Origin of the sequence: Kibdelosporangium aridum (assembly GCF_900176515.1) — a bacterium.
Classification (GTDB): Bacteria; Actinomycetota; Actinomycetes; order Mycobacteriales; family Pseudonocardiaceae; genus Kibdelosporangium; species Kibdelosporangium aridum.
On the sequence record NZ_FWXV01000007.1, the window covers coordinates 1 to 230686 of the forward strand.

The 230686-nt window shown below is 66.2% G+C and carries 203 protein-coding genes, 1 tRNA gene and 5 pseudogenes (1 of these 209 cut by a window edge); 104 read left to right on the forward strand and 105 right to left on the reverse strand.

Annotated elements, in window-relative coordinates; genetic code table 11:
• The 3 genes and pseudogenes from B9C43_RS33540 to B9C43_RS33550 form a co-directional block, all read right to left on the reverse strand.
• Nucleotides 1–896 (reverse strand): annotated as a pseudogene (locus B9C43_RS33540) (hypothetical protein); the annotation flags it as partial.
• A gap of 333 nt (nt 897–1229) precedes the next feature.
• Nucleotides 1230–2651 carry a pentapeptide repeat-containing protein gene (locus B9C43_RS33545; protein ID WP_084430822.1) on the reverse strand — a complete coding sequence of 474 codons (1422 nt, stop codon included), beginning with the start codon at nt 2649–2651 and terminating at the stop codon, nt 1230–1232.
• Between the two features lie 15 nt (nt 2652–2666).
• Nucleotides 2667–3416 (reverse strand): ArsR/SmtB family transcription factor, encoded by a 750-nt coding sequence (locus B9C43_RS33550; protein ID WP_084430823.1) that lies wholly within the window; start codon nt 3414–3416, stop codon nt 2667–2669.
• A 78-nt stretch (nt 3417–3494) separates the two neighbouring features.
• Here B9C43_RS33550 and B9C43_RS33555 point away from each other — a divergent pair, with 78 nt between their 5' ends.
• Entirely contained in the window at nt 3495–4385 is an 891-nt protein-coding gene (locus B9C43_RS33555) for a hypothetical protein (protein WP_084430824.1), read from the forward strand.
• Nucleotides 4382–4738: a GntR family transcriptional regulator gene (locus B9C43_RS33560; RefSeq protein ID WP_033388081.1), complete on the forward strand. Its 357-nt coding sequence runs from the start codon at nt 4382–4384 to the stop codon at nt 4736–4738. The genes B9C43_RS33555 and B9C43_RS33560 overlap by 4 nt, the downstream gene beginning before the upstream one ends.
• On the opposite strand, the gene B9C43_RS33565 is transcribed toward B9C43_RS33560, so the two are convergent.
• Genes B9C43_RS33565 through B9C43_RS33590 form a run of 6 tightly spaced genes read right to left on the reverse strand, consistent with a single transcriptional unit; the run spans nt 4719 to nt 12199 of the window.
• Nucleotides 4719–6254, reverse strand: a complete 1536-nt coding sequence (locus B9C43_RS33565; protein ID WP_084430825.1) for an amidase — start codon at nt 6252–6254, stop codon at nt 4719–4721. The genes B9C43_RS33560 and B9C43_RS33565 overlap by 20 nt on opposite strands.
• A 50-nt stretch (nt 6255–6304) precedes the next feature.
• Nucleotides 6305–7330 (reverse strand): ABC transporter ATP-binding protein, encoded by a 1026-nt coding sequence (locus tag B9C43_RS33570; protein ID WP_084430826.1) that lies wholly within the window; start codon nt 7328–7330, stop codon nt 6305–6307.
• 5 nt (nt 7331–7335) lie between these two features.
• Nucleotides 7336–8352: an ABC transporter ATP-binding protein gene (locus tag B9C43_RS33575; protein ID WP_084430827.1), complete on the reverse strand. Its 1017-nt coding sequence runs from the start codon at nt 8350–8352 to the stop codon at nt 7336–7338.
• Complete coding sequence (locus B9C43_RS33580) at nt 8349–9332, reverse strand: ABC transporter permease (protein ID WP_033388085.1); 984 nt, start codon at nt 9330–9332, stop codon at nt 8349–8351. The genes B9C43_RS33575 and B9C43_RS33580 overlap by 4 nt, the downstream gene beginning before the upstream one ends.
• Nucleotides 9333–9391: 59 nt before the next feature.
• Entirely contained in the window at nt 9392–11158 is a 1767-nt protein-coding gene (locus B9C43_RS33585; RefSeq protein WP_084430828.1) for an ABC transporter substrate-binding protein, read from the reverse strand.
• Between the two features lie 30 nt (nt 11159–11188).
• The gene (locus B9C43_RS33590; protein WP_200825810.1) at nt 11189–12199 is read right to left on the reverse strand and encodes an ABC transporter permease; all 1011 of its coding nucleotides are present in this window, start codon (nt 12197–12199) and stop codon (nt 11189–11191) included.
• 247 nt (nt 12200–12446) lie between these two features.
• On the opposite strand from B9C43_RS33590, the gene B9C43_RS33595 reads away from it, so the two are divergent.
• The 5 genes from B9C43_RS33595 (at nt 12447) to B9C43_RS33615 (ending at nt 18638) form a co-directional block, all read left to right on the forward strand.
• On the forward strand, nt 12447–14426 hold the full coding sequence (locus tag B9C43_RS33595) for an APC family permease (RefSeq protein ID WP_084430829.1): 1980 nt from the start codon (nt 12447–12449) through the stop codon (nt 14424–14426).
• Nucleotides 14427–14723: 297 nt separating this feature from the next.
• Nucleotides 14724–15572 carry an ABC transporter ATP-binding protein gene (locus tag B9C43_RS33600; RefSeq protein ID WP_084431173.1) on the forward strand — a complete coding sequence of 283 codons (849 nt, stop codon included), beginning with the start codon at nt 14724–14726 and terminating at the stop codon, nt 15570–15572.
• The gene (locus tag B9C43_RS33605; protein WP_084430830.1) at nt 15569–16363 is read left to right on the forward strand and encodes an ABC transporter permease; all 795 of its coding nucleotides are present in this window, start codon (nt 15569–15571) and stop codon (nt 16361–16363) included. Before B9C43_RS33600 ends, B9C43_RS33605 begins: the two co-directional genes overlap by 4 nt.
• A 20-nt stretch (nt 16364–16383) precedes the next feature.
• Entirely contained in the window at nt 16384–17457 is a 1074-nt protein-coding gene (locus B9C43_RS33610; RefSeq protein ID WP_160096857.1) for an ABC transporter substrate-binding protein, read from the forward strand.
• Nucleotides 17457–18638: an LVIVD repeat-containing protein gene (locus tag B9C43_RS33615; protein ID WP_084430832.1), complete on the forward strand. Its 1182-nt coding sequence runs from the start codon at nt 17457–17459 to the stop codon at nt 18636–18638. The genes B9C43_RS33610 and B9C43_RS33615 overlap by 1 nt, the downstream gene beginning before the upstream one ends.
• Here the strand turns inward: B9C43_RS33615 and B9C43_RS56950 are convergent, their stop codons facing one another.
• Nucleotides 18639–18794 (reverse strand): hypothetical protein, encoded by a 156-nt coding sequence (locus B9C43_RS56950; RefSeq protein WP_160096859.1) that lies wholly within the window; start codon nt 18792–18794, stop codon nt 18639–18641. It lies immediately after the preceding gene.
• A gap of 130 nt (nt 18795–18924) precedes the next feature.
• Nucleotides 18925–20415: an alpha/beta fold hydrolase gene (locus B9C43_RS33620; protein ID WP_235039011.1), complete on the reverse strand. Its 1491-nt coding sequence runs from the start codon at nt 20413–20415 to the stop codon at nt 18925–18927.
• 94 nt (nt 20416–20509) lie between these two features.
• Here B9C43_RS33620 and B9C43_RS33625 point away from each other — a divergent pair, with 94 nt between their 5' ends.
• Entirely contained in the window at nt 20510–21097 is a 588-nt protein-coding gene (locus tag B9C43_RS33625; RefSeq protein ID WP_084430834.1) for a TIGR03086 family metal-binding protein, read from the forward strand.
• 313 nt (nt 21098–21410) lie between these two features.
• Entirely contained in the window at nt 21411–22808 is a 1398-nt protein-coding gene (locus B9C43_RS33630) for a DUF6298 domain-containing protein (RefSeq protein WP_084430835.1), read from the forward strand.
• 13 nt (nt 22809–22821) lie between these two features.
• Here the strand turns inward: B9C43_RS33630 and B9C43_RS33635 are convergent, their stop codons facing one another.
• Nucleotides 22822–23403, reverse strand: a complete 582-nt coding sequence (locus tag B9C43_RS33635; RefSeq protein ID WP_084430836.1) for an LppU/SCO3897 family protein — start codon at nt 23401–23403, stop codon at nt 22822–22824.
• 271 nt (nt 23404–23674) lie between these two features.
• Between B9C43_RS33635 and B9C43_RS33640 the strand changes: the two genes are divergently transcribed.
• Entirely contained in the window at nt 23675–24805 is a 1131-nt protein-coding gene (locus B9C43_RS33640) for a metallophosphoesterase (protein ID WP_235039012.1), read from the forward strand.
• Between the two features lie 221 nt (nt 24806–25026).
• On the forward strand, nt 25027–25359 hold the full coding sequence (locus tag B9C43_RS33645) for a hypothetical protein (RefSeq protein WP_084430837.1): 333 nt from the start codon (nt 25027–25029) through the stop codon (nt 25357–25359).
• 73 nt (nt 25360–25432) lie between these two features.
• On the opposite strand, the gene B9C43_RS33650 is transcribed toward B9C43_RS33645, so the two are convergent.
• Nucleotides 25433–26338, reverse strand: a complete 906-nt coding sequence (locus B9C43_RS33650; protein ID WP_160096861.1) for an SGNH/GDSL hydrolase family protein — start codon at nt 26336–26338, stop codon at nt 25433–25435.
• Nucleotides 26339–26756: 418 nt separating this feature from the next.
• Between B9C43_RS33650 and B9C43_RS33655 the strand changes: the two genes are divergently transcribed.
• The 6 genes from B9C43_RS33655 (at nt 26757) to B9C43_RS33680 (ending at nt 32306) form a co-directional block, all read left to right on the forward strand.
• The gene (locus B9C43_RS33655) at nt 26757–27701 is read left to right on the forward strand and encodes an STM4015 family protein (RefSeq protein ID WP_084430839.1); all 945 of its coding nucleotides are present in this window, start codon (nt 26757–26759) and stop codon (nt 27699–27701) included.
• Nucleotides 27698–28771, forward strand: a complete 1074-nt coding sequence (locus tag B9C43_RS33660) for an STM4014 family protein (RefSeq protein ID WP_084430840.1) — start codon at nt 27698–27700, stop codon at nt 28769–28771. The genes B9C43_RS33655 and B9C43_RS33660 overlap by 4 nt, the downstream gene beginning before the upstream one ends.
• Complete coding sequence (locus B9C43_RS33665; RefSeq protein WP_084431175.1) at nt 28768–29565, forward strand: STM4013/SEN3800 family hydrolase; 798 nt, start codon at nt 28768–28770, stop codon at nt 29563–29565. Before B9C43_RS33660 ends, B9C43_RS33665 begins: the two co-directional genes overlap by 4 nt.
• Nucleotides 29562–30845 carry an STM4012 family radical SAM protein gene (locus B9C43_RS33670; RefSeq protein ID WP_200825811.1) on the forward strand — a complete coding sequence of 428 codons (1284 nt, stop codon included), beginning with the start codon at nt 29562–29564 and terminating at the stop codon, nt 30843–30845. Before B9C43_RS33665 ends, B9C43_RS33670 begins: the two co-directional genes overlap by 4 nt.
• 3 nt (nt 30846–30848) lie before the next feature.
• Nucleotides 30849–31694 (forward strand): STM4011 family radical SAM protein, encoded by an 846-nt coding sequence (locus tag B9C43_RS33675; protein ID WP_084430842.1) that lies wholly within the window; start codon nt 30849–30851, stop codon nt 31692–31694.
• Between the two features lie 72 nt (nt 31695–31766).
• Nucleotides 31767–32306, forward strand: coding sequence for a hypothetical protein (locus B9C43_RS33680; protein WP_084430843.1), 540 nt, complete (start codon nt 31767–31769; stop codon nt 32304–32306).
• Here B9C43_RS33680 and B9C43_RS33685 read toward each other — a convergent pair.
• On the reverse strand, nt 32303–35287 hold the full coding sequence (locus tag B9C43_RS33685) for an AfsR/SARP family transcriptional regulator (RefSeq protein ID WP_160096863.1): 2985 nt from the start codon (nt 35285–35287) through the stop codon (nt 32303–32305). The two genes, B9C43_RS33680 and B9C43_RS33685, sit on opposite strands and share 4 nt — an antisense overlap.
• Before the next feature lie 315 nt (nt 35288–35602).
• Between B9C43_RS33685 and B9C43_RS33690 the strand changes: the two genes are divergently transcribed.
• From B9C43_RS33690 to B9C43_RS33715, 6 genes are read left to right on the forward strand one after another with little or no spacing between them, the layout of a single operon-like run.
• Nucleotides 35603–37063 (forward strand): sugar ABC transporter ATP-binding protein, encoded by a 1461-nt coding sequence (locus B9C43_RS33690; RefSeq protein ID WP_084430845.1) that lies wholly within the window; start codon nt 35603–35605, stop codon nt 37061–37063.
• Nucleotides 37060–38061: an ABC transporter permease gene (locus tag B9C43_RS33695; protein ID WP_084430846.1), complete on the forward strand. Its 1002-nt coding sequence runs from the start codon at nt 37060–37062 to the stop codon at nt 38059–38061. The genes B9C43_RS33690 and B9C43_RS33695 overlap by 4 nt, the downstream gene beginning before the upstream one ends.
• Nucleotides 38058–39032 (forward strand): ABC transporter permease, encoded by a 975-nt coding sequence (locus B9C43_RS33700; protein ID WP_033388117.1) that lies wholly within the window; start codon nt 38058–38060, stop codon nt 39030–39032. Before B9C43_RS33695 ends, B9C43_RS33700 begins: the two co-directional genes overlap by 4 nt.
• An 8-nt stretch (nt 39033–39040) precedes the next feature.
• Nucleotides 39041–40189: a substrate-binding domain-containing protein gene (locus B9C43_RS33705; protein ID WP_051896688.1), complete on the forward strand. Its 1149-nt coding sequence runs from the start codon at nt 39041–39043 to the stop codon at nt 40187–40189.
• Between the two features lie 6 nt (nt 40190–40195).
• Nucleotides 40196–41038, forward strand: a complete 843-nt coding sequence (locus B9C43_RS33710) for a sugar phosphate isomerase/epimerase family protein (protein WP_084430847.1) — start codon at nt 40196–40198, stop codon at nt 41036–41038.
• Nucleotides 41039–41048: 10 nt separating this feature from the next.
• Entirely contained in the window at nt 41049–44882 is a 3834-nt protein-coding gene (locus B9C43_RS33715) for a ThuA domain-containing protein (RefSeq protein WP_084430848.1), read from the forward strand.
• On the opposite strand, the gene B9C43_RS33720 is transcribed toward B9C43_RS33715, so the two are convergent.
• The 6 genes from B9C43_RS33720 to B9C43_RS33745 form a co-directional block, all read right to left on the reverse strand.
• Nucleotides 44862–45440, reverse strand: a complete 579-nt coding sequence (locus B9C43_RS33720) for a LuxR C-terminal-related transcriptional regulator (protein ID WP_084430849.1) — start codon at nt 45438–45440, stop codon at nt 44862–44864. The two genes, B9C43_RS33715 and B9C43_RS33720, sit on opposite strands and share 21 nt — an antisense overlap.
• Before the next feature lie 44 nt (nt 45441–45484).
• On the reverse strand, nt 45485–45841 hold the full coding sequence (locus B9C43_RS33725; RefSeq protein ID WP_143446790.1) for a hypothetical protein: 357 nt from the start codon (nt 45839–45841) through the stop codon (nt 45485–45487).
• A gap of 62 nt (nt 45842–45903) precedes the next feature.
• On the reverse strand, nt 45904–46836 hold the full coding sequence (locus B9C43_RS33730; RefSeq protein WP_084430850.1) for an isopenicillin N synthase family dioxygenase: 933 nt from the start codon (nt 46834–46836) through the stop codon (nt 45904–45906).
• A gap of 22 nt (nt 46837–46858) precedes the next feature.
• Nucleotides 46859–47677, reverse strand: coding sequence for a TetR/AcrR family transcriptional regulator (locus B9C43_RS33735; protein ID WP_033388124.1), 819 nt, complete (start codon nt 47675–47677; stop codon nt 46859–46861).
• A 41-nt stretch (nt 47678–47718) separates the two neighbouring features.
• Nucleotides 47719–48504, reverse strand: coding sequence for a class I SAM-dependent methyltransferase (locus B9C43_RS33740; RefSeq protein ID WP_160096865.1), 786 nt, complete (start codon nt 48502–48504; stop codon nt 47719–47721).
• A 27-nt stretch (nt 48505–48531) separates the two neighbouring features.
• Nucleotides 48532–49098, reverse strand: a complete 567-nt coding sequence (locus B9C43_RS33745) for a helix-turn-helix domain-containing protein (RefSeq protein ID WP_033388128.1) — start codon at nt 49096–49098, stop codon at nt 48532–48534.
• A 67-nt stretch (nt 49099–49165) separates the two neighbouring features.
• Between B9C43_RS33745 and B9C43_RS33750 the strand changes: the two genes are divergently transcribed.
• The 4 genes from B9C43_RS33750 to B9C43_RS33765 all read left to right on the forward strand — a co-directional run bounded on the left by B9C43_RS33750 (nt 49166) and on the right by B9C43_RS33765 (nt 52052).
• Complete coding sequence (locus tag B9C43_RS33750; RefSeq protein ID WP_084430852.1) at nt 49166–49846, forward strand: AzlC family ABC transporter permease; 681 nt, start codon at nt 49166–49168, stop codon at nt 49844–49846.
• Entirely contained in the window at nt 49843–50157 is a 315-nt protein-coding gene (locus tag B9C43_RS33755; RefSeq protein ID WP_084430853.1) for an AzlD domain-containing protein, read from the forward strand. The genes B9C43_RS33750 and B9C43_RS33755 overlap by 4 nt, the downstream gene beginning before the upstream one ends.
• 72 nt (nt 50158–50229) lie before the next feature.
• Nucleotides 50230–50817, forward strand: a complete 588-nt coding sequence (locus B9C43_RS33760; protein ID WP_084430854.1) for an ArsR/SmtB family transcription factor — start codon at nt 50230–50232, stop codon at nt 50815–50817.
• Complete coding sequence (locus B9C43_RS33765; protein WP_084430855.1) at nt 50814–52052, forward strand: MFS transporter; 1239 nt, start codon at nt 50814–50816, stop codon at nt 52050–52052. Before B9C43_RS33760 ends, B9C43_RS33765 begins: the two co-directional genes overlap by 4 nt.
• Here the strand turns inward: B9C43_RS33765 and B9C43_RS33770 are convergent.
• Nucleotides 51940–52710 carry an SDR family NAD(P)-dependent oxidoreductase gene (locus B9C43_RS33770; RefSeq protein ID WP_200825812.1) on the reverse strand — a complete coding sequence of 257 codons (771 nt, stop codon included), beginning with the start codon at nt 52708–52710 and terminating at the stop codon, nt 51940–51942. The two genes, B9C43_RS33765 and B9C43_RS33770, sit on opposite strands and share 113 nt — an antisense overlap.
• 71 nt (nt 52711–52781) lie before the next feature.
• Here B9C43_RS33770 and B9C43_RS33775 point away from each other — a divergent pair, with 71 nt between their 5' ends.
• A complete protein-coding gene (locus tag B9C43_RS33775; protein WP_084430856.1) occupies nt 52782–53165 on the forward strand; it encodes a winged helix-turn-helix transcriptional regulator in 384 nt (127 codons plus the stop codon).
• Here the strand turns inward: B9C43_RS33775 and B9C43_RS33780 are convergent.
• The 3 genes from B9C43_RS33780 to selD all read right to left on the reverse strand — a co-directional run bounded on the left by B9C43_RS33780 (nt 53149) and on the right by selD (nt 56990).
• Nucleotides 53149–55425: a xanthine dehydrogenase family protein molybdopterin-binding subunit gene (locus B9C43_RS33780; protein ID WP_084430857.1), complete on the reverse strand. Its 2277-nt coding sequence runs from the start codon at nt 55423–55425 to the stop codon at nt 53149–53151. The two genes, B9C43_RS33775 and B9C43_RS33780, sit on opposite strands and share 17 nt — an antisense overlap.
• On the reverse strand, nt 55422–55946 hold the full coding sequence (locus B9C43_RS33785; RefSeq protein WP_084430858.1) for a (2Fe-2S)-binding protein: 525 nt from the start codon (nt 55944–55946) through the stop codon (nt 55422–55424). Before B9C43_RS33785 ends, B9C43_RS33780 begins: the two co-directional genes overlap by 4 nt.
• Before the next feature lie 66 nt (nt 55947–56012).
• Complete coding sequence (selD, locus tag B9C43_RS33790) at nt 56013–56990, reverse strand: selenide, water dikinase SelD (RefSeq protein WP_084430859.1); 978 nt, start codon at nt 56988–56990, stop codon at nt 56013–56015.
• A gap of 54 nt (nt 56991–57044) precedes the next feature.
• Here selD and B9C43_RS33795 point away from each other — a divergent pair.
• The 6 genes from B9C43_RS33795 (at nt 57045) to nrfD (ending at nt 64861) form a co-directional block, all read left to right on the forward strand.
• A tRNA-Sec gene (locus tag B9C43_RS33795) sits at nt 57045–57139 on the forward strand.
• Nucleotides 57140–57154: 15 nt separating this feature from the next.
• A complete protein-coding gene (selA, locus tag B9C43_RS33800) occupies nt 57155–58426 on the forward strand; it encodes an L-seryl-tRNA(Sec) selenium transferase (RefSeq protein WP_084430860.1) in 1272 nt (423 codons plus the stop codon).
• Complete coding sequence (gene selB, locus B9C43_RS33805; RefSeq protein ID WP_084430861.1) at nt 58417–60108, forward strand: selenocysteine-specific translation elongation factor; 1692 nt, start codon at nt 58417–58419, stop codon at nt 60106–60108. Before selA ends, selB begins: the two co-directional genes overlap by 10 nt.
• Before the next feature lie 6 nt (nt 60109–60114).
• Nucleotides 60115–63306, forward strand: coding sequence for a formate dehydrogenase (gene fdh / locus B9C43_RS33815; RefSeq protein ID WP_235039013.1), 3192 nt, complete (start codon nt 60115–60117; stop codon nt 63304–63306).
• Nucleotides 63303–64073: a 4Fe-4S dicluster domain-containing protein gene (locus tag B9C43_RS33820; RefSeq protein WP_084430864.1), complete on the forward strand. Its 771-nt coding sequence runs from the start codon at nt 63303–63305 to the stop codon at nt 64071–64073. The genes fdh and B9C43_RS33820 overlap by 4 nt, the downstream gene beginning before the upstream one ends.
• Nucleotides 64073–64861: an NrfD/PsrC family molybdoenzyme membrane anchor subunit gene (gene nrfD / locus B9C43_RS33825; RefSeq protein ID WP_084430865.1), complete on the forward strand. Its 789-nt coding sequence runs from the start codon at nt 64073–64075 to the stop codon at nt 64859–64861. Before B9C43_RS33820 ends, nrfD begins: the two co-directional genes overlap by 1 nt.
• On the opposite strand, the gene B9C43_RS33830 is transcribed toward nrfD, so the two are convergent.
• Both B9C43_RS33830 and B9C43_RS33835 read right to left on the reverse strand, forming a co-directional pair.
• Nucleotides 64850–66634 (reverse strand): thiamine pyrophosphate-requiring protein, encoded by a 1785-nt coding sequence (locus tag B9C43_RS33830; protein ID WP_084430866.1) that lies wholly within the window; start codon nt 66632–66634, stop codon nt 64850–64852. The two genes, nrfD and B9C43_RS33830, sit on opposite strands and share 12 nt — an antisense overlap.
• Nucleotides 66634–67053, reverse strand: coding sequence for a CBS domain-containing protein (locus B9C43_RS33835; RefSeq protein ID WP_033388150.1), 420 nt, complete (start codon nt 67051–67053; stop codon nt 66634–66636). The genes B9C43_RS33830 and B9C43_RS33835 overlap by 1 nt, the downstream gene beginning before the upstream one ends.
• 56 nt (nt 67054–67109) lie before the next feature.
• Between B9C43_RS33835 and B9C43_RS33840 the strand changes: the two genes are divergently transcribed.
• A complete protein-coding gene (locus tag B9C43_RS33840) occupies nt 67110–68063 on the forward strand; it encodes a TIGR03557 family F420-dependent LLM class oxidoreductase (protein ID WP_084430867.1) in 954 nt (317 codons plus the stop codon).
• Nucleotides 68064–68122: 59 nt separating this feature from the next.
• Here the strand turns inward: B9C43_RS33840 and B9C43_RS33845 are convergent, their stop codons facing one another.
• From B9C43_RS33845 to B9C43_RS33870, 6 genes are all read right to left on the reverse strand, one after another.
• Entirely contained in the window at nt 68123–68842 is a 720-nt protein-coding gene (locus B9C43_RS33845; protein WP_200825813.1) for a metallophosphoesterase family protein, read from the reverse strand.
• The gene (locus B9C43_RS33850; RefSeq protein ID WP_327223868.1) at nt 68839–69006 is read right to left on the reverse strand and encodes a hypothetical protein; all 168 of its coding nucleotides are present in this window, start codon (nt 69004–69006) and stop codon (nt 68839–68841) included. The genes B9C43_RS33845 and B9C43_RS33850 overlap by 4 nt, the downstream gene beginning before the upstream one ends.
• Nucleotides 68990–69658: a nucleotidyltransferase family protein gene (locus B9C43_RS33855; protein WP_051896694.1), complete on the reverse strand. Its 669-nt coding sequence runs from the start codon at nt 69656–69658 to the stop codon at nt 68990–68992. Before B9C43_RS33855 ends, B9C43_RS33850 begins: the two co-directional genes overlap by 17 nt.
• Before the next feature lie 68 nt (nt 69659–69726).
• Nucleotides 69727–71670, reverse strand: a complete 1944-nt coding sequence (locus tag B9C43_RS33860; RefSeq protein ID WP_084430868.1) for a S8 family peptidase — start codon at nt 71668–71670, stop codon at nt 69727–69729.
• Nucleotides 71671–71842: 172 nt separating this feature from the next.
• Entirely contained in the window at nt 71843–72781 is a 939-nt protein-coding gene (locus B9C43_RS33865; protein WP_084430869.1) for a DNA polymerase domain-containing protein, read from the reverse strand.
• Nucleotides 72778–73719, reverse strand: coding sequence for a phosphotransferase (locus tag B9C43_RS33870; protein ID WP_235039014.1), 942 nt, complete (start codon nt 73717–73719; stop codon nt 72778–72780). The genes B9C43_RS33865 and B9C43_RS33870 overlap by 4 nt, the downstream gene beginning before the upstream one ends.
• Nucleotides 73720–73792: 73 nt before the next feature.
• Between B9C43_RS33870 and B9C43_RS33875 the strand changes: the two genes are divergently transcribed.
• The 3 genes from B9C43_RS33875 (at nt 73793) to B9C43_RS33885 (ending at nt 77350) form a co-directional block, all read left to right on the forward strand.
• Nucleotides 73793–74605, forward strand: a complete 813-nt coding sequence (locus B9C43_RS33875; RefSeq protein ID WP_033388157.1) for an SAM-dependent methyltransferase — start codon at nt 73793–73795, stop codon at nt 74603–74605.
• Nucleotides 74606–74792: 187 nt separating this feature from the next.
• On the forward strand, nt 74793–75335 hold the full coding sequence (locus B9C43_RS33880; RefSeq protein WP_084430870.1) for a TetR/AcrR family transcriptional regulator: 543 nt from the start codon (nt 74793–74795) through the stop codon (nt 75333–75335).
• Entirely contained in the window at nt 75332–77350 is a 2019-nt protein-coding gene (locus tag B9C43_RS33885; RefSeq protein ID WP_407657144.1) for an ABC transporter ATP-binding protein, read from the forward strand. Before B9C43_RS33880 ends, B9C43_RS33885 begins: the two co-directional genes overlap by 4 nt.
• Here B9C43_RS33885 and B9C43_RS33890 read toward each other — a convergent pair whose 3' ends face one another.
• On the reverse strand, nt 77351–80455 hold the full coding sequence (locus B9C43_RS33890; protein WP_235039015.1) for a S8 family peptidase: 3105 nt from the start codon (nt 80453–80455) through the stop codon (nt 77351–77353).
• 90 nt (nt 80456–80545) lie between these two features.
• Here B9C43_RS33890 and pdxR point away from each other — a divergent pair, with 90 nt between their 5' ends.
• Entirely contained in the window at nt 80546–81907 is a 1362-nt protein-coding gene (gene pdxR / locus B9C43_RS33895) for a MocR-like pyridoxine biosynthesis transcription factor PdxR (RefSeq protein WP_033388170.1), read from the forward strand.
• Between the two features lie 60 nt (nt 81908–81967).
• Nucleotides 81968–82549 (forward strand): class I SAM-dependent methyltransferase, encoded by a 582-nt coding sequence (locus B9C43_RS33900; RefSeq protein ID WP_235039016.1) that lies wholly within the window; start codon nt 81968–81970, stop codon nt 82547–82549.
• Here B9C43_RS33900 and B9C43_RS33905 read toward each other — a convergent pair.
• Nucleotides 82531–84009 carry a serine/threonine-protein kinase gene (locus B9C43_RS33905; protein WP_084430873.1) on the reverse strand — a complete coding sequence of 493 codons (1479 nt, stop codon included), beginning with the start codon at nt 84007–84009 and terminating at the stop codon, nt 82531–82533. The genes B9C43_RS33900 and B9C43_RS33905 overlap by 19 nt on opposite strands.
• A gap of 35 nt (nt 84010–84044) precedes the next feature.
• Entirely contained in the window at nt 84045–85913 is a 1869-nt protein-coding gene (locus tag B9C43_RS33910; RefSeq protein ID WP_200825814.1) for an N-6 DNA methylase, read from the reverse strand.
• A 146-nt stretch (nt 85914–86059) separates the two neighbouring features.
• On the opposite strand from B9C43_RS33910, the gene B9C43_RS33915 reads away from it, so the two are divergent.
• The gene (locus tag B9C43_RS33915; protein WP_084430875.1) at nt 86060–86821 is read left to right on the forward strand and encodes an AfsR/SARP family transcriptional regulator; all 762 of its coding nucleotides are present in this window, start codon (nt 86060–86062) and stop codon (nt 86819–86821) included.
• Between the two features lie 75 nt (nt 86822–86896).
• On the opposite strand, the gene B9C43_RS33920 is transcribed toward B9C43_RS33915, so the two are convergent.
• Together B9C43_RS33920 and B9C43_RS33925 are read right to left on the reverse strand one after the other, a co-directional pair.
• The gene (locus tag B9C43_RS33920; RefSeq protein ID WP_200825815.1) at nt 86897–87805 is read right to left on the reverse strand and encodes a C1 family peptidase; all 909 of its coding nucleotides are present in this window, start codon (nt 87803–87805) and stop codon (nt 86897–86899) included.
• Nucleotides 87806–87932: 127 nt separating this feature from the next.
• Complete coding sequence (locus B9C43_RS33925; protein WP_084430876.1) at nt 87933–88244, reverse strand: hypothetical protein; 312 nt, start codon at nt 88242–88244, stop codon at nt 87933–87935.
• Between the two features lie 103 nt (nt 88245–88347).
• On the opposite strand from B9C43_RS33925, the gene B9C43_RS33930 reads away from it, so the two are divergent.
• Both B9C43_RS33930 and B9C43_RS33935 read left to right on the forward strand, forming a co-directional pair.
• Complete coding sequence (locus B9C43_RS33930; protein ID WP_084430877.1) at nt 88348–88845, forward strand: SigE family RNA polymerase sigma factor; 498 nt, start codon at nt 88348–88350, stop codon at nt 88843–88845.
• A complete protein-coding gene (locus B9C43_RS33935) occupies nt 88845–89843 on the forward strand; it encodes an LCP family protein (RefSeq protein ID WP_084430878.1) in 999 nt (332 codons plus the stop codon). Before B9C43_RS33930 ends, B9C43_RS33935 begins: the two co-directional genes overlap by 1 nt.
• Here the strand turns inward: B9C43_RS33935 and B9C43_RS33940 are convergent.
• Both B9C43_RS33940 and B9C43_RS33945 read right to left on the reverse strand, forming a co-directional pair.
• Nucleotides 89836–90897, reverse strand: coding sequence for an aldo/keto reductase (locus B9C43_RS33940; protein ID WP_084430879.1), 1062 nt, complete (start codon nt 90895–90897; stop codon nt 89836–89838). The two genes, B9C43_RS33935 and B9C43_RS33940, sit on opposite strands and share 8 nt — an antisense overlap.
• Before the next feature lie 76 nt (nt 90898–90973).
• The gene (locus tag B9C43_RS33945; protein WP_143446793.1) at nt 90974–91849 is read right to left on the reverse strand and encodes an alpha/beta fold hydrolase; all 876 of its coding nucleotides are present in this window, start codon (nt 91847–91849) and stop codon (nt 90974–90976) included.
• Between the two features lie 75 nt (nt 91850–91924).
• On the opposite strand from B9C43_RS33945, the gene B9C43_RS33950 reads away from it, so the two are divergent.
• A complete protein-coding gene (locus B9C43_RS33950) occupies nt 91925–92890 on the forward strand; it encodes a pirin family protein (RefSeq protein WP_084430880.1) in 966 nt (321 codons plus the stop codon).
• A gap of 1 nt (nt 92891) precedes the next feature.
• Here B9C43_RS33950 and B9C43_RS33955 read toward each other — a convergent pair whose 3' ends face one another.
• Nucleotides 92892–93866 carry a trypsin-like serine peptidase gene (locus tag B9C43_RS33955; protein ID WP_143446794.1) on the reverse strand — a complete coding sequence of 325 codons (975 nt, stop codon included), beginning with the start codon at nt 93864–93866 and terminating at the stop codon, nt 92892–92894.
• Between the two features lie 35 nt (nt 93867–93901).
• Nucleotides 93902–94576, reverse strand: a complete 675-nt coding sequence (locus tag B9C43_RS57750) for a CPBP family intramembrane glutamic endopeptidase (RefSeq protein ID WP_200825816.1) — start codon at nt 94574–94576, stop codon at nt 93902–93904.
• Nucleotides 94577–94826: 250 nt separating this feature from the next.
• Between B9C43_RS57750 and B9C43_RS33965 the strand changes: the two are divergent.
• Nucleotides 94827–96527 (forward strand): annotated as a pseudogene (locus tag B9C43_RS33965) (glycoside hydrolase family 2 protein); the annotation flags it as partial.
• A 30-nt stretch (nt 96528–96557) separates the two neighbouring features.
• Here the strand turns inward: B9C43_RS33965 and B9C43_RS33970 are convergent.
• Together B9C43_RS33970 and B9C43_RS33975 are read right to left on the reverse strand one after the other, a co-directional pair.
• A complete protein-coding gene (locus B9C43_RS33970; protein WP_033394161.1) occupies nt 96558–96902 on the reverse strand; it encodes a LapA family protein in 345 nt (114 codons plus the stop codon).
• Between the two features lie 44 nt (nt 96903–96946).
• A complete protein-coding gene (locus B9C43_RS33975; protein WP_084430882.1) occupies nt 96947–98296 on the reverse strand; it encodes a pyridoxal phosphate-dependent decarboxylase family protein in 1350 nt (449 codons plus the stop codon).
• 469 nt (nt 98297–98765) lie between these two features.
• Here B9C43_RS33975 and B9C43_RS33980 point away from each other — a divergent pair, with 469 nt between their 5' ends.
• On the forward strand, nt 98766–99911 hold the full coding sequence (locus B9C43_RS33980) for an HNH endonuclease signature motif containing protein (protein WP_084430883.1): 1146 nt from the start codon (nt 98766–98768) through the stop codon (nt 99909–99911).
• Between the two features lie 340 nt (nt 99912–100251).
• On the opposite strand, the gene B9C43_RS33985 is transcribed toward B9C43_RS33980, so the two are convergent.
• Together B9C43_RS33985 and B9C43_RS33990 are read right to left on the reverse strand one after the other, a co-directional pair.
• Entirely contained in the window at nt 100252–101679 is a 1428-nt protein-coding gene (locus B9C43_RS33985) for an ATP-binding protein (RefSeq protein WP_084430884.1), read from the reverse strand.
• Nucleotide 101680: 1 nt separating this feature from the next.
• A complete protein-coding gene (locus tag B9C43_RS33990) occupies nt 101681–103375 on the reverse strand; it encodes an FAD-dependent oxidoreductase (protein ID WP_084431183.1) in 1695 nt (564 codons plus the stop codon).
• A gap of 57 nt (nt 103376–103432) precedes the next feature.
• Here B9C43_RS33990 and B9C43_RS33995 point away from each other — a divergent pair, with 57 nt between their 5' ends.
• Complete coding sequence (locus B9C43_RS33995) at nt 103433–103708, forward strand: UBP-type zinc finger domain-containing protein (RefSeq protein WP_084430885.1); 276 nt, start codon at nt 103433–103435, stop codon at nt 103706–103708.
• Here the strand turns inward: B9C43_RS33995 and B9C43_RS55905 are convergent.
• The gene (locus tag B9C43_RS55905) at nt 103592–104131 is read right to left on the reverse strand and encodes a hypothetical protein (protein WP_143446795.1); all 540 of its coding nucleotides are present in this window, start codon (nt 104129–104131) and stop codon (nt 103592–103594) included. The genes B9C43_RS33995 and B9C43_RS55905 overlap by 117 nt on opposite strands.
• A 129-nt stretch (nt 104132–104260) precedes the next feature.
• Between B9C43_RS55905 and ykgO the strand changes: the two genes are divergently transcribed.
• The gene (ykgO, locus tag B9C43_RS34005; protein ID WP_033393263.1) at nt 104261–104383 is read left to right on the forward strand and encodes a type B 50S ribosomal protein L36; all 123 of its coding nucleotides are present in this window, start codon (nt 104261–104263) and stop codon (nt 104381–104383) included.
• 45 nt (nt 104384–104428) lie between these two features.
• Here the strand turns inward: ykgO and B9C43_RS34010 are convergent, their stop codons facing one another.
• The gene (locus B9C43_RS34010; protein WP_084430887.1) at nt 104429–104821 is read right to left on the reverse strand and encodes an NUDIX hydrolase; all 393 of its coding nucleotides are present in this window, start codon (nt 104819–104821) and stop codon (nt 104429–104431) included.
• Between the two features lie 270 nt (nt 104822–105091).
• Between B9C43_RS34010 and B9C43_RS34015 the strand changes: the two genes are divergently transcribed.
• A complete protein-coding gene (locus B9C43_RS34015) occupies nt 105092–108337 on the forward strand; it encodes an EAL domain-containing protein (RefSeq protein ID WP_160096867.1) in 3246 nt (1081 codons plus the stop codon).
• Here B9C43_RS34015 and B9C43_RS58830 read toward each other — a convergent pair.
• The 4 genes and pseudogenes from B9C43_RS58830 to B9C43_RS56955 form a co-directional block, all read right to left on the reverse strand.
• A complete protein-coding gene (locus tag B9C43_RS58830) occupies nt 108327–108716 on the reverse strand; it encodes a proton-conducting transporter transmembrane domain-containing protein (RefSeq protein ID WP_235039017.1) in 390 nt (129 codons plus the stop codon). The two genes, B9C43_RS34015 and B9C43_RS58830, sit on opposite strands and share 11 nt — an antisense overlap.
• A gap of 13 nt (nt 108717–108729) precedes the next feature.
• Nucleotides 108730–108981: pseudogene (locus tag B9C43_RS58835) on the reverse strand (proton-conducting transporter transmembrane domain-containing protein); the annotation flags it as partial.
• Complete coding sequence (locus B9C43_RS34025; protein WP_084430889.1) at nt 108950–110797, reverse strand: S9 family peptidase; 1848 nt, start codon at nt 110795–110797, stop codon at nt 108950–108952. The pseudogene B9C43_RS58835 and the gene B9C43_RS34025, both read right to left, overlap by 32 nt.
• Nucleotides 110794–111177 (reverse strand): Na-translocating system protein MpsC family protein, encoded by a 384-nt coding sequence (locus B9C43_RS56955; protein ID WP_160096869.1) that lies wholly within the window; start codon nt 111175–111177, stop codon nt 110794–110796. The genes B9C43_RS34025 and B9C43_RS56955 overlap by 4 nt, the downstream gene beginning before the upstream one ends.
• A gap of 178 nt (nt 111178–111355) precedes the next feature.
• On the opposite strand from B9C43_RS56955, the gene B9C43_RS34035 reads away from it, so the two are divergent.
• Together B9C43_RS34035 and B9C43_RS34040 are read left to right on the forward strand one after the other, a co-directional pair.
• Nucleotides 111356–111964 carry a cysteine dioxygenase gene (locus B9C43_RS34035; protein ID WP_084430890.1) on the forward strand — a complete coding sequence of 203 codons (609 nt, stop codon included), beginning with the start codon at nt 111356–111358 and terminating at the stop codon, nt 111962–111964.
• Entirely contained in the window at nt 111961–112359 is a 399-nt protein-coding gene (locus B9C43_RS34040; RefSeq protein WP_033393275.1) for a rhodanese-like domain-containing protein, read from the forward strand. The genes B9C43_RS34035 and B9C43_RS34040 overlap by 4 nt, the downstream gene beginning before the upstream one ends.
• A gap of 53 nt (nt 112360–112412) precedes the next feature.
• On the opposite strand, the gene dgoD is transcribed toward B9C43_RS34040, so the two are convergent.
• Genes dgoD through B9C43_RS34055 form a run of 3 tightly spaced genes read right to left on the reverse strand, consistent with a single transcriptional unit; the run spans nt 112413 to nt 116348 of the window.
• Nucleotides 112413–113561: a galactonate dehydratase gene (gene dgoD, locus B9C43_RS34045; protein ID WP_033393276.1), complete on the reverse strand. Its 1149-nt coding sequence runs from the start codon at nt 113559–113561 to the stop codon at nt 112413–112415.
• Between the two features lie 10 nt (nt 113562–113571).
• Nucleotides 113572–114261 carry an SDR family NAD(P)-dependent oxidoreductase gene (locus B9C43_RS34050; protein WP_200825817.1) on the reverse strand — a complete coding sequence of 230 codons (690 nt, stop codon included), beginning with the start codon at nt 114259–114261 and terminating at the stop codon, nt 113572–113574.
• Nucleotides 114258–116348 carry a DUF8189 domain-containing protein gene (locus B9C43_RS34055; protein ID WP_200825818.1) on the reverse strand — a complete coding sequence of 697 codons (2091 nt, stop codon included), beginning with the start codon at nt 116346–116348 and terminating at the stop codon, nt 114258–114260. Before B9C43_RS34055 ends, B9C43_RS34050 begins: the two co-directional genes overlap by 4 nt.
• Before the next feature lie 192 nt (nt 116349–116540).
• Between B9C43_RS34055 and B9C43_RS34060 the strand changes: the two genes are divergently transcribed.
• From B9C43_RS34060 to B9C43_RS60465, 4 genes and pseudogenes are all read left to right on the forward strand, one after another.
• A complete protein-coding gene (locus B9C43_RS34060) occupies nt 116541–118073 on the forward strand; it encodes a substrate-binding domain-containing protein (protein ID WP_084430893.1) in 1533 nt (510 codons plus the stop codon).
• A complete protein-coding gene (locus B9C43_RS34065; RefSeq protein WP_143446796.1) occupies nt 118070–119791 on the forward strand; it encodes a hypothetical protein in 1722 nt (573 codons plus the stop codon). Before B9C43_RS34060 ends, B9C43_RS34065 begins: the two co-directional genes overlap by 4 nt.
• Before the next feature lie 64 nt (nt 119792–119855).
• On the forward strand, nt 119856–120590 hold the full coding sequence (locus tag B9C43_RS34070) for a class I SAM-dependent methyltransferase (RefSeq protein WP_084431185.1): 735 nt from the start codon (nt 119856–119858) through the stop codon (nt 120588–120590).
• A 46-nt stretch (nt 120591–120636) separates the two neighbouring features.
• Nucleotides 120637–123696 (forward strand): annotated as a pseudogene (locus B9C43_RS60465) (alpha-(1->3)-arabinofuranosyltransferase); the annotation flags it as partial.
• 876 nt (nt 123697–124572) lie between these two features.
• Here B9C43_RS60465 and B9C43_RS60250 read toward each other — a convergent pair.
• Nucleotides 124573–125778: a lipopolysaccharide biosynthesis protein gene (locus tag B9C43_RS60250; protein WP_160096871.1), complete on the reverse strand. Its 1206-nt coding sequence runs from the start codon at nt 125776–125778 to the stop codon at nt 124573–124575.
• 284 nt (nt 125779–126062) lie between these two features.
• Between B9C43_RS60250 and B9C43_RS34080 the strand changes: the two genes are divergently transcribed.
• From B9C43_RS34080 to B9C43_RS34085, 3 genes are read left to right on the forward strand one after another with little or no spacing between them, the layout of a single operon-like run.
• On the forward strand, nt 126063–127715 hold the full coding sequence (locus tag B9C43_RS34080; protein WP_235039019.1) for an MmpA family trehalose lipid delivery protein: 1653 nt from the start codon (nt 126063–126065) through the stop codon (nt 127713–127715).
• Between the two features lie 4 nt (nt 127716–127719).
• On the forward strand, nt 127720–127887 hold the full coding sequence (locus tag B9C43_RS56960) for a hypothetical protein (protein ID WP_160096873.1): 168 nt from the start codon (nt 127720–127722) through the stop codon (nt 127885–127887).
• A gap of 1 nt (nt 127888) precedes the next feature.
• Nucleotides 127889–128629 (forward strand): class I SAM-dependent methyltransferase, encoded by a 741-nt coding sequence (locus tag B9C43_RS34085; protein WP_235039020.1) that lies wholly within the window; start codon nt 127889–127891, stop codon nt 128627–128629.
• On the opposite strand, the gene B9C43_RS34090 is transcribed toward B9C43_RS34085, so the two are convergent.
• From B9C43_RS34090 to B9C43_RS34100, 3 genes are read right to left on the reverse strand one after another with little or no spacing between them, the layout of a single operon-like run.
• Nucleotides 128613–129614, reverse strand: coding sequence for a cell envelope lipid trafficking protein PgfA (locus B9C43_RS34090; RefSeq protein WP_051896201.1), 1002 nt, complete (start codon nt 129612–129614; stop codon nt 128613–128615). The genes B9C43_RS34085 and B9C43_RS34090 overlap by 17 nt on opposite strands.
• On the reverse strand, nt 129599–130765 hold the full coding sequence (locus B9C43_RS34095; RefSeq protein WP_084430898.1) for a glycosyltransferase family 4 protein: 1167 nt from the start codon (nt 130763–130765) through the stop codon (nt 129599–129601). The genes B9C43_RS34090 and B9C43_RS34095 overlap by 16 nt, the downstream gene beginning before the upstream one ends.
• On the reverse strand, nt 130766–131551 hold the full coding sequence (locus B9C43_RS34100) for a glycosyltransferase (RefSeq protein ID WP_084430899.1): 786 nt from the start codon (nt 131549–131551) through the stop codon (nt 130766–130768).
• Nucleotides 131552–131924: 373 nt separating this feature from the next.
• On the opposite strand from B9C43_RS34100, the gene B9C43_RS34105 reads away from it, so the two are divergent.
• Together B9C43_RS34105 and B9C43_RS34110 are read left to right on the forward strand one after the other, a co-directional pair.
• Entirely contained in the window at nt 131925–132317 is a 393-nt protein-coding gene (locus tag B9C43_RS34105) for a YybH family protein (RefSeq protein WP_033385620.1), read from the forward strand.
• Between the two features lie 13 nt (nt 132318–132330).
• Entirely contained in the window at nt 132331–132729 is a 399-nt protein-coding gene (locus B9C43_RS34110) for a hypothetical protein (RefSeq protein WP_033385622.1), read from the forward strand.
• A gap of 164 nt (nt 132730–132893) precedes the next feature.
• Here the strand turns inward: B9C43_RS34110 and B9C43_RS34115 are convergent, their stop codons facing one another.
• From B9C43_RS34115 to B9C43_RS34150, 8 genes are all read right to left on the reverse strand, one after another.
• Nucleotides 132894–134489: a solute symporter family protein gene (locus B9C43_RS34115; protein ID WP_084431187.1), complete on the reverse strand. Its 1596-nt coding sequence runs from the start codon at nt 134487–134489 to the stop codon at nt 132894–132896.
• A gap of 11 nt (nt 134490–134500) precedes the next feature.
• Complete coding sequence (locus B9C43_RS34120) at nt 134501–134845, reverse strand: DUF485 domain-containing protein (RefSeq protein ID WP_033385635.1); 345 nt, start codon at nt 134843–134845, stop codon at nt 134501–134503.
• A 64-nt stretch (nt 134846–134909) separates the two neighbouring features.
• Complete coding sequence (locus B9C43_RS34125; RefSeq protein ID WP_084430901.1) at nt 134910–136655, reverse strand: sodium/solute symporter; 1746 nt, start codon at nt 136653–136655, stop codon at nt 134910–134912.
• Entirely contained in the window at nt 136652–136999 is a 348-nt protein-coding gene (locus tag B9C43_RS34130; RefSeq protein WP_084430902.1) for a hypothetical protein, read from the reverse strand. The genes B9C43_RS34125 and B9C43_RS34130 overlap by 4 nt, the downstream gene beginning before the upstream one ends.
• Nucleotides 136999–137745 (reverse strand): LytR/AlgR family response regulator transcription factor, encoded by a 747-nt coding sequence (locus B9C43_RS34135; RefSeq protein ID WP_033385640.1) that lies wholly within the window; start codon nt 137743–137745, stop codon nt 136999–137001. The genes B9C43_RS34130 and B9C43_RS34135 overlap by 1 nt, the downstream gene beginning before the upstream one ends.
• Entirely contained in the window at nt 137742–138806 is a 1065-nt protein-coding gene (locus tag B9C43_RS34140) for a sensor histidine kinase (protein WP_084430903.1), read from the reverse strand. The genes B9C43_RS34135 and B9C43_RS34140 overlap by 4 nt, the downstream gene beginning before the upstream one ends.
• A gap of 50 nt (nt 138807–138856) precedes the next feature.
• Nucleotides 138857–139978, reverse strand: a complete 1122-nt coding sequence (locus tag B9C43_RS34145; protein WP_084430904.1) for a SpoIIE family protein phosphatase — start codon at nt 139976–139978, stop codon at nt 138857–138859.
• Nucleotides 139978–140775 carry an alpha/beta fold hydrolase gene (locus tag B9C43_RS34150; RefSeq protein WP_084430905.1) on the reverse strand — a complete coding sequence of 266 codons (798 nt, stop codon included), beginning with the start codon at nt 140773–140775 and terminating at the stop codon, nt 139978–139980. Before B9C43_RS34150 ends, B9C43_RS34145 begins: the two co-directional genes overlap by 1 nt.
• 16 nt (nt 140776–140791) lie before the next feature.
• Here B9C43_RS34150 and B9C43_RS34155 point away from each other — a divergent pair, with 16 nt between their 5' ends.
• Genes B9C43_RS34155 through B9C43_RS34165 form a run of 3 tightly spaced genes read left to right on the forward strand, consistent with a single transcriptional unit; the run spans nt 140792 to nt 143034 of the window.
• The gene (locus tag B9C43_RS34155; RefSeq protein ID WP_160096875.1) at nt 140792–141634 is read left to right on the forward strand and encodes a GNAT family N-acetyltransferase; all 843 of its coding nucleotides are present in this window, start codon (nt 140792–140794) and stop codon (nt 141632–141634) included.
• Nucleotides 141634–142215: a 3-keto-disaccharide hydrolase gene (locus B9C43_RS34160; protein WP_084430907.1), complete on the forward strand. Its 582-nt coding sequence runs from the start codon at nt 141634–141636 to the stop codon at nt 142213–142215. The genes B9C43_RS34155 and B9C43_RS34160 overlap by 1 nt, the downstream gene beginning before the upstream one ends.
• A 3-nt stretch (nt 142216–142218) precedes the next feature.
• Nucleotides 142219–143034 (forward strand): methionine--tRNA ligase, encoded by an 816-nt coding sequence (locus B9C43_RS34165; RefSeq protein WP_084430908.1) that lies wholly within the window; start codon nt 142219–142221, stop codon nt 143032–143034.
• Here B9C43_RS34165 and B9C43_RS34170 read toward each other — a convergent pair.
• Nucleotides 143024–143488, reverse strand: coding sequence for an AAA family ATPase (locus B9C43_RS34170; protein ID WP_084430909.1), 465 nt, complete (start codon nt 143486–143488; stop codon nt 143024–143026). The genes B9C43_RS34165 and B9C43_RS34170 overlap by 11 nt on opposite strands.
• 309 nt (nt 143489–143797) lie before the next feature.
• Between B9C43_RS34170 and aspS the strand changes: the two genes are divergently transcribed.
• Nucleotides 143798–145054 (forward strand): aspartate--tRNA(Asn) ligase, encoded by a 1257-nt coding sequence (gene aspS / locus B9C43_RS34175; RefSeq protein ID WP_084430910.1) that lies wholly within the window; start codon nt 143798–143800, stop codon nt 145052–145054.
• Here aspS and B9C43_RS34180 read toward each other — a convergent pair.
• On the reverse strand, nt 145044–145772 hold the full coding sequence (locus tag B9C43_RS34180; RefSeq protein WP_200825819.1) for a FadR/GntR family transcriptional regulator: 729 nt from the start codon (nt 145770–145772) through the stop codon (nt 145044–145046). The genes aspS and B9C43_RS34180 overlap by 11 nt on opposite strands.
• A 57-nt stretch (nt 145773–145829) precedes the next feature.
• Between B9C43_RS34180 and B9C43_RS34185 the strand changes: the two genes are divergently transcribed.
• Nucleotides 145830–146792 (forward strand): magnesium transporter CorA family protein, encoded by a 963-nt coding sequence (locus B9C43_RS34185; RefSeq protein ID WP_084430911.1) that lies wholly within the window; start codon nt 145830–145832, stop codon nt 146790–146792.
• 1 nt (nt 146793) lies between these two features.
• On the opposite strand, the gene B9C43_RS34190 is transcribed toward B9C43_RS34185, so the two are convergent.
• Nucleotides 146794–148938 (reverse strand): DUF7507 domain-containing protein, encoded by a 2145-nt coding sequence (locus tag B9C43_RS34190; RefSeq protein ID WP_143446800.1) that lies wholly within the window; start codon nt 148936–148938, stop codon nt 146794–146796.
• A 125-nt stretch (nt 148939–149063) separates the two neighbouring features.
• Between B9C43_RS34190 and B9C43_RS34195 the strand changes: the two genes are divergently transcribed.
• On the forward strand, nt 149064–149837 hold the full coding sequence (locus tag B9C43_RS34195; RefSeq protein ID WP_084430913.1) for a bestrophin-like domain: 774 nt from the start codon (nt 149064–149066) through the stop codon (nt 149835–149837).
• Nucleotides 149838–150132: 295 nt separating this feature from the next.
• Here the strand turns inward: B9C43_RS34195 and B9C43_RS34200 are convergent, their stop codons facing one another.
• From B9C43_RS34200 to pruA, 3 genes are all read right to left on the reverse strand, one after another.
• Nucleotides 150133–151809 carry a PHP domain-containing protein gene (locus tag B9C43_RS34200; protein ID WP_084430914.1) on the reverse strand — a complete coding sequence of 559 codons (1677 nt, stop codon included), beginning with the start codon at nt 151807–151809 and terminating at the stop codon, nt 150133–150135.
• Between the two features lie 94 nt (nt 151810–151903).
• Nucleotides 151904–152818 (reverse strand): proline dehydrogenase family protein, encoded by a 915-nt coding sequence (locus B9C43_RS34205; protein ID WP_084430915.1) that lies wholly within the window; start codon nt 152816–152818, stop codon nt 151904–151906.
• Nucleotides 152819–152827: 9 nt separating this feature from the next.
• Nucleotides 152828–154453, reverse strand: coding sequence for an L-glutamate gamma-semialdehyde dehydrogenase (gene pruA / locus B9C43_RS34210; RefSeq protein ID WP_084430916.1), 1626 nt, complete (start codon nt 154451–154453; stop codon nt 152828–152830).
• 62 nt (nt 154454–154515) lie between these two features.
• On the opposite strand from pruA, the gene B9C43_RS34215 reads away from it, so the two are divergent.
• Nucleotides 154516–156087 (forward strand): PucR family transcriptional regulator, encoded by a 1572-nt coding sequence (locus B9C43_RS34215; protein ID WP_084430917.1) that lies wholly within the window; start codon nt 154516–154518, stop codon nt 156085–156087.
• 153 nt (nt 156088–156240) lie between these two features.
• On the opposite strand, the gene B9C43_RS34220 is transcribed toward B9C43_RS34215, so the two are convergent.
• On the reverse strand, nt 156241–157080 hold the full coding sequence (locus tag B9C43_RS34220) for an ESX secretion-associated protein EspG (protein WP_160096877.1): 840 nt from the start codon (nt 157078–157080) through the stop codon (nt 156241–156243).
• 78 nt (nt 157081–157158) lie between these two features.
• On the opposite strand from B9C43_RS34220, the gene B9C43_RS34225 reads away from it, so the two are divergent.
• Nucleotides 157159–158157: a serine hydrolase gene (locus tag B9C43_RS34225; RefSeq protein WP_235039021.1), complete on the forward strand. Its 999-nt coding sequence runs from the start codon at nt 157159–157161 to the stop codon at nt 158155–158157.
• Here the strand turns inward: B9C43_RS34225 and B9C43_RS34230 are convergent.
• Entirely contained in the window at nt 158144–159322 is a 1179-nt protein-coding gene (locus tag B9C43_RS34230) for a serine hydrolase domain-containing protein (RefSeq protein ID WP_084430919.1), read from the reverse strand. The two genes, B9C43_RS34225 and B9C43_RS34230, sit on opposite strands and share 14 nt — an antisense overlap.
• Before the next feature lie 200 nt (nt 159323–159522).
• Between B9C43_RS34230 and B9C43_RS34235 the strand changes: the two genes are divergently transcribed.
• The 4 genes from B9C43_RS34235 to B9C43_RS34250 all read left to right on the forward strand — a co-directional run bounded on the left by B9C43_RS34235 (nt 159523) and on the right by B9C43_RS34250 (nt 162654).
• Nucleotides 159523–160044 (forward strand): TetR/AcrR family transcriptional regulator, encoded by a 522-nt coding sequence (locus B9C43_RS34235; RefSeq protein ID WP_160096879.1) that lies wholly within the window; start codon nt 159523–159525, stop codon nt 160042–160044.
• A 112-nt stretch (nt 160045–160156) separates the two neighbouring features.
• The gene (locus tag B9C43_RS34240; RefSeq protein WP_051896215.1) at nt 160157–160684 is read left to right on the forward strand and encodes a general stress protein; all 528 of its coding nucleotides are present in this window, start codon (nt 160157–160159) and stop codon (nt 160682–160684) included.
• Nucleotides 160685–160869: 185 nt separating this feature from the next.
• Nucleotides 160870–161718 (forward strand): alpha/beta hydrolase, encoded by an 849-nt coding sequence (locus B9C43_RS34245; RefSeq protein ID WP_084430921.1) that lies wholly within the window; start codon nt 160870–160872, stop codon nt 161716–161718.
• Nucleotides 161719–161814: 96 nt separating this feature from the next.
• Nucleotides 161815–162654, forward strand: coding sequence for an alpha/beta fold hydrolase (locus tag B9C43_RS34250; RefSeq protein WP_084430922.1), 840 nt, complete (start codon nt 161815–161817; stop codon nt 162652–162654).
• Here B9C43_RS34250 and B9C43_RS58840 read toward each other — a convergent pair.
• Nucleotides 162632–163237: a TetR family transcriptional regulator gene (locus tag B9C43_RS58840; protein WP_084431188.1), complete on the reverse strand. Its 606-nt coding sequence runs from the start codon at nt 163235–163237 to the stop codon at nt 162632–162634. The genes B9C43_RS34250 and B9C43_RS58840 overlap by 23 nt on opposite strands.
• 267 nt (nt 163238–163504) lie before the next feature.
• On the opposite strand from B9C43_RS58840, the gene B9C43_RS34260 reads away from it, so the two are divergent.
• On the forward strand, nt 163505–164719 hold the full coding sequence (locus tag B9C43_RS34260; RefSeq protein WP_084430923.1) for a cytochrome P450: 1215 nt from the start codon (nt 163505–163507) through the stop codon (nt 164717–164719).
• A 6-nt stretch (nt 164720–164725) separates the two neighbouring features.
• The gene (locus B9C43_RS34265; protein ID WP_084430924.1) at nt 164726–165883 is read left to right on the forward strand and encodes an NAD(P)/FAD-dependent oxidoreductase; all 1158 of its coding nucleotides are present in this window, start codon (nt 164726–164728) and stop codon (nt 165881–165883) included.
• A 211-nt stretch (nt 165884–166094) separates the two neighbouring features.
• On the opposite strand, the gene B9C43_RS59700 is transcribed toward B9C43_RS34265, so the two are convergent.
• On the reverse strand, nt 166095–166220 hold the full coding sequence (locus tag B9C43_RS59700; protein ID WP_260479264.1) for a hypothetical protein: 126 nt from the start codon (nt 166218–166220) through the stop codon (nt 166095–166097).
• 194 nt (nt 166221–166414) lie between these two features.
• On the opposite strand from B9C43_RS59700, the gene B9C43_RS34270 reads away from it, so the two are divergent.
• Nucleotides 166415–168520, forward strand: a complete 2106-nt coding sequence (locus B9C43_RS34270; RefSeq protein ID WP_235039022.1) for a thiamine pyrophosphate-dependent enzyme — start codon at nt 166415–166417, stop codon at nt 168518–168520.
• Here the strand turns inward: B9C43_RS34270 and B9C43_RS34275 are convergent.
• The 10 genes from B9C43_RS34275 to B9C43_RS34320 all read right to left on the reverse strand — a co-directional run bounded on the left by B9C43_RS34275 (nt 168510) and on the right by B9C43_RS34320 (nt 177462).
• Nucleotides 168510–169469, reverse strand: a complete 960-nt coding sequence (locus B9C43_RS34275) for an ABC transporter substrate-binding protein (RefSeq protein WP_160096881.1) — start codon at nt 169467–169469, stop codon at nt 168510–168512. The two genes, B9C43_RS34270 and B9C43_RS34275, sit on opposite strands and share 11 nt — an antisense overlap.
• 943 nt (nt 169470–170412) lie before the next feature.
• Nucleotides 170413–170904 (reverse strand): G/U mismatch-specific DNA glycosylase, encoded by a 492-nt coding sequence (mug, locus tag B9C43_RS34280; RefSeq protein WP_084431189.1) that lies wholly within the window; start codon nt 170902–170904, stop codon nt 170413–170415.
• Nucleotides 170904–171290 carry a metal-sulfur cluster assembly factor gene (locus B9C43_RS34285; protein ID WP_033385707.1) on the reverse strand — a complete coding sequence of 129 codons (387 nt, stop codon included), beginning with the start codon at nt 171288–171290 and terminating at the stop codon, nt 170904–170906. Before B9C43_RS34285 ends, mug begins: the two co-directional genes overlap by 1 nt.
• Nucleotides 171287–171730, reverse strand: coding sequence for a Fe-S cluster assembly sulfur transfer protein SufU (sufU, locus tag B9C43_RS34290; protein WP_033385710.1), 444 nt, complete (start codon nt 171728–171730; stop codon nt 171287–171289). The genes B9C43_RS34285 and sufU overlap by 4 nt, the downstream gene beginning before the upstream one ends.
• 2 nt (nt 171731–171732) lie before the next feature.
• Nucleotides 171733–173016, reverse strand: a complete 1284-nt coding sequence (locus tag B9C43_RS34295) for a cysteine desulfurase (RefSeq protein WP_084430927.1) — start codon at nt 173014–173016, stop codon at nt 171733–171735.
• Nucleotides 173013–173786, reverse strand: coding sequence for a Fe-S cluster assembly ATPase SufC (sufC, locus tag B9C43_RS34300; RefSeq protein ID WP_033385714.1), 774 nt, complete (start codon nt 173784–173786; stop codon nt 173013–173015). Before sufC ends, B9C43_RS34295 begins: the two co-directional genes overlap by 4 nt.
• Nucleotides 173787–173818: 32 nt before the next feature.
• Nucleotides 173819–174145 carry a non-heme iron oxygenase ferredoxin subunit gene (locus B9C43_RS34305; protein ID WP_084430928.1) on the reverse strand — a complete coding sequence of 109 codons (327 nt, stop codon included), beginning with the start codon at nt 174143–174145 and terminating at the stop codon, nt 173819–173821.
• Complete coding sequence (gene sufD / locus B9C43_RS34310; protein ID WP_084430929.1) at nt 174142–175302, reverse strand: Fe-S cluster assembly protein SufD; 1161 nt, start codon at nt 175300–175302, stop codon at nt 174142–174144. The genes B9C43_RS34305 and sufD overlap by 4 nt, the downstream gene beginning before the upstream one ends.
• Before the next feature lies 1 nt (nt 175303).
• The gene (gene sufB, locus B9C43_RS34315; RefSeq protein WP_084430930.1) at nt 175304–176755 is read right to left on the reverse strand and encodes a Fe-S cluster assembly protein SufB; all 1452 of its coding nucleotides are present in this window, start codon (nt 176753–176755) and stop codon (nt 175304–175306) included.
• On the reverse strand, nt 176752–177462 hold the full coding sequence (locus B9C43_RS34320; protein ID WP_033385724.1) for a helix-turn-helix transcriptional regulator: 711 nt from the start codon (nt 177460–177462) through the stop codon (nt 176752–176754). Before B9C43_RS34320 ends, sufB begins: the two co-directional genes overlap by 4 nt.
• A 186-nt stretch (nt 177463–177648) precedes the next feature.
• Here B9C43_RS34320 and B9C43_RS34325 point away from each other — a divergent pair, with 186 nt between their 5' ends.
• Nucleotides 177649–178404 carry a nucleoside phosphorylase gene (locus B9C43_RS34325; RefSeq protein WP_200825820.1) on the forward strand — a complete coding sequence of 252 codons (756 nt, stop codon included), beginning with the start codon at nt 177649–177651 and terminating at the stop codon, nt 178402–178404.
• 168 nt (nt 178405–178572) lie between these two features.
• Here B9C43_RS34325 and B9C43_RS34330 read toward each other — a convergent pair whose 3' ends face one another.
• Nucleotides 178573–179688: a trans-sulfuration enzyme family protein gene (locus tag B9C43_RS34330; protein ID WP_084430931.1), complete on the reverse strand. Its 1116-nt coding sequence runs from the start codon at nt 179686–179688 to the stop codon at nt 178573–178575.
• Between the two features lie 82 nt (nt 179689–179770).
• Here B9C43_RS34330 and B9C43_RS34335 point away from each other — a divergent pair, with 82 nt between their 5' ends.
• The 10 genes from B9C43_RS34335 to B9C43_RS34380 all read left to right on the forward strand — a co-directional run bounded on the left by B9C43_RS34335 (nt 179771) and on the right by B9C43_RS34380 (nt 190984).
• Entirely contained in the window at nt 179771–180229 is a 459-nt protein-coding gene (locus B9C43_RS34335; RefSeq protein WP_160096883.1) for an Lrp/AsnC family transcriptional regulator, read from the forward strand.
• Between the two features lie 48 nt (nt 180230–180277).
• Entirely contained in the window at nt 180278–181909 is a 1632-nt protein-coding gene (gene mptB, locus B9C43_RS34340; RefSeq protein ID WP_084431191.1) for a polyprenol phosphomannose-dependent alpha 1,6 mannosyltransferase MptB, read from the forward strand.
• Between the two features lie 11 nt (nt 181910–181920).
• Complete coding sequence (locus B9C43_RS34345; RefSeq protein ID WP_084430933.1) at nt 181921–182856, forward strand: ABC transporter ATP-binding protein; 936 nt, start codon at nt 181921–181923, stop codon at nt 182854–182856.
• 86 nt (nt 182857–182942) lie between these two features.
• Nucleotides 182943–183656, forward strand: a complete 714-nt coding sequence (locus tag B9C43_RS34350; RefSeq protein WP_084431192.1) for an ABC transporter permease — start codon at nt 182943–182945, stop codon at nt 183654–183656.
• A gap of 38 nt (nt 183657–183694) precedes the next feature.
• Nucleotides 183695–184630, forward strand: coding sequence for a COX15/CtaA family protein (locus B9C43_RS34355; RefSeq protein ID WP_235039023.1), 936 nt, complete (start codon nt 183695–183697; stop codon nt 184628–184630).
• A gap of 40 nt (nt 184631–184670) precedes the next feature.
• Entirely contained in the window at nt 184671–185609 is a 939-nt protein-coding gene (locus B9C43_RS34360) for an acyl-CoA desaturase (RefSeq protein ID WP_084430934.1), read from the forward strand.
• Nucleotides 185610–185757: 148 nt separating this feature from the next.
• Complete coding sequence (locus B9C43_RS34365) at nt 185758–186111, forward strand: hypothetical protein (RefSeq protein ID WP_084430935.1); 354 nt, start codon at nt 185758–185760, stop codon at nt 186109–186111.
• Nucleotides 186112–186306: 195 nt separating this feature from the next.
• The gene (locus B9C43_RS34370; protein ID WP_160096885.1) at nt 186307–187335 is read left to right on the forward strand and encodes a tetratricopeptide repeat protein; all 1029 of its coding nucleotides are present in this window, start codon (nt 186307–186309) and stop codon (nt 187333–187335) included.
• Nucleotides 187332–189476: an ATP-binding cassette domain-containing protein gene (locus B9C43_RS34375; RefSeq protein ID WP_084430937.1), complete on the forward strand. Its 2145-nt coding sequence runs from the start codon at nt 187332–187334 to the stop codon at nt 189474–189476. The genes B9C43_RS34370 and B9C43_RS34375 overlap by 4 nt, the downstream gene beginning before the upstream one ends.
• Entirely contained in the window at nt 189473–190984 is a 1512-nt protein-coding gene (locus B9C43_RS34380; protein ID WP_084430938.1) for an ATP-binding cassette domain-containing protein, read from the forward strand. Before B9C43_RS34375 ends, B9C43_RS34380 begins: the two co-directional genes overlap by 4 nt.
• Here B9C43_RS34380 and B9C43_RS34385 read toward each other — a convergent pair.
• Nucleotides 190951–191730, reverse strand: a complete 780-nt coding sequence (locus B9C43_RS34385) for an aminotransferase class IV (RefSeq protein WP_160096887.1) — start codon at nt 191728–191730, stop codon at nt 190951–190953. The two genes, B9C43_RS34380 and B9C43_RS34385, sit on opposite strands and share 34 nt — an antisense overlap.
• An 88-nt stretch (nt 191731–191818) precedes the next feature.
• On the opposite strand from B9C43_RS34385, the gene B9C43_RS34390 reads away from it, so the two are divergent.
• On the forward strand, nt 191819–192781 hold the full coding sequence (locus B9C43_RS34390) for a quinone oxidoreductase family protein (protein ID WP_084430940.1): 963 nt from the start codon (nt 191819–191821) through the stop codon (nt 192779–192781).
• Nucleotides 192782–192844: 63 nt separating this feature from the next.
• Here B9C43_RS34390 and B9C43_RS34395 read toward each other — a convergent pair whose 3' ends face one another.
• From B9C43_RS34395 to B9C43_RS34405, 3 genes are all read right to left on the reverse strand, one after another.
• The gene (locus B9C43_RS34395) at nt 192845–193498 is read right to left on the reverse strand and encodes an HD domain-containing protein (protein ID WP_084430941.1); all 654 of its coding nucleotides are present in this window, start codon (nt 193496–193498) and stop codon (nt 192845–192847) included.
• A gap of 104 nt (nt 193499–193602) precedes the next feature.
• The gene (locus B9C43_RS34400) at nt 193603–194232 is read right to left on the reverse strand and encodes a hypothetical protein (protein WP_033385760.1); all 630 of its coding nucleotides are present in this window, start codon (nt 194230–194232) and stop codon (nt 193603–193605) included.
• 1 nt (nt 194233) lies between these two features.
• Nucleotides 194234–195193, reverse strand: coding sequence for a hypothetical protein (locus B9C43_RS34405; protein WP_051896250.1), 960 nt, complete (start codon nt 195191–195193; stop codon nt 194234–194236).
• Between the two features lie 242 nt (nt 195194–195435).
• Here B9C43_RS34405 and B9C43_RS34410 point away from each other — a divergent pair, with 242 nt between their 5' ends.
• Entirely contained in the window at nt 195436–196029 is a 594-nt protein-coding gene (locus B9C43_RS34410) for an FKBP-type peptidyl-prolyl cis-trans isomerase (RefSeq protein ID WP_033385765.1), read from the forward strand.
• Nucleotides 196030–196096: 67 nt separating this feature from the next.
• Here B9C43_RS34410 and B9C43_RS34415 read toward each other — a convergent pair whose 3' ends face one another.
• Nucleotides 196097–196420 (reverse strand): hypothetical protein, encoded by a 324-nt coding sequence (locus B9C43_RS34415; protein WP_084430942.1) that lies wholly within the window; start codon nt 196418–196420, stop codon nt 196097–196099.
• Between the two features lie 283 nt (nt 196421–196703).
• On the opposite strand from B9C43_RS34415, the gene B9C43_RS34420 reads away from it, so the two are divergent.
• Genes B9C43_RS34420 through B9C43_RS34430 form a run of 3 tightly spaced genes read left to right on the forward strand, consistent with a single transcriptional unit; the run spans nt 196704 to nt 198257 of the window.
• Nucleotides 196704–196910, forward strand: coding sequence for a hypothetical protein (locus B9C43_RS34420; RefSeq protein ID WP_084430943.1), 207 nt, complete (start codon nt 196704–196706; stop codon nt 196908–196910).
• Entirely contained in the window at nt 196907–197425 is a 519-nt protein-coding gene (locus B9C43_RS34425; protein ID WP_084430944.1) for a DUF6879 family protein, read from the forward strand. The genes B9C43_RS34420 and B9C43_RS34425 overlap by 4 nt, the downstream gene beginning before the upstream one ends.
• Complete coding sequence (locus B9C43_RS34430) at nt 197406–198257, forward strand: helix-turn-helix domain-containing protein (protein WP_084430945.1); 852 nt, start codon at nt 197406–197408, stop codon at nt 198255–198257. Before B9C43_RS34425 ends, B9C43_RS34430 begins: the two co-directional genes overlap by 20 nt.
• A gap of 46 nt (nt 198258–198303) precedes the next feature.
• On the opposite strand, the gene B9C43_RS34435 is transcribed toward B9C43_RS34430, so the two are convergent.
• The 4 genes from B9C43_RS34435 to B9C43_RS34450 form a co-directional block, all read right to left on the reverse strand.
• On the reverse strand, nt 198304–198762 hold the full coding sequence (locus B9C43_RS34435) for a nitroreductase family deazaflavin-dependent oxidoreductase (RefSeq protein ID WP_033385809.1): 459 nt from the start codon (nt 198760–198762) through the stop codon (nt 198304–198306).
• A gap of 27 nt (nt 198763–198789) precedes the next feature.
• Nucleotides 198790–199533 carry a polysaccharide deacetylase family protein gene (locus B9C43_RS34440; RefSeq protein WP_084430946.1) on the reverse strand — a complete coding sequence of 248 codons (744 nt, stop codon included), beginning with the start codon at nt 199531–199533 and terminating at the stop codon, nt 198790–198792.
• Nucleotides 199534–199624: 91 nt separating this feature from the next.
• Nucleotides 199625–200641 carry a PQQ-dependent sugar dehydrogenase gene (locus B9C43_RS34445; protein ID WP_084430947.1) on the reverse strand — a complete coding sequence of 339 codons (1017 nt, stop codon included), beginning with the start codon at nt 200639–200641 and terminating at the stop codon, nt 199625–199627.
• Between the two features lie 90 nt (nt 200642–200731).
• Nucleotides 200732–201664 carry a heme o synthase gene (locus tag B9C43_RS34450; RefSeq protein WP_084430948.1) on the reverse strand — a complete coding sequence of 311 codons (933 nt, stop codon included), beginning with the start codon at nt 201662–201664 and terminating at the stop codon, nt 200732–200734.
• A gap of 262 nt (nt 201665–201926) precedes the next feature.
• On the opposite strand from B9C43_RS34450, the gene tkt reads away from it, so the two are divergent.
• From tkt to opcA, 5 genes are read left to right on the forward strand one after another with little or no spacing between them, the layout of a single operon-like run.
• Nucleotides 201927–204071, forward strand: coding sequence for a transketolase (gene tkt, locus B9C43_RS34455; RefSeq protein ID WP_200825821.1), 2145 nt, complete (start codon nt 201927–201929; stop codon nt 204069–204071).
• Nucleotides 204068–205180 carry a transaldolase gene (gene tal / locus B9C43_RS34460; protein WP_084430949.1) on the forward strand — a complete coding sequence of 371 codons (1113 nt, stop codon included), beginning with the start codon at nt 204068–204070 and terminating at the stop codon, nt 205178–205180. Before tkt ends, tal begins: the two co-directional genes overlap by 4 nt.
• Before the next feature lie 8 nt (nt 205181–205188).
• Entirely contained in the window at nt 205189–206793 is a 1605-nt protein-coding gene (locus B9C43_RS34465) for a glucose-6-phosphate isomerase (protein WP_084430950.1), read from the forward strand.
• The gene (gene zwf / locus B9C43_RS34470) at nt 206790–208316 is read left to right on the forward strand and encodes a glucose-6-phosphate dehydrogenase (protein ID WP_033385778.1); all 1527 of its coding nucleotides are present in this window, start codon (nt 206790–206792) and stop codon (nt 208314–208316) included. Before B9C43_RS34465 ends, zwf begins: the two co-directional genes overlap by 4 nt.
• A complete protein-coding gene (opcA, locus tag B9C43_RS34475; protein ID WP_033385780.1) occupies nt 208313–209263 on the forward strand; it encodes a glucose-6-phosphate dehydrogenase assembly protein OpcA in 951 nt (316 codons plus the stop codon). The genes zwf and opcA overlap by 4 nt, the downstream gene beginning before the upstream one ends.
• On the opposite strand, the gene B9C43_RS34480 is transcribed toward opcA, so the two are convergent.
• The 4 genes from B9C43_RS34480 to B9C43_RS59705 all read right to left on the reverse strand — a co-directional run bounded on the left by B9C43_RS34480 (nt 209249) and on the right by B9C43_RS59705 (nt 211169).
• Entirely contained in the window at nt 209249–209794 is a 546-nt protein-coding gene (locus tag B9C43_RS34480; RefSeq protein WP_143446802.1) for a hypothetical protein, read from the reverse strand. The genes opcA and B9C43_RS34480 overlap by 15 nt on opposite strands.
• 108 nt (nt 209795–209902) lie before the next feature.
• Nucleotides 209903–210406: a hypothetical protein gene (locus B9C43_RS34485; protein WP_143446803.1), complete on the reverse strand. Its 504-nt coding sequence runs from the start codon at nt 210404–210406 to the stop codon at nt 209903–209905.
• Nucleotides 210403–210927 (reverse strand): hypothetical protein, encoded by a 525-nt coding sequence (locus tag B9C43_RS34490; RefSeq protein ID WP_143446804.1) that lies wholly within the window; start codon nt 210925–210927, stop codon nt 210403–210405. Before B9C43_RS34490 ends, B9C43_RS34485 begins: the two co-directional genes overlap by 4 nt.
• Before the next feature lie 107 nt (nt 210928–211034).
• On the reverse strand, nt 211035–211169 hold the full coding sequence (locus tag B9C43_RS59705) for a hypothetical protein (RefSeq protein ID WP_268811602.1): 135 nt from the start codon (nt 211167–211169) through the stop codon (nt 211035–211037).
• A gap of 118 nt (nt 211170–211287) precedes the next feature.
• Between B9C43_RS59705 and lon the strand changes: the two genes are divergently transcribed.
• The 4 genes from lon to pgl all read left to right on the forward strand — a co-directional run bounded on the left by lon (nt 211288) and on the right by pgl (nt 216849).
• Nucleotides 211288–213636, forward strand: a complete 2349-nt coding sequence (gene lon, locus B9C43_RS34495; RefSeq protein WP_084431195.1) for an endopeptidase La — start codon at nt 211288–211290, stop codon at nt 213634–213636.
• A gap of 90 nt (nt 213637–213726) precedes the next feature.
• Nucleotides 213727–214419, forward strand: coding sequence for a Clp protease N-terminal domain-containing protein (locus B9C43_RS34500; RefSeq protein WP_033385788.1), 693 nt, complete (start codon nt 213727–213729; stop codon nt 214417–214419).
• A gap of 758 nt (nt 214420–215177) precedes the next feature.
• The gene (locus B9C43_RS34505; protein ID WP_235039024.1) at nt 215178–216098 is read left to right on the forward strand and encodes an asparaginase; all 921 of its coding nucleotides are present in this window, start codon (nt 215178–215180) and stop codon (nt 216096–216098) included.
• Nucleotides 216099–216102: 4 nt separating this feature from the next.
• Complete coding sequence (gene pgl, locus B9C43_RS34510; RefSeq protein ID WP_084430955.1) at nt 216103–216849, forward strand: 6-phosphogluconolactonase; 747 nt, start codon at nt 216103–216105, stop codon at nt 216847–216849.
• 7 nt (nt 216850–216856) lie between these two features.
• On the opposite strand, the gene B9C43_RS34515 is transcribed toward pgl, so the two are convergent.
• Nucleotides 216857–218347, reverse strand: a complete 1491-nt coding sequence (locus B9C43_RS34515; RefSeq protein ID WP_084430956.1) for a purine-cytosine permease family protein — start codon at nt 218345–218347, stop codon at nt 216857–216859.
• Nucleotides 218348–218641: 294 nt separating this feature from the next.
• Between B9C43_RS34515 and B9C43_RS34520 the strand changes: the two genes are divergently transcribed.
• On the forward strand, nt 218642–218941 hold the full coding sequence (locus B9C43_RS34520; RefSeq protein WP_143446805.1) for a hypothetical protein: 300 nt from the start codon (nt 218642–218644) through the stop codon (nt 218939–218941).
• A 106-nt stretch (nt 218942–219047) separates the two neighbouring features.
• On the forward strand, nt 219048–220235 hold the full coding sequence (locus B9C43_RS34525) for a serine/threonine-protein kinase (RefSeq protein WP_084430958.1): 1188 nt from the start codon (nt 219048–219050) through the stop codon (nt 220233–220235).
• 2 nt (nt 220236–220237) lie between these two features.
• Here B9C43_RS34525 and B9C43_RS58850 read toward each other — a convergent pair whose 3' ends face one another.
• Together B9C43_RS58850 and B9C43_RS58855 are read right to left on the reverse strand one after the other, a co-directional pair.
• Nucleotides 220238–221254, reverse strand: a complete 1017-nt coding sequence (locus tag B9C43_RS58850; RefSeq protein WP_235039055.1) for a glycerophosphodiester phosphodiesterase family protein — start codon at nt 221252–221254, stop codon at nt 220238–220240.
• Nucleotides 221240–222289, reverse strand: a pseudogene (locus B9C43_RS58855) (glycerophosphodiester phosphodiesterase family protein); the annotation flags it as partial. The gene B9C43_RS58850 and the pseudogene B9C43_RS58855, both read right to left, overlap by 15 nt.
• Nucleotides 222290–222439: 150 nt before the next feature.
• Between B9C43_RS58855 and B9C43_RS34535 the strand changes: the two are divergent.
• Entirely contained in the window at nt 222440–225781 is a 3342-nt protein-coding gene (locus B9C43_RS34535; protein ID WP_084430960.1) for a phosphodiester glycosidase family protein, read from the forward strand.
• Nucleotides 225782–225879: 98 nt separating this feature from the next.
• On the opposite strand, the gene pabB is transcribed toward B9C43_RS34535, so the two are convergent.
• Together pabB and B9C43_RS34545 are read right to left on the reverse strand one after the other, a co-directional pair.
• Nucleotides 225880–227223: an aminodeoxychorismate synthase component I gene (gene pabB / locus B9C43_RS34540; RefSeq protein ID WP_235039025.1), complete on the reverse strand. Its 1344-nt coding sequence runs from the start codon at nt 227221–227223 to the stop codon at nt 225880–225882.
• A gap of 4 nt (nt 227224–227227) precedes the next feature.
• Nucleotides 227228–228949, reverse strand: a complete 1722-nt coding sequence (locus tag B9C43_RS34545) for an ABC transporter ATP-binding protein (protein ID WP_235039026.1) — start codon at nt 228947–228949, stop codon at nt 227228–227230.
• A gap of 1087 nt (nt 228950–230036) precedes the next feature.
• Here B9C43_RS34545 and B9C43_RS34550 point away from each other — a divergent pair.
• On the forward strand, nt 230037–230686 hold the 5' portion of the coding sequence (locus B9C43_RS34550) for a sensor histidine kinase (protein ID WP_380141359.1). Its footprint extends 559 nt past the window's final position; 650 of the gene's 1209 nt are visible here — the first part of the coding sequence; the start codon lies at nt 230037–230039; its stop codon lies off the right edge, out of view.

The following is a 230686-nucleotide window of genomic DNA, read 5'->3' on the forward strand; positions in this document are numbered from 1 at the left end:
CAGCTCGTGGGCAACGCCTGCTGGTGCTGGTAGAACTTCTGCGAGTTCGCCGCCCGGATGTTCACCAACGACCCGACCGTGAGCGCGCTGATCGAGCCGCTGGACGCCAGGTGCACCACCCGGTCGCCGGTGCGGGCGGAGAACCCGGTGTCACCCGCCTTGGCCCGCAGCTTCACGCCCGCTTTCCAGTGCACGTTCACCGTGCCCTCGAAAATATCTTTACGGTTGGCCGGAGCCGAGTTGTAGTCGCTGAAGTAGCTTGAGTGCACACCCCGCGACTGCACCCGGAACAACCCACGACCAGGCCACAACCAACCACCCTTACCACTGCCATGCGTCATCCCATCTTCGTCCCAGTCCGACTTGTCCTCGGTCAACGTGTCGTACAGGGTGTTGGCATCCGGCCGAAAGACCACCTTGGTCGCGGTCATCCCGGCACCCCTGATGATCAGGTAATCCGCGTCGACGTGAATCTCCCGCGTCACCACCAGCTCACCAGCAGGCAGGGTGATCAAGCTCAGTTTGGTGTAGCTCGCCGAACTCGAACAGGAACTCCGAATAGCGTCGATGGCCGACTGCAATCCAGCCGAATCATCGGCGCCGTCGTTCGGTTTGACGTTGTACTGGCTGCTCAACTCATCCGGCGTGATCTGACACGTCTGGTTGGAGTTGACGTCACCGGAACCGGGCAGATTCATCCCGCCCCGATACCCGGCTTTTGTCCAGTCGACCAGGCCCGATACGGGCGCGCGACGGTTTCCTGCGGACAGATCCAAGCTGGTCAGGGCACCTGGACCGAGCGCTGAACTGGCAACGGGGGAAGGGAGCGCAATCACTCCGGCAGCGACCGCGGCACTGGCCGCGAGCGCAAGGAAACCACGATGTTTCCACGCCATGAAAACCTCCGGTGGCGACGGGCAGGGACGGCAGATGTGCGGCGGCACTCACACCCGAGGTGTTTCTGTTGTAGCCCACGAACAGCTATTCGTCAAACAATTGCGGTTTCCGTCCATGTACGTGAAATAGGGAAAGAAAGGGCCTTTCAGTTCACAAAAGGGTCCCGTGGATACCGGACTGGCGCAACGGATGGAAGCCCAACACGAGACGTTGTCCGGCTTGATCGAGCGCGTCGACACCCCTGCTGCCCCGCTGGCAACTCAGTGCAGACCGGTACAGGCATCCATCGCCGCGCGAAGGAGCGCCTGCATGGAGTTGCCGGGTAGCGACGATCATTCGTCACCTTGCTTCGCGGCGCCGAACAATGTCCCGTCGAACAATTCAGCCCACGAGCCTTCCCGATCCGGCAATTCCTCCACCTTCGAGCTGGTGACCCGCCAGCTCGCCGGCCACAGCCGGTGTGTCTCGCCGACGTCGACTCGCACCCGTGCTCCCCAGCATCCCAATTCGCCTTCCAGCAGAGCGTTACCCAACCACGCCTCCGCACCGAACAGCGCGCCGGAGAAGTCCACTTCCGCCCTGAGCAATGCTTTGTGGAAGATGGCGTTCCCGCGGAACTCGACCTGCCGGAAGCGGACTCCGGCCAGGAACTCGGCCTCGTGAAACAGCGCGCTGTCGTGGAACACCGCATCGTTGAATGCTGTGAACGACTCGTGCTTGGAGTCGTCGAAGATCGCCTGGTCCATGAACTGGACCGCCGCGAACACCGTGTGGCCGGCAAACCGGGTGGCACGGAACGACGCGAGCCGGCCGAACCGCGCGCCGTCACCCTTGAACGTTCCAAACTGGACGGAACCCGTGAACACCGCGCCACTGAACTGAGCAATACCAGCGAATTCGGCATAGTTGAACCGCACGTGCTGGTGGAAGTGCGCCGATCCACAGTCCACCTGGTCACGAAAGACGGCTCGCTGCAGGTCAACCGATGACGTGAAGCGGGTTCCGATCAACTTGCATTCACCCTCGAAGACGGCCTCGTCGAAGGACACCCCGCCGTCGAAGACGGCGCCGCTGATGGACGTCCTTCCCAGGAAACGCGCCTTGGCGAACGAGGCCGAGCGCAGACGGCAGCCGCTCAGGTCGAAGTCGGCCAGCTCGGCTCCGGTGAGATCCAGATCGATGTCCGGCCAGAACGTGCCGCCCGGGCGCAGGTGCGTCGCCAGGATCCGTTGCACTGTCTGGCGGACCTGCCATTCATGCTCCCGCGGCTGCGCGTCGACCATTCGCAGGTAGGCACACAGCAGGTTCACGATGCTCTGGCGCTGGCCCTCGTTGTCGTTCGCCAGCCGCTCCAGCGCGTACATGGCGGCCAGCCGCGTCTGCGCCCGATCTGAGTCAAGCTGACTGGCGGCCATCGTGTAAAGCTCGGTGACCCGCCGTTCGATCCCGTCGCGAATCGCGTGCGCCTGTTCGCGATCCTTCTGCTCGAGTTCGAGATCCTTTTGTTTGAGGGCGATCTCGGTGGTCCGCTGCCTGCGGGCGGCCAGCCACAACGCGACCGCGCCACCAGAGCCGATGACGATCGTTCCGGCCGTCTTGATCGCCTCAAGACTGTTCCTCGGATCGCCGCCGCTGTAGGCCAAGATCAGCAACACCGCCGCGGAAACGCCCACGACCAGGACGATTACCAGAATCCAGCCGATCGTCCTGGTCTCCAGCACCCGATAGACAGGGCGGTCACCGTCTTTCGCCATACCGCCATTCTGGCGTCACGACGCCTTCCATGGCGGCAACGACATCGGCTTGCCGGTCTCCAGGAACGACTTCATGTTCGACAACACCGCGGCCCAGCCGCCTGCCGCCGCACGCAGCTCCGCCTCATCGGTGAGGTCGTCATGGGTCACCGTCAGCCGGACGATTTCGCCGTACCGCTGGATGTCGAACGTGACCTTGGACGTCACGTCCGGAGTGGACGGATCGGCCCACGTGAACACCAGACGCCTCGGCGGAGTGCTTTCCTCGATCACCCCGACGACGTCCGCGGCTGAGCCGTCCGCACGCCGGTGCTCCCATGTGGACCCGACCTGCCAGTCGGACACATTGCTGTGGCCCCAATACTGCAGGGAGAGCTCCGGGTCGGTGATAGCCTGCCACACCTTCTCCGGCGTGCTCTCGATGTAGGTCACGTACACGAAACTCGGTTTGTCGCTCATCTTGTCCTCTGCTCGTTGTTTGACGGCGCTGAGCATGCGCAGCCGCGGACGCTCGAACTTGTCGATCCACCGCTCCTGGATCTCCTGCAGCGGAACGGGATTGAGGTAGTGCAGCTTCTCCCGGCCCCGCTTGACCGTGCTGACCAGGTTCGCCGCTTCCAGCACGGCAAGATGCTGGGTCACCGACTGACGGGCCATGTTCAGCCGCTCGCACAGCTGCGCCAGCGTCTGCCCGTTCTGCTCGTGCAGCCTGTCCAGCAGGTGCCGCCGAGTCTCGTCAGCCAGCGCTTTGAACACCTTGTCCACACGCTAAGTTACGCAGGTAATTACCTGCATGTCAAGCCGTGCTACTTTGTACCAAGCCTTCAGTACAAAGGAGCGGCGATGCACGTGGACTGGACGACGGTCGCGATCTACGCGGTGGTCGGCACTGTGCTGCTGGTAGTGCTGTGGCCGACGGTCACGAGCGGGCGGCGGTTCCTCAGGCGATGGGGCGTCAAGGACCCCACCGACGAGCAAAGCCTGCTCGGCCGGAAGTACCTGCTGGACCGGCGGCTGCTCTACCCGCCACTCCTCCTCGCCACATCATTTGTCACGGACGGTGACAACAACTTCTGGCCACTGCTCGTCCTGGCGCTGCTGCTCGCCGAGATCATCGGGGCGTTCCGGCCGGTCCGCGGCCCGCGCGCGGCCAGCCTGACCCGCCGGACCTGGAGCGATCTCGTACAGCGCTGGGCGGTCGTCCTCATGCTCGCGCTCGCGGTTCTGGCGGTGGTCGTCGCGGTCTTCGGATGGATCGCGGCGGCGTGGGGCCAGCGTGTAGTGAGCAGGTATCCGGCCGGCGGCAGCTGGGTGACCGACGGCAACGTCATCACGCAGGTAGCCGACGTGCAGGCCAAAGTCTCTGATTCCAGGTGGTTGTTCGTCCTTGTCAGCGTCGTCCTCGCCACGGCCGCGGTGCTGGGGGTGGTGTGGCTGGCCGTTCGCCGCGGCGCGATCGCCGACTTGCAGGTGGACGCCGCGCTGCGGACCCGCAGTGCCCGGGTCGCGGTCGGCATCGGGATCGCTTGGATGGCATCGAGTGTCGTCGAAGCCAACTGGCTCCTCGAATCGCTGCGCGGTATCCGCTGGCCCGAGCCCGAGCCGTGGCTGCTCGCGGGCACTGGCGGCCTGACAAGGCTGACGTTGCCCATGTGGATGATCGCCGTGGGCGGGTGGATCTGGGTGGCCAACCCGGCCAACCGGATGCCATACGTCCAGTCCACCCAACGATGACCAGGATCCTGGTCGATCCGGACAACGGCGTCCCACCGTGGCGGCAAGTGCGTGATCAGCTCGTACGGCTGATCCAGTCAGGCGAACTCGCCGTGGGCACGCCACTTCCGGCGATCCGGCAGCTGGCCAACGACCTCGGCTTGTCCGCCGGTACGGTCGCGCGCGTCTACCGTGAGCTGGAAACGGCGGGCATTCTGCACACCGCTCGACGCAAAGGCACTGTGGTGGCAGCGATTCCAAGCCCGGCGGCCGACGCGTTGGATCAGGCCGCAGCGCAGTTCGTCAGCCAGGCCAAGACCCTCGGTGTGGACCTCGACCGGGCTGTCGAAGCCGTCAACCGATTGTGGGAATGAACTTCGGTGCCTGCCGGGCATCGGCGGCCCGCTCGAAAGCCGCGCCCAGCGCGAGCACCTTGGCGTCCGACCACCGGCCCGCGAAGAACGACACGCCGATCGGCAACGGTCCGGCGAATCCGGCGGGAACCGAGATGTTGGGATAGCCGGAAACCGCTGCGGGGCTGGAAGATCCCAGTACGAACGCGTCGCCGGTGGCGTAGTTGGTCTTCCACGCCGGACTGTTCGTCGGCGCCATGATCGCGTCGAGCTTGTGTGCCGCAAGGGTTTCGTCGATGGACCGGCGAGCGAGTGTCGTGGCGGTGGTCCGCTGCCTGACCACGGTCGGATCCGTGGTCGGTGGCGCGACGGCCGCCTGTTCGAAGATCTCCTGACCGAACTTCGACAACTCCACCGGATCCTGGCGGTTGAACGCGATCAGTTCGTCCAAAGTGTTCGGTCCGCCTGGCCGGGCGGCCAGATAGGCGTGCAGGTCCCGTTTGAACTCGGCGATCAGCGCCGGGAACTCGTTCTCACCGATCTCGTTCTGGTACGGCAGCTCCACATCCACCACGGTCGCGCCCTGCGCCCGCAAGGTCCGCACGGCAGCTGCCACAACACGATCAACATCGGCATCCGCACCGGCAAGCCGCCACACGCCGATCCTGGCTCCGCGCAGCGCATCCGGCTTCAGCAAGGCCGCGTAGTCCCGTGGCTGACCGGCCGGGATCGTGCCCGTGGCGGAGTCTGCGGGATCACGGCCTTGGATCACCGACAGGGTGATCGCCGAGTCGACGACGTGCCTGGTCATCGGGCCCGCGGTGTCCTGCTCGGCGGAGATCGGCACCACGCCGGACCGGCTCACCAGGCCCAGAGTCGGCTTGTGACCGACGATTCCGTTGGCACCCGACGGGCACACGATCGATCCGTCGGTCTCGGTGCCGATCGCGACCTGCGCGAGGCTGGCCGCGATCGCCGCACCCGATCCGGACGAGGACCCGCACGGATTCCGGTCGAGCACGAACGGGTTGTTCGTCTGCCCACCCACACCTGACCAGCCGGAAGTCGACCGGGTCGAGCGGAAGTTCGCCCATTCCGACAGATTGAGCTTGCCGAGGATCACCGCGCCGCCGCGATACAACTGCCTCACCAGGTGCGCGTCCGCGGCAGGCTTGGACCTCAACGCCCGGGAACCCGCGGTCGTCGGCATCGCCCGCGTGTCCACGTTGTCCTTCAACAGCACCGGAATGCCGTCGAGCGGCCCCCGCTCCCGGCCGGTGCGCCTGCGGACGTCACTCGCCGCGGCCTCCGCCAGCGCACGCTCGTTCACCGCCACGACCGAGCGGATCTTGCCGTCGACCGCCTTGATCCGGCCGAGGTAGGCCTTGGTCAGAGCGACCGAGGTGAGCCGTCCCCTGTCCATCTGACGCTGCAGTTCAGGGATGGTCGCGTTGTCCAGATCCAGCGAAGACGCCGAAGCCGGGACGGGTCCGGCGACCAACGCGGCCGTGACGAGCAGTACGAGTGGCAGGCGCATAGAAGCACCCCACTCCTGAACGCTTGATCGGGTCAACCCGACCTTCGTCGTTATTCGGGCACGACGTGACGGGGCTCCGGGAAGTGACACGCCGCCCGATGCCCTTCAGTCGCACCGCTGAGCTGCACCAACGGCGGTTCCTCGGACGCACAGACGTCCTGTGCCTTCCAGCAACGCGTCCGGAACCGGCAGCCGGACGGCGGGTTGATCGGCGATGGCACGTCACCGGTCAACCGGATCCGTTCCCGATGCCGCTCGCTGTCCGGGTCGGCGTCCGGCACCGACGACAGCAGCGCGTGCGTGTACGGGTGTTGCGGGTTTCCGTACAGGTCGGCACGATCCGCGATCTCGACGATCTTGCCGAGGTACATCACCGCGATGCGCTGCGAGAAGTGCCGCACCACCGCGAGGTCATGCGCGATGAACACGAACGCGATGTCCAGTTCCCGCTGCAACCGCTGCAGCAGGTTCACCACCTGCGCCTGAATCGAGACGTCCAGCGCCGATACCGGCTCGTCGGCCACGATCAGCCTGGGCTGCAACGCCAGCGCTCGCGCGACACCGATGCGCTGCCGTTGCCCGCCGGAGAACTCGTGCGGGTAGCGGTTGTAGTGCTCGGGGTTCAGGCCGACGGTCTCCAGCAGTTCCTGGACGCGCTTCTGGCGCCCGCCTGGCGGGTTGATCCCGTTGATCTCCATCGGCCCGGCGATGATCGATCCGACCGTGTGCCGGGGGTTCAGCGACGAGTACGGGTCCTGGAAGATCATCTGGATCTCGGACCGGATCGGCGCCAGTTGCTTGCGCGTGGCGTGCGTGATGTCCTGGCCGCCGTAGGTGATCGTTCCCGCGGTCGGTTCGAGCAACCTGGTGATCAGCCGTCCGGTGGTCGACTTGCCGCAGCCGGACTCGCCGACCAGTCCGAACGACTCGCCTTCGTGCACGGCCAGGTCGATCCCGTCGACCGCTTGCACCACACCGGCTTTCCGGCTGAACAAGCCGTTTCCCCGGACGGGGAAGTGCATCTTCAGCCCGCTCGCGGTGAGCAGTTCCTTGGCGGGTGCGACTACTTCAGTCATGGTGTTCAGCCCAGTCGTTCGAGCTCGTCGGTGCGGATGCGCTTCTTGTCCGCTGTGGACAGATGACACGCCGACGCGTGCCCCGTCTCAGGCAGCAGCGCGGGCCGCTCGGTGGTGCACCGGGCATCCGGTACCCGGTCGCGGTAGTCGCAGCGCGGGTTGAACGGGCACCCGCTCGGCGGATCGATCAGGCTCGGCGGCGTGCCGCGGACAGGCACCAGCGGCACGTCCACATCACCGCCCAGGTGCGGGATCGACGACAGCAGGCCCCAGCTGTACGGGTGCTGCGGTGTTTTCAGCACTTCGCGGACCGTCCCGCGTTCAACCGCACGGCCCGCGTACATCACGAGCACGTCGTCGGCCATCTGCGCGACCACGCCCATGTCATGGGTGATCAGGATGATCGCCGTGTCGAACTCGGACTGCAGTTCCCGCAACAGATCCAGGATCTGCGCCTGCACGGTGACGTCCAACGCGGTGGTCGGCTCGTCCGCGATCAGCAAGGCGGGGTTGCAGCACAACGCGATCGCGATCATCGCACGTTGCCGCATGCCGCCGGAGAACTCGTGTGGGTACTCCTTCGCCCGGCGTTCCGGTTGCGGGATGCCGACCTTGGACAGCATCTCCACGGCGCGGGCCCAGGCTTTCTTCTTGTTCGCCCCGGTGTGCCGCCGGTAGGTCTCGGCGATCTGCTCGCCCACCGTGTAGTACGGCGAGAGCGAGGTCAGCGGGTCCTGGAAGATCATCGAGATGCCGTTGCCGCGCAGCTTCTGCATGGCCGACTCGCTGGCCCCGACCAGTTGGCGGCCGTTGAAGAGGATCTCGCCGGTGACCGTGGTCTTCTCCGGGTTGTGCAGGCCGAGAACGGCGAGGTTCGAGACGCTCTTGCCCGAGCCGGACTCTCCGACGATGCCCAGCGTACGTCCTTTGACCAGGTCGAAGGACAACCCGTCGACGGCCTTGACCACACCGTCCTCTGTGGAGAAGTGCACCTTCAGGTCACGCACCGACAGAATGGTCATGCTGTCACCTTGATTCGCGGGTCGATGGCGGCATAGACCACGTCGACGATGATGTTGGCGACCACGACGGCCGCTGACGCCAGCATCACCACGCCCATCATCATGGGCAGGTCGGAGGCGACCACCGAGTTGACCGCCAGCTGGCCGACACCGACGAGGCTGAACGACGTCTCGGTGATGATCGCACCGGCGAACAGTCCGGCGATGTCCAGGCCGAGGATTGTCGCGATAGGACTCATCGCGCCGCGAAACGCGTGTTTGAAGTACACCTGCCCGGTGCTCAAGCCCTTCGCGCGCACAGTACGGATGAAGTCCTCGTTCAGCACGTCGACCATCGCCGAGCGAGTCAGGCGCGCGTAGTACGCCATGAAGATGAACGCCAGGCAGATCCACGGCAGGATCAACCCGCTCGCCCAGTCCAGCGGATTGTCGAAGAACGACACGTAATGCGGACGTGGCAACAGATCCGTGCTGTAGACGAAGAGGTACAGCATGAACGGTGCCAGCACGTAGATCTGCATGGACCCGGCCAGCAACGCGAAGCCCATGGCGAGCTTGTCGGCGAGTTTTCCCTTACGCAGCGCGGCAAGCATGCCAAGGCCGACACCGAGTACGAGGAACAGCACCACCGCGCCGATGGCCAGCGACAGCGTCACCGGCAGGCGGTCGGCCACGGTGTCGAAGACCGGCTGCTTGTTGACGAACGAGTAGCCGAAACACGGCGCCTCGCACATCTGGTCACCGATCATCCGGCCGGCGAAGATACCGCCGAGATAGAACAGGTACTGCTGCCAGATCGGCTGATCGAGGCCGAGACCGCGGCGGATCTCGTCCATCAGCGCGGGCGTGCAGACCTTCCCGCACGACAGTGCCGCCACCTCGTTGCCGGGCACGGCGAAGAAGAGCAGGAACGTGATGGCGCTGATCACCAGAAGGATCACGATGGCGCCGAGCACCCTGCGGACAAGGAAGACCAGCATCGAACGGGCATCTCCAGTGCGGGGGACGGACCTCGCGAAAGGCCCGTCCCCCAGCCGTGTCAGGACTTCAGGTAGAGGTTGGACAGGTTCATCACGGTGTGCCAGTCGAAGGACGCGCCACCGACGTTGGTGCCGAACTGGATCTGCCTGCGCGGGTACACGTACGGCACCGCGGGCACGCTCTCCATGATCTTGCGGTCCAGCTTGTTGAACTCGGCACCCTGCTCGGCCGGATCGGTGATCTTCATGATCCGGTCGATCTCGGCGTTCACCTCGGGGTTGTTGAAGTGGGTGTTGTTCGGCCTGCCGTCACCGATCTTGCGGCCGTCGAACAGCTCCGGGTAGACCGTGACACCGGTCGGCCAGTCCGCCGCCCACGCCGACCAGTAGAAGTCCAGGTTGTTGTCCACCTTGTCGCGGGTGTCCAGGTAGGTCTTGGCCTGCATCGGGATCTTCTCGACCTTGAAGCCCGCCTTGGTCAGCGCGTCCGCGATCGCCAGCGCTTCCTTTTCACTGGTCGGGGTCTGGTTGTAGCCCAACGAGATGGAGTAGCCGAGCTTGCCCGCGTCGGTCAGCATCTGCTTGGCCTTCTCCGGGTTGCCCTTCGGGTCGACGTCGGTCACGCCCGGCAGGTCGTACTTCTGCCAGCCCAGTGTGCTCGGCGAACCCAGCGTGGTGGCGAAGTCACCCTGGTACGGGCCGCCCTTCTGCAGCCGTGCCTGCTCCTTCGGGAACGCCGTCAGCAGCGCCTTGCGCACGTTCAGGTCGGTGACCCTGGTGGTGTTGATCGCGTACAGGTCGACCTGTGTGGTCGGCTTGTCGATGATCTGCTGCTTGAGCTTCGGGTCGTTCATCACCTGCTCGAAGCGCTCCGGAGCGACCGTCTGGTAGAGCCCGGTGGAGTTCTTGTCGTCGCCTGCCGACGCGGACAGCCGGTCGGTGATCTCCGCGGGCAGCGGGCCGAACTGGAACGTGTAGCTGTCGGCGTACTGGTGGCGGATCGAGTCGGTGTTCGGATCCCAGTTCTCGTTGCGCACCAGCTTCAGGCTCTTGTCGACCTCGTGCGAGGCGATCTTGTACGGACCCGAGGTGATCGGCGAGGAGTCCATCGCCTCCTTGGTGTCCTTGGCCTGGGGCACCGGTGCGGTGGCGCCGAGCGCCGCGGCGAACGGGAAGTCCGGGCGCGGCTGGGAGAACTTGAAGATGACGGTCTTGTCGTCGGGGGCTTCGACCTTGTCGTTGGACAGCTCACCGCCCTCGTACGGACCCGCGTAGAACTTGCTCGGGTCCTCGCTGTCGGCCAGCCAGGTCTGGATGTACTGGAAACCACGGGCGTACAGCGACGAGAACGACCGGGACACCGCGTACTTGATGTCCTTGGCGACGATCGGCGTGCCGTCGGAGTACTTGATCCCGTCCTTCAGGGTGAACTTCCAGGTCTTGCCGCCGTCGGAGGTCTCGCCCGTGTTCGTGGCGAGGTCGCCGACCAGCGTGGTCTTGTCGCCGTCGATCCGGTACATGGTCAGCCTGCGGGAGATCATCTCGAGCACGCTGTTGTCCGGCGAGGCCTGCGACACGGCCGGGTCGTAGTGCGCCAAGTCCTGGCGCCACAGGACGTTGATGTTGCCGCCCTTGCGGGCGCCGGGCACCTCCGGCGCCGGGCCCTTGGACAGCGAGCCGTCCTTGTCCATCGAGACCTTGGCGACCTGGACCTGCGCCCGGTCCGGGTCCGTCGCGGTGTTCTGACCGCCGGCACTGCACCCGGAGGCGATCAGGACGGCACTCGTGGCGACTGCCGTCGCTACGAGGATCCTCTTGCGTTTCACTGTTTCTCCCTGTGTTTACCCCGGTGACGGCTAGCGGTGCGACTTGGGGTCGAGTGCGTCCCTGACCGAATCCCCCAGCAGGTTGAAGGCGAGCACGAACACCAGCAGCGCCACACCGGGGAAGACCAGATATGTCGGCACGGTCTGGATGTACTCGGATCCGGTGTGGATCATCCGGCCCCAGTCCGGCGTCGGCTCGACCATTCCGACGCCCAAATAGGACAGTGCGGCCTCGGTGGTGACCATCGCGGGCACGTCCAGCGTGACCACGACCAGGATCGGTGTGACCAGGTTGGGCAGCAGTTCCTTGAGCACGATCCGCCGCGAACTGGCGCCGGACACCCGTGCCGCCTCGATGAACTCGCGTTCCCGCAACGAGAGGACCTGGCCGCGCAGCAACCGGGCCGACCGGGTCCAGTTGAACACCGAGAGCACGAGGATCAACGCGGTGGCCCGTAGCCAGACCGGCGCCTCCTTGCCCGGCGCGACGAACAACGCCAGCGCGACCGGCGTGAACGCGAGGAAGAACAGCGTCGACGGGATGGCCAGCAGGGTGTCGATCACCCGGCCGATGAAGTAGTCGGCCCGGCCGCCGAGGTACCCGGCGGTGATGCCGATGATCACGCCGACCGCGGTGACGATGAAGACCACGACGATGGCGATCAGCAGCGAGGTCCGGATGCCGTAGACCAGCTGCATGAAGACGTCCCTGCCGAGCTTGGGCTCAAGCCCGAGCCAGAATTCTGAATCGATTCCGCCGTTGGGTTTCATCGGAATTCCGGTATCGCTGAGCAGGCCGGGCCGCTCCAGACCGTACTGGGTATAGGGGTCTTTTCCGTAGAGCCACGAGATCAGTGGCGCGCCAAGTCCGACCAGAAAGAAGAAAAGGACAACACACCCGGAGATCACCCCGGCCTTGTCCCTGCGGAAACGGCGCCACGCCAGCTGCCCCGGCGACCGGCCGACCGGAGGTTTCCGTCCACTCGACTGGACGGATGACGCGTCTGGTGACGCCAGCTCGGCCCCGAGCAGGTCGGCCACGTGCCCCCCGATTTCGAATAAAGACGAAAGGATTTCGGCGGAAATTTACGGTCCACCGCTTCGGGGAGTCAAGTCGCCCCCTGCGCCGAAAGAAAAGCGGCCGGACAGTGCCCGGCCTGACACGCTCGGTGCCGGGCGATTGGTCCACTGTATCCAGACAAGTAGGGGTTGACCCGGATACCGCTGGTACGGCCCCGTACGGCATTCTGACGGCGCACATCCGTGGATCCACACAGGAGAACGGCACATGACCAGCGATTCCGACCTCGCAATTCCGGCAAAGGTGGCAAGTCCGGCCGCGGCCGCCCCGCCGAAGAAGCCGTTCGGACGCTGGCTGCTGGCGCACCGGGTCGGGCCAGTCGGACCGGAAAGCGGCGAGGAGCACGCGAAGCCGCAGTCGTGGTGGAAGGTCATGTGCCTGACCGGTGTCGACTACTTCTCCACACTGTCCTATTTGCCCGCGATCGCCGCACTCGCCGCTGGCGCGTTGTCGCCGTTGGCCACGCTGCTGATTGTCGCGTTGACGTTGCTGGGCATGTTGCCGATGTACCGCAGGGTGGCACGGGAGAGCCCGCACGGGCAGGGCTCTGTGGCAATGCTCGAGGACCTGCTGCCGTTCTGGCGCGGCAAGATCTTCGTCCTCGTGCTGCTGGGTTTCGTTGCCACGTCGTGGATCGTGACCATCACACTGTCCTCTGCGGACGCGACCGTGCACTTGCTTGAAAACCCGATCACGCCAGGGTTCTTGCACGGACAGGAAGTCATCGTCACCGCGGTGCTGTTGCTGATCCTCGGCGGCGTGTTCCTGCTCGGGTTCAGCGAGGCGGTCGGCGTGGCCATCCCGCTGGTCGCGATCTTCCTGGCACTCAACGCGGTGATCGTCGGCGTGGGCTTCGCGGACGTGTTGGCCAATCCCGAACTGATGTCCCGCTGGGTCGACCGGCTGACCGAGGGCGGCAGCGGGTTCTTCGACATCGCCGGACCTGCCGTGCTGGCGTTCCCGCTGCTGGTGCTCGGCCTGTCCGGGTTCGAGACCGGCGTGAGCATGATGCCGCTGGTCGCCGCGACCGGCAAAACCCCGCAAGAGCAGCTGGAATCGCGGATCCGCAACACCCGAAAACTGTTGATGTCGGCGGCGCTGATCATGTCGGTGTACCTGGTGGCGACCAGTTTCATCACCACGGTGCTGATCCCCGCCGAACTGTTCCAGCCGGGCGGTGCCGCCAACGGCCGGGCGCTGGCGTACCTCGCACACGAGCAACTCGGCGAGGTCTTCGGCACGGTCTACGACATCAGCAGCATCCTGATCCTGTGGTTCGCCGGTGCGTCGGCGATGGCGGGCCTGATCAACATCGTGCCGCGTTACCTGCCTTCGTACGGCATGGCGCCGGAATGGGGCCGCGCGGTTCGGCCAGTGGTGATGGTCTACACCGTGATCAGCATCCTGATTACGATCGCTTTCGGTGCCGACGTGAACGCACAAGCGGGCGCGTATGCCACCGGAATCCTCGCGATGATGGTCTCCGGCTCATTCGCGGTGACGATCTCAGCGCTGCGACGTAAACAACGGTGGGCGTCGGCCGGGTTCATCGTGCTGACGCTGGTTTTGTTGTACGCACTGGTTGAGAACGTCATCGAAAAGCCGGACGGTATCGCCATTTCGGCCGCGTTCATCGCCGGGATCGTGATCGTGTCGCTGATCTCCCGGGTGACCAGGACAACGGAACTGCGCGCCGACCACATCGAATTCGACGAGGCGGCCCGCCGATTCGTCACCGATTCGCTGGCCAACGACAGCGAGCTGAACATCATCGCGAACAAGAAGCAGGCCGGGGACAGCGCCGAGTACCTGGCGAAAGAACGTGAGCAGCGCGGCCTCAACCCGGTCCCTGGCGCGGCGGACGTGATTTTCCTTGAGATCGAGGTCACCGATCCCTCCGAGTTCAGCGGGGCACTGGAAGTTCGCGGCGTGGAGATCGACGGCCACCGAATCCTGCGCGTGCAGAGCACGGCCGTGCCCAACGCCATCGCCGCGATCCTGCTCGCCCTGCGCGACGCCACGGGCGTGCTGCCGCATTGCTACTTCGAGTGGTCGGAGGGCAGCCCGCTCGGCCACCTGTTCCGCTATCTGATCCTCGGCCAAGGCGACACGCCCCCGGTCGTCCGGGAGATCCTGCGTACCACCGAACCCGACCAGTCCCGCCGCCCCCGCATCCACGTCGGCTGACCCCGCGGCGTGCCCACCGGCTCCGGCACCGTGCCGGAATGGTGGGCACGCGCCGGCTCGCGGCAGCCTGCACGTAACCGGAACGCACACCTCCCGGTGCCGCAAAGTGCATCTCACCGTGCCGGAACGGTGGACACGCTGTGCCGGAACGGTGGACACGGCCGTCCTTGACGTGCAATCGGTTGCACCTGGTTGATTCTCGACAGGGTTTCGACAGCCCCGAAAGCAGGCGTTGACGGCCGTAGATGCTGCTCGTACGATCAGCAATCGATTGCATTGACGATCGCGGGAGCGGCGATGACCCATGCAAAGGTGCAAGTGGTGGACGAGGCGATCGAGCGGGCGGACCAGCCGTTCATTTCAGCGCGGCACGTCACGGCTGGTTACGAGAACCGGCGCGACCACACGAGGCTGATCGCGCTGCGTGACGTCTCGCTGGATGTGGCCCGCGGTGAGTTCCTCGCGATCGTCGGGCCGTCCGGGTGCGGGAAGACCACGTTCATCAACATGATCGCGGGGTTCGTCCAGCCGCTCGAAGGCGAGATCACCGTTGACGGCGAACCTGTCACCGGGCCCGGGATGGACCGGGCGATGGTGTTCCAGGACTACGCCTTGCTGCCGTGGCGGACCGTGCAGCGCAACATCAGGTTCGCGATGGAGAACCGGCGTACCAAGCCGAGCAAGGCCGAGCAGGACGAACGGATCCGCAAGGCGATCGAGCTCGTCGGCCTGACCGGGTTCGAGAAGGCCTATCCGCACGAGCTCTCCGGCGGCATGCGGCAACGCGTCGGCATCGCCCGCGCGTTGGTCACCGAACCGTCGGTGCTGCTGATGGACGAGCCGTTCGGCGCGGTCGACGCGATGACCCGGGAGGCCATGCAGGCCGAACTGGAGAAGATCATCGCGCAGACCGGGCAGACGGTCGTCTTCATCACGCACTCGATCGACGAGGCCGTGACGCTCGGCGACCGCGTTGTCGTCGTGTCGAGCAGGCCCGGCCGGATCAAGGAAATCGTGCCGGTCGACCTGCCCCGGCCCCGGATGGATTCCGACATCCGTGGCTCGCAGCGGTTCGCCGAGATCCGCGAGCACATCTGGTCCCTGCTGCAGAGCGAGGCCCTTGGCGCGAAGAGGGAGCACTCATGATCGAACAGATCAAGGTCTCGCGGTTCGCGCCCTTCCGCAACACCGCCATCACGCTGGTCAATCTCGGCGTGTTCTTCGTGCTGTGGGAACTCGTCGCGCGCGCCGAGGTGATCAACCCGCTGTTCTTCCCCAGGATCACCGACACGTTCGACGCGATGTACAACGGGTTCGCCACCGGGGTGATCTGGCCGCAGCTGAGCCACAGCCTGCAGAACTTCCTGATCGGCATGCTCATCTCGGCGGCCATCGGCATCCCGGTCGGCCTGCTGATGGGCTCCAACAAGGTCGCCGACGTCATCCTTTCCCCCTACGTGTGGGCGATGACCTCGCTCCCCCGTGTCGCGTTCATCCCGTTGCTCATTCTGATCATGGGCTTCGGCAACGCCATGCAGCTGACAATCATCGTGCTGTCCGCGGTGTTCCCGATCATGGTCAACTGCATGGCAGGCGTGAAAACCGTCGACCCATCGCTGCTGCGCGCCGGGCGCGCGTTCGGCGCCAACCGGATCCAGATGTACGGCAAGATCATCCTGCCGTTCACGCTGCCGTTCGTCATCTCCGGCGTGAACCAGGGCATCGCACGTGGTCTCGTCGGCATGCTGATCGGCGAACTGCTCGGCGGCGGCGGGGAAGGTCTCGGCTTCCTGCTCGACCGCGCGGGTGAGCAGTTCGACGCGCCCATGTTGTACGCCACGTTGATCCTGCTCGCCGTCATGTCCGTCGGCCTGGTGCAGGGCATGCGCTGGCTCGAACGCCGTGCCGCTCCCTGGCGGGAATCGCCGGCCCGTTAACCCTCTAAAGGAGCTCGATGATGAGCCGCAGACATCTGGCGCCACTGGCGTTACTCCTCGCAGGTGCCCTGGTCGCCTGTTCGAACAGCACCCCGGCGCCCGCCACGCAGGTGATTCCGAAGACCGAGAGCGAGATCGTCAGCGCGATCGACACGGCCAAGGTCCGCAAGACGCTGACGGTCGGCGTGGACAACCCGCATTACCTGTTCCACCACGACGTCCTGGTCGCGCTCGACCGCGGCTACTTCAAAGAGGTGGGCATCGACAACGTCACCATCGTGACGACCGAGGATCCGTTGCCCGGCCTGATCGGCGGCTCGCTCGACCTCGCGTTGTACGACACCGACACCACGATCGCGGCGGGTGTGAAGAGCCGTACGCAGCTGCGCATGCTGAGCATCTACCTCGGCGGCGAGGCGAACATCCTCGGTGTCCGGCAAGGCATCAACACACCGCAGGATCTGCGCGGCAAGACCATCACCGGCGGCCAGTTCGGCAGCCGCAACGACTTCCTGGTCCGCAAGCTGATCAGGGACGCGGGCATGAACCCGGACACCGACGTCAAGATCGTCAGCACCGGCGGGCAGTCCAACTCGCGGCTGCAGGCGATCCTGTCCGGCACGGTCGACGGCGCGGGCATCCAGTTGCGCCACAAGGGAATGCTGGAAGCGCAGGGCGGCAAGTTCCTGCTGCAGGAGACCGCTCAGGTGCCCCAGGTGGGCTGGTCGGCAGGCAAACTCCTGGCCGAGAGCCCGGAGACGGTCGCGGCGTTCCTGCAGGCGACGCTCAAGGCGCGGCAGTTCATCGTCGATCCGCAGAACAAGGATGCCGTGCTGAACCTGATGGCCGCCAAGGGTTTCCAGATCCCGCAGGAGTTCAAGGACGCGTACGCGGACGAGAACGCGCCGGACTACCACACCAGGGACGGCGGCTTCGAGACCGCGGACATGGACAAGTTCGTCACCGACCAGATCAACTTCAAGGTCGTGCCGTCCGGGACGAACTGGCGTCAATGGGTGGACCTGATGCCGCTCTGGCGTGCCCAGAAAGCTCTTGGCCTGCCGCTACGACCGGCCATCGGCGGCTTCCAGTAATGGTCGGTACCGCCTCCGCGCACGGCTTGCGGCTGATCGCGCACCACGACCTCGACGGCCGCGGCGACGGCATGCAGGTCATGCGCGAAGGCGATGCGCTTTACATCGGCCACAACGGAACTTCGGGCGCCGGAACGTCTATTGTGGACGTCCGTGATCCGGTGAAGCCCGAACTCGTCGCCCAGTGGCCCGCGCCACCGAACACCCATACCCACAAGGTCCAAGTCGCGGACGGCCTGCTGCTGGTCAACCACGAGGGCTTTCCGTTGCGGCCACCGGGACCGGCGGGCCCGCACGGGGCGGGGCTCGCCGTATACCGGCTGGACGATCCGTTCGCGCCGGAGCGAATCGGGTTCTGGGAATCCGGCGGACGCGGCGTGCACCGAATCGTCTGGGAAGGTGGACCACACGCGCACATGTCCGCCACCCCGGACGGCTTCAACGACCGGATCTGGGTGGTCGTCGACCTCACCGATCCCACCAACCCGGCGCTGGTGTCCAGGTGGTGGTGGCCCGGTCAGGCTGACGGCGAGAAACCAACCTGGCCGCAAGGGAAGCGCTACGCCGCCCATCACGCGCTCGTCGCGGGCGACCGTGCGTACGTCGGCTACGACGACGCCAACATGGTCGTCCTCGACATCGCCGACATCACCATGCCGATGATGATCTCCCGCGCGGTGTGGGGTGGCGGGGCGACCCATACATGCCTGCCACTACCGGGCCGTGGCCTGGTGGTCGTGACCGACGAGCAGCAGACCGATGGTCCACGCGCGCCTGAGCGCCGCATGCACGTGATCGACGTGTCCGATGATCTCAATCCGCGCTATCTCGCGGCTTTCCCCGCCCCCGAAGGGAATTTCAACGATCGACCGCTGCGATTCGGGCCGCACAACTTCCACGAGAACCGGCGCGGGTCATACCGCAGCGAACGAATTCTGTTCGCGACGTACTTCAACGCGGGCGTGCGAGTGTACGACTTGAAGGATCCACATCATCCGGTCGAGATCGCACATTGGATATCGCAGACACCGCCTGGTTCAGCCGCGCCGCAGGCCAACGACCTGTTCGTGGACGCCGAAGGGCTGATCTGGGTCACCGACCGGGGCACCGGCGGCTTGTTCGTCCTGGAACCAGATCCTGACCTGGCCAGACTCATGCGTGACAACGAACTGCCCGGTTGACTAGCTCGCCTTGTCCTGGTCCACCGACTCGACCTGGTCGGGCTGGGTCGCCGCTGCGGCGTCGGTCCCCTCGGCCGGCTTGGCCGCGTCCTCCTTGGGTGACTCGCCGAAATGCTCGCGGCAAAGCCGGGCAAAACGCCTGGAATGGGCTGTCATCGCAACCTCGTCATGGCCGTCTCCTCCGTGCCGCCTCCATAATTACCCATTTGGTGATCGAACTACACCGTTTATCCCGCGACACGCGGTCCGGGCGTCCACATGGGACACCCGGACCGTGGTCGTCACCTCATGCGCCGGGTGGGACCGGCGCCGGGGCCGCCGCGCACACGGCGTCCGCCTGCCGCCCAGGCTTGCGAGCGGGCAATTCGCCGGTGGCGAGGTAGGCCGCGATCTGGTTGTCCACGCACGCGTTGCCAGTCAGGGTGTTCATGAAGTTCACCCCATCCCGCACGGCGAGCAGCCGGGCACCGGGGTACCGCGAGCGCACCTCGTAGCTACCCTCGATCGGGGCCACTGCCGACAGCGACTCGGTGACCAGCAACGCACTGTCCACTTTGGCGCCATCGATCTGTACCGGCTTGCCCGGCTTGGCCTTCCAGAACAGGCACGGCGCGTTGAACCACGTGTTGCCCCAAGTCGCATCCGGTGCGACGGCGTACGTGCGCCAGGAGTCGGCACGCCACTGGTTCCAGTTTGTCGGCCAAGCGGTATCCGTGCAGACCAACGAGGTCAGCGCGCCGTACATGTTCTCGGCAGCGGGGTGCAGGTAGAACTGGCCGTAGAGGCCGATCAGAAGCTGCGCGTCACCGTTGTGCACCCAGTTCGAGAACGCCGAGCCAAGCAGCGTCCACGTCTGCTGGGTGTATGCCGGGTACAGGAACAGGTTGATCCACTCGGCCTGGCCGAACACACCGCCCGCAGGCTGAGCGGTGACCCGCCGCAGCTGCTCGTCCCACACCTGTCGGACCGCGTCGAGCGTGTTGCCGAGGTGGTACACGTCGTCGTGCTCAGCCAGCCACTTCAACCAGATGTCCTGGTTGCGCTGCAACGGCGGGTTCTGGTCGAAGTTCGCCGCGTAGTACCAGATCCGCCGCGGGTCGATGCTGTCGTCCAGCACCATCCGTGCCACCCGCTCCGGGTGCAACGTGCTGTAGACCTGCGCGACATACGTGCCGTACGCCTGTGCGTACAGCGATACCTTGTCGGCGCCCAGTGCCGCACGCACCAGGTCGACGTCGGCGGCGATGTCGGTCGACTTCATGTGATCGAGCAGCTCGCCGTTCTTCGCGGCGCACGCCTCGGCGTACCCCCTGGCCTTGTCCAGCCACTGCTGCTCGATCGCAGGGCTGGTCGGAATGTGTTGCGGAGCGTTGAGGCCGAGGTAGTCAGGTTGGCAGCTGATCGCTGGGGAGCTCGGCGCCACCCCGCGGCGTGCGAAACCGACCCAGTCGAACGCGTCGCCGCCGGGGACACGGGCGCCTAGCAGCGACAACTGGCACCCGCTCCCGCTGCCGTTGAGCGGGTCCGGCACTGCGACGACAGTTCCCTTGGACGCGGTCGTCTTGTGCTTGACCCTGGACACCGCGAGGGAGATCTTCCGGCCACCAGGATCGCTGTGGTTCAGCGGGACACTCAGCGTGCCGCACTCGGCGCCCGCCGCGGCCAGCGACTGGTCGGCACATGCGCCCCAAGTAATGGTGGAGGTCGTTGCTGGAGCGGCGTTCGCGGCAGGTGCTACGAACACCAAAGCCATGGCTGCAGCCAAAAATAATCTCACGCCGACGAACGCTAAGTCAGTGGATGATCAAGGAAGAGCGACCTTACGCGAAAACACCGGGGGTATTGCCCGTTCGTACATTACGGTCATCCGCATGAGCACCATCGCCGACCGCTATCGCAAGCACGCCGATGCCTTCGAGCGCCGGATCGCCGCCGCGCGGCCAGGCCAATGGACGTCCCCGTCACCATGCGAGAAGTGGACCGCACGGGACGTGGTCGACCACATCATCATGATGCACGGCGCGATGCTCCGCCCGGTCGGCCGCGAGCTCAGCCCCGCGCCGTCCGACGTTCTCGGTGCCTTCCAGGCGGCCCGCGCGGACGTCGAGGCCCTGCTTGACGACCCAACGGTGGCGACGACCGAATCCCCGACGCCCAGCGGCCCGATGACCGCGGAGGAGCACGTCGCCAAGGTGCTCATCGACGACCTGATCCTGCACGGCTGGGATCTGGCCAAGGCACTCGGTCAGGACGCCACGATCGACCAGGCCGAGGTAGAGCGACTGTGGACGACGAACACCGCCATCCCGGCCGAGATGATGGCGAAGTTCCGCACGCCGGGGGCGTTCGGCCCGGGCATCGAGGTCCTGGGCCCGGAGGTGCCGGTCGCACCGGACGCGCCACTACAGGACCGGCTGCTCGGGTTGATCGGCCGCGACCCACACTGGACACACCGGTAATCCGGCGGTCAACGAACTGGCGAAGTCCCGCGCCTGCCCCACACCACCGCTCCTCAACAATGCGGCAGCCGATGCACCGGCAACCCAGCCATCAGCGAACTCGCAAAGCGCCACCCCGCGACGCACCCACCGCTCCTCAACCATCCGGCGGTGGGCACTCCGACAACCCTGGCCGTCAGCGAACTCGCGAAGTCCCGCCGCGGCCACACCACCCCTCACCCGCCCCCTCATACCAACACCGCCCCACTCAGCCACCCCCAGCACGCCACGCCGATTACGGCAGCATCACGCCCCGGCCGATAATCTGTCGATCATGGTCCGGTTTGTCCCGCTCATGCTGTGCATGGTCCTGATCGGAGTGGTGGTCGTGGGTGAGTCGCCGGCGGTTCCCTTGACGCCCGCGGCTGCGACCGGCCCGCTGCAGCGCAGCGTGGACAACCCCCGGTACTTCGCGACGCCCGACGGCAAGCCGGTGCTGCTGACCGGCGCGCACACCTGGCAGAACCTGCAGGACACCGGGGGGACCAATCCGCCGAAGGCGTTCGACTACCCGGGCTACCTGAACTTCCTGCAGACCAACAACCACAACTTCTTCCGGCTGTGGACGTGGGAGCAGGCCAGGTTCTCCAACGAGATCGTCAGCGACGACTACTTCACGTTCCCCATGCCGTACCTGCGGACAGGCACCGCGTTGGGGCTGGACGGCCAGCCCAAGTTCGACCTGGACAAGTTCAACCTGGACTACTTCGCGCGCCTGCGCCAACGGGTGGTGGACGCGGGCGGGCGGGGCATCTACGTCGCGGTGATGCTGTTCAACGGCTGGAGCATCGAGTCGTGCAAAGGCCAGTTCTGCGACAACAACCCGTGGAAAGGCCACCCGTTCAACAAAGCCAACAACGTCAACGGGATCGACGGTGACCTGAACGGCAACGACAGTGGCGAGGAAGCCCATTCGCTGGCCGTTCCCGCTGTCACCGCGAGGCAGGAAGCCTATGTGCGCAAGGTGATCGACACCGTCGGGGACCTCGACAACGTCCTGTACGAGATCGCCAACGAAGGACCGGGCGGGTCCGTTCAGTGGCAGTATCGGATGATCGAGGTCATCAAGGCCTACGAGCGCAGCAAGGGCAAGGTTCACCCGGTCGGTATGACCTCGACCTATCCCGGCGGCGACAACAACGATCTGCTCGCGTCGCCCGCTGACTGGATTTCGCCGAACGGCGACGTGAACAACCCGCCGGTGGCGGACGGAACCAAGGTCATCCTGTCGGACACCGACCACTTGTGCGGTCTGTGCGGCGACAGTTCATGGCCGTGGAAGTCGTTCATCCGTGGCGAGAACCCGATCTACATGGACCCGTACGACGGCGCCTACGGCATCGGCGGGAAGATGGACGACAACACCCAGGTGTCGATCCGGGCCAACCTCGGCCATGTCCGGGCCTACGCGGCGCGGATGGACCTCGCCACCGCCAAACCCCAGCCGAACCTGTGCTCGACCGGCTATTGCCTGTCGAATTCGCGGGAGGCACTGGTTTACAGCCCTGGCGGTGCGTTCACCGTGACCACGCCCGCCGGTCAGCTTGACGGGCAGTGGTTCGACCCGCAAACGAGCCGAACCACTGCCGTGTCGGGGATCCACGGCGGCCAGGCGGCGAAGTTCACCCCGCCTTTCACCGGCGCCGCGGTGCTCTACCTCAAGCAGCAGTGACCACTTCGACTGATTACTGCTGCGCCTTGGCCGGAGCGAAACACAACGTGGTCGGCGGCTCGGGGAACGTGATGGGAGCAGCCTCGCCACACGCCGCGTCGCCTGCGCCGTTCACGATCTTGGTGACCTTCAAGGTCTCGTCGTCGGCTGCGCCGCAGTCGGTCTTGACGAAGTCCGTGGCCGCGTTCTTGTCCTCCTTGTAGCAGGCGCCTTCTTCCATCTTGGGAACCAGGCACAGCTTCGCGTCCGGACCACGGCTGGCCGTCATGGTGTAGGAGATGTACGGGTCGGCACAGGTGTCGGAAGTGTTGCTCAGGGCCTTGCCGACGACGTGCGTGGCAGTGCCCGAGTCGCACGCGACGGACGCATACTCCGGCTTGTCCTTCGCACCGGTGATCTTCGCGCAGTCACCGGCCTTGGCCTGCACGGCGTCGTTGGTGAAGTAGTTGTACGCGTACACACCGCCACCGATGACGATCAGCGCGATGATGCTGATCAGCCATTTCGGCAGCCCCTTCTTGCGCTTGGGCTCGGGTTGCGGCTGCTGTCCCGGCTGCTGCGGAGCCGGAGGTGGGGTGGAGACATCGCTGGACATAAGGAAGTTCCCCTCTATCGGTGCCAGGACCGCCTTCCTGGGCTAGCTAAGGCGAGCGAACACTAGACCAGACCAACTGGACGTAGTCAGCGGGGGTTACTGTCCGAACACAAGAGGGGGAAAGTCCATACCTGAGTGGACTCGAACAGGCTACGAATTGGTGTCGCAATTACACGCTGTGCCGACATCGGCACTGCTTCGGCGGCCGAACGGGTTATCGGCCACCCGGCCACATGATCACTTTACTCCTCTCGCAGTTATCGTTGTCATTGTGCGAAGTCACATCCGGGAGCTGGTCCTCCTCGCTGTTCTCCTGCTGTTGTTCGGGGTTCCTTGGTGGACGCTGACCGGATCGGGAACAGCCTGGCCCGCCTGGGTTTTCGTGGCCGGAACGGTCCTCTTCGGCGCGGCGCTGGTCGCGTTCCCGGTGACGATGTACCTAGGCCACAGCCGACGGGCCAGGGATTGGGCGGCGCGCGTCGGCGACACCATGCTCGGCGCGATCTGGGTGCTGTTCGCCTGGTCGATCATCGGCCAGATCCTCGAATTGGCATTGCTCGGCATCGACGACCCGTTCCGATCCCGGATCGTCGCCGGTTTTGTCGCAATTGCCGCAGTAGTCCTGTTGAGCTGGGGCCACTTCGAGGCAATGCGGGTGCCGCGGATCCGAGCTGTCGACGTCACGATCCCCGGCCTGGGCAAAGACTTCGACGGCGCCAAGCTCGTCGTGGTCTCGGACACCCACTACGGCCCGATCAACCGAGCAGCGTGGTCGGCCAAGGTCGCGAAGGCCGTGAACGACCTGGACGCGGACATCGTCGCGCACGCGGGCGACGTCGCCGACGGCTCACCCGCCCGCCGAAAGGACCAAGCCGCACCACTCGGCACAGTGCAGGCGCGACTCGCCAAGGTGTACATCACCGGCAACCACGAGTACTTCAGCGAAGCCCAAGCCTGGCTCGACCACATGACGGATCTCGGCTGGGAACCGTTGCACAACAAGCACATCATGGTCACGCGAGGAACAGCCAAACTGGTCATCGCCGGCGTCGACGACGCCACAGCCAAAGGCTCAGGTATCGAAGGCCATGGCGCGGATCTCACCAGGGCCCTGGATGGCGCAGACCCGGACCTGCCGGTGATCCTGCTTGCCCACCAACCAAAACAGATCGGTCAGGCACTCGACCGAGTCGACCTGCAGATCTCCGGGCACACCCACGGCGGCCAGATCTGGCCCTTCCACTACCTGGTCCGGATGGACCAAGGCACAGTCCACGGCCTGTCCAAGCACGGATCCCGCACCCAGCTGTACACCAGCAGCGGCAGCGGCTTCTGGGGACCTCCCTTCCGAATCTTCGCCCCCAGCGAAATCACCGTGATCACCCTGCGCGCCAACGTCTGACCTGAGCGGCAACGAATAGGGGTAAGCCCCCGCTCACGCGACGGTTGCTGTGAAGCGAGCCGGTATATGCATTGCGCTTGTCTCCCGACAAAGCCTCAGTTCGATCCGATACACATCGCTCCCTGCCTCGATCAAGTCCACAATGCACGGTCCCGGCCGGGCGTTTACCTCAGCAGCAACGAGATTTCCTCCGGCGGACGGGAGGCACAACAACGCAGCACGTGACGCTGTCGCCGGTCAGCCAGGTCCACGTCATCTACGACGAGCAGGACCGGGGCCGCGGCAGCCAGGTGGTCGCGCAGCGCCGCGCATGTCGGGCAGCCGGGCTCACCACGCCCGGTCGCGTCTTCGGTTGCCGCAAGAACCTCCACCACTACCTCGGCGAGACTGCCCGCCTTTGGCATGGCCGTGCATCACTCGCCGTAGCACGCGGCCAGCCATATCCTGCACATCCGGCCACGCCACCGATCACCACGACGGCCGAAGCCCTGCCGTGCTGTGATGTCTGGCCGACGCTTGATGGCGGCGGTTCGTCGCCGGAGTGGTCACCCTGACAGCGGTGACCACCACGACGGCAAACGGCCGATGTATCGAGGTGCCTCAACGGCACCGAAGGCACGAGGTCGGTCAGGCGATGAGCTTGCGCTTGATCAGGGCCGCGAGTGTCGCGTGACCAGGCTTGTTCAAGTGCAGTACGGCTTCCGGGCCTTCCTGGCCGGGCGCCAGCGCGTCAAATCCGCGGTAGTAAGGCACATTCGCCTCACACAGGGAGTGTCCGGTGAATTCCGGGGTCAGCTCGCCTGGCTTGGCGAACTGGCTGACGTATACCGAATTCACTCCGCCCCAACGCGACGCGTGCGTGGCGAGCCGTAAGGTCGCGTCCAGCTTGGTGGCGATCTTAGCGCCGTCTTGACGTTCCGGCGTCGTGATGACGCCAGGCCCGCAGATCGGGTCGAGTGGCACGTTGGAAGCGTTCTCCCCTGGCGTCATCTGGCGGCCGTATCCCGTCACGACGACCTTCGCCTGCGGGCTGCGTTTGCCGATCTCGAACATCAGGCTGGCCATGCTCTTGCCGAGGGCCTCCGTCCGCTGCAACACCGCATCCGTTGGCGCACCGGCACAATCTGCCTGGACACACAGTCCGGCGTATTCCGCCAGCCCGATGTCGTTACCACCCACGGTCAAGAACACGACGTTCGTGTCCTTCTTGAGGCTGTCCAGCTGCGGTGGCTGCCCCTTGAACTGTTGGCCGAGATCCGGGATCGCGGCTCCGCTGCATGTCACGTTCGTGAAATTGACCGTGCGGCCGGTTGCTCTCAGCTGCGCGACCAGGTCCGCCGAGTACGAGTTCGCGCTGCGCCAGCATCCCCCTGGCGTGCCCGTGCCGTCGAGGTAGTCGCCCGCGCCCGTGCCTGACGCCGAGGAATCACCCAGTGCGACGACATTCACCGAACCACTCGTGGCACTTGCCTGTGGTGCCACCAGCGTTGACACGGCCACCCCTGCGACAACTGCCGCCCATAGTTTCCGCATACCTGTCCCCTTGTCCACGACCCGATTTGTACCGGTCTGCCCCCTACCTTGCCATGCCACCCGCCAGCGCGTCGTCGAATCGAGCTGGCAAGCGAACGCCAAGTTGACCATCCACTGTGCACCGTCGGTGTGTTGCTGCCGCCAGCCTGCCGGTCGGTTCGCCGGTGGCGCATCGGACCGTGGTCTATCGTTGATACGACTTTGGTCCATGGGCCGGGTTACCCCGCGGTCAGCAGCGCCAGTGCGGCATAACACTGTGTGGATTCTGGGCGGTCCCGCCTGCTTCAACCGGCCGCGCCGAGATCAACTCCCACATCCTCCACGGCACGGATATCAGCTGGTCAACGACCCCGGAACGAAAACTGTCGGTGGCCGGGTGCATGATGCTGCCCAACAGGCCGACCCGAGGGGGAACAGCATGACCGTGAACCAACACCTCACCACCTTCCACGGCATGAATGTGGTGACGTTCCCGGAAGAGACAACCGAGGCATGGCGGCCGCCGGCGGAACCGGTCGCCTGGCGGCTGGCGATCGAACCTTGGGACGGCGACGAGAGCTTCCCTGAACTGTGGGACAGATTCATGTCCACAGTAGATCCATCGACCGTCACCGCTGTCGTGATCGGACAATGGGCCGAGCCCGGCGACGACATCCGGTCGGCTATCGTCATCGAGCGCATTCTCCAGGCACGGGACAAGATGCCCGCACTGACGGGGATCTTCCTCGGTGACATGATCTCGGAGGAGAACGAGATCTCGTGGATCGAACAGAGCGATGTCACGCCGTTACTGGAAAACCTTCCGGCACTGACCGAACTGGGCATCCGCGGTGGCGACGGCCTCGTGCTGAAACCAGTGCGGCACACCAACCTCCGCACGCTGATCATCGAGACCGGCGGCTTGCCAAGGGAAGTGGTCAGCGCCGTCGCCCAGTGCGACTTTCCCGCGTTGCGCGAACTGCGGCTGTGGCTCGGGGTTCACGAGTACGGCGGCAACTGGCGGCCCGAGGATCTCGAGCCGCTGCTGGCCGGGGCGAAGTTCCCCAGCCTGCGTGAGCTCGGCCTGCAGAACAGCGACAAGCAGGACAAGGTCTGCGAGCTGGTCGCAGACTCGGCCGTCGTCCGTCAGTTGACGACGCTCGATCTGTCCATGGGCGTGCTCACCGACAAGGGCGGTGAGCACTTGCTGTCACTGACGCACCTGACAAACCTCGACCTGACCCACCACTACCTCTCCAAGGAGATGCGCAAGCAGATCCTCCAAACACTTCCGCCCGCCGGTGTCCGGGTCATCCTCGACGACCCGCAGGAGCCGGATCACTACGACGGCGAGCCCTACTACTACACGGCAGTGGCGGAATGAAGTTCGTCGTCGTCGGAAACCCAGGCAACCGGCGGGTGGCGATGTTCGCCGACGCCGTGCGAGCCGCTGGCCTGCCACCCGCGAAAGTACTGTCCTGGCGGGAGATTCTCGCCGGCACGTGCGCGGTGCCCAGAGATTCGCTCATCCGCGTCGACTCCCCGGGCGAGGACGCGCATGTCGACCAGTTCCTCCGCGGACCGTCAGCGAGTCCGTACCAAGTGGACGGTAGTCGCGCCTGGTACGCGGGATTCACCAAGGGCTTGCAACGGCTGGGCGAGACCGTAGCAGGCACACCCGGTGCACGGCTGCTCAACGACCTCGATGACATCGCCGTGATGTTCGACAAGAGACGGTGTCACCAGGTGCTGACGCAGGCCGGAATCCCAGTGCCACCGACAATCGGTGACATCGACGGGTACGCGGCGCTGCGTGAGAAGATGCGCGAGCGGCGGTGGACCAAAGTGTTCCTCAAACCCGCGCATGGGTCGTCGGCGTCCGGCGTGGTCGCGCTGACCGCGCACGGTTCGCGCGTAGCGGCAACGACGTCGGTGGCGATGACGCCCGATGGTCTGATGAACAGTCTGCGGGTGCAGACGTATCGTGATGATCAGGCCGCGGAACTGGTCGACCGGTTGTGCGTCGATCCGGTGCACGTGGAACGCTGGTTCCCCAAGGCATCGCTCGACGGGCGGACGATCGACCTGCGAGTGGTCGTGATAGCGGGCAAGGCGACGCATGCGGTCGCGCGAGCCAGTCGTCATCCCATCACCAACCTGCACTTGGGCGGCGCCCGGATCGATGTCGCTGACCTGCGCGCGGTCATCGGCGAGGCACGGTGGCGGGAATGGCTTGACACGTGCGAGAAAGCCGCGGGGCAGTTCAGCCGCACGCTGATGGTCGGCGTGGACCTGTTGCCGGGAGTGGGATGGCGGCGGCACGTGGTGGGCGAGGTGAACGCGTTCGGCGATCTCCTGCCGAGGCTCACCGGGTTGCCAGATGGCCCAGCAGCGGGAATGGATACGTATGCCGCTCAGGTGGCCGCGTGTACGGGTGAGCTATGCCGGACATGAACAGCGTGATCGGCAGCCACGACCTGGTGCTGATCACCATCGACACACTGCGCTACGACGTGGCGCGTTCCCTGGCCGAGCAGGGAAGAACTCCGGTTCTGGCCGGGCTGATGCCGGGCGGTCAGTGGGAACGACGGCATGCGCCGGGCAGCTTCACGTTCGCCTCGCACACCGCGATGTTCGCCGGGTTCCTGCCGACGCCCGACAGCCAGGGCCCGCATCCACGGCTCTTCGCGGCCCAGTTCGCGGGCAGTGAGACGACAGTCGGCGACACGTGGGTGTTCGACGCACCGGACATGGTCACCGGACTGGCCAAGGCGGGCTATCACACGGCGTGCATCGGGGGTGTCGGGTTCTTCAACAAGCAGAGCGCGCTGGGGTCCGTACTGCCGGGGATGTTCGCGGAAAGCCATTGGTCATCGGAGTTCGGCGTAACGTCGCCGACCTCCACGCGGTCGCAGGTCCACCGGGCAAGAGAAGTCATCGCGGCGCAACCAGCGGATCAACGATTGTTCTTGTTCATCAACGTTTCCGCGTTGCATCAGCCGAACTGGTTCCACTTGGCGGGGGCGGCCGCCGAGGATGGGGACACGCTTGCCAGCCATGCGGCCGCGCTGGAATACGTCGACTCCGAACTGGTTGGGCTGTTCGAGGCACTGCCCAGGCCGACCTTCGTGATCATCTGCTCTGATCACGGCACGGCCTACGGCGAAGGCGGCTACACCGGTCATCGCCTGGGGCATGAGGTCGTCTGGACGGTTCCGTACACAGAGTTCTTCCTGGAGGCAACGTGACGCCCTACCAGGACTATGTGTACGCCTACCCGCACAAGACGGCGTACCGGCCGCTCGACCCCAGACCGCGCCTGCGGGATGTCTGGGCGGACGAACCACGGGACGCGTTGTTCCACTATGTCCACATCCCGTTCTGCGAGATCAGGTGTGGCTTCTGCAATCTGTTCACCAGAACGGGCGCGCCGGGCGAGCTCGTCACGAGATATCTCGACGCAGTGGAGCGACAGGCGATGGCGGTCCGGGACGAGCTCGGCGGGCGGGCGACGTTCGTACAGGCCGCGATCGGCGGCGGCACGCCGACGTACCTGGAGCCGGACGAGTTGGCGCGGCTGTTCGACATCATCGGGTTGGCTGGGATCCCGCTTTCGGTCGAGACGTCGCCGGACACCGCGACGCCCGAACGCCTTGCGGTCCTGGCGGAGCGAGGCACCACGCGGGTCAGCATCGGTGTCCAGAGCTTCGATGACAGCGAGGCCCGAGCGGCGGTGCGGCCGCAGAAACGGGCCACAGTGGAGTCGGCGCTGGACGCGATCCGGGCGGCCAGCATCCCGGTGCTGAACATCGATCTGATCTACGGCATCACCGGTCAGACAGACAACAGCTGGCGTGCCTCCCTCGATGCCGCGCTGACGTGGCGGCCGGAGGAGCTGTACCTGTATCCGCTGTATGTGCGTCCTCTGACTGGTCTCGCTGGGCGGGAAACGTCGCAGGAGTGGGACGAACAGCGGCTGCGGCTGTACCGGCTCGGCCGGGATCATTTGCTGGCAGCGGGCTATGAACAGCAGTCCATGCGCATGTTCCGCCGCCCAGATGCGCCCTCATTAGGCGGGGATGACTATTCGTGCCAGTCCGATGGCATGGTCGGTCTGGGATGCGGCGCACGGTCGTACACGAAAGGGTTGCACTACTCGTTCGACTACGCGGTCAGCCCGAGTGCTGTACGCGGGATCATCGACGACTACGTATCGCGACCCACGTCGGATTTCGCCAGGGCCGAGGTGGGTGTGCCGCTGGACGCGGACGAACAGCGACGGCGGCATCTGCTGCAGTCCGTGCTGCAGGCCGAGGGCTTGGAGAAAGCGCTGTACCGCAAACGTTTTGGCACGGACGTGACGGACGACTTCCGCGAGCTGGCCGACCTGGCCGACCGTGGCTGGCTGACCGACAGCGAAGACCGATTACGACTCACGCCCGAAGGCCTCGCCTGGTCGGACGCGATCGGCCCGTCGTTGTTCTCCCCGGCCATCCGTGCCGCCATGGCCGCGTACGACCGGAGATAGGCCGTGCACCTGACAATGCTCTATCGCGGTCCGCTGGCGTCCTGCGATTACGCCTGCGTGTACTGCCCGTTCGCCAAAAGACGGGACAGCACACAACAGCTGCGTGCCGACCGTGCAGCGGTGCGACGGTTCACCGGTTGGGTCAGGGACAACACCCAAGACGAGGTGTCGGTGCTGTTCACGCCGTGGGGCGAAGGGCTCGTGCGGTCGTGGTACCGCGAGGCGATGGTCACGCTCAGCCGGATGACCCATGTCCGGCGGGTGGCGATCCAGACCAACATGAGCTGCCGGTCGGCGTGGATCGCCGACTGCGACCTGGACACCGCGGCGTTCTGGGTCACGTACCACCCGACCCAGGTCACCCAGGATCGGTTCCTGCGCAAATGCGAGGAGCTCACCCGAATCGGCGCCCGGTTCAGCGTCGGGATTGTCGGGTTGCCCGAGCACCTCGACGACGCCCGGCATCTGAGAAAGGAGTTACCCGACGACGTCTACCTGTGGGTGAACGCCGCGGAAGGCCACGCGTACACCGACGAGCAGGCGGCCGACTGGCAGGACATCGACCCACTGTTCCACCACAGCAGGCACGCGCACGTCAGCAAAGGCTTGCCCTGCCGGACCGGGGACACCGTGATCTCCGTGCTCGGCGACGGAACAGTGCGCCGGTGCCACTTCGTCCCGCAGGCCATCGGCAACCTGTACGACGGTTCCTTCCGGGCCGCGCTGCGACCACGACCATGCCCGCTGTCCACATGCGACTGTCACATCGGGTACGTGCACCTGGAGCCGACCGGTCTCTACGACGTGTTCGCGGGCGGCGTCCTCGAACGCATCCCGGCGCTGCGCTGACTGGAAGAAAACCGAAAGGACCTGCTGACAGCATCAGTGGGCAACACTGGGATCGCCTCTCAAGGACAACGGGTGAAACGAATCGTCTGGTCTTCGGTCGGGCTGGCGCTCGGCGTGCTGTTCATCGTCGGGGCGATGTTCGCCCTGTTCGACGACACGGTCACGTGCGGCGGGAAAACCATGCAGCAGGGTGACGTCTGTGTCAGAGAGAAGAACGGCACGGTGGTCTCCGAGAGCAACCTCGAGGAGTCGAAGACCGAGGGTGCGATCGGCAAGATCATGGGGATCGTGTTCGGTGTGGCGTTCACCGCGGTCGGCGCGGTCAACCTGCGGATCGGCCTGCGCAACCGCAAGGCCGCGGCCCATGCGCCGCATCCGGCGGTCCTCAACCAGCCTGGGATGAACCACCCGGTGCCCGGTCCGTGGAACCAAGCACCGGGTGGGCCACAAGCCTGGCCGCAACCCCACCATCAGCCGACGCAGTACCAACAACCGCAGTACCAAGCACCGCAGCAACCCCCGCAACACGGGTGGCAGCAGCAACCACCACAGCAGCAACCGCAGCAGCAGCAGTACCCGCCGTCAGGTCAGGGAGGAGGCACCTGGCACTAACCCTTCGATACCGCGGTGATGTGTTCGGCCTCGTAAGCACCTACGTCGGACAGCATCTGTCGGGCGACCGCCGTAGCCGCGTCTGCCTCGGCGGTGTGGCCGGAGATCGTCAGGTGCCGTGCGTGCGTGAGCAGCGCTTTGCCGTGCCAGCGCGGATCGCCGCTCACGCTGAGAGCCTTGAGGCCCTTGTCGAGCTGGATACGTGCACCGTCGATGTCACCCATGTCCATCAGGACGTCGGCCAGGACGATCTGCGTGCACGCCAGGCCATGCGAATCCAGTGTCAGCTCAAGGACATCGAGGCCGCGCACGGCGCACGCACGCGCCTCGTCCAACTCCCCGAGCGCACGGTGTGTCTCGGCGAGACAACGCAGCGCCGCGCCTTCTCGCCGCAAGTCACCTGCACCACGCAACGCGTCCCTGCTCTTCTGCAGGATTTCCAGCGAGCCGGTCAAGTCGCCGACGCCCCGGCGCACGATGCCCAGCTCACGCAACGAAGCACCGATCCACCGCTGGTCACCCAGTCGTTCGAAGGTCTCGACCGCCTCGCGCAACCGCTGCTCGGCACGTTCCCAGTTGCCGCGGTAGCGGTCGAGCACACCGGATTCACGCAGCGTGTAGGCACGCCACCTGGGTTTGTCGAGTGCTTCGAGCACTGACAGGCAGCCGTCGAAGTACTTCGCGGCTTCGTCCCACCTGCCTTGCAACCGCTCGGCGACACCGACCGAAAGCAGGGTGACGACCTCCAGCAGCGGGTCGTTGGCCTGCGGCAGGATCTTCAGCCCGGCCCGGAACGACTCCTCGGCGCGCCGGAAGTCCCTGGTCTCACGGGCAGCCAGACCGACGGCGAACAGCGCGTAGGCCGTCCAGTATGGACTGGAGAACCGGCCTGCGGCGGCCAGGCTCAGTTCGGCGACCCGCTTCAGGTCGGCCCACTGCGCGCGCAGTTCGAAGAAGGCCGCGACAGTCGCGGAGAGCTGGCATGTCAGCTCGTCCTTGCCACTTGCCGCCGCGTACTCGATGGCTTCGAGGATCGCCGGGTACTCGTGGTCGAGCCAGACGGCCGGGCCGCGGTCGATCTCGTCGAAGACACCCGGGGTGTCCACTGTGAACGGCGGTGGCTCGAATTGGTAAAGCCCGCCGAAGTCCAGCAACGCGTCGGCACGCTTGCCCAGATAGAGGTAGGCGTTGATCAGCCTGACGCGTGCCTCGTCCCGCTCGTCGTCGCCGGCGAGCTTCTCCTGGGCGTACAGGCGGATCAGATCGTGGAACCGATAGCGGCCGGGCGCGGCTTCGACCAGGTTGACGTCGACAAGGTCCTCCACCAGCCGTTCCGAGGTGCGGAAGTCCACGTCGAGCACAGCCGCGACCGCCCACGGCGGCAGGCCGTTGTCCGGCATCAGCGCCAGCAGCCGGAACGCCCGCTGGTGCTCCTCGTCCAGGCTGTCGTAGCTGAGCAGGAAGCTCGCCCGGATCTCGCGGTCCCCGCCGACCAGTTCGTCCAGCCGGGTCCGTTCGTCCTCCAGGCGCTCGGCCAGTGACGCGGCGGTCAGGTGCGGCCGGGACCGAAGTTTGGTGCCGACGATCCGAAGTGCCAACGGCAGGCCACCGCACAGGTCGACGATCCGCTGCGCGTGCACGTCCCCGTCCGCCAGCCGCTCGGCCCCGACCAGGTCGGTGAGCAAGGCCAACGCGTCGGCCTGGTCGAGTACGTCCAGGTCGACGAGTTTGCGCATGTCCAGACCGGTCAGCCGGCGCCTGCTGGTGATCAGCACGGCGCACTCCGAGTTGCCCGGGATCAACAAGCGCACCTGCTTCTCGGTGGCCGCGTTGTCCAGCACCACGAGGATGCGCCTGCCCGCCGTGCGGTCCCGGAACAGCCCGACCCGCTCCTCCAATGTGGACGGCACGTCGGCACCGTCGACCCCGAGGTCACGCAGGAACCGGGCGAGCACTTCGCTCGGGTCACGCGGCCGGGGACCGTTGCCGTGCAGGTCGATGAACAGCTGGCCGTCCGGGAACTTGGCGACGAGCTTGCGGCCTGCCTTGACCGCGAGCGCGGTCTTGCCCAGGCCCGGCTTGCCGGTGATCGCGACAACCGGGAGCACGTCGTCGGTCCGCGAGATCAGCAGGTCACAGATCTCCTCGATGTGCCTGCTGCGACCGATGTAGTGGTCAACGTCCGGCGGCAGCTGCCGCGGACCGGACTTGACCTTCTCCCTCGGGTTGAGCTTCAGCGACGGATCGTCGCGCAGGATCCGCGTCTGCAGGTCACGCAACGCGGGCGCCGGTTCAACCCCGAGCTCGTGGTCCAGCCGGTGGTACAGCTTCTGGTACGCGGTCAGCGCATCAGGTCCACGGTCACTGCGGTGCAAAGCGAGCATCAGCTGCCCGACGACCTGCTGACGGTACGGGTGCTGCGCCTCGAGTTCGGTGAGCTCATGGATCACTTCGGCGTGCCGTCCCAGCCGCATGTGGGCGTCGATCCGCTCTTCCATCGCCAGCAGCCGGGCCTCGTCGAGGTGGCGGGTCAGCCTCGTCCGCACCTCTTCGGCAGCCACCGACGCGAGCGCCGGGCCGTCCCACAGAGCCAGGGCCTCGTCGAGGACCCGGATGCGCGCCTCCTCGTCAGCGCATCCGCGAGCCTCGGCACACAGCTCCATGAACTTGTTGACGTCGATGCGCTTCGGGTCGCACTTCATCATGTAGCCGGGCCCGTCGCTGATCAACGCGACGCCGTGGCGTTCCGCGTCCGCGGCGTTGAGCACCGACCTCAACCTGCTGATATGTGTGTGGATAACGCCACGGGCACTGCGTGGCGCCTCGTCCGGCCACGTCAGTTCGACCAGTCGCTCGGCGGGCACCAGTTTGTTGGCGTCCAACAACATCATCGCCAGCACGAACCGCTGCTTGCGAACCCCTAGATCGATCTGCCTGCCATCGCTGAACGCCCTTACCGGGCCGAGCAGCTGAAATTCCACGGGTACCTCCCCAAGCCCCCGGTGCCACAGACCTGTCTCCAGCGCCGGGCACCTCATCACCACCACGCACCCGACAACACTTACAAGACTTGTCCGGGAGGCCTAGGGGTTGCCCGTCGCCCGTTTATTCGCGTTCGCCATCCACATCGGGTCAGCTTATCCGCGGCTACTGCATTCGAGGGACTTTGGCCAGTTTCGCCGAAGTCGACCGAACTTTTGTTTGACGCAGACGTAAGTCCTCCATTAAGTTCTCGATCATGACTGTGAGCGGCCTCACAGTCTGTCCGGAGTCCGTCGCGGGGACTGGGGTGGGCAATGGCGCCGATCGTACGGATGAGCGGGATCAGCAAACAGTTCCTTGGCGTCACCGTGCTCAAGGACGTCGACCTCGATCTGCACGGCGGCGAGGTACACGCACTCGTCGGCGAGAACGGCGCGGGCAAGTCCACGCTGATGAAGATCCTCGCCGGCGCACACCGGCCGGACGCCGGCGAGATCGTCCTCAATGGACAGACAGTGTCGTTCACGTCGCCGAGGGACGCTCAGCACGCCGGGATCGCCATCGTCCACCAGGAACTGACCTTGCTGCCCGACCGGAGCGTCGCCGAGAACGTCTACCTCGGCCGTGAACCCGTCCGGCGCGGACAGGTCGACCGAAGACGGATGGAAGCCGGCACAGCGGACCTGCTCGACCGGTTGGGCGAGCGCGGGATCACGCCACGCACCCCCGTCCGCCGGTTACCCGTGGCGCAGCAGCAGGTGGTGGAGATCGTCAAAGCGTTGTCGATGGACGCGCGTGTGATCGCGATGGACGAGCCGACCGCCGCACTGGCCGACCACGAGGTCGAACTGCTGTATGACCTGGTGGACCGGCTGCGGTCAAGCGGCATCGCGGTGCTGTACGTCTCGCACCGGCTGCGCGAGGTGTTCGATCTGAGCCAACGGATCACAGTGCTCAAAGACGGCATTCTGGTCACGTCCACACAGACGAACCAGATCTCCCCCGATGAGCTGGTCCGTGCGATGGTCGGCCGGCCGTTGGACGCGATGTTCCCCGACCGCGCGAAAGCCCGTGGCGTGACCAGGCTCGCTATTCGCGACGGCGGGAACAAGCGGCTGCAGGACATCACGATCGAGTTATCCGCTGGCGAGATCGTCGGTCTCGCCGGCCTGCAGGGCGCGGGCCGGTCCGCGGTGGCCCGCGCCCTCTGCGGGGTCGACCCGCTGACCACCGGCGAGTTCGAAGTGGACGGTCAGCTGGTGCACATCCGATCGCCACGAGCCGCGATCCGGCACGGCATCGCCCACGTCACCGAGGACCGCAAAGGTGAAGGTCTCGCGCTGCGCCAGACGGTCCGTGACAACACGATGCTCGTGCGCAACGCCACCTTCGGGCGCAAACGGATCGACGTCGAACAGCTGCTGCGGTCGGTCCGGCTGGTGTCCAGGGGCACCGATCAGGAGGTGCGCTATCTGTCCGGCGGCAACCAGCAGAAAGTCGTGCTGGCGAAGTGGCTCGCGGTCAAGCCGAAGGTGCTGATCGCCGACGAGCCGACCCGCGGGATCGACGTCGGCGCCAAGAAGATCGTCTACGACCTGCTCCGCGAGCTGGCCGACAGCGGCGTCGCGATCCTGATGATCTCCAGCGAACTGCCGGAGCTGATCGGGATGAGCGACCGGATCCTCGTCATGCACGACGGCCGGCTGGCCGGCGAGTTACCCGCCGATTCGTCCGAGGAAGCCGTGATGGCACTCGCCACCGGAGGCAGCGCATGACAGCGACGGTGACGAGGCAACCCGTGCGGCGCAACGGAACCACGAAGTTCCGGCTGACGCCGACAATGTCCGTTTACATCGCGCTTGTCGTACTGCTCATCGTCGGCAGCATCTTGGTCGGGGTCCAGGGCGGCGTCCTGCTCGACCACGGCGGCATCCTCAACATCCTGACCCGGGGCACCGTGCTCGGCCTGGTCGCGATCGGCCAGACCATGGTGATCCTGACCGGTTCGCTCGACCTGTCGGTGGCGTACCTGATCGGCCTGTGTTCGCTGATCGCGGCCGAGACCATGGCGGGCGATCCCGGCATGATCGTGCCCGCGGTGCTGCTGACCGTCGGGTTCGCCGCGGTCGTCGGCCTGGTCAACGGACTGGTCATCACCGCGCTCAAGGTGAACGCGTTCATCGCGACGCTCGGTGTCGCCTTGATCATCCGTGGCTATCTGGAGAACAACTACACCGGTCCCGCCGGTTCAGTTCCGCGCGGCTTCCAACACCTGGGTTACGACCGGATCGGTCCGATTCCAGTGTCCACATTGGTCATGCTTGCGCTCGCGGTAATCGCTTGGTGGTACCTGAGCCGGACCAAAGGCGGCTATCACGTCTACGCCGTCGGTGGCGACGTCGAAGTGGCGCGGCTGTCCGGGATCAGGACCAGCCGCACGATCGTCAAGATGCACGTGCTGTGCTCGGTGATGGCCGGGCTCGCGGCGTTGTTCCTGGTCAGCAGATTGGGCTCGGGGGCGCCGTACGTGGGCACCGACGGCGGTTACGACCTGGAGTCGATCGCAGCCGTGGTGCTCGGCGGCACGCTGCTGTCCGGCGGGCGCGGTGGCGTCGCCGGAACGATCGGCGGCGTACTGATCCTGGCCACCCTCGACACGATCTTCGACGACCTCGGCGTGACCCCGTTCCTGAAAGACGTGGTCCGTGGCGCGGTCCTGATCGTCGCGGTCGCCCTCTACGCCCGTAGCCAGCTCGCGAGGAGGGTCAGATGACGCAGACCGAAACGCGCCGCCGTCCCAGACTCGCGTCGAGCACGATCCCCGTGCTCGCGGTGCTGGCTGTCGTGCTTGTCGCCCTTGCGTTCGCCGGTTCGGCCTACCAGGAGCCGGCCGGGTACCTCGCATTGCTCAAGCGCGCGGCACCTTTGATGATCTTGGCGATCGGGCAGTACTTCGTGATCGTCAGCGGCGGGTTCGACCTGTCGGTCGGCTCGCTCGTCACCGCCGAGGTGGTGATCGCGGCCCGGCTGATCGACGGCGAGGAGTCCGCGACGCTGTGGGTGATCTTGTTGATGCTGGGCATCGGCGCATTCGTCGGCCTCGTCAACGGAGCGATCACCACCCGGCTGTTAGTTCCCTCGTTCATCGTCACCCTGGGCATGCTGCTGGTTCTCGACGGCGCGGTGTTCCTGTGGACGGGCGGCGCGCCACGCGGCGCGTTGTCCGACTCGTTCCGGACTGTCGGCAGGCAAGGGATCGACGGCATCCCGGTGATCGGCCAGCTGCCGTGGTCGGTTGTCGTGCTCGCGGTGATCGTGGCCTTGGCTGTGTGGTTCATGCGCAGTCCGACAGGCCGCACGCTGGTTGCCGTCGGTGACAACGAAACCGCCGTCTGGCTTGGCGGTGGCCGGGTGGAACGGCTGCGCACGCTCGCTTTTGTCCTTTCTGGACTTTCCGCGGCCGTCGCCGCGATCCTGCTCGGCGGGTTCGCCGGAGTCTCCGCTCAGGTCGGCGACGGCCTGGAGTTCCGGGTCATCACCGCGGTCGTGCTCGGTGGTGTGGTGCTGGGCGGCGGCCGTGGATCGGTTGTCGCGGCCATGGCCGGAGCGCTCACTTTGGAGTCGTTGTTCTCGTTGCTCAACCTGCTCGGTGTCGCCGGTGGGCTGGAATCCACTGTGCAGGGCGTGATCATCATCGCGGCCGTGGCGTACGCGGCCGTCAACTGGAGGAGGAAACGAGCGTGAAACGGTTGATGACCGCCAGCGTCGCCGGATTGCTTGCCCTCACCGCATGTTCCTCCGACTTACCCGAGGGGCCGCCGACCATGTCGTCGGCACCTTCGGCGGTCAAGGAGGAGTTCTTCAACCAGGCCGAATATGACCGCCAACTGGCCTTGCGGGACGCCAAACCGGAAGGCCCCGCCGACAAGCCATGGGAGCAGGCCCTGCAGCCGACCATGGCCGACACCAAGCAATACGCCAAGCCCGGACCCTACGAGATCTGCTTCTCCAACGCCTCGGTGGACAACCCGTGGCGCCAGGTCGGCTGGAAGACCATGCAGGTCGAGGCCACCCTGCACCCCGAAATCGCCAAGTTCACCGTGCTCGACGCTGAAGCCAAGGACGACAAGCAGATCAGCGACATCCAGCAGATGACCTCCGGCGGCTGCAACGCCCTGATCGTCTCACCGAACACCACCGCGACCCTGACCCCGGCCGTGGAAGCGGCTTGTGCCAAGGGAATTCCGGTGATCGTGTTCGACCGCGGAGTGAACACCAAGTGCCCGGTCACGTTCATCCACCCGATCGGTGGTTACGCGTTCGGCGCGACCGCCGCCGAGTTCCTGGCCTCCAAGGTCGGCCAGGGCGGCAAAGTCCTGGCGCTGCGGGTGTTGCCAGGTGTTGACGTGCTCGAACACCGGTGGGCTGCGGCCGAGCGGATTCTGGCTGCGAAGGGTGTCCAGGTCGCGGGGGTCGAGTTCACCGGCAACGACGGCGCGAAAGCCAAGAGCATCGTCTCGGACTACCTGCAGCGCGGCGACATCAACGGCATCTGGATGGACGACGGCACGGCCGCGGTCCCGGTCCTTGAGGCGTTCGAGGACGCAGGCAAGAAGCTGCCCGCGATCTCCGGCGAGGACCAGCAGCAGTTCCTGGACAAGTGGAAGGCCGAGGGCCTGACCGCGCAAGCCCCGACGTACCCGACCTACCAGTGGCGCACGCCGGTGATCGCCGCACTGAAGATCCTCAAGGGCGAACAGGTCCCGCAGGAATGGATCCTGCCGCAGCCGGTGATCACGGATCAGACGCTGGACCAGTATCGCAGCCAGGGCATGCCGCCGTTGCACTACGCGCTGTGCGGATGCCAGCAGATGCCGGGCTATCCAGACAAGTGGAAGTAAACGCCCGTGCGTCACATCGGAGTGAACACATGGGTATGGACGTCTCCACTCAACGACGAGGCGCTGCGTGGGCTGGCGCCGAAGATCGCCGGGTGGGGATTCGACACCATTGAGATGCCGGTGGAGAACCCGGGCGACTGGGCACCGGACGCGGCGAGGACCCTCCTGGACGACCTCGGCCTTTCCGCGACCGTCGTGCTCGTCATGCCGCCAGGGCGTGAGCTCGTCCGGGCTGACGCCGGCACGGTGACGTCCACACAGGATTACCTGCGGTCCTGTGTGGACGTCGCCACCAAGGTCGGCTCGCCGGTCATCGCGGGTCCGGCCTACACGTCGGTCGGCCGGACGTGGCGGGCCACCGACGTGGAACGCAAGCACGACATCATCGAGTTGCGGGAGAACCTCGGGCCCGTGCTCGATCACGCCAAGCAGGCAGGCGTCACGATCGCGGTCGAACCGCTCAACCGGTACGAGACGAGCCTGCTCAACACGGTCAACCAGACACTCGAAGCGTTGGCCGGGCTGCCTTCCTGCGGCGTGGCACTGGATTTCTACCACCAGAACATCGAAGAGACCGACATCCCGGCGGCGATCAGGGCGGCGACCGGCCGGATCGCGCACGTCCAGGTCTGTGCCAACGATCGAGGCACGCCTGGTCGCGATCACCTTGACTGGCGCGCCATGCTCACCGCGCTCGACGACGCCGGATACGACGGTCCACTGTGTATCGAATCGTTCACCGCGCACAACGCGAGCATCGCCACGGCCGCGTCGATCTGGCGCCCGCTTGCCACCAGCCAGGACGACCTGGCCGCCGACGGCCTCGCCTTCCTCAAATCCCTGCTGTAAGGACACCCACATGCGCAGACGCGTGACCGCGGTTCTGGCCGCGGTGTTACTGGCACTCGGTCTTTTTCCTGCGATAGCACAAGCGCAAGAGGCACCGGCTTTCCGTGCCTTGCTGTTCACCAAGACCGCCGGATACCGGCACGACTCGATCCCCGCCGGTGTGGCATTGTTCAAACAATTGGCCGCGGACAACAACTTCGAGGTGGTGCACACCGAGGACGCCACGGTCTTCAACGACGCCAACCTCGCGACGTTCCAGGTCGTGATCATGTTCCAGACCTCCGGCATGGTCTGGGACACCGAGGCGCAACGCCAGGCCGTGCAGAAGTACGTCGCCAACGGCGGCGGCATCGCTGCCATTCACAACGCGACCGACATGGGCATCGAGCAAACGTTCCCGTGGTGGGACGAACTGGTCAACGCGGGGGCGCACATGCCGTCCCACTCCCCTGGTGTGTTGCAGGGAACGGCCAAGGTCGCCGACAAACAGCACGCTTCGACCGCGGGTCTGCCAGACCGCTGGCAGCGGCCCGAGGAGTGGTACAACTTCGACCAGAACATCCGCGGCAAAGTCCATGTTCTGGTGACCGCGGACGAGCGCACGTACAACCCCGGCCCGGACGCGATGGGGGCGGACCACCCGATCTCGTGGTGCCGTGACGTCGGCTTGGCCAAGGTCTGGTCCACCGCGATGGGCCATCCTCAGGGCGCGTACAGCGAGCCGCTGTTCGCCCAGCACCTTCTCGGTGGCGTGAAGACGGCGGCCAAGGCCGTGCCGTCGGACTGTTCCGCCACTGTGGACGCTGCGTTCGAGAAGGTCCCCCTTGACACCAACACCAAGGCACCCACCGCACTCACGGTCGCACCCGACGGCCGGGTCTACTACACCGAGATCCTCGGCCAGATCAAGGTTTACGACCCGACGACCGGGACCAACCCGGTCGCGCTGGAACTGCCGACGTACTCCGGCGGCGAGGACGGGATCGTCGGGATCACGGTCGACCCGGCGTTCGCCACGAACGGTTGGATCTACGTCACGTACTCACCCCCGGGTGACGCGGAGATCAACCGGGTATCGCGGTTCACCGCGCACGGCAACCACATCGACCCGGCTTCCGAGGTGAAGATCATCGAGGTGCCCGCGTCCCGCCGCGAGGAACCAGGGCACACAGGCGGTTACCTGACGTTCGGCCCGGGCGGGAACCTGTACATCGGCGTCGGTGACGACACGAACCCGTTCCAGTCCAGCGGTTACGCGCCGCTCGACGAACGGCCGGGCCGTGACCTGTTCGACGCGCAGAAGACGTCGGCCAACACCAACGACCTGCGCGGCAAGATCTTGCGGATCAAGCCGGAAGCGGCCGGTGGCTACACGATCCCGGCGGGCAACATGTTCGCGCCGGGTACCGCGAAGACCAAGCCGGAGATCTACGCGATGGGTTTCCGCAACCCGTTCAGGTTCACTGTGGACACGGACGGCACGATCTACATGGCCGACTACGGCCCCGATGCGCGCACGGCCGATCCTAATCGCGGTCCGGACGGCATGGTGGAGTGGAACATCATCCGTTCCCCCGGCTACTACGGCTGGCCGTACTGTGTGGCCAACAACGTTCCGTACAACGATTTCGACTTCGCCACGAACACTTCGGGTGCGAAATTCGACTGCGCGGCGTTGAAGAACGACTCGCCGAACAACTCCGGGCTCACCGATCTCCCGGCGGCGAGGCCCGCTGACGTCTGGTACGGCTACGGCGCCTCACCAGAATTCCCCGAGCTGGCGAGCGGCGGCGGGGCACCGATGGCCGGACCGGTGTACCGCTTCGACCCGAATCTGCAGTCGGAACGCAAGTTCCCGGTCTACTACGACGGAAAACCGTTCTTCTACGAGTGGGCCCGCAACAAGATCTTCAACTTCGGCCTTGACTCGCAAGGATCGTTGTTGAAGATCGATCCGTGGTTCGCCAGCCAGAAGACCTTGGCGCCGATGGACATGCGATTCGGCCCTGACGGGGCGATGTACTTGCTGGAGTGGGGCGGCGGTTACGGCCGTGACAACCCCGACTCCGGGCTGTACCGGATCGACTATTCGCAGGGCAACCGGCGGCCGGTCGCCCAAGCCACGGCGACGCCGACCTCCGGTGGCGTGCCGCTGGAGGTCAAGTTCTCCAGCGCGGGTTCGACCGATCCCGAGGGAACCGCGTTGAAGTTCAAGTGGACATTCGGCGACGGCGCGACGTCGACCGAAGCGAATCCGACGCACACGTTCACCACTCGTGGTGCCTACAACGTGCATTTGGAGGTCACGGACGGGACCGGGAAGATCGGGTCCACCAACGTGACGGTCTCGGTCGGCAACACGGCACCGACATTGTCCATCGCGAAACCGGTGAACGGCGGGTTCTTCGATTTCGGTGACCGGGTTCCGTTCGACATCCAGGTCAGCGATCCCGAAGACGGTCAGATCGACTGTTCGCGGGTGACCGTCAGCCCGGCCTTGGGCCACGATTCACACGCGCATCCCACCGATCCGATCAATGCGTGCCGTGGATCGTTCCCGACCGTGCTCGACTCCGGGCACGCGGATGCGAACATCTTCTACTCGGTGGACGGCTCGTACACCGACAAGGGCAACCAAGGCGTTCCGCCGCTGACCACACGGGCCGCGCATGTGTTGCAGCCCAAGCACAAGCAGGCCGAGTACTACAACAACTCGTCCGGTATCCGGGTCGTGTCGCAGGCGGGAGCCGAGTCGGGCAGGCGGATCGGCGACATCTCCGACGGCGACTGGATCTCGTTCACGCCAGTCAACTTCACCGGGATCGACCAGGTCCGGCTCCGGGTCTCGTCGCCGACCGGTGGCGGTTCGGTCGAACTGCGGGCCGGGTCGGCCACAGGCCAGCTGCTGGCGTCCGTGCCGGTGCCGAACACCGGTGGCTGGGACAATTACGTGCTGCTTCCCGCCGTGGACATCATCCGGCCGGCCGGGACGACCGAGTTGTTCATGGTGTTCCGTGGCGACCGGCCGAGCCCGTTCGACCTGGACTCCATGACGTTCGTCGGCAACGGCGTCGTCGACAGGCAGGCGCCGCAGACGGTGCTGACGGCGTCCGCGCCGGACGGCAAGGATGGCTGGTACATCACCACGCCCACGGTGACCCTCGCGGCCAACGACGAGTCGGGCGTGGCGTCCACTGAGTACAGTGTGGACGGTGGCGCGTGGACTCCGTACACGCAACCGTTCCCGGTGTCCGACGGCACGCATGCCATCCGATACCGGTCAACGGACATCTCGGGCAACGTCGAGACCGAACGCGTAGCCGAGTTCAAGGTCGACACGGCCGCGCCGGTGTTGTCCTTCACCGGCATCGATCCCGGTGGTAAGTACGGATCCTCGCAGCAGCTCACGGTGGCGTGGACGGCCACGGACTCCGGCTCTGGGCTGGTCTACAGCGAGGCCAAGCTCGACGGCGTCCCGCTGTCCTCAGGCCCGCTGTCCCTGCACAAGCTGGCGCTTGGTGCGCATTCCGTCGAGGTCACCGCGATCGACAGGGCCGGGCGCACCTCGCTGTACCGGTTCGCTTTCACGGTGACCACTTCGGCCAACGATCTGCGTTCCCTGGTTCGCAGGTTCGCACCCGACCGGGAGCGTGATCTGATCCCGATGGTCGACCGAGCGGAACAGTTGGCGAACGCCGGGCAGAAACACGCGGCGTCGATCGTGCTGACCGGCTTCCGGATCGACGTCCGGTTGACCGTTGCCGACAAGGACGTCTCGACCCTGCTGGACCGCAACGCCAAGGCCCTGGCCGAGCAGTACCGGTCAGGAGGCGACGCGCCGTAGTTCCGCTCTGGTCGGCAGGCCGAGGGTGGTGAGGATCTGCGAGATGTGATTGCGGACCGTCTTCGGGGTCAGGCCTAGCCGGGTGGCGATGGCGTTGTTGCCAAGACCACCGGCCACCAGGTCGGCGACCTGCCGTTGACGGGAGGTGAGCGTTGCGAAGGGCTGCTCGATCGGCTGGAAGACCCCCGCCAGCCGGGCCGCAACGGGGCGGCCGAAGATGAGTTCGCCTGCCGCGACACTGCGGATGGCACGGACGATGTCCGTGTCATCCGCGGTCTTCAGGATGTAACCGCGGACGCCTGCTTTGATGGCCGACCGGATGGCGTGCTCGTCGTCGCGAGTCGTGAACACGATCACCGCGGTGTCCTTGACAGACTGGACCGCGGGCAGTTCGCCGACTTCGATCACCAGGACGTCCGGGCGGTGCTGGGCGATCGCCGTGTTCGCCGCGTCGCCGCTGTCCACATCGGCCACGACGTTGATGCCGCCTGCCATGGCGAGCATGGCCTTCAATCCACACCGGACAATGGGATGGCTGTCCGCCAGAACGACGTTCATAGCCAGACAGTGCGCTGTGTCCCCTACAGATCCCCTACAACGCCTCAGCCGGCCAGCAGCGCAGGGCGTCCCTTGGTGTAAGCCAGGCTCGCCTCGCAGGCCCGCTCCAGCCGCCGGGTCGCGGCACTACGGCCGTCACCGCAGCTCGGGCAGGACATGTGAACGGTCAGAGTCAGTTCGTCGACCGCCACAGTCAGCGCGGTCTTGCAGTCACGGCACCAGCGGTGCCGGGTGACCTGGTTGACGTGCGCCGCGGACGACACGCACTGGTGGACCCACCGGTTGTGCACGTGACACGTCATCCGGTCGTCTGGTGCCAGCCTGCCCGCGTCCTCGAGGCGGTCTTCCTGTGCCAGCTGAACGTGCAGGTCGCGGTTGCGGAGCTGAACGACGGTGTTCATCTCGGTTCCCCTTTCCGGTGTCTCTACTCAGACGTCGAAGCGGGCAGCCGCGGATCGACATGTCAGCGTGGAAAATCTTGAACTTTCTCGGTCAGCTGCGGAAACACCTTCGCGACCTTGGCCATGAGGTAGTCGCCATACGTGCCTTCGAAGTCGTGCACGTTGGCGCCGTCCCAGCGCGGCTCTGTCGAGAGGACGCGTTGTCCGACAGCTCGGACATCGGCGTCGAAGTTCGGGTCGAAGAAGAACGGCCAGGACAGCCGGTCGTGGTCACGTGTGCCGACGACCCGGTGCGGTGTTGAGCGGTACAGCCCACCAGTGAGCCGGTCGAGCATGTCGCCGATGTTGCAGACGAACGTGCCCGGGATGGGCTCGGCATCGATCCACGTGTCCTGGGACTTCACCTGCAACCCGCCGTGGTGGTCCTGTTTGAGGATGGTGAGCAGACCGTAGTCGGTGTGCTCGCCGACGCCCCACGCCTCGTCACCGCCCGGCGGGTAGTTGAAGATCCGGAACAGGATCAGCGGGTCGCGCGTGTACCGCTCAGCGAAATACTCGCTGTCCAGATCGAGGCTCAGTGCGATCCCGCGCATCAGTGCGTGGCCGACGTTGGTCAGCGCGTCCATGTAGGCGAGGACGGTCTGACGGAAGTCCTCGTCCGGGAACAGGTTCGGACCGTGCAGCGGGCGGTCGCTCGGCGGGAGTTCGGCGCCGAAGTACAGACCTTCCTTGCGATCCGGTTTGTCCGATGTGAGCTCGTCGCCGACCGGGAAGTACCCGCGCCAGGCCCGGCCGCCGAGTCGCATCCGGATCCGCATCTTGTCCTCGACGTCCTTCGCGAAGAATTCCCGGCTCTGCTGCTCGAGCCGCGCCTGCAAGTCCTCGTCGACGCCGTGGCCGGTGATGTAGAAGAAACCGTGCGTCCGGCAGGCCTCGCCGATCTCGGCCGCCACCTTCGCCGGCTCAGCCCGCATGTCGATCACGGAGATGCTCATGCCGCACGATATTCCTGGACGGTCAAGTGGTACCAGGAGAATCCGCGGCGGTCGCCGCTTCCTTCGTGATGGCGGCTTCGATGCCGTCGAGGATCACCACGAGACCGGCCTTGAACGTCTCCCTGGCTTCTCGTTCGAGGTAAGGCGTTTCGTCACACTGCTCGGCCGGTGTGGCGCCCTCGGCCTCGACCCGGGCCACTGAGGGAAACCGTTCGTCCAGATCCGGCACGATCTCCTGGAGCGCGGCGGAACGGGCATACCACCAGTCGTCGTCGGAAACCCCTGTCGCGCCAGGGGCTTGCCGGGTTTCGGCGATCATCTGCGCGGCGCCGCGCACGAAGTTGGCCAACGTCCCGACAGACCGGCGTTGCTTGAGCGCAGGCAGTCCGATGCCGTCGAGCAACCGCACGAGCGTGTCGATGGACGCGAATTCGTTGGGCCCCAACACCGGACGGGCCGTGGAGACCTGCAATACCCACGGGTGCCTGAGCAAGAAGGCCCAGTAGTCGTCGGCCCACGCGACAACCGCGGACCGCCACCCCTCGGACAGGTCGTATTCGCTCGGCAGTTCGCCGAGCGCACGGTCGTACATCAGGTCGACGAGCTCGCTCTTGCTCGGGACGTACGTGTACAGCGCCATTCCGCTGCGACCGAGCAATTTGCCGACCGTGCGCATGGAGACCGCGTGCATGCCCTCGGCGTCAGCGAGCGAGATCGCCGCGTCGACGATCTCGTCGACGGTCAACGCTTGCTTCGGCCCGGGGCTGACCTTGTCCTTCGGCACTCGCCACAACAAGGCCATGGTCCGCTTGACCTCGCCCTGACCCGCGTAGACGACCACTCACCAACTCCTAACCCATTACAGCGTAAAAGGTTAGCACGTCAGCGCTGCGCGGAGATCACCACATAACGCCACGTCAACCGGAACGCCGCCGGGTCCTCGTTGGCAGCCCGGAACACCTCGATGACACGGTCGCGCACCTCGTCCATCACACCGTGCTCCACCAACAACGGCTGGACCGACAGCACCAACGGATGGTCCGCGTAGGACAAGTCCCAGTAGTCCTCGGGCGACTCAGCGGTGAAGGCCAGCTCGTGCTGGTGGACCGCGACGTCGAAACCGTACGTCCCGAACAGCTCCTGCACCTGGTCCCGTTCGTGCCACTGGAAAGGCATGGCCGACGAGGCCTGCCCGGTGATCCGGCCGACTTCGCCGATGATCACCCGCATAGCCTCGACCCCAGCACCTTCAGGCAGCCACGCGGTCAGCACGATCTTGCCGTCCGGCGCGGTGATCCGGGCAAGCTCAGCAGCCGAAGCCGCGGCATCCGGCGCGAAAATCACCGCGAACACCGACAGCACAACGTCAGCACAGCCATCCGGCAACGGCATGTTCGCGGCGTCACCGGACACAAAGGTCACATCGTGGCCCTGCTCGGCAGCCTTGGCACGCGCCAGATCCAGCAGCCGCCGCGCCGGGTCCACACCGGTCACGCGGACACCAGGCCGTTGCGCGGCAAGCAAAGCAGCGTTACCAGTCCCGCAGCCGACGTCCACCACCCGTTGCCCCGGCTGCGGGTCAGCCGCGGCGATGGCCGCATGCGCGGCAGGCAATAGTTGCGGGGCGACCCTCTCGTAGGACCCTGTTCCCCAGTCAATCGTGCTCATGGTTGTCATTTTGCCCTTGAGCACAACTCACACGTGTTCGGACACCATCACTGCGACGGTGTCAGGTTCGAGGGCTTTGAAGATGTGCGGTACGTCGCCGGGGTAACCGACGTAGTCGCCCGGCCCGATTTCCACGGGGTTCTCCAAGACACCGGCAAGTGCGCGGCCGGTGCTGAGTACGACGTGCTCGTACGTGCCCGCGCGATGCGGGTCCGACTCGCGGGCGGTTCCTGGTTGTGCGGTGACGAGGTACAGGTCGCGTCGGGCGTTCGGCGGACAGGCTGACAGGACCTTGGCGACGTAGTCGGCGTGCTCGGAGGCGATGGTCGGGCCTTCGGCGGCGCGGATCACGTGGACCTTCGGTTCCGGTGGTTCGACGATCTGGGCGAACGTCACGTCGAGCGCCACGCACAGTGCCCAGAGTGTCTCGACGCTGGGGTTGCCGGTGCCGGACTCCAGTTGGGACAACGTCGACTTCGCGACTCCGGCCCGGCGCGCGAGCTCGGCGAGCGACAGGCCCGCGCGGCGGCGTTCGCGTTGCAGGGACGCCGCGATTACGGAGATCACCGAGAGTTGGGCCGGGGACTGAGCCATCGTTCGCTCCATCGGTACGTGCGTTCGTCTTGACAAACGTTTCACCCAGCGTCCAGCATAACGGTCGATGCGTTCGTTATGGAGAACCCTGGATCGAGAACTGGCGCGAGACATCGCGCTGGTCTGTGTGGCCTGCGCGTTCGTGGGTGCGTCGTTCGGCGCGATCACGGTCAGCTCAGGCCTGCCGGTATGGCTGCCGATGCTCATGTCGGTGGTCGTGTTCGCCGGCGCCGCCCAGTTCATGTTCGTGGCCATCATCGCCTCGGGCGGCAACCCGATCGCGGCCGTGATCACCGGCCTGCTGGTGAACACCCGCCTGCTCCCGCTGAGCTTCGCGGTCGGCGACGTGATCGGCAAAGGCTGGGGCGCTCGCCTGCTCGGCGCCCACATCACCACCGACGAGAACGCTGCGTTCACCGTTGCCCAGCAAGACCCAAGGCAGCGACGAGCCGCGTTCTGGACATGTGGCATCGGCCTGTTCCTCTGCTGGAATATCGGCACCCTACTCGGAGCGTTCGGCGGAACGGTCATCAGTGACACAGACGCCTTCGGGTTGGACGCCGCCTTCCCCGCGGTCTTACTGGCACTGGTCCTGCCCTCACTGAACGACGGACCTACGCAGCGCGCGGCGGCCGTTGGCGTGGTCATCGCGTTGGCTACCGCGCCGTTCTTAACCCCAGGCGTGCCCATACTGCTCGCGCTGGCGGGCGTTCTCGCGAGCCTCGGCAAGCGGAAGGTGGCGACATGATGACGCTGGTCGTCGCCGTGGTGCTGCTCGGCGTGGGCACGTTCGCGTTTCGCCTCGCCGGTCCGACGCTGCGTGCCCGGGTCGAGATCTCACCGCGGGTCGAGAAGTTGATGATGGTCGGCGTGGCCGTGCTTTTCTCGGCGCTGGTCGCGGTTTCGGCCTTGATCGAGGGCCAGGAGTTCGCGGGTTACGCCCGTCCGACGGGTGTTCTTGTCGGCGGCGTTCTGGCGTGGCGCAAGGCTCCGTTCGTCATCGTCGTCATCGCCGCCGCGGGCACCGCTGCCGTTCTTCGCCTGCTCGGCGTGCCGTAACCGGTCTTCCCTTGACATCACCGCAGACTTGAAAGCATCCTTTCGAAAGGACTCTTTCAAGTGAGGTGTGTGATGACCGACCTGCCTGCCCGGATGCGGGTCCGGGACGTCGAGCTGATGCGGGCCTTGGCACATCCTCTGCGTGCTGAGCTGCTGAACTACCTGATGTCCGTGGGGCCGAGGACGGCGAGCGAGTGCGCGACCGCGGTGGGGTCGACGGCGTCGAACTGCAGCTGGCACCTTCGGCAACTGGCGAGCTGGGGGCTGGTCGAACGCGCGGACGGCGACAACGCCCGCGACAAGCCGTGGCGTGCCACTCAGGTTGGGCTTGATCTTGGGGAGTTCAGCACTGATCCGGTGACTCAGGCCGCGCAGCTTGCGGCGTGGGGTGCGAACACGGCCAACGATCAAGTGTTGACGCAACGCTTCGCCGACTCCATCGACCTGATTGAGCCCGAGTGGCAGCAAGTGTCCGGGATAAGCACGTACGCGTTGCGGATCAGTGCGACGGAACTCGCCGAACTCACCGCGGCCATCGACGCGTTGATCAGGCCATACGTGGCGACGATCCGGACCGACGCGCCGCCCGATGCGCGGCCGGTGCACACGAGCGTGCGTGCGTTCCCCCGGATCGAGGCCGACGGAAAGCCCAGCTCATGACCAGGGCATTCGCTCGGCTGTGGCTCGCGAGCCTGTTCTCCGAATGCGCCGAGTGGATGCTTCAGATCGCCCTGCCCGTCTTCATCTACCAGGCGACCGGGTCCGCCAGTTCGACCGCGTTGGCCATGGTCGCCGGCTTGCTGCCGATGATCGCGCTCAGTCCCCTCGCCGGGTTTGTGGCCGATCGGTGGGATCGTGGCAGGACATTGTGGATCGTCTGCGTTGGTCAAGCGGTGACCGCGATTCCGTTGCTGCTCGCGGACTCCGCTTGGTTGATCTACGTCGTGATGGTCAGCCAGTCCGCGGCCGCCACCTTGTTCGAGCCCGCGCGGGCCGCATTGGTGCCGCAGGTCGTCACCCCAGAGAAAATCATGTCGGCGAACGGGTGGATGGGCTTCAACAGCAGCGGCGCACGTCTGCTTGGCAGCTCACTCGGCGGCATCGTGCTCGCAACCGGCGGCCTGTCTGCTGTGGTCGTCAGTTACCTAGGATTCCTGCTCGGAGCAACCATCTTGCTGCTCAAGAAGTTCAAGGTGGCCGCTGAACCCGAGTTACGGCACCCGATGTGGCGGGCGTGGTTGGACGGGCTCACGGAGTTCCGGCGGGAGCCGCGGTTGCGGCGCATCGGCGTGATGTTGGTGCTGGGCGCGTTGGCGCAGGGCATGTTCCTCGTTCTGTTCGTGGTCTTCGTGACCGGCCCGCTCGGCGGTGGTGAGGCCGAAGTCGGCCTGTTACGGGGAATTCAGGCGATCGGCGGGCTCGCCGCCGGGTTGGTGATCGGCGCGTCCCTGGTGCGCCGGATGGCGCCGGAGACCATGTGCGCGGTCGGTGCGATCGGTGTCGGCGTCATGACGTTCACGATCTGGCACATGCCCGCACTGACCACCGACCTGCCGGTCTACTTTGTCCTCTTCGGGATCACCGGCGCACCCAGCGTCTTTGTCATGTCCGGGTCGATCACGGTCCTGCAGACGGCCGGTATGCCGGAGAAATCGGGCCGGGTGCTGGCCTCGGCCATGGCGATGATGGCGCTGTGCCAGGCCATCGGGATGCTGGTGGCCGGGCCGCTTGCCGACGCGTGGAGCCTCACCGTGCTGCTCGACGTGCAGGCAGCGACGATCTTCAGTTCAGGTCTGCCAGCGCTGCTAACCCTTTGGTATACGCGTCGAGGCGAGCGGCGTCGCGCGGCGACAACGTCTTCAGTGCCAGCGGGACATCCTTCCCTCGATCGATAGCCGTCAGCGGCTGCGCGGGCGGCGCGGAGATCCACTCGACGATCGGCCGCACGGACTGCGCCACTGGCCGGGCGAAGAACTTGGCCAGCAGCTTGATCACCACATTCTGGCTGCCGCTGCGCGTGAACCCAGGGTGGTAGTGCACATACCGAGTCCGACGGCCCTGCGCGGCGAACGACACCCCCAGCAAGTCGTTCGCCCGCCCGGCCTGCAACTGCGCCTTCACCAGGCCGTACTTGCGTTGCAGCTGCATGTCGTCCCAGTTGATCCGCCCGACCTTCGTACCGACTCCCGCGACGTTGATGATCACGGGCTGTGGGCTTGCCTCCAGCTGCGGAAGCAGCAACTCCCCCAGCAGATATCGGCTCAGGTAGTACAGCGCGAACGTGTACTCCAGACCTTCCGGTGTCTCCACCCGCCTGGATTGCGTCCGGTTGGCGAACAGCGCCAGCGCGTCGATCGGGCCGGTGATTTCGGCAGCGACCCGGAGAACCTCCTTGACCGACGAGAGATCCGCCTGCAAGAACTGCGCGCCCTCGACGGCTTTGGCCGGATTGCTGCCGATCACGATGACACGATCACCGCGTGCGAGCCGTTCGAGTGCGGTCGCCCGACCCATGCCGTCGGTCCCGCCACTGATCACCACGGTCTTGCGCACGCTTCCTCCTAAGCTGGAATGGTGCGTCCATCGTGCGCAGCAGGTGACAACGAGCGAAAGAAGGCAGTTTGATGTCCGGTACGAACACCGATGTGCCTGCCGTCCTCGCGCACGATCTGCCGAACCCCGTACCGCAGGATGAGCTCGCGGTCTGCCCGGTGAATGGTTTGTTCCAGCGGATCGGCGACAAATGGAGCATGTTGGTCGTGATCATGCTGGGAAAACGTGCTTACCGGTACAACGAGTTGCACCGGTCGATCGAGGGCATCAGCCAGCGCATGCTCACCCGCACACTGCGCATGCTGGAGGAGGACGGCCTGGTGCGGCGTGAGGTGTTCCCGAGCATCCCGCCGAGCGTCGAGTACAGCCTCACGCCGCTGGGGCAAAGCCTGCTTGTGCCCTTGTCCGCGCTCGCCGAATGGGCCGTGCAGAACAGCCCTACAACGCGGCCTTGACCCGTTCGGCGGTGAACGGCAACGCCCGGATCCGCTTGCCGGTAGCCGCGAACACGGCGTTGCCGATCGCGCCGGGCATCGGGCCGATGGCCGGTTCGCCCGCACCGAGCGCCGGCTGGTCCACGCGGTTGATCAGAATCGTCTCGATCACCGGCACCTCGTTGAACCGCAGCACCTCGTACTGCGGCCCGGGGTTGAACTGGCTGCTCTGCCAGACCACCGACGTGATCCGGTCCGCGGTGTACTTGACCTCCTCCTTCAAGGTCCGGCTGATCCCTTGCACGACATTGCCCTCGATCTGGTTGCGCAGTCCATCCGGGTTGACGATCAAACCGCAGTCGTGCGCGACCACAACCCGGGTCACGCGCACCTGCCCGGTTTCCATGTCCACCCGGACCTCGACGTACGTGGCCACGTAGGCGTTCTCGACCTCGTACTGCTGGAACGCCACTCCCGCGCCGATTCCGCGGCCGGACGGCCGATTACGCCACGCGTCTCGCAACGCCTCACACACCGCGACAGCGCGTGGATCGGGCAAGGACTTGATCCTCAGCTCCAGCGGATCATGCCCAGCGGCGTGGGCCAGCTCGTCGAAGAAGCTCTCGTTGGCAAAGCTGTTGGAAAACCCGCCGAGTGACCGTAGAGCCGTGGACCGCGGTAGCCGATAGGTCAACGGAGCCACTGGTTGCGCCGAGTCCGGACCGGTGGTTTCGAAGCTCTTCACCAGCCTTGCTTCGACACGTTGCGGAAAGCCATACGTGACAGGCGCATTGCGACCGGACGAGTTCACTGAGGAGGCAGGCAGCGGTGCGGGCAGCATGCCCAGCAGAGCACCGGCCAGCAGTGTGCCCGCGTTGGTCCTGGACGGCCTGCTGTTGGCAGGCGGCGCGAAGTTGAGGTGCGACCAAGCAGTGATCCCGTTGGTGCCCACCGCACCTTTCATGTCATGCGCCTGTGCTCCACCTAGGGGTTCCCAGCCGTGCTCATTCTGCCGCGTCCACTGCACACGCACCGGCCGACCGACAGCTTGTGACAACAACGCCGCGTCGGCAGCACAGTCGTCGGCTCCATTGTGGCCGTAGCAGCCGGACGATTCCGTATAGATGACACGAATCTTCGCTGCGTCGAGGCCCAGCAACTGGGCGAGAGTGCCACGCAGTTCGGTGACGTTCTGCGTACTCGACCAGATCGTCACCTGAATCCCCGTTTCCGGGTCGGGTGTCGCACGGACATCGGCGACCGCCACCGAGGGCCCCATCGCGCCGTGCATATGGAAAGGCGTGAAGTACTGCGCTTCCAGCACGGTCGGCCCGGCCGCGAACAGCGGTTCGAGATCCGCCTCGATTTCCACGACCGTCCGGTAGTGGTTGACCGGATCCCTGAGCGCGACAGGCAGATCCGCCTGCGGGATCAGGTCAGGGCCGGAGGTCCAGCCGACGGTGACGCCGGTGGCGGGCGCCGCGGCTCGTGCCGCGGCCCATTCCGAGGTCGCGACCACACCGATGAACCGGTCGCGCCGAACCACGTCGACAAATCCCTCGATGGCACGCACCCGGTCGAGGTCGCCGATCACCGGGTCGCGGGAATTGCGGCCAGGTGGGCGAACCACGCGGCCGTGCAGCATCCCTGGCAACGAAACATCGTGCAGATAACGGAAAGTCGCGGTCAGCTTGTCTGGCAGATCGATCCGCCGCACAGGCTTCCCGACGACGACATATTCGGCGGGCGGCACCAGAGGCGCGTTCGAATCGAGCGGCAGCACCGTGACTTCGCTTGCCAACAGGCGTGAATAGCGGACCGTTCGTTCGCCAAGCCGGAACACGCCGCGTTCGGCACGCAGGCGCGACGGGTCGACGTTGAAGTACACGCCCGCACGGCGCCGAAGTTCGGCGAACGCAGTCGCTGCGGCTTGACGCAGCTGGACGCCGCCGTTCTGGATACTCTTCGAACCGACCGACCCGCCTTGGCCAGCCGCGAGCAAGGTGTCGCCCTCGACATAGTCCACGTCCGCGACACCAAGGCGCAGTTCCTCGACCATGATCTGGGTCAACGCGGTCCGGATGCCGGTGCCCAGATCAACTTTCCCGCTGTACAAGGTTATTTTCTCGCCGGTGAGGACAAGCCACGACTCGGTGGCCGTAGCGGGCGCACCGACAACGGTCACGCGGATCCGGCCGGACGGACGCGCAGTGGCGCTGGTTGTCGTGAGCGTGAAACCGACGGCTACCGCGCCGGTGAGGAATCGACGGCGTCCGATCATCGGAGCATCTCCTTTGCCGCCAAGGAGACAGCTCTGACGATACGTACGTGCGTGCCGCACCGGCAGATGTAGTTGTCGTCGCTTTCCGGCAGAGCACCGGACAGGAAGTCCTTGATCTCGTCATCCGAAGGAACAGCACGGTTTCCTCTGGCGATACGTGTCTCAAGCCAGCCGAGCACACCCATCACCATGCCGTTGACGCAGAAAGCGCACTGCCCGGCTTGCACCTCTACGAACGCGCGCTGCAACGGGTGCGCGCGCAGCCCATCCAATGTCCGGACTTCGGCATGGTCCGGCACGGTGTGCAGTTGACGTGTGCACGACCGCACCGGACTGCCGTCGACGAGCACGGTGCACGCACCGCATTGTGAGACGCCGCAACCGAAACGAGGGCCGTGCTGGCCGTGTCGTTCACGCAGCCAGTACAACAATTGCTCGGAGGCCTGGCCTTCACCGGTTCCCACTGACCGGTATGGGCTCGAGACCTGCTTACCGTTCAAGCGAATCGTTCGTTCAGCCATGCATGCGATCGTCCCGCTCCCGGCAAGACGCGTACACCAACCGATAACGACTCGACAGGCCGGATCTCAGCGCACGACTACGGCGTACTCCGCTGAACGGACCAGTTCGCCGATGACCGGAGCACCAGGGATCTCCCCGGCCAGCAACAGTCCACCTGACGTCTGCGCATCAGCCAGCAGCAGCGCCTCATCTTCGTCCACAGAGGACAGATCAGTGTGTGGCCGGACCCAGTCGAGGTTACGGCGGGTGCCGCCGCTGACGTACCCATCGCGCAGTGCCTCACGAGCACCTTCGAGATACGGCACAGCGGAAGAGTCGATCACCGCCGTGACACCGCTGGCCCGGGCGAGTTTGTAGGCATGTCCCAGCAAGCCGAAGCCCGTGACATCCGTGGCCGCCCTGATCCCCGCAGCCAACGCCGCTTCCGAGGCATCACGGTTGAGGGTCGTCATCGCCTCGACAGCTTGCGGGAACACGTCGCTGGTCGCCTTGTGCCGCGAGTTGAGCACCCCAATGCCTAGGGGCTTGGTCAGCGACAACGGCATTCCCGCTACCCCAGCATCGTTGCGCAGCAGCCTTTCCGGGTCGGCCAGTCCACTGACCGCCATGCCGTACTTGGGTTCCGGATCGTCGACGCTGTGCCCACCGGCGACATGACACCCCGCCTTGGACGCCACATCCAACCCGCCTCGAAGCACCTCACGGGCCAACTCCATCGGCAGGACATCACGCGGCCAGCACAGCAAGTTCAACGCGACCACTGGGCGTCCGCCCATCGCGTACACGTCCGACAGCGCGTTCGCCGCGGCGATCCGCCCCCAGTCGTACGGATTGTCCACCACTGGGGTGAAGAAGTCGGTCGTCGCGATCAGGGCCACTCCCCCGGCGATCCGCACAGCCGCCGCGTCATCGCCGGTGTCCACGCCGACCAGGAGCTCGGCATCCCCTGAGCCATGCAGGCCTGCGACGATCTGTTCGAGCTCGCCCGGCGGGATCTTGCACGCGCAGCCGCCGCCATGCGCGTACTGGGTCAGCCTGGTCATGTCTTCATCCTGCCGAGCACGGCGGATGTTGGCAGGATGAACGGCATGGTCCAGGGAGGCGTATCCGGTCTGGTGACCGGCTCGGTCTTCAAAACCGTCGAGCGGCAGGACCTGTCGCTGGCGGGTTCGATTCCCGTCCGCCTCCGCCACCCTGGACCACGACCATGACCGACCGGCGCCGTGCCATCCCTGGCACCGACACCGTGCTGGCGGATCCCCGGCTGGCCAAGGCGATCGACCTGCTCGGCCGGGCGCTGGTGAAGAAGTCCGTGCTGGCCGCACAGAACCGGGCCCGCGCGGGCGAGATCGAGCCGGAAAGCGTGATCGACGAGGCGATCATCGGCCTGCCGGTCAGCGCGACCAGCATGCAGCCGGTGATCAACGCGACCGGCGTGCTCGTGCACACCAATCTGGGCCGAGCACCGCTTTCCCAGACGGCCAGGGACGCGTTGTCGCTGGCCGCGGGCACCACGGACGTCGAGTTCGACCTGGCGACCGGCCAACGGGCCCGGCGCGGCCGGGGCGCACTCCAAGCACTGCATCAGGCCGTGCCGGACGCGGGCGGCGTGCACATCGTGAACAACAACGCCGCCGCGCTGCTGCTCACGGCCATGGTTCTGGCGCCGGGCAAGGAGATCGTGATCAGCCGGGGTGAGCTGGTCGAGATCGGCGACGGCTTCCGGATTCCCGAACTGCTCGCGTCGACCGGCGCCCGGCTGCGTGAAGTCGGCACGACAAACCGGACGAGCTTGCGTGACTACCGGCAAGCCGTGACCGAGCAGACGGGCTTCGTGCTCAAGGTGCACCCGTCCAACTTCATGATCAGCGGTTTCACCGCGGACGTGCCGGTGTCCGCCCTTGCCGGACTGGGTGTTCCGCTTGTCATGGACATCGGTTCCGGTCTGTTGCGCCCACATCCGTTGCTCCCGGACGAACCGGACGCCACAACTGTGCTGCGCGCCAAGGCAAACCTCGTGACAGCGAGCGGCGACAAGCTCATGGGCGGCCCGCAGGCCGGTCTGCTGTTCGGCGACGCCGACCTGATCGAGAAACTCCGCCGGCATCCCGCCGCCCGGGCGCTGAGGGTGGACAAACTGACCCTGGCGGCGCTGGAAGCCACCCTGCACGGCCCGCCGCCGCCGGTTGTGTCCGCTTTGGACAGCGAGGTCGACATTCACCGTGCTCGCGGGATCCAGAAGCGGTTGCCCGGTTCGGAGGTCGTCGAATCCACCGCTGTGATCGGCGGTGGCGGCGCTCCCGGCGTCGAACTGCCGAGCCTGGCGATCAGCCTGCCGGAACACCTCGCGGCCAAGCTCCGGCGGTCCCGGCTGCCGGTGGTCGGACGCGTCGAGCGTGGCCGCTGCCTGCTCGACCTGCGGACCGTGCCACCCGAGGACGACGAGAAGCTGATCGCGGCGGTCCTGGCATGCATGTGATCGCAACCGCCGGGCACGTGGATCACGGCAAATCGACACTGGTTCGCATGCTGACCGGGATGCAACCGGACCGGTGGGAGGAGGAACGCAGGCGCGGCCTGACGATCGGTCTCGGCTTCGCGTGGACCACGATCGGCGATACCGAGTTCGCGTTCGTCGACGTGCCGGGCCATGAGCGGTTCGTCGGCACGATGATGGCCGGTGTCGGCCCAGTGCCCGCGGTGATGTTCGTGGTCGCCGCGGACGGCGGGTGGATGCCGCAATCGGCCGAGCACCTCGCTGTCCTCGATGCTTTGCGGGTGCGGCACGGAATCTTGGTGATCACCCGAGCAGACCTCGCGGATCCCGAGCCAGCCTTACGCCAGGCGCGCCACCACATTCCCCATTTTCCGTCGGTGGTCGTGAGTCCTGAGCACGGGATCGAAGAACTCCGCACCGCACTGGCGCGACTGCGGCTGCCGGAGCCGGACACCGAAGCGGACGTGCGGCTGTGGATCGACCGCAGTTTCACCATCGAGGGCGCGGGAACGGTGGTCACCGGGACACTCGCGGCCGGAACGATCTCGCTGGGCGACGAACTCGTTGTGGGGTCCAGGACCGTACACGTGAAAGGCATCCACACGCTGGGCCGTCAGGCTCAAAGCGTCAGCGCGGTCGCCCGGATCGCCGTGAACTTGAGGGGTGTGGAGCGGTCAGCGATCCGCCATGGCGACGCGCTACGCACGCCTGACGCGTGGGCTGAAACGACTGTGGTGGACGTCCGGCTGACTTCCTCGAAGCTTGCCCAGAACCTGGTCCTGCACATCGGGTCGGCAGCGGTGCCTGTGCACGTCCGTCCACTCGGTACGCACGCGGCCCGGCTGCGGCTGCGAACACCGTTGCCGCTGCGGATCGGCGACCGCGTGGTGTTGCGGGACCCTGGCAGGCATGAGATCGCGGCCGGTGCGGACGTGCTCGACATCGATCCACCACCGCTGACCCGCCGGGGCGAGGCCCGAAGACGAGGAGCAGACCTCGATTCCGCCACCGATCTGACCGCGTTCCACCTGACGCACAAGGGGTTTCTCCGGCCGGACGACCTCAGAAGGCTCGGTTTGCCGAAACCTGACGTGCCACTGACCGACGGCTGGTACATCGGCACCGATCGGACCGCTGCCGTGAAGTCCGAAGTAGACAAATGGGATCCGCTGAACCCGATGCCGCTTGAGGCACTCCGGCAACGACTGGGCCTGCCGAACGTCGCGCTCGCGGCAACTTTCGCGCGGCGCGCGGGGTTCAAGGTCCACGAAGGACGCATCGTCACCTCCGAACGTCTCCCCGCCGGTATCCAACACTCGGTCGACGAGGTCGTGGCGCATCTTCGGGAAACACCGTTTCGCCCGCCCGACGCGGATCGGCTCCGTGAACTCGGCCTCGGCCCGAAGGAACTCGCCGCCGCCGTGCGAACCGGTGCGCTGGTCAAAATCGCTGACAACGTCGTGCTGCTGCCCGATGCCCTCGACCAGGCCGCGAAGACGCTCAGCGGCACTCCGTTCACCCCCACGCAGGCCAAACAAGCGCTCGGCAGCACCCGGCGAGTCGTCATTCCCCTGCTCGAACGGCTCGACGCACGCGGCGTCACCGAACACCATCCCGACGGGACTCGCACGATCTGCCAACCGCGGGTCGACTGGGTACCGTAGCAGGAAATGGGTGTGCGCCAGTGGATTCAGAGCTGGCCGGTGATCCGCCAGATCACCGGCGACGACCCGCTGGGCCGAGGGGAAGCCGTCCGGTCCGCGGCCACGCAAGCCACGGCACCTCGTACTGCCCAAGCCGACTCGGTGACCCGGTCGATCTGTCCTTATTGCGCGGTTGGCTGCGGGCAGAAGGTGTTCGTCAAGGACGGTCAGGTCACCCAGATCGAAGGCGACCCGGACTCCCCCATCTCACGCGGCAGGCTGTGCCCGAAAGGCTCAGCGAGCAAGCAATTGGTCACCAGCCCGTCCCGGGTCACCAAGGTCCTCTACCGGCGGCCCTACGGCACCGAATGGGAGGAACTGGAGCTCGGCACGGCGATGGACATGATCGCCGACCGGGTTCTGGCCACCCGCGCCCAGACCTGGCAGCAGCAGGACGAGAACGGCCTGACGTTGCGCCGCACGCTGGGCATCGCCAGCCTCGGCGGCGCCACGCTGGACAACGAAGAGAACTACCTGATGAAGAAGCTCTACACCGCGCTGGGGGCGGTGCAGATCGAGAACCAGGCCCGGATTTGACACTCCTCCACGGTTCCCGGTCTGGGGACCTCCTTCGGTCGCGGCGGCGCCACGACGTTCCAGCAAGACCTCGCGAACGCGGACTGCATCGTCATCCAGGGCTCGAACATGGCCGAGTGCCATCCGGTCGGCTTCCAGTGGGTGATGGAAGCCAAGGCCCGCGGCGCGAAGGTCATCCACGTCGATCCCCGGTTCACCAGGACCAGCGCGGTGGCCGACGAGTTCGTGCCGATCCGCGCGGGCAGCGATATCGCGTTCCTCGGTGGGCTGGTCAACTACGTGCTGCAGCATGAGAAGGACTTCCGCGAGTACGTGGTGGCGTACACCAACGCGGCCGCGCTGATCAACGAGGACTTCCAGGACACCGAGGACCTCGACGGCCTGTTCTCCGGGTTCGACAAGGACAAGCGGATCTACGACCACGCGAGCTGGGCTTACCAGGGCGCGGAGGCGCAGGCGCTGGCGGGTGACCCGACCGACCGGACCGGCGGCGACGAACCTCATCAGGAGGCGGCGCAAGCCGAGACGCACGGCAGCGGCGGGCCCGCGGTCGACGCGAAGCCGGACCTCGACCCGACACTGCGGCACCCGAGGTGCGTCTACCAGATCCTGAAACGGCACTACGCCAGGTACACGCCCGAAATGGTCGAGGAGATCTGCGGTGTCCCGGCCGCGAAGTTCCTGAAGGTCGCCGAAGCGATCACGGCCAACTCGGGCCGGGACCGGACGACCGCGCTGTGTTATGCCGTTGGGTGGACCCAGCACTCAGTTGGGGTGCAGTACATCCGGACGGCGTCGATCCTGCAGGCATTGCTCGGCAACATCGGCCGGCCCGGCGGCGGCATCCTCGCGTTGCGCGGACACGCCAGCATCCAGGGATCGACCGACATCCCGACGCTGTTCAACATCCTGCCCGGATACATCCCGATGCCACACGCGCGGCAGCACCTCGACCTGGCGTCCTTCATCGCCCAGGACGCGGGCCGGACCGGGTTCTGGGGCAACATGGACAGCTACACCGTGAGCCTGCTGAAGGCCTGGTGGGGTGAGCACGCGACGGCAGGGAACGACTTCTGCTTCGACTACCTGCCCAGGCTGACCGGCGACCACGGCACGTACGACACGGTGCTGCGGCAGATCAACGGCGAGTGCAAGGGCTACTTCCTGGTCGGCGAGAACCCGGCGGTCGGCTCGGCCAACGGCAAGCTGCAACGCCTCGGCCTGGCCAATCTCGACTGGCTGGTGGTCCGTGACCTGCAGATGATCGAGAGCGCCACGTTCTGGCGCAACGGGCCGGAGATCGAGACGGGCGAGCTGCGCACCGAGGAGATCGGTACCGAGGTGTTCTTCCTGCCCGCGGCCGCGCACACCGAGAAAGACGGCAGTTTCACCAACACGCAGCGGCTGCTGCAGTGGCACCACAAGGCGGTCGAACCGCCCGGCGATGCCCGCAGCGACCTGTGGTTCTACTACCACCTCGGCAAGACGATCCGGCACAAGATCCGGGACAGCCAGGATCCTCGTGACTTGCCGCTGCAGCACCTGACCTGGAGTTACGTCGAGGAAGGACCGCTTGCCGAGCCCTCGGCGGACTCGGTTCTCGCGGAGATCAACGGCACCGGGCCCAACGGGCCGCTCTCGGCCTATACCGAGCTGAAACCGGACGGATCCACGGCCTGCGGGTGCTGGATCTACTGCGGTGTCCGGGCCGAGGGCGTGAACCAGGCGGCCCGGCGTAAGCCCGGATCGCAACAGACGTGGGTCGCACCGGAATGGGGTTGGGCGTGGCCTGCCAACCGGCGGATCATCTACAACCGCGCCTCCGCCGACCGTGATGGCAAGCCCTGGAGTGAACGGAAGAAATACGTCTGGTGGGACTCGTCGCAAGGCCGCTGGACCGGCGCGGACGTGCCCGACTTCGAACCGACGAAGCCACCCGACTTCCAGCCAGAAGAAGGCGCCCGAGCGCAGGACGCCCTGGCCGGAGACGACCCGTTCATCATGCAGACCGACGGCAAGGCTTGGCTTTTCGCCCCGGCCGGCCTGGCCGACGGGCCGTTGCCGACGCATTACGAGCCGTTGGAATCGCCTTACGAGAACCTGTTGTACGGCCAGCAGGTGAACCCGGTCCTACAGCGCTACGACCACCCCCACAATCCGTACAACGGTTCGGCGTTCCCTTACGTGGTCACGACCTATCGCCTCACCGAGCACCACACCGCCGGTGGGATGAGCCGGACGTTGCCGTACTTGTCCGAGTTGCAGCCCGAGTTCTTCTGTGAGGTCTCCCCCGAGCTGGCTTCCGAACAGGGACTCGAGCACCTCGGGTGGGCGACCATCATCACGGCAAGGACCGCCATCGAGGCTCGTGTTCTGGTGACGCATCGGATGAAGCCGCTGCGGATGCGCGGCAAGGTGGTCCACCAAGTCGGCCTGCCGTACCACTGGGGCCCAAATGGACTGTCCATTGGCGACGCCGCCAACGACATCCTCGGGGTGGCCGTGGACCCGAACGTGCACATCCAGGAATCCAAGGCCGCGACCTGCGACATCATCCCGGGCAGGCGGCCACGCGGACAAGCACTTCTCGACCTCGTCGCGGACTACCGGAGGCGCGGATGACCGAGTCAACTCCCGGACGGATGGGCTTCTTCACCGACACCTCGGTCTGCATCGGCTGCAAGGCATGTGAAGTCGCCTGCAAGACGTGGAACGACGTGCCGGCCGACGGCCTGGACCTGCTTGGCATGTCCTACGACAACACCGGATCGCTGGACGCGAACACCTGGCGGCACGTCGCCTTCATCGAACAGACCGTCGAGGACAACACGCGCTGGCTGATGTCCAGCGACGTCTGCAAACACTGCACTGAAGCAGGATGCCTCGACGTCTGCCCCACGGGAGCGTTGTTCCGCACGGAATTCGACACGGTCGTCGTCCAAGCCGACATCTGCAACGGATGCGGCTACTGCGTGCCCGCTTGCCCGTTCGGAGTGATCGACCGCCGCGAGGACGACGGCCGGGCCTGGAAATGCACTCTGTGCTACGACCGAATCGGCGACGGGCTCATGCCTGCCTGTGCCACCGCGTGTCCTACCGAGTCGATCCAATATGGACCGCTGGACGAGCTGCGGGAACGCGCGGACAAGCGCATTGACGAACTGCACGCCCGAGGCCAGACCGATGCCCGCCTCTATGGCCATTCCCCTGACGACGGAGTAGGCGGCGCAGGAGCGTTCTTCCTCTTGCTTGACGAGCCCGAGGTTTATGGGCTTCCCGAGAATCCTGTCGTGACCACGCGGGACCTGCCAGCCATGTGGAAACGAGCCGGGCTCGCCGCGCTGGCCGTCGCCGCCGGAGTCGCGGCTTCGTTCCTGGGGAGGCGCTGATGGGCTACTACGGCAAGCCGATCGTGAAGAAACCGGTGTGGAAGGTACCTGACGTCCCCGGTTACCTGTTCCTCGGCGGAATGGCCGGTGCGTCGGCCTCGATGGCCCTGGGAGCCCAGATCGCCGGGCACCCGGAGCTGGTCCGGCCCGCACGAATCGCCGCAGCGGTGGGGTCTTTGGCCAGTGTCGGGGCGTTGATCCACGATCTCGGCCGCCCGGAACGGTTCCTGAACATGCTCCGGGTGTTCAAGGTGACTTCGCCGTTGTCCGTCGGCTCGTGGATCCTGGCGCCGTTCTCCGGGTTGACGGCCGTGACCGTGGCGACTGACCTCAGTGGACGATTCGGCCGGATCGGCTCGCTCGCCGGTGCGACTGCCGGCGTTCTCGGCCCCGCGATGTGCACGTACACTTCGGTTCTGCTCGCCGACACCGCGATTCCCGCCTGGCACCAGGCTTACCCCCAGCTGCCTTTCGTGTTCGCGGGCAGCGCCATGACGAGTGCTGCCGGGGTTTCCCTGCTTGTCACACCTTCTCGGCCCGCGGTGCGGCTCGGGCTGATCGGGAGCGGCCTCGAACTGGGGTTCTCAGCCGCGATGGAACACCGGGTGGAGACGTACCGGTCCAGCAAACTGCTCACCGCCGCGAAGGCGCTGACAGTCGCTGGAGCCGGTCTGTCCCTGTTGCGCCGCAGCCGGGTCGCCACCGTTCTCGCCGGAGCCAGCTACCTGGCCGCCGGGGTGTGCACCCGGTTCGGCGTCTACCACGCCGGGCCGGCCTCACTTGGGTAGCAGTTCGGCCAGCTTCGTCTTGAGCCCCTCGTACGCCATCTTGGCGCCTTGGGGGTCACCCTTCAGGATCGCCTCGGTCACCGACTTGATCTGATCGGCCGTGGCGTGCGGCGGGATCGGCGGGATCTCCGCGTCACACCGCACATCGATCACCGACGGCCGGTCGGCGGCCAACGCCTGATCCCATGCCGGGCCGAGGTCCTCGAGTTTGTCCACATTGAGCGCTACCAGCCCGAGGGACGCCGCGAACGCCGCGTAGTTGACGTCCGGCAACGTCTGGGACTCCTCGAACTTGGGCGCACCGCCCATCGCCCGCAGTTCCCACGTGACCTGGTTGAGGTCGTTGTTGTGGAACACACAGATCACGCATCGCCGGTCGGCCCACAGGTCCTGATAGCGAGCGATGGTGATCAGCTCGGCCAGCCCGTTCATCTGCATCGCGCCGTCGCCGACCAACGCGACCACGGGCCGGTCAGGATGCGCGAACTTCGCACCTATCGCGTAGGGAACACCCGCACCCATCGTGGCGAGCGTGCCCGACAACGATCCCCGCATCTGGCCGCGCATCCTCAGATTGCGCGCGTACCAGTTGGTCGACGAGCCCGAATCGGCCGTCACGATCAGGTTGTCCGGTGCGCGGGTGGACAGTTCGTGCACGATCCTGATCGGGTTGACCGGATCGGCGTCGACCATGGCCTGCTGTTCCATGGTCTTCCACCAGTCGTGCACGTTCTTCTCGATCTTCTCCCGCCACGAGCGGTTCTCGTTGCGCCGCAACAGCGGCAGCAAAGCGCGGAGCGTCGTGTGCGAATCGCCGACCAGGTTCACCTCGGTCGGGTAACGCATCCCGATCCGGGTACCGTCCACATCGATCTGAACCGCCCGCGCCTTGCCATATTCCGGAAGGAACTGGCTGTAGGGGAAGTTCGAACCGACGATCAGCAAGGTGTCGCAGTCGCGCATCATCTCGTAGCTCGGCCGCGTACCGAGCAGACCGATCGAGCCGGTGACGTACGGCAGGTCGTCGGCCAGCACATCCTTGCCGAGCAAGGCTTTCGCGACACCGCCGCCGGTCATCTCGGCCACCTGCCGGACCTCGGCGGTCGCACCGCGGGCACCCTGCCCGATCAGGATCGCGACCTTCTCGCCCGAATTCAGCACCTCGGCCGCTCGTCGCAGCTCGTCGGCCGGCGGAGCGAGCATCGGCAACGACAACCCTGGCTTGCTCGACGGCACGTGCTTGAACTCGTGCTTCGGCGGCTCGTAGGGCTGTTCCTGCAGGTCATTGGGGATGATCACGGCAGTCGGCGCGCTGCGGGTGATGGCCGCGCGCATCGCCCGGTCCAGGGCGTTGGGCAGCTGTTCAGCCACCGTGACCTCGACCGAGTACTCGCTGGCCACGTCCTTGAGCAGCGCCTGCAGGTCGACTTCCTGCTGGTAGCTGCCGCCGCGGGCGGTCCGCGCGGTCTGGCCGACGATCGCGACCACCGGAACGTGGTCCAGCTTCGCGTCGTACAGGCCGTTGAGCAGGTGGATCGCGCCAGGCCCGGAAGTCGCCATGCAGACACCCGGCCTTCCGCTGAACTTGGCGTAGCCGACCGCCTGCATCGCGGACATTTCCTCGTGCCGGGACTGGACGAATCGTGGCCGGTTGTCCGCTTTGCCGAACGCGGCCACGATTCCGTTGATCCCGTCACCGGGGTAGCCGAAAACCTGGTCGACGTGCCAATCCCGAAGTCGTTGCAGTACGTAGTCGCCAACGGTCTCGGGCATCAGCTGTCCACCGAAAGGGCTTCGAGCAGGTCACCGACCTGCGGTTCCGGCAGTGCCCTTGCCACGTCGGCCTGGCTGATGATGCCGACAAGGTCGTGCCCGTCGATCACCGGCAGCCTGCGGACCTGGTGCTCCGCCATGGTGTTCATGATCTCGGTCGCTTCGTCGTCCGCCCCGATGGTCACGGCCTCGCCCTGTGCCAGCTCGCCCGCGGTGACCGCACGGGGGTCCTTGCCCTCGGCCAGCACCTTCACCACGATGTCGCGGTCGGTGAGCATCCCTTTGAGACGGTTGTCCTCGCCACAGATCGGCAGTGCGCCGACTCCCTTGTCCGCCATCAGCTGCGCCGCGTCCCGAACAGTCTGGCTCGCCTGCACACAGGTCGGATCGGGCGTCATGATCTCGCGTGCGCGCGTCATCACACTCTCCTTTCCCGTCCCGTTTCGGGTACCCGGGCGAGGGGAAGCCAATCCGCATGCGCATCGGATACACGTTGATGACCGAGCAAGCCGGTCCGAAACAGCTGGTCGAGCACGCGATCAAGGCCGAAAACGCCGGATTCGCGTTCGAAGTGTCCAGTGACCACTTTTTCCCTTGGCTCGCCGAACAGGGCCACGCGCCCAACGCGTGGACGGTGCTCGGCGCGGTCGCCCAATGCACCGAACGCGTCGAATTGATGACGTACGTGACCTGTCCGATCATGCGGTACCACCCCGCGGTGGTCGCGCAGCAGGCCGCGACGATGCAACTGTTGTCCGACAACAGGTTCACCCTCGGCGTCGGCTCGGGCGAGAATCTCAACGAGCATGTCGTCGGGCGCGGCTGGCCGCCTGCGAACGTCAGGCATGAGATGCTCGCCGAAGCGCTGCAGATCATCCACGGCCTGTTCGACGGTGGTTATTTCAACTACAACGGCACGCATTTCCGCGTCGACGCGGCGAAACTCTGGGACCTACCGGACGTCCGCACTCCAGTCGGTGTAGCGGTGTCCGGCGAACAGTCGATCACGCATTTCGCGCCGCTGGCCGACCACATGATCGCCGTCCAGCCGCAAGCCGATCTCTGCAAGCGGTGGGACGAGCAGAAATCCTCGCCGACCCGCAAGATCGGGCAGATGCCCGTCTGCTGGGATCCCGACCGCGACGCGGCGATCAAGCGGGCGCACGAGCAGTTCCGCTGGTTCGGCGGCGGCTGGAAGGTCAACGCCGAGCTACCGGACGTGTCCAGCTTCGCCGCGGCGACTTCGTTCGTCCGGCCGGAGGACGTGGCCGAGTCCATCCCTTGTGGACCGGACGTGCGCCCCATCGTCGAGCAGGCCAAGCAGTTCGCCGACGCCGGGTTCACCGACCTGGCGATCGTGCAGATCGGCGGCGATCACCAGGACGGCTTCCTCGAGTTCGCGGCGGACAAGCTATTGCCCGCTCTCTGACCCAAGAATGGACACAGCACACGGCAAAGCTGAACCGTTCGCGAGCTGGCAACGAACAGTTACTGCCCGCCCTCGACGCAGTACACAGCAAAAGCTGAACCGATCACCGGCTGGGCGACGTTGCGGACACGCACGCCGCCCGCCGTGACGCCCTGTTCGGTGCCGAAGTGCGCGTGACCGTGGATCGCGAGGTCCACATTGGTCTCGTCGATCACTTCGGCGAGCTGGTAGCAGCCGAGGAACGGGAAGATCTCCGGCGGCTCGCCGCGCAGCGTGTCCGCGACCGGCGAGTAGTGCGTCAGCGCGATCTTGATGTCGGTGTCCAGTTCGGACAGTGTGGCGCGCAGCCGGTCGGAGATCTCGACAGTGTGCTGGATGAACGCCTTCATTTCCGGCTCACCGAACACACTGCCGGACTTGCCCGCGAAGCCGCCGCCGAAGCCCTTCACCCCGCCGATCCCGACCGAACACTGCCCGATCCGCAGTGTTGTATTGGTGCCCTCGAGCACCCGGATACCGCGCTCGATCAGCAGATCGGCGATCTCGACCTGTTTGTCGCTGTGGTAGTCGTGGTTGCCGAGCACAGCGATCACCGGCACCGGCAGATCAGCGAACTCGTCCGCGACGACCTGCGCCTCGTCCAGGCTGCCGTGCCTGGTCAGGTCACCCGCGAGGAGCAGAACGTCCGCGTGGTCGCCGAGCCTGTCCAGTGCGGGACGCAGGCGGCCGCGCGCGTCCTCGCCCAAGTGCACGTCACCCACTGCCGCGATCCGGATCACCTCAACTCCTCCCGCCTGGTCGGCTCGTCGGCGCAGACGACCCGGATGTCGTTGTGGATCACCAACTCGGGTGCCACGTCCTTGATCACTTCGGATACCTCCGCACGGCGTTGCTCGGTGGCCACGTCCCCGCTGACCACGACGTGGTCACCCCGTACGGTCACGCGCACGCCCTGCTCGGCCGTTCTGGGATCCTCCGCGAGGCTCGTGCGCAGGCGCGCCACCAGATACTGCGGCGGGGTCATCGCTCTGTCTCCCTTCCACGTCGTCCGTAATCGCCAACCGGTCGCACAGCAACAGGAAGGCCTCCGCATACGGCGACTGCATGGTCTCTGCCCGAACCCGCGGCCAGTCGATCTGCTCGCGCAACGCGCGTGCGATCGGCAGCAGTGCCGCCAGGTCACAACGGTGCACCTCGAGCGCCAGCAACTTGCCGATCATCACGTCGGTACCGGTCTGCACCCGCATCACCGTCGGCCCGACCCGCATCTCCTCGGCCTCGTCCAGCATCTCCGGTGTCACCTGGCGTTCGTTGGCGCGGAAGATCAGGTCGACCAGCCGGTCGCCGTCGTAGACCTTGGTCAGCCACTCCTCCGGCGGATCGGCGGCCCGAAATCCCGCGCCCACCAACGCCCGCACCGCGGTCGGCACGTCCTCTTCGAGGATCAGGATGTCGACGTCGTGCTCGGTCTCCGGCCCGCCGCGCGCGTACACCGCGCAGCCTCCGGTCAGCGCGAACCGCACACCGGTCGGCCGAAGTGCGCTCGCCACCTTGGTGACAGTCCGTATCAACGCATCCTGGACATCCGAACCCATACCCCATACGTACCCGCGCCCCGCGTGGACAAATCCACGTGGGGCGCGGCTGATCGACTACCCGGAGGTCAGCTCACGTCAAGTGAGACGTCGTCGACGACGAACGACGTCTGCAGCGAGATGTCCTCGGTGCCGGTGAAGGTCAGCGTGACCGTCTGGCCGGCGTACGCGCCGACGTCGAAGGTGCGCTGCTGGTAACCAGCGGCTTCGTTCAGGTTCGAGTACGTGGCCAGTGTGTTCGAGCCGAGCTGGACCGTGAGTTTGTCGTACTGGACCGACCCGGTCGTCTCATCGGAGTCGATGTGCAGCCAATACGACAGCCGATACGAGGTGCAGCCGGCCGGGATGGTCACCGACTGCGAAAGCCGGTCGGTGCGGATGAAGCCGTAACCGTTCAACCAGGCGCTCCACGTACCTGAGTGTGCCGGCTGGTCGGTGCCGTGCTGCCCGATCACACTGCTGGTCGCGGTCCACGACGCCGCACCAGACTCGAAGCCGGGGTTGGCGATCTTCTGGCCCGCTCCCGTGCAGCCGCCGACCGGGTTGACCGTCCACGTGAAGGTCGCGCTACCGGCCTTGCCAGCCGTGTCGGCCGCAGTCGCGGTCACACTGTACGTGCCCGCGGTGCTCGGCGTGCCGGAGATCAGCCCGCCGCTCGAAATCGCCAAGCCGGGCGGCAAACCGGTGGCCGACCACGTGTACGGCGGTGTGCCGCCGGACGCGCTGAGTTGCAGGTTCACCGCGGTGCCAACGGTCGTGGTCTGGTTGCCGGGGTTGCTCACCGACGGGTTGCCCGGTCCGGGATCACCGGCGTTGGTGAACAGCAAGCGGTTCGGCGACCCGGTGCCCGGGTTGCTGATCTTGTTCGGCGACGAGTTGTTGATCAGCGCGGTCTGTACCGCGGCGGCCGAGTCGGTCGGGTGGTCGGCCAGCCACAGTGCCGCGCCACCCGCGACGTGTGGCGTGGCCATCGAGGTACCGCTGATCGTGTTGGTCGCCGTGTCGTTGGTGATCCACGCCGACGTGATGTTCACGCCTGGCCCGAAGATGTCGGTGCACGTGCCGAAGTTGGAGAAGGAGGCACGGGCGTCGTTGATGTCCGACGCGTTCACAGTGATCGCCTCGGCCACCTTGGCCGGCGTGAAGTTGCACGCGTTCTGGTTGGAGTTGCCTGACGCGATCGCGTACGTCACGCCAGAGGCGATCGAGTTGCGGACCGCGTTCTCGGTCGCGGTGTCCGAACCGGCGGCGCCAAGGCTCATGTTGGCCACGGCCGGTTTGACCGCGTTCTGCGTCACCCAGTTGATGCCGTTCACGACCTGAGCGAACGAGCCGGAACCCTGGCAGTTGAGGACCTTCACGGCCACCAGCTGCGCGCCCTTGGCGACACCGTACTGCGAACCGCCGATGGTCCCGGCGACGTGCGTACCGTGCCCGTTGCAGTCGGTGTTGTTGGTGTCGATGGCGTTGAAGCCCCACGTGGCCCGCCCACCGAACGTGCTGTGCGAGATGCGGATGCCGGTGTCGAGGACGTACACGTGCACGTTGCTGGCGGTCGTGTTGTACGTGTAACTGTTGTCCAGCGGGCGATCCCGCTGATCGATCCGGTCGAGCCCCCACGAAGGCGGATTGGGTTGCGTGTCCGCGATGCTGACGACCGCGTCCTGCTGGACGTAATCGATCCGCGGGTCGGCAGCCATCCGCCGCGCCTCGTCAGCGGTCATGGCGACAGCGAACCCATTCAACGCATGCTGCCACGCGACCTTCACCTGGCCGCCATACTTGGCCGTCAGCTCACGCGCGGTCTGCGCGGACCGAGCCTTCGGCGACGCACTGTCCTTGATCTGAACGATGTAGCTGTCCTTGATGGCACCGGCACGATCAGCGCCGAGCACCTGTCCCACCGCGGCCGACGCCGGTTGCGCGACCGCGATGGTTAACGCCAGGGCCGTTGTGGCGACCACACCCAATCCGACGGCACGCCGCCGTAAGGGCACAGCAAGGGTTCGCATGGCAGGGTTCTCCATCCGTGATGAGCAGGGAACGGACGCGGACGGATGCGTCCACAGCAGACCATTGTCAGCCCGCGAACGGCCAAACAGACCCCGCAGCTCAACCGGTTAACGCCTTCGGACCAGCGAAGTCACTCCCTTGCCTAACCCGGTCATCCAGAGTGACCTGCCTTCACTCGCTCTGCTTGGCCCGCTTGCGGCGTTTGCCTTCGTGCATCGCTTGGACGCGGGCAATGGGAATGGTGTGTCCTTCTTCGATCAAGTCGTCGCCAAGGCGTTGCGGCGCAGGCATGTTCGCCGCCCACGGGTCGCTGTCACCGAGCAGCGATACGGTGTTATGCACCGTGAAGTCTCCCGGGGACACGGATTCCAAGTCGTCCCAAGGGATCGGGAACGATACCGGCAGGCCTGGCCGCATCCGTGGACTGTATGCCGCCACCACCGTCGCGCCGCCCGCGCGGGTCGAATCGAGGAAAACCTTGCCGTGCCGGTCTTCCCGGATGAACGCGGTCGTCGCAAGGTCTGGATCGATGCGTTCGGCGCGCGCGGCGAGGGCGCGGGTCGCGGCCGCGACGTCCTCGATGCCATGGGGTTGCAGCGGCACGAAGATGTGCACTCCCTTTGCCCCACTGGTTTTCACCGCTCCGCTCAGCCCTGAGTCGGTCAGTGCCTGGCGGACCAGGTGTGCGGCTTTCACCACCAGCTCGAAGTTGTCGCCCTCCGGCGGGTCGAGATCGAGGATCATGTGGGTCGGATGATCCGACTCTGCCTTGATCAGCGCCGGGTGGTACTCCACGGCGCGCTGATTGCCGAACCACAACAAGGTTTTGCGGTCGTTGCACAGTGCGTACGAAACCTCCCGCTGGGAGGACGCCGCCCACAGTCGTACCGTCTGAACGAACGACGGCGTGTACTTCGGAACGTTCTTCTGCATGAACGGTCCTTGGCCGCGCAGGATCCGGATCACCGACAGCGGTCGGTCGGCCAGCACCGGGATGATCCGGCCGGCCATGGCGTCCAGGTAGTCGACCAGGTCGCGCTTGGTCGCCCCGTCGAACAGCGATTGGTCCAGATTGGTCAGCTTGACGCCGTCCCGCTCCTCATCGCTCATTGGGTCACCTTAAGCCAATGGTCCGACAGAAGGCCGGAAAGCGTTTCCAGCGGGGCGGTCGCCCACTTGCCCGGGTCGGACGCCAACGCGCGTTCCCACACCAACGTCCGCGCGACCAAGCCAAGCCAGCACGCCAGATCCAGGTGCTCGACGAGCTCTCGGTGTGGTGCGAGGTCGTTGAAGGCCTCCAGATAGCTGTCGCCCAACCGTTCGGCCGACGCCGGATCGACGTCCATGGCCTTCACGACGACAAGCATGGACGCGAAGGGATGCGCCACGACGCTGTCACCCCAGTCGTAGAACTTCACGCGTCCGCCCGACACGAACACGTTGCCCACATGCAGGTCGTTGTGGTCCAGGCTGGCCAGGCCGCCCAGTTGAGCGCAGCGCTCCACCACCAGATCACGCCGCGCGACGATCCGGTCGACCAGTTCCTCGGAGTGCAGCCGACGGCGCACCGCGGCCACGGCCTCGTCGAACCGCTCAGGCAGCACCTCGGCGCGCATGTCCACAACACCTGCCCCCAGCAACCGGTTGACGTGCGGGGACAGCCGCCGCTGCAGTTCGCCGTACTGCGGCAGCACCTTCATCATGCTGTCGAACGGGTCCGCTGTACTGCCGCGCAGGGACGTGCCGCCGTCCGGCAGGACCAGCCAGCCGCGTTCGACGTCGAGCGCGATCGGTTCCAGCACCCATTCCGGCGCGACTTCCCGGAGGACGTCGTACAACCCGACTTCGAACACCGTGGCAGGCCCTGGCGCCTTCACCCAGATCACGCCCGCGGACGTCGGCGCGGTGAGCACAGTTCCCCACGGCCGCACCCGCGGCTGCGTGAGCTCGCCTATGCGCCTGATGCCCTGGGCGGCGAGCTGCTCGTCGAGCCACGATTCGACGAGTTCACGCCACGCCGGACTGGTCCATACCTTCGCTGACGTCACCGGACCACCGTGACAGATGATCATCACATCGGCCTGCCAATTACGGTCCGAGCCAAGCCGATAACCTTGTGCCATGTCCAAGAACCTGCCCGAGATCGATCCGACGACCCCGAGCATCGCCCGCGTCTACGACGCCTTCCTCGGCGGCAAGGACCACTACGAGGTCGACCGGCAGGTTTACCAGCAGATTCTGCAGATCGCGCCGGAGTCGGCCAGGACAGGCCAGGAAGCCAGGTACTGGCTGATCCGGGCGGTGCGGTTCCTGGCAGGCGGTGCGGGCATCGACCAGTTCCTCGACCTGGGCTCGGGCCTGCCGACCGCGGAGAACACCCACCAGGCCGTGCAGCGGATCAACCCCGAGGCGCAGGTCGTCTACGTCGACAACGACCCCATGGTCGCCGCCCACGGGCGTGCCCTGCTTGAGGAGAACGACCGCACGCGCTTCGTGGTCGGTGACCTCCGCGAACCCGAGGAGATCCTGCAGGACCCGATCGTCAGCCGCTACCTGGACTGGACACGGCCGATGGCGCTGATCCAGTGCAACACGCTGCACCACGTCGCCGACCAGGACGACCCGGCCGGCGTGATGGCCAAGTACATCGATGCGCTGCCGTCAGGGTCGTACATCGCGATCTCCCACCTCTTCGACCCGGCCGACGGCAGCTCCCGCGCCGCGCTCGCCCAAGAGGCCCAGGCCAAGTTCATGGCGCTGATGGGCACATGCGTGTTCCGCACCCGCGAGCAGGTCGAGTCGTTCTTCAAGGGCACCGAAATCGTCGAGCCCGGCCTGGTCCACCCCTTCGAATGGTGGCCGGACGGCCCGCTCACAACCGCCCGCGTGGACGGCGACTACCTGCTGATCACCGGCGTCGCCCGCAAACCCTGACCCACGCCTGGCCGATTGATGCAGCAAGCCAGGATGGGTCCACGCCTGCCCAAGGCTTGACGAGGCGCTCGGCGGATCTCTGACATGGCCTTCGCCCAGGTCAGGGCTAATCATTTGACGGAGTGAGCGCTCACTCCGCACACTGGGTGGCATGACAGAGATCTCTGCCAGGCGAAGGGCGCCTGGAATGACCCCCGAGAAGCGGCGGGCGATGATCGTGCAGGCTGTGCTGCCGCTGTTGGTCGAGCACGGGGCTGCGGTGACGACGAGTCAGATCGCTCGGGCGGCGGGTATTGGTGAGGCGACGATTTTCCGGGCGTTCACTGACAAGGACGAGTTGTTGGCCGCGTGTGTCGAGGAGGCGTTGCGGCCGGACTACGCGGTCGCCGCGATTGAGGCGATCCCACTGGACGTTCCATTGGCTGACCGGCTTACGGAGGCGGCGTCGGCGTTGGGGGCGCGGTTGGAACGGATGGGGGCGTTGTTCGGGGCGTTGCGTGCGTCGGGATACAAGCGTGAGCGTGGGCCGCACAAGCGGCGGCCGGGTGACGACGCCATCAGGGATGCCGTCGCCGAGCTTTTCGAGCCTGAGCGGGACTCGTTGCGGCTGCCGCCGGAGCAGATCGCCGCGATGTTCACCGGGCTGCTGATGATGCGCGGCCGGATGGGTGACCAAAAGCCCGATATCGAGGCCATGGTCGACGTTCTGCTGCACGGGGTCGCCCGATGATGCCGGGTGGTGGTTTCGAGTCGATGATGCTGCGGCGGCGCCGGAACCGGCTGCAGCCGCAGACCGTGGCCGACAGTGGGCTGACCGGGCCGGTCGAGATCCCGGATCCGGCCCCGCCGAACCAGCCCAACGACTTCAAGTCCCGATACCAACGGCTCAGCGAGTCGGTGAAGGGGACCGCGAAGGCGTTACCCCGCGTCTTCCGTTTGTCCTGGCAGGCAAGCAGACCGCTGACCATCACGCTGTTGATCGTCACTGTCGTGAGTGGACTGATCCCCACCGCGACCGCGTACGTGGCCAAGATCCTGATGGACGCCGTCGTCGAGGCGATCCAGATCCACGGGTCCACCCGGCCCGATCAAACAGTCCTGTACATCCCGATGGTCGGCGATTTCACCGTCACCTCGGTCGGCAAGATCGTCGGTATCGCCGCGTTCCAGCTGGTGATCTTCATTCTCCAGTCGGTCGCGACCATGCTGACCACCGTCAGCCAGCAGTTGTTGCAGGAACGGATGACGCTCTCCATCCGGCACCAGGTGATGGCGCACGCCAGTAGGCTGCACCTGTCGTTCTTCGAGGATTCTGCCTCCTACGACCTGCTGCGGCAGGCCGACCGGGAAGCGCCGATGCGACCGATGTCGATGATGAACTCCGCACTCGGGCTCGGCCGGATGACGATCACCTTCAGCAGCATGATCGTCCTGCTGATCACGGTGAGTCCGTTGCTGGCCTTGGTCGCACTGCTCGCCCCGGTGCCGCTGTTCATCTCGCAGTCGAAGTACGGCGCGCAGTCGTTCATCCTGAACTACATGGTCTCGCCGATCCGGCGGCGGATGGACTATCTGTCCTCATTGGTCACCACGGACACGTATGCCAAGGAGGTCAAGCTCTTCGGCCTCGGCCCGTATCTGGTCGACCGGTTCGAGCGGCTGGGCAAGGTCTACTACGAACGCCAGCGCCGGATGATCCGCAAGAAGAACGTGGCAGGCACGTTATGGGGACTGATCAGCACGGTCACCGGCTCAGCGATCTACCTCTACATCGCGCTCAGGGCCGTCTCCGGCGAGCTGACGTTGGGTGACCTCGCGCTGTACACCGCGGCAGCGGCCTCGGTGCAGTTCTCGGTCGGCGGGTTGTTCAGCAGCTTCTCCGGGATGTACGAGAACAATCTCTACCTCGACACGCTGTATCGCTTCCTGGGCACCAAACCTGAGATCGACCGGCCCGAATCCCCTGCCGCGATGCCGCAACCGTTGCGTGGGCACATCACGTTCGACCACGTCTCGTTCGCCTACCCTGGCGCGGAGGAACCCGCTCTCAAGGACGTCAGCTTCGACATCCAACCGGGTGAGACCGTTGCCGTGGTGGGCAAGAACGGCGCGGGCAAGTCCACATTGATCAAGCTGCTGTGCCGGCTGTACGACCCGACCGGCGGGCGGATCCTCCTTGACGGCGTGGACATCAGCACGCTGGACCCGGACGAGCTGCAACGGCGGATCAGCGCGGTGTTCCAGGACCACGTCAGCTACCAGGCGACAGCGTCGGAGAACATCGGGCTCGGCGACCTGGAACACCTCGCCGACAAGCCACGGATCGAGCAAGCGGCCGACCGGGCGGGCATCGCCACCCGGATCGAACGCCTGCCGCGCGGCTACGACAGCCCACTGGGCCGGTGGTTCGACGAAGGCGTCAGCCTGTCCGGCGGCGAGTGGCAGAAGATCGCGCTCGGCAGGGCGTTCCTGCGGGAGGCCCCGATCCTGGTGCTCGACGAGCCGACCTCCGCACTGGACGCCCAAGCCGAGCACGACCTGTTCGTCCGGTTGCGTCAACTGGCCGAGGGCCGCACGACGCTGTACATCTCGCACCGGTTCTCCACGGTCCGCCAGGCCGACCGGATCATCCTGTTGGAGCACGGAAAACTGGTCGAGCAGGGCACGCATGCCGAGCTGATGGAGCTGGACGGCGGGTACGCGGAGCTTTTCACCCTGCAAGCGTCCGCGTACCTCGACGCCTGACTACTTCAGCCCGAACGCGTCAATGACGGTCTGGTTCACCGAGTTGCCCGCGGAGTCGCGTGCGGAGGCACGCAACGACACCGAAGCCGCGTCCCGCGGGTGACCGATCACCGTGTACCACTTGCCACCGAACGACACCAAGGGCGCGGCTCGCCAGGTCGCGCCCTTGTCATGGGACACCTCGACCCGAGTGGGCCACGCTTCGCCCTTGGTGTTGTGCCCGGCCGAAACCGGGACGATCGTCGGAATCACGCGCGACGCCCGGCTGAACTCGTCGAGCGATGGCGTGAACCGAACGGTCATCAGCGGCAACGGCTGCGGCACCGGATCAGTCACGGTGTCCGACTGGAACGTGAAGTCGGCTACCACCTTGCTGCTCAACGTCCTGTCCCGAGTGGACTCGACGTGCAGCCGGTACGTGGCTTTGCCCGGCGGAACCTCGAAAAGCCCGCCGCCCGCACCCGGCCGGGTGGCGATCTGCACCTCGTCGCGGTACAGCGTCGAGGTCCCGGTGTTGGGCGAGTAGCCCTCGCGGTTGGTCCCCGAGTCGCTGTACATCGGGATCGAGAAGACCATCGTGTCCGCGTTTCTGCTGGCGTATCGGAACGGCCTGAACGAGTTCTCGGGTGTGACCGGGCCGAACACACCTTGGTTCCAGTGCTCCACAGTGGATCTGGTGAAGCCGCGCGGCTCACTGGTGAAGATGTTCTGGACCGGGTTGCCGTCCACGTCTCTCTCGGAGAAGGAACTGTGCCAGCCGACACCCGGGGAGTAGAGCTCATCCAAGGAGTACGGCAACGGTTTGTCGAACAGGCCTTCGCGGTCGCCCTTCGTACCTGGGCGAGTCGCGGCGTGCATCGAGCGCACCTTCACCAGGTCCCGATCCCGCACCTTCAGCACGGGATTCGCGGGAACCTTGCCGTCCGTGTCGCCGCGGACGTTGTACAGCAACGATTCCCCGGCGAACCGCCCGCCGGCCGAGTACCGGAACTCACCCGGCGCGGACGTCGTCGAAGGCCGGACAACCACGTCGCCGAACTCCGACCGCACAGCGCTGTCGAGCGTGCCCCACGCCATCTTGCTGCTCAGTTCGACGAAGGTCTCGGCCGGCCGCAGCCCGGTCCGGTCCAGCGTCAGGCCAACAGGTCTGGCATCACGGGCATCCAGCTTCAGACTGACGTCCTTGCTCAGGTCCAGTCCCGGCTCGGTCATGATCACCATGGGCCGATCAGCCTGGCGGAGCTGGGCCTCAAGGAAGTACTTCCCCTTGGGCAGCCGGACAGTCAGGCTCCCTGACGCGTCATACCGTTGGTACTGGTACGGATTGGCGAACGAGATGATCCGCATGGCGTAGTCCGGGGTCGGCTTGCCGTCGAACCCGATGAACTCCAGCTTCGCGTCGTAGCTCTCCGGTTCCCGTGTGACCGAGATCGGCGTCCGCAGGTCTCCTGCCGTGACAAAGCCGCTGTACAAGCCGTCAGCGGCGGTCACGGTCGTGTCGACCACCATGGAAGCCTGTGCCTGACCGCCTGCGGGAACGACCAGCGTGGCGGGCGAGACGGTGAACATGCCCGCGGGTGCGGGTCTTCCAGCCGGGTCGCGGACATCGACGCCGAAGGTCAGCGACACGTCCGAAGTACCGGAATTGGTGTACGTCAGCACGTTGGTGATCGGCTTGTCGTCGGTGTGCGGCCACCGCACAACCCCGTTGCTGACACTGGCAGGCGCGGACCGCACGGTCTGCGACACGGCTTTGGCGACGTCGACCCGCCCGGAGCCCTGCTCGAAGATGGACACTCCCGGCTGCGGCTTCGCACTGTTCATCAGCGCCGCCTTGAGCTCGGCGGCCTTCCACGCCGGGTGCTGCCCGGCCAGGATCGCCGCGGCCCCAGCCACATGTGGCGCGGCCATGGACGTCCCGGACATCATCAGGTGGTGCTCGCCGATATTGGGCAGCCGGTCGGCCAGGAAGCTCCCCTTCGCCTTGGCAGCGACGATGTCCACGCCGGGCGCGGTGATCTCCGGCTTGATGGCGTTGTCCTGGAACCGAGGCCCACGGCTGGAGAACGGCGCAAGCACGTCCTTCGAGTCCACTGCGCCCACGGTCAGCGCGGCATCGGCGGCAGCCGGTGACCCGACCAGATCGCCGTTGTTGCCCGCCGCGATCACGAAAAGCGCACCGGACTGGGCGGTCAGCGCGTTCACCGCCTGCGACACCACATCCGTGCCATCACTGGGGATCTCGCTGCCCAAGCTCATGTTGATCACGCGTGCGCCGCTCGTCGCGGCCCACTGCATCCCGGCGATCACCCCGGATTCGGAGCCGCTGCCGCGGTCGTTGAGGACCTTGCCGACAACGAGCCGGGTGTCCGGCGCGACGCCGGTGTACTTCTCGTTCCTCCCCGTCACGATCGACGCGACATGGGTGCCGTGGCCGTGCTTGTCCTCGGTTCCCGACGGGCTGTCGGTGAAGTCCTTGGCATCGGCCACCGCGTCGAGCAGATCAGGGTGTGTGCTGTCGATCCCGGTGTCCAGCACGGCGACCTTGGTGTCCTTGCCGGTGAACCCGGCCTGCCACGCCGCCGGTGCCCCGATCTGCGGGACACTCTTGTCCAGCAAGGCTTTGACCGGGCCGTCCAGCCAGATCCGGCTGCTGTGCCGGGATTTCCAAAAGCCGGAATCCTTGGCGACCTTGACCGCGCTTGCGCCGATGCTCGGCAACGACCGCGCGCCAAGCGTTCCGCTGACGATCAACGGGATGTCCGGCCGTGCCTCGTCGCCGAAGCCGTGCTTGATCAGCTGACTGACGTTGAAAAGCCGAGGATCGAGCTGCCCGGCCCGCAGACCGCTCAGCGCGTCGACCGGCGTGACGTGCACATCGCCACGGGTGTCCCGCTGGGTGAGGAACTGGATCCGCTCGCGTCCCTTGGCAGGGCGCACGCTCGCGCCGCCTGCGCCGCCGAGGATGACTTTGTCTCCGGTGACCAGGGTGATCCCCTGGCTGGGTTCCGCGGGCCGCGCCGACGGTTCAGCATGCGCCGCAGGAACTGACAGGGATACCGCGATCAGTGCACCGATCACCGCGCGGCTCGTGTATGTCTTCATCGAGTACTTCATTACCGGTTCAGACACCGTCGATGGTCATTTCCCAATTACCACATAAGTCGCACTTGTCCACGGGTAGAGTGCTTTTCCATGGCAGATGAGTGGTCCAGTTCGCTGGACGTTCACCTGGATTGGACCCCGGGGCTCGGCCGGAAGGGACTCGCGAAAGCGGTCCGCCAGGCGATCCGGGACGGCCGCTGGCGTCCTGGATCGGTCGTGCCGTCGACCCGGGCGCTGGCGCATGACCTAGGCGTGGCACGGGGAACGGTCACTCGCGTCTACTCGGACCTCGCGGCCGAAGGCTACCTGCAGACGAGCCAGGGAGCGCCGACACGGGTCGCGACCGCGGGCGCGCAGCCGTTGACGCAACCACGTCCGATCGCCTCGCGGGAACCCGCGATGCGGTGGAACCTGATGGCGGGCAGGCCGGACGCCGCACTGTTCCCGCGTGACATCTGGCTTGCGTCGACCAAACGAGTACTGCAGCACACGCACAACGAGACCTTCGGTTACGGCGAGCCACGCGGTTCTTCCGTGCTGCGGGCGACTTTGTCGGCATACCTCGGCCGAAGCCGTGGCGTGCTGGCAGATCCGGCACGGATCGTGATCTGCTCGGGGTTCGCGCACGCGATGACTATTCTCGGGAACGCACTGCAAAGCGTGGGTATCCAGGAGATGGCATTCGAAGACCCGTCCTTCAACCGATTCCGTGATCTGGCAGGCGCCACCGGGCAGAAAATCGTCGGCGTTCCGGTGGACGGCAACGGAATGCGGATATCCGAACTGACAAGTCCGGCTGTTGTGGTCACTCCGGCGCACCAATCACCAATCGGCGTGACCATGTCGCCGGACCGACGGGCGACGCTGACGCAGACCGGCGCCGTGATCGTGGAAGACGACTACGACGGCGAGTTCCGCTATGACCGTCAGCAGGTTGGCGCGCTGCAGGCACTGGCACCGGAACGCGTGATCTACGCGGGCACAGCGAGCAAAACCCTGGCGCCTTCGCTACGGCTTGGCTGGCTGGTGCTGCCGCGGTCGCTCGTCGACCCGGTCATCGCCGCACTGGCCACGAGTGGGGCGCAGCCTTCGTTGCTGGATCAGTTGACTCTCGCGGACATGATCAGTACCGGGGCTTACGACCGGCACGTGCGACGTTGCCGAATCGAGTACCGCTCACGCCGGGACCGGCTCGCCGCCGCGCTCCCGCAACACCTGATCCCCCAGGGGATCTCGGCCGGGTTGCACCTGATGGTGCCGTTGTCGGAGGCCGCCGAGGCACAAGTGCCCACAGTGGCTCGCCGGCATTCCCTCGCCGTGGCCACGGTCAGCCCGATGTCCATGGGAGAGAAACGGCACGGGCTGGTGGTCGGGTACGGCGCGTCGTCCAAGAACGCCTTCGGCGGGGCGCTTGACGCTCTGCTGAATGTCCTGCGTGAGCTGCAAGACTGACGCATGCGCCTGACGAGCCAGGAAGAGCTCCTCCGTTCAGACGTCGTCGCCAACAGAGCGATGAACAGAACGAGACCGCTGAGAGGCAGGGACAGCTACGAGACAGCGCTGGCACTGGACATCATCGGGCTGAAGCCCAAGACGTGGCTGGACCTCTGCTGCGGAAGCGGGACGGCGCTCAACGAAGCAGCGATCATGCTGCCGGAAAGCCGGATCACCGGCGTCGACCTGGCCGGGCACTTCATCACCAGACCGGCGGCCAACCTCACCCTGATCGAAACACCGCTGGAAACCTGGGAGCCGCGGAGCAAGTACGACCTCATCACCTGCGTGCACGGGTTGCACTACCTCGGGGACAAGCTGGGCACCATCAGCCGGGTGGCTCAGTGGCTGAAGCCCGAAGGCCTGCTGGTGGCCAACTTCGAGACGGCGGCCATCCGTGACCACGACGGAAACCCGGTGAACCTGACTCCAGCGCTGAAAGCAGCGGGCTTCAGCCACAACGCGAAAACCAAGCGAATACGCAAGCAAGGCCCGGAGACCACGCCGTTGCCGTGGAAGTACCTAGGAGCGGACAAGAACGCAGGCCCCAACTACACGGGCCAGCCCGCAGTCCACTCCTACTACCAGACCCACGGGTAGGGCTTACCGAGCCTGCGTTGCCGCATCAGCAACCCGGGAAGCAGGAACGCCAAGCAGATCGCCGCCCCGCGAACCGGCGAGTCGATGTAGAGGAACGGGTTGCCGTTCACCGTACCGCCGATCATCTGTCCGATGTAGACGGCCGTGCACAGCCCGCCGATCACGAGCATGACGCGTTCCAGGATCTTCTCCCCCAAGCCGGTGCGCCGGGGACCGAGCACTCGTTTGCCGAACGGCCCGAGTGACCACAGGAAACGCAACTCGAGTCGCCGCTTGCGCATCCACAGGCCAATGAACAGCGGCAGCGACACGACGAAGAACGTGAACGCCACGTCCGGCACGGGCACACCGGTCACCAGGTCGTCGACGTAGGTCATGACCCCCAGCAAGCCAAAGGCCAGCAGAAACGACTCGCCGATCCGCCGTGGCGCGGAATCACGGAGCAGCACTTGGGGCCCTGCCGCAGCAGGAGTGACCATCGTGCCCGCGGGAGCGGCAGCCGGTCGGACGACCGGGATCGTCGGCATGTCCACGGGCACAGCGGAAGCAGAGCCGGACGGCGGCCGCGGCGCAGCGAGTTGATCACGGAACGGCCGGGTCGGGTCCATCGGGATCAACCCACCGCGGGGCGGCGGGATCAGGGGTAACAGGACGTCGTAGACCTCGTTGGCGGAGGCGGGCCGATGGTCCGGCTGTTTGGCGAGCAACCGTGTGATCAGGTCAGCCAGTCGCGGATCGGCGTCCGGACGTAGCGACAACACAGGCTCAGGGGTGTCGTTGTAGTGCCGGTGCATCATCGCCAACGCCGTGTGGGCGTCGAAGACGTACCGTCCGGTCACCAGTTCGTACAGGACACAGCCGAGCGAGTAGAGGTCGCTGCTGGGGCTGGTTTGCCCGTGCATGGCTTGCTCTGGCGCCATGTACGCCGGTGTCCCGACTGTCTCCGCAGTACGGGTGATCCGGGTCATGTCGACGTCACGCAGCACGGCGATGCCGAAGTCGAGGACCTTGACCTCACCGGTGTCGGTGATCATCACGTTGCGGGGCTTGAGGTCCCGGTGAACGAGCCCGGCCGCGTGCGCCGCGGCCAGAACCGAGGCGATCTGCGCGCCGATCGCCGCCACCCAGGCCACCGGCACCGGCTCGTGCTCCGCTTGGAACTCCGCCAGGTCCGCACCGGCGATCAGCTGCATCACCACGTAGAGGTCGTCTTCGTCCTGGCCGGTGTCGTACACCGCCGGCACGCCGGGGTTCTCCAGCTTCGCGGTCAGCCGGGCTTCCCGGTCGAACCTGTGGATCAACGCCTCGACGTCGGCACCGGCAGGCAAAGTGTTGGGGCGCAGCAGCTTCACCGCGACGTCGCGGTCCAGCCGGTAGTCACGGCCGAGCCACACCTCGCCCATCCCGCCGCGGCCAAGCGGCCGGACGAGCTCGTACCGATCACCGACAACCCGCTGCACAGTACCGATCCCTCTCTGGGCCAGTCCTCTCCGGCCTAGTTCCTCTCCGGTGCCACCAGCCCGTCGACCAGCCCGTCCACAGTGGCCTGGATGACCCGCTCGGCAAGGCCGGCGGCCCGGCCGACAGCGGTGCCGAAACTCCCCAGTGCGGAGAAGACTGCCGCATACCTGCGCTGGTCGGCCAGTGGCATTCTCGGGACCTCACATCGTCGCACGTCCAGCCGGGCGGCCGCGGACAGGTGGGCGCTGGCCTGCCGGGAGTTCGCCGAACCGCTGAGAAACCCGGCGAGGAACCACGGGTCGAGCACCTCGGGATTGGGCCGCAGCAGACAGAGGCCTCGGCCGAGCACTGCGCCCGTGTCGCTCACGACGCGCGCGACCAGCTTATGGCCCGCCGTCGGCATGACGACGTCGCCGGGCTGCACGCGCACGGCGGATGCCGCGAGGTCACGCGAGATCCGTCGGGACGCTGGCCGGTCAGCGAGCACATCGGACAGCTCCAGCAACGGGACCGCGTCGCCGGTGGGTGATGTGGGAGCGTCCGAGTTGAACAGTGTCAACGCGCCGGTCTTCATCAGCTCGGCGACCGTGGTCATCACGCGGTGCTGCTGGCCGCGTCCGGTCCAGTCCAGTGTCGGCAGCAAAGGCGGCAACGCGCTGAGCCGGGTGGTGAGCTCGCGGTGTCCGGCGAGCAGTTTCTCGGCTGTGTCGGGTGCGGACGAGATCGGCAGGTTACGGGCCGGGGTCAGGTCCACCTCCTCGCCCAGCAGGTCAAGCACGGGGATCATGCGTGACACACCTGGCTCGTCCTCGGCCGCTCTGTCCGGCGCGTCGAACGCGCGCCACGCGGCGATCGCACGCGCTGCGGCCTCGTCCCACTCCGCAGTGGTCGCTTCGAGAACAAGAACCTGTGGATCGGCGGGCTGCCCTGGTCGACGCAGCATCCATAGGTGGACGGGGCCGGGCAGCGCGAGCACCGCCCGCAACGCGCCGCGCCGCAGCAACTCCGCACGGATCCGACGGCCTGAGCGTCGGGCTGCCACCGACGGCGGCATCAGCATGGCGATGAGTCCGCCTGGTTTGACGTGCGCCAACGCATGCTGCACCCAGGCCAGTTCGGACTCCATCCGCGGTGGGATGCCGTACTCCCAGCGCTCATCGTGCAGGAGTTCCTCGTGCCCCCACTGCCGTTCACCGACCGGCGGGTCGCATACGACCGCGTCCACGAGCCTGCCGTGATACGCGTCGTGCAGCAGTGAATCCGCCGCCTTGACCTCGACCTGCACGCCCCGCAGGGCCAGCCGGACCTCAGCCAGCGACGCCAGCCCAGGGTCGATCTCCTGGCCGAGGCAGTGCACCGGCCCACCGGTCCGGCCCGCGACCGCGGCCAGCAGGGTTCCGGCACCGCAGGCCGGATCGAGGACCATCCCGCTGGACAGGCCCACCAGCTCGGCGACCAGCCGCGCCATGTCCGGCGACGTCACCGCCATCCACCGGGCATTGGCCTGCACGAACCGCTCCCACAGCGCCTCGGCTGTGGCCACTGGGCCGTGCTCGTTGGCCAGTGTCGCCACTTCGTTCAGCAGCGCGGGAGCGACAGGATTGCCGTCCGAGCGTCGCAACAGGAACGCCCCGATCGCGGCCAGCACGTCGGCGGGTTCCTGGTCGCCGCGATGGGCCTCCAGCAGCTGCCACAGCCGCTCCCATGGCGAGACTGCCTGCAGTTTGCCCTGCTCACGTAGCCAGCGCTCGACTTCGGAAAGGGTGAACAGCGGGCTGTTCGGGGTGCCACCCACCGGAGCGGGGAAGTCCTCGTACCGCCGCCGCCAGTTGCTCACCGCGGCCCGGCCGACTCCGGCCAGCCTGGCGATGTCCGCGGCCGTGACGGCAGCCTCGTTCGACACCGGCCCGCTCCTTCCAAGTTCACACGTCGTGTGGACGGAAACATATCGCATCCACAGAACTCGTGTTGACAGAGTTCACACGAATGTGGTCCGATTTCGCCGCAACACCGAAACGGAAGACGGAACTCTGACAGGGAGTTGGGGTCATGACTACCGCCACGATCGACCGCACCGCCAATGACGAGCTGAAATTCGGCGTGCTGGGACCGCTGACCGTGTCGGCAGCCGACGGTTCACTGGTCGCGCTGCGAGGCACCCGGCTGCCCGCGTTGCTGACCGAGCTGTTGTTCCACGCCAACCGCTGGGTGCCGATGAGCAGGCTCGTCGACGTGCTGTGGGGTGACACCCCGCCCAAGTCGTACGTGTCGAACCTGCACACGTACATCCACCGGCTGCGTGGCCGTGGCATCCCGATCGAGCAGGTCGGCGGCGGCTACCGGATCACCGTCGACGTCACCGGCCTCGACCTGCTGACCTTCCAGGCCGAAGCGGACGCGGGCCGTCAAGCCGTCCGCCGGGGCGACTACGAAGCCGCCGCACGGCACTTGCGGTCCGCCCTGCGGCAGTGGCGCAGCGCGGACATGTGCGCGATCGACCAGCCACACCTCGAACTGGAGGCAGCGAGGCTGGAAACCGAACGCATCGCGGTGGTCGAGGAGTGCATCGACGCCGAACTCGCCTGCGGCAAGGCCGGTGAACTCCTCGGTGAGCTGGACATGCTGGTGCGGCAGTACCCGCTACGGGAACGGTTCGCCGCGCAGTACATGCGCGCGTTGGCCGCGACGGGCAGGCGGGCCGAGGCACTGGAGATCTACCAACGGTCCCGCCATGCCCTGGTCGACCAGCTCGGCATCGAGCCGGGCAGGCAACTGCGGCAGGTGCACGAAATGATCCTCAATGGACAGTGAAAAGAACGACGCTGTGAACCGCGACATGGGCTACGCCCGCAACCGCGACATGAACTTCGGTGACCGGGACTGGAATCACTCGTCGAACGACGCGGTCTCGATCCACTCCTGCGCGGTCATCGCCCACCAGTCCTCGGCGAGACCCTTGAGCACGTACTCGTACGGCAGCCAGCCGTAACCGTTGTCGCCCCACGACTCGCCCCACGAGTTGCGGATCAGGAACGCACCCTTCTGCGACTTGCCGTCGACCGGGTTCTTGATCGTCCGGTTGTCGTCGTAGCCGACCGCGACGATCGCGTGCCCGCCCTGGACGTTCTCCCCCTTGGCGGGATAGGGAATCTCCCCCGGCTTGTCTGGCCGCCGGATGCTTCCGTACACCGTGAACCCGAACATGGACGGCACCCCGGCCGCGAGGTGTTGACGAACCGTGGCAAGGACTTGTGGCCCCGAGGCACCCGACGGGTCCAGCCGGAAGTACGTCAGCGCTTGGAAGTTCTGGGCGAACGCGAAGCTGAACGCGGGCGGGTCCTCCTCGAACCTGGCGATCTCGTACGGCCAGTACCGCTCCGGCGGAACGCCGAACAACGCCAATGCGCCCATGGTGCTGCGCAGATATGCCCCGGTGTCCCCGGTCAGCCCGAGGTACTGGCGGGTCACCTTGTACAGGAACAGCCTCGACATCTCCATGTACTTGCCGAAGGAGCGACGTTGGAAGTACTCGACGATGCCGCACGCCGCGTTCGCGGTGCAGGAGCCGATCGTCTCCTGGTCCTCGACCGGCGAGAACCACTCACGCAGGTCGACCTTGTCCGGTGGCTCAGCCGCCGAGTCACTCGCCAGCGCCTGCAACGCCGGGGATGCGGATGACGCCAGTAACTTGCGGACCTCTGGCGAGTCGTACGTCAGGTCACGGACGTCCGGCCGGTCGGGCAGCCAGCCCATCCCGGTCACGTCGGTCCGGCCAGGCAGCGAAATCGTGTCCATGTCTCCCTCACAGGTGTTGTCGGACGGCGATATCGCTGTAAGAGGGACCATCCGGCCGTCAGATACTCCATTCGGCCGAATTGTGCCCAAACGGGCATGAACGCCCCGGACTGTCCCGACTGGGTGGTCAGTCGAACCGCACGTGACGAACCTGGGTCCAGGTCCGACGCAGCTGACGGCGCAACGAACTGCCCGTGTCGCGCTCCAGCCGGACACCCGCCGACGTGGCGATGTGCTCCGCCACTTGGGAGATCGACCGGGAATCGGTCCAGACGTGCATGTCCTGGAAGTCCTGCCGCAACGCGCGTGGGGTCATCCGGTGCAGCCCGAACCCGACATGCTCGGGGTCGCACACCACACTGCCGGGCAGCCGCCGGTGGATTTCGTACGCTGTCTGCGTCTTGCCGCCGCCGAAGGGGCCGTTGATCCAGATCAGCACCGTCCGACCCTCTCACAGGTGATCCACGTCACAGCGTTCAACACCTGCGGGGCGGTTCGGGTTTCCCGGCTGCATTCGACACATCGAGCAGAAGGGAGCGGCGGTGCCGGACGGCTTCGACCAGTTCGTCACTGATCGTCTCGATCGGCTGTTGCGCTACGCCACCGCGATGACCTGTGACCGGTATCTGGCACAGGACATCGTGCAGGAGGTGTTGCTGCGGGCGCAGCGGCGGTGGGCACGGATCGAGTCGATGGACGCGCCATACCTCTACGTCAAGCGGATGGTGACGAACGAGTACCTGTCCTGGCGTCACCGCAAGGCCGCCAGGGACATCGCGTCCCCGTCGCGGACGATCGACGCGTTGACGCCTCCGGTCAGTGATCCCGCGGTGCGGCACGCCGAACGGGACGCGATGCGCGCGAGGATCGCCGTGCTGCCGCGTAAACAGCGGGCCGCGCTCGTGATGCGTTATTACGAGGACTGCACCGACGCGGAGATCGCGACCGTTCTGAACTGCACGGAAGGAACCGTGCGCAGCCACATTTCCCGCGCGCTCAAGGCTCTGCGCGCGGACGACCGGGTCATGGAGGTGCTGTGATGACCAACGATGAACTGCTGATCCGCCAGGCGATCGCCGCGGAGGCCGAGCAAGCGGTCGATTCTGGCACCGTACTGGCCAACTTGCGGCAGGGCGCCAAACCTCGCCGCAGGCGGGTCTGGATCGTGGCCGTGGCGGGTGGCGCCGTGGCCGCGGGCATCGCCGCCGTGGTCATCCCGTTGACCGCGGCACGAGAGGCGGCGCCGCCCGCGACATCCGAAACAGTCACCCCGCCACCGGTCAGCACCGAGAAAAGCCTGCTGTTGCTGGGTATCGATGGCTTCGACCACCCCGACGCCATCGTCCTGGCCCGGTTCGGCACAGACGGTTCGATCCGTGCCGTGTCGTTGCCACGGGACACAGGCATCAGCCCAGGCAGCAAGTTGAACAGCGCCTATGCCAAGGCGGGCGGGGGTGACGCCGGCGCGAGGGCCACGGTGGCCGAGGTGGAAAAACTCACCGGAGTCCGGGCCGACCACTACGCCACGGTCGACATGGCCCAATTCCCCGCGCTCAGCTCAGCGATCGGGGGTGTGGAGGTCTGCCTGAGAACAGCGGTCAAGGAGAGGTACTCAGCCGCGGATTTCCGAGCAGGCAAGCAAATCCTGTCCGGTGCGCAAGCGTTGGCGTTCCTTCGGCAGCGCCACGGGCTGCCCAACGGCGACCTCGACCGCATCGCCCGCCACCAGGCGTTCCTCCGCGGACTGATCACCAAACTGAGCGACTCGGACCTCCAGCAGCTGACCGCCCTGTTCGAAGTGCTCAAGCAGACCGTGCACACCGATCCGCAGCTGCCGCTGATCGACCTGGTACGCGCGCTGACCAGCACATCCAGCGTGGCACTCGGCACGATTCCATGGACCTCCGTCGACGGATACCAGGGCATGCTCGTCGTCGACCCGAGCCAGGTGCGTCAGTTCACCGCTGACTACCTCACCGGCAAACCCGCGACCACGGCTCCCCCGGCGTCCGCCCCGTCCGACGGCTGCGTCAACTGACCCAGTACCCAGCGGGCTTGTCACCCACGTTCGGGCCGATGAGCTCCGCCTGGGCAGCCGGGTGGAACAAGGCATACGGTCCCGGCAACGTCAGGGCGCTGGCCTCGTCGAGCAGTTGACGCGCGTCCGCTGGGATCTCGAAGTCCAGCGCCGCCATGTTGCTCGTCAGCTGGTCGGCGCTGCTCGCGCCGATGAGCGCGGCCGCGATGCCCGGCTGGGTCGCCGCCCAGTTGATCGCGACTTGGGCCATGCTGCGGCCCAGCCCGTCGGCGACCTTCTCGACGGCGGCGACGATCTGCCACTCGCGGTCACCGAGCGCCCGGTATCCGGGGCTCTTGACGAGGCGGCCGTCGCCGTCGAGACCGTCCTTGGACGGGCGGTACTTGCCGGTCAGCACGCCGCCGGCGACCGGCCCGAACCCGGTGATGCCCATGCCCAGGTTCTGCGCCAGCGACACGTATTCGAGCTCGATGTCCCGCGATATCAACGAATACGGCAGCTGCATGCCGATCATCGGGGTCAGCCCGTGTGCTTCGGCGTACGTCTGGGCGCGCGCGGCGTACCAACTCGGCACGTCGGACATCCCCGCGTACCGGATCTTGCCTGCCCGCACGAGGTCGTCGAAGGTCCGCACGACCTCCTCGACCGGTGTCATCCGGTCCCAGATGTGCAGCAGGAACAGGTCGATGTAGTCGGTACGCAGCCGCTTCAGGGAATCCTCGACCGCCTTGACCATGTGCTTGCGGCCGTTGCCACCGGCGTTGGGATCGGTGGGGTCGATGGTGTTGGTGAACTTGGTCGTCAGCACGACCCGGTCCCGGACACCGGCTTGCTCGAGCAGCTTGCCGATGATCTCCTCGCTGTGGCCCGCGGTGTAGAAGTCGGCCGTGTCGACGAAGTTGCCGCCCGCGTCCAGGTAGGTCCGCAGAATCGGCCGGACCTCGTCCTCGGTCTTGCCGTATGCCGCGTGATAGCCCCGCGTGCCGAAGTTCATCGTGCCCAACGCGACCCTGCTGACCCGCAGACCCGACTTGCCGAGCAGGTAGTACTGCATCTGGTTCTCACCTCATGAATGGACTAGCTGGTCCATTCAGCCTGCCGGGCAAAAAATGGACCGGCAAGTCCAATCGTCAGCGGAGGAACGCCAGCAGGTCGCGGGCCAGCTGATCGGGGTTCTCCTCGGCGACGTGATGGCCGGAGTCGATGCCGTGCCCGACGATGTGCGGGCACCACGGTTTCCAGACTTCCAAGGGATCGCCGTACAGCTGTTCCATGTCGTCCCGCAGCGACCACAACATCATCGCGGGACACGTGATCTGCTTGCCGACGGCGCGGTCCGCCTCGTCGTTGATGCGGTCGATGCCCAGGTTGGCCCGGTAGTCCTCGACCATCGCGTGCACCGTCGCCGGATCCCGGATCGCGGCGAGGAAGTCGGCGTGGTTCTCCGGTCCGAGGCGGTCGGGCGAGTTCACCGTCCAGGCGTTGTACCAGGTCTCCGGGTCCGCGGTGATCACGCGCTCGGCCGGTTTGGCGGTCTGTCCGAAGAAGAACCAGTGCCACCACTCCTTGGCGAACCCGGCGTCGCATCGTTCGAGCGCCTCGGCGGTCGGGACGACGTCGATCACGACCAGCTTGGTCACCACATCCGGGTGGTCGAGCGCGGCCCGGTAGGCCACATAGGCGCCACGGTCGTGCCCGACGACAGCGAATCGCTGGTGGCCGAGTTCGCGCATGATCGCCACGATGTCCTCGGCCATCGCGCGTTTCGAGTACGGCGCATGGTCATCGGCGCTGGCAGGCTTGTCCGACTGACCGTATCCACGCAGGTCAGGGCAGACAACGTAGTGATCATTGGCCAACTGCGGAGCGACGCGGTGCCACGTCGTATGAGTCCTCGGATGTCCGTGCAGCAGCACGACAGGCGTTCCCGAACCGCCGTGGCGGACCCGCAGCCGCGCCCCAGCACCCTCGATCAAGTCCAGCTCGAACCCGGCGAATATCCCCATGACGACTGACTACCCACGGCTCTCCCGGCCGAATCGTGGTAAGTTGAATGCTCAACAACTTGTGAGGAGCCCGTCATGCCGGCCGTAACCGCGGACACCTTGACCTTGCCGCGAATCGCGGTGCCTGACGCCGCCTCGGCGGTTCAGCGGCCGGTGCGCGCGGTGACGACCGCACCGAGCGGGTTCGAGGGCGAGGGCTTCCCGGTGCGGCGGGCGTTCGCTGGGGTCAGCGCGGCCGAGTTGGATCCGTTCATCCACATGGACCAGATGGGTGAGGTGGAGTACGCGCCCGGCGAACCGAAGGGCACGGCGTGGCACCCGCACCGCGGGTTCGAGACGGTCACGTACATCATCGACGGCGTTTTCGAGCACGCCGACTCGCACGGCGGTGGTGGCACGATCACCAACGGCGACACGCAGTGGATGACCGCCGGCAGCGGAATCCTGCACATCGAAAAGCCGCCGGAGCACCTGGTGATGTCCGGCGGCCTGTTCCACGGCATCCAGCTGTGGGTGAACCTGCCCGGCGCCAACAAGTTCAACCCGCCGCGCTACCAGGACATCCGCGCCAAACAAGCCAGCCTGCTGTCCTCAGCGGACGGTGGCGCGCTGCTGCGCGTGATCGCCGGTGATGTCGCCGGACACCCCGGCCCCGGTTCGACGTTCACGCCGATCACGTTGATCCACGCGACCATCAGCCCACGCGCGGAACTGCAACTGCCGTGGCGCGCCGACTTCAACGCCCTGGCTTACGTCCTGTCCGGCAACGGAACGGTCGGCACCGAGGGCCGTCCAGTCCGGAAAGGACAGTTGGCCGTGTTCGGCAAGGGTGATGTGCTCACGCTGAAAGGCGCGACGAACCAGCCTGCCGCCGAGCCGAACCTGGACGTACTGCTGCTCGGCGGCCTGCCGATCCGGGAGCCGGTCGTGCAGTACGGCCCGTTCGTGATGAACACCCGCGAGGAGATCCTCCAAGCGTTGCAGGACTTCCAGTCCGGCCGCTTCGGGGTCATCCCTGGCGAGCACATCCCGCACACGTGAGTCAGCCCAACAACGCCCTGGCGTAGAGCGGCCGCGTGATCTTCTTGGTGAACTGCGGGCCGACCAAGTGCCGGGTGCACTGTCCTGCAACGGGTTCGTCGCAGTGCTTCCCGGTGTTGTCGATGTAGGAGCTCTGCGCGTTCACACCGACCACGACGCCGAGTCCGACGGGCTCGGCGAAGTGCGCGATCCGTGGCCCACCACTGGAACCACCACCCATCTGACACGCGACGCCCCAGAGGTCATCCGGCGGAAACCCAGGATAACCAGGCGATTTGACGGCTGTGCCCCAGCACCGGGCCAGCCGCATGCCGATGAACTCCGGCCTGCCCTTCAAGCCCGGCGCCGCCGTCGCACGCGGGTAGCCGAACTGCTGCACAGCCTGGTCAGGGCGTTGGTCGAACGCAATACCCTGCGGCACACCGGGGACGTGCTCACTGAGCACCAGAAACGCCTGGTCATAGTCGGATTTCTGGTCGTCGGCGACCCACTGGCTGTGCACCACGACAGACCTGACCGGGAACGAGCCGAACGGCATGGTGTTGTCCCGGAAACCGGGCACGAACAGCAGTTTCGTCGTCCACTGCGGGTCATTGCCGATCAGGTCGAACCCGTGCACGCAGTGTCCGGCCGTCACCGCGACCGAGCGGCCCGCGCTGGGCACGACGGTGGCCGTGCAACTGCTGTCATCGCCGTCCCGGTCGACGAAGAAGAGCCTGCCGATCGACTTGTCCGCGGCGGTTGCCTGCCGGAAACCCGCCCCAGCAGGGCTTTCTTGCAGTGGATCGGTGTTCGGCGGATCGGACTCCATCTTGCCGATCCGCTCTGCCGTCCAGTAGTCCTTGACGGCTTTCTGCTCGTCCGGGCTTACCGCGAGGGTGTGCACGACTGCGTCCGATGTGGAGGCCCAACCCGGCGTTCCGAGGCCCAGAACGGCGGCGAAAGCCAAGCCGCACACGATCGTTGTTCTGATCATGGCGGACAGCCTGGCAGTCCGATGTCAGGAAGTTGTCAGGAATTGGCGCCGTGATAGACGAACTGGCCGAGCCCGACGGTGAAGATCAACACACCGTAGAGCCCGTGCTCGATGGACACCGCGAGCAACGACCGGCTGCGGGCGTACCGCGAAGCGAAGAGCAGACCACCCACCGTGGTCGCGACCACGGCGAACCAGTTGCCGAAGATGATGTGGGCGAACCCGAACGCGGCCGCGCTGGCGATGATCATGCCGGTGCCGGTACCGAACACCGCGGCGTAGCGGTGGAACATGAAAGCCCGGAAGATCAGCTCCTGCGGGTACACGCTGAGCAGCGGATAACCGATGGCGATGGCCAGCCACAGCCACGGGTTGCTGGCAGGCAGGCCGAACAGGTCGTCGGGCAGCAGAATCGCCACGGCGACCACGGCTACCACGGCCGCGACCGCCCACAGACCGAGCATCGGCCGCAGTTGGCCGCGTACCGCCTCGGAACGCAGGAAGTCCTTGCGGTCAAAGCTCTTCTGCCGGACCAGGTACACCACGGACCCGACGCCGAGCGCGACGAGGAACGGAATCGGGCTGACGCCTTGGGCAAACGCGGCGAAGGCCGCGATCGTGCCGAAGAACAGCACAACGAACTCGGCGAGGAGATACGCCCTCCGCCGGTTGGTGATCTCGGCACCTAGCGCCACTGTCTGCACAGCCACGATCCCAAGCTACGAACATCCCGCTGACGATCTTCTCAGCCACGGCCACATCCCCCTCCCGACACGATGAAATCCCCGCTCCAGCACACCGAAATACCCGTTCCGGCACCATGAAATCTCCGCCTGACCTGGGCGAGGAATCTCGGTGTGCCGGAAAGTGCGACTCGCGGTGCCGGAGTGGTGGACACGACGTGCGGGAGGGGTGGACACGGTGTGCCGGAGTGGTCGGCACGCGGTAGCTTCGAGGGTGATGGACTGGACAATGGCCGACCTCAAACTGACCACGCCATGGACCCGCTCGGTCTCCCCCACCAGCGCGCTGCCCGAATATCCCAGACCACAGCTGGTCCGGGCGGACTGGCTGAACCTCAACGGAGTGTGGGAGTTCACAGCCGCCAAGCCCGACGAGCAGCCGCCGTTCGGCGAGACGCTGCCCGAGCGAATCCTCGTCCCCTTTCCCATTGAGTCCGCTTTGTCCGGTATTGCCCGGCATGAGGACTACATGTGGTACCGGCGCACCTTCGACGTCCCGTCCGGCTGGAACGACCGGGTCCTGCTGCATTTCGGGGCCGTGGACTACCGGGCTACCGTGTACGTCAACGGCCAGGAAGTCGGCTCGCACCAAGGCGGTTACGGGTCCTTCTCATTCGACATCACCGATGCGCTGCGCACGGACGCCCCGCAGGAGCTGATCGTCGGGGTCGAGGACCGGGCTGACGCCACCTGGCAGCCAGTCGGCAAACAGCGGCTCGTTCCCGACCGCGACATCTTCTACGAGGGCGCGTCCGGCATCTGGCAGACCGTGTGGCTGGAACCCGTGCCCGAAACGTACATCGTCTCGCTGGACATGGTTCCCTCACTGGACAGGGAATCGCTCACGCTGACCGCCCACATCGCCGGACCGGACACGTCCTTCGAAGTGGTCGTGCGGGACGGCGATTCCCTGGTCAGCCACAAGAGCGGCGCCTCAACCGTGGAAGTCCCCGTTCCCCAGCCCAGGCTGTGGTCGCCGGATTCCCCGTTCCTGTACGACCTCGAAGTCGTGCTGCCGCAAGGCGATCGAGTCACGTCCTACTTCGGCATGCGCGAGTTCGGCATGAAGCCGGACGAGCAGGGGCGGCTGCGGTTCACCCTGAACGGCGAGCCGCTGTTCCTTCTGTCCACATTGGACCAGGGATACTGGCCGGACGGGATCTACACCGCACCGACCGACGAAGCACTGCGGTTCGACCTGGAACAGCACAAGGTTCTCGGTTTCAACACAGTTCGCAAGCACATCAAGACCGAGCCGGACCGCTGGTACAACCACGCCGACCGGTTGGGCCTGCTGGTCTGGCAGGACATGCCGTCGACCAAGCTGGGCCGTCCGCCTGCCGACGCGCAGCGCCAGTTCGAGGCCGAGCTGCGTGAACTGGTCTCGCAGAAGAAGAACTGGACGTCGATCGTCGGGTGGATCCCCTTCAACGAGGGCTGGGGCGAGTGGTCACTGGAAGACACCGGCCGCATCGCCGACGAGGTGAAAGCGCTCGACCCGACACGCATCGTCAACGCGCACAGCGGCTACAACCTCACCGACTCGTTCGGCGATTCGGGCCACGGTGACGTGATCGACCTGCACGAGTACGTCGGCCCGGCCAAGCCTGTGCCCGACTCGACCAGGATCGCCATCGACGGCGAACACGGCGGCCTCGGGCTCGAGGTCGAAGGTCACATGTGGTTCGACGACGGCCACGCGTACGAGATGACCCCGGACATCACGACGCTGACCAAGCGCTACGTCGAGAACCAGCGGGACGTGCTCGAAGTGGCGCTGGCCAACAGCCTCAGCGGTTCGATCTACACCCAGATCACCGACGTGGAGCACGAGGTGAACGGGTTTTTCACCTACGACCGGCGAGTGGCCAAAATGGATTTCCAAGAGGTGCGTGCGGTCAACGACCAGATCATCCGCGAATGCGGCTGATCAGCCGCTGCGCACCGGCTAGGGCTTGCCCGCGCGTCGCACGCGCCGTCGCAGCTGCAGAATGCGGGCCGCACCGACCAGGGCGACGAGCAGCGCGCCACAGATCGCGGCGAAGAGCAACGCGACGCCTAGGGGCAGCTGGCCGGACATGCCGAGGAAGCTGACGGTGACCGACTCCAGGTTCGCCAGGATGAAGATCAGCAGGAAGACCAGGAGAATCGTGGCGACGATGACCGCGATCCACGTCCCGCTGGTGCGGGTCGCGCTGGTCACCGAACCGCTGGCGTCCTTGGCCGCAGTGGTGTCCTTCGGCGGTTCCTGGACCGGGATCTCGTCGGTCGGCGGGGTTTCGGGGTTCGTCATAGCCGGAATCATCCCGCTTGACCGAACTGATCGCAGGTCGTACCTCACCCGTTCGGGCTAGCCACCAGATCGATCACCCTGCCGTGCAGGGTGTCCAGATAAAGCTCGGACTCCGGCTTCATCAACACACTGCGCAGCACCCTGGCCCGGTCGGCATCGGCGCCGACCGCGGGGTGCCGCCTGGTGAAATCCTCCCGGCCGACGGACAGCACGCTGAGGAACACCGGCTCGACCTCCGCGGACATCCCCGCGTGCAGGACGCGCTGCGAGGTCGCGTCGATCTCGCTCATGGTCCCAGCGGTACCGAAGTAACTGACGATGTCCAACTCAGGCCGTTGGTACAAGGTCAGCTCGGCGCTGGCATCGATCGTGTCGGCCCACCGCACAGCGGCCCGCCGACCGGCCGCGAGCACGGCACCCAGACCGTCCACAGTGGGCGGAATGAGCTGGAACGTCAGCCACAACGCGGCGGCCGACGCACCCGACCGAGAGCACTCCAGACTGATCTCACCCAGGTGCAAGTCATCAGAGGTGAAGTAGGTGTAGGGCGAATCATGCGCGTAGAACCGGCCCACCCCGGGATCACGGAACAAGACCGCGCCGCACCCGTAAGGCTGCAGACCGTGCTTGTGCGGGTCGACGACGATGGAGTCACAATCCTTGATCGCTTGCCACGGCCGCGGATCGAGGTCGTCGACCAGGATGAAGAAACCACCGTAGGCCGCATCGACGTGCACCCTTGTTCCATACTCGCGAGCGATCGGGAGAATCTCATGCACGGGGTCGATGGCACCGAGGCCGGTCGTGCCCGCCGTGACGACGACGGTGCCGATCTTCCCGGTTGCCAAGACCTTCCTGAGGTCGTCGAGATCCATCCGCCCGGCGCTGTCGACCTTGACCTTGGTGCCTTCGATGCCCAGGACACCGCACATCCGGCCGTGGGTGTAATGACTGTCCACGCTGAACGCGACGCCCTTGCCGGGGTGCAGTTCCCTTGCGACGTAAAGGGCTTCCAGGTTGGCGATGGTGCCGCTGGAGGTCAGATGGCCGAGATGCTCGCCGTAGCCGAACATCGTGGCGAGCTGCTTGACGACCTCGCGCTCCATTTTCGCGGTGGCCGGGCCGCCGTCGAGGGCATGGTTGTTCGGGTTGATGAGCATGGCGGCTACGTAGCCTGCGATCGCCGCGGGGTGTGGGGGTTTGAGCATCTGGCCCGCGTAACGGGGGTGGAAGAAGGGGTAGTTGTTCGTGAGGCGGGCGGAGAGGGTGTCCAGCGCTGCTTCCAGTTGGGCTTCGCTGACGTGCAGCGATGGGTGGTCTGGGAGGTCGCCGAACTGCTCGACCCACTTGCGATGGTTGTCGAGTACGTGGTTCAGCGCGCGTCGCAGGTCCATCCCGACTCCTAGCTCGTTTGGGCCCGAACTATACCGAGGGTGTGGAGGTGGCTCAACCTCAGCTGCTTGATCTTGTCTCTTGCCTTTGGCTTTGGCTTCCAGCTGGGTCCTTTTTGCCCGCTTTGGTTTCAGCTCGGTTTCCGTTTGCTTCGGTTTCCAGCTTGGCTGCCCGGTGTCCTTCGACTTCAGTTTCCAGCCGGGTTCTTTTGCTTTGGCTTTTATTTTGGGGTTTTGTGCCCGCCACGGCTCGATTTGACTTGGGGCCCCTGCGGCGCGCTCGGGGAGGAAGCCGGGGAGTCCCCCTTCGTTCCGCATCATTTATCCTTCGTGGCGCGAGGGGCCTCCCCGCACCGGACAGTTTAAGCGCGCCGCTACCCCAAGTAAAATCGAGCCTTCGCTCGGGGATGGGTTGCTTTTCTTTTTGCGGTTTCCTCCTGCTTCGTCACGCCGTTTCTGATACACTGGACGTATGTTCGAAACGCGCTCCCTGGATCGCGAGCAAGTCCTTTCCCGACTTGCCCGCAACGCCCGGGTACGCGCTTCACTGGACGCCGAAGACGCTTGCCTGCTGGCGCGGTTCGCGGAATTGTCACCACCCAACCGAGACGGTATCCGCGTTGCGGACGGCGCCGCCGAGGAGATCTCTATCGAGACCCGGGTGAGCCCGCGGGTGGCGTTGGCGAAACTTTTGCAGGCTCAGGAGATGGTCAACCGGTTGCCTGCCACCTTGGCCGCGCTGCAAGCCGGGGACATCGACGCTGACCGTGCCGCCACCATGACCAAACAAACCACCGTCTTGTCCGATGACCAGGCGCGGTGGGTGGAACAGCGGGTGTTGGAGCGTGGGCCGAGGGCCGATCACTCCCGGTTTCGGCGTGCCGTGCGTGACACCGTCACCCGCGCCGACGTCACAGCTGCCGACCAACGACGCCAACACGCCCGCGAGCAAGAACGCGGCATCACCATGGTCGACCTGCCCGACGGCCTGGCCCAACTCAAGATCACCCTGGACGCCGCCGAAGCGGTCACCGCGTTCAACCAGATCGACGCCCTCGCCAAGCAGCGCAAAACCAAGAAGCGGTCGCTGAAGCAGTGCCGGGCGGATGTGTTCATGGACCTGGTGGCGGGCAAGAACATCAAGCGTCCGGTCATCGCCACCAACGTGATGGTCCCGATGACCACGTTGATGGGCGTGAACAACCAGCCTGGTGAGCTATCCGGGTATGGCGCGATCACCGCAGACCATGCCCGCGAACTAGCCCGCGACAGCACCTGGCGCCGCATCCTCACCGACCCCGCAGGCCACGTCCTGGAAGTCAGCCACCACAGGTTCGCGCCACCCTCGCTGAAGCGCCACATCCAACTGCGCGACCGCACCTGTCGACAACCCGGCTGCGAAGAACCCGCCGAGCGCACCGAAATAGATCACACCCAACGCCATACCGACCACGGTGAAACCAGCGTCGCCAACCTCGCCGCCCTGTGCAAGAAACACAACCTACTGAAAGAGCGAAGCGCCTGGAAGATCGAACAACCCCACCCAGGAACACTCACCTTCACCACACCAAGCGGAAAAACCCACACCACACAACCGGAACCCTACGAACTGGAATAAGCGAGCAAAACGGAAAGCCGGGCATGGCGCGAAAAGTGAGCGAAGCGAAAAGTGGGGTATGGGGTGGTGGGCGAAGCGAAGGCTCGATTTTACTTGGGGTAGCGGCGCGCTTAAACTGTCCGGTGCGGGGAGGCCCCACGCGCCACGAAGGATAAATGATGCGGAACGAAGGGGGACTCCCCGGCTTCCTCCCCGAGCGCGCCGCAGGGGCCCCAAGTCAAATCGAGCCGTGGCAGGCACAAAAGGCCGGAATGGAAGCCAAAGCAAAAGAACCCAGCTGAAACCCGAAGCAAAAGGAAACCAAGCCAGAAACCAAAGGACAGCAAGAACCAGCCGGGACCTACTGAGCCTTCAAAGGATTAATAGGAATCCGAACCTGAAAAGTCGTCCGACCAGGCGCAGACTCAACCCGAACATCCCCATGATGCTTATTCACGACAATGCGCCAAGTGATATCCAACCCCAACCCGGTCCCCTCCCCCACAGCCTTCGTCGTGAAGAAAGGCTCAAAGATCCGTTCCTTGATCTCCGGAGCGATCCCACTCCCCGTATCCGACACCTCCACGACAGCGAACCCATCATCCCGGAAAGTCCGAAGGGTCAACGTCCCCCGGCCGTCCATCGCCGCGATGGCGTTGTCGATCAAGTTCGTCCACACCTGGTTCAGCTCAGCCGCGTACGCCGAGATGAGCGGCAAGGACCGGTCGTAGTCCTTCACGACCTCGATCCCGTCGCCGAATTTGGCGTTCAGCATCACCAGTGTCGAGTCGAGTAGGTCGTGCACGTCGACGACCTGGAACGGCGCGCGGTCCATCTGCGAGTACTGCTTCGCCGCACCCACCAAAGTGGACACTCGGGTGGTCGCGTCTTCGATCTCGTTCATCAGCGTCTCGGTCTCGACCGTGTACGCGATCCAGCGGACGGCCGCCTCGGCAGTCGCTTGTGGACATTTCGCGGTCGCCTCGGCCAGCCAGTCGACGTCCAGCCCGCCTGCCACCAAGGTCGGCGCGAGGTCCCAGCTGCCCTGGATCCCCCGCGACTCGAGCCAGTCCGCTACTTCGTCCTCGCGGTCGCTGGCTTCCATCGGCTGCAGTTTCGGGGCCTTGGCGACGCGTTCCACCGCGTCTTCCTGCAGCAGCACCAACGACGGCAGGGTTTTCGGGTCGATTGCTCCGCTGGCGAGCATGGCCAGTTTGTGCCGCATGCCTGCGACGCGTTCACGCAACGCTGCCGTCGCGCGGACGGCCGCTGCCGCTGGGTTGTTGAGTTCGTGGGTCAGGCCCGCGGACAGCGAGCCCAGCGCGAGCAGGCGTTCCCGCTGACTTGTCATCCGCTGGGTGTTCTGCAGGCCGAAGAACAGGCCTTCGAGCAGGTGCATCGCCATCGGGAACCACTCGCGGATGATCGGCCCGAAATCGGCCGCGGGCAGCTGGAACATCGCCGTGTCGGTGATCGAGTGCACCGTCATCTGGTACGTCGTCTTCGACGGGATGTCGGCTTCCAGGTACGACTGGGTCGCGCCGAAGTACGAACCGCGGTGGTCTGTCCGGTTTGTCTCGACGATCTCGCCGCCGATGTTGCGGCTCAACGCCACCGTTCCTTCGAGCAGCACGAAGAAGCACGTCGCATCTTCGCCTTCGGTCAGGATCGGCGTCCCGGCCGTGCGGCGCTCCACGTGGCCGTGCTCGGCCAGCCAACCCAGCTTGGAGTCGTCGAGCCGCTCGAACAGGAACAACCCGCGCAGTTCTTCCGGGGTCAGCTTTTCCATGTCACGACCTCTCCAAGTACCGGTGTACCAGCGTGACGGCCATCGCGCCTTCCCCGACGGCCGACGCCACCCGCTTCACCGAGTCGGAGCGCACGTCACCGGCCACGAACACGCCAGGCAGGCTTGTCTCCAGGTGGTACGGCGGCCGGTCGAGGCCCCAGCCCGCCGGCACCGAGCCGTCGGTGAGCAGGTCCGGTCCGGCCAGCACGAAGCCACGGTCGTCCCGCGCCAATGTCCCGTCCAGCCAGTCCGTCCTTGGCGCGGCGCCGATGAACGCGAAGAGCCAGGAGGCCGGCACTGTCGTGGTCTCGCCGGTCTTGTTGTGCCGCAGGGTCAGGGTTTCCAGGTGGTCGGTCCCGGATCCGCCGATGACCTCGGTGCACGTCAGCACTTCGATGTTGCCGGGACCGGACAGCTGGTCGATCAGGTACCGGGACATCGACCGGTCCAGCGAGTCGCCGCGCACCACGAGCACGACCCGCTTGGCGTGCTTGGCGAAGTACATCGCGGCCTGGCCTGCCGAGTTGGCGCCGCCGACCAGGTAGACGTCCTGGCCCGCGCAGCTCGGACCCTCTGTTGTGGACGCTCCGTAGTACACGCCACGGCCGGTCAGCTCGCCGAGGCCTGGTGCTTCGAGCGTCCGGTACGCGACACCGGTCGCGAGGATGACGGTGTGCGCCGACAGTTCCGTACCGTCGTCGAACCGGACAACGCGGGCCGCTCCCTTGGCTTCGAGCGACACCACCTTCCTGGTGGTCAGCATTTCCACGTCGAACTTCAACGCCTGCCTGCGGGCGCGCTCGGTCAGCTGCTCACCCGACACTCCGTCCGGGAACCCGAGGTAGTTCTCGATCCTGCTGCTCGTACCGGCCTGGCCACCGGCTGCGAGGCGCTCGACCAGCACGGTCCGCAGGCCTTCCGACCCGCCGTAGACGGCCGCGCCCAGCCCGGCAGGCCCCGCACCGATCACGATCAGGTCGTAGAAATCAGTCGAAGGTGTGGTGCTCAGGCCCACGCGCGCGGCCAGCTCCGCGTCGGACGGCCGGGTCAGCGCCTTACCGTCGGGCGTCACCACGACTGGGATGTCCGCTTCGCCGCACTCGCACGCGGAAAGCAGGCGCTGTGCCTCGCTTTCGTTCTGGTCGAGTTCGTACCACCGGAACGGCACCGCGTTGCGTGCCAGGAAGTCGCGCACCTCGTAGGAGCGCGCGGACCAACGGTGCCCGATGACTTTGACCTGCCGCACGGGCTGACGGTCTGACGCCTCCCAGGACGCGAGCAGGTCGTCGAGTACCGGGTAGAGCTTCTCCTCCGGCGGATCCCATGGCTTGAGCAGGTAGTGGTCCAGGTCGACGACGTTGATGGCCTGGATCGCGGCGTCGGTGTCGGCGTACGCGGTCAGCAGCACGCGCTTGGCCACCGGGAAGAGGTCCATCGCCTCTTCGAGGAACTCGATCCCGCTCTTGCCCGGCATCCGGTAGTCCGCCAGCAGTGCCGCGACCTCCTCGCCGCGCAGTTTGATCTCCCGCAACGCTTCCAGCGCCTGGTCGCCGTTCTCCGCGCGGACGATCCGGTAGTTCTCGCCGTACTGCCTGCGCAGGTCGCGCGCGATCGCCCGGGACACGCTGGGGTCGTCGTCCACTGTCAGGATCGAGGGCCGCGTGGCTCGGGTGTTCTCGGGGACCGCTGTTGTCATGTCCACAGTCAAGCATCAGTTCGCTTTGAGGCGTACCTTCGTGTCGGACAGTCGCCAATGGAGGAGCACGCTGTGAGCGTTTGCCAGGACATCGCCGCCCTCGGTCCTGACCCGGAGCCCCACACCCGTGAGGGTTGTGAGGACTGCCTGGCCGTTGGCGGTACGTGGGTGCACCTGCGTCTGTGTCTGGCCTGTGGGCACGTGGGCTGTTGTGACTCATCGCCCGCGAAGCACGCCAGCAAGCACGCTGCCGAGACCGGGCACCCGGTGATCCGGTCGTTCGAACCGGGCGAGTCGTGGCGCTGGTGCTTCGTGCACGAGACCGCCGCCTGACAAGCTCTCCTGGACCGCTTCGACCGTGTGCGCGTAGTGCGAGCCCAGGTCGTTGAGGGTGCCCCACAACAGATCCAGCGCTTCGCGGTGGGCTACCAGGAGGTTGACCGCCTCACGGGTATAGCCCGCCGCCGAGCATTCCAGGATGACCGCGAGATGGTCGGTGACTCGCAGCCCGGACAGCTCCGACAGCCGGTCGAAGCGGGCTTGACCTGCTGCCGCGTAACACGTCAGGTGCAGGCAGCACGGCGGTTCGCCTTCGGCTTTGTCCAGATAGGACATTGTCTCGGTCAACGGCCCGGCGAGTGCGCCGGGCAGTGATTCGGTGGCAGCACGCAGTGATGGCAGCATCGGGCGGACCGTCCCGGCGGGGTGCGCGAGGATCGCCGATGCCACGAAGTGGGCCAGCTGCAGGGAATCCATGGTGGTCCGTTTCGGGCGCGTTGATCCACTTTGCAGCGGTGCGGATCGGGCGTCAACGGACGCGTTAGCCCTAAGACCGGCGGTGGCTACCTAGGGAATGAATCGACGGCCGCCGTGGTTGTAGCGGACGTGAAGGTCAGGAAGTCGTTGAGGTCGCTGAAGCAGAAGCCGGGCGCTCAGGTTGTCCGGCGTGAGGGCCGGGTGTTCGTTCTCAACAAGAGGGACCCGCGGTTCAAGGCCCGCCAGGGCTGACAGACTGACGAAGGGGCACTGTGGTTCAGTGCCCCTTCCGCCGTTTCAGGGCAAAATCCGCCGAACGTGCTCGGGTAGCTCCCGCTGTGCCGCCTCAGCCGGAGTGAGCCACGCATACTCATCGTGTTCGCCCGGATTCAATACGACATCACCGAAGCTCTCTTCGGCCACATCGAAGATTGTCGCGTTGATGGTCAGCGGTTTGCCGCCGATGTCCGGCCAACTCGACTTGGCCCGCTCACCGGCAACCCGTACCTTCAGACCGGTCTCCTCGGCGATCTCCCGAATCACTGTTTTCTCGGGCAGCTCGCCTTTTTCGACCGTCCCGCCCGGCAGCTCCCACCGTCCGCCGAGGAACGCGCCAGGGTCGCGCCGGATGAACAGGACCCTGCCGGCACGCGTGATCCAGCCGTACGCCAGGTTCTTCTCGGCAGTCATGCCGGCAGCCTAGGCCAAGAACACGATGCTCCATGTCGTGATCATCGGATGTCTTTCGAACTGATCACGGTTTTACATTTCCGGCTGTACCGTTCGTCCCCCTCGCACATATTGATGGTTGCGTTACGGAATAGCACGGCAGATGATTGCCGCGCACAGGTGACAACTGGCGACGTCTGGGTGGTGGCCCTGCCGATGTATGCGCCGGCCGACAGGCACGGAAGCACTAGGAGACGTTGGCGGATTTGGCATAAGCTGGCGATTATCGGCGTGGCGTTCACCGCGCTGCTCGCGGGTGCGACTTATCTGTTGCTGGACGCGAACTCGCGGCGGATTGAGCTGACCGACAACGAACTGCGCGGCCTGGAATATCTGGGACCGCTCACCACTCTGTTGCCGGACCTGGCAGCGCACAAAACGTACGTCCGTCAGGTTGCCGCGGGTGTCCGGCCGGCAGCGGACTTGAAGCCGCTCCAGGACCGGATCGACTCCGGGTACGCCGCACTGGCCGAAGTGGACGGCCGGCTGAGGGACGACCTGAGGACCACCGGCGCGGACCTCAACGCCAGCGCGTTGCCTGCGACACAGATACAGAACTGGCAAACCGTCCAGTCCGGGAAATACGACAAAGCGGGCACCGACGCCGCGCACGCGATGCTGATCGGCGACGTCCGCACACTGATCGGGTACGTCGGCGCCACGTCCAACCTGGTCCTCGATCCGGAGCTGGGCACGTACCACCTGGCCGACGCCATGGTGGTGTGCTCGCCTGAGCTGGTCATCCGGATCAGCAGGCTGGGCAACACTGTCGATGACTTGCTGACGACTGGCCGGATTTCCCTGCCCGACCGGACCAAGGTCGCCGGTGACGTGGCGATGCTGATGCGGCACGCGGACGTGCTGCAGGACAACCTCTTCACCGCCTTCCGCGCCACTGGCAACACTGCTGAGGGGCGCGCGATGCGGGATGCGCTTGCGCCGCAGTTACGCACCGCGTACCTGGCGGTAACCGACCTGGCCACGATGACCACCCGCGACTTCGTCGAGGCGACGACCGTCCGAGTCGACCGGACGGCGTACGCCCGTGCCGTGGACGACGCGGCGGCCACGATGGCGACGCTTTGGGCGACGATCATGGATCGAGAAGCCCTGATGCTGCAGTTCCGGCAGGCCAGTGATGTCGAGGACCGGACGTTCGCGCTGATGGGCGTGCTCGTCGCGTTCGCGATCACGATGGTGCTGACAGTCTGGCTGGCTCGTCGGATGAGTACGGATGTCGGTGCGGTCGCCCGGGGAGCGGCCAGCCTGGCGCAAGGCAACTTGGCGGAACGCGTGCAGGTGCGTAGCCGCGACGAGATCGGTGACATGGCGACAGCGTTCAACGGAATGGCTCAGCGGCTGCAGGAGATGGTCGAGGAGCAGCAGCGCTCGCAGCTGCAACTGAGAAACGAGCACGACTTCGTCGACGCCGTGCTCAACGTGGCGGGCAGCCTGATCGTGGTGTTCGACCGCGGCGGCCGGATCGTGCGGTTCAACCGGACCTGTGAGCTGATCACCGGGTACACGTTCGCCGAGGTGGTGGGCAAGCGGTTCTGGGATCTCTTCCTGCCGGAGGAGGAATGGGCGCCGACCGAGGCGTACTACCGGGACATCAAACCGTCGGACCTGCCCGCGTACTACGAGCACACGTGGATCCGGCGGGATGGTGTCCGGTTCGACGTGTCCTGGTCCAACGGCGCACTCGTCGACGAGGATGGCGAGGTCACGCACGTGATCTCGACCGGTATCGACGTGACCGCGCGCCGGGCCGCCGAACGCGACCTGCGTGACGCCGAGGAACGGTTCCGGCAGGCGTTCGACCACGCGTCCATCGGGATGTGCCTTGTCGGCGAGGGCGCGGTGTTCTTGCAGGTCAACAGGGCGCTCTGCGAGATGCTCGGCCGTACTGAGGCCGAGTTGCTGTCGATGAACGTCGCCGACGTCAGCCACCCGGACGACTTCGCCATCGGCGGCGCGGCCGTCGCGGCGATGAAGGCCGGCAGCAACGAGCCGTTTCACGGCGTCAAGCGGTACTTCCACGCCGACGGCCGGATCGTGTGGGGCCAGGTCACCGTCTCGCCGGTGCGGCCAGCCGGCAACGCGCCCCTCTACCTGGTCACACAGATCGAGGACATCACTGAACGCCGCGAAGCCGAGGCACGCCTGGTGCACCAGGCACTGCACGACTCACTGACCGGCCTGCCCAACCGTGCGCTGCTGATGGACCGGCTCAAGCAGGTCCTCGCGCGTGCTGACCGGCATCCGACGCTGACCGCGGTGATGTTCATCGACCTCGACGGGTTCAAGGACATCAACGACAGCCTCGGCCACGACATCGGTGACCAGGTGCTGCGGGAGATCGCGGCCCGGATCAGCGCACAGGTCCGGCCGTCGGACACCGTCGCCCGGCTCGGTGGCGACGAGTTCGTCGTGCTGTGTTCTGAGCTGGTGTCCGAGCAGAGCGCGGTGGAGATCTCCGAACGGCTGACCGCCGCGGTGGGCAAGCCGGTGGCGCTGCCGGGTTACGAGGTCGAGGTCGAGGTCACCGCGAGCATCGGGATCGCGTTGTCCGACAACAATTCCCTGACGCCCGAGGACATGCTGCGCAACGCCGACGCGGCGATGTACGGCGCGAAGACGCAGGGCAAGAACCGGTGGGAGATCTTCGACGAGACCCGCCGGGCCCGTGCCGTCGACCGGGTCGCCGTCGCGTCGACCTTGCGCCAGGCGTTGCGGGACGACCGGTTCGTGCTGCACTTCCAGCCGGTCATCGAACTGGGCACAGGCAAGGCGGTGGCGGTCGAGTCGCTGGTCCGGCTGGACGACCCGTGCCGCGGGCTGCTGCCGCCCGCCGCGTTCATCCAGGTCGCGGAGGACAGCGGGCTGATCGTGCCGATCGGGACGTACGTACTGGAGGAGGCGTGCCGTCAGCTCGCGGCGTGGCGCGCGTCCGGTGTCGTGCCGCCCGACTTCCGTGCCGCGGTCAACCTCTCGGCGCGTCAGGCCACTCAGCCCGACCTGGCCCGAACCGTGAGCGACGCGTTGTCGCGGGCGAAACTGGAACCGTCGGCGTTGGCCTTGGAGCTCACCGAGACCGTGCTGATGGACGCCGACACCTCGACCCTGCGGCAGTTCGAGGAGCTCAGGGAGATGGGCGTCGGGCTGGGCATCGACGACTTCGGCACCGGGTACTCGTCGCTGAGCTACCTCAAGCGGCTGCCGGTCAGCATCATCAAGGTGGACCGGTCGTTCGTCGCCGGGCTCGTCACCGACCCGTCCGACCGGGAGATCGTCACCGCGGTGATCCGTCTTGGCCAAGCGCTTGGTCTGACGACCATCGCCGAGGGGGTCGAGGACGCCCAGCAGTTCTCGATGCTCCAGGAACTCGGGTGCGACCAGGCGCAGGGCTACCTGCTCGGCCGCCCGCAGGCGCAGCCGCCGCTGATCTCGACCAATGGGGCCACGCTCACGACCTGACCACATCGGTCCGCACGGTGGGCGCGATCCAGCGAAGGTAGTAGAACACGCTGACCACGGTGTTGATCGCGACCACAATGGCCAGCCAGGTGAAGCCACCGTCCACAGCGGCCGTGAACACGGCCAGTTTCCCGACGAACACTGGCATTGGCGGCGTTCCGGCCAGACCAAGCAGACAGACGACGAGCACGATCGCGAGCCATGGTCTGGTCCGGAACAACCCACGGTAGCCGGAAATCGTTGTGGCTTGGGGCAAAGCGCACACGACCGCGAACGCGCCGAGGTTCGTCAGCGCGTACGCCGCCAAGTAGACCAACAGGCCCCGGCGGCCGTGTCCCCTCGGTGACGTCCGGAACCCAGAAGTGCAGTGGTACGCCACCGATTCTGAACAACAGACCGGCGAACACACCGACAAGGCCGATCGCCACGATCACCCCGGACGCGCCGGCGAGTTTGATCTCCGGGTATCCGGTGGCGCCGCCGGCTCCGAAAAGGAGAGTCACATCGGCGAGCATGACGATTCCGGAGAATGCTCCCAGCAGGTAGTACTTCAGTGCCGCTTCGGTACCGACGTCGTCCTTGCCGAATCCGGCGAGTGCGTAGAGCGGGATGCTACCGAGGGGTGAAGCCGAAAACTCGGGCATAGAACGCGATTTCGGCCTCCAGTGACGCCCGGACGTTCTCCGGCCTGCGGAAGCCGTGTGACTCCTTGGCGAACGCCAGGTACGTGTGCTCCACCCCGTGCTCGGACAGCTCACCGATCAGCGCCACCGCCTGACTGGGCGGCACGACCGGGTCGATCAGGCCCTGCAGCAACAACAGTGGGCACGTATCCGAGCTCACGTGCCCGAGTGGTGACCGTTCACGGTACAGCTCGGCGCTCTCCGGCAGCGGCCCGACCAGGGAGTCGAGATAGCCCGCTTCGAAGTCGTGGGTCTGCTCGGCCAGCAGCTTCAAGTCGCTGACACCGAAGTAGGAGACGCCCGCGCTGAACACGGTGCTCCTGGTCGCGGCCACCAGCACGGTCCAGCCACCGGCCGACCCGCCCCTGATCCCCAGCCGTTCCGAGTCGGCGCGGCCTTGGGCAACCAGCGCACGGGCCGCTGTCACGGCGTCGGCAACATCAGTAACGCCCCAGTTGCCCAGCAGCCGATCGCGGTACGCACGGCCGTATCCGCTGGATCCGCCATAGTTCAAGTCCAGCACACCGATGCCGCGGCTGGTGAAGTACGCCTTGCCGACGTCCAAAGCGGACGTCGAATGCCCGGTCGGCCCGCCGTGCACCCACAGCACATACGGCGGCAACTCGCCGTCCGGCGCACGGAAGCGGGGATTCGAAGGCGGGTAAAGGAAGCCGTGCACAACGAGACCGTCGTCGCCCTTGAACTCCACCGCCTCAACCGACGGGAAGTACTCGCCATGCACGACGTCAGCCTCCGCGCGCACCACGTCACAATGGCCGCTGATGAGGTCGATCTTCACCACTGCGGCAGGCAGATCAGGGCTGTAGCCAACGGAAGTGACGGTGTAACCGTCCACACTCAACGTCGTGGCGAACGATGTGTACGGCGTCGCGACGTCGGTCAGCTCGCCGGTTTCCGGGTCGAGAATGCCGAGCCGCAGCGCGCCCCGCCCGTGCAACACGACAAGCCTGCCATCCGGGAGCAATTCGAACGGCCGGCCGCCGAGTTGCCATAGCGGCTCGGTGAACTCCTCCTCGACCGGGTACAGGTCGCGTACTTTCCCTTCGAGATCGACCCGGTGCGGATTCCACCAGCCCGACCGGTCGGAGATCACGTAAAGGCTTTCGCTGTCCCGCCAGATCGGCGCGAACACCGATTCGCCGCCGCCGCCGACCAGCCGCCGGCCGTCGACCCGCAATTCGGCGGAATCCCACGGCATGTCCGGGCGGTTCCAGCAGATCCACGCCAGCGACTCGCCATCCGGCGACGGGGTGGGAAATGCCAGGAAATCCCCGGTGTTGACCAGTTCACGGACAGTGCCGCTGCCGTCGAGCGCGACGGCCACAATCGACCGGACGGGCGGTTCACCGGGAATCTCCCGGACGCACCACACCTCGGAGCCATCAGGGGACATCACGAAGTCCGCGTACCGGCCGGCGTCCTCGGGCGTCAGCGGTATGACTGTGTCGCCCACGAGGTAAAGGCGCTGGTCCTCGTGGTTGGCGAAGACCAGGCCGCCACCGGGGATCGGGAGGTACGACTTGCCGCCGTACTCATGGACCCGGGTGCGCGCCTCGTATCCGGGCGGCAGCACGGCGGTGACCGTTCCATCGGCGGCTCGGTGCATCACCCGGGTTCGGCCGCCACTGTCCGGCGGGATCTCCTGCCACCACACCTCGTCGCCGATCACGTGCGGATAGCCGACACGGATCCGGGCGCTCGCGACGTCGGCCGCGCTCACCGGCGACTCCCACTCCCCGTACGGTGCGACGATCATGAGCCGTCCGTATCCGGGTCGTCGAAGTCACCGAGATCACTGAAGACGAACACCCGCACGGCATACCCCGTGCTGGGGTGGACCTGCGCGAGGTACGCGGAGACCGGGCTGCCGACGATCTCCTCGATCGCCTCGAGGAAGTCCGCCTTGGTGGCTTCGTGCAACGCCTCATGGTGGCTGATCACCGCGTCCTTGTGCCCGCGCTCGCTCAGCACGGCGTCGGCGACAGTGAGGCTGTCCAGCGACAACACCACCAGGCTGATCGGGTCGTCGTCGCTGACCGACACCTTGACGTTGCGCGGACCGCGCCCGTAGAACGATCGCTCAAGGCTGGTGATCTTTTCCGCCACCGCGTTGCGCTGTGCTCTGGTTATCCGCACCTGGCCACCATATAGTGGCCTTTCGGGCTTTGCCGTGGTGAACGCGCCGACATAGGGGTGTGTTTGACGGCGGTAGGAGCTCGAGCGAGATACCAATCCACGCTGGCCTGGAGCGACGGGACCCCCGAGACCCCGGCGGACCAGGACACCGTGGGTTCTTGGCGAAAGGGCTTGTCTCGTGGAGTTCTCCAGCGACGTCGTGCTGCCACCGGGGCAGTTGCGAGAAATCGTCGAATCCATCGCGAAATCGCCGGAAACCTGGCAGTCGAAAGTGCATTTCGATCTGGCCGAAAGGTATTGCCTCCGGCTGCACCGCGACAACGCACATGAAGTGTGGCTGATCTGCTGGGACATCGGCCAGGACACCTTGTTGCACGACCACGGCGGCAGCGTGGGAGCGTTCGCCGTGGCCAAGGGTTCCCTGGTCGAGGACTACGGCAAGATCCACCGAACACGGTTGCGAACCCGCAGGCACAAAGCGGGGAAATCAGTCGGCTTCGGCGCCGACTATCTGCACAACCTGGTGAACGTCAGTATGGAACCAACAGTGTCCATCCACGCGTATTCACCGCCACTGCGGGTTATGAATTTCTATTGCTCACTGCCGTCCGGAACACACCACTTGCGGGCGATCGAGTGTGACACGCCGGAACCCGACACAAGCGCTCTCGAAGCAGAGGCGGCGTCCTTGCGCGTGGCACGACGCATGAGCGAGCTTGCGAGCGAATCATTCAACACAGCGCCGCGCTCATGCGACGCACTCGACCACAGCGGCGAGCGCGCATGAGCGCGATCTCGCGGCTGCTCGAGCAGGCGCGGGAGGTCATCACCCGCTACACACCGGCGCAAGCAGCAGAAGCACTCCGCCACGGCGCGACTCTGGTCGATCTGCGGCCGACCGAGTACCGGTGGCGATTCGGCGAGATACCGGGCGCGGTGGCCGTCTCCCGGCACGTCCTGGAATGGCGCCTTGACGTCACAAGTCCTTGGCACATCAAGGAATTGCGGCATGGCGACATCGAGCAGGAGGTCATCCTGATCTGCAACGAGGGCTACACGTCGAGCCTCGCGGCACATCAGGTGATCTCGCAGGTCGGGCTGGTCAATGTTCGTGACGTCATCGGCGGGTTCGCGGCCTGGAAGGACGCGGGCTTCCCGGTGATGAGAAGGCTGAAGGCCTGAAAGGCCTCGTGGGTGGTCACCGGGGTGCTAGCCCTGGTGACCACCCACGAGCTTCACCACTCGGCGAAGCTGCCGTCGTCATGCCGCCAGACCGGTGAGCGCCAGCGGTGCCCGACCTCCGCGGCCCTGCGCACCTGTTCCTCGTCGATCTCGATGCCCAGGCCTGGACCGGCAGGCCGGACCGCGTAGCCCGAGGTGAACGTGAACGGCGACGGGTCGACGAGGTAGTCCGTGTATTCCGTGCCCACGTTGTAGTGCATGCGCAGGCTCTGTTCCTGGATCAGGAAGTTCGGGGTGGCGAAGGCGACCTGCAGCGCCGCTGCCAGCGAGATCGGCCCCAGTGGACAGTGCGGGGCCAGGTTGGCACCGTAGACCTCGGCGAGTGCGGCGATCCGGCGCAACTCGGAGATACCGCCCGCGTGGGACGGATCCGGCTGCAACACCGACACACCGGCGTCCAGTACGGGCTTGAACTCCCAGCGCGAGTAAAGGCGCTCCCCCAGGGCTATCGGTACGCCGCTGCACGCCACGACCGAAGCCAGCACATCGCCTTGGATCTCCGGGAGAATCGGTTCCTCGACGAAGATCGGCTGCACTTCCTCCAGCATCGGCAGCAACCGCCGGGCCATCGCGGGCGAAACGCGGCCGTGGAAGTCGATGGCGAGATCCCGGTTCGGGCCCAGGACAGACCGTGCCTCGCGGGCGCGGTCCAGCACGGCCTGCGCGTCGGCCGGGGTGGCGATGGCGTCCATCGGCCCGCAGCCGTTCATCTTCACCGCCGTGAAGCCACGTTTCACCTGTCCCGCAACGGCTTCGGCGATCCCGGCCGGCCGGTCCCCGCCGACCCAGGAGTACACGCGCACGCGGTCGCGCACCGGGCCGCCGAGCAGTTCGTGGACGGGCGCGTTCCGATACTTCCCGGCGATGTCCCACAGGGCCTGGTCGAAACCGGCTAACGCACTGGAAAGAATCGGACCGCCACGGTAGAAGCCGCCGCGCCGCAGCACCTGCCAGTGGTCCTCGATCCGCAGCGGGTCCTGGCCGACGACCAGGTCGGCGAGCTCGTGCACGGCCGCGCGCACGCTCTCCGCGCGGCCCTCGACGACCGGCTCACCCCAGCCACTGATCCCCTCGTCCGTGCTGATCTTCAGAAACAGCCAGCGCGGCGCCACCAGGAACGTCTCGACCCCGGTGATCTTCACCAAAACCCCCTCACGACGAGTCCTTGTGCACCGACCAGCCGCCGTCGACGACGAGGCTGGCACCGGTCACGAAGGACGCCTGCTCGGAAACCAGAAAGGACACAACCGAAGCGACCTCGCTGGGATCTCCCAGCCGTCCCAACGGGGTCGCCTGCGCGCTGCGTGCCTGATCCTCAGCGGAGACCCGGTCCCACGCACCGGTCAGCACCGGTCCGGGCAGCACCGAATTGACCCGGACCTCCGGGGCGTATTCGACCGCCAGCTGCCCGGCGAGCGAGACCAGTCCGCCCTTGGCCGCCGCGTAAGCCGGATGTCCTGGCAGCCCGAAGCGGGCGTGCACGGAGGAGACCAGCACGATCGAGCCGCACCGGGTCCGCAACGAGGGCAGGCACGTGTGCGCGCCAAGGTAAGCCGCGGTCAGGTTGACCTCGATCTGACGAGACCACTCCTCCCGGGAGGTCTCGCCCAACGGCTTCACCACGACCGTGAAAGCGTTGCTCACCAAGGCGTCGACGCCATCGGTCGAAGCAAGCACTTGCTCCCACGTGGCGTCCGAGGCAACGTCTCCCACAATCGAGACGCAGTCCCCGGGATTGACGTCGACACCGATGACGCGGTAGCCGTCCGAGGCCAGACGGCGAGCGGCCGCGGCGCCGATACCCGACGCCGCGCCCGTCACCACAGCACACTTAGCTGTCACAACACCACCTGACGCACCTGCCCGCCGACACCACGGAACGCGACCCAGGCGGATCCGTTCGCACCAGCCGCGGCACCGAGCGAACCGTCGAACGCGTTGCTCGGGAACTCACCACGCGGGAACCAACCGCCCCACTGGCCATCGGAGAAATTGCGCTGCCACAACGTGTAGTCGCTGGCTCGGGCGAACATGTAGATCCGGCCTTCGGTGGCCAGCAGCGTCGGGCTGCCGCTGATGACGCCGCCAAGCGACTTCCACTCGCCGTTCTCGTGGATCCACGCCGCGTCGTCGCGCGTCCGGACCGCCACGTGGACACCGTTGGCGTCCACGACAGCGCTGGGACGGCCGTAGATCGGCTGGAGGTTCGGCGAGCCGATCGTGGTCCAGCCGACGTTGTGCTTGCGTGTCCACACCAGACCGAACGAGCCGGTGGCGAACATCGTCCAGTCGTCCGGCGAGGTGAACGCGACGGTCGGGGCGTCGTAAAGCTTGCCGCCAAGGCGGTTCCAGCGCTCCCACCGTCCATTGCGGAACGTCCGCTGGTACGCCTCGTTGTCCGCGCCACGGACGAACAAATCGATCCGGCCACCCGCCGAGCCGTACGCGGCGGGCTGGCCGAGGATGCCGCGACGGTCCGGGCCGTCAAGGCGAGTCCACTGCTGAGACCAGGTGTCACCATTCTTAGTGTTCACGACGATCGAGCCGTCCGCCGCACGGGAGAACACCGTGGCCTGCGTGTCGGAGAACCGGACCAGAGCCGGGCTCGCGGACGTGTCGCCGCCGAGTGAGGCGCCAGGAGCGAAGTCCGTGCCGCTGAGGCGCAGGAACGCGGTGCCGTGCGCCGGAACCTCGACGGAGTACGTCCCACTGAAGGTGCCCACGTCGGCGCGCTTGCGGATGTCGCGCACGGCCACAGCGCCGGTCAGGCCTGCCTTGGCGAAGTCGAGTGTGATGGTCGACGGGTTGTCCGACCGGTTGAGCAGCACGACCGAACGCTGTCCACGGCCGGAAAGCACCTTGCTGTACACGTCGCCTTCTGGCGAGGACTGCACCCGCACGCCCTGGATGGCCAGCTTGTCCTGGTTGACCGCGATGATCTCCGGGTTGCGCAAGGTGTCGATCATCGACTGCGGCAGCGTGCGCGGGTCCGACCCGATGATCAGCGGGGTCGCCATCTGCGCCCACATCACCAGCTGCGTGGTGGACTCTTCCTCGTTGAGCTCATAGCCGCTGCCGTCGGGCAGCTTGCGCATCGGGATGAGGTAGTCGGCGTCGTTGTAGTGACCGGGGCCGTTGGCCTCGGGGTGCGCCGCGTTGTTGTCCATGTTGCGCAAGACGTTCTTGAACTCGCCCGGCCACGGCGTGCCGACGGCGACGTCGGTGTCGGTACGCCACGAGTCGCCGGTCGTCGGGCCCCAGACGTAGTTGTAACCGGCTTCCTGCTCGGGCGTGGTGCCCAGGCCCCATTCGCGGGTGACCGGGTTGCACAGGTTGAGGATCATCTTGCGGCCGGCCTTGCCGACCGCGGCGGAGAACTCGCCGAAGGCCTTGCCCGGATCGAGCTTCTGCGCGACACCGCACAGGAAGTCGACCTTGATCGCGTCGAACTTCCAGTCCGCGAACTGCTTGGCGTCCCGCTCGTAGTACCCGCCGCCGCTGCCGAGGCCGCAGTGCTTGGGGTCCCATGCGCCCGCGTCGGTGTAAATGCCCGCCTTCAGGCCACGCTTGTGGATGTAGTCCACGATCGCCGGGATGCCGGATGGGAACCGTGTCCGGTCCTCCAGCAGCCTGCCGTCCTGGCTGCGCGATGGCGTGCCCTGCCAGCCGCCGTCCAGCCACACGATCTTGTAGCCCGCGTCCCGCAGACCGCTGGACACCAGGTGGTCGACGACGCCCTTGACCGCCTGCTCGGTCGGCGCGCCGAGGCCGTAGTACGTGTTCCAGCCCATGTAAGGAGTCGGCGCGAGGCCGCTGTCGTAATAGGCCGGTGCTCCCTGATCGACACCTGCGTTGGCGGTGGCCACCGGGGTGACCAGCCCGGCTAAGACGGCAACCAGGCTTGCCTGGATCACACGACCCTGGATCACACGACGCAGCATTGCGACGCCTACCTTCCCGCTTTCAGGACTATGCAGCGCCGAGCCTGCCGGTCGGGGCGGATCATGTCAACGTTTATTAGTAATTAATGAGCTAAAAGGCTGGATGCGAGTATTACCACTCAGTAGGGTTTTCGCCTACGCTGACCGGCACTGCACCCCAGTGACGGGAGGTCCAGGCGGATGGCACGGCGGCCCGGCTCGCCCGTGGTGATCCTGAGCATCCTGCTCGTGCTGACCCTCGCGGGCTGGTTCGGATACGACTACCTGCGCACCCGCCTGGCCGCGTCCAGCTGTGACACCGTCACCACACTGCGGATCACCGCGGCGCCGGACATCGCACCGGCGTTGACCACGGTGTCCCAACAGGACACTTCGGCGTGCTACCGGGTCGAGGCGGTCGCCGCCCCGTCCGGTCAGGCGATGGAAACCCTTGCGGTGCACAAGCCGGACGTCTGGGTCCCGGAGTCATCGCTGTGGTTGCAAAGGGCTCAGCAGCGCGGTGCGTGGAACCTGCCAGTGACCGGGACTTCGGTGGCGTCGTCGCCGATCGTGGTCGGACTGACCGAAACCGCGGCCCGCAAGTACGGCTGGCCGTCGAAAACGCCGACCTGGGCGGAGATCTTCAAGGGCGACCCGGCGATCGGGTTCGTCGACCCGGCCGTTGACCCGGTCGGGCTAGCGGCGTTGGTCGGGACGGGTGAACTGACCAAGAACGCCCCGGATCCCGCCGGTGCCTACGCTTTGACGTTGCGCAAGCTGACCAAGCACACGGTTCAGGAGCCCGCGGCGATCTTCGACCCCGCGCTGGAAGGCGCGGTCACGTCCGAGGCGTCGTTGAAGGCACACAACCTTGTGGGTGCGTACGCGGATCCGGCGATTCCGTCCCTGGATTACCCGTATGTCGTGCTTCCTGGAACATCCGATTCCCAACGTGCGATAGCGCAGCAGTTCCTGGGCAAGGTGCTCGAGAAGACCGACGTGCTGACGGCAGCCGGCTTCCGTCCACCCAACGGCACACCAGGACCTGGTCAGCCGCCTGTGACACCGGTGAACCTGCCGGAGGACCCCGACAAGCTGCTCAACGAATGGGCAGCGGCGAACCGCAGTGCACGGATCCAGGTGCTGCTGGACGTCTCCGGTTCGATGGCTGCCGCAGTCCCCAAGGCGAGGGCCGACCGGATGACGCTCACGCTCCGGGCCGCGGAGCTGGGCATCAAGCTGTTCAAGCCGATCACGAAGGTCGGACTGTGGCGGTTCTCCACGAAACTGGACGGCGACAAGGACTACCAGGAGCTGCTGCCCGTGCGGCCAGTCAGCGAGCAACTGGCCAGCGGCGGGCTGGAGAAACTGCGGTCGGTCAGGGCGATCAGCAACGGCGGGACCGGGCTCTACGACAGCGTGCTCGCCGCGTATCAGTCGGCGCGGCAGAACTGGGAACCCGGACGGATCAACTTGGTGGTGCTGCTGACCGACGGCCGCGATGACGACGACGGCCGCGGGATCAGCCAGCAGAAGCTGCTCGCCGAGCTGAACAAGCTGCAGGATCCCAAGCGGCCGCTGCAGATCATCGCGATCGGCATCGGGCCGGACGTCGACACGGCCGAGTTGCGCACATTCAGCCACGCGACCGGCGGCGAAGCCTATCCGACCCCGGACCCGACCAAGATCGTCGACACCTTCTACGCGGCCTTAGGCAGGTTGTTGGAGCAATGACCGCAACGGCAACGAGACCAGCACCTCCCCTGGTCTTACCCAAAACGGTCAGCATCGTCGCCGCGGTGGTGGCGGCGATCCCGTTCGTCATCCACGCCATTGCCACGTTCTCCGGCTACTTCGGCCAGGACGACTTCATCATCCTCTACCGGGCAGGCAACAGCGGCCCGTTCGATCCCGGATACCTGTTCCAGGACTACAGCGGGCACATCGCGCCGGGCATGTTCCTGCTCGCCTGGTTCATCACCGCGCTGGCACCGCTGAACTACACGATCGCGGTGATCCCCGTGTTGCTCATGCAGGCGGGTGCGTCGATCCTGCTGTGGCGGCTGCTGGTCCGCCTGTTCGGGCATCGCTGGGGTTTGCTGCTGCCGTACGCGATGTACACGTTCTCGTCGCTGATCCTGTACTCCACCATGTGGTGGGCCTACAGCGTGCAGCTGTTTCCCTTGCTGCTGACGATGTTCGGCGCGTTCAACACGCACCTGACGTACCTGCGGACGCGTGAGTCCAAGCATGTCGTGACGACGTTGCTGTGGACCGTTGCGGGGATGGCGTTCTACGAGAAGGCTGCGCTGTTCCTGCCGCTGCTGTTCGGTTTCACGTTGCTGCTGGGCGAACGAGCGCCCTGGCGGGTCTGGCTCGCGCATGGCGTGCTGCTCGCCGGGTTCGTGGCGCTGTACGCCGGTTTGACGGTGAGCCGGATCAAGGAAGGCCTGCCGAGCGGCGACGTGATCGTCGAGTTCCTCCGGCGGTCGGTGGTCGACGTGTTCCTGCCTGGGCTTTTCGGCGGCCCGTGGACCGATCCGGCGATGGGTGCGGCCATTTCGACACCGCCGTTGGGCCTTCGGATCGCCGCCGCGGCCATCGCCGTGGCCGTGATCGCCGGCGGAATCGTCGTCGGCGGACGTAAAGCCGTGCTGGCGTGGAGTCTGCTTGGCGCGTACGTCGTGGTCGACCTGGCGCTGGTGATCATCACACGGTTGCCGGAGATCGGGCCGTTGATCGGCAACGACCCCCGGTACACCGCTGACGCCGTGCCGGTCACCGTGCTGTGCGGCGCTTTCGCGTACTCGTCGCTGCGCCTGAAACGGCCCGCGGCGGGTGTTCTGGTGGTGCTGCTGGGTGTGAGCGCGACCTTCAGTTATCTGTGGCTGGCACCCGGCCTGAAGTTCGAGAAGGCCAAGCAGTACGTGGCCACGGCGCAGGCCGCGTTGAAGGCGGACCCGTCGATCGTGCTGTACGACACGCCCGTGCCCGAGGAGATCATGAACAAGTGGTTCTTCGTGGACGGCAAGGCATCCCGCGTGATCGGCCTGCTGCCGGGACCGCCGAAGTTCGACCAGCCTGCCGAGAACATGTACCTGCTGGACGACAACGGCACGCCACGAAAGATCAACAACGTCCGCGACCCGGTCGTCGGCCGGCCAGGACCGTACGCGAAGTGCGGTTACGCGGTCGGCTACGACACCGCGACGATCCCGCTGAGCGGGCGCGTCGACGGCCGGCGCCTGCTCCGGATGGAGTACTACACGTCAGGCAAAGGCCCGGTGACCTTCCGGCTGGGCAAGGCGACCCACGAAATCCACCTCAACGACGGCCTGCACGTGCTCTACCTGGTGGTGGACGGCAGTTTCGACCGGGTCGACATCAACCGCGCGACACAGGTCGACCCGATGTGCGTCGTCGACGTCCGAATCGGCACGCCCATGACGTGACCTGCTGATACCACTGCGATAACGGATAACCTGAAAAAGCTTCATACGTCCCTAGGATGGCTCGGTGAGTTTCGACGAGGTGCGGCGGGACTGGACGACGCTCGGCGAACAGGACCCGCTCTGGGCGGTGCATGTCGCGCCGGACAAGCGCGGCGGCAAATGGGACATCGACCAGTTCCTCGAGCTGGGTCGCACCGACGTGGCCAAGGCTCGCGACTGGCTCGCCCGCTGGGACCTGCCGGTCACGTGGAAACGGGTGCTCGACTTCGGGTGCGGCGCCGGGCGCCTGTCGCAGGCGCTCGCCGAGCACGCCGACGAGGTCACCGGCGTCGACATCTCCGAACCGATGCTGGAAACCGCACGCACGCTGGACAGATCCGGCGGGAAATGCCGGTTCGTGCACAACGACTCGCCTGACCTGCGCCAGTTCGACGACGGCCATTTCGACCTGGTCTACACCGAACTGGTGCTGCAGCACCTGCCCGCCGAGCTGATCGACACGTATCTGGCCGAGTTCATGCGTGTGCTGAATTCCGGCGGTATCGGCGTTCTCCAGTGCACCACTCGTCCACTATGGACGCTCAAGGGCGCGTTGTGGCGGTTCGCGCCGTACCGGCTTCTCGCGCTGGGGCAGCGGATCGTGTTGCGCTATCCCGCTCCCATGCGGATGACGGCGGTCTCGCCCGAGCACTTCAAGCGGGTCATCGCCGCGCACGGCGGCGAGGTCGTCGACAGCATGAGCGAGGACATCCCAGAGGCTCACTGGCAGTCAACCCGATATGTCGTACGTAAGGTCTAATGTCATCGGCGTGTTGACCAAGCTCCGAAGCCCCACCCCGTGGGTGATGCTTGGCCTCACCCTGGTCTCGTTCCTGCAGCGACCAGGCAGAACGACCTTCGACACCAAGCTCGACCTCGCCGTCGACCCGATCGCGTTCCTCGGCCGTGCGCTGCATCTGTGGAACCCGGAGGCGACCGGCGGCGAGCTGCAGAACCAGGCGTACGGCTACCTGTTCCCGATGGGGCCGTACTTCGCACTGAACCAGCTTCTGGGGATCCCGCCGTGGATCGCGCAACGGCTGTGGTGCGCGTTGTTGCTGTGCCTGGCGTTCTACGGCGTCCTGGCGATCGCGCGGACGCTGAAGATCGGCACCCAACCGGCGCAGTACACCGGCGCGGTGGCGTACGCGCTGGCGCCGCGCATGCTCACCGAGATCGGCCCGCTGTCGGCGGAAATGCTGGCTCCCGCGATGTTGCCGTGGGTGCTTCTACCGCTGGTCAAGGCGGACCGAATCGGTTCACCGAGACGCGCGGCCGGGCTGTCCGGGCTGGCTGTGCTGTGCATCGGCGGCATCAACGGTGCCGTGGTCATCCTCGTACTCGTGCTGCCCGCGTTGTGGCTGCTCACAAGGGAATGGACGAAACAGCACGTCAAACTCGTGCTGTGGTGGGCCGGTTCGGTCACCGCGGCGGTGCTGTGGTGGTTCCTGCCGCTGATGCTGCTTGGGCAGTACAGCCTGCCTTTCGTCGATTACGTCGAATCGGCCACGAACACGACGTCGCCGATGTCCCTGTTCCAGGCGATGCGCGGGACCAACCAATGGGTCGCGTACGTCGTCCAGGGCAGTCCATGGTGGCCGTCGGGTTTCATGCTGATCGACCACCCGATCCTGATGCTCGCCACCGGATTGGTCGCCGCGGTCGGGCTGCTGGGGCTGGTCCGGCGTGGACTTCCGGAACGCCGGTTCATCACGATCGGCGTGATCACCACGGTCACGTTCCTGACCATCGGTTACGTCGGCTCGCTGGACAGCCCGCTGTCGGAGACCGTTCGGGCGTTGCTGGACGGCCCGCTCGCACCGCTGCGCAACGTGCACAAGTTCGAGCCCGGGTTGCGTCTGCCGTTGATGCTGGCGTTCATGCACGCGGTGTCCCGGTTGGGCGAAGCACGTGCGCTGGGCCGGGCTCGGTTGATTTCGGGGATGGCGCTGGTGCTTGTCATGGCGGCGCCCGCGTGGCTTTTCACGCTCCGGCCAGGGCCTGGCTGGAGCGACGTGCCGGACTACTGGCGTCAGGCGATGACGTGGCTCGGCGAGAACGACCCGCAGACACGCACGCTTCTGGTGCCGGGTACCGGGTTCGGCGAATACACGTGGGGCAAGACGGTCGACGAGCCCGCGCAAGCGCTCGCTCGGTCGCCGTGGGCGCTGCGGAGCCAGATCCCCCTGGGGTCCGAAGGCAACACGCGGATCATGGACGCGGTCGAGGACGCGCTGGCCGACGGCCGCGGTTCGCCCGGCCTCGCCGATTTCCTGGCTCGATCCGGGCATCGGTTCTTGTTGCTGCGTAACGACATCGACCGCGGCGCCACGGGCGCACCGCCGGTCACGATGATGCGTGACGCGTTGGCGCGGTCACCGGGGATCGAACGGATCATAACGTTCGGCCCGGATCTCCAGGCCCGTGATCAGCCCGGCGTGGCGTCGGTCGACATGGACGCGCCGCCCGGCAAGGCGATCGAGATCTACGAGGTGAAACGCCCGGTCGCGCTCGCCGTGGCGACCAACCTGACCGATGTCGCGACCGTCAGCGGCGGCCCGGAATCGCTGCTGCAGTTGCTGGAGTCCGGTGTGCTGCAACGCGATCGGCCGACCGTGCTGGCTGGCGACAGCACCACGCCGACCGGCCAGGACTGGATGGTCACCGACGGCCTGCGGCATCGTGAGCGGAACGTCGGGCGTGCGCGCGACAACCTGAGCCAGACGCTGGCTGCCGACGAGAAGCCCCGGCAAGACCGCCCTGCTACGGACATCCTGCCGTTCCACGGCCTCGAACATCAGACAGTCGCGGCATATCGCGGTATTCGCGGGGTGACAGCGTCCACTTCGGCCGGGTACGCGGACTCGATCCGGCCTTCGGACCCGTCGTCGATGCCGTTCGCCGCGATCGACGGTGATCCGTACTCCGCGTGGCAGTCCTCGACCATCTCCGGTCCTGCCGGGCAATGGCTCGAGGTCGAACTGGACACACCCCGCGTGGTGGACCAGGTCGAGATGCGGATCGTGGACGACGAGCGGGTCGGCTGGCCGGTCGCCCGGATCAGGGTCACCACCGACTCCGGCTCGCGTGACCACGACGTGACCAGGGGCGGCAACCCGCAGAAGTTCTCCGTGGCACCGGGTCTGACCAGCAAGGTCCGTGTCACAGTGCTTTCCGTCGCGGCCGATCGCGACACCGGCGGAGTCGGCATCGCGGAGCTGACGGTGCCAGGTGTGACGGCACAGCGTGCGCTGCAGGTGCCCACCGACGTCGCGCCGAACCCCGGGCAGCGGACGAGTTTCGTGTTCACCCGTGGACCTCAGCCGCGGTATGCGTGCGCCGCCATGGAACGGGAACAGCGTTGCGACTCCAGCCTGACCCGGCTCGGGGAAGAGCCGGACGGCATCCACCGGTTGTTCCGCACGCGGGAGGCGGGCAACTACCGTCTCGAAGGGACAGTTCTGCCCGCGGCCGGTGGCCGGATCCCGATTCCCGCGGCGGCCAACGGATCGACCCAGCTCGCCGGTGACCCGGCCGCGGCGGCGCTCGCGGCCGTCGACGGAAACGCCGGAACGACGTGGATCGCCGACTACACCGACGAGACGCCGACACTGCAACTGGCGTGGCAGGGCGCAAGGAATGTCACTGGGCTCAAGCTGACGACCTCGCAGACGTCGGGCGCGTCCCGGCCGTCCGAGGTCGTGGTCAGGACACCGTCGGGCAACCGGACCGCGCAGGTGTTCTCGGACGGCTCGGTGACCTTCCAACCAGTGACCACCGATCGCCTCGACATCCAGATCACCAGGACGGAAGGGCCGCCCGATCGAGTTCCTGGGCCCGCGGGCATCAGCGAGGTGAAGGTGACCGGCGCGGAGGGCGTGTTCCGGCCGATCCCCCAGGACACCAAGTTCACTGTCCCGTGTGGATCCGGGCCTGCCGTGACCGTGGACGGGACCACGTACCAGACAACGGTTTCCGGAACGTTGTCGGACATCGTGAACCACCGGCCACTGGCCCTGGGGACGTGCCGGGACCTCGCCGAAGGCATCGATCTCGAGGCGCGGGAGCACGAGCTGCGCACCGACCGCTCGGAATCCTTTGTGGTTCAGGACATCCGCGTGCTGCCGAACACACCTCCCGCTGCCGCTCCACGGCAACGGCCGGTGAATGTCGTCGAATGGGATGTCGCGCAGCGAGAACTGCGCGTCGGCGCGGGAGAATCAGCGGTCATCAGCATCCCGGAGAACGCCAACGACGGCTGGGTGGCCAAAGTAGACGGTACGCCTTTGGCCCGTACCCGCGTCGACGGCTGGCAGCAGGCATGGGTGCTGCCAGCTGGCGCGGAGGCGACGGTCAGCCTGCAGTTCGAACCGGACATCCCGTACCGGCAACGGTTACTCGTCGGTGCCGTGGCCGCAGGGCTGTTGTTGCTGATTACCGTGTTGCCAGCCCGGCGACGGCGTATCAGTACGGCACCTGGCGGCAAGCAATGGGTCGCCGTGACACTCGTTGTGTTGCTCGCCGCGTTGGGCGGGATCCTGGCCGTGGTGCTGCTGATCGCGAGTCTGCTTGTCCAGGCGGTGTTCCGGCGCAAGTTCCTGGTGTCCGCCGTGCTCGCGCTTGGTGGAATGACCGTGGCGACCGTCGTGTCCATGATCGGCCGGTTGCAGGGCGAAGGACAGGCTTGGGCGTACGGGCCTGTCGCGCAGGCAGCGATCCTGGTTTCGCTGGCGACGGTCGTGTCAGCGTGTATCGACTGGTTCGACCCGCGTCCGGAACTCGATGAGGGCACCGAAACAGGCCAAAGCGGCGGTCGCCACCACAGCCCCCGTGACGACCTGGGTCAACGACCCGTGCCACCACCCCAGCACCAACGTGATCTCCGTGGCAACGGCCAACCACGTCAACAAGGTCGACCGCCGATCCGCACTGGCGATCCGGGAGTACAACAGGAGCTGCACCAACGACAGCAACGACCCGACCAACGCGAAGGGCCACACGGGAATGCTGCTGGACGCATACGCCGCTCCCCCGACCAACGCGACAACCGTTGGCCCTAGCACCGCACAACCGATGACCACGAGCGAGTCCACCGCCGCGACAATGGCCAACGCCTTGGGCACAAGCCTGCGCCTGACACCCTCATTGGCCAACTTCGGCAGGACAACGACAGCGATTGCATACGGCAGCCAGTAGGCGATTTTCGTGACCACCGAGCCGACCGCGTACTCACCGGCCTGGTGGGCAGGAAGGCTATGCCTCGCCAGCACGAGGTCCAGGTTCACCAGCAGTACCAAGGCAAGCAGGGCTTGGACGGCGTGCAGGACTTCGGTGACGTGGCCCGCTCCCCTTTTCCCAGGAAACGGCCTGCCACAGATCAGCCAGCCGGACAACGCGACCAACGAGGCGCCGATCGCCGCGCCCGCGAAAGCACCCGTCGGCGTGCGGAAGATCAGCAGGCCCGTCAGCGTCCCACCAACCCGGCCGACCCCTTCGAGCGCGATAAGCCTAGCCATCAACCCAAACCGCTCAGTGCCCTGCAGAATCCCGTAGCACAGCCCGACCAATGTGATCGGCGCCAACGCCAGCGCCAGGAAGATCACCGTCCACGGGTTGTTGACGTGCAGCAGCGCCATCAACAGCGGCGAGGCGAGAAGAGCGGTCAGCATGATCGTGCCGCTGGTCAGCAGGCCGAGGGTGACGAGCTGACCACGATCCTGCTCAGGATTCTTCGCGACCTTGAGAGCGACAACGGTCTGCAAACCCATCGCAGGCACCGCCCCGATGACCAAGACGGCAGTAAGCGACCCGAACTCCCCAAACGTCGCCGGGACAAGCAGACGGGCCGCGATCACCGTCATCAGGTAGCTCGCGATGTTCGTACCCGCGAAGGCGGCGGCCACGTAAAGCGCATCCACCCGAGTCCTGGCTGACAGGGTGCTGGCCATGGACTCCCCTTTACTACTCGCGGGTAGTGCTCCGGGGAGCATAACTCTCCAGTGCGGCCCCTGCTCAGCGGTTGTCGCGAGGTACATAGGCCGCTGTTCGCCGGGCCAAACATGCCGTGCCTTCCCCGAAGTGGCGCCTCGGCGACCCGTGAGCCTCAGCCGTTGCCGGTTCGACACCGATGGTGGACTGCGGCGCGGTCGCCTCGGGTCGATAATGGTCCGGCTGTTCGGAGAATTGGGTTGGAGCGAGTGTGGGTGGGTCGCGGCGGTTTGTGGTGCCGGGCGTGTCCGCTGTGCTCGCTCTCATCGTGCTTGGGCCGGTGCTCGGGACCGGGTTCACACTCAACTACGACATGGTGTTCACGCCGCGTCAGCCACTCGTACCCGATTCACTCGGACTCGGCACTTCCGTCGCGCGATCGGTGCCCGCTGACGCCGTTGTAGCGCTGCTCACCTCCATCGTTCCCGGGGACCTTGTTCAGAAGGCCGTTCTTTTCCTCATCCTCTTCATGGCTTGCTGGGGCGCGGGTCGGCTTGTCCCCACCGAGTCCGTCGCTATCCGTGTTGTCGCGGCTGTTTGGTATGGGTGGAGTGCATATCTCGCCGAACGGCTGCTGATGGGGCATTGGGCGTTGCTTGTCGCCTACGCGTGCCTGCCGTGGATCGCGTCCGCTGCGCTGGCTATGCGCAGGAATGAGCCGCGGGCGTTCGCCAAGGTCATTGTGGCGTGTGCACCAGCGTGCATTACGCCGACCGGCGGACTGCTCGCCGTTGTCCTTGCCATTGTCTGCTCGGGCAAGCAAGCGCTTGTCATCACCATTCCCACCGGTGTCCTGCTCAACCTGCCGTGGATCGTGCCGAGCGTGCTCCGGCCCGGCGGCACACTGTCCAGTCCGGACGGTGTCGCCGCGTTCGCGGCCAGGGCGGAGAACTGGGCGACGCCCGTGGTCAGCGTGCTGGGTACGGGCGGGATCTGGAACGCGGAGGTCACGCCGGCCAGCCGGGCCATGCCGGTGATCCCCATCCTTGTCTTGTTCTCCTTGGTGGTCGCGTTCATTGGGTTGCGTTCTCTTGCAGCCCGTTGGGGTTTGGCGCCGGCCTTGTCATTGGTCCTGCTCGGGGTCGCCGGTGTCGTGCTCGCTGTGTTCACGACGCTTCCCGGCGGCGAAGATGCGATGCGGTGGGCGGTGACCCACGTTCCGGGCGCGGGTTTGCTGCGCGACTCGCAGAAGTGGGTGGCCTGGTGGGCGTTGCCGTTGGCCATCGGGTTCGCGCTGGGCGTGCAGGCCGCGAGCAAGTATCTGTCCAATCGGGTCGGTCTGATCACGGTCGCCACGATCCTGCCCATCCTCGCCATGCCCGATCTGGCTTGGGGCGGCTTCAAACAACTCGAAGCCGTCCGGTATCCGGTCGACTGGATCACCGTCAGCGACATCATCGCCGACGATCCACAGAGCGGTGATGTCCTGACGTTGCCGATGGCCTCGTTCCGGCGGTACCCGTGGAACGAGAACCGGACGCAGCTTGATCCAGCGCCACGGATCCTCCCGCGTACCACCGTGATCGATGACGTCGTCGTGGTGGACGGCCGTCCCATCACGGGTGAGGACCCACGTGTCAACGAGATCCGGCAGACGCTTGAGGACAACGGCAACCTGGGCGTTCATGGCATCGGCTGGGTCCTGGTGGAACACCGCACTCCCGGCCGCGTCGAGCAGGCAACGCTCGACCGTCTCAAGCACGAATGGTCGGGACCGTGGCTCAGCCTCTACCGAGTTCCCGGAATGATCGCGCGACCACCGGCCGGACCGCCGAGTTTGCCCGTTCTGGCAGCAGATTCCGTGGTTTTGACAGTGATCCTCGGCGCGCTATTGTGGCTGGTGTTACCAGCCGGTAGATTCATTCGGCGAAGCCGTTTGCGAACAGCCAAGGAGTAGACGCGTGGGCACTCTGATCGCTGCGATCATCGTTGTGGTCGCCGGCCTTGGCCTTGCTGGTGGCGGAACATATCTGCTCGTGGACAACACGCAGCCGGACGTGGCCATCGACTTCGACAAGGCACCACCTCCCAACAACTCCGGCGGTGTCGTCAACTACGGCTCGAGGTAGCGTGTCCCCCGCAGTGTCACACAGCGCGACACTGGACCGTTCTGTCCGCCTGTTCAAGGCATTCCGGAACGAACAGACCGACCGCGACACCTTCTACCGCCTGCTGGCCGACGATTCCGTCAGCCAGGTGTCCGAGTTCGCACCGCTTTCCGGCCGCACGCTGCTGGATGTCGGTGGTGGGCCAGGATATTTCTCCGACGCGTTCCGCGCCGCGGGTGCCTACTACCTGGGTCTGGACCCCGATGTCGGCGAACTGTCCGCGCGTGGCAGTTACCCGCCCGGCATGATCAGGGCCAGCGGCACGGAACTTCCGGTGCGTACCGGCGCCGTCGATGTCTGCTACTCCTCCAACGTGCTGGAGCACGTGGACAAGCCGCGCAAGATGCTCGACGAGATGGTGCGGGTCACCAAGCCTGGTGGCACTGTCTTCCTGTCGTTCACGCCGTGGTTTTCCCCGTGGGGCGGCCACGAAACCTCGCCGTGGCATTTCCTCGGCGGCCATTACGCGCGCCGCCGGTTCCACGCCAAAAACGGCCATCCGCCGAAGAATGCCTTCGGAGAAAGCCTTTTCGCCGTGTCCATCGGCGAAGCACTGCAGTGGGCCCGCACTCACCCGGACGCCACGCTGGAACGCGCACTCCCCCGCTACCACCCGTGGTGGGCGACGTGGATCGTGCGCGTTCCCGTACTGCGTGAGGTCGCTTCCTGGAACCTGGTGCTGGTCCTCAGAAAGAATGCCTAGACCGCTGCCTTCCGGTTGCCAGCAGCAGGATCCCGACCAGCAGTGCGACACCGCCGACGATCCACAGGATCACGGGCAACCCGGTCAGCAGCCACAGCTTCGACGTGTTCTCCTTGGCCGTGTTCACGTTCTTGGCCACCGATTCGGCGTTGAGCTCCATCGTGCCGTCGAACACGGTCGTACCCTGGCCAGGGCCTTGCTCGGCCGTGCGCAGCTCCTGCTTGCTCCACTGCCGCAGCTTGATCAGTGCGCCGGTGACCGGTTCGATCCACAGTGTCCGGTCGACTTCGTAGTACAGCCCGGCGTTCACGGTCGGTGTCTCCGGCTTGCCGATCAACGATCCGGGCACGTCACGGCTGCTGACCTGGCTGACGGGCACCCGCTGCCTGAACCGGTACACGTCCACACCGTTGATCTGCTCCTCGCCGTCGAACCTCGCGTCCACCGGCGCGCCGAGCGACGAGTCGTACCACTTGTACGTCCCCTTCTCGGTGTTGAATGGCAGCTTGAAGTTGTACCCGGGGAACTGCGGGGTCTTCGGCGAGCCCTCGTTGGTGATCTTGACGCCCTTTTCCTTCTCCAGATACCCGTTGGTGCACGGCGCGACGGCCTCACCGGTGAATCGGTCGAGGCACAGCGCACGGACGCTGCCGCTCACGGTCAGGTTGCTCGCGTCATCCTTGACCTCGTTGGCTTCGATCCACGTCACCACGTCGCCGTTCTTCTTCGACTCCGGCGCACGCAAGTCGCCGGTGACGTAGGTCTTCGACGTGAGACTGAGGTTCTGGCGGATCTCCGGCCGCGCGCTCGAGCCCTGTGGCACATAGACGAGCGCGGTCACACCGCTGCCCTGGGCGACCGACACGGTATTCGGATCCTGGGGAATCTTGGCCAGAGCCGGATACGCGTAGAAGCGCAGCAGCAAACCACCGGCGATACAGAACACGCCCAACCCGATGAGGGTCAGACTCAACGCGCGTCGCACAGGTCCTCCTGGGGAGTTGGACCGTTGGCACGGCCCGGTTCCGAACTGTAAAGCAGATCCGTGACCACGGCCACGAATCGATGTCCACTCGAGACCCAGTCGAACCGTGCGGCCCAATCCCGGCACGCCTTCGCGACGATCTCCGCTTCCTCCGGACGGCTCAACAACTTCAGCGTGTCGTGCAGCGCGCCCTTCACATCATCATCCGGCCCGACCAGCCACCCGGTCTCGCCGTGCCGCACCGAGTCGCACAGTCCGTCGACTCGACGGCATACCGTCGGCAATCCGTGCGCGGCGGCCTCGATCACCGCGAGACCCCAGCCTTCACCGTCGGAGAGCGTCACGTTCAGCCAGGAATTCCGCAGCAGTGCGGCTTTCGTCTCGTCGTCGACGAACCCGTGCACCACGACGGCGTCGCCGAACCGCGCTGCCAGCGAGCGCAGTTCCGCTTCCTCAGGTCCTGTACCGATTACGTGCAAACGCAACGTAGGCCAGTCCGGCAGCATCTCACCGACGATGTCGATCAGCCGGTCGACCCGCTTGTGCGTGACCAGTCTGCCGAGGCACACGATCGACGGGTGCACCGAGCGTTCCGACTCGGCTTTGGCGGGTTGATCCATCCCGTTGTGCACCACGGAGATGGGGCCGCGCCAGGCGAGTCGCTCACGCATCGCCCGCACGGTCGACTCGGACACCGCGACCGTCATCGCCCGCCGGTACACCCAGCGCGCGGCCGGACCTTCCAGCCAGCGCCCGATTCTGGCCAGCCACGGCGGGAAGTGCACGTCGAACTGCTTGTCGTGCACATGGTGCATGACAAGGACAACCTTGGTACGCCGGGAAACCACCAGAGGACTGAAGAACGGGATGCCGTTCTGGCAGTCCACGACTACGTCGACCCGCCTGCGGTTGCGGAACAACCACAACAACGCCCAGAGATAGACCGTCCACCGGCCGCCGCGTCGAACCGTCGTGCCGTCACCCGCGTCCTGCCCCTTGCCGCGCGCGGTAAGGAACGTGACTGTAGCGCCGGCGGCGGTCATCGCGTCGGCCATTCGTGCGGCGTATTCCTCGGCGCCGCCCGCGAGCGGATGCCCGCGGTCCCGCCAGTTCACCAACACCACTCGCGCACCGTTGAGCGGTGGCACCACTCAGGCCACCTCCGCGATCGGTGTCGTGACCGGACGGACCTCGTCCAGCTCGGGCCCGGTTTCCTGCTGCTGGGCCAATATCGAGCGCATCCGCGCCAGTGCGGAGAAACTCCGGTACCCGTCACGCAACGGGTGGAACGTCGAACCGGGCACGTCGTGCCAGTGCACCGGCAGCTCGAAGATGACCGCGCCGATCCGTTGTGCCCTGGCCAGAAGCTCGACGTCGAACGCGAAACCCAAGGTGCGCAACGGCCGGAACACGGCGTTGGCCGTCGCGCGGTCGAAGAACTTGTAGCCGCACTGGGTGTCGGCGACTCCCGGCACGAAACCGTTCGCCGCCCGGCGGAACACCCACGCACCTGCCTGCCGCAGGACGCTGTGTCTTGCTTTCACGATCGAGCTCGGGTGCGCCCGCGAGCCGACCACCACGTTCACGCCCGCGCCGAGCTGCAGCAGCGTCGGCTCCAATGCCGCCATGTCGGTCGCCAGATCCGCGTCGCAGAAACCCACGTACGCGCTGTCGGACTCAAGCACTCCCGCTCTGACCGCCGCGCCTTTTCCGAGCTGCGCGCAGCGCACCAGACGGATTGGAACCGCTCCCGATTGGTATCTGTGCTGTTGGAACCGCTTGACAATGTCAACGCTGCCATCGGTGCTGGCATTGTCGACAACGACAATCTCAGCGCTCTTGGTGATACCGGCAAGGGCCTCGGTCAGGCCACGCAACGTGTTCGGCAGCCGGGACTCCTCATTGCGCACCGGCACGACAATGGAAAGCAGTGTCATGACGGATCGGCTCCTGATTTCGGCATAGCTAAACCGGCGAGGCGTTGCAAGAGTCCTCCCGTGAACGTGAGGCAGATCGCAGGGCCACGAAGTTACCCAACGGTAGTTCTCATGAAATAGAACTCGACTGTGATCCACGTCACATCAATTTCACGGTACCTAGGTAAGTCGCCGTGCTCGCCCGTCCAGCCCCCCGAAATTGGCCCAGAAGGGCTAACAAGACCGCCCGTACTGTTCCGGCGAACAAACGCCCTGCGAAGACTTTGTCCTGCGGCGTGTCACTCCCCGGAGCCTTTCTGCACAGGGCTGGACAGGACCATTCGAACGCCGTATGCGATCAGCGAATAAGGCGGCACGGTATGCTGTTGGAGTCATGACAGCAGTTCATGACATACAGCGCGTAATCGAGTCCTTTGTGGACGCCTTCAACCGCGGCGACGCGGCGGCGATCGACGAGATCTTCGAACAGCAGGGCGTGCTCGTCCCCGCGCCGGGCCAGCCGATGAGCGGCGACGACCGCAGAGCCGCCCAGAAACACCTGCTCGGCTTCGGCCTGCCGATGCGGGCCGACGTCCGGCACATCTACGTCGCCGGTGACATCGCCCAGATCATCGTGGACTGGTCCATCACGGGTACGACACCGGACGGCTACGAGATCGATCTGAAAGGCACAGCGACGGACGTCGCGCGGCTGGGCGAAGACGGCCGCTGGCGGTACGTGATCGACAACCCGTTCGGGACCGCTGACTTGACCCCACCCGCGTGAATACAGTGCGAGGATGGGGCTCGTGCGGGATCTCATCGTCGCCAGCTGGCAGAAGCGGGTCACGTGGCGACGGATTCGTCCCGTGGTCAAGGCCCTTGATGCCCGCCAAGGCACCGTGCTCAGGGACAGGCGCTACGGCGGCCGTTTGGTCGCACCCGGACGCGGCATCACCTCCATCCGCCAGTGCAGCGAGGACGAGGCCGTCGAGCACCTGCTCGAAGCGGCGGCCAAAGCAGGGTATGGCGAGCATCAGGTGATCATGAACGGCCGGAAGCGGTCCTTGACCTTCGAACCGCCGGACGGCCTGCCCTTCCTCTGGATCGAGTTCTTCCCCGCAGGAACGCCGATCCGCGGCCGCGGCCCGACACCGGTCCCCGACGGGCACACCGGCATCGTGTTCTCGTTCGGCTGACCGCGGTCAGAAATTCCGCGATCGGCGCGTCCACCTTTCCGGCACACCGTGTCCACCACTCCGGCACACCGTGTCCCACAATGCCGAGAGGGCCGCCCGACACTGGACGGCCCTCTCTCCCCAGTCCCCAACCCCCACCCCTGGCGGTCAGGCACTGTGACTACTTAGTGCGCGACAGCCTTCTCGGCGCCTGCGCCGGTCAACGCCCGCACCTCCATCTCGGCGTACTTGGCGTCGTCACGCTCCTTGGACATGACCGTGCCCAGCCAGCCGAGGAAGAACGACACCGGGATGGAGACGATGCCCGGGTTGGACAGCGGGAACCAGTCGAAGTCCGCGGTCGGGAACATCGCCGTGGCGCTGCCGGACACCGCGGGCGAGAAGACGATCAGGATCAGGCAGACCGCGAGGCCGCCGTAGATGCTCCACAACGCGCCCTGCGTGTTGAACCGCTTCCAGAACAGCGAGTACAGGATTGTCGGCAGGTTCGCCGACGCGGCCACCGCGAACGCGAGTGCCACCAGGAACGCGATGTTCTGGCCGTTGGCGAAGATGCCACCGATGATCGCGACCGCACCGATCACCAGTGCGGTGATCCGGGCGACCTTGACCTCCTTGGCCGGGTCGGCCTTGCCCTTCTTGATCACGTTGGCGTACACGTCATGGGCGAACGACGCGGACGCGGTGATCGTCAGACCGGCCACCACCGCCAGGATCGTCGCGAACGCGACCGCGGCGATGAACCCGAGCAGAACCGGCCCACCGAGCGCTTGGGCGAGCAGTGGTGCCGCCGAGTTCGCCTTGCCCGGTGCGGCGTTGATCGCCTGCGGACCGACGATCGCACCGGCGCCGTAGCCCAGAACCAGGGTGAACAGGTAGAAGATGCCGATCAGCCAAATGGCCCAGACCACCGAGCGACGGGCTTCCTTGGCCGTCGGCACGGTGTAGAAGCGCATCAGGATGTGCGGCAGGCCAGCGGTTCCGAGCACCAGCGCCAGCGCCAGCGAGACGAAGTCCAGCTGCGTCACGCCGCTCTTGCCGTACTGCTTGCCCGGGTCGAGAACGCCCGCGCCTGCCTTGTCGACCGCGCCCTGCAGCAGCGACGAGAGGTTGAAGCCGTAGCGGCCGAGCACCCACAGGGTGATCGCGGCGGCACCGGTGATCAGCAAGGCGGCCTTGATGATCTGCACCCACGTGGTGCCCTTCATGCCGCCGATCAGCACGTACACGATCATGATCACGCCGACGACGGCGATCACCACGGCCTGACCGGCCTTGCTCGTGATGCCCAGCAGCAGTGCGACCAGACCACCCGCACCAGCCATCTGCGCGAGCAGGTAGAAGAAGGACACCGCCAGGGTTGAGGTCGCGGCCGCCGCGCGGACCGGCCGCTGGCGCATCCGGAACGCCAGCACGTCACCCATCGTGTACTTGCCTGTGTTCCGCAGAAGTTCGGCGACCAGCAGCAACGCCACCAGCCACGCGACCAGGAAGCCGATGGAGTAGAGGAATCCGTCGTAGCCGTTCAACGCGATCGCGCCGGCGATGCCGAGGAACGACGCGGCCGACAGGTAGTCACCGGAGATCGCGATGCCGTTCTGCGGCCCGGTGAAGGCCCGCCCGGCGGCGTAGTAGTCAGCCGCCGTGCGGGAGTTCTTGCTGGCACGGAACACCACGACCAGCGTCACGATGACGAACGCGGCGAAGATCGAGATGTTCAGTGCCGGGCTCGACCCGGAGACACCCTGGGCGACGTCCATCTGAGCGATGTTCATTCGTCGCCTCCTTCGATGTCCTGACGGATCTTCTCCGCCTGCGGGTCGAGCTTCTTGTTGGCGTAGCGGACGTACAGCATCGTGATCACGAACGTCGACACGAACTGCAGCAGGCCGAGGATCAGTGCGACGTTGATGTTGCCGAAGACCTTGGTCGACATGAAGCCGTGCGCGTAGTCGGCCAGCAGCACGTAAACCAGGTACCAGACAAGGAACAGCGCGGTCATCGGGAAGACGAACCGGCGCAACCTGCGCCGCAAGTCAGCGAATTCGGGACTGGCCTGCACTTTCGCCCAGTCCTGGGCGTCTGGCGGCCGGGTGTCAGGCTCGGTGGTACTCACGCGACCTCCCTGTCACGGCATGTGTTGCGCGACACCATAAGGAAGGATCAGCGCACCGCACGGGTCAGCGGACAAACCGCCGAACCATGCGACGAACGGTTGACGAACGGCTCTGACCGAAGGTCGAGTGGCGTAGATCACGATCCGGTTGCTCTCTCAGATGCAGCCGGAGCATCGCGGTCGTGGTCCACGGTGGAGGGCGCCCGAACAAGGAGACCACGACCATGGTGCCGAACGCGAGCGGAACCGACCAGGGTGCGGGCTGCGCCACCAGGATCGCCAACCAACCGTGCACAGGTGGTCCGAACAGCGTCATCACAATGGCGCCCGCGGTGGCGAGCAAACCCACTGCCACACCGGCGATCGCGCCCTGCGCGGTGAGCCGGGACCACCAGATGCCGAGCACCAGCAGCGGGCTGAATGTGGACGCCGCGACGGTGAACCCCCATGTCACAAGGATTCCCGCGTCGAGCCGCGCGGCGGGCAACGCCAGCAACACGACCGCCGCTGCCGCCAGGAACACTGTTACCCGCAGCTGCCGGAGGCCTCCGGCGAGCAGGTCGTGCGAGATCGCACCGGAAACCACGAGCAGCAAACCCAACGAGGTAGCCAAAAACGCCGCGAACGCACCAGCGGTCAGTAACGCGGTGAACGCGTCCCCCCACGCTCCGTTATCCACTTGGGACGGTAGTGCGACGACTGCCGTATCGGTTGCGCCCGTTAGGTACAGCTGCGGTACCAGCACCCGGCCGAGTACGCCGTAGATGCCAGGGAAGAGATAGAAGGCGCTCAGCAGAACGACTGTGAGCGCGGCGGTCCGGCGTGCCGCGCGACCGTCCGGACTGGTGTGGAAGCGCATCAACACGTGCGGGAGGCCCATCGTGCCGAGCATCGTGGCCAGCAGTACGGCCCATGTGCCCAGCAGCGGATACCCCTCGCCTTGCAGGTCGATCAGCGGTCGTTCCCAGCCGGGTGCGCCGGGTGGCGTCTGCCCTTTGACGCCGGGAACCGGTGCCCCTTGGGGAAAGATGTACTCGCTGCCCGCTGGTACTTGAAATTCCCCAACAGGCAACGTGATCGGCCCGTTCGACGCGTCACGCACCGTGGTCGGCTCGGTGACGTCGAGTGTGACCGAGGCGCGGAACGTCACGTGGGTCTCGTGGCCGAAGTGCGTGAATTCCACCGGGTGCACGGCTTCCTCACGGACATCCGGGCCGACCCGCAGCAGCAGCCAAATCGCGGGAATGATGAAAAGGACGAGCTTCAAACAGAATTGGAATGCCTGGACGTATGTGGCCGCGCGCATCCCGCCAAGGGCGAGGGTCACGGCGACCACGACACCCGCGATCACGACACCGACCCAGTATTGCGATCCACTGACGACACTGAGCACAAGTCCGGCCGTGCGGAACTGCGGCACCAGGTACAGACCACCGATCACCAGAATGGCGACCGCGGCCAGTCTGCGCAGCGGCGGGGAGGCCAATCTCGCCTCGGCGAAATCCGGTACGGTCAGCGCGCCGGAACGCCGCATGGGCGCGGCGACCAATGCCAGCATGGCGATATACCCGGCGGTGAACCCGACCGGATACCACAGCGCGCCGACCCCGTCCTTGACGACAAGTCCAGCAACGCCAAGGAAGGACGCCGCCGAAAGGTACTCCCCCGACACCGCGGCCGAGTTCAGCAGCGGCGACACCCGGCGGGAGGCGACGAGGAAGTCCGATGTCGTGCGCATCGCGGCGACCCCGCGCAGCCCGATCAGCAGGGTGATCAGCACGACCGGCGTCACCGCGAGCGCGGCGATCACGCTTGGTCCTCCGGCTTTTCCGCCCGGCGCAGCTGCCAGATCGCAAGGAAGACCATGGCAGGGAACGGAATCAGCACGACGGCCAGCCATGACACCGGGATCCCGAGCAGCCGCATGGTATCCAGCTGCGGCCACTGCGAGAACACCAAGGGCAGCAACAACACCAGCGCGAACAACCAGGCGACCGCGACCATCGCCCGACGGCGCTGGATCCGGAAAAGCCGTTGTGCCCGTTCAACATCGGCTGGATCGAGTACCGGAACACGCCAGCGTCCGCGTGACCGTTTCCGGGCGTGCGCCAGCCTCGTCTGCGGACTGGTCACTGCGACCCTGCGGTGCGGCATCAGGGCCGTCCGTCCAGTTCGCCACGCTGCGCCGCCTGAAGCAAGCGCTCGCGCAGCTCCCGGGAATGCCTGCGGGACACCGGGACATCGCCTGCCGCGGTGTGCGCCAGCAGTCCACCGGCCGAGTCACTGCGCAACTCGCGGACCGATCCGAGCGACAGCAGGAAGCCGCGGTGCACGCGCAGGAAACCCGCGCTCTCCCAGTACTCCTGGAGCCGGGAGATCGGCATGCGGACCAGATGCGACCCGTTCTTGGTGTAGAGCCGGACGTAATCGCCTTGCGCTTCGACAAAAACGACGTCACTGCGGCGAATGTAGTGCGTGCGCCCGGCGGCTTCGACGGGCAACGCGGCCATCGCGTCGAGCTTCGGCGCCGGTTCCGCGTGCCGGTTGACCCTTGCCAGGGTGTCCGCGAGTCGTTCCGCGCGCAGTGGTTTGAGCAGATAGTCCACCGCACCGATGCCGAAGGCCGCGACGGCGTGTTCCTGGTGCGCGGTCACGAACACGATGGCCGGCGGGTCGCTGAGTTTGCGCAGCAGCGAAGCCAGTTCGAGGCCGTCGAGCCCGGGCATGGAGATGTCGAGGAACACCGCACCGAACTGACCACTTTGGATCATCTTGAGCGCGGTGATCGGGTCGGCGGCACCGGCCACCTCGTCGACCTCGGGCGCGTCCTTGAGCATCCGGACCAGTTCCTCCAGCGCCGCGGGCACGTCGTCGACGGCGAGCACGGTCAGTCCCATCACGGCATCACCCCAGGCTGGAACATCGGCACGCGGACGACCACCCGGGTGCCCGCCTCTGGCGCGGTCTCCACCACGAGCCCGAACCACGACCCGTAGACGTAGCGCAGCCTACGGTCCACATTGTTCAATCCGACGCTGTCGGATTTGCCCTGGCCGGCCAGTATCCGCTCGGCCATGGCCGGGTCCATGCCCACTCCGTCGTCCTCGATGCTGATCACGCAGTCCGACCCCTCGGCTTCGCCTCGCACTTGCACCAATCCCGGCTCTGAGCGCGGCTCGATCCCGTGCCGCACGGCGTTTTCCACCAGCGGCTGCAACACCAGGTACGGGATCGCGACCGCCAGCACCTCCGGCGCCACCCGGATCTGCACCCGCAACCTGTCGCCGAGCATGGCGCGCTGCAACGCGAAGTAGGCCTCGATCGCGTGGAACTCGTCGGCGACGGTCGTGTAGTCGCCGTGCCGGGCGAGGTGGTAGCGGGTGTAGTCGGCGAAGTCCAGCATCAGCTCACGGGAGCGGTCCGGGTCGGACTTCACCAGCGACGCGATCACCGTGAGGGCGTTGTACACGAAGTGCGGCGAGATCTCGGCTCGCAGGTTCTCCAGCTCGGACTGGGCCACTTGGTCGGCGATGGCTTCGAGGCGGCTGCGCTCGAGCGCGTCGCTGATCCAGTCGGCCATCTGCCTGACCGGCGACATCCGGCTCGCGCCCGCGACCACCAGCACACCGGCCAACTCGTCGCGCGCGTGCAGCGGCTGCGCGACGGTCGGCAGCCGCCCGGCCTTCGTCTCGCTGTGCAGGACGTCCTCGACCAACGCCATCACGTCCACACCGGTCGGGGCCTGCCCGACCCAGACCAGACGGCCGGACAAGTCGGCCAGGCCGACCCCGTCGACCTCCAGCAACCTGCGGACTCCCCGCGCGGCCGCGCGCACGCGGGGGCCGGACAGGCCGCCCGCGAGGTCGTCCGCGACCCGCCTGGCCACGCCGAGGGCCGCCAGCCCACCCCGGGACCGGGACCGCCAGGACCTGGCGGGTTCCTGACCGGGCAGCACAGACATCACGGCTCCATCGCGTCGATTCGCGGGGTCGACGAACCAGGCCTGAGATCTTACGTCGAATGGGTGGTTGGCACGCTCAGCGCGAGCAGGGCGGTGTCGTCGTCGAGACCGCTGCCGAACCCCGCGAGTAACCTGGTCAGCTCGTTGACGAGTCCCGTGGCCGTTGTCGGCGCGAGGTTGGCGGTGTACTCCAGCAAAGCCTGTTCGTTGTATCGGCCGTGTGCGGTGCGCGCCTCGATCAGGCCGTCGGTGTACAACAGCAACGCATCGCCCGGGCCGATACGCAGCTGGATGTCGGCGAAATAGGCGTCGCGCAAGGGACCGATCAGCTGTCCGCCGGGAATGTGCTGGTACGCCGCGGTGCCGTCGGCGCGGATCAGCAAAGCAGGTGGATGGCCGCCGGTGGCGAGCGTGACGGCGAAACCGTCGCTGTCGGGAACCAGCAGGCCGGTGATCGCCGTGCTGAACCGGAGGTCTGGGCCGGAGAACTCCCGGTTGAGCGCGGTGTTCAGGTCACGCAGCACGGTAACGGGGTTCGGGTCGCGGGTGGCGGACGCACGCATCGTGTACCTGGTCAGCGATGTCACGACCGCCGCGTCCGCGCCTTTGCCGCTGACGTCCCCCAAGAAGAAGCCCCACCGGTCGTCGGACAGCGCGAACAGGTCGTAGTAGTCGCCGCCGACCTGGTCGGTCGAGGCCGGGTGGTAGTAGCTCGCGATCTCCAGCCCTGGCACGTCCGGCAGGGACGGCGGCAGCAGCGTCTGCTGGAGCGTGCTGGCCAACCGCTCGGCCTGCCTGCGTGCCCGCAGCAGCTCCTGTTCGTACGAGCGGCGCTCACGGGCGTCGAACACGACGGTGCGGATGATCGTGTCCTTGACCACCGAGCTGACCATCACCGGCAGCCTCGATCCGTCCGCGGCCCGCAGCTCCAGGGCGATACCGCTGATCCGCCCCTGCATCGCCAGCAAGGGCGCGAAGTGTGTCTCGTGGTAGATCTTGCCGCCGATGGTCAGCAGGTCAGCGAAGCGCCGACGGCCGACGACGTCGTCGCGCGCGTATCCGAGCCAGTCCAGCAGGGTCGCGTTGATCCTGACGATCGTGCCGTCCGGCAGTGTCGAGAGGTAGCCGCACGGCGCGTTCTCGTAGAGGTCTTCGGCGTCCTGCTCGAACATCACGAAGCCGCGAACGAGGCGATCGCGTCGGCGGTCTCGCGCGGCGCGCTCAGCTGTGGACAGTGCCCGGTGGCCGCCAGCGTCACCAGCTGGCAGCCGGGAATGTGGTCGCGGACGTACTGGCCGACCTCACGCGGCGCGATCACGTCCTGCGCGCACTCGATCGCCAGCGTCGGCACCGGCACCTTGGGCAGATCGGTGCGGTTGTCGGCCAGGAAGGTGGCGCGGGCGAACACCCTGGCGATCGCCGGGTCGGTCCGGCAGAAGGCGTTCTGCAGTTCCTCGCCCAGCTCGGGCCGGTCCGGGTTGCCCATGATCACCGGTGCCATCGCCGCCGACCAGCCCAGGTAGTTGCTCTCCAGCGACTCCAGCAGCTCGTCGATGTCCGCGGGGCTGAAGCCGCCCCGGTAGTCGCCGTCGTCGATGTACCGCGGCGACGGCGTGACCAGGATCAGCTTGGCGAACCGCGTGGGCTCGGCGATCGCCGCAAGCACACCGACCATCGCGCTGACCGAATGCCCGACGAACACGACGTCCCGCAAGTCCAGCTGACGGCAGATCTCCAGTACGTCCTCGGCGTAGCCGTCGAGGCTGGCGTACCGCTGCGGCCGCCACGCCGTCATGTCCGACTGACCCGAGCCGACGTAGTCGAACAGCACGAGCCGGAACCGCTCGGCCAAGATCGGCGTGACCAGCCGCCACAGGTTCTGGTCGCAGCCGAAACCATGCGCGAGCAGGAGCGTCGGCCCGTCCGCACGGCCTGCCACGACAATGTTGTTTCGGCTACGTACATCCATGGGGCACCATCCTGGCATGGTCAAGGCCGTCGAACGGCAGTACACCGGCCCAGCCGACTTGCGCGCCATGCAGTCGCTGGCCGAGCGGATCTGGTCACCGGCCAGCCATTGCCACGTCGGTGACCTGGCGTGGCAGCGCTTCGAGCACGTCGGCCGGGAGCCTGCATGGCGGACCCGGCTCTGGGAGGCCGACGGCCAGGTCGTGGCGTGGGGCTGGGCAGAGGCGGGTCATTTGTCGTTGCTGGTCGATCCCGCGTGGCCGGAACTGGCCGGATCGGTGCTGGACTGGGCGTCGCCGTCCGAGGTGAAGGTCCTGGACGGCGAGAAACACGTGATCACGGCGTTGGAGCGGCGTGGTTTCCAGGTCGCGTCGGACGCGCCGTTCCACCACTACATGTCGCGTTCGCTCGCCGAGGTGCCTTCGCCGGCGCTGCCTGACGGTTTCGTGGCGCGTCCGGCCGGCTCGGCTGATGTTGACCGCCGGGTGGAGGTTCATCGGGCGGCTTGGCATCCGTCGCGTGTGACTGTCGAGAGCTATCGGAATGTGATGGCCGCGTGGCCTTATCGGGGTTCTCTGGACTGGGTGGTCGAGGCGCCGGACGGGCGGTTCGCCGCGTACTGCCTGATCTGGCTGGACGCCGTCAACTCGGTGGCCGAGCTCGAACCGGTGGGCACGGATCCCGCTTTTCGCGGGATGGGCCTGGCCACGGCTGTGTGCTTGGCCGCCATGCGGGCCGCTTCCGAGGCCGGCGCCGAACAAGCGATTGTGTATCCGGTGGACGGGTATCCGGCGGTCAAGCTCTACCAGGGCCTCGGTTTCACGCCCTACGCGCGGACTTTCACCTACCGGAGGCCGTGATGCGCTTGCTGGCGGCGATGATCCTGCTGGTCACGGCGTGCAGCCCAGGCCAGGCCCAGCTGTACGACGGCTCGACCGCGGGCTGGTCGCAGGCTGGGCCGGGCGGATTCGCCAACCGCGACAAGGTGTTGACGTCCTCCGGCGGTATGGGCCTGTTGTGGTACTCGGCCCGCGAGTTCCGGTCGTACACCCTGACTCTCGACTGGCGGATGGCTGGCGACGACAACTCCGGCGTGTTCATCGGCTTCCCAGCGAGCTCCGACCCGATGTCCGCAGTGGACAACGGCTACGAGGTGCAGATCGACGCCTCGGACGTGCCGGACCGGACCACGGGCGCGATCTATGGCTTCCAGTCCGCCGATATCGCGGCTCGTGACGCTGCTCTGCGGCCACCGGGCGAGTGGAACACGTTCGAGCTGACCGTCTCGGGCGAGCGGGTCCGTGTGCTGCTGAACGGCGTGCAAGTCAACGACTTCACCAACACGGACCCGGCGCGGTCACTGGCGTCCGGCCACATCGGCATCCAGAACCACGGGGACTCCGATGTCGTGTCGTTCCGCGACATCCGGCTGACGGAGTGACGCGTGCGGTATTACGTGACCACTACCCCGCACGCGTCTGCGATCGAGTTGGTGTACGCGGACGTGCTGGCGCGGCATTACCGGCTCACGGGAGCACGAGTCCGGTTCCTCGGTGGCGGCTCCCCTGCGCTGCGCCCAATGCTTTCCCTGTCGTACAACGTTTTCAACAACTCCAGTGCCTCAACCCCCTGGTACACGACGGGTATGAGCTCGTCGGATTACCAACGCTGGTGGGTGAACAGTGATGCACGGGTCCACGTAGTCGGCGAGTCTTCTCCGCGGCCGCAGTTGTCGCATTCCTCGGACGCGGTCTGTGTGTGCCCCGACTTTGATGTATCTGAGGTCGAGTTGTTGGTGCGCAGGTACGGATCCGACGCCGTGCGCTGGTGGCTGCTCCGGTCTGGAGTGGACGGTCAGCTTGTGCCCATGGCCAACAAGGACTTGCACAACAGCCTCGGCACTTTTGTCGACCGCGTCACGGGTCTCGTTCACCGTTACCGCGACGGCGAACCACCTCCCGGCGGAAACTGGCCTTCAGCACACGTCGCGCCTGCTCTGGCCCGGTTCGACTTCGTCGCGGCAACGGATGCCGTCCGGCAGGTCGTGCGGGATGCTGCTGACTATCTCGCCCAGTCCCGTCCGTGGGAGCTCGCCGATCCCGACGAAGTGCTCGCGAACCTGCTTGCCGCGTGCCGCGTCCTGGCCAACGACCTGATCCCGTTCCTGCCCGACTTGGCCACCCGGATCGCCGAACAGTGTTTCGCTTTGTCCGGCTCGCTCGCACCGGCCCGCGCGCTGTATCCCCGGCTCAAGAAATGAGCTGCTCCACCCGGTCGGCCACAACCTGCAGCGGCTGGGACGCGTCGATCTGCACGGTCGCTCCCTCCCGCAGCAGGGGTTCGACTTCGGCCAGGTAGCTCAGGATTTCCGCGCGCTCATCCGGCTTCTTGCCGTACGGGTTGTCGGTGCGCTGGGCGATACGGGCCAGCAGGACTTCCGCGGGTGCGCTGAGCAGGACTATGTGGTCGAACTTGTCGTAGAAGTCGACCTGATTGGACTTGCACCCCGCCACGAACAGGTTCCCGGGCTGATCAAGCAGGTCTTTCATCGCGTCCGCCCGCCACACCCAGTCGGTTGAGCCGTCCGGCAGCGTGACCCATTCACTCCACTCGTCGGTGTCCGTGTCGACCACCCGGTGGCCACGCTTCGCCAGCACGTCCAGGACTGTGGACTTGCCCGTCCCTGACATCCCGGTGATCAGAACTTTGCGCACCCCGCCAGCCAACCAGAAACTGAGGTGCTTGGGCTCGTGCCGATGTCCTATCGTGTGGTGCGACGCGTTGACGGAGACGAGTAGCCGAGGATCACGCGAGCCTAGAGAGCCGCCGGTAGCTGGGAAGGCGGTCTCGCGCCCTGGGTGAAGACACTCCTGAGTGCGGGGAGGAAATGCCCCGCCGGTTCGCCACCGTCATCCGGCTTGAACGAGGCCGGTACGTCAGTGCCGGCGAAAGTGCGGTGGCACCGCGAGTCCCCTTCTCGCCCGCACTCCCAAGGGATCACCGAAATTCCACCAGGAGTGGCGATGATCTCTCGTGTTCTGGCTGCCGACGTGCCCGCGCACATCGGTGCCCGTATCCGAGTGGCCGGTTGGGTTCACCGCCGGCGTGAACTGAAATCCGTGACCTTCCTTGTCATCCGGGACCGTTCCGGGTTGGTCCAAATTGTCCTGCCCGAGTCCGACGTTCCCGAAGAGACGGTCGTCGAAGTCGAAGGGGTCGTGATCGCGAGCGTCCAGGCACCCGGCGGCGCGGAGATCACCGAGCCGGTGGTCACGCCGTTGTCCGAACCGGCGCAGGCGCCACCGTTCGACTTGTACCGGCCCAACCTCAACGCGACCCTTCCGACCATTTTGGACAACGCGCCGGTCGCGCTGAGGCACCCGAAGGCGCGTGCCGCGTTCACGATCACTGCGGCGAGCGTCGCTGGTTACCGTGCCGCGCTTGACGAAATGAGCTTCACCGAGATCCACACCCCCAAGATCGTCGAAACGGCGACCGAGTCGGGTGCCACCGTGTTCGGCATCGACTACTTCGGACGTCGTGCGTATCTCGCGCAGTCCCCGCAGTTCTTCAAGCAGTCGCTGGTCGGTGTGTTCGAACGTGTCTACGAAGTCGGTCCGGTGTTCCGGGCCGAACCGCATGACACGACACGGCATCTGGCGCAGTACACCAGCCTTGACGCCGAACTCGGCTTCATCACCGACCACCACGACGTGATGGCGGTGCTGCGCAAGGCGATCGCGGGCATGGTCGGCAGTGTCAAAACACGCGCCGTCAAGGCGTTGAACCTGCTGGAAATCCGGCTGCCCGAGGTGCCGGAAATCATCCCGGAAGTGCACTTCACCGATGCGCTCGAACTCGTCGGGGCACCCGCGGACGAACCGGACCTGGCGCCCGCGCATGAGAGGGCGCTCTCGGAATGGGCGATGAGCGAGCACGGCTCGGAGTTCCTGTTCGTCACCGGGTATCCGATGCGCAAACGCCCGTTCTACACGCATCCGGACCCGGCCCGCCCGGGCCACTCGAACAGCTTCGACCTGCTGTTCCGTGGCGTCGAACTGGTCACCGGCGGTCAGCGGCTGCACCGGTACTCCGACTACCTGGCCGTGCTGCAGGACCCCGAGCCGTACCGCGGCTACCTGGACGCCTTCAAGCACGGCATGCCGCCGCACGGTGGGTTCGCGCTCGGGCTGGAACGCTGGACCGCGCGACTGGTCGACGCGCCGAACATCCGGCAGACCACGCTGTTCCCGCGGGACCTGACCCGGCTCAGTCCATGACCTGCTGCTGACGCGCGACCTGGGCGATGCGGACGTCCAGGTTGCGGAAATGCTCGGCCATCGCCTTTTCCGCCCGCGCCACGTCGCGCTCCCGCAACGCCGTGACGATGGCGCGGTGGCGGTTGACCGTCTCCGGCGGATCGGGGTCGGTCACGCCAAGGCGATGGTTCACCCGCTGGTAGACGCTCCAGAACGCCCTGAGCAACTGCGTCACCAGCGCGTTGTCCAGTGAGCGGTACAGCACCTCGTGGAACTGCATGTCCTCGTCGGCGAACGTGGCGCCTTCCTCGGCACGAGCGCTCATCCGCTCAAGCACCTCGTCGAGGGCGTCCAGGTCCGTTTCCGGGATCGTCGGCGTCACCCGGCGGATCAGCGCTTCCTCCAGCGCCTCCCTGACCTCGACGATCTCCTCGAGCGACCGCATGTCGTTGCGCAAGCCGTGCAGCACACGGAACGTCAGGCCGTCGGCCAAGGGCTCCAGCGACAGACCGCCGACGTATGTGCCGTGTCCGTGCCGGATGTCCACGATGTCCAGTGCCTGCAGGCCCTTGAGCGCCTCGCGGATCGAGTTGCGGCTCACGCCCAGCGCTTCGACCAGCTCGGTCTCGGTCGGCAGCGGATCGCCCGAGCGCAGCCCGCGCTGCAGGATCAGTGCGGAGATCTCCTCCCTGATCGCCCGGCCCAGCCGGGTCGAGAGCTTCTGCGGCTGGTCGTTCACGGCGCTCCTGGAGTTCGTCCCACGTCCCACGTACCTTACCCGTTACTGTTGGTGGTCATGACGCGTTCGCGGGTTTATCGGGACGGCCGCCTCGAGTCGGAGAACTTCGCGCCGGACCAGCTGGCCGCCAACCTCGCCGACCCGGGCACGATCGTCTGGGTCGACATGGCCGCGCCGACCAAGGAGGACCTCGCGGAGCTCACCGGGTACCTCGGGCTGCACGAACTGGCCGTCGAGGACGCCGTGCAAATGCACCAGCGGCCGAAGTTCAGCCACTACCCGGGGCATGGGCTGGTGATCGCGTACGCCGTCGGAACGGACGACTCCGGCGCACTGCACGCCCACGAACTGGCGATCATTCTCGCCAAGCAGACCGTGGTGACCGTGCGCAAGGACCCCGCGTTCGACATGGAGAAGGTCGTCGCCCGCTGGGACAGCGAGTCCACAATGGATGGAGTCGCGTACCTGGTGCACGGCATTCTCGACTACGTGGTCGATTCGTACCTCGACACGATCCAGGTCCTTGACGACATGGCCGAGGATCTCGAGGACGAGGTGTTCACGCAACCGCCGAACTCCCTGGAGGTGCAACGGCGATCGTTGGCGCTGCACAAGAGCCTCGGGCAGTTGCGTCGCAAGGTGACGCCGATGCGCGAGGTGATCGTGCCGCTGCTGCGACCGGAGAACCCGATCTACAACGAGAGCATGCGGCCGTACTTCCAGGACGTGCTCGACCACGTGATCTGGGCGTCCGAGCAGGTGGAGGCGCTGCGGGACCTGATAGCCACGGTCCGCGACACCCAGCTCAACCTGCAGGGCAACCGGATGAACCTGATCATGAAGAAGGTCACCAGCTGGGCGGCGATCATCGCGGTGCCGACCGCGATCACCGGGTTCTACGGCCAGAACGTGCCGGTGCCCGGCGTCGACCACCTGTGGGGTTTCTGGGTGTCCACAGTGGCCATCGCGCTGACGTCGATCGCGCTCTACGGCACCTTCAAACGCAAGGACTGGCTGTAGCTCACCTCTTCGACCGAGCGGTCGCGCCGATCGCGCCGACGGTGACGAACGTACTGATCGCGGCGAGTCCGGCGACGAATGCCGCGACCGGTGCGTTCTCGGTTCGATCAGTCTTGGTGGACTTCTTGACCGGCGGGGGTTCGGCCGTCGGCTCCACAAGGGACACAATCGCGGATGCGGTGAGACGCACGGTGTCGCGGCGGGTTTCGGCCAGCTGTCCGTTGATGAACGGCGTGGCCGTCACCGTCAACGACGTCGTGAGCCGTTCGCGCATCACGACCGAGCACGTGTACTCCGCAGTCTGCTGAGGCGCTAGGGTGCCGATGTCACGGGCACAGGCCGACGGTGTTCCGGTCACGCGGACGTTGCCTAGCTGGATCGGTGTGGGGTTGCGTACCTTCACGCTGAAGGTCACGGACTCTCCCGCCCGCGCCGCGCGAGTCGAAGGCCGGACGGAGAACTCGATCCGCGGATGGATGACGGTGAACGCAGCGTGGGCGTCGGCGGTCACCTTTCTGCCTGCCTTGTCCGTTCCGCTGACTGTCACGTTGTTGGTGAAGCCGTCGTTGCCAGCGGCGACCGAGCAGTGCAGCAGCTTGGCTTCTCCGGTCGCGAGCGTGCCGAAGTCCGGCCGGTCGCAGGCATCCACTTGTTTGTCGTCTATGGACACTCCGGACAGCAGGGTGTCGCCGGTGTTGCGGACCTCGATGGTGTAGCCGACTGTTTGACCACTGAGGACAGTGTTCGGCGCGGCCGACTTGGCCACGGCGATCGCGGGCCGGATGACCTCGAGGAATGTCCGCGCGGACGCCGAAAGCCGGTCGCCGGCGAGGCTTTGACCGGTGACGGTGGCGGTTGGCTTGACGTCGTCATCTGCAGCGGGCCGCGAACAGCTGTACTTCGCCCACTGCCCGCCTTCGAGTCGCGGGATGTTCTCGGCACACGCGGGCCCTAGATCCGACTGCACCCGGATGTCCACGGCAGGCGCACTGCCGGTGTTAGTGACCGTCACCGACTGGGTGACCTGATCACCCGGATGCGCAACGTCCTTGTCCATCGCCGTGGTCACGACCAACTCCGGGCGTCCGGACGACGCCGCGATGCTCGCGACGAGGTAGGCGTCGTGTCCGCTCGTGAAGCTCAGGTTCGCGCCTGTCTCACCTGCCTTGAGCAGATCACCGGCGAGTTCAATGGTGCGTACGTCCACGCTCATGTTGTTGGCGTGTGCGGGTTTCAGGTGTCCATCCGCACCGGAGACGAAGAAGTTGTCCGTCCGCCCGGCATTGCGGCCGTTGATCAGGAACTGGTCGCCTGGCATAGCCCAGTCACCCTCGAACCCGGCCAGCCCGAGCCGGGTCAGCCCACCGGCTGACTTGATCGACGGCATCCGGGCGTCCGCGCGGTGTTTTCCCGTGAGCACACGGGCATGCGCGTCGTAGACCGTGATCTGTTTGCGAGCAGGCGCGGCGGGGTGGGCCGTGTCGAACGTCCACACCGCGGTCAACGACCACCCGCCGAAGCAGTCGAACCCTTGGGGCGTCCAGACATTGCCGACCGTGACGGTCGAAGGCCCAGTGATCCCGCGAAACTGCCCGGTGACGTCGGCGTAGGCGCTGTAGAACTGATGGTCCGTATGGGTGAGGTCGCCCGGCGCGTCCGCTGTGTACCGGTCCGGTGCGATCAGGCTGCCCCGGTCGTTGATCTTCAAGGAGACCTGTTGCTGCTTGGCAGAACCCGGTGGCCTGATCGGTCCACGTCCACACGGGACGTTGGTGGGGCTCCCGGTGTTGCCCGCCCATGTCAGCTTCGCGTAGGCGATCCGCGCACCGGCCGGAATGGTCAACCGGCCGCTGGAGGAGTTGTACGTCGCCGGATCGGAGTCGATGTCCGCCCAGGTCATCGGATGCCCGTTGTTCTGGGCGGAAGGTCCACTGCCGACACGGTTCTGCGCGTCGAGGCAGAGCTTCGGCGGATAGTGACCGGGTTGCGCCGGACAGGCGGTCACGGTATTCCCGATCATCGAGAAGTCGCCGTAGACGGTCTGGTCGTAGTTGGTCGGCAGAACTGGAGGGCTTGCCGCGGATGCCGCTGGGAGCGTTGACAAAATGAGCAACGACAACGTGCCCACCAAGCCCCATATGCGCACTGTGACCTCCGTCAGGCGGTTAGCAGGGACGATAGGTCAGTCGAGTGACGGATCGCCAGAACGTTCACTCCTCCCGGTGTATTTGGACGCTTGCCCATGGCGTCGACCGCAACGGTGTGTCAAACATGGGTGTCGTGCCGGGATACGCGTACGTCCTAGTTGTCGCTGCGATGGTGGTCTCGGCGGTCGTCATGATCATGGTGGGCCGTCGAAAACGGGCGAGGGAAGGGACTTACAACGCCGAAGCCCTCAGCTTTGTCGGTGGCGTGCTGAACGCGCTGTTCATCGTGGTTCTCGCGTTCTACACGGTGATCACGTGGACCGAGGCGGACGCGAGCGAACGGCACGCGGAGGCGGAGGCCTCCAGTCTCGTCGAGATCTATTGGCAGGTGGCCAGTTCGCCGGGGCCGGAGCGGGATCAGATCCGCGCGCTGGTCAAGGAGTACACGTCCGAGGTGGCCGACCGCGAGTGGGTGATGCTGCACGACAAGAAGGCAGACCAGAAAGCCGACGACGTGCTTGTCGCGTTGCGCGCGGAGATCAGCAGGCTGCCCGCGGAGACCGACCGCGAACTGGCCACAAAGGATCAGGTACTGCAGAACGCACGGGCGGTCGCGGACGAACGCCGGTCGCGGATCGAGCAGGCGACCGGAGACAGTTCGCTGCTGACGATATTGCTGTGGGGAACGATCATCGGCTGCATCATGATGGTGGCGTTCCCGCTGGTGATCGGCTTCAGCGCGGACCTGCGGCACGTGCTGAGCATCGTGGGGCTCGCCGGGGTTCTCGCGTTCACCCTGTACTTCGCGATCGAACTCGACCAACCGTTCCAAGGGCTGATCAAAGCGGAACCGGTATCGTTCAGAACGGCACTGGCCGAGTTCAACCGTATCCCGTGAGCCGGCCTCCTCCGCGAAGCCCCGTCCTCCCACTCGGCCTGGCACACCGCCTCGCTCGGGCCGCGCACCGGGTGGCCGCGGGCGGCATCTGACGCTACGAGGGCCACCCCACCGGCATCATCGGCAGAGTGGCCCTCAACCAAACCCGAAACTGTCAGACCCTTCCGATACTTTGGCTGTCAGGGGGCGCTCGGAACGAATTGTCAGACCCTTCCGATACCTTGGCTATCAGGGGGCGTTCGACACGGAATGTCAGACCCGTGTGGTATGGGAGCGATCAGCGCAGGTCAGGGCTTCAGTAGGGCAGCGCCCAGATCGGGTTGGTGTAGAACCAAAGGTCCTTCCACGGGTCGGCGTCCCCGACCACGTCGATCGCCGGGCCGTGCGGGTCCACTGCGGCGCCGTGGAAACCAGGCGCGACGCGGTTGCCGTCGGTGCCGCGCAGCCGCACGTACACCGGCCGGTCAAGCCTGCCGAGTTGGTAGGTGAAGTTCACCGTCCCGGTGGACTTGTTGACCTCGAACGACTTCACGACCTTCGTACGCGGCGCGGTGAACGTGTCCCGATCCTGCACCGGCCCGGTCACGTCACCCTGAATGATGTCCACACGCGACAGCACCGGCACGAACTGCGCCCAGTTCGGGAAGTTCGCGAGATCGATGCTGATGGTCAGCTCGACCGGGGTGCCGCGGCGGACATGCAGTGCCCCGCCCAGAGTCGCACTGGACAGCCAGCTGCCACGGCTGCGCAGCCGCACGTCAAGGCCGCTGATCAGACCGCCGTGGTCGACCCACACCCGGCCGGCACGAATGCCGTCCATCACCGCGCGATACGAAAAGTCAAGCGCGCCAACGTGAGTACGGCTGTAGCAGCCCGGCCAGAAGTCACCTTCGCCCAGGTTCAGCGGGCCGCCGTGCACCGGGTCGGAGTGGCGGCCGTTGGCGTTGTAGTCGCTGTTCGGGCCACGCACCGAGGTATCCGCGTACACGCTGTGCGAGTCGGAGTTCGCCGTGATCCACCACGGCTTCCCTTCGGCGAGCAGGCTGTCCCACATACCGCCCACAGTGGACGTCAGCCAGTCGAAGCCGCCCCACGTGTAGTAGCTCTCCGGCGGATATCCCGGGAACGCGTCCGATCCGGGGGTGCCGTCGTAGTAACCACGAGCGCGACCGCCACCGTGCGGCTTGGGAATACCTGCGGCCTGGTGACCGGGCGCGCCTTCCATGCCCACGGCGATGTTCGGCGCCGCGTCCCGCCAGCCACGGATCTCATGTGGAGAGTCGATCCCCTTGCGCGCCGGGTGATTGGCGAGCATCAGCGCGTCGTCGACACGGCGGCGACGGACACCGTCGGCAAGGAAGTTCACGCCCGCGATCGCGAGCGCTTCCTTGTTCGGGTTGGTCTCGTTGGTCCGGCCGTCGTAGCCGAGCTCGAACTCCTTGAGGAACGAGGCCTCGTTGCGGCCTGGCGCGACGAACACCGTGCCGTGCTCGGCGCCCGGGATGTTCCACTCCAGCCCCTGGAACACCAGGGTGTCGTCGTACTTCTCCCTGGCCGCCTTGATGTCGGGGTTGACCTTGTCCACACCGATCTTGGCGTGTACCGGTCCACCGTGGTCAGTGATCACCAGCCAGCCGAGGCCGTAGGCGTTCGCCTGCCGCACGTGGTCGATGACGCGGTATTTGCCGTCATCGCTGTACTGCGTGTGCACGTGGTGATCGCCTGCGAGCCAACGGAATCCGCCGCGTGGCACGTTGTTCTGCGGAGTCGCGGCGGCCGGGGCGGCGTTGAGCACGCTTGCGCCTGCTAAGCCCGCGCCGAGCAGACCGGCCCGGCGGAAGACCGACCGCCGGGTCATCTCCTCCCGGTTGAGCTCCGCGTCCGGAACCGCGAGATCCGCCGCACGGGGCAGGTCCTCGGCCGTGACGTGGGAGTGCTCATGATCGTGGTGATGGTGGTTGTGATGTCCCACGTCCGCTCCTTATTGCGCTGATCAATCCGGGGCAACCCTGTCCAGCGCAAGTGAACGTCTGGGGAACACAATCTTATTCGCGCCTTAAACTAAGTCACCCTCGGGTTGCCATCGCGCGGAGGAAGAACGCGAGGTTGGCTGGCCGTTCGGCCAAACGTCGCATGAAGTACCCGTACCACTGCACTCCGTATGGCACGTATACACGCATGGTGTCGCCGCGCCGCGCGATCGTTTCCTGCTCCTGCGGCCGGATTCCGTACAACATCTGATATTCGAAGTCACGTCCCGCGCCGAGGTCACCGGCGATGGCGATGATCCGCGGATCGTGCGAGGCGATCATCGGGTAGCCGTCGCCCTCCATCAGGATCCGCATCACCCGCACGTAGTTCCGGTCGACTTCGGCTTTGTCCTGATAGGCCACCGACTCCGGCTCACGGTAGGCGCCCTTGCACAGCCGCACACGCGATCCCGCGACGGCGAGATCGCGCGCGTCGCCCTCGGTGCGGTACAGGTATGCCTGCAGGACCGCGCCGACCCACGGGAAGTCCGCGCGCAGTTCGGACAGGATGTCCAATGTGGAGTCCGTGGTGGTGTGGTCCTCCATGTCCAGTGTCAGCGTGGCGCCGACCCCGGCGGCCGCGTCGGCGATCAGCCGGGCGTTGTCCAGGGCGATCTTGTGACCGTCACCCGGCAACGCCTGGCCGACCGCGGACAGCTTGACCGACACGTCCGCACCAGCCGCAAGCCCTTGCTCGGACAAGGCCGAGAGGAGTTCGACGTACGCCTTCACGGTGTGCGTCGCGTCCGACACCTCGGTGGTGTCCTCACCGAGGTAGTCGATCGTGACGGCGCGACCGGAATCGCGAAGCGCGCGCGTCGCCTCGACCGCGTCGGCCGTCTCGGCGCCCGCGACGAACCGGTTGACCACAGGCTTGGTCAGTGGGCTGCGCTCGACGAGCTTACGGGCCAACGGCGAACGCGCCGCGGCAAGCAGGCTGGTACGCAACATGTCTACCTCCTACCCCTGGTGCGGGTGGCGTGAAACGGTCGGCGGGACGAAGGTTTCCTTAATCGATCGAGGGCTCACCCAGCGCAGCAGGTTGAGCGGGGAACCGGCCTTGTCGTTCGTGCCGGACGCCCGGCCGCCACCGAACGGCTGCTGACCGACGACGGCACCGGTCGGCTTGTCGTTGACGTAGAAGTTGCCCGCGGCGAACCGCAGTTCCTCGGTCGCTCGCTCGATCGCGGCACGGTCGTTGGCGATCACCGCACCGGTCAGGCCGTAGGGCGCCACGTTCTCCATCTGGCGCAGGACAGTGTCGAAGTTGCTGTCGTCGAACACGTGCACGGCCAGGATCGGCCCGAAGTACTCGGTGGTGAAGACCTCGTGGGCCGGGTCGGTGCCCAGCAGGACCGTCGGGCGCACGAAGAAGCCCTCGCTGTCGTCGGCGGTGCCACCTGCGGCGACGGTCAGCGACGAGTCGGACTTGGCCCGGTCGAGTACACCGGCGAGCTTGTCGAACGACCGGCGGTCGATCACCGCGCCCATGAAGTTGCTGAAGTCGGTGACGTCACCAACCTTCAGATTTTCTATTTCGGATACGAAATCGGACGACATCCTCTTCCATATCGAAGATGGGATATAGGCCCGAGACGCCGCCGAGCACTTCTGGCCCTGGTACTCGAACGCGCCACGGACCAGTGCCGTGCGCAGCACGTCGACGTCGGCCGACGGGTGGGCGAGCACGAAGTCCTTGCCGCCGGTCTCCCCCACGATCCGCGGGTACGACCGGTAGTTGGCGATGTTGGCGCCGACCTGGCCCCACAGGTGCTGGAAGGTCGTGGTTGAGCCGGTGAAGTGGATGCCTGCCAGGTCCGGGTCGCTCAGCGCGACGTCGGAGACCGCAAGGCCGTCCCCGGTGACCAGGTTGATCACCCCGGCCGGCAGACCGGCCTCTTCGAGCAAGCGCATGGTCAGGTGGGCGGACAGCGACTGCGTCGGCGACGGCTTCCACACGACGGTGTTGCCCATCAACGCGGGCGCGGTCGGCAGGTTCGCGGCGATCGCGGTGAAGTTGAACGGCGTGATGGCGTAGACGAAGCCCTCGAGCGGCCGGTGGTCGGTGCGGTTCCAGATGCCCGGCGAGCTGATCGGCTGCTCGGCCAGGATCTGCCGGGCGAAGTGCACGTTGAAGCGCCAGAAGTCAGCCAGCTCGCAGGCGGCGTCGATCTCGGCCTGGATAGCGGTCTTGGACTGGCCGAGCATGGTCGCGGCGTTCAGCCGGGCGCGCCACGGGCCGGTCAGCAAGTCGGCGGCGCGCAGGAAGATCGCGGCACGTGCGTCGAACGGCAGCGAACGCCACGCGGGCGCGGCCTTCTTGGCAGCGGCGATCGCGGCCTTGGCGTCCTCGTGGGTGGCATTGGCCAGCGTGCCGAGGACGGCGCGGTGGTTGTGCGGCTGGACGACGTCGATCCGGTCGCCGCCCGCCATCCGCTGCTCACCGTCGATGGTGAGGGTGAACTCGACGGTCTCCTTGGCCTGCGCCGCGAGCTCGGCCTCAAGGGCGGCACGAGGGGCGGTGCCCGGCGCGTAGTCGAAGACCTGCTCGTTGACGGGGGCGGGTACTCGGGTCACTGCGTCCATGCGCTCACCGTAGATCCGCTTTCACCTGCAGTTTTTAGAAGATTGGCTAAGATTTGGCTGCCATGATTAGCCGATCGGACAAAACACTGCGCCAGCTCCTGGTGGCGCTCGGAGATCCCCTGGTCGAGGTGGTCGCCGCGCCGCGCGGGCTCGACGACCTGGTCCGCGACGTGGTCATCCTCGACCCGGAGGACGACCCCGAGGTCCGGCCGGGCGACGTCGTTCTCATCATCGGCGTCCGCGGCCGGGCGGCGATCGCCACGGTGCGCGCCGCGGCGCGCCGGGGTGCGCTCGCCGTCGCGGTCAAAGGCCAGGACGAAGCGTTGGAGCGCGCTGCGACGGACGCGGGCGTCGCGCTGCTCTCGGTGCGTTCCGACGCACGGTGGGAGCAGCTTGAGTCTTTGGCCCGCGCCAACATCGGCGCCGAGACCGACAGCGAGACGGTCAGCGACTTGTTCTCGCTCGCCCAGACCATCGCCGCGCTGACCGGCGGTCTCGTCAGCATCGAGGACACGGCGAGCCGCGTGCTGGCGTACTCGCGTTCGTCCGATGAGGTCGACGAACTGCGTCGCCTGTCGATCCTCGGCAGGCAAGGCCCCGAGCAATACCTCGCCAAACTGCGCGAGTGGGGCGTCTACGAACGGATGCGGAAAAGCGAAGCCGTGGAACGCATCGACGAGCGACCCGAGTTGGGCATCCGGCGTCGTCTGGCCGTCGGCATCCACGCCGGCGACCAATCGCTTGGTTCAATCTGGGTGCAGGAAGGGGCGGTCCCGCTGACGGAGCACGCCGAACGCGCGTTGCTCGGCGCGGCCCGCGTGACCGCGTTGCACCTGGTGCGCAGCCGGAACAACCCGGCCGCACCGCTCCGACTGCGTGAGAGCCTGCTCGAAGGGTTGCTCGACGGGCACACCACGGCCGCCGCGGTTGCCGCCAACGTCGGCGCGGACCCCAAACGCGCGGCCGGAGTCGTCGCCTTCGAACTGACCGAGGACGCCGACCGGTCCACTTTGGAACTCCGGCGCGCCGAACTGACCAACCTGATCGCCGTGCACGCCGCCGCCTATCGACGCGCCGCGCTGGTCACGACGTTGCGTGCCCGCATCTACGCCCTGCTGCCGGACCTGCACGCCAGCGACGGCATGATTACCCTCGCCAAAGAAGTCGTTGCCGCGGCGCGGGTACACCCGGGTATCGCGGTCCGGGCCGCCGTCGGCATGGCACCGGATCTCAGCCGGACGGCCGCCGCACGCAGGGAAGCCGACCGCATCCTCGACGCCGGGCTGGATCTCCCGGTCGCGGCGATCAACGACGTGCGCGCCGAGGTGATGATGGCGGAGCTGCTCGGTCTGCTCGCCGAGCACGAGGAAATCCGCGACCCCAGGCTCACCGACCTCGTCGCACAGGACACAAAGGACATCCTGGTGCCGTCAGTGCTCGCCTACCTCGAGGCGCTCGGCGATGTCCGGGCCGCGGCCAACCGCTTGCACATCCATCCCAACACGTTGCGGTACCGGGTCCGGCGTGCCGCGGAGATCGCCGGGATCGACCTCGACGACCCCAAGCAGCGTCTGATCACCCAGCTTCAGCTGACATTGAACACAAACCCAGGCAACGGATCCGCGACCCGCTGATCCCCGACGACCTGAAGAGCACCGCCCGCCGCGTATCGAACAGATCCAACCCGGTGCGGCGCCACTACTCCAGTCACGCGGCAGTATCGTATCTGATACCGGAAACCCGATACCTGATACTGGATGCCGGATGTCTGGTATCTGCTATCTGGTTCAGCGGGTCAGCGCGGGTTGGTTCGTCTGGCCAAGTTCACGCATCAGGTGCCCTTCGAGCGCCAGCAGGGTGCGCTCGATGCACTCGACCAGCATCTTGCCGTGTGCGGGTTCCACGGTCGTCCAGTCGCGACCGTCGGCCGCGCGGTACTCCTCGATCAGGTAACGGCCGTTGGGCGAGTCGAAGAAACCGACCAGTTCGTCGTCGCGCACCGAGTACCCCATGTGGTCGATCACGGCCGCGGTGAACTCACCTCGGTCACCGGCGCCGTAGATCGTCTCGGCAAGCCAGTTCGCCTCTTCGGATCCGATCCGGGGCGCGCTGCGACGGGTGCGGTTTCCGGGACCGGCGATAGAGCGGAATCGGGCATCCGCGATGACCTCATTCGGCAGTGACACCGTGCATCCCGGGCCGGGCGAGGCATCCAACAACAACGAAACCGGAGCGCGGGCGAGGTCTTCGGGGCGAACGGCGTGAACGTTCACATAACCGCCGACATGCACGCCGAACGCCGCCTGGTCTCCGACCGCGGCGGCGTATGCACGTACAGGACCACCGAGCCATAAGCGCGCGCCGACGGCACGCCGCGGGCGGGCGAGGATGTTCAAGAGCGCGACGAGCCGCGGATGCGGTGCCGCTGAATCGGCGAGGCCGGCGCGTTGCAGCTCTGACCAGGCCTTGGAGACCATGCCGCGCTGGTCACGACTGTGCCGCGACACGGTGAGGGTCTCAGGCATGTCGGGCAGTCCGAGGAACTCCCAGAGCACCTGGAACGCCAGGTCGGAGATGGTGAAGACCGGTCCTGGCGCCCCGGCGGGTCTGCTTCTTGCGGTTTTCATGCACACCCCTCCCATCTGTCTTGCTATACGAGTACTTGCCGCGCCACGGTTCATCGTTTCGTGATTGGATCTCTCGGCATGGGGTATCGACTCAACAGGCGAGCGGCGTTTGGCTTGGGGACCGTCGTCGCGGCCGGCAGCGTTCTCGGCAGCACGCCGGCGCTCGCCCAGGAAGAAGACAGCAGTCCGGCGACGCCGGACCGAGCCCGCGCCCGGGTCAAGCGGGTCTACGAGGCGAAGACAGCCGAAGCAGGAGGCACATGGAACTCGTACATCAGCGTTGCTGACGGTGTCGCCGTCGACCACGGCTCCGACGAGCTGGTCGAGGCGTACAGCGTCAACAAGGTCGCCGCCGCGGTCGCGGTGCTCGACAAGATCGACCGGGGCGAAGCGAAGCTCACCGACCAGGTCGAGGTGCCGGAAGACATCGTGATCAAGACCGGCGACGGGATCATCCCGCTCGACCGGGCGTACCCGAGCGTGTTCACCGTCGGGCACATCCTTTCGCTGTTCCTCACGGTCTCCGACGACACCTGTGTCCGGTTGACCGGCTTGGTCTGCGCGCCTGCGGAGATCAACGCCACCCTCGTGGCGAAGGGGTTCCCGAACACCCAGGTCATCCCCGCGGCCAACCCGAAGCGGTACTGGCTCGGCAAGACCACGCCGCGGGAGACGCACGGGATCCTGCAGGGCATCGTCAAGGGCACGCTGGTCAGCCCGACGTCGACGGACTACCTGCTGAACGTGTTGCGTTCGCAGGTCGCGTTCACCGACGGCATCCGCCGGGAGATGTCCTCAGTCGACCGCTCCCGGATCGCGACGAAGGCGGGATGGCTGAACGACGGCCGCAACGAAGCGGGTGTCATCTTCGACAAGGCCGGCAAGCCGGTCCTGACGTACGCGCTGTTCGCGCGTGGGTTGCCGGAGCACGCAGCCGACTTCGGCGCCACTCACCCGTTCCGGCAGGCCGCCGCGGAAATGGGACCGAGGTTCCTGCGCGCGGTCGACAAGATCAGTGGTGACCCTGCCGCCCGCACGCTGAGGGCGCAGTCGTACCAGCCCTCTAACGGCGGCTGATCGCTTCGTAGAGGGCAGCGACCAACGTGGACACACGCAGGTCGTTGCCCTCCAACAATTCTGAACCGCGATTCGGCACGTAGCCGAACGCGATGCCCGCCTCGGGGTCGGCGAACGCGAACGCGCCGCTGGCTCCGCCGTGGCCGAACGCTGCGGGCCCGGTGGCGTCTGGGAACAGCGGACCGCCGGGGAGCATGAACCCCAGGCCGACCGTGGTTCTCGTGGCCAGCACCATGTCCATTCCGGACGCGTGCACACGCCTGGCCTCGTCAAGCGTTTCCGGCCCGATCAGCCGGGTTCCGTCGACCGGGCCGATCAACGCCGCATACATCTTGGCGAGCGCTTCCGCGTTGGCCACACCGTCCGTTGACGGCGCCTCGACTGTCACGTACTTCGGGTCGTTGGCGGTCTCCCAGCCCATGGCCATGCTGCCGTACAGCGCCCGGAAGGTCAGCGATTCCGGGTCGTTGAGCCGTTCGTACAGGCCGCGCAGCTCCGGAACGTTCATCCCCAGACGGACCACGTCCGCGGAATCCGGCAGCACCATAGTCGCCAGACGCGGCAGTTCGCTGGGCGGCAACCCGATGAACGCATCGAGACCGAGCGGACCTGCGATCTCGTCGGCGAAGAACCTGCCTACGGTCTGCCCAGTCAACCGTTGGATCAGCGCACTGATCGCGTGGCCGATCGTCAGGCCGTGGTACCCGTGCGCGGTTCCGGGTGCCCACTCCGGACGCGCGGACGCGATCGCGTCCATGATCGGGGTGCCTTCGACGAGGCCTTGGTACGTCATCGGGCTGTGAGCCAGGCTTGGCACACCTGCTTGGTGGCTCATCAGCATCCGCAGCGTGATGTCTCGTTTGCCTTCCGCGGCAAACTCCGGCCAGTACTGCGCCACGCGGTCGTCCAGGCCGATCCGCCCGCGGTCGACCAGCACAAGCATCGCCGTCGCCGCCAGCGACTTGGTCACCGACGCGATCATCGCCAACGTGTCGCGCTCCCACGGTCGTCCACCGGGATCAGCCAGCCCACCCCACAGGTCGACCACCTGGTGGCCGTCCTGGTAAACGGCCAGGCTCGCACCTAACTCACCGTGCTCCGCGAAATTGGTTTCGAACGCCTCGCGCACCGCGGCGAACGCAGGTTCGACAGTTCCCTCGCCCATCTCGACTTCCTACCTACCGGTCGGTCGGCTCATTGACGTTGGCCACCCTACCGACCGGTCGGGTGGTTGACTAGCCCCCTACCGACCGGTCGGATGGCGCCTTGTCGGCTGGATGGCGGCGCGCGAAATGCCCGCCGAACTGGACGCGGGGACAGCGACGTGACGGCCTACCTACCGGTCGGGTGGTAGGGTGCGCCACCGTGAGTGGCGATACGCGCGCGCGAATTCTGGACACCGCGCTGGACCTGTTCAGCACGCGCACCTACAAGGCCGCGTCGATGCGCGAGATCGCCGAACACGTCGGCATCACGAAACCTTCGCTGTACCACCACTTCCGCAGCAAGACCGAGATCCTTAACAGCCTCATCAGCCCCGCCATCGAACAGTTGGACGCGGTGATGACACGGGCGCTGACGCCGGAGGAGACCCTCAGTGGGTGCATCGAGGCGATGCTCAAACACCGCAAGGCAATGGCACTGTTGCTGCGCGATGTCTCGGTTTACAGCGACGAGACGGCCGAGATCATGGCCAGGGTGATGGGTATCGTCGAGCGCGCGACCGAGTTGATCGCGGGCCCGAAACCCGATTGGCGTCAACGAGTCCGCGCCGCGCAGGCCTTCGCCGCCGCGACCGATCCGATCAGCATGTTCCCGAATGTGCCGGACAAGGAACTGCACGACGAACTGCTGCGCGGCGCCACCGCTGTGCTCAAGCGGAACTGAGCTCCTGAGAGGGACCTGATAGGTCTCTGTGAACATCCGGCTGGGGGCACAACTCACCGGCACCTCACGTTCAATGGGATGTAGGAACTAAGACACCCCAGAGGTGAGAGAGATGTCCACAGCAGCCTTTCGTCCCACCACCAACGCGATCCCTTCGTTGCCCACGATGCCGAACGGGTGGCCGATCGGCTCCTACGACACGTACGCCGAGGCACAGGCAGCCGTCGATTACCTGGCAGACGCCAAGTTCCCGGTCCAGGACGTCACCATCGTCGGGGTCGAACCGCTCCTCGTCGAGCGGGTCGCCGGCCGCCTGAGCTGGGGCCGCGTGCTGGGAACCGGCGCCGCGAGCGGCGCGTGGTTCGGTTTGTTCGTCGGACTGTTGCTGAGCATGTTCACCGCAGGGTTCGCTTGGGGACCGATCCTCGTCGGCCTCGTCGCCGGTACGGTCTTCGGCGTTGCCTTCGCGGCGATGAACTACAGCGCGACCCGTGGACGCCGTGACTTCGTGTCGCACAGCCAGATAGTGGCCAGGCGTTACGACGTCTTGTGCCAGCCGCGCCAGGCGGAGGCCGCGCGCAACCTGCTCGCCAAGCTCTCCATTGGCATGCCTGCCGCGCAGGCCGCAACGCAAGCCTGATCGAACGCCGAAGGGCGGGCCGCGATTTCGCGGTCCGCCCTTTGTGCTATCGTTCAAACAACGTCTCGGACGGCGATCAGAGCCATCTTTGATTCCGCAATTCTTCCGCGCTGAATAGGCACAATTTTTCGCCCATTGGGGCAATTCTGTCGCCGATCGCTTGACCGGTACGCATACTCGGCACCGTGATTCCGACTTACGTTTTCGTTCATCCATCCGGCAGCAATTCGAAGGTCTGGACGCCCATGCAGCGGGAAATGACGTTCCGCGGGCACCGGACGCTCGCGGTCGACCTTCCCGGCCGGGGAACCGGATTCACCCGGGCCTATCAGGTGCAGGACCTGGAAACGTTCGCGGCGCAGCCCTCGCCGATCGCGAACGTGACCGGACCCGACTGGGTCGATCACGTCGTGGACGCCGTTCGCCGGGTGCGGGAGCACGGTCCGGTGATCCTCGTCGGGCACAGCCTCGGCGGGCTGACAGTCACCGGCGTCGCCAATCAGATACCCGATTTGCTGGATCGGATCGTATACATCGCCGCGCACTGCCCGGTCACCATGGCGGGCGCCGACTACTTGTCCGAGCCGGAATGGGCGTCCAGCAAGCTGTTCCCCGCCACGGCGAAGATCACCATGACCAACCCCGCCGAACGCGGGTACATCAGGTTGAACTGGCGAACGGCGGACCCCGAGGTTTTCGACGCGCTCCGCGAAGCGCTCGGCGCGGGCTCGGACCCGGACGCGTTCGTGGCGACGCTCAACGGCTTCGAACCGGACGAAGTCTGGTGGCAGACCAACCCGACCTTCGACTACCGGGTCGACAAGAACACGTGGGGCCGCGTCCCGCACAGCTTCATCCGGCTCACCGAAGACCAGAGCATGCCGCCCGCGGCGCAGGAACGCTATATCAAGGAAGCCGACGCACTGACGCCGGAAAACCCGTTCGATGTCCATTTCGCGCCGGGCGGCCTCGGCACATTCCTCAAGCATCCGGCCGAAGTCGCGGACATTCTGAGCAGCTTCAGCCAAAGGTAATCCCTGGGCGCCGGTGGGCGGACGATGGTTCGCTCACCGGTTCCCCAACGGGCAATTTTATCGCCCACCGCCCAGCCCGCGCGGATACTTGATCACATGACGCCGACTTACGTTCTCGTCCACGGTATGTGTGGCAATTCCGGGAACTGGACACATCTGCAGCGGGAAATGTCCATGCGCGGGCACCGCACGCTCGCCGTCGACCTGCCCGGCCGGGGCATCGGATTCACCGCGGCCTACCAAGAACAGAACCTGGCAGCGCTCGCGAACGAGTCCTCGCAGGCGGCGAACATCAGCGGCCAGCACTGGATCGACCATGTCGTACGGATCGTGCGCCGTGTTCGTGAGCACGGCCCGGTGATCCTCGTCGGCCACAGCCTGGGCGGGCTGACGATCACCGGCGTCGCCAATCAGATACCAGATTTCCTACATCGGATCGTATATGTATCCGCCCAGTGTCCCGTCACGATGTCACCGGTTGAGTACATGGGTCAGCCGGAGTGGGTATCCAGCGCGCTGTTCCCCGCTGGAGCGCCGCTCATGATGGGCAACCCGACGGAGCGCGGCTTCATGCGCGCCAACTGGCGTGGCGCCAACCGAGCGACGCTTGCCGCGCTGAGCAACGCGTTGGGCCTCAATGAGCAGCAGGCCGTCGGTTGGCTCAACGGATCCGAGCCGGACGAGGCCTGGTTGGGCAAGCCGAGCTTCGACATCAGGGCCGAAAAGACCACGTGGGGCCGAGTCCCCCACACATACATCCGGCTCACCGAGGACAAGAGCGTTCCGTTGGCCGCACAAGACCGTTACATCAAGGACGCCGACGCGCTCACGCCGGACAACCCGTTCGACGTCCGCTCGGTCGCGAGCGGCCACAGCTATTTCCTATACGATCCGGCGCCGGTCGCCGACGTTCTTACCTCTTACTGGCAGGCGTAGCGAACGGCACCTCGCCGTTGCGCAGCAGTTCCAGCGCCCGGTTGGCCAGCCGGCGCATGTTGGCCTTCCCGCCGCTCTCGACCCAGGCGTGCACACTCACGTCGATCACGAAGCTGACGGTGGCGGCAGCGAGGCTCGCGGCCATGTCACTGCCGCGACGCTTGCACCGGCGTGACACCTCGTCCGCGACCGCTGCGCGCCACCGGTGCCAAATGCCGCTGAACTGCGCTTGCACTGACGGAGTGCGCTCGGCGAGCTCGTAGATCGCCAAGACCCGGGACTCGTGCACCGCTGTGCTCGTGATGACGCTGTCGACCAGCGCGTACAGCGCCTCAGCCACCGGCAGGTCGTCTGGCTGTTCGCGCATCCGGTCCAAAGCGGCGAACAGGTGGGTCTCGACGAAGTTGACGATCAACGTCTCCTTGGTCGGGAAGTAGCGATACAGCGTGCGCGGGCCGACTTCGGCGGCCGCGGCGATCTGCTCGACTGTGGTCCCGTCGAACCCCTGCTCGGTGAACAGCTGGAACGCCTTGTCGGCGATCAGCTGCCGCGTGCGCTCCATCTTGAGCTCGCGTAGCCCCACGGCCATTCCTCCTACCGGGCAAGATCCACGAGCCAGAGGGTAACAGCGCACTACCGGCCCGGCACCGGCGAAACACTGCCACGACCCTCCGAACTGGACAAGCTCACCAGCCGGTCGTCCCGAGTTTCCGTTGGCCGTTCCCGTTGAAGAACAACGGTTTCCAGCGCGTATGTAATCCCGGCCACCGGGCCTTGCGACAGTCACCGCCTGGTGACAGTCTAGGCCTTATGGCACTGACTGCCATATTTTGAAGGGATCCCCATCGCGATGACGGACATGTCCACCATTCCCGCCTTCCCCGCCACCCGGGCGCCCGGGTGCCCGTTCGAACCGCCGGCCGAGTTCAGCGAATTGCGTGACAACGAGGCCATCACGCAGGCCAGTTGCCCAGCAGGCATCGACGCGTGGGTGGTCAGCCGCTACGAGGACGTACGGACTGTGCTGTCCGCGCCGGGCATCAGCTCGCGCAAGGCGCCATCGGCGCACGTGACCGTAGGCGCGGACCTGGAGCGCCCGGTTTCGCCCGGCAACATCCTCCAACTGGACGGCAAGGAGCACGCGCGGCTGCGCCGCATGCTGACGCCCGAGTTCACCGTCCGGCGGATGGAAGCCCTGCGGCCGTACATCCAGCGGATCGTCGAGGAACACATCGACGCTCTGCTGGCCGGCCCGAAGCCCGCAGACCTCTACGGATCGTTCGCCCTGCCGATCCCGTCGCTGGTCATCTGCGAGATGCTCGGCGTGCCGTACGAGGACCGGGACGTGATCCACAAGCACAGCGCGACGCTGATGGCCATCGACCGGGATCCGCAGATCGGGTTCGCCGCTTACGGCCAGGTGCAGGCCTACATGAGCAAACTGTTCGAGGCGAAGCTGGCCGAGCCCGGTGACGACCTGATCGGCCGGATGATCACGCGCAGCAGTGAGTCCGGTGACCCGATCACCGCCGCGGAGATGGTCGAGCTGGCCATCACGCTGCTGATCGCGGGACACGAGACCACCGCCAACATGATCGCGCTGAGCACCGCCGCACTGTTGCAGCAGCCCGAGAAGCTGGCTGAACTGCGCGAGAACCCGGACCTGGCACCGTCCGCGGCCGAGGAGATGCTGCGCTACCTGTCGGTGATCCAGTTCGGTCTGTTGCGCTACGCCACCGAGGACATCAAGGTGGGCGAGCAGACCATCCCGGCAGGTGACTGGGTGGTCGCGGCGCTCAACGCGGGCAACCGCGATGAGCAGGTGTACGCCGACGCGGACACGATCCAGCTGGACCGCAACGGCAAGACGCACCTCGCCTTCGGCTTCGGCATCCACCAGTGCCTCGGCCAGCAGTTGGCCCGCATCGAACTGCAGGAGGTCTACGCGCGGCTGTTCCGCCGTATCCCGACCATGCGGCTCGCGGTGGACCCGGACAAGATCTCGTTCAAGGACAACGCCCTCGTCTACGGTGTGCATCAGTTGCCGGTCACCTGGGAGGGCTGAGAACGTATGGACCGGATCGTGGTCATCGGAGCGTCCGCCGCCGGGCTCACCGCCGCGGAAACGCTGCGCAGGGAGGGCTTCGATCGGCAGATCACGTTGGTCGGCGACGAACTGCACCTGCCGTACGACCGCCCGCCGCTGTCCAAGCAGGTGCTGTCGGGTGCCTGGGAGACCGACAAGATCGCGCTGCGCAAGGACGCGGACTACGAGCAGTCGAGCATCGGCGTACGGCTCGGGGCGACAGCGGTCGGTCTGGACACCGACGCTCGCGTGGTGCGGCTCGCCGACGGCGACAAGATCAGCTACGACGGCCTGATCATCGCGACCGGCGTGCGCCCGCGACTGCTGCCCGATGGCCACGATCTGGCCGGTGTGCACGTGATGCGCACGATCGACGACACCGTCGCACTGCGCACGGAGTTGGCCACGTCCTCCCGTCTGGTGGTGATCGGCGCGGGTTTCCTCGGCTGCGAGGCCGCGGCTTCAGCGCGTCGGCTGGGCTTGGAAGTCACGATCGTCGATCCTCTTTCATATCCGATGGTGCGCCAGTTCGGCGCCGAGATCGGCGGCCTGATCGCCGAATTGCACGGGGGCGAGGGCGTCACAGTGCGCACTGGCGTCGGAGTCGAGCAACTGATCGGCGAAAACGGCCGCGTCAACGCGGTGAAGCTGACCGACGGCTCGCAGATCAACGCCGATGTCGTTCTTGTGGCGATTGGCGCGATCCCGGCGACCGAGTGGTTGGCGGGCAGTGGTGTCTCGGTCGACAACGGAGTGGTGTGCGACGCGCGGTGTCAGGCAGCACCGGGCGTTTACGCCGCCGGAGACGTCGCCAGTTGGCACCATCAGGGTTTCGGTGAACAGCTCCGGGTCGAGCACCGGATGAACGCCACGGAACAGGGCATGGCGGCCGCTCGGAACCTGCTCGGTGCGAACACGCCGTTCGCGCCGATCCCGTACTTCTGGACGGACCAGTACGACACCAAGATCGCGGCCTTCGGGCACCTCACACCGGACGCCGACGTGTCGGTGGAACAGGGTGACCCGGCCGAGGGCAAGTTCATCGCGCACTACACGCGGTCAGGCAAGGTGATCGGCGTACTGGGGTGGAACATGCCACGCGAGTTGCGGAAGGCCCGAGGCCTGGTCGCCGAATCGTTCTAGTGCATCGGTTCAGAGCCGGGGTAGGCGAGATCGAGGTCTCGCCTACGCCGTTCCCTCGTGGGGAACGGACAGTAGAGCAAGCACGTACTTCAGCACCGCCAGAGTGTCCTGCCCTGGGGCGATCGTCGGGACCACCGTCCACATAGGTGCGTGGCCGCTGCTCCCACGGACCGGTCGAACCGGTCACATCTATCCGAAGTGGACTTCTACTTCACTCGCGGCCACGCACGATGGTCGGCTCGAAGTAGTCGTCATCGTCCAGCTGGACAGGCAGTTCCAGCTCGTACGAGGCTTCGGTCTCCTCCTCGATCGAGACTCTGTCTCGCATGGCGGTCATGGCTAGCTCCGCTCTTCCGTCAACTCGCCTACCAATTCATGGAAGCGAAAGCGGAAACCACTCTCAACCCCTATTCCACGTTGTGACACAGATTTCACGACAACTCGTGAAAGCTTGCCGGTCTCTTGACAGAACTGGCTCTTGACAAACCAGACAGTTGCGTACTCTCCCAGTCCGCCTCCATGCTCGGAGTGGTGAGCGAACCGATCGACGAGCACTTCAGCCGAACAGTGCAAGCACTGACCCCCTATCGTGGGGGCGGTAACGGAGGTGGGGTTGATCTGCCCTTGCTCGATCTTTTCGACTCCCAACTGGGTAGCAGGCACATTGACCTCGTGGCCAGGGAACTCGGCAGCCAGGGCAAGGGTTTCTACAGCATCGGATCCTCGGGACACGAGGGCAACGCGGCCCTCGCGGCGGCCTTAAGACCAACCGATCCGGCATTGCTGCATTATCGATCGGGTGCTTTTTACATTGAACGGGCACGTCAGGTAACTGGGACAAATCCCCTCATGGACATGGCGCTCGGGATCGCGGCCGCCGCGGACGAGCCGATCTCCGGCGGCAGGCACAAAGTCTTCGGCAACGCCGAGCTGTCGATCATTCCGCTGACCTCGACCATCGCCTCGCACCTGCCGCGGGCGGTCGGTCTCGCGCTGGGCATGCAGCGCGCCACGAAGCTCGGACTGCCTTCGCCGTGGCCAAAAGACGCCATCGTCGTATGCGGGTTCGGTGATGCGTCGGCGAACCACTCGACCGCACTCGGCGCGCTCAACGCCGCGCGGCACTGCGCGTACCAGCGACTGCCATTGCCGGTGTTGTTCGTGTGCGAGGACAACGGCATCGGGATCAGCGTCCGGACACCGCCCGGCTGGGTCTCGGAGGCGCACTCCGGCGCGGGCATGAAGTACTTCTCGGCCGACGCGACCGATTTGACCTCTGTCGTACCGATTGCCGCGGAGGCCGCCAACTGGGTACGTACCAACCGAGCGCCTGCTTTCCTGCACCTCCGGATGGTCCGGCTGATGGGTCACGCGGGGTCCGATGTGGAGAGTGCGTACCGCACACCCACCGAGATCACTGCGGACTATGCGCTCGACCCGCTCGTCCGGACGGCTTCTTTGCTTGTCTCCCGCGGCGTTTTGACACCATCCGAGGTGCTCGAGCGGTACGAGGCGAAACGCACCGAGGTCCGGGCCGCAGCCGCCAAGGCCGTGTCACGTCCGAAGCTGGCCAGCGCCAAGGAGGTCATGGCGCCGTTGTCCACTTCCACAGTGGACGCACCCTTTGTCCCGGTTTCCGGCACGTTGGCGCAAGGCATCAACCAAGCGCTCAACTGGATCCTGTCCTCCGATCCCGGCGCACTCGTGTTCGGTGAGGACGTCGGCCGCAAGGGTGGCGTCTACGGCGTGACCCGAGGCCTGCACAAGAAGTTCGGATCGGCCAGGGTGTTCGACACTGTCCTTGATGAACAGTCCATTCTGGGCACCGCACTGGGCACGGCCCTGGTCGGCTTCCTGCCGATCCCGGAGATCCAGTACCTGGCCTACGTGCACAACGCGCTGGACCAGATTCGCGGTGAGGCGTCGACCATGCGGTTCTTCTCCAACGACCAGTACCGCAACCCGATGATCGTGCGAATCGCCGGGCTGAGTTATCAGAAAGGTTTCGGCGGCCACTTCCACAACGACAACTCCATCGCCGCCCTGCGTGACATTCCCGGCGTCGTCATCGCCGTGCCCGCGCGCGCCGATGACGCAGCCGCCATGCTGTACACCTGCGCGGCGGCGGCACGTACCAACGGACAAGTGTGCGTTTTTCTCGAACCCATCGCGCTGTACCACACGCGTGATCTTTACGAGCCCGGCGACAATGGCTGGCTCGCGTCATCGTCGGAGTCCGCGCCGCTTGGCAAAGCGCGGATCTACGGTTCGGGCAACGACCTGACCATCGTGTCGTTCGCGAACGGAATCCCGATGAGCCTGCGCGTTGCCCGTCGTCTCGCCGCTCAAGGCATCAACGCTCGAATTCTGGACCTACGCTGGATCTCGCCGTTGCCCGTCGCGGACCTGCTCGCGCACGCCAACGAGACTGGCCGCGTACTGGTCGCCGACGAGACGCGCCGGACCGGCGGCGTTTCCGAAGCCGTTTTCACCGCGCTGCTCGACGGTGGCTACCGCGGCGCGCTGCGCCGGGTCACCAGTGAGGACTGCTTCATCCCGCTCGGCCCGGCGGCCAATCACGTACTGCTGAGCGAAGATGCGATAGAGAAGGCGGCGCTGGATCTGGTCACTGCTTGAGCAAGGACTTGCTCAACGCACCCGGGAGGATCATCGGCCGCGCCTCGATGCGGGTGGTGAGCTCGCCGTAGCTGAACATCAGGTCGCAGACACGCTGCAGTCGCTTCGGGTCGAGACCGATCGGAAAACCGACGAGGGCCGTCAACGCCGCGGTCTGCTCGTCGACGCCCGCGTACCCCCGAATGGATTTCTCGACCTCGTTCCGGTCGGTCAGCGCGACATCCACGCCGCGCGACAGCGCGCGCTGGAACGCAGCGATGGTGTTCGGGTTCTCGTTGGCGAACTTCTCGCTCGTCGCGTATCCGGAGATCGGGATGTCCGCCGTCGCACCGGCCGCCGCGTCGAACAACGGCACCGCCCCGTACCGCTTGGACACGTCAGTGATGTACGGCTCGGACAGCAATGCGGCGTCCACAGTGCGGTTCTTGAGCGCCTCGCCCATCGCGGTGTACGACATCTCCACGAAGTTCGGCGAGGTGATGTTCTGACCGGTCGATGTCAGCACGGATCTGATGGTCAGTTCGGCCAGACTGTTCACAGTGGTCACCGCGACACGTTTGCCGGAGATGTCGGAGGGCTTGCGCAACTGCGAGTCCTTGGCGACGAGAACCATCCACGTCCGCGGGTTCGCGGAGTAGCCGTCGGCGACGAACCTGACCTCCGCGGTCTTCTTGGCCTGCGCGGCGAAGAAGGAGACGTAGTTGCCGAACACCAAGTCGAGATCACCGCTGGTCATCGAACCGACCGCCGCGCCCGCACCCTGGATCGTGACGAAGTCGACCTTGAGCCCTTCGGCGGCGAAGAATCCCTTTTCCGCAGCGAGGAAAACCGGTGCCGCACCGAGCACCGGCAGCACACCCAACTTGATGCTTGCCTTCTCTGGTGCCGGATGGTCCGAGTCGGACGCGGTGCAAGCAGCCGCCAGAACAACAGATATCAGCAACGCCACCAGGCGACCACTCCGTTGGAGCCAGCCCACGACAACTACCGCCTATTCATCGTCCCCTGTGGGGGCACACCCAACTCGAGAGACGCTGACAAGGCAAGTACGACAATGGCCGAACAACTTACCAATGCTGGAAAACGGCCCGCGACCAGCGATCGACCATTATGAACTCAATTGCGACATGTTCCGTTCGCAGGGAAACAACCCTATGCCCCAAGCTCGTACATAGATATGACCGTCAACCAACCTGACAGTCAATTGCCACCAACAAGCCCCAGCCCAACCACGTACCCCACTCCCCTCACACCACCACAAAACCCCCGCGCACCAACCAAACCGCCCCAGGGCGGCCCCCGCCCTTCCCGGGGGCACCCCGCCACACGAGCCTATCGGCAGTCCAAGATCGACAGGGGTTATGTCGTGCGCGCTGTGGACAACTTTCGCATTGTGGGTAACTGAGCACATTGGATCTTGTTCAAACACGAGTTGTCGGTAGTGCTCGCTAGGCTGGCTATTGGGGGCCGGAGGCCGCGTGCCGTGGAGTAATGCCGCGATAGACATCGCAAGATCGCAAAAGGACGGTTGTTCGGTGACGGCCGTTCAATACGAAATGCGGCGCGGTCGGGTGCCACGAGTGGTCGGCAGTTGACCGCAGCACGCGCCGGTGCTCGATGCAAGCGAACGCCCCGCGGTTGTCCGAAACGGACCGACGGTTGAGCGAAGTCGCCGCTCCATGGTTGACCGACGCGGACGCCCAACGCTCAAACGCGAAGCGCACACTCGCGTACAGGCACACCAAAGCCGGTAATTGACCGAAGCGGCCGCTCCGGAGTTGAGCGAAGCGAGCGACCGGCGTACGGCCAAAGCCAGCGCGCGGGTCTGGCTTCCTGTCGGGTAAGCAGGTTTGTCGGCACCTCGCCGTCAGGCGACGATCCCCGGCCAAGCGCTAGCTTTCGCGCAGCCGCTGGAACTCCGCCGCCAGAGCGGGCAGCTGGTAGTGCGCGTTCAGACCCGACGGGTTGGGCAGGACCCAGATCCGCGATGGGCCGAGCATCTCCGGCTGTGGGCCGATGGTCGCTTTGGGACGGCCGAAGCCCATTCGGTAAGCGCCGATTCCCACTATCGCAACCGTTTGCGGGGCGTATTTCTCCGCCAGCTTGGTCAGGATTTCGGCCCCTTGGACGAATTCCTGTTTGGACAACTCGGCCGCCGTCGCCGTTGGGCGGGCCACCATGTTGGTGATGCCGAGGCCGTACTCGAGCAGTTCGAACTGCTCGGACGGGTGCAGTTGCCGCGGGGTGAAGCCCGACAGGTGCAGCGCCGGCCAGAACCGGTTGCCGGGCCGGGCGAAGTGCTGCTTGCGCTGCGCAGACAAAAGCCCCGGGTTGATTCCGCAGAACAGCACGGACAAACCCGGGGCGACGATGTCCGGCAGGATCAAACTGTGAAGCCCAATGCCCGCAGCTGCTCCCGGCCGTCCTCGGTGATCTTCTCCGGGCCCCACGGCGGCATCCAGACCCAGTTGATCCGGAAGTCGCTCACGATCCCGCCGCCCGGCCCGCTGGTCAGCGCGGTCCGCGTCTGGTCCTCGATCACGTCGGTCAGCGGGCACGCCGCCGACGTCAGCGTCATGTCGATCGTCGCGGTGTTGTCGTCCTCGACCTTGATGTCGTAGACCAGGCCGAGGTCCACCACGTTGATCCCCAGCTCAGGGTCGACCACGTCCCGCATGGCCTCTTCGACGTCGTCGATCGCGGCGACGTCAGCCTTCGGCGCGACCTCAGGCATGCCTTCGGCGCCACGCACCACGTCTTGCTCGCTCATGCTGCGTCTCCTTCGGCTCGTACGACCGCGTCCTTGAAAGCCATCCAACCAAGCAGGGCGCACTTGACCCGTGCCGGGTACTTGGCCACGCCCGCGAACGCGACGCCGTCTTCCAGCACGTCCTCGTCCGGTTCGACCTGGCCTTTGCCCTGCATCAGCTCCGTGAACGCGTCCAGCGTCTTGAACGCCTCACCCACGCTACGCCCCACGACCAGGTCCGTCAGAACAGACGTGGACGCCTGGCTGATCGAACAGCCCTGGCCCTCGTAGGACACGTCCGTCACGGTCTCGCCGTCGAGCTTGACCCGCAGCGTCACCTCATCCCCGCACGTGGGGTTGACCTGGAAGGACTCCGCGTCGAACGGGTCACGCAGGCCACGCCCGTGCGGGTTCTTGTAGTGGTCCAGGATGATCTCCTGGTACAGCTGCTCCATCTGCATTGTCAGCTCACCCCGAAGAACCGCTTGGTCTCGCGGACCCCGTCCAACAGCGCGGTGACGTCGTCGAGGTCGTTGTACAAGTAGAACGACGCCCGGATGCTCGCCGGAATTCCCAGCCGCCGGTGCAACGGCCACGCGCAGTGGTGCCCGACACGCACCGCGACGCCGAGGTCGTCCAGGACCTGACCGGCGTCGTGCGGGTGCACGCCGTCGATCACGAACGACACCGCACCGCCACGGTCCGTCATGTCGGTCGGCCCGACGATCCGGACACCCGGGATCTCGGCAAGGCCACGCACAGCGGCTTCGGTGAGCAGGTGCTCGTGCGCGTTGATCCGGTCCATGCCGACCACCGACAGGTAGTCGACGGCCGCGCCCAGACCAACCGCTTGGGAGGTCATCGGCACGCCCGCCTCGAACCGCTGCGGCGGCGGCGCGAAGGTCGAGCGGGCCATCTGGACCATCTCGATCATCGAGCCACCGGTCAGGAACGGCGGCATCGCCTCGAGCAGCGACCGGCGCCCGTACAGCACACCGACACCGGACGGGCCGAGCATCTTGTGCCCGCTGAACACCGCGAAGTCCACACCGAGACCGTGGAAGTCGACCTTCTGGTGCGGCACGGACTGGCACGCGTCCAGCACCGTCAGCGCACCGACTTCCTGCGCCTTGGCCACCAACGTGGCCACCGGGTTGACCGTGCCGAGCACATTGGACTGATGGGTGAAGGCCACGATCCTGGTCTTCGACGTCACCAGTTCGTCGATGTTGGACAGATCCAGGCGGCCGTCATCGGTGACACCGAACCACTTCAGCGTCGCGCCGGTGCGCAGCGCGAGCTGCTGCCACGGCACGAGGTTTGCGTGGTGCTCCATCTCGGTCACGACGATCTCGTCGTCCGGGCCGAGCAGGAACCGCGCGGCTTCCGGGCCGGCGACCGAGGCGTTGCTCATCGCGTACGCCACGAGGTTGATGCCCTCGGTGGCGTTCTTGACGAACACCAGCTCGTCGGCGGAAGAACCCAGGAAGTCGGCGATCTTCTGCCGCGCGCCTTCGTATGCGTCGGTTGCTTCCTCGGCGAGCTGGTGCGCACCTCGGTGCACGGCCGCGTTGGAGGTCTCGAGGAACTCGCGTTCCGCGTCGAGGACCTGACGCGGACGCTGCGAAGTCGCGCCCGAGTCGATGTAGTGCAACGGTTTCCCGTCACGGACCGTCCGCTGCAGGATCGGGAAATCCTTGCGGATGGCTGCTACATCCAGGGTGTCGGTCCCAGAAGGGGTGGTCACTGTGCGACGGCTTCCTCGCGCTTGCCGGTGAACCGCACGTAGCCTTCGCTCTCCAGCTGGTCGGCGAGCTCGGGGCCACCCGACTCGACGATCTTGCCGCCGGCGAACACGTGCACGAAGTCCGGCTTGATGTAGTTCAGGATCCGCGTGTAGTGCGTGATCAGCATGACGCCGACCTCGCCGGACGCGCGGTAGCGGTTCACGCCCTCGGACACGACGCGCAGCGCGTCGACGTCCAGGCCGGAGTCGGTCTCGTCGAGGATGGCGACCTTCGGCTGCAGCAGACCGAGCTGCAGGATCTCGTGCCGCTTCTTCTCACCGCCGGAGAAGCCCTCGTTCACGCTGCGCTCGGCGAAGGCCGGGTCGATGTCCAGGTCGGACAGGGCCTGCTTGACCTCCTTGACCCAGGTGCGCAGCTTGGGGGCCTCGCCACGCACAGCGGTGGCGGCGGTGCGCAGGAAGTTCGACATCGACACGCCCGGAACCTCGACCGGGTACTGCATCGCCAGGAACAGGCCGGCGCGGGCGCGCTCGTCCACGCTCATCTCCAGCACGTCCTCGCCGTCAAGCAGGATCTGGCCAGAGGTGACGGTGTACTTGGGGTGCCCGGCGATCGCGTAGGACAAAGTGGACTTGCCGGACCCGTTGGGGCCCATGATCGCGTGCGTCTCGCCTGCGTTGATCGTCAGGTTGACGCCGGACAGGATCTCTTTCTCGACCTCGTCGGCGGTGACCGAGACGTGCAGGTCCTTGATCTCCAGGGTGGCCATAGCTACTCGAATTCTCCGTTTAACCAGTCAGTTCAGGGCCGCGGTTGATTGACCGCGGTGGTGGGGTCGACGTAGACGTCGTCGCCGTCGACGCGAACCGCGTAGACGTCCACGGGTTCGCTGGCGGGCGGGGAGGACGGCTGCCCGGTGCGCAGGTCGAAACACGAACCGTGCAGCCAGCACTCGATTCCCTTGCGGGTGACCTCGCCCTCGGACAACGACAGCGAAGCGTGCGAGCACTCGTCTCGCAGGGCGTGCACCTCGTCGCCCTCGCGCACCAGCACGACGGCGACGTCACCGACCTCGACGGCAAGAGGCTTCTTGTCGTCCAAATCAGACAGTGCACAGGCCCGGATCATGCGCCGACCGCCTCGAGCTCGGCCTCGATCGCCGCTTCGAGCCGCTCACGCAGCTCGGGGACGTCGATCTTGACCAGGATCTCGTGGAAGAAGCCGCGGACCACCAGCCGGCGGGCCTGCTCCTCGGGGATGCCCCTGGCCTGCAGGTAGAACAGCTGCTCGTCGTCGAACCGGCCGGTGGCGCTGGCGTGGCCGGCGCCGGCGATCTCGCCGGTCTCGATCTCGAGGTTCGGCACCGAGTCGGCGCGCGCGCCGTCGGTGAGCACCAGGTTGCGGTTCAGCTCGAAGGTCTCGGTGCCCTCGGCGGCCGCGCGGATGAGCACGTCGCCGATCCACACCGTGTGCGCGCCCTCGCCCTGCAGCGCGCCCTTGTAGACCACATTGGACTTGCAGTTGGGCACCGCGTGGTCGACGAACGTCCGGTTCTCGAAGTGCTGACCGGCGTCGGCGAAGTACAGGCCCAGCATCTCGGCGTCGCCGCCGCGCTCGGCGTACGTCACGGTCGGCGAAAGCCGGACCAAGTCGCCGCCGAGGGTGATCGTGGTGTGCCGCAGGGTCGCGTCGCGGCCCAGCTTGTTGTGGTGCGAGGACACGTGCACCGCGTCGTCCGCCCAGTCCTGAACGGACACAACGGTGAGCCGGGCGCCGTCGCCGACGATGAACTCCACGTTGTCCGCGTACGTCCCGGAACCGCGGTGGTCGACGACCACGACGGCCTCGGCGAACTGCTCGGCACGCACCTGCAGGTGCCCGTAGGCGACCTTGCCCTCACCCGGGCCGTCCACCGTGATGGTGATTGTGGACGGACGAGCCTCCTTGGGCACCGTCACGACCGTGGCGTCCACAAAGGAGCACCAGGCCTGCGCGGCGATCCGGTCGTCCGGGGTGCCCGCGGTACCAAGGCGTTCGTCACCGCGCTGGACGGTCTCGACCTTCACCTCGGCGGGCGCGTCGACCGACACCGCCGCGGTGCCGTCGGCGACGGCTCCATTGTGGAGGTTGCGAAGACGCTTCATCGGCGTGAAGCGCCAGATCTCCTCCCGGCCGCCAGGAACCTCGAACGCGTCCACATCGAACGACGCGAACTGGGCAGCCCTGGAGGCGGCCGGGACTACCGCACCCGCACCGTGCGAGTGCTCCTTGACTAGCTCCGCCATGTCAGCCGACGGCCCCTTCCATCTGCAGCTCGATCAGGCGGTTCAGCTCGAGCGCGTACTCCATTGGCAACTCACGCGCGATGGGCTCGACGAACCCGCGAACCACCATCGCCATCGCCTCGTCCTCGGTCAGGCCGCGCGACATCAGGTAGAACAGCTGGTCCTCACTGACCTTCGACACGGTCGCCTCGTGTCCCATTTGGACATCGTCCTCACGGATGTCCACATAGGGGTACGTGTCCGACCGGGAGATCTGGTCGACCAGCAGCGCGTCACACTTCACAGTGGACTTCGAGTGGTGCGCCCGCTTGTTGACCTGGACCAGGCCGCGGTACGACGTGCGGCCACCGCCACGGGCCACCGACTTCGACACGATGGTCGAGGAGGTGTGCGGCGCCATGTGCACCATCTTGGCGCCGGCGTCCTGGTGCTGGCCCTCGCCCGCGAACGCGATCGAGAGGACCTCGCCCTTGGCGTGCTCACCCATCAGGAACACCGACGGGTACTTCATGGTGACCTTGGAGCCGATGTTGCCGTCGATCCACTCCATGGTCGCGCCCTCTTCGGCCTTGGCGCGCTTGGTGACCAGGTTGTAGACGTTGTTCGACCAGTTCTGGATGGTCGTGTAGCGGCAGCGGCCGCCCTTCTTGACGATGATCTCGACGACCGCGGAGTGCAGCGAGTCGGACGAGTAGATCGGCGCCGTGCAGCCCTCGACGTAGTGCACGTAGGCGTCTTCGTCGACGATGATCAGCGTCCGCTCGAACTGGCCCATGTTCTCGGTGTTGATCCGGAAGTAGGCCTGCAGCGGGATGTCGACGTGCACGCCCTTCGGCACGTAGATGAACGAGCCGCCGGACCAGACCGCGCCGTTGAGCGCGGAGAACTTGTTGTCACCGTGCGGGATGACCGAGCCGTAGTACTCCTTGAACAGCTCCGGGTGCTCCTTGAGCGCGGTGTCCGTGTCGAGGAAGATGACGCCCTTTTCCTCCAGGTCCTCGCGGATCTGGTGGTAGACGACCTCAGACTCGTACTGCGCCGCGACACCCGCGACGAGGCGCTGCTTCTCCGCCTCGGGGATGCCCAGCTTGTCGTACGTGTTCTTGATGTCCTCGGGCAGGTCCTCCCAGCTCTGGGCCTGCTTCTCGGTCGAGCGCACGAAGTACTTGATCGAGTCGAAGTTGATGCCCGACAAGTCCGCGCCCCAGTTCGGCATCGGCTTGCGGTCGAAGAGCTGCAGCCCCTTCAGGCGGCTCTCCAGCATCCACTCCGGCTCATTCTTCTTGGACGAGATGTCCCGAACGACGTCCTCGTTCAGGCCACGGCGAGCGCTGGACCCAGCCACATCGTTGTCAGCCCAGCCGTACTCGTAACGACCAAGGGTCGCCAGAGTCTCGTCCTGGGTCATCGGCACGTTTGTGGTGGGTGTGCGCTGCTCAGCAGCGGCAGTCATGCGGGATTCCCTCCATCCGGAGTCGGTGGGCCTAAGGAGGTGGAATAAGGCTCCACCGGTATGTGCGTGGTACACGCGGCGTCGCCACGTGCGATGGTCGCCAGCCGCTGCACGTGGGTGCCGAGCAGGTCGGCGAATGCCGCCGTCTCGACCTCGCACAGCTGGGGGAACTCCGCCGCGACATGCGCCACCGGGCAGTGGTGCTGGCACAGCTGTTCTCCCGCCCCGACCTTGCGAGTCGAGGCAGCGTAACCCTCTCTGCTCAGCGCGGCGGCGAGGGCCTCCGCTTTCTCCTGCGGGGTATCCGCCGAGGTCACAGCGGTCCGATGAGGATCGACGAGCGTCTTCACGCGCCGCTCCGCGAACGCCTTCACGGCCTCCTCCCCGCCGTTCTCGGCGAGGAACCGGATCGCCGCCACCGCCAGGTCGTCGTACGCGTGCCCGAACCGGGCCCGTCCTGCTTCGGTGAGCAGGAACAACTTGGCTGGACGGCCGCGCCCCCGTGCTTTGAGCTGCGGGGCGTCCCTCGTGCACGCCTGACCGTCGGCCAGCAGTGCGTCCAGATGCCGCCGCACCGCGGGACCGCTCAGCTCGAGCTGGTCCGCGATCGACACCGCGCTCACCGGGCCCTGTTCGAGCAGCAGCCGGGCGACAGCGAGCCTCGTGCTGCCGTCGGCCGCCTGCTGAGCAGGTCCGGTGTTTTTCACAACATTGATGTTACCTAATTGCCTCGACGGTGCTCAACGAGGGCGGGGCGTGACCCACGTCATGCTCAGCCGGCCCGGTTGACGGGACGCCCCCTGTTGCTGAAGCGGCAGCGACAGGTGGGCCGCCGCGCGTGGCAGATGAACCAACTGGCGACCGAGCGTTACAACTGGTGACACAGTCGGGATATGGACCTTCCACTGCTGCAGTACGACCCGACCGGTGTGGGGATGTACGCCCCGACGGCGCCGAAACTGTCGGAGCCATGGCCAGAACGTGCCGTGTTGTGTTTCTTCCACGAGCAGATCGCGGCACTGCACGAGCAGGGCGCGGCGCGCCTGGCCGGCCGGTTCTCAGTCGAGATGGGCGGGCACGGCATCTACATCACCGAGGACTCAGCAGGTGAGCCCGTCGCGGTGTTCCACCCGACGGTCGGTGCGCCCAGCGCGGTGCATCACCTGGAACGAGTCATCGCCGCCGGGGTACGCAGCATCGTTGTCTGCGGCGGTACGGGCGCGCTTGTTTCGCTTGCGATGGGTCACGTTGTCGTGCCGACTGGCTCGATCAGGGATGAGGGGACGTCTTTCCACTACGCCCCGGCGGGTTCGAGCATCGAGGCCGATCCGGAGGTGGTCACTGCCTTGACCGTGTTCTTGGAGGAGCAATCGGTTCCGCACGCCGTCGGGCTCACTTGGACGACGGACGCTCCGTTCCGGGAGACGCCCTCAAAGGTCGCCATGCGTCGAGATCAGGGGTGCTTGGTTGTCGAGATGGAGGCTTCGGCTTTGGTCGCCGCGGCACGGTTCCGTGGCGTGAAACTGGGGCTGATGTTGTACGCGGGCGACGATCTGAGTGGCCAGACGTGGGATCTGCGCAACTGGACGGCGAGCGACGCCCGCGCCAAGCTGTTGCCGCTGGCGATCGAGGCCAGCGGCCGGATCTAGGCCGCAGTCGAACACGGAGTCGCCCTAGGCACCCCGAGCACGACTAGGGCGGTCGAACCAGACATCAGGTTTCGTATCGGATAAGGGTTCGGAGGATCAGATATCCGGTTTCGGATCCGATGTGGGCCCGCCCTGTAAGTATCATCAGGTTTCCTATCTGATGTCTGTTCACCTGCTTGTCGTCGCCAATGCCTGCTCGACGTCGGCGATCAGCGCTTCGGCGTTCTCGATGCCGCACGAGAACCGCAGCATTCCGGCGTCGATCCGAGCCGCGGCCAGTTCCTCGGCGCTCAGCGAGAAGTGCGATGAGTTGAACGGCGTGCTGACCAACGTCTCCACTCCCCCGAGACTCGTCGCCTCGGAGGCGACCGTCAGACGACGCATGACAGCGAGCGCACGGTCGTTGCCGCCGCGCACGGTGAACGCGACCATCGCGCCGTTGCCTGGATAACGCACGGAAACGACCTCCGCGTTGCCCCGCAGGCGGTCAGCCAACGCACGTGCGGTCGCCTGCGCGCGTTCCATCCGGACGTCGAATGTCTGCAACCCGCGCCAGACCAGGAACGCGGCGTGCGCGTCGAGGCAACCGCCGAAAGTGATCACCCGCCGCTGGATCTCGGTCACCGTCTCGCGGTCGGCGACGACCGCCCCCGCGATCACGTCGGAATGTCCACTGAGGAACTTCGTCGCCGAGTGCACGACGATGTCAGCGCCCAGGCGCAACGGGTTGACCGTGTACGGCGTGGCGAAAGTGTTGTCCACGACCATTTTCGCCCCGGCCTGGTGCGCCAGCTCGGCCACCGCTGCCAGGTCGGTGAGCTCAAGCTGCGGGTTGGACAGCGTCTCGGCGTAAACGATCGTCGTGGGTGCGGCGGCGATCGCCGACCGCCACTCGGACAGGTCAGCCGCGTCGACCATGGTCACGTCGAACCCGAGCGCGGGCAGGTCCCTGACCAGCAGATCGCGGGTATCGCCGTAGACCTGGCGTGCGGACACGACCCGTCTGCCGCCCTGCAGAAGCGTCATCAGCGTCGTGGCGATCGCGGCCATGCCCGACGCGGTCATCAACGCCGCTTCAGCACCTTCCAGCTCCGCGATTTCCGCAGCCGCCGCGTCGACGGTGGGGTTGGCGAACCGGCTGTACCAGTGCTCGCTGAGGCCGCCGTTGCCCTGGATGTCCTTGTACGCGATGTCGTCGAGATAGAAGGTGGCCGACTGGTAGATGGGCGGCACGACCGGCCGGGTGCGCGCGACATAGCCTGCCGATTTCGCTGGACGATTCATGTCCCGACCATACGACTCAACGAGGCGCGGATGGCTTCGATTCACGTGGCGAAAAGGACCTTGCACCACAGATAATCCAGCGATGGACGGGATCGACAAAGTAATCCTCGGCGAGCTGGTCCGCGACGGCCGGGTCAGCTTCCGTGACCTGGCCGAGCGCGTCCGGCTCAGCCCGACCGCCACCGCCGAGCGGGTCCGCAAACTCCAGGAATCGGGCGTGATCAGCGGCTTCCGCGCCGAGGTCGACATGACCGCGCTCGGCCGTCCGCTCAAAGCCTTCATCGACGTACGCCTGCGCCCCGGGCCTGACCACGCCGAACTGGAGGCCGCACTATTGACTCTCCCCGCGGTGCTCAGCGGGGTGCACGTCACCGGCCGCTGGGACTACACGCTGACGGTCGCCTGCCGTGACGTCGCCGAACTGGACGAGTTGGTGATGGCGCTGCCCCGCAGTTACGGCGTCGTCGAGACGAACACCCGGCTGTTGTTGCGGGAACTGGCGGGTTCCGGCGCCGAGGCGGTCACCCGGTTGCTGGGTTGAGGGTTCTGACCCAACCCCTGCCAAGCTGCCGATACGCTTCCGGGCGTGGTGGTGAGCGAGCCTGCGCCGGTCGACGTGGCGGTTCCGGCTGTCGTGGCGAAGCCGCCACCGTTGGACGACAAGGACTGCCGTCAGCTCGACCTGATCCGCCGGTTCGGCACCATCGGTTCGCTGCTGCTGGTCTTCGGTTCGCTCGGCGCGGGCGCACTGCCGATCTTCAACCCGCTGCCGAGTGTGCCCGTTCTCGGCCTGTTCGCCCGGATCCCCGCCGTCTCGCTGGCCGCGGGCACGCTCGGGATGGGCATGATCATCTCGTCGTGGCTGCTGCTGGGGAAGTTCGCCAAGCCGGGGCGCTCGCGGCTGATCAGCCGGGCACAGCTCAACCGCACGCTGATGATGTGGGGCGTGCCGCTGGTCTTCGCCATGCCGCTGTTCTCCAAGGACGTCTACAGCTACCTGGCGCAGAGCTCGATCGTGTCGATGGGGCTCGACCCATACGAACTGGGCCCCGGCCAAGCGCTCGGCCAAGACCACCCGTTGACCCGGGGCGTGTCGAACATGTGGCGGGACACGCCGGCGCCGTACGGTCCGCTGTTTCTCTTCCTGGGGCATTTGCTCAACTCCGTGACCGGCAACCACGTGGTCACGGGCGTACTCACCCAACGCCTGCTGGCGATCGTGGGCATCGCGCTGTTCGCCTGGGCACTGCCGCGGTTGGCCCGGCGGTTCGGCGTACAGCCGGTCACGGCGCTGTGGTTCGGCGCGGCCAACCCGTTGGTGCTGTTCCACCTGGTCGGCGGCGTGCACAACGAGGCCCTGGCGATCGGCCTGATGATGGCGGGCATCGAGATCTCGCTGCGCTACTTGCCCAGGCCTGGTGATCCGCCGGTCACCTCGCTGCGCCGGGAATGGACATTCGTCCTGCTGGGCGTCGCGGTCATCACGCTCGGCGCGGCCGTCAAACTCCCCGCGCTCGTGGCCGCCGCGTTCGTCGGCGTGCAGGTCACGCGCAGATGGGGTGGAGGCGTTCCCCGCCTGTTCGCTGTCGGCGGGCTGTTCGTCGCCACAGCGGCCGTGACGATGACCGCCGCGTGCCTGGGCACTGGCCTCGGGTTCGGCTGGGTCGGCGCGCTGGACACGCCGAGCCTGGTCCGCAGCTGGATGTCGCCGATCTCCGAGCTGGGCAACCTCGGCGGCGTCCTGGGCATCACGCTGGGCCTGGGCAACCACACCACGGCCGTGCTGGAGATCTTCACGCTGCTCGGCTACGCCACCGCGGCGGTGATCACGGTCAAGATGATGTGGGACTGCCTGGGCGGCAGGCGAAGCGTGATGACCGGCCTCGGCGTCTCGCTGGCCGCGTTTCTTATCCTGCACCCGGCGATGCAGCCGTGGTACCTGCTGTTCCCGGCGATTCCGCTGGCCGCGTCGCTCGCCGGGACCAAGCGGTTCCGCAACCTCGCCACGATGGGCTGCACGATCGCCTCGGTGTTGCTGCCGACCACCGGTGGCACGTTCACCGGCCGCACGTACGTCATGGTCTTCGCCTACATCGCCGCGATCATCGTGTTGGCCGGGCTGCTTTTCTGGCTCAACCGCAAGGTGCCGTTGCTGCCGCGCAAGGTGACCCGGGTCGCTCCTGCCGAGGGGCCCACAGACAGCGCGTCAGCCAACCCCTAGGCTCTTCGGTTGTGAGCGCGTCCGAAACCCGTCCTGCCGTCGAGGTGTCGGGACTGGTCAAGCGCTACGGCTCGACCACCGCCGTCGACGGCCTTGAGCTCAGGCTCACGCACGGCAAAGTCCTCGCATTGCTCGGGCCCAACGGCGCGGGCAAGACCACGACGGTCGAGGTGTGCGAAGGATTCATGCGCCCGGACGCAGGCCGGGTCCGCGTCCTTGGCCTCGATCCGCACGCCGACAGCGAGAAACTGCGCCCGCGCATCGGCGTGATGCCGCAGGGCGGCGGTGCGTACCCCGGTGTGCGCGCGGGCGAGATGCTCAAGCTTGTGGCGTCGTGCGCGGCGAACCCGCTCGACCCCGACTGGCTGCTGGACGTCCTAGGTCTCACCAACGCCCTGCGCACCCCGTACAAGCGGTTGTCCGGCGGGCAGCAGCAGCGGCTGTCGCTGGCGTGCGCCCTGGTCGGCCGCCCTGAGTTGGTGTTCCTCGACGAGCCGACGTCCGGGATGGACCCGCAGGCCCGCCGCCTGGTCTGGGACCTGGTGACGGCGTTGCGCGCGGACGGCGTGACCGTGCTGCTGACCACGCACCTGATGGAAGAGGCCGAGACACTGGCCGACCACGTGGTGATCGTCGACCACGGCCGGGTCGTGGCCGAGGGCAGCCCGGCGCAGCTGACCACTGAGGACCCTGACTGCCAGCAGCTGCGCTTCAAAGCGCGGGCCGGTTTGGACACCTCGCTGCTGACCGCCGCGTTGCCGGAAGGGTGCCATGTGGCCGAGGCCGCGTTGGGTACATACATCGTGACCGGCCGCGTCGACCCGCAGGTAGTCTCCACTGTGACGGCGTGGTGTGCCCAACAAGGAGTGCTGGCCGAGGAATTGCACGTCGGCAGGCGCAGCCTCGAGGACGTGTTCCTCGAATTGACCGGACGGGAGTTGCGTTGACGGCCACAGCCGCGTCCAACGGAATCAACTCACGGTTCCCCGCTGGTACGTTCCGCCCCGCGCCCGGCGCCGGGAGCAAACCGCGCATGCTGCTCGCGCACGCGCGCACGGAGACCAAGCTGACGCTGCGCAACGGGGAGCAGATCCTGCTCACGTTGCTGATCCCGATCGCGCTGCTGGTCGGGCTCACCCTGATCGACATCATCTCGCTGCCGGAGCCACGCGTGGACTCCGTCGTGCCGCGGATCTTCGCGCTCGCCGTGATGTCCTCGGCGTTCACCGGGCAGGCGATCGCTCTCGGCTTCGATCGGCGTTACGGCGTGCTCAAACGGCTCGCCGCGACCGCGCTCCCCCGTTGGATGCTCGTCGGTGGCCGGGTGCTCGCCGGGATCACCGTCGTCGCAATCCAGCTGGTTGTCCTCGGCGTCATCGCGCTTGCGCTCGGCTGGTCGCCGTCCGTCGGCGGTGTGTTGTGGAGCGTCGCGCTGGCCGTGCTCGGCGCGTTGACCTTCGGCGCGCTGGGCGTGTTGCTCGGCGGAACGCTACGGGCTGAGCTCGTACTCGCGCTGGCGAACATCATCTGGTTCGTGCTGCTGCTCGCCGGCGGGATCATCGTGCGGGCCGAGTCGATGCCGCGCGGCGTCGCCGGGATCATCGAACTGCTGCCGTCCGGTGCGCTGACCGAGGGCATCGACCAGGCGGTGAACGGCGCCGGACCCGGCTGGCAGCCGATAGTCGTGCTGGTCGCGTGGGGTGTCGTCGCCGCTGTGGTGGCCGGGCGCACAACTCGCCTGACCTGAAGTCGATCACTCGGCACGCTACGCATACCATCGGCGGTGTGCTGAAGCAGCGGATCGTCCAGTGGCAGTACGGCTTCGCCATCGCCGCGGTGATCGCCAACGTCTCCATCGCGATCACCGGCTCGATCGTCCGGGTCACCGGCTCCGGCCTCGGCTGCACGGAGTGGCCCAACTGCCTGCCCGGCAGCATGGTCCCGGTCGAGCACCCCGAGCTGGCGATGTTCCACCAGTGGATCGAGTTCGGCAACCGGATGCTGTCCGGCGTCGTCGGCATCATCGGCGGCTTCTGCTTCCTGGCCGCCTGGCTGTCGCGGCCGCATCGCCGCCGTGTGCTCTGGCTGTCCGCTGCGATGCTCGGCGGTGTCGTCGTGCAGGCGATCCTCGGCGGGATCACGGTACGGACCGGTCTGCTGTGGTGGACCGTGGCGATCCACATGGTCGTTTCGCCGGTGCTGGCGTGGTTCGCCGTGATGCTCGTACGGTCCCTGCGGGAAAGCGACGCACCACCACGGCCACGTACACACCCATGGGTTCCGCGCCTGCTCGTTGCTCAGACGGTCGTCCTCTTCGGGCTGCTCATCGCGGGCACCATGGTCACCGGCGCTGGCCCGCACGCTGGCGACAAGGACGTTGCACGGTTGGGGCTGCCTGTTTCGACGCTCGCCCACGTGCACGCCGCCTTCATGTACACGTTCCTGGCGTTGCTGCTGGCCGTCGGCTACCTGCTCTGGCGCGGACCTGCGCCGCGGGACGTCTGGACGCGGTATTTCGTTGTGCTCGGCGTGGTGCTCGCGCAGGGGACGCTCGGGTTCGTGCAGTACTTCATCGGCGTGCCGGGCGTGCTCGTCGTCCTGCATGTCTTCGGCGCGATGCTGGTGACGGTCGCGACGGCGGCGTTGTGGGCGTGGAGCCGTGAACGACCGGCCACTGTGGAAGCCACTGAGCATGAGCAATTCGCCACGGCTTCGCTCTGACACTATCTTCGTGTCACTCCCAGCACCTAATGTCTGATTTGTGACGACGACCGTATCGGGACAGGCGCCCTTGCTCGGCGAGCGCCGCACAGTCGCCCAGCAGTTCGTGCTGAAGATTTTCCTGTTGGTGCCGTTCGCGGCGCTGATCGCCGCCGTGCCCTTGGTGTGGGGCTGGGGCATGAGCGTCCTCGACCTCGTGCTCGCCGCCGTGATGTACGTGATCGCCACACTTGGCGTGACCGTCGGTTACCACCGGTACTTCACCCACGGCGCCTTCAAGGCCAACCGCGCGGTCAGAATCGCGCTCGGCATCGCGGGCAGCTTCGCGGTGCAGGGCTCGGTCATCTTCTGGGTCGCCAGTCACCGCAGACACCACGCGTACGCCGACCGCGAGGGCGACCCGCACTCGCCGTGGCTGTTCGGCACGTCCCCCGGCGCGTTGCTGAAAGGTTTCTGGCACGCGCACATGGGCTGGATGTTCTCCCGTGACGTCACCAACTACCAGCGGTTCGCGCCGGACCTGTTGCGCGACAAGGACATTCAGATCGTCCACAAGCTGTTCGGCGTGTGGACGGCCGGCAGCCTGGCGCTGCCCGCGCTGCTCGGCGGCCTGATCAGCTGGTCGTGGTGGGGCGCGCTGACCGCGTTCTTCTGGGCCGGGCTGGTGCGGGTCGCGTTCCTGCACCACGTGACCTGGTCGGTCAATTCGATCTGCCACATGGTCGGGTCACGGCCGTTCGCCAGCCGGGACCGTGCGGCGAACTTCTGGCCGCTGGCGATCCTGTCGATGGGCGAGTCGTGGCACAACTCGCACCACGCCGACCCGACGTGCGCGCGGCACGGCGTGCTGCGTGGCCAGATCGACATCGCGGCCCGCACGATCTGGATCTTCGAGAAGCTCGGCTGGGCTTGGGACGTGCGGTGGCCGACCGCCGAGCGCCTGGCCCGCAAGCGCGTCGGCTCCGAGACGGCTGGGTGACCTCGGTGTCCTAAGTGGCCGGGACGAGTTCCCCGGCCACTTGGTCGATCTGTCCCAGATGGCCGGGAGGCTTTCCTGACCTGGCCCGTTTGGTGAAACATTTGTGCGTGTCCCGACGTCTTTTCATGCAGACGGAGGGAGCGGTGACATGCAGGCGAACGAGAGCGAGATGGTCGTGCGGACCGACATCAAGGCTGGCATCGGCGAGCACAATCACGCGGACGAAGTGGTCGTCCGAACCGAAGTCAGAGCTGGCGCACGCGACGAGAAGTCCAACCACAACGACGAACTTGTCGTCCGGACCGACATTAAAGCGGGATATGAACCCGATAACCACTCGGAAGAGCTCGTTGTTCGCACAGACATCAGGGTGGGCGCCCGCGACGAGAAAACGAACCACTCTGAGGAATTGGTGATCCGGACCGACATCCGGGCGGGGAGCCCCAAGGACCCCACCAACCACTCCGAGGGTTTCGTCCTCCGGCGTTCGTCGTTGATCTGATCTGGGTCCGAAGTAGTCGGGACGGATCCTCGAATGCGTGTTTTTCGCGATAGCGTGCGTCGTCCGGTGAAGATCCTTTCGGCGATGGGAGACGCAGATGAGCAACGACGTCAACACCGAAGAGCTGGTCGTGCGCACCGACGTGACCGCTGGTGGCGCCGCCGACAACCAGCACTCCGAGGGCCTCGTCGTGCGGTGACCACCGACGATGGGGTGGCCGTCCTCGCGCAGGCGAGGGCGGCCCTCGACTCTGGGGACCTGTCCAGCGCCAGAACCTTGGGCGAGCGCGCGACCGAACTGCTGGCTGCCGAGTGCGGCGCCGAGCACCCGGACACCGCGAACGCCCAGTTGTTGATCGCCTCGGTGCACGAACAGTCCGGTAACTTCACCGAAGCCCGGCGAGCCGCGACCGCCGCCTTGTCCACTTTAGACAGATACGCCACCAACCCACTGCGCGCCGTAGCGGTCCTGCGGGTCCGCGCGGAGATCGCGGTGGCCAATCTCGACCGGATCAGCGGTGATCTGCATGCCGCGCATGCCCGAATGACAAGGACACTGGAAAGCCTGGAACCGGGCGATCCTCTTTCCGCCGGTGTGCACAACGTGCTCGGCATTGTCGGCAAGTTCACCGGCCAGTTCGACGAGGCCGAAGCGCATTACCACCGCGCGCTCGAGCTGCACGAGCCCAACTCGCTGGGTATGGCGGCGATTCTGCACAATCTCGGCGGGCTTGAGCACGAACGCGGCAGGCCGGAGGCCGGGATCCGGTGGGCGGAACGAGGGCTGGAAATCCGCCGGAACGTCCGGCCGCCCGATCATCCGGACATCGCCGCGGATTTGGGCGCGCTTGGATCGCTGTATCTGAGCGCCGGACGGCTCGATGATGCCGAAAGTGCCTTCCGCCAAGCGATCGAGATCTTCACCGCGGAGTACGAAATCGCGGTCGCGCGAGGAAATCTGGCACATCTGCAAGCTCGGCAAGGCCGGATCGACCAGGCCGAGGAGAACTACCGCGCCGCGTTGGCAGGCAAGCAGAAAGCGCTCGGCGACGATCATCCGGACGTCGCGGTCACGTTCCACAACCTCGGCGTCCTGCTGTTCGACTCGGGACGGCAAGCCGAAGGACATGAGCTGGTCAACCGAGCGCACGACCTGCTCATCGCCCGGTTCCCGGCTGACCATCCGCGAGTCGTGGCCGTCGCACGAACCCTGGCCACGCTGTGACCAAGAGGTTCCTCGTCCCGGAGGTCGTTCAGACGTCCGGAATGGACTGTGGACCCGCCGCACTGAGCTGTCTGCTACGCGGGTTCGGGATCATGGCAAGTTACGGGCGGCTGCGGGAAGCGTGCCAGACCGACGTGGACGGTACGTCGATCAACACCCTTGAGGACACGGCTCGTCTGCTGGGCTTGGACGTGGTGCAGTTGATGGTGCCGCCGGAGCGCGTGGTGCGGCATCTGCCGGCGATCGTGGTGGTGCGACTCCCGAGCGGCATGCTGCATTTCGTTGTGGTCTGGCGGCAGCACGGGCGGTTCTTGCAGATCATGGACCCGGCAGTCGGCCGTCGTTGGGTGCGGGCGGACCGCTTCCTCGACGAGATCTACGTGCACACGCATCGGCTGCCGGACGGCGCGACGGTCCAAGGCGCCGTGCTGGTCCGGGTGAACGGTCTCGGGACGGTCGACTGGGACCGATTGCCCGCTGACTTGCGCGCGGCGTTGACCGAGCCGCCTCCGCGGCCCCTGATCAAGATGATACGGCCGGTGCCGTGGGGAGTCCTTGCCCTGGCGGCCGTGTTGGCGGCCATCGGTGTCACGGTTGAAGCTTTGCTGTTCCGGGAAGTGATCAACGGCCGGTTCGGCCCGCTGCTCGGCCTCGTGGCCGGATTGTTTGTCCTGGAAACGCTTGTGGCGTTGGGCGCGGCGAAACTCGGGCGCGGGCTTGATCTTGGCCTCAGACGGATGCTGCTGGGCAGGCTGCCCTTGTTGCCGGACCGATACTTGCACAGCAGGCCGACCTCCGATCTCGCCGAACGCGCGCATCGGCTTCATCAACTGCGAGAGCTACCTGCACTCGGCACCGAGGTCGTGCGCACGCTCACTGAGATCGTCTCCGTCGTGGTGGCGATCGCGTTGATCGACTTCGGGTCCGCGTTGCCTGCCGTGATTGCGGCGGTGACCGCGGTCGGGGCTTCGCTGGCCGTCCATCCGGTGATCGCCGAGCGGGATTTGCGGCAACGCAGTCATTCCGGCGCGCTGGCGAGATTCTTCCTCGACGGAATGCTTGGTTTGACCACACTTCGCGCGCACACAGCCGAAGAGGTCGTGACCGCCGAACACGACAGGAGATTGCGGCACTGGGCGGCCAGCGGCCGTGCACTCGCCCGCGCGGTGGTCTCCGCCGAGGCACTGCAACGAATCTGTGGCGTGGGAGCGGCGGCTTGGCTTGTGTGGCAAGCGCGAGACCACGAACCCGCGACGTTCCTGCTGCTGGCCTTCTGGGCCGTTTCCTTGCCGACGCTCGCAGCGCGGCTGGGGCGGTTGACCAGGCAATGGCCCTGGCACCGGAACGTCACGCACAGACTGGTCGAACCACTCGCGGCGCCGCTGGAAAACCAGCCAGCCGAATCACAGCCACATGACCGCGGCGTATCGCTCACACTGCGGCAAGTCAGCGTGCTAGCCGGCGGGCACACCGTGTTGGACGGGCTGGATTTGACGGTTACAGCGGGCGAACGCATCGCGATCGTGGGCGCATCGGGATCGGGCAAGTCGACGCTCATCGGTCTGCTGCTTGGCTGGCAAGTGCCCGCCGGTGGCACCGTGCTCGTCGACGACGCACCACTTGACCCTGCCCTCTTGAGACAGTCGACGGCGTGGGTGGATCCGTCTGTGTGGCTGTGGAACACCTCGCTTGTCGACAACCTGCGATACGGCAATACCGTTTCCGACGTCACCCAGGCGATGGTCGAGGCCGAACTGGCCGCGATCCGGGCTGACCAGTTGGGAGACGCGGGCGGACTGGTCTCCGGCGGCGAAGGACAACGCGTCCGGCTTGGTCGCGCTCTGCTGCGCTCGAACGTACGGCTGGTGCTGCTTGACGAGCCGTTCCGTGGTCTCGATCCGGCGCAACGCGACCGCATGCTCAGCCGCTTGGATGCCTGGTGGCCGGACGCGACCGTGCTGATGGTGACCCACGATGCCCGGGAAGCACTGACGTTCTCCCGGATGCTGGTGCTGGAGCGCGGCCGGATTGTGGAGGACGGCTCCCCCGCCTCATCCACACGGTTGCGACGGTTGGTCGAAGAGCAGACCGACTCGCGGGCGATGCTGGACGGCTGGCGCAAAATCGAGGTGGGCAGATGACCGCCACCGCTTGGCGGCTGCTCGCTGCCTTCCTTGCAGCCCACACCGGCGCGTACGTCCTCTTTGTACTCTCTTGGATTGTTCTCGGGCGGGCCGCTTTGTCCGGCGGAGTCGACGGCGGTGATTTCGCCGTATGGGCCGCGTTGCTCGCTGGGTCCGTGCCTTGTCACTTGGCCGCCACCTGGCTGCAGTCGACCATTTCGTTGCGGCTCGGTGGTTTGCTTCGTCAGCGGCTGGTCCGGGGAACGCTCGGCCTGGATCGGGACGAGTTGCGCGGCCAGGGCGTCGGCCGGTTGCTCGGGCGCGTGCTGGAAGTCGAAGCCGTGGAAAGCCTGGCGGTCGGCGGCGGGCTGCTTGGCCTCGTCGCGTGCGTCGAGCTGGTGATCGCGGGTGTGGCGCTCGGCACGGCCTCGGTGCCCACCACGGTGTTCTTTGCCGTCTGGGTGGCCGTCACACTCGTTGTGGCACAACGGTATCTGCGGGCTCGGCAAGCCTGGACGACGTCCCGGCTGGAACTGACCGACGACATCGTGGCCAAGATGCTGGGCCACCGCACCCGGCTGGCTCAGCAGGCCCCGTCGGAGTGGCACATCGGCGAAGAAAGTTCGCTGAACCGGTACGAGAACCGCAGCAAGCAACTGGACCGTTGGCTGGTCGTCTTGTCGGCCGTGTGCACGCGCGGCTGGGTCGCCGTCGGTGTGGCCGGATTGTGGATCTCCACAACCGATCTGGCCGTCGGGATCGGCGGGGTCGTGCTCGCCGCAGGCGCGTTGCGGAGTCTGACCGCCGGGTTGGGAGACATCGCGGACGCGTCCACCGCGTGGTCGAATTTGAGGCCGTTGATGAACACCAACCCCGATTCGCCGTCAACGGACGGCCCAATCGCTGGTGTTTCCCTGCTGCAAGCCGAGTCAGTGGCCTACCGTCCGGTCCTCAGTGGAGTGAGCCTACGGATCACGCCCGGCGAACGGCTCCTGATGGAAGGTGACTCCGGCAGCGGCAAGTCGACTCTCGCATCACTGCTGGCCGGATTGCGCAAGCCACACCAGGGAACCATCCTGCTGCACGGCCGTTCACTGCACGACATCGGAGAGCACCAGTGGCGGCAACGAGTTGTGCTGGCTCCGCAGTTCCACGAGAACCACCTGATGCTCGGCTCCCTAGCGTTCAACCTGTTGCTCGGCCGTGGCTGGCCCGCGACACCCGAGGACCTCGACGACGCACAAGCCCTCTGCGAACAGCTCGGCCTCGGGCCGCTGCTGAGCCGGATGCCGTCCGGGCTGCACCAGATCGTCGGCGAGACCGGCTGGCAGCTCTCCCACGGCGAACGCAGCCTGGTGTTCCTGGCCAGAGCCCTGCTGCAAAACCCGGACGTGCTGATCCTGGACGAGACGCTCGGCGCGCTCGACCCCGGCACACAGCGTCAGGTGCTGACCGTGCTCGACAAGATCGAGCCCGCCCTGGTGCTGGTGCATCACGGCAGCAGCGGCTCCAGCGGTACGGCCTGACGCGCTTGTTCCAGGAGATCTGCCAGCTCAGGATCCGGCTCGTACGTGACGTCGTCGATCGCGCCGATCAACGTCGGTCCGGCGATCGCGTTGCTCCGGAACGCACTCCGAAAAGATCCTATATCCGATAGGAAAATGGCCCGTCGTTCATCGGCCACGCCCACAGTGCGCAATCCGGCGCGCAGGAGCGTCATCTCGATGCCGGGCAACGCGGGCGCGTCCGGCCAGATGACCTTTGAACCGTCGTAGAAGCCGACGTTCCAGACCGACCCTTCGGAGATCCGGCCGTCCGCCTCGACGAACAGCACATCGTCGTAACCAGCCTGCTGGGCCTGCCGTATCTCATGGAAGAGGCTGAACGTGCCGACGTGTTTGACCTCCGGCAGGTAGCGGCTGAAGACGCTGCTCCGCACGCGAGGCGGTGTTGACGGGCGGTGATGCATCGGCCGGACCGTGATCACGATGTCCGGCGGTTCGAGGCTGACGAGATTGCGCGAAGACGCGTTGCGCGCGAACGCGGTGACTCGCACGTTCACGGGCAACTCGTGCCCCTGGATGGCTTGATGGACACGTTTGCGGACCATGTCGCCGTCAAGTCCGTGTCCGAAGACGATGCGGGCGTCCCGGTCGAGGCGTTCGAGGTGCAGCGTCAGCCCGCGCACGCCCTCGGGGTACACCGCGATCGCGGTGAAATGGCCGTAGTTGACCGATGCGACCGTTTCCAGATCATCCCTGCTGTCATCCACATGCCGATCATTTATCGGCGCCCGGCAGGCGGAACAACCAGGGGCCATGATGAGGTTGGTCTGACTAAACAACCTGAGGAGGAGCGGCGTGCCTAAGGCAGTGCGGGTACGGCAGACCGGTGGACCGGAGGCCCTTGAGCTGGTGGACGTCGAGGTCCCGGCGCCCGGTGACGGTGAGGTGGCCGTCGACGTCCAGGCGGCGGGCGTCAACTACATCGACACGTATCACCGCTCCGGCATGTATCCGCTGGAGACGCCGTTCGGGCTCGGCCTCGAAGGCGGGGGTGTCGTGACGGCGGTCGGCCCCGGAGTCACCGACCACAAAGTCGGCGACCGCGTGTCCTGGTACACCGTGCAGGGCAGCTACGCCGAGAAGCTCATACTTCCTACATCAGATGCGATATCTGTTCCTGATGGCGTCGATACGGACACCGCGGCGGCGCTGCTGCTTCAGGGTGTGACTGCGCATTACTTGGTCGCGTCGACCTACGAGGTCAAGGAAGGCGACCCGATCCTGGTGCACGCTGCGGCCGGTGGCGTCGGCCTCCTGCTTGTCCAGCTGGCGAAGGCGCGCGGCGCCCGGGTGCTGGCGACAGTGTCCACGCCGGAGAAGGAGCAGCTCGCCCGCGAAGCCGGCGCCGACGAGGTGGTCGGTTACGAGGACTTCGAGAAGCACGCCCGTGAGTTCACCAACGGCGAGGGAATGGCCGCGGTTTACGACGGCGTCGGCAAGACGACGTTCGACGGCAGCCTCAAGAGCGTCCGGCGCCGCGGTTTCCTGGTGCTGTTCGGCGCGTCCAGCGGCGCCGTCCCCCCGGTCGACCCACAGCGGCTCAACGCGCAGGGGTCCATCTACCTGACCCGCCCGACCAGCAAGGACTACTCAAGCCCCGAGGAAGTCCGTTGGCGGACCGCCGAACTGTTCAACGAAGTGAAGGCGGGCAAGCTGTCGGTCCGCATCGGAGGCCGCTACCCGCTCGGCGATGCCCGTAAGGCGCACGAAGACCTGCAGGCTCGCAAGACGACCGGCAAACTCCTGCTCATCCCGTGACCGCACAACGTTCTGCGGAATGACTAACCGCCGTGGGTCGCCGTCGGCGGCTCACGGCATACGTCACTGCACGGCGTCGAGGAGCTCGCCGACCGACGGGTCGTCCAGCGCTTCGACAACGCACTGCCACAACTCCAGGTTCGCGGTCGCCCAGTGCGAGTACATCGACCGGGCTTCCGCGCTGTAGAAGTAGAAGCCTTCGTCGTGCTTGCCGCGCTGTTCGCCGACGATCTTGTTCGCCAGCTGGCTCAACGTGATGCCGTTCTCGCTGAGGTACCGGTGCGCGAGCATCACCGGCGTCACCGGCAACGCCTTGAACAACGTGTCGGCGTCACTCAGCGCCTGCGCCTCCAACGAGATGTCGCGGTGCCGGGTGCGCATCTCCGCCTCGACGACGATGCGGTCGATCCACTCCGCGACAGGTTCGTCGACGCCGGACTTGGCCAGGATCCGCATCCGCACGTCACGGCCCTCGGCCGCGTCGGAATTGCGCCGGACGATGTAGTTCAGGTCGTGCACGAGGGCGGCGGTCTCGACAACCGCCGGATCGGACCCATTGGCCCGCGCGAACGCACCCGCCTTGGTCCTGACGAAGTGCACGTGGTGCCAGCCGTGGAACGGCAGGTTCGCCGCGAACCGCTGACACAGCCGCCTCACCCGGCGTTCTACCTGCTCAACCGCCAGATCGCTGACCGAACCCAGCTTCTGACCAAGCATCGGTCCCTCCTCCTCCGAGCCCCCGCGCAAGTGAAGGCATCGTAGGTGGTGAGACGCGATATGAGAGTAGTCATGATGACACTGAGACGGGTTTTGGCACCTTTCTACAAACGGTCGGCGAGATTGCCAAGGCGTTCCTCGACCGGCACATGCCTGCGGCTGACGTTGGTCGCCGGGTCGAACGACAGGCTCCAGCCGCGTACCGGCCGTGACTTCACCAGGAAGGTCATCGTGCCGTCGGCGGCCTTCGGGATGCGGTGGAACTGGTCGGACAGCATGGTGCCCGCCTCGCCGGCCTCGCACACTCCACTGTGCACCATCGTGGCCGACTTGATCACCAGGCCGTTGGCGTCCAGCTCGGCGTCAAACCGTTCGTGCACATAGCATCCACGCAGGATCGTGGTGCAGAAGTGGTACCGGTGGTTGTGCACCGAGTCGGCGTACCCGATCCGCCAGTCCCGCTGCGGCTTGTACTCGTGCAGCCAGAACGAGAACTTGTCGCCCGGTTGGTTGAGCAGGCACCACGCGAAGTGCGTGGTGGTCTCCCGTGACCGCGAGATGACCGCCGCGGCGACCTCCCCGGACAGGGTCTGCAGGTGGTGACGTAGTTCGTCGCGTAACCCAGGCCGGTTCGCCCACTGGGTGAACCGGCCACTCACAGCCGTCCAGTCGGTGACGTCGGCGGCTCGCAGCTCGCCGGCCAGTTCGGCCAGCGCAGACAGCTCCGTTCGCATTTCAGCTCTCCAGCCCCGCGGCTTTGGTGAATTCCTCGCGGAAGTCGTGGAACTTGCGCTCCAGCTCCGCGAACCCCTCTTCGGAAAGGGGCGTTCCAGTGATCTTCTCGAACAGCGCGAGGAATTCCTGCCGGCTGGTGTCCGGCGTGATGACGAATTTCTGAGCCGTCCGGGTGTCGCGCATTCGCTGGAACTCGGCGCGTTGCATGCCGTAGATGAACGAGCCTTCCGAGAAACGCAGCGTGCGCGGGTACAACGAGGTCACTCCGCCGACGTCGCTGTACAGCGTGAGCCATACGCTGTCGTCGAAGATCTCCGTGCGGTCGAGCGGTGGATCGGAGATCACCGCGATGTCGACCGAAGTGCACCGGCTGCGCGCGAGGAACAATCCGACGATCCCGATGGAGATCTCGTCGATCAGCCGCGCGCGGATCTTGTCGTAGTCGCCGGTCGCGCCTTCGTTGCGGAGCAGGTAACGGGCCCGCCCACTGATCGCCGAGTGCTGCCTCGGGTCGGCGACGACCGTCCGCAGCTCCCATTCCGACCTGGTCAGCAGCAGTCTGGCGGCGGCGTGCCTGCCGGAGAAGCCGCGGAAGAAGTAGTGCCTGCTTGCGCGCAGGTCGTCCATCAGCAGCCGGTTGAACTCCGGGTCGGGCTCGGCGCTCGCCTCGAAGACGTGCGTCGGGAAGAACTCGTTGTTCAGCGCACGGTATTCGGCCGACAAATCCCGCAAGGCGCGTTTGCTTTCCTCGATCAACGGGGTGACGAGCGCTTTCTGCGAAGCCGCTGCCGTGATCAACGTCTGACCAAAACCGACAATGGCCGACACCAATGTGCCGGTGCCGAGCGCGGTCACCAGGTTGCGCAAAAGGCCGGCGTCCATCGCACTGGATATCCACAGGCTACCGATCGAGATCACCAGCAGGACCGCGAGCAACAGGCCGGTCCTTGTCCAGAACATCTCCTGGATCGGATTCTTGCGGATGCCGTTGGCGTCCGCGGACACCGGGTCACCTCCTTGGCAGGCACTCGAACGGACGAATGCGAAGTGTGTCCGTTTGTGTGCGAGCAGTTACTGTACGCGAATCACGACCAAGTAGGAATCGGGAAAACGGGGGATGTTCACGTTCACGGTATGGCGCACCGCGACCGCTCAGGCACCCGATGGAACCAGTGCGTGACCCGGTTGCCTAGGGTGACGCCATGCGTATTGCTGGCAAGGTCACGATGGTTTCCGTGGCGCTGGTGGCGGCGGCCACCCTGAGCGCCTGTGCCAACTCCGAGCAGGCCTCGACGGGCACCGGAACTCCCACCCGCACCTCGACTCCGCCGCCGCCCACGAGCACCGCGCGGCCGACCGCGACGACCGGCGCCACCGCCGCGTCCGGTCCGGAGTGCACGGCCGACGACGTCAAGGTCACCGGTGACTTCGGCCAGAAGCCGACGATCACCATCCCGGCCACCTGCCAGCCGCCGAAGCAGCTGCTGAGCAAGGACCTCAAGCCGGGCACCGGCGCCGAGGCCAAGGCAGGCGGCACCGCGGCCGTGAACTACCAGCTGGTGACCTGGTCGGACAAGAAGGAAGTGGACGGCAACTTCGGCGACCAGCCCTACCCGGTCCGGCCGATCGGCCAGGCACAGGTCATCCAGGGCTGGAACGAAGGCCTCATCGGCATCAAGGCCAACGGCCGCCGCCTGCTGGTCATCCCGCCGGACAAGGCATACGGCGAGGGCGGTCAGGGCATCAAGCCGAACGAGACACTGGTCTTCGTGATCGACGCCGTGCAGGTCAGCTGAATCCCGGACACCACAAAGGCTCCTGAGCGCACCGGCGCTCAGGAGCCTTTGTATTTCACGGGATTCTTTACTCCTGGGCCGCGAGTTCAGATGGAGTTGCCCATACAAGGTGGGGCGTGATGTTGGTGCGGTTGCGGACGTACCTGAGCGCGTTGTCCGGCTCCGCCAACAGGTACTGGGTTTTGCCGTCGGCGGTTGTCATGTAGGCGTAGTCGTCGAGCGCCATACCCCAGGCTGCGATCTCCGCTTCGACCTGTTCGCCGTACTCGAGTACGACGGCGAACACCCGGGGTGCCTGGTCTGCGACCATCTCCGCGACTGCCGTGTTGAAGTCTGCGTCGTACGAGTCCGGGAGCGTGTCGGCAATGGACTGTTCGGTCGTCGGGGACATAGCTGCGCTCCAGTTGACTGATGGTTCGGTAGCGGTGCTGGGAAATGACGTGGTGAGTGACCGCTGGTCACGCATGCCGACGCTAGAAGTCCGAGACACAAGACCGAAAGAAAGTTGCGAGAAGTTGCGAGTCCACGCCTTCAGATTCACCCACCTGGGTGCCGTATGCGCGCGGTTGGCTGAGTGAGCATCTTGCTGCTACGTATGGCCTTGACGTGCCTCGAAGGCCGGATCACGATTGAACTTCGCAATCTGTCGCAATGCATCGGCCAAGGAGGTTGTCGTGCGTTTGACGTTCGTCGGCAAGGACCCTGAGTCCAACCCCACCGGCTCCCCTACCGTGTATCGCACCGATCGGGGTTCTTGGGTCGTGCAGGGTTGGGTGGTCAACGATTCCCAGGCCCTCGCCCAAATGAACATCCCTGCCGGGGAGACCTGTGTGGAGATTCCCGACCGGATGCTCCAGTTCCTGCAGCAGAGCCAGGCATGACCTCCATCACCGATGACCAGTTCGACCAACTGCTCACCAGCTTCGAGCACGAGTCGTTACACCTGGAAACACGGGACTCCTACGGAACCGCAGTCGAGTTGCCACACATGGCGAAGTGGGCTGCCAACGAGCCGGACGACCTTGAGTGGTTGCAGGGGTGGTGCGCCGCCCTGCGGGATCACAGCGCTAACGGAAGGACCGTTCGTCGAGCACGAATAGTGTCCGAACCACTCAGTGACTACCAACGCTGGTCCTATGAAATCGCATATCCGATGGTCGAAGCCGGTGAGGACATCCGATGGGTTCCTCGCAGGCTGGTGTCCTCCATCGGAATACCCGGCAACGACTACTACCTACTCGACAACCGCCTCGTGATATTCCTTGTCTATCAAGGCAACGGGCTGGCCGCCGACAAGATCACCTCTACCGACCCGGACGACATCGCCCTGTGCCGCAGTGCGTTCGAGTCCGTCTGGAAATACGCGATACCCCACAGTGAATACCAGCCCGTCTAGCGCCGCCAGACATGCCCGGCAAGCACTTGGTGCCCGTCTGCGCGAACTGCGTAAAGACGCCGGGCTCACCGCACGCGCCCTCGCTATGGCAATCGAGCAGCACTACACGCGGGTCAGCAAAATAGAAAACGGCGTGCAGGCACCCACAGACGACGACATTCGAGTCTGGTGCCAGGCCTGCGACGCCAGTGCGCAGATACCCGACCTGATCGCGACTCTGCGCAGCGTCGAGTCTGCCTACCTGGAGTTCCGCAGGCAAGCCCGCGCCGGTATGAAACGCGTCCTCGGTGCACATACACTCGCCCGGTATCAGCGCACGAACGTGTTCCGGATCTACGAGCACAACGTCATACCCGGTCTCTTCCAAACGCCGGAGTACTCCGCGGCCATGTTGAGGTTCTGGATCGAATTCCTCGGAACTGCCAACGACATCGAGGCCGCGGTAGCCATCCGGCTGGAGCGCCAACAAGTTCTCTACCGGCCGGAGAAACGATTCAACGTCGTCCTTGAGGAACAGGCCCTGCGCACCTGGTTTGGCACGGCCGACACTCAAGTCGGACAACTGGACCGGTTATTGACCCTTGCCGGAATGGCAAACATCTCTTTGGGCATCGTCCCGATGATGACCCCACGCTCCGCCGTGGGCTCCACCGGATTCTGGGTCTTCGACAACGCTCTCGTCGCCCTGGAAACGCCTACTGCGAGCATCGAAGTCACCCGACCGCAAGAAATCGACCTCTACACCCGCATGTTCAAGGTCCTGCAAGGCTCGGCGGTGTACGGCGAACCGGCGCGGGCACTCATCACCAAAGCCCTCAGCGAACTCACCTGACCAACCTGCGAACAGCTTTGCTCACCGGTTGACGAATCCGTACCGCTCAGCGGGAAGTCAGCCGGAAGACTCGGAGTTCACGGTTGGTCTTGGTCCGGTACGTGTTGTACGCGGGCCACGTTTTGACCAGGTGCGGCCAGATTTCCGTGCGCTCCTCATCGGTCAGCAGCCGGGCTTTCACCTCACGGGTGCGGCCTTTGATGTTCACCTTCGCGTCCGGGTTGGCCATCAGGTTGACCGTCCACACGGGATGTCCGGGACCGCCCCAGTTGGACCCGACGAGCAGGATGTCGTCGCCGTCGGGTACGTAAAGCAGCGAAATCTCCCGTGGCTGACCGGTTTTGCGGCCGATGACCGTCAGTGTCAGCGCGGGCATCCCGGCGATGCCGACCAGGGTGATGCGGCCCTTTGTCAGCTTCAGCAGCACCTTGTCGATGCGCACCACGGCCGGACGGATGTTGGTCAGCCATGGGCGCGCCGCGACCCAGCGCGCGATTTTGCGCATCAGCTCCATGGCCGGCCAACTTACCGCTTATGCCAGGAAGTCCCACAGCGGCATCGGGGTGAGACCGTCTTGCCGGGCGCGGTCCAGGAATGCCTGGAAGTCCTGCGTGAACGTGTGCCGGAAGTGCATCAGCACGATGTCGCCCGCTTTGAGCTTGTCACCCGACTGGAACTGCACCACGCCGTCGTTGACCGCCGCGGTCCACAGCACGATTGCCTTCATGCCGCATGACGCCACCGCTTTGCGGGTGTTGTCGTCGTAGTTGCCGAACGGTGGCCGGAACAACGTCGGGCGCTTGCCGAACGCCTGCTGGATCGCGTCGGCGTCGCCACAGATCTCGTTGCGCTGGAAGTCGTATGGCTTGCCGCGCAGATTGGGGTGGTTCATCGTGTGGTCGTTGATCTCGACACCCGCGTTCTGCAACGCGCGGAAGTAGTCCTCGTGGCCTTTGAAGTACTTCGAGTTCAAGAACAACGTCGGCCGTGCGCCCGAGTCCCTGATCATCTGCAAGGCGGCCGGGTCCTTCACCGCGCCGTCGTCCATGGTGATGAAGACGTACGGTTTGTCCGTCTGGATCTTGCGGATCACCGGCGCCATGCCGTCCGTCGAAGCAGGCGCGTTCACCACAGGATGTGTTGGCGTGTCGGGCGACGGACGGGCTTGGGCGTGCACTGTGGACGGATGGTTGACCGGTGCCGGTTGCCCCGTGCAACTGGCTGTCATGACCGCCGCCACACCGAGAACGACGGCCATGACCAGCTTCTTTGACATTCTTTACCCCTGCTTTTCCTTCCCCGCAAGGAAATTGGCCTCCTACCACAGAGGACGCCCCAGGGGTCGATCAAGTTGCGTCAGGCCCGGGTCAGGCTCCGTCACTCCTGACGATCCGGTCGTCAGCAGCCACGGGTGAACCTCGGCCGTCCCGGTTGCTGGTGGTGAAGTACAGGTTCCCGTCCGGCCCGGCGACTGGGGTCCGCAGCCGCCCGAACTGGTTCTGGTACAGCGCACGCGGCGTGCCGACGCCGGTGCTGGTCACCGGGATCAGCCACATCCGCTGGCCACGCAGCCCCGCCATGTAGAGACTGTTCTTGTAGAAGGCGATGCCGCTCGGGGAAGCCTGCGACGTCGACCACGTCGCCAACGGGTCCACGAAGTTCGGGTTGTTGCAGCGTCCCTCACAGGTCGGCCAGCCGTAGTTGGCCCCCGACGTGATCTGGTTGAGCTCGTCGAACGTGTTCTGGCCGAGCTCGGATGAGAACAGCCTGCCGTCGGTCGACCAGGTCAGGCCTTGGACGTTGCGGTGCCCAAGTGAGTACACGAGCGAGTTGAACGGGTTGCCGGGCGCCGCGCCACCCTCCGGCGTCATCCGCAGGATCTTGCCCGCGAGCGACGCTCGGTTCTGCGCGTTGGACGTGTTGCCTGCGTCACCCGTGCCCGCGTACAGCAGGCCGTCAGGACCGAACGCGAGCCGTCCGCCGTTGTGGATGTTGGCCTTCGGGATCCCGGTCACGATCGGCTGGGGCGCCTGCCCGAGCACAACGCGCGCGATCCGGTTGTCCGACGCGGTCGTGTAGTAGATGAACACGGTCCGGTTCTGCTCGAACTGCGGGGACACCGCGAGGCCGAGCAGGCCGCCTTCACCCTGCGCGCTGACGCCGGGGACCGTCTGGACGTCGGTCACGGTGCCGTTGCGCAGCTGCCGGATCTTGGCCGTGTTGCGTTCGGTGAACAGGGCGCTGCCGTCGGGCAGGAAGCCCAGTCCCCACGGCACCGCCAGCTGCGAGGCCACGACGGTCGTCGCTGCCTGTGCCGGCACCGCGGAAACAGAAAGCCCAGTCAGCGCCACAGCGGCGATGACCAGGCCAGTATGAACCTTCATTGGTGCTGTCCTCCTTGACTGCAGGGTCAGAGGTGCAGACCAAATAATGTCGTAACCGTCACACTGTTTGGGAACAGGAAACGAGATAAATCAGAAAACGCTGGTCACCGGCAGACCGATCGCGGAATCGACCGCGACCATCACGAACACCGCGCACAAATACGTGTTCGAGAGGTGGAACACCTTCATCGGGTTCGTCTCGCCACCACGCCGGTACACGTTGTGCAGCTTGTGCACCGCGGCGAGGAAGATCGCGCCGAGGACCACCGCGGACACCGCGTAGATCCAGCTGGTCGCGGGCACGAGCAACAGCCCGCACAGCACCATCGCCCACGAGTAGAGCACGATCCGGAACGACACCTGACGCGGCGTGGCCACCGCGGGCAGCATCGGCACGCCTGCCCTGGCGTAGTCGTCGCGGAACTTCATCGCCAGTGCCCACGAGTGCGGCGGCGTCCAGAAGAAGATCACGCCGAACAGGACGAACGCGGGCCAGCCCACGTCACCGGTGACCGCCGCCCAGCCGATCACCACCGGCATGCATCCCGCGATGCCACCCCAGACGATGTTCTGTGACGTGCGCCGCTTGAGCAGCATCGTGTACACGAAGACGTAGAACAGGATCGCGCCGACACACAGCACCGCGGCCACCCAGTTCGTGGTCAGCCACAGGAAACCGCAGGACAACACGCCCAGGATCACGCCGAAGATCAACGCGTTGCGGACCGGAACCTCGTGCTTGACCAGCGGCCTCGCGCTCGTGCGTTTCATCACCGCGTCGATGTCGGCATCGACGACGCAGTTCAGCGCGCCCGCGCTGCCCGCGGCCAGCGTGCCGCCGACCATGGTGGCAAGTACCAGCCAAGGTGATGGGATCCCTCGCTGCGCCAGCAGCATTGCCGGGATCGTGGTGACGAGCAACTGCTCGATGATGCGCGGCTTGGTCAGCGCGACATATGCGCGGACGACATCCTTGATCGTGCGTCGCGGAGCGGTGGTGGGTGCGTCAGCGGTGATGCTCACGGCGCTCCCTGCGCGAGGCACACCGACGACATGTCGCTCCTTGAAAGTGGTTGGAAAACCGTTCGGGTACGGATCGGAATAGTAGACGGGCTACATACAGGGACCTGCGGCGGGTACTCCTCAGGCGAACCTGGAAACCGTCTTGTCCGTAAATGAAGGAAGAACACACCCCTGTCCAGCCGCGTCCCGGGTCGCATCCACCGGGAGGATGACTACGCTGAGGCAAGGGACGAGGGACAACCAGCGGGAACACCGTTTCGCTATGCACAGCGTGTTCCCGCACGAGCAGGGAAAGCGAGAGCACAAGCCCGTGTCCGTAGACGACATCACCCGCCTGACCACAGCAAACGTTCCGGCTGACTGGACGGACCTCGACAAGCGGGCGGTCGACACGGCCCGCGTGCTGGCAGCCGAGGCCGTGCAGAACACCGGCAACGGGCACCCAGGCACCGCCATGAGCCTCGCACCGCTGGCGTACGCGTTGTTCCAGCGCGTCATGCGCCACGACCCGGCGGATCCGGACTGGGTCGGCCGTGACCGGTTCGTCCTCTCGGCCGGCCACTCCAGCCTCACGCTGTACCTGCAGCTGTTCCTGTCCGGTTACGGCCTGGAGATCGAGGACATCGAGCAGCTGCGCAAGTGGGGCTCCAAGACCCCTGGTCACCCGGAGCACGGCCACACCCGCGGTGTGGAGATCACCACCGGGCCGCTGGGCCAGGGCCTGGCCTCCGCGGTCGGCATGGCGATGGCCGCCCGCCGTGAGCGTGGCCTGTTCGACCCGGACGCGGCGCCCGGCGAGAGCCCGTTCGACCACCACATCTTCGTGATCGCGTCCGACGGTGACATCGAGGAGGGCGTCACCTCCGAGGCGTCCTCGCTGGCCGGGACGCAGCAGCTGGGCAACCTCACGGTGATCTACGACGACAACAAGATCTCCATCGAGGACGACACCACGATCGCGCTGTCCGAGGACACCGCAAAGCGCTACGAGGCGTACGGCTGGCACGTCCAGGTCGTCGACAGCGGCGAGAACGTCACCGGCATCCTCGAGGCCCTGGAGAAGGCCAAGGCCGAGACCGCGCGCCCGTCCTTCATCCTGCTGCGCACGATCATCGGCTTCCCCGCCCCCAACAAGATGAACACCGGCAAGGCGCACGGCGCCGCGCTGGGCCAGGACGAGGTCGACGCGGTCAAGCAGATCCTCGGCTTCCCCACCGACCAGAAGTTCTTCGTCGAGCCCGAGGTGCTCGCGCACGCGCGCGAGGTGGTCAAGCGCGGCGAGCAGGCCAAGGCGCAGTGGCAGCCGACGTTCGACGCGTGGGCCAAGGCCAACCCGGAGCGCAAGGAGCTGTTCGACCGGCTGGTGGCCGGCAAGCTGCCGGAGGGCTGGGCCGCCAAGCTGCCGTCGTGGGAGCCCGACCCGAAGGGCATCGCCACCCGCAAGGCGTCCAACGAGGTGCTCAACGCGGTGGCCGACGTGCTGCCGGAGCTGTGGGGCGGTTCGGCCGACCTGGCCGAGAGCAACAACACCACGATGAAGGGCGCGGACTCGTTCGGCCCGACGTCCATCGCCACCAAGGAGTGGAACGCCCAGCCGTACGGCCGGACGCTGCACTTCGGTGTGCGTGAGCACGCGATGGGCTCGATCCTCAACGGCATCGCGCTGCACGGCCCGACCCGCCCGTACGGCGGCACGTTCCTGGTGTTCAGCGACTACATGCGGCCCGCGGTCCGGCTTGGTTCGCTGATGAAGACCTCGGCGATCTACGTCTGGACGCACGACTCGATCGGTCTCGGCGAGGACGGCCCGACGCACCAGCCGATCGAGCACCTGGCCGCGCTGCGCGCGATCCCCGGCCTGACCGTCCTGCGTCCCGGCGACGCCAACGAGACGGCGGCGGCGTGGAAGGCAGCGATCGAGCGGCCGCACGGCCCCATCGGTATCGCGCTGACCAGGCAGAACCTGCCGATCCTCGAAGGCACCGACGCGGAGGGCGTGGCCAAGGGCGGTTACGTGCTGGCCGACGCCTCCAACGGCGAGCCGAAGGTAGTGCTCATCGCCACAGGCTCGGAGCTGCAGATCGCGGCCGAGGCACGGAAGGTCCTCGAGGCCGACGGCGTTGCAACACGTGTGGTCTCGATGCCGAGTGTGGAGTGGTTCGACGCGCAGGATCAGTCGTATCGCGACCAGGTCATCCCGCCGTCGGTCCGCGCCCGGGTGTCCGTCGAGGCCGGCATCGCGCAGCCGTGGCACCGCTTCGTCGGTGACGCAGGCGAGTGCGTCTCCATTGAGCACTACGGCGCGTCCGCCGATTACCAGACTTTGTTCCGCGAGTTCGGTTTCACGACCGAGGCCGTTGTCGACGCGGCACGGCGCTCGCTCCAGCGAGTGGAGGAAGGCAAGTGAGCAACCAGAAACTGACCGCGCTGACCGGATCCGGCGTTTCCATCTGGCTGGACGACCTGTCCAGGGAGCGCCTGAACACCGGCAACCTGGCCGAATTGATCCGGGACTGGAACGTCACCGGGGTCACGACCAACCCGACGATCTTCGCCAACGCCCTGAGCAAGGGTGAGGCGTACGACGAGCAGGTACGCGAACTGGCGGCACGTGGCGCGGACGTGGACGCGACCGTCCGCGAGATCACCACGACCGACGTGCGCAACGCCGCCGACGTGTTCCGTGACGTCTACACCGCCACCAACGGCCTGGACGGCCGAGTGTCCATTGAGGTCGACCCGCGGCTGGCGCACGACACGGACCGCACCATCGCCGAGGCGCAGGACCTGTGGAAGACGGTCGACCGGCCGAACCTGATGGTCAAGATCCCGGCTACGGTCGCCGGTCTGCCCGCGATCACCAAGACGCTGGCCGAGGGCATCAACGTGAACGTCACGCTGATCTTCTCGATTGAGCGCTACCAGGCCGTGATGGACGCCTTCATCGAGGGCGTCGAGCAGGCCAAGGCCAACGGGCACGACATCTCCCAGCTGCACTCGGTCGCGTCGTTCTTCGTGTCCCGTGTGGACACCGAGATCGACAAGCGGCTCGACAAGCTGGGCACCGAGGACGCCAAGGCGCTGCGCGGCCAGGCCGCGATCGCCAACGCGCGGCTGGCCTACCAGGCCTACCTTGACGCGTTCGGCACCGACCGCTGGAAGGCGCTTGCCGACGCGGGCGCGAACGCGCAGCGTCCACTGTGGGCGTCCACCGGCGTGAAGGACCCGTCCTACCCGGACACCCAGTACGTCGACGAGCTGGTCGCGCCGAACACGGTCAACACCATGCCGGAGAAGACCCTGCACGCGGTGGCCGACCACGGCAAGATCGAGGGCGACAAGGTCACCGGACGGGCTGAGGAGGCGCAGGAGGTCTTCGACGCGCTGAGCGACTTGGGCATCGACCTTGACGACGTGTTCAAGGTGCTCGAGGACGAAGGCGTGGACAAGTTCGAGAAGTCCTGGACCGAGCTGCTCGAGACGGTGTCCGGCCAACTGGACAAGGCAAAGGGCTGACGACCTAGATGATCGAGATCTCCGTCGACATCGTCGACGACAAGCTCGCGGAGGAGACCGCGACGCTGGTCGAGACGCTGGTGGCCGACAAGGTCGCCAGCAAGATCGCGGCACAGGACCCGACGCTGTGGGGTCCGGACGCGGAGTCCGAGTCGGCGATCCGGCTCGGCTGGACCCAGTTGCACGAGACCTCCCGGCCGCTGCTCGCGCAGATCGACGCCCTGCGCGCCGAACTGCACGCGGACGGCGTCGATCGGGTCGTGCTCGCCGGGATGGGCGGGTCGTCGCTGGCCCCCGAGGTGATCACAGCGACCGCGGGCGTTCCGCTTGTCGTCCTGGACACCACCGACCCGGCACAGGTCGCCGACGCACTGGCGGGTGACCTGACGCGGACCGTGCTCGTGGTGTCCTCGAAGTCCGGCGGGACGGTCGAGACCGACAGCCACCGCCGGATCTTCGAGAAGGCGTTCACCGCGCAGGGCATCGACGCCGCGTCCCGCATCGTCGTGGTCACCGACCCCGGCTCGCCGCTGGAGAAGCTGGCCACCGACGCGGGCTACCGCAAGGTGTTCCTCGCCGACCCGAACGTCGGCGGGCGCTACTCCGCGCTGACCGCCTTCGGCCTGGTTCCGTCGGGCCTGGCCGGTGCGGACATCGCGACGCTGCTGGACGAGGCCTCGGCCGCGGCGGCGGTGCTGTCCAAGGACGAGGACACCAACGCCGGGCTGGTGCTGGGCGCCGCGTTGGGCGTGCGGCACTCGGAAGGTGCCGAGAAGGTCGTCTTCGCCAACACCGACACCAGCGTGAAGGGCTTCCCCGACTGGGTGGAGCAGCTGATCGCGGAGTCGACCGGCAAGCAGGGCACGGGTTTGCTGCCCGTCGCCACCGAAGGAACCGACGCGCCGGGCTTCGCCGACGCTGGTGACGACGCGACCGCGACCGCGATCGGAACGCCTTCGGGCGCGGCTCGCGTGTCGACTTCGGGCTCGCTGGGCGGCCTGTTCCTGTTGTGGGAGTACGCGACCGCGGTCGCCGGCCGGTTGCTCGGCATCAACCCGTTCGACCAGCCGGACGTCGAGGCGGCCAAGAAGGCCGCGCGGGCACTGCTCGACCAGCCGCCAGGATCGGACTCCGGCGAGAAACCGTCGCTTGTGGACGGTCCGGTCGAGGTCTACGGCGGTTCCGGCGAGTCGCTTGTGGACGTTCTTCGGTCGTTCGTCGCATCGACGCCGGAGTTCGGTTACATCTCGGTCCAGGCGTACCTGGACCGGTTGGACGACGCCTCGGCGGCCCTGCTCAGGCCCGAACTGGCCAGGCGCACAGGTCTGCAGACGACATTCGGTTGGGGGCCGAGGTTCCTGCACTCGACCGGGCAGTACCACAAGGGCGGCCACCAGAACGGGGTCTTCCTGCAGATCACCGGCGCGGTCGAGGACGACCTCGAAGTGCCTGACCGGCCGTACACGCTCGGTGTGTTGCAGCGCGCGCAGGCGTTGGGCGACGGCCAGGTGCTCAAAGAGCACGGTCGTCCGGTGCTGCGGCTGCACCTGACCGACCGGGCGGCTGGCCTTGCCCACCTCGTGAAAGCCGTGCAGGAGGTAGAACGGCCGTGAGCACATGGCAGAACCCGCTACGCGACGAGCGGGACAAGCGGCTGCCGCGCATCGCCGGTCCGTGTGGCCTGGTGATCTTCGGAGTCACCGGAGACCTGTCGCGCAAGAAACTGATGCCCGCGATCTACGACCTGGCCAACCGCGGCCTGTTGCCGCCGGGCTTCGCGCTGACCGGCTTCGCCCGCCGTGAGTGGGAGAACGAGGACTTCGCGCAGGTCGTCTACGACGCGGTCAAGGAGCACGCGCGGACCCCGTTCCGCCAGGAGGTCTGGGACCGGCTGGCCGAGGGAATCCGGTTCGTGCAGGGCTCGTTCGACGACGACGAGGCGTTCGACCGGCTCGCCGAGACCGTCCGTCAGCTCGACGACGAACGCGGCACGGGCGGCAACCACGCGTTCTACCTGTCGATCCCGCCTGCGGCGTTCCCCGTGGTGTGCAAGCAACTCGCGCGCTCCGGACTGGCCCACCAGGACGGTGAGAGCTGGCGCCGGGTGGTGATCGAGAAGCCGTTCGGGCACGACCTGGAGAGCGCGCGTGAGCTCAACCAGATCGTCAACGAGGTCTTCCCCGAGGAGTCGGTGTTCCGCATCGACCACTACCTCGGCAAGGAGACCGTGCAGAACATCCTGGCGCTGCGGTTCGCCAACCAGCTCTACGAGCCCATCTGGAACGCCAACTACGTCGACCACGTGCAGATCACCATGGCCGAGGACATCGGCCTCGGCGGCCGCGCGGGGTACTACGACGGCATCGGCGCGGCACGTGACGTCATCCAGAACCACTTGCTGCAGCTGATGGCGTTCACCACGATCGAGGACCCGGTGTCGTTCTCGCCGCAGTCGCTGCGCACCGAGCGGATCAAGGTCCTGTCGGCGACCAAGCCGGCCGAGCCGTTCGCCGAGACGACCGCACGCGGCCAGTACACCGGCGGCTGGCAGGGCGGCAAGAAGGTACCCGGCCTGCTGGAGGAGGAAGGCTTCCCTCCGGACTCCAAGACCGAGACCTTCGCCGCGATCACCCTCGAGGTGAACACCCGGCGCTGGGCAGGCGTGCCGTTCTACCTGCGCACCGGCAAGCGGCTGGGCCGCAGGGTCACCGAGATCGCGGTGATGTTCAAGCGCGCGCCGCACCTGCCGTTCGACCAGACCTCCACCGAGGAACTCGGCCAGAACGCGGTGGTCATCCGGATCCAGCCGGACGAGGGCATCACCATCCGGTTCGGCTCCAAGGTGCCGGGCTCGACGATGGAGGTCCGCGACGTCACGATGGACTTCAGCTACGGCAGGGCGTTCACCGAGTCGTCGCCGGAGGCCTACGAGCGGCTGATCCTCGACGTGCTGCTCGGCGAGCCGTCGCTGTTCCCGGTGGCCGACGAGATCGAGCGGTCGTGGGAGATCCTCGACCCGATCCTGGAGCACTGGGCCCAGCAGGGCAGGCCGGACCCGTACGCGCCGGGTGAGTGGGGCCCGCCGTCGGCCGAGAAGATGCTCGACCGCACCGGCCGCACCTGGAGGCACCCGTGATCATCGACATGCCCACGACGAACACGGCGAAGGTGAACGCCAAGATCGTCGAGCTCCGTCAGCAGGGCGGCGCGGTCGCGCTGGGCCGCGTGCTCACGCTCGTGATCGTCACCGACGACGGGGAGAAGACCGAGGAAGCGATCGAGGCGGCCAACGAGGCCAGCCGTGAGCACCCGTGCCGCGTGATCGTGGTGGCCAAGGGCGCCCGCGAGGCCGCGCCGCGCCTGGACGCGCAGATCCGCGTCGGCGGTGACGCGGGCGCGTCCGAGGTCGTCGTCCTGCGGATCTACGGCGAGCTCGTCGAACACGGCGAGACGTGCGTGATCCCGTTGCTGCTGCCGGACGCACCGGTGGTGGCGTGGTGGCCGTTCGAGTCACCGGAGAAACCGGCCGAGGACCCGATCGGCCAGCTGGCGCACCGCCGGATCACCGACGCGGCAACGGACAAGGACCCCGTACGGGCGCTGGAGCACCGTCGGTCCACCTATTCGGACGGCGACACCGACCTCGCGTGGACACGGCTTACCCAGTGGCGCGCCTACCTGGCCGCGGCACTGGACTTGCCGCCGTACGAGGAGATCACCGGCGCGACCGTCGCGGGTGCGACCGATTCGCCGTCGACGGACCTGCTGGCCGGTTGGCTGGCGGCGTACCTGAAGATCCCGGTCCGCCGGGTGCCGCCGGAGAAGAACGCGCCGGGCATCAACTCTGTTGTGCTGGAACGCAAATCCGGCCCGGTCTCGTTGACGCGGCCGGACGGCAAGGTCGGCATCCTGCGCCAGCCCGGTCAGCCCGACCGCCGCGTGGCGCTGGCGCGCCGCAACGTGAAGGACTGCCTGGTGGAAGAGCTGCGCAGGCTCGACCCCGACGAGATCTACGAGGCCACGCTGCAGGGCCTCGCCCAGGTGAACGTCAACACCGAAGAGCCAGTGTCAGCCGATGCCTGATTGGTGAGAGCCGGTGGGGTGTCCGCCCCACCGGCTTTCTGTTGCCTGCTTGGACTGTGCGATCCGGGCCCGCTGCCGGCCGTTGGCCGGCACCACGACGAAGATCATCACCAGCGCGAACAACACCAGGAACACGCTGCTCCAGCCAGGAGTGCGGCCGTCGACCAAGGCCAGGATTCCCCCTGTCGCGCCCAGCGCGAACATCAGCCCGAACACGATCCGCAGCCACATATGCGAGAACGGGACTGCGAGAATGGCGCTCGCCTGCTCGACCAACGGGCGCGCCAGTTCGGGGTCGTCCATCGGTTCGCCACGGCGCATGGTCCGCAAGACGCGTTTGCGTTGAACGCGATCGAGTCCTTTGAACGCTCTGGATCCCCACAGATTCCGCATGAGCGCGGCCATCACGCCACCGTAGGCCACGCCGCCGATCACACCGGCCCAGATGTCGTCGTTGAGATACCACATCGCCGCGCCGAACAGCAGGCCCGTCAACAACCCCATCCCGACGACACGCGCAATACGCGACACACCATCACTCCTCTGCGGACAGTCTGTTCTCCGTCACGGACAACGATTCGCGAACCCGCGTCCGTGTCCTGCCGATCAACGAGCACAGCGGCCCGACCACGTAGGGCATCACGGGCCTCGCAGGGCTTCGGTCTTGCGTACCGAGCGGGCGACCCGATCACGCTGCCGATGGCTGAACGGCATGAACACGAGTTCCGCCACCAACGCGATCCCCAGGAACGGCAAGCCATACGTGACACCGCGATCGACGTCTATCAGCCCGAACACCGCTGCTGCCACCATACCGACAAGCACCAGCCCCAACACGGCACTGATGGCTTTCGGCGCGATCGGCGCCGCGAGAATCGCTTTGCCGTAATCGATCAGCGCGGGTGCCAACTTCGGATCGTCCATCGGCATTCCGCTGCGCAACGCGCGACGCACCCGTTTGCGCTGCTTCGCACCGAGCCGGGACATCGCAGGCGAACCCCAGACATGCCGGAGCACCACGGCCACACCCAAGCCATAGCCGACACCACCCACCACACCGGCCCACACGCCGTTGGTCAGCCCGAAAACGAGACCAACCACAACGCCGACCAGCAACCCCAACCCCATGACCCGCTTCATCACGAGTCATTCCCTTGTAGACGGTCCTCGGTCAGCCGCAACGACTGCTCGACCAAGCCACGCCTGCTCCCGCTGAGCCACACGTATGTGAGGAACAGCAAGGCGAGCAAGAACAACGGCATGCCGACCACCAGGCTCCGCAGACCGAGTTGCGGAATGGCGAAGCCCGTAGCCACGGCACCGAATGCGAAAAACACGCCGGCGACGATCAGGCTGCCCTTTGGCATCACCGGGTTCGCGAGAATGTCGTTGGCGCGTTCGACCAACGCGGGCGCGAGTTTCGGATCGTCCACCGGTTCGCCGCGCCTCAGCCTGCGTCGAATCTCCTGTCGTTGCCGCTGGTTCAGGTCATCCATCGCCGACGAGTCCCGGTCCATGAGACCGAGGATCACGGCGCCGATGCCCCAGATCACGCCGTTCACGATCCCGGCCACGACATCGTCCCGCACCAAGCCGTACACCACACCCGCCAGCACGGCGACGACCGAGGCAGCTACGAGTAATCGGCCAATGCGCCTTGCCATAGTCCCTCCTAGGGCAAGGGGTACCCACAAATCGGCTACAAGCTCGCCTAGTTCCCCGCACTGACCGGCAAGCCCGATCCGCGATCACGACTGAGGCGGTCTGCACTTCACCGTTGTTCACCCGCCGATGCCTGGCCCCACACCGCTTCGGTCGCTTGCTTCGACTGTGCGACCCGTTCCCGCCTACGGACACCCGCCGGAACCATGACGAAGATCCAGAACAGGCCGGCTCCGGCCATCACCGGCCTATGCCATGACCAGACCTGTGAACGTTCGCTCTGGGCGATCCCCGGAATTGTTCGTCGATCGACGTAGTTGAGCTGATCAGACTCAATCTTCTTTGTAGAGGGTGTGACAGCCGTGAGCGAGACGTTGAACCTCCCCGTTCTGCCGCTGGATGACGTCGTCGTGCTGCCCGGGATGGTTGTGCCGGTCCGGCTCGCCGAGGCCGAGGCCAGGGCCGCGATCGACGCGGCGCAGGCAGCGGGCCAGTCGAAGATATTGCTGGTCCCCAGGCTGGACGGGAAGTACGCCAAGGCAGGCACGATCGGCGAGATCGAGCAGATCGGCCGCTTGCCCGGCGGGCAGAAGGCCGCCGTGGTCCGCAGCATCTCCCGCGCCAGGATCGGTGCCGCGACCAGCGGGCCGGGTGCCGCGCTGTGGGTCGAGGCCACCGAACTCGACGACTTCGCGGACGAGCGGGCGCGCGAGCTGGCCAAGGAGTACAAGAGCCTGGTCACCGCCATCCTGCAGCGCCGCGGCGCCTGGCAGGTCGTCGACCAGGTCGCCCAGGTGAACGACCCGGCGCAGCTGGCCGACCTGGCCGGGTACGCGCCGTACCTCACCGAGGAGCAGAAGCTGTGGCTGCTGGAGACGCCGAACGTGACCGAGCGGCTGGACAAGCTCGTCACCTGGGCCCAGGAGCACATCGCCGAGCTCGACGTCGCCGAGACGATCAACAAGGACGTCAAGGAAGGCGTCGAGAAGCAGCAGCGCGAGTTCCTGCTGCGCCAGCAGCTGGCCGCGATCCGCAAGGAACTGGCCGAGCTGGACGGCAAGCCGGCGTCCGAGGAGCAGGACTACCGGGCCCGGGTCGAAGAGGCCGACCTGCCCGAGCACGTCGAGAAGGCCGCGCTGGCCGAGGTGGACAAGCTGGAGCGGACCTCGGAGCAGTCCCCCGAGGTCGGCTGGATCCGGACTTGGCTGGACACCGTTCTGGACATGCCGTGGAACAACCGGACCGAGGACAGCTACGACATCAAGGGCGCGCGTGCGGTGCTGGACGCCGACCACGCGGGCTTGGATGACGTCAAGGAACGCATCATCGAGTACTTGGCGGTTCGTCGTCGCCGGGCCGACCGTGGCCTGGGTGTCGTCGGCGGACGGCGCAGCGGTGCCGTGCTGGCGCTCGTCGGCCCGCCTGGTGTCGGTAAGACGTCGCTGGGTGAGTCCGTCGCGCGGGCGATGGGTCGTGAGTTCGTGCGGGTTGCCCTCGGTGGCGTCCGCGACGAAGCGGAGATCCGTGGTCACCGCCGGACGTACGTCGGCGCGCTGCCCGGCCGGATCGTCCGTGCCATCAAGGAAGCCGGTTCGATGAACCCGGTCGTCCTGCTCGACGAGATCGACAAGGTCGGCGCGGACTACCGGGGCGACCCGACCGCCGCGTTGCTCGAGGTGCTGGACCCGGCGCAGAACCACACGTTCCGCGACCACTACCTCGAGGTCGAGCTGGATCTGTCCGACGTGGTGTTCCTGGCCACGGCGAACGTGCTGGAGTCCATCCCCGGCCCGTTGCTGGACCGCATGGAACTGGTGCAGCTGGACGGCTACACCGAGGAGGAGAAGGTCGTCATCGCTCGTGACCACTTGCTCCCCCGGCAGCTGGACCGGGCGGGCTTGACCGCCGAGGACGTGACGTTCCAGGACAACGCGCTGCGCCTGCTGGCGGCCGAGTACACCCGCGAGGCGGGCGTCCGGCAACTGGAGCGCGGGATCGCGCGGGTACTGCGCAAGGTGACCACCAAGCTGGCGCTCGGCGAGGACCTGAAGTCCGTGCGCATCGAGGCCAAGGACTTGAAGGAGTACCTGGGCAGCCCGAAGTTCAAGCCGGAGTCGGGCGAGCGGACGTCCGTTCCCGGTGTGGCGACGGGTCTCGCGGTGACTGGCGTCGGCGGTGACGTGCTGTTCGTCGAGGCTTCCTTGGCGGACAAGGAGACCGGGCACACCGGCGTGACGCTGACCGGACAACTGGGCGACGTCATGAAGGAGTCCGCGCAGATCGCCCTGTCGTACCTGCGGTCTCGGGGCGCGGAGCTGGAGCTGCCGGTCGGTGACCTGTCCGAGCGGAACATCCACATCCACGTTCCGGCCGGCGCGGTCCCGAAGGACGGCCCGAGCGCCGGCGTCACGATGACGACCGCGTTGGCGTCGCTGCTGTCCGGGCGGCCGGTGCGGTCCGAGGTCGCGATGACCGGTGAGGTGTCGTTGACCGGCCGGGTTCTGCCGATCGGTGGCGTGAAGCAGAAGCTGCTCGCCGCCCACCGGATGGGCCTGACCACGATCCTGCTGCCGAAGCGCAACGAGCCGGATCTGGAGGACGTGCCGGAGACCGTGCTGAAGGAGCTGACCGTGCACTTGGTCAGCGACGTCCGCGAAGTGCTGAACCTGGCACTGGAGCCGGCCACTTCCGAAGCCGCTCTCGCCGCCTGACCAGCGCATACAAAAGCCACCCTGGCTGCGGGCCGGGTGGCTTTTTGCCGGACGTTGAATATAACCCCGCATGGGGGTATAAATGGGGTTATGCCAAAGGTCAACGTGTACCTCCCCGACGAACTGGCCGATGCGGTCAAAGCGGCCGCGCTGCCCGTGTCCGCGATCTGTCAGCGTGCGCTGGAACAGTCCGTGCGGCGGGTGACCGCGATCAGAGCGATGACCTTGACCGACCTGGACCACAGCCAGCTCTCCCAGTTCACCGAGCGGACCCGCACGGTGATCAGATTGGCCGTGGAACGAGCCGCCGGTGCGCCGAGCGTGGACACCGAGCACCTGTTGGCCGGAATCCTCACCGAAGGCACCAACCTGGCGCTGCACGTCTTACGAGCCATGGAGATCGATCCGGCGGTGGTGCAGAACGCCGTGGCCGCGCGGATTCCGCCGGCCGACGGCGACCCGCCGACGAGGTTCAGCAACTTCGCGTCCAACGCGCTCGAACTGACCGTGACCGAGGCACTTTCCTTGGGACACAACTACGTCGGCTGCGAGCACCTGTTACTCGGCCTGTTGAGCGAACCGGGCGGTGTGGCCGGGGACCTCTTACGTGAGCTGGGCGTGGACCTGCGGACCACGCGCCGGACGGTGGTGGCTGCCCTGACCGGCTACCAGCATCTCCGCGCGCAACCCGGCAACGACCCTGTGCTGGCCGCGGTTCGTGCGGAGCTGAAGCCGATCGTCGAGCGGATCGAGCGTCTGGAGCAGCAAGCGAGCTCGAAGTGACTGTGGTGTGGCGCGGCCTGCTGGTCGCGCTGCTGCTGGCAATTCTGATGAGCGCACTAGTGTGAACAGACCGCTTGTGAGGTGACCGAGTGCAGGTGACCCGGATCGCGTATTCGAAGAACCTCAATGCCGCCAAGTACGGGCAGCTCACCGAGCAGGCCCGTCGGCTGGGCTGTGTTCGCACTGAAGTGTGGCAACGCTGCGGCTCGGTGAACGGAGTCGGACTATCCGACCAGGAGATCCGTGACCGCACGGCTGCTCGACGGAACCGTCGAACGGTTTGGTGTCTTGGCCAAGGCCTGGACAGAAACCCTTCGAGACACGATCGCCACCATCAGCACCAGCCGCGTCGCAGCGAAAGCAGCAGTCCGGTCAACGGTCATCCGACGAACCTCCGACCCGGCTGAGCGACAGGAGCTGTTCACCGCGCTCAAGCGAGATACATGGACCTCGGATCCGGTCCTGCCCGGCAGCGCAAGCCCTGGAAACGAGGCCGCGACCGCACCCCCCAACCAGATCGTGGTCTGTTCGGACAAGTACCGCACCTTCACCCTCGCGGAGAGCGGAAACGTGCGGCTTGCGATACCTGGGCTGCAGCGCCGCCATCGCAGAGAACGCCCACGAGAATGGCGACCAGTCCAAAGCGGACCGCGTCGCCCCCGACAACCTCGGCACGATCAACGGGGCCCACCTTGTGGGCGCAGAGCGAAACATCCGAACGATCAACACTGATCGACAAAGTAGAAAGCAGCACCGGTGTGAAACGCGTACTGCTGGTGGCGACCGGCGACACGATGGCGTACCTGAGCAACCCACCCGGGGTGGCGACCGGCGCGCAACTGCTGCGCGGGATCGCGGACGTTCCGGGCGCGGACGTCGTGGTCGAAGACGTGCTGGCCGAGCCGAGCTGGGACACATCACCCGGCACGATGCTGACGATCGCCCGAAGAGCCCGTTCCGCGCTGGCAGAAGGCTTCGACGGTGTGATGGTCACGCATGGCGTTGACACGCTTGAGGAGACGGCGTTCCTCACTGAGCTCGTGGCTGGATCCACGCAAGGCGCCATAGTTTTCACCGGCGCCACGCAAAGGTTCGACGAGCCAGGCAGTGACGGCCCGGACAACCTCGCGACGGCGATCATCGCGGCGGCGGACCCGGCGGTGAACGGCACTGTCGTGTGCTTCGCCAATGAACTGCACGCTGCCCGGTGGGCGACGCTCGCAACTACTTCCTGTTTCGTATCCGATCCGGTGCTTGGTCGCGTGAGCCGATCCGGCGGGGTCACGATGCTCGCTCCTGCCCCGCCTCGGTTACCGGAGGTCGACGGCGTCCCGGAGACAGACGTGGCACTGATCAAGACCTACCCGGGGATGCCGCCGTCCTTGCTGACCGCTGTGACTGACGCTGGCGCTCGGGGCATCGTGCTGGAGGGCACGGGATCGGGGAACGTCCCCGTCGAGTTGTTCATCACGATCAGTGAACTAACCGAATGGGACATCCCTGTCGTCATCGCGTCGCGGGCGAGGACGCCGGGTATGACCAGCCTTGCCGAGAAAGTGGGGGCGATCAGCGCGAATGGTCTGAGACCAGGACATGCACGCGTTGCGTTGATGGTCGCGCTTGCCCAAGGAGGTGGGGTGAACTCGGCACGCGACTGGTTCGGTCACCTGCTTGGATAGTGGCATGACAGCAGCACCTCAGGTTGTGGTCCTGGCCAACTCGGATCTGCTCACGGCGGCGACGGCAGCGCGCCTGATAACCAGCGTCATCGACGCCCAGGCCGCCAAAGGGACCGCATCCGTCGTGTTGACCGGTGGCCGGACTGGGACAGCCGTGCTGGCGCAGGTGCTGGCCTCGCCGGCCAAGGACGCTGTCGACTGGTCGCAAGTGGACTTCTACTGGGGTGACGAACGGTTCCTGCCTGCCGGCGACCCGGAACGCAACGAAACGCAGGCTCGCGACGCGCTGTTGGACCACCTGCCCATCGACCCGGGACGGGTGTACGCGATGGAGCCGTCGGACGGCAAGTTCGGCGACGACCCCGACGCGGCTGCGGTGGCGTACGCGGAACTGCTGGCATCGAAGGCCGAGGACGGGCAGGTGCCCACGTTCGACGTGTGTCTGTTGGGTGTCGGCGAGGAGGGCCACACGGCGTCGATCTTCCCGGAGTCCCCGGCGGTGTACGAGACCGAGCGGACGGTCGTGGCTGTGCGCGACTGCCCGAAGCCGCCGCCCACCCGGGTGTCGCTGACGCTGCCCGCGATCCGGCGGTCGAGCGAGGTCTGGCTGCTGACCGGCGGCGAGGCCAAGGCGGACGCGATCGCGATGGCGTTGGGCGGGGCAACCGAGGCCGAGATCCCCGCCGCCGGTGCACGTGGCCGTCAGCGCACGCTGTGGCTGCTGGACAAGGCCGCGGCAGGCAAGCTGTAGCTCCGGGTCAGCCCACTGCGGCTTTGACTGGTTCCCGGTCGTAGATCCCCGGTGGGTCGAGTTTGAACACGAACGTCAGCAACGCGTAGAGGCCCGCGCCGATCAGCATGGCCACCACGACTCCGACGTTCGTGGTGCCGATGACGCCCTGCTTCGCCTCGTCGGACAACAGGAACCCGACGACCTTGGCGATGTTCGGGTCGGATGACGTCACCAGACCGAGCCCGACGATCGTGGCCACGACCAACGAGACAACCGCGGTCCACCGGCCCGATCGCCCGCCTTCACCGGCAGGCTTGGCCATGTCGACGTTCCAGCCGAGCCTGCGCTGCCGGATGAAGTCGAGCAGCTGGATGCCACCCATCGTGCCCATCACGACGGAGATCAGGGCGAGGAAAGCCTGGAACGTGGCCAAGAACGAATCGGATACGAAAAGCAGGTAGAACGCGCCCGCCGCGATCACCACCATGTTGATCAGCGTGGTGGTGGCGCGCGACAGTGGAACGCCCAGTGCCAGCAACGCCAACCCGGACGAATAGATGCCCGTGATGGCCGCGGCGACCAGTGAGATCACGATGACGATCGTGAACGGGATGAAGAACCACAACGGCAGAAGAGCGGTCAGCGCACCGATCGGGTCGTTGGCAGCGGCCTTGCCCATCTCCGGGTCACCGGCAGCGAGCAGAACACCGAGGATGAGCAGAACCGCGACCGGCAGCACGATCCCGCCCGTCGTCCATCCGATCACGCCCCGCGCCGGGGTGTCCCGTGGCAGGTAGCGCGCGAAATCTCCGCCATAGTTGAGAAACCCGAGCCCGACGATCGTCATCGCCAGAATCACGCCGCCGATGAACGTCCCCACCGAACCATCGGGCGCGTCACCCAGCGCGTCCCACCGGATCTTGGGCACGATCATCGCGATGAAGACGATCGTCATGATCGAGGTGAGCCAGGCGATCCACTTCTCCACCCGCATGATCAGCTGATGTCCGAACACCGCGACCGTCAACGTCACCGCGAGCACCGCGACGAACCAGAGGACGATAGCGAGCACGCTCTCCTTGCCCTGATCGTCCGCGAACACCCCAGGCCACAACCGCACGAAGAGCTTCGCGCCGGACGTGGCGGCCAGCGTGATGATGGTGACCTTCCAGCCGATGTTCGACAGGTAGGCGAAGAACGTCGGGAACTTGTTGCCGTGCAACCCGAACGCGAACCGGGTCTGCGTCAACGTCGGCAATCCGGTCCGCGGCCCACCGACCGCCAGGATGCCAACGAGGACAGACGACAGCACGTACCCGAGAACTCCAGCGACGATCGCCTGCCACGCACTGAGTCCAAGCCCGTAGACATAGATGCCGTAGCTGATGCCGAGAATCGAGATGTTCCACGAGAACCAGATCGCGAACAGCCCGGCGGGTTTGCCACGCCGTTCGCCATCCGGCACCGGGTTCACGCCGTTTGTTTCCACACTGGTCGACGTTGGCCGGTCGGTCACCGTTGTCCTCCTTCAGCCCCCGCACAGGAACAAAGCAGTGCCTCACCACGCGTCAGCCGGTGAAGCGCACAGGAGAACACCGGGACCTCGTCTGCCTTACCCGTAACCCGCGACACCGACGCTGTCCGTTGGCCGGGCCAAGTCAGCAAGACAGATCGATCGCCAAGCTCCTCCCCATCCCGATAGTCCAGAAAGGTGACAATATGGTATATTATGTATCATCCGCAACTGGGTCGCGCTCAGAGTCGTGGCACCTTCTCGTCAACCGCGGACCGTCCGAACCAAGACATGCCGGTGGGCGAAACACGTGGACAACTACCAGCCGGCGGGCGCGTCGGCCGACGGCCCACAGGGCTGCCGGTGATCACCGGCGACGTCAACATCGTGCGCACCGAGATTTCGTCGAACGTCACCGCCGATGACAGCGCGGCGTTCCCCGGCGGAGAACCCGGCCCTGCCGGCGCCGCTGGCGCGGGCGGCGGCATCGCCACCACGCCGTTCGCGTCCCAGCCGACCATCTTCGAGCTGAGGAACGGGGCTGCGGTCACCGGCAACTGCGCACCCGCGAACAGCGTTCCAGGCTGTTCTGGGTGACAACGGTCCGGCGGTGTGGTCACGTACGCGGCCACCCGCCATCGGACGCAGTTGCGGCCTGTACATATCCGCGCACATGGCGACACCGGTGACATAGCTTCGAACGGTGTCGGAGGACTCGGGGATTCGTGAGCTCGCCGGACGATACCGGCTGATCACGCCGCTGGGACAGCGGGTGATGCGTGGGTGGGACCTGCACCTGCGCCAAGTTGTCGCGGTCCGGTTGTTCGCCCCACAGGACGAGCCAGACCGTTTCGTCGAGCAGGCCAGGGCGTTGACCGATCTGTCGCATCCAGGGCTTGTGCGTGTGCTCGACGCAGGGATCGCCGAGGGCGGCGAGCCGTTCCTTGTTCAGGAATTCATCGCGGGCACGAGTCTGCGCGCGAGATTGGCCGAAGGTGCGCTGACCGGCGCCGAGGTGACAGAGCTCGGGTCGGCGTTGGGCAGAGCGCTCGCGTACGCGCACTCCCAAGGCGTGGCGCATCGCGACATCCACCCCGGCAACATCCTGCTCGGGCCGAGCATGGAGCCGTATCTCACCGACGTCGGCATCGCGGAATCCACCACTTTCTCGTATGTGGCGCCGGAACAAGCCAACGGCGACGAGCCGACGATGGCGTCCGATGTGTACTCGTTCGGGCTTGTGCTGCTGGAAGCGTTGACCGGGCGGACCGAGTATCCCGGTGACGATGCGACCACCGCGCTGGCCCGGTTGAGCCGCGCGCCGATCATCAAGCCGGACTTGCCGCACGCGAAGGCGCTGCAGGCGATGTTGAGCGCCAACCCGAACAACCGGCCGGACGCGGCGACGTGCGTGGACCTGCTGCGGGGTTCGTCGGCGAAGTCCCGCGTGCAGACCAGGACCGTGTTGATCGCCGCGGTCGCTGCCGCCATTGCCGCGACGAGCATCGCGGTCGTGGTGAACCTGCCCAAGCAGCGGCAGCAACCGTTGGTCGAACCTCGGGTCGCGCCGCAACGGCAGCAGACCGTCACCGCTGAGGTGACGGCGACTCCGACCGCCCCGGTTACCCCGACCGTTACCGAAGTCGTGGACCAGACGTCCACACCACCGCTGTCATCGGAGTCAGTGACCGAGACGCCGCAGCAGCCCATAGTTCAAGACCAGCCGGTCGCGCTTGTGCCCGATCCGACGCCTCCGGTGTACACGGCGCCCTGGACACCTTGGTATCCCTGGGAAGAGATCATTCAGCACAGGAAGCCGAAGAAAACCAAGCCCGCTCCGCCCTCTCCCCCGTCGAGGAACGACGACAAGGAAGAGGACGAAGAGGACTGACGTCAGCGCAGGCCGTTGCGGCGCGCCACGGCGATCAGCACGTCCGGGTCATCGGAGATGATGCCCGTGACGCCGAGGTCGATCACCCGCTGGATGGTCGGCTCGTCGTTGACCGTGTACGGCACGACCTTCAGGTCGTACTTGCGCTCCAGCACCGACGCGTCAGGGCCGAAGTAGTACTTCGGGTCGGTGCGCAGGTACCAGTCGTCTGACGGGACCTTGGTCTGCTTCGGGTCGTGCACCTGCCAGTTCGCCGAGACCGTCGACGCTCCGGCGGCACGGACGAGCTTGCCGAGGTCACGGAACTGCCACCAGTCGAGGCCGCCTGTCCACGGGCTCTTCACCGACGGGTCTCCGTAGGCCGCCATCAAGGAGCACTCGTCGGCCACGGTCTTGCACTCGTCCGGTCCGTACTGCCAGACCAAAGCGACCGTCTCGATGCGCCGGTCGATCGCCCGCGACAGCCGGATGGTCCGCCAGTCGAAGGACTGGATCGTCGTCCGGCGCGCCATCCCGGCCTTTTCGATCGCTCCGACCAGCTGAACGGTGAACTGCTGGTACGGCGCGGTGTCGTTGGCCGTCGGGCTGATCTTGGTCTCGATGTTGAACCGGATGTCGGTCCGGCCGCTGCGCTTGACCAGGTCGAACACCTCAGCCAGGGTCGGGACGCGCTGGCCGGGCGCGGCCACCTGCTTCGGGAACTCCGGCAGGGTCTTGCTGCCGCAGTCGATCGTCTTGATCTGCGCGAGCGTCAGCTGACGGATCTGCTTGCCGACGTACGGGAACTCCGGGTCGCCCGGCTTGACCGGTGCGGTGTCGACGCAGTGCGAACCGTTGACCGTCCGGTCGTGGATGACGACCAGCTGGTTGTCCTCGGTCACGCCTGTGTCCAGCTCCAGAGTGGACACCTCGGGCAGGCCGAGTGAGTACTCGAACGCCGCCAGCGTGTTCTCCGGCCGGACCGACCGGCCGCCGCGGTGCGCCTGGATGTCGAACGGCGAAGCGTACGCGCGCGGCAGTTTGAACCCACGCTGCTTCATCAAGTCCCGCAAGCGATCCGGGTAGTCGGTGATGATGCCGTCCACGCCGTCGTCGATCAGCTTGGCCATCGTGGGCACGTCGTTGACGGTCCACGGGACGATCTTGATCCCGTTGCGGTGCGCGTTGCGGACCATGTCCTTGGTGACGTACGGCTTGTAGTCCGGGTCGGAGATCTTGCCGTTCTGCGGGAAGCCGTGCACCGGCGAGAACGTGCCCGCCTTGAACGACTTGACCGCGGCGATCGGGTCGCCGCCGAAGTCGTCGATGTCCAGACCGCCGAGCCACGGCGACTTGCCCGGCTTGCCGACCTGCAGGAAGTCGTAGTTGGTCAGCGCGACGAGCGGCAGTTCCGGCGCGACTTGGCGCATCCGCATCAGCGCGCCCCAGTCGAAGCTCTGGATGCTCACCCGCTTGCCGAACCCGGCCTGCCGGATCTCGCGCGTGGTCACCTGGACGAACTGCTCGCGCGGCGCGGTCTCGCTCGGTGCGCCCGCCTCGACCTTGGTCTCGATGTTCAGCTTGACGTCGTCCGCGCGGTAGCGCTTCACCAGGTCGAAGACCTCGCGCAGCAGCGGCATCCGCGAACCGGGCGACGGCACGGCGTTCGGGTAGTCCGGCAGCGTCTTCGACCCGCAGTCGAGCGTCTTGACCTGCGCGAGCGTCAAGGTGTTGACGTACTTGCCGACGTACGGGAACTCCGGGTCGCCGGGCGTCGCCGGTGCCGTGTCCACGCACTTGCGGCCGTCGACCCGGCGGTCGTGCGTGACGACGGCCTGACCATCCTCAGTGATCTGCAGATCGAGCTCGAGCGTGCTGACGCCGAGGCGGATCGCGTTGCCGAACGAGCTGAGTGAGCTCTCCGTCCGCAGGCCGATGCCTCCGCGATGGGCCTGCAGGTCGAAATCGCCACGCCGTTGTTGCTGCTGGTCGGCCTGTGCCGGCGCCGCGAACATGCTGGCCACCATGGTGGCGGCCAAGCCCGCGACGGCTCTCTTCGGCCAGATTCTGCTCATGGGCGCGGATAGTTTCAGTCTCAAGAAAACAAACCAAGACGGTTCACTGAACTTTTCATCGGACTACACCGAAAGGCGGTGTTGGTGGCAACCACTGACGAGGTTGTCTATCAACTCGTAAAGTGTTCACACGCGCTTCGGGGAGTCCCCGTGTCCTTACGCCCGCGGGTCGCCGCATTACCTCTATTCCTGCTGGTAGGTCTGGCCAGTCCGGCGGTTGCCGCGCCGGTCGTCGACCTGCCGGATGTGCCCTCGCTGCGTACCGCGGTCGACCCGGCACACCGCATCGAGACATCCCGGATCAACCGGCCCGTCGCACCGGGTGTGACGCTCAGCTCGTTCGACTGGTACGAGCCGGGCGACGCGGGCGGCTGGATCCGCGGTGACTCGCTGACCGTCGACCTCAGCGCGGGCACCACCGTTGACTACGTCGACCCCGGCCAGGTCAGCAAGGCCGAACCACTGTCCACTCAGGCCGGCGCGAAGCGTGCGGTCGCGGCGGTGAACGGTGACTTCTTCGACATCAACAACTCCAATGCCCCGGAAGGGGCCGGGATCAAGTCCGGCACGCTGGTCAAGTCGCCGAACACCGGGCACAACCGGGCGGTCGGCATCGACGCCGCGGGCATCGGCCGCGTCATGGAGGTGTTCTTCGACGGCACCCTCACGCTGCCCAGCGGCACCACGAAGCTCACGCAGCTCAACAGCGCGCGTATCGACACCAACGGCATCGGCGTGTTCAACCCGGTATGGGGCACGTACGCACGTGACCGCGGAACGCAAGGTGCGACCCGTGTCGCCGAGGTCATCGTGCAAGACGGCACCGTGACGCAGATCCGCACAGCGCCCGGCGCGGACCCGTTGCCCGCCAACGGCTACGCGCTCGTCGGCCGTGAACTCGGCGCGGACACGCTGTCAGCGCTGAAGCCTGGCGACAAGGTCAACGTGCGGTATTCGTCGCGCACGAGCGACGGAAGTTCGCCCAAAGCGCTGATCGGCGGCAATCAGCTGCTGATCCGCAACGGCCAGATCGTCGCACCAGACGACCCGTTGCATCCGCGTACCGCGGTCGGGTTCTCCGCTGACGGCAAGAAGATGTTCCTGCTGACCGTCGACGGCAGGCAAGCGCCGTACCTGCTTGGGCTCAATCTCAAGGACCTCGCCGCAATCCTGAAGGAGATGGGCGCGTACAACGCGTTGAACCTCGACGGCGGTGGTTCGTCGACGATGCTCGCCCGCGAACCGGGCACGACCGAGCTCGACGTCGAGAACAAGCCATCGGACGGCGCCGAGCGGCCCGTTCCCAACGGACTCGCGCTGTACGCCCCGGCTGGAAGCGGACGGTTGAGCGGGTTCTGGGTGACCACAGCGAGCGACCCGGAGAAAGCGCCGGGCGCGGACCCGATCCCCGGTGGCCGTCCGGACCGCGTCTTCCCGGGCCTGACCCGGAAACTCATCGCCTACGGACATGACGAAACCTACGGCCCCGCCCAGGGCTCACACACCTGGCACGCCAGCGGCGGCGGCTGGATCGGCAGCGACGGTGTCTTCCACGCCACGCGTTCTGGTCCAGCGACGGTGTCCGCCCGAAATGGACGGATTTCCGGCGACGTCAAGCTGACCGTGCTCGGTCAACTCGCCAGGCTCACGCCCACGACCTCGCGGCTCAGCCTCGCCGGCGAGGGTGCGACCGGCAACGTCGGCATCGTGGGCTACGACAACGACGGGTTCACCGCGCCGATCGAGCCCGCCGATCTCAAACTGGACTACGACCGGTCGTTGCTGGAGATCACCCCGGCCACTGACGGCGCGTTGCAGGTCAAAGGCCTCAAGCCGCTCGGCTCGGCTGTCGTCACGGTCACTGTCGGCCAGCAGGTGACCAAGATCCCGGTGACGGTCGGCTTGGAAGAGCGCAACTTCGCGAACTTCGACGACAGCGCTTCATGGACCTTTGGCTCAGCGCGGGGCACCGGTTCGGTCGCTCCTGTCCCCAATGGACACTCGGGCGGCGGGTTGAAGCTGTCGTACGACTTCTCGTTGTCGACGGGAACCCGTACCGCGTATGCGATCCCGCCGCAGCCGATCAAGATTCCCGGCCAGCCTCTGGCCCTCGGCGCGTGGGTCTACGGCAACGGAAAGGGCGAGTGGACGGCCTTCACCGTGATCGACGGCCAGGGCCAGACGCGATCGCTCTACGGCCCGTACATCACGTGGACCGGCTGGAAGTACATGGAGATCGCGGTTCCGTCGGGGATGGCGTTCCCGTTGACAGTCACCAGGTTCTACACGATCGAGACCAAGGCGGACCGCCAGTACACCGGCGAGGTGCTGATCGACGACTTCGTCGCCAAGGTGCCACCGGACGTGCAGATCCCGGCGGAGACCACGGTCGCCGACCGCATTGTCGTGCAGGACGGCACAGTGGGCGACCGGCCGTGGCGGTTCGCGGTGATGTCCGATTCCCAGTTCGTGGCCCGCAACCCGGACAGCGACCTGGTGAAGGCGGCACGCCGGACGTTGCGGGAGATCAAGGCCCAGAAGCCCGATTTCCTTGTCATCAACGGTGACTTCGTCGACGAGGCCGCACCCGCGGATCTGACCCTGGCGCACCAGATCCTCACCGAAGAACTCGGTGACGAGCTGAAGTGGTACTACGTGCCGGGCAACCACGAGATCATGGGACCGGGCACGATTGAGAACTTCCGGCGTGAATTCGGTGTCACCAACCAGACTTTCGACCACAAGGGCACCAGGTTCGTGCTGCTGGACTCGTCGACCGGCACGATCAGGGGCGGCGGTTTCGACCAGACCGAGTTGCTGCGCAAGGCCCTTGACAGCGCCAAGGCGGACAAGTCGGTGAATTCGGTTGTGGTGATGGAACATCACCCGCCGCGCGACCCCACTCCGGCCAAGGGCAGCCAGTTGTCCGACCGGCTGGAAGCCGCCATGCTCGAACAGTGGCTCGGCGATTTCCGTCAAGAAACTGGTAAAGGCGCGGCGTTCATCGGTGCGCACGTTGGCGTGTTCCACGCGTCCCGTGTGGACGGTGTGCCTTACCTGATCAACGGGAACTCCGGCAAGGCGCCTGGCGGTGACGCGACATTGGGCGGCTTCACCGGCTGGAGCCTGCTGGGCGTGGACAACAAGCGCGGGCGCGACTGGATCGCCGCGGAGATCAGGCCGCACGTGGACTCGTTGGCCATCGACGCACCCACCGAGCTCGCATTCGGCCAGTCCGCGAAGGTCACCGCGACTCTGACGCAAGGCACCCGCAAGGTTCCGGTCGCCTATCCGGTGAGCTACGACTGGTCCGGTTCACCGAGCGTGCTGATCGGCGACTGGCGTGACTGGCGGCCGTGGCACATCGCGCGCTTCGATCCTGCAACCGGCACGCTCACCGCGTTGCGCCCCGGGACATTCACGCTCGCGGTGACAGTGAACGGTGTGACTCAGCGCTCGTCCGTTCAGGTGTCCCTGCGCGCTGCTTCCTGACGCTTGTCTGTGCGGCGGTGATCTCGATCGGCGTGGTGGCACCAGCAGCGGCGGCCGCCACGCCGTCGATCACTGAACTGGCCGGTGCGCTGGTTGCCTTAGTCGGCAGGGAACTCGGCGCCGAGAACACGCAGCATCGCCGTGGCTTTCACGACGGTCTCGTCGAACTCGGCGCCGGGGTCCGACGGGTCGATGATCGCCCCGCCCACCCCGAAGCTGACTTCTCCTTGCCGGACAACCAAAGTCCGGATCACAATGGACAGATCGGCGTGCCCGGACAGCGAGAAGTACCCGAGCACGCCGGAGTAGACCCCGCGCGGTCCTTCCTCCAGCGTGTCGATGATCTCCATCGTCCGGATCTTCGGTGCACCGGTCATCGACCCGCCGGGAAACGCGGACTGTACACAGTGGACCGGTGAGACGTCCGGCCGGAGCCGGGCGCGGATCGTGCTGACGAGCTGGTGCACGGTCGCGTAGGTCTCGACTTGGAAGATCGCGGGCACCTCGACGGATCCGACGACCGCGTGCCTGCCGAGGTCGTTGCGGACCAGGTCGACGATCATCAGATTCTCGGCACGGTCCTTCTCGTTGGTCGCCAAGTCCCGGCGCAGCGCCAAGTCCTCGGCCTGTGTCGCGCCGCGCGGCCGGGTTCCTTTGATGGGCCGTGATTCCACGGTGCCGTCAGGGAGAATCTGCAGGAACCGTTCGGGCGACGAGCTCAGCACTGCGATGTCACCGAGTCTCAGGTAAGCACCGTACGGGGCGGGGCTGTGCTCGCGCAGCAACCGATACGCGTTCCAGGGATCGATGTCCGCCTGCGCGGACACCATGTTGGTCAGGCAGACCTCATAGCTTTCCCCACCCCGGATCGCTTCCTGGCAGGCCTCGATCATCTTGACGTACTTGTCGCGGCTGTGCCGGGCGCGGACCTTGGTGGCCACGATCGGCCTCGCAGGCTCTGGTCTGGGCAAGGCCGCGAGCAACGCCGCGGTCTCGGCGATCCAGTCGGGGTCGGTCGAGACCAGATACGTCTCGTCTTGTTCGAAGACGATCGTGCGGTCGACGTACATCAGGACCGCGTCCGGGTCGACGGACTCGAACGCTCGCTCGCCGCCGCACTCGGCCTTCAGCTCGTAGCCGAGGTAGCCGACCCAGCCGAGAGTGAAGCCGAACGGCACGTCCGGTACCTCGACCCGTTCGGTCAACGCGTCGGCCAGCCAGGCGAAGACACCGGGCGGGAGAACTTCACCGTCGAGCTCGATCCGGTCCGGCCACGCCCGCATCACCCGGCTCGCCGCGCCCATGAACGAGAACCGCGCGCCGGATGCCGAGTCCAGCCAGAAGGCGTACGGCGCGTCTCGGTACAACGCGTCGAAAGCCGCCTCGGCGGGGACAGCGGACCCGAGGCGGACGACCTGGACCTCGGCTACCGCGATGTTCACCCGGTCATTGTTCAACAGCCTCCGGAACCAGGAGCTGTGATGCCGCCAACTCCCGGTACAGCGGCGAGGCCTCGAGCAGCTGGTCATGCGTGCCGGTGGCGACGACCCTCCCTCGTTCGAGGACGACGATCTGGTCGGCGGAGACCACTGTCGACAGGCGGTGCGCGATGAGCAACACCGTGCACCGCTCGGCGGCCTGGTCGACCGCCTCACGCAGCGCGACCTCGTTACGTGCGTCGAGTTGCGACGTCGCCTCGTCCATCAGGAGCACCTGAGGCCGTCGGAGCAGCGCGCGTGCGATCGCGAGCCGTTGACGTTCACCGCCCGACAACGCGACGCCTCGGGTGCCGACCATCGTGTTCAGGCCGTCGGGCAAGCGCTCGACCAGGTCCATCAGCCGCGTTGCCTGCAGCACCTCGGTCAGGTCGTCGTCGGTCGCGTCGGGCGCCGCGTAACGGAGGTTGCTCTCGAGCGTGCCGGACAACGCCGGAGCATCCTGCTCGACGTACCCGATCCGACGACGCACTTCGGCACGGGGCATCTTGGCGATGTCAGTGCCGTCGACCGTGATCAAGCCGCTTTCCGGCTCGTAGAAGCGCTGGAGCAACGCGAACAGCGTGGTCTTGCCCGCTCCGGACGGACCGACGATCGCCGTGCGCCCGCCAGCCGGGGCCTCGAACGAGACGCCGTCGAGCGCGGCCGACCGGCCGGCGTACTGGAATCTGACGCTGTGCACCGCGATGCCTGGTGCCGTGCCGCCCACCGGCTCGACCGTGTCGTCGACGTCGGTCTCGATGGCCAGCTCTTCGACTCCGTGGATCCGCTTCACCGCGCCAAGGCCCTGCTGGAGCGTGGAGAAGCCCTGGACCAGCTCGGACAACGGCTCGGTCATGTAGAAGACGGTGAGCAGGAACGCGATCAACGTCGAGAGCTCGAGCGACCCGGTCGCCGCCCACGCCCCACCAGCACCGAGGACAAGCAGGAACGGCACCGAGAACGCCAGGTTCATGATGCCGCCGACCAACGCGTTGTACTTCGCGCCCGCGAACCCGGCCTCCATCGCCTTGTGCGCGGCTTCGGTGACCGCCGCCTCTTCCCTGGCTTCCGCGCCGCTGGCCTTCACCGTCCGCGCGGCACCCAGCGCGCGGTCGAGCCCCGCGCCGACCTCACCAACTGCCTCCTGTGCCCTCGTGATCACCCGACGGATCTTCGGCAGCAGGACGCCGATGACAATGCCGACCAGCGCGAGCGCGCCGAGCGTCAGCCCGGACAAGCGGGCGTCCAGCGCGAACATCACGATGACCGCGCCAACCCCACCGGCCGCGCCCTTGACAATGCTGATCAACGCCTGAGTGGTCGCACTCTGCAGCAACGTGCTGTCCGACGTCACCCGCGCGGTCAGGTCGCCGGGCGCCGAGCGGTCAAGCTCCGGGATGCGCAGCCGCAGCAACCTGCCGATGAGCTGCTTGCGCACCGAGAACACGACCTTCTCGGCCGTCCGGTCGAGAAGGAACGTGTACACGCCCGCGAGCAGTGAACCGACCACAACAAGAATCGCCAGGATCAGCACCGGCCTGGCCAGCGACGAACCGTCCGCGAGCGCGTCGACGACCGTCTTGGTCGCCAACGGCTGCGCCAAGTTCGCCGCCGCCGACGCCAACGCGATGACAAGCCCGACGGTGAGCGCTATCCAATGGCTTTTCGCATACCCCAGCAACGTCCGCACGTTGCCGATGCTCCCTGCCCGAAATGTCCCCCAGCATCGGTTCGCAGGATGACGTCGAGTCGTACTTTTGGGCGGCGGTCAACGGACGATCGCGCCCCACCGGTCGAACATCGGATACGAAACATCCGATATGCCGCTGGGCAAAGGGGCTACACCGGATAGGAACCTGAACTTCGCTAGTCATGCACTGGCAGATGCTCCGGGCATCCAGCGGCCGTTCGCGCCGACAGCGTCGTTCGCCACCCAACCACCAGACCACCAGATCGGCCGCACACCGGCGCCCGGAAAACCCCCGGCACTCCACACCTGGCGCCCCGCACTCCGGCGCCCGGAACCCCGGCACCCCACATCCTGCGCCCGGCACCCCGCCCCCGGATCCGGCATCCGGCATCCGGCATCCGGCATCCGGCATCCGGCATCCGAAACCTGACCCAGGCACCCTCGGCGATTTCGGATCGGAAATATCGCCAGCGCGTTGGCGCAGCGACAACCGGTACCCGGCACCACTCTCCGGGGCCCGTCACCCGTCACTACATCCCGGCACTCCTCCCCCGGCGGCCGTCACCACATCCCGGCGCCCGTCGCCCGTCGCGGGCCGCTCGACACCCCGCTACACCGTTCAGCGGGATACGTCCGTCGCATACCCGCTTTCGTGACAGTGTTCCGCTGATAGAGCCGCCGCGGACTGGTTACCCCGCCATTGCCAGCGATCGATTGCAGGTGCAGCAATGGGGGCCCGTCCGGGTACGAACGGGTGAGACCCGGCACACGTTGCACGCACCGCGCTACCGACGTTCGTCCATAGAGAATGTGCGTTTGCACATTCCTTGCCGACCGGGCGTCCGCGTTCGAGGATCGGACTGTCTTAAGTAGGTGACGAAGGGCGTACACCCCACGACCTTTCGTCAGAGAGGCCGAGCCAATGCCACGACAAAGACACCGGCCGGCCGAGGAACATGGCGGGGCCACAAGCCCGAGCGACGTTCCCCGGCAGCGAGGAGATGGCTCCCCCATTCGGTCAGCGGCGACCGGGGACAGCCCATTGCCGATCCATGAGGACACGCAGGCCAAACCAAGGGGTTCCACGGTGGTCACGCACACTTTGACAGCCGGGCATGCGGGGGAAGTGGCCCGCCAGGTCACGCGCGCCCGAAATCCATACGCCAGCCTTGACCGCTTCAAACAGATCCACCGCCATCCAGTCGCCAGAAACCTGGCGTTGGACGCGCTCGCGGTGATCGTCGCGGTGGCTGACGTCTGGCTGGTGATCCCCGAAAAGGCCCAGCCGTACTCGATCGTCCTGTCCGGCGTCGCCTGCACGGCCATGGTGCTGCGCAGACGGTTCCCCTTCTTGGCCGTACTGATCACCATTCCGGGTTTCTTGGCGGGCTGGGCGCAGCTCGCGGCGATGATCGCGTTGTGCACGCTGGCCAGGCGCAAGCTCTGGATGTGGCAGACGATGGCTGCCGGGGTCCTGGTCTGGATGTCCCGGTACGTCCGGTGGCCGCTGAGCGAATTCGTCGACCTGAATTGGCGTGAACATGTCCTCAACGGTCTGTACGGCATTTTGGTCGCCGGTATGCCGATCGCGCTCGGACTGCTTATGGCCCTGCGTAAGCAGCTCTCCGACCGGCTCGCCGACCTGGCCGAAAGCCGTGAACGGGAACGCAGGCTGCACGAACAGACCATCCGCGCCGCGGAACGCGCCAGTTTGGCCCGCGAGATGCACGATGTGGT

What these genes read in the sequence shown, in the direction of transcription:
- B9C43_RS33650 (WP_160096861.1), bottom strand. Translation starts at nt 26,338, where the DNA reads ATGCGGAAACTATGGGCGGCAGTTGTCGCAGGGGTGGCCGTGTCAACG.
- B9C43_RS33950 (WP_084430880.1), top strand. Translation starts at nt 91,925, where the DNA reads ATGCCGGCCGTAACCGCGGACACCTTGACCTTGCCGCGAATCGCGGTG.
- B9C43_RS33865 (WP_084430869.1), bottom strand. Translation starts at nt 72,781, where the DNA reads ATGAGCGATGAGGAGCGGGACGGCGTCAAGCTGACCAATCTGGACCAA.
- B9C43_RS34185 (WP_084430911.1), top strand. Translation starts at nt 145,830, where the DNA reads ATGACGCGTTCGCGGGTTTATCGGGACGGCCGCCTCGAGTCGGAGAAC.
- B9C43_RS33765 (WP_084430855.1), top strand. Translation starts at nt 50,814, where the DNA reads ATGACCAGGGCATTCGCTCGGCTGTGGCTCGCGAGCCTGTTCTCCGAA.
- B9C43_RS34365 (WP_084430935.1), top strand. Translation starts at nt 185,758, where the DNA reads ATGCAGGCGAACGAGAGCGAGATGGTCGTGCGGACCGACATCAAGGCT.
- B9C43_RS34130 (WP_084430902.1), bottom strand. Translation starts at nt 136,999, where the DNA reads ATGCCGCACCGCAGGGTCGCAGTGACCAGTCCGCAGACGAGGCTGGCG.
- B9C43_RS34160 (WP_084430907.1), top strand. Translation starts at nt 141,634, where the DNA reads ATGCGCTTGCTGGCGGCGATGATCCTGCTGGTCACGGCGTGCAGCCCA.
- B9C43_RS34195 (WP_084430913.1), top strand. Translation starts at nt 149,064, where the DNA reads ATGGGTGTCGTGCCGGGATACGCGTACGTCCTAGTTGTCGCTGCGATG.
- aspS (WP_084430910.1), top strand. Translation starts at nt 143,798, where the DNA reads ATGATCTCTCGTGTTCTGGCTGCCGACGTGCCCGCGCACATCGGTGCC.
- B9C43_RS34145 (WP_084430904.1), bottom strand. Translation starts at nt 139,978, where the DNA reads ATGTTCGAGCAGGACGCCGAAGACCTCTACGAGAACGCGCCGTGCGGC.
- B9C43_RS33995 (WP_084430885.1), top strand. Translation starts at nt 103,433, where the DNA reads ATGGAGGAGCACGCTGTGAGCGTTTGCCAGGACATCGCCGCCCTCGGT.
- B9C43_RS33610 (WP_160096857.1), top strand. Translation starts at nt 16,384, where the DNA reads ATGAGCCGCAGACATCTGGCGCCACTGGCGTTACTCCTCGCAGGTGCC.
- selA (WP_084430860.1), top strand. Translation starts at nt 57,155, where the DNA reads ATGACCGACCGGCGCCGTGCCATCCCTGGCACCGACACCGTGCTGGCG.
- B9C43_RS34410 (WP_033385765.1), top strand. Translation starts at nt 195,436, where the DNA reads ATGCGTATTGCTGGCAAGGTCACGATGGTTTCCGTGGCGCTGGTGGCG.
- B9C43_RS33980 (WP_084430883.1), top strand. Translation starts at nt 98,766, where the DNA reads ATGTTCGAAACGCGCTCCCTGGATCGCGAGCAAGTCCTTTCCCGACTT.
- selB (WP_084430861.1), top strand. Translation starts at nt 58,417, where the DNA reads ATGCATGTGATCGCAACCGCCGGGCACGTGGATCACGGCAAATCGACA.
- B9C43_RS34445 (WP_084430947.1), bottom strand. Translation starts at nt 200,641, where the DNA reads ATGAAGGTTCATACTGGCCTGGTCATCGCCGCTGTGGCGCTGACTGGG.
- B9C43_RS33875 (WP_033388157.1), top strand. Translation starts at nt 73,793, where the DNA reads ATGTCCAAGAACCTGCCCGAGATCGATCCGACGACCCCGAGCATCGCC.
- B9C43_RS33740 (WP_160096865.1), bottom strand. Translation starts at nt 48,504, where the DNA reads ATGAGCACGATTGACTGGGGAACAGGGTCCTACGAGAGGGTCGCCCCG.
- B9C43_RS33780 (WP_084430857.1), bottom strand. Translation starts at nt 55,425, where the DNA reads ATGATCGGACGCCGTCGATTCCTCACCGGCGCGGTAGCCGTCGGTTTC.
- B9C43_RS34350 (WP_084431192.1), top strand. Translation starts at nt 182,943, where the DNA reads ATGCTGCTCGCGCACGCGCGCACGGAGACCAAGCTGACGCTGCGCAAC.
- B9C43_RS33860 (WP_084430868.1), bottom strand. Translation starts at nt 71,670, where the DNA reads ATGCGAACCCTTGCTGTGCCCTTACGGCGGCGTGCCGTCGGATTGGGT.
- B9C43_RS34250 (WP_084430922.1), top strand. Translation starts at nt 161,815, where the DNA reads ATGACGCCGACTTACGTTCTCGTCCACGGTATGTGTGGCAATTCCGGG.
- B9C43_RS33665 (WP_084431175.1), top strand. Translation starts at nt 28,768, where the DNA reads ATGAACAGCGTGATCGGCAGCCACGACCTGGTGCTGATCACCATCGAC.
- B9C43_RS34465 (WP_084430950.1), top strand. Translation starts at nt 205,189, where the DNA reads ATGATCGAGATCTCCGTCGACATCGTCGACGACAAGCTCGCGGAGGAG.
- B9C43_RS60250 (WP_160096871.1), bottom strand. Translation starts at nt 125,778, where the DNA reads ATGGCCAGCACCCTGTCAGCCAGGACTCGGGTGGATGCGCTTTACGTG.
- B9C43_RS33945 (WP_143446793.1), bottom strand. Translation starts at nt 91,849, where the DNA reads ATGGGGATATTCGCCGGGTTCGAGCTGGACTTGATCGAGGGTGCTGGG.
- pgl (WP_084430955.1), top strand. Translation starts at nt 216,103, where the DNA reads ATGACAGCAGCACCTCAGGTTGTGGTCCTGGCCAACTCGGATCTGCTC.
- B9C43_RS34100 (WP_084430899.1), bottom strand. Translation starts at nt 131,551, where the DNA reads ATGACACTGCTTTCCATTGTCGTGCCGGTGCGCAATGAGGAGTCCCGG.
- B9C43_RS56950 (WP_160096859.1), bottom strand. Translation starts at nt 18,794, where the DNA reads ATGACAGCCCATTCCAGGCGTTTTGCCCGGCTTTGCCGCGAGCATTTC.
- B9C43_RS33560 (WP_033388081.1), top strand. Translation starts at nt 4,382, where the DNA reads ATGACCAGGATCCTGGTCGATCCGGACAACGGCGTCCCACCGTGGCGG.
- pruA (WP_084430916.1), bottom strand. Translation starts at nt 154,453, where the DNA reads ATGGACGCAGTGACCCGAGTACCCGCCCCCGTCAACGAGCAGGTCTTC.
- B9C43_RS33715 (WP_084430848.1), top strand. Translation starts at nt 41,049, where the DNA reads ATGCGCAGACGCGTGACCGCGGTTCTGGCCGCGGTGTTACTGGCACTC.
- B9C43_RS34400 (WP_033385760.1), bottom strand. Translation starts at nt 194,232, where the DNA reads ATGCGAACGGAGCTGTCTGCGCTGGCCGAACTGGCCGGCGAGCTGCGA.
- B9C43_RS33695 (WP_084430846.1), top strand. Translation starts at nt 37,060, where the DNA reads ATGACAGCGACGGTGACGAGGCAACCCGTGCGGCGCAACGGAACCACG.
- B9C43_RS33625 (WP_084430834.1), top strand. Translation starts at nt 20,510, where the DNA reads ATGAGCACCATCGCCGACCGCTATCGCAAGCACGCCGATGCCTTCGAG.
- B9C43_RS34405 (WP_051896250.1), bottom strand. Translation starts at nt 195,193, where the DNA reads ATGTTCTGGACAAGGACCGGCCTGTTGCTCGCGGTCCTGCTGGTGATC.
- B9C43_RS33580 (WP_033388085.1), bottom strand. Translation starts at nt 9,332, where the DNA reads ATGCTGGTCTTCCTTGTCCGCAGGGTGCTCGGCGCCATCGTGATCCTT.
- B9C43_RS33700 (WP_033388117.1), top strand. Translation starts at nt 38,058, where the DNA reads ATGACGCAGACCGAAACGCGCCGCCGTCCCAGACTCGCGTCGAGCACG.
- B9C43_RS33605 (WP_084430830.1), top strand. Translation starts at nt 15,569, where the DNA reads ATGATCGAACAGATCAAGGTCTCGCGGTTCGCGCCCTTCCGCAACACC.
- B9C43_RS33830 (WP_084430866.1), bottom strand. Translation starts at nt 66,634, where the DNA reads ATGCCCGAGACCGTTGGCGACTACGTACTGCAACGACTTCGGGATTGG.
- sufB (WP_084430930.1), bottom strand. Translation starts at nt 176,755, where the DNA reads ATGACTGCCGCTGCTGAGCAGCGCACACCCACCACAAACGTGCCGATG.
- B9C43_RS33575 (WP_084430827.1), bottom strand. Translation starts at nt 8,352, where the DNA reads ATGACCATTCTGTCGGTGCGTGACCTGAAGGTGCACTTCTCCACAGAG.
- B9C43_RS59700 (WP_260479264.1), bottom strand. Translation starts at nt 166,220, where the DNA reads ATGACCGCCATGCGAGACAGAGTCTCGATCGAGGAGGAGACCGAAGCC.
- B9C43_RS33755 (WP_084430853.1), top strand. Translation starts at nt 49,843, where the DNA reads ATGATGACGCTGGTCGTCGCCGTGGTGCTGCTCGGCGTGGGCACGTTC.
- B9C43_RS34105 (WP_033385620.1), top strand. Translation starts at nt 131,925, where the DNA reads ATGACAGCAGTTCATGACATACAGCGCGTAATCGAGTCCTTTGTGGAC.
- B9C43_RS33840 (WP_084430867.1), top strand. Translation starts at nt 67,110, where the DNA reads ATGCGCATCGGATACACGTTGATGACCGAGCAAGCCGGTCCGAAACAG.
- B9C43_RS34305 (WP_084430928.1), bottom strand. Translation starts at nt 174,145, where the DNA reads ATGATCCGGGCCTGTGCACTGTCTGATTTGGACGACAAGAAGCCTCTT.
- B9C43_RS33785 (WP_084430858.1), bottom strand. Translation starts at nt 55,946, where the DNA reads ATGGCTGAACGAACGATTCGCTTGAACGGTAAGCAGGTCTCGAGCCCA.
- B9C43_RS33900 (WP_235039016.1), top strand. Translation starts at nt 81,968, where the DNA reads ATGAACAGAACGAGACCGCTGAGAGGCAGGGACAGCTACGAGACAGCG.
- B9C43_RS33555 (WP_084430824.1), top strand. Translation starts at nt 3,495, where the DNA reads ATGCACGTGGACTGGACGACGGTCGCGATCTACGCGGTGGTCGGCACT.
- sufU (WP_033385710.1), bottom strand. Translation starts at nt 171,730, where the DNA reads ATGCAGATGGAGCAGCTGTACCAGGAGATCATCCTGGACCACTACAAG.
- B9C43_RS33885 (WP_407657144.1), top strand. Translation starts at nt 75,332, where the DNA reads ATGATGCCGGGTGGTGGTTTCGAGTCGATGATGCTGCGGCGGCGCCGG.
- B9C43_RS33730 (WP_084430850.1), bottom strand. Translation starts at nt 46,836, where the DNA reads ATGAGCATCTCCGTGATCGACATGCGGGCTGAGCCGGCGAAGGTGGCG.
- B9C43_RS33915 (WP_084430875.1), top strand. Translation starts at nt 86,060, where the DNA reads ATGACTACCGCCACGATCGACCGCACCGCCAATGACGAGCTGAAATTC.
- B9C43_RS34025 (WP_084430889.1), bottom strand. Translation starts at nt 110,797, where the DNA reads ATGATCGTCGCACCGTACGGGGAGTGGGAGTCGCCGGTGAGCGCGGCC.
- sufD (WP_084430929.1), bottom strand. Translation starts at nt 175,302, where the DNA reads ATGGCGGAGCTAGTCAAGGAGCACTCGCACGGTGCGGGTGCGGTAGTC.
- B9C43_RS34220 (WP_160096877.1), bottom strand. Translation starts at nt 157,080, where the DNA reads ATGAAAACCGCAAGAAGCAGACCCGCCGGGGCGCCAGGACCGGTCTTC.
- B9C43_RS34225 (WP_235039021.1), top strand. Translation starts at nt 157,159, where the DNA reads ATGGGGTATCGACTCAACAGGCGAGCGGCGTTTGGCTTGGGGACCGTC.
- B9C43_RS34260 (WP_084430923.1), top strand. Translation starts at nt 163,505, where the DNA reads ATGACGGACATGTCCACCATTCCCGCCTTCCCCGCCACCCGGGCGCCC.
- B9C43_RS34500 (WP_033385788.1), top strand. Translation starts at nt 213,727, where the DNA reads ATGCCAAAGGTCAACGTGTACCTCCCCGACGAACTGGCCGATGCGGTC.
- B9C43_RS33720 (WP_084430849.1), bottom strand. Translation starts at nt 45,440, where the DNA reads ATGAACGTCGTTCTGGCGGACAGCCATCCCATTGTCCGGTGTGGATTG.
- B9C43_RS34265 (WP_084430924.1), top strand. Translation starts at nt 164,726, where the DNA reads ATGGACCGGATCGTGGTCATCGGAGCGTCCGCCGCCGGGCTCACCGCC.
- B9C43_RS34490 (WP_143446804.1), bottom strand. Translation starts at nt 210,927, where the DNA reads ATGGCAAGGCGCATTGGCCGATTACTCGTAGCTGCCTCGGTCGTCGCC.
- B9C43_RS33570 (WP_084430826.1), bottom strand. Translation starts at nt 7,330, where the DNA reads ATGACTGAAGTAGTCGCACCCGCCAAGGAACTGCTCACCGCGAGCGGG.
- B9C43_RS33745 (WP_033388128.1), bottom strand. Translation starts at nt 49,098, where the DNA reads ATGGCTCAGTCCCCGGCCCAACTCTCGGTGATCTCCGTAATCGCGGCG.
- B9C43_RS33565 (WP_084430825.1), bottom strand. Translation starts at nt 6,254, where the DNA reads ATGCGCCTGCCACTCGTACTGCTCGTCACGGCCGCGTTGGTCGCCGGA.
- B9C43_RS34040 (WP_033393275.1), top strand. Translation starts at nt 111,961, where the DNA reads ATGAGCGCGATCTCGCGGCTGCTCGAGCAGGCGCGGGAGGTCATCACC.
- B9C43_RS34335 (WP_160096883.1), top strand. Translation starts at nt 179,771, where the DNA reads ATGGACGGGATCGACAAAGTAATCCTCGGCGAGCTGGTCCGCGACGGC.
- B9C43_RS33970 (WP_033394161.1), bottom strand. Translation starts at nt 96,902, where the DNA reads ATGACGAACCCCGAAACCCCGCCGACCGACGAGATCCCGGTCCAGGAA.
- B9C43_RS34215 (WP_084430917.1), top strand. Translation starts at nt 154,516, where the DNA reads ATGATTAGCCGATCGGACAAAACACTGCGCCAGCTCCTGGTGGCGCTC.
- B9C43_RS34140 (WP_084430903.1), bottom strand. Translation starts at nt 138,806, where the DNA reads ATGTCTGTGCTGCCCGGTCAGGAACCCGCCAGGTCCTGGCGGTCCCGG.
- B9C43_RS33690 (WP_084430845.1), top strand. Translation starts at nt 35,603, where the DNA reads ATGGCGCCGATCGTACGGATGAGCGGGATCAGCAAACAGTTCCTTGGC.
- B9C43_RS33855 (WP_051896694.1), bottom strand. Translation starts at nt 69,658, where the DNA reads ATGGGTTCGGATGTCCAGGATGCGTTGATACGGACTGTCACCAAGGTG.
- B9C43_RS33635 (WP_084430836.1), bottom strand. Translation starts at nt 23,403, where the DNA reads ATGTCCAGCGATGTCTCCACCCCACCTCCGGCTCCGCAGCAGCCGGGA.
- B9C43_RS33920 (WP_200825815.1), bottom strand. Translation starts at nt 87,805, where the DNA reads ATGGACACGATTTCGCTGCCTGGCCGGACCGACGTGACCGGGATGGGC.
- B9C43_RS55905 (WP_143446795.1), bottom strand. Translation starts at nt 104,131, where the DNA reads ATGGATTCCCTGCAGCTGGCCCACTTCGTGGCATCGGCGATCCTCGCG.
- B9C43_RS33760 (WP_084430854.1), top strand. Translation starts at nt 50,230, where the DNA reads ATGACCGACCTGCCTGCCCGGATGCGGGTCCGGGACGTCGAGCTGATG.
- B9C43_RS33890 (WP_235039015.1), bottom strand. Translation starts at nt 80,455, where the DNA reads ATGAAGACATACACGAGCCGCGCGGTGATCGGTGCACTGATCGCGGTA.
- B9C43_RS34415 (WP_084430942.1), bottom strand. Translation starts at nt 196,420, where the DNA reads ATGTCCCCGACGACCGAACAGTCCATTGCCGACACGCTCCCGGACTCG.
- B9C43_RS33975 (WP_084430882.1), bottom strand. Translation starts at nt 98,296, where the DNA reads ATGGACCTGCGACGCGCGCTGAACCACGTACTCGACAACCATCGCAAG.
- B9C43_RS33935 (WP_084430878.1), top strand. Translation starts at nt 88,845, where the DNA reads ATGACCAACGATGAACTGCTGATCCGCCAGGCGATCGCCGCGGAGGCC.
- B9C43_RS34380 (WP_084430938.1), top strand. Translation starts at nt 189,473, where the DNA reads ATGACCGCCACCGCTTGGCGGCTGCTCGCTGCCTTCCTTGCAGCCCAC.
- B9C43_RS33660 (WP_084430840.1), top strand. Translation starts at nt 27,698, where the DNA reads ATGAAGTTCGTCGTCGTCGGAAACCCAGGCAACCGGCGGGTGGCGATG.
- B9C43_RS33990 (WP_084431183.1), bottom strand. Translation starts at nt 103,375, where the DNA reads ATGACAACAGCGGTCCCCGAGAACACCCGAGCCACGCGGCCCTCGATC.
- B9C43_RS34065 (WP_143446796.1), top strand. Translation starts at nt 118,070, where the DNA reads ATGACCGCAACGGCAACGAGACCAGCACCTCCCCTGGTCTTACCCAAA.
- B9C43_RS33655 (WP_084430839.1), top strand. Translation starts at nt 26,757, where the DNA reads ATGACCGTGAACCAACACCTCACCACCTTCCACGGCATGAATGTGGTG.
- B9C43_RS34330 (WP_084430931.1), bottom strand. Translation starts at nt 179,688, where the DNA reads ATGAATCGTCCAGCGAAATCGGCAGGCTATGTCGCGCGCACCCGGCCG.
- B9C43_RS34440 (WP_084430946.1), bottom strand. Translation starts at nt 199,533, where the DNA reads ATGTCAAAGAAGCTGGTCATGGCCGTCGTTCTCGGTGTGGCGGCGGTC.
- pdxR (WP_033388170.1), top strand. Translation starts at nt 80,546, where the DNA reads ATGGCAGATGAGTGGTCCAGTTCGCTGGACGTTCACCTGGATTGGACC.
- tkt (WP_200825821.1), top strand. Translation starts at nt 201,927, where the DNA reads ATGCACAGCGTGTTCCCGCACGAGCAGGGAAAGCGAGAGCACAAGCCC.
- B9C43_RS33705 (WP_051896688.1), top strand. Translation starts at nt 39,041, where the DNA reads ATGACCGCCAGCGTCGCCGGATTGCTTGCCCTCACCGCATGTTCCTCC.
- B9C43_RS33725 (WP_143446790.1), bottom strand. Translation starts at nt 45,841, where the DNA reads ATGAACACCGTCGTTCAGCTCCGCAACCGCGACCTGCACGTTCAGCTG.
- B9C43_RS34325 (WP_200825820.1), top strand. Translation starts at nt 177,649, where the DNA reads ATGGACCTTCCACTGCTGCAGTACGACCCGACCGGTGTGGGGATGTAC.
- B9C43_RS34285 (WP_033385707.1), bottom strand. Translation starts at nt 171,290, where the DNA reads ATGAGCGAGCAAGACGTGGTGCGTGGCGCCGAAGGCATGCCTGAGGTC.
- B9C43_RS33615 (WP_084430832.1), top strand. Translation starts at nt 17,457, where the DNA reads ATGGTCGGTACCGCCTCCGCGCACGGCTTGCGGCTGATCGCGCACCAC.
- nrfD (WP_084430865.1), top strand. Translation starts at nt 64,073, where the DNA reads ATGGGCTACTACGGCAAGCCGATCGTGAAGAAACCGGTGTGGAAGGTA.
- B9C43_RS34435 (WP_033385809.1), bottom strand. Translation starts at nt 198,762, where the DNA reads ATGCGCAAAATCGCGCGCTGGGTCGCGGCGCGCCCATGGCTGACCAAC.
- B9C43_RS33985 (WP_084430884.1), bottom strand. Translation starts at nt 101,679, where the DNA reads ATGGAAAAGCTGACCCCGGAAGAACTGCGCGGGTTGTTCCTGTTCGAG.
- B9C43_RS34150 (WP_084430905.1), bottom strand. Translation starts at nt 140,775, where the DNA reads ATGGATGTACGTAGCCGAAACAACATTGTCGTGGCAGGCCGTGCGGAC.
- B9C43_RS34115 (WP_084431187.1), bottom strand. Translation starts at nt 134,489, where the DNA reads ATGGACGTCGCCCAGGGTGTCTCCGGGTCGAGCCCGGCACTGAACATC.
- B9C43_RS33955 (WP_143446794.1), bottom strand. Translation starts at nt 93,866, where the DNA reads ATGATCAGAACAACGATCGTGTGCGGCTTGGCTTTCGCCGCCGTTCTG.
- B9C43_RS33600 (WP_084431173.1), top strand. Translation starts at nt 14,724, where the DNA reads ATGACCCATGCAAAGGTGCAAGTGGTGGACGAGGCGATCGAGCGGGCG.
- B9C43_RS33835 (WP_033388150.1), bottom strand. Translation starts at nt 67,053, where the DNA reads ATGACGCGCGCACGCGAGATCATGACGCCCGATCCGACCTGTGTGCAG.
- B9C43_RS34395 (WP_084430941.1), bottom strand. Translation starts at nt 193,498, where the DNA reads ATGCTTGGTCAGAAGCTGGGTTCGGTCAGCGATCTGGCGGTTGAGCAG.
- B9C43_RS33750 (WP_084430852.1), top strand. Translation starts at nt 49,166, where the DNA reads ATGCGTTCGTTATGGAGAACCCTGGATCGAGAACTGGCGCGAGACATC.
- sufC (WP_033385714.1), bottom strand. Translation starts at nt 173,786, where the DNA reads ATGGCCACCCTGGAGATCAAGGACCTGCACGTCTCGGTCACCGCCGAC.
- B9C43_RS34425 (WP_084430944.1), top strand. Translation starts at nt 196,907, where the DNA reads ATGACCTCCATCACCGATGACCAGTTCGACCAACTGCTCACCAGCTTC.
- B9C43_RS34060 (WP_084430893.1), top strand. Translation starts at nt 116,541, where the DNA reads ATGGCACGGCGGCCCGGCTCGCCCGTGGTGATCCTGAGCATCCTGCTC.
- B9C43_RS33880 (WP_084430870.1), top strand. Translation starts at nt 74,793, where the DNA reads ATGACCCCCGAGAAGCGGCGGGCGATGATCGTGCAGGCTGTGCTGCCG.
- B9C43_RS34155 (WP_160096875.1), top strand. Translation starts at nt 140,792, where the DNA reads ATGGTCAAGGCCGTCGAACGGCAGTACACCGGCCCAGCCGACTTGCGC.
- B9C43_RS33630 (WP_084430835.1), top strand. Translation starts at nt 21,411, where the DNA reads ATGGTCCGGTTTGTCCCGCTCATGCTGTGCATGGTCCTGATCGGAGTG.
- B9C43_RS34205 (WP_084430915.1), bottom strand. Translation starts at nt 152,818, where the DNA reads ATGTTGCGTACCAGCCTGCTTGCCGCGGCGCGTTCGCCGTTGGCCCGT.
- selD (WP_084430859.1), bottom strand. Translation starts at nt 56,990, where the DNA reads ATGACCAGGCTGACCCAGTACGCGCATGGCGGCGGCTGCGCGTGCAAG.
- B9C43_RS34240 (WP_051896215.1), top strand. Translation starts at nt 160,157, where the DNA reads ATGTCCACAGCAGCCTTTCGTCCCACCACCAACGCGATCCCTTCGTTG.
- B9C43_RS33940 (WP_084430879.1), bottom strand. Translation starts at nt 90,897, where the DNA reads ATGCAGTACTACCTGCTCGGCAAGTCGGGTCTGCGGGTCAGCAGGGTC.
- B9C43_RS33775 (WP_084430856.1), top strand. Translation starts at nt 52,782, where the DNA reads ATGTCCGGTACGAACACCGATGTGCCTGCCGTCCTCGCGCACGATCTG.
- B9C43_RS33545 (WP_084430822.1), bottom strand. Translation starts at nt 2,651, where the DNA reads ATGGCGAAAGACGGTGACCGCCCTGTCTATCGGGTGCTGGAGACCAGG.
- B9C43_RS33595 (WP_084430829.1), top strand. Translation starts at nt 12,447, where the DNA reads ATGACCAGCGATTCCGACCTCGCAATTCCGGCAAAGGTGGCAAGTCCG.
- B9C43_RS34110 (WP_033385622.1), top strand. Translation starts at nt 132,331, where the DNA reads ATGGGGCTCGTGCGGGATCTCATCGTCGCCAGCTGGCAGAAGCGGGTC.
- B9C43_RS34230 (WP_084430919.1), bottom strand. Translation starts at nt 159,322, where the DNA reads ATGGGCGAGGGAACTGTCGAACCTGCGTTCGCCGCGGTGCGCGAGGCG.
- B9C43_RS34010 (WP_084430887.1), bottom strand. Translation starts at nt 104,821, where the DNA reads ATGACTGCCGAGAAGAACCTGGCGTACGGCTGGATCACGCGTGCCGGC.
- B9C43_RS33820 (WP_084430864.1), top strand. Translation starts at nt 63,303, where the DNA reads ATGACCGAGTCAACTCCCGGACGGATGGGCTTCTTCACCGACACCTCG.